This window comes from Pseudomonas sp. GW821-FHT12A04, assembly GCF_058807755.1.
Genome location: NZ_JBXAQZ010000012.1, coordinates 1 through 229664, shown reverse-complemented (window position 1 = coordinate 229664; position 229664 = coordinate 1). Strand labels below are relative to the sequence as shown.

General features: G+C 60.1%; 218 protein-coding genes and 4 tRNA genes (1 of these 222 running past the window's edge). 82 read left to right on the top strand and 140 right to left on the bottom strand.

Going from position 1 to position 229664, the window contains the following annotated elements; translation table 11 throughout:
• A protein-coding gene (locus tag AC1RS8_RS20070) for a Lon protease family protein (RefSeq protein WP_090451497.1) crosses the window boundary here: on the bottom strand, positions 1-2250 show its 5' portion. 189 nt of this gene lie to the left of the window's left edge; 2250 of the gene's 2439 nt are visible here — the first part of the coding sequence; it begins with the start codon at positions 2248-2250; the stop codon falls past the left edge of the window.
• 420 nt (positions 2251-2670) lie between these two features.
• Here AC1RS8_RS20070 and AC1RS8_RS20065 point away from each other — a divergent pair, with 420 nt between their 5' ends.
• The 3 genes from AC1RS8_RS20065 to AC1RS8_RS20055 all read left to right on the top strand — a co-directional run bounded on the left by AC1RS8_RS20065 (position 2671) and on the right by AC1RS8_RS20055 (position 5958).
• Positions 2671-3159, top strand: coding sequence for a DUF3015 domain-containing protein (locus AC1RS8_RS20065; protein ID WP_007970900.1), 489 nt, complete (start codon positions 2671-2673; stop codon positions 3157-3159).
• 232 nt (positions 3160-3391) lie between these two features.
• Positions 3392-5245 (top strand): Lnb N-terminal periplasmic domain-containing protein, encoded by a 1854-nt coding sequence (locus AC1RS8_RS20060; protein ID WP_489339254.1) that lies wholly within the window; start codon positions 3392-3394, stop codon positions 5243-5245.
• A gap of 218 nt (positions 5246-5463) precedes the next feature.
• A complete protein-coding gene (locus tag AC1RS8_RS20055; protein ID WP_057713229.1) occupies positions 5464-5958 on the top strand; it encodes a GreA/GreB family elongation factor in 495 nt (164 codons plus the stop codon).
• Here the strand turns inward: AC1RS8_RS20055 and gdhA are convergent.
• Together gdhA and ettA are read right to left on the bottom strand one after the other, a co-directional pair.
• Complete coding sequence (gene gdhA, locus AC1RS8_RS20050) at positions 5955-7292, bottom strand: NADP-specific glutamate dehydrogenase (RefSeq protein ID WP_057713228.1); 1338 nt, start codon at positions 7290-7292, stop codon at positions 5955-5957. The two genes, AC1RS8_RS20055 and gdhA, sit on opposite strands and share 4 nt — an antisense overlap.
• Positions 7293-7641: 349 nt before the next feature.
• Positions 7642-9306 (bottom strand): energy-dependent translational throttle protein EttA, encoded by a 1665-nt coding sequence (gene ettA, locus AC1RS8_RS20045; protein WP_090451500.1) that lies wholly within the window; start codon positions 9304-9306, stop codon positions 7642-7644.
• 289 nt (positions 9307-9595) lie between these two features.
• Between ettA and AC1RS8_RS20040 the strand changes: the two genes are divergently transcribed.
• The 5 genes from AC1RS8_RS20040 (at position 9596) to AC1RS8_RS20020 (ending at position 18005) form a co-directional block, all read left to right on the top strand.
• Positions 9596-13444: a bifunctional diguanylate cyclase/phosphodiesterase gene (locus AC1RS8_RS20040; RefSeq protein WP_489339255.1), complete on the top strand. Its 3849-nt coding sequence runs from the start codon at positions 9596-9598 to the stop codon at positions 13442-13444.
• A gap of 249 nt (positions 13445-13693) precedes the next feature.
• The gene (gene glyA, locus AC1RS8_RS20035; protein WP_057713225.1) at positions 13694-14947 is read left to right on the top strand and encodes a serine hydroxymethyltransferase; all 1254 of its coding nucleotides are present in this window, start codon (positions 13694-13696) and stop codon (positions 14945-14947) included.
• 276 nt (positions 14948-15223) lie between these two features.
• A complete protein-coding gene (locus tag AC1RS8_RS20030) occupies positions 15224-16537 on the top strand; it encodes a C4-dicarboxylate transporter DctA (RefSeq protein ID WP_057713223.1) in 1314 nt (437 codons plus the stop codon).
• 57 nt (positions 16538-16594) lie between these two features.
• Positions 16595-17299 carry a FadR/GntR family transcriptional regulator gene (locus AC1RS8_RS20025; RefSeq protein WP_057713222.1) on the top strand — a complete coding sequence of 235 codons (705 nt, stop codon included), beginning with the start codon at positions 16595-16597 and terminating at the stop codon, positions 17297-17299.
• A gap of 25 nt (positions 17300-17324) precedes the next feature.
• Positions 17325-18005, top strand: coding sequence for a GntR family transcriptional regulator (locus AC1RS8_RS20020; RefSeq protein WP_489339256.1), 681 nt, complete (start codon positions 17325-17327; stop codon positions 18003-18005).
• Between the two features lie 122 nt (positions 18006-18127).
• Here the strand turns inward: AC1RS8_RS20020 and yjiA are convergent, their stop codons facing one another.
• From yjiA to AC1RS8_RS20005, 3 genes are all read right to left on the bottom strand, one after another.
• On the bottom strand, positions 18128-19099 hold the full coding sequence (gene yjiA, locus AC1RS8_RS20015) for a GTPase (protein ID WP_102672642.1): 972 nt from the start codon (positions 19097-19099) through the stop codon (positions 18128-18130).
• Between the two features lie 162 nt (positions 19100-19261).
• The gene (locus tag AC1RS8_RS20010; RefSeq protein WP_007895266.1) at positions 19262-19459 is read right to left on the bottom strand and encodes a YbdD/YjiX family protein; all 198 of its coding nucleotides are present in this window, start codon (positions 19457-19459) and stop codon (positions 19262-19264) included.
• A gap of 15 nt (positions 19460-19474) precedes the next feature.
• Positions 19475-21541: a carbon starvation CstA family protein gene (locus AC1RS8_RS20005; protein ID WP_489339257.1), complete on the bottom strand. Its 2067-nt coding sequence runs from the start codon at positions 21539-21541 to the stop codon at positions 19475-19477.
• Positions 21542-21701: 160 nt separating this feature from the next.
• Here AC1RS8_RS20005 and AC1RS8_RS20000 point away from each other — a divergent pair, with 160 nt between their 5' ends.
• Positions 21702-22070 carry a PilZ domain-containing protein gene (locus AC1RS8_RS20000; protein WP_057713218.1) on the top strand — a complete coding sequence of 123 codons (369 nt, stop codon included), beginning with the start codon at positions 21702-21704 and terminating at the stop codon, positions 22068-22070.
• A gap of 115 nt (positions 22071-22185) precedes the next feature.
• On the opposite strand, the gene radA is transcribed toward AC1RS8_RS20000, so the two are convergent.
• Positions 22186-23553, bottom strand: a complete 1368-nt coding sequence (gene radA, locus AC1RS8_RS19995; protein ID WP_008004292.1) for a DNA repair protein RadA — start codon at positions 23551-23553, stop codon at positions 22186-22188.
• Between the two features lie 643 nt (positions 23554-24196).
• On the opposite strand from radA, the gene mscL reads away from it, so the two are divergent.
• A complete protein-coding gene (gene mscL / locus AC1RS8_RS19990) occupies positions 24197-24610 on the top strand; it encodes a large-conductance mechanosensitive channel protein MscL (protein ID WP_150813502.1) in 414 nt (137 codons plus the stop codon).
• A 41-nt stretch (positions 24611-24651) separates the two neighbouring features.
• Here the strand turns inward: mscL and AC1RS8_RS19985 are convergent, their stop codons facing one another.
• Entirely contained in the window at positions 24652-25428 is a 777-nt protein-coding gene (locus AC1RS8_RS19985; RefSeq protein WP_218497989.1) for a ferredoxin--NADP reductase, read from the bottom strand.
• Positions 25429-25734: 306 nt separating this feature from the next.
• Here AC1RS8_RS19985 and AC1RS8_RS19980 point away from each other — a divergent pair, with 306 nt between their 5' ends.
• The gene (locus AC1RS8_RS19980) at positions 25735-26448 is read left to right on the top strand and encodes an autoinducer binding domain-containing protein (protein WP_429522112.1); all 714 of its coding nucleotides are present in this window, start codon (positions 25735-25737) and stop codon (positions 26446-26448) included.
• Positions 26449-26623: 175 nt separating this feature from the next.
• On the top strand, positions 26624-27748 hold the full coding sequence (locus tag AC1RS8_RS19975; protein WP_057713214.1) for a methyltransferase: 1125 nt from the start codon (positions 26624-26626) through the stop codon (positions 27746-27748).
• Positions 27749-27814: 66 nt separating this feature from the next.
• Here AC1RS8_RS19975 and AC1RS8_RS19970 read toward each other — a convergent pair whose 3' ends face one another.
• The 3 genes from AC1RS8_RS19970 to AC1RS8_RS19960 all read right to left on the bottom strand — a co-directional run bounded on the left by AC1RS8_RS19970 (position 27815) and on the right by AC1RS8_RS19960 (position 30516).
• Positions 27815-27982, bottom strand: coding sequence for a DUF2474 domain-containing protein (locus AC1RS8_RS19970; protein ID WP_090451518.1), 168 nt, complete (start codon positions 27980-27982; stop codon positions 27815-27817).
• Between the two features lie 86 nt (positions 27983-28068).
• Complete coding sequence (cydB, locus tag AC1RS8_RS19965) at positions 28069-29076, bottom strand: cytochrome d ubiquinol oxidase subunit II (protein ID WP_056728750.1); 1008 nt, start codon at positions 29074-29076, stop codon at positions 28069-28071.
• Between the two features lie 3 nt (positions 29077-29079).
• Complete coding sequence (locus AC1RS8_RS19960; protein WP_057713213.1) at positions 29080-30516, bottom strand: cytochrome ubiquinol oxidase subunit I; 1437 nt, start codon at positions 30514-30516, stop codon at positions 29080-29082.
• Positions 30517-30988: 472 nt separating this feature from the next.
• On the opposite strand from AC1RS8_RS19960, the gene AC1RS8_RS19955 reads away from it, so the two are divergent.
• Positions 30989-32239 carry an MFS transporter gene (locus tag AC1RS8_RS19955; protein WP_489339258.1) on the top strand — a complete coding sequence of 417 codons (1251 nt, stop codon included), beginning with the start codon at positions 30989-30991 and terminating at the stop codon, positions 32237-32239.
• A 6-nt stretch (positions 32240-32245) separates the two neighbouring features.
• Here AC1RS8_RS19955 and AC1RS8_RS19950 read toward each other — a convergent pair whose 3' ends face one another.
• Both AC1RS8_RS19950 and AC1RS8_RS19945 read right to left on the bottom strand, forming a co-directional pair.
• A complete protein-coding gene (locus tag AC1RS8_RS19950; RefSeq protein WP_223500295.1) occupies positions 32246-32797 on the bottom strand; it encodes a DJ-1 family glyoxalase III in 552 nt (183 codons plus the stop codon).
• A 67-nt stretch (positions 32798-32864) separates the two neighbouring features.
• A complete protein-coding gene (locus tag AC1RS8_RS19945; RefSeq protein WP_057716560.1) occupies positions 32865-33311 on the bottom strand; it encodes a DUF4879 domain-containing protein in 447 nt (148 codons plus the stop codon).
• Between the two features lie 222 nt (positions 33312-33533).
• Between AC1RS8_RS19945 and AC1RS8_RS19940 the strand changes: the two genes are divergently transcribed.
• The 5 genes from AC1RS8_RS19940 to AC1RS8_RS19920 all read left to right on the top strand — a co-directional run bounded on the left by AC1RS8_RS19940 (position 33534) and on the right by AC1RS8_RS19920 (position 38371).
• Positions 33534-34829 carry an NCS2 family permease gene (locus AC1RS8_RS19940; protein WP_008050771.1) on the top strand — a complete coding sequence of 432 codons (1296 nt, stop codon included), beginning with the start codon at positions 33534-33536 and terminating at the stop codon, positions 34827-34829.
• Positions 34826-35905: a tRNA (uridine(54)-C5)-methyltransferase TrmA gene (gene trmA, locus AC1RS8_RS19935; protein WP_489339259.1), complete on the top strand. Its 1080-nt coding sequence runs from the start codon at positions 34826-34828 to the stop codon at positions 35903-35905. The genes AC1RS8_RS19940 and trmA overlap by 4 nt, the downstream gene beginning before the upstream one ends.
• Before the next feature lie 113 nt (positions 35906-36018).
• The gene (locus tag AC1RS8_RS19930; RefSeq protein WP_090451530.1) at positions 36019-36930 is read left to right on the top strand and encodes a LysR family transcriptional regulator; all 912 of its coding nucleotides are present in this window, start codon (positions 36019-36021) and stop codon (positions 36928-36930) included.
• Positions 36931-37070: 140 nt separating this feature from the next.
• Positions 37071-37511: a type II 3-dehydroquinate dehydratase gene (aroQ, locus tag AC1RS8_RS19925; RefSeq protein WP_090451531.1), complete on the top strand. Its 441-nt coding sequence runs from the start codon at positions 37071-37073 to the stop codon at positions 37509-37511.
• 5 nt (positions 37512-37516) lie between these two features.
• The gene (locus tag AC1RS8_RS19920; RefSeq protein ID WP_057716559.1) at positions 37517-38371 is read left to right on the top strand and encodes a shikimate dehydrogenase; all 855 of its coding nucleotides are present in this window, start codon (positions 37517-37519) and stop codon (positions 38369-38371) included.
• Between the two features lie 36 nt (positions 38372-38407).
• Here AC1RS8_RS19920 and AC1RS8_RS19915 read toward each other — a convergent pair whose 3' ends face one another.
• Entirely contained in the window at positions 38408-39085 is a 678-nt protein-coding gene (locus AC1RS8_RS19915; RefSeq protein ID WP_057713206.1) for a TetR/AcrR family transcriptional regulator, read from the bottom strand.
• Positions 39086-39187: 102 nt separating this feature from the next.
• Positions 39188-41089: a 3-dehydroshikimate dehydratase QuiC gene (gene quiC / locus AC1RS8_RS19910; protein WP_489339260.1), complete on the bottom strand. Its 1902-nt coding sequence runs from the start codon at positions 41087-41089 to the stop codon at positions 39188-39190.
• A 505-nt stretch (positions 41090-41594) separates the two neighbouring features.
• Between quiC and AC1RS8_RS19905 the strand changes: the two genes are divergently transcribed.
• On the top strand, positions 41595-42932 hold the full coding sequence (locus tag AC1RS8_RS19905; RefSeq protein WP_057713204.1) for an MFS transporter: 1338 nt from the start codon (positions 41595-41597) through the stop codon (positions 42930-42932).
• A 127-nt stretch (positions 42933-43059) separates the two neighbouring features.
• On the opposite strand, the gene AC1RS8_RS19900 is transcribed toward AC1RS8_RS19905, so the two are convergent.
• The 4 genes from AC1RS8_RS19900 to AC1RS8_RS19885 form a co-directional block, all read right to left on the bottom strand.
• Complete coding sequence (locus AC1RS8_RS19900; protein WP_057713203.1) at positions 43060-43938, bottom strand: DMT family transporter; 879 nt, start codon at positions 43936-43938, stop codon at positions 43060-43062.
• 109 nt (positions 43939-44047) lie between these two features.
• Positions 44048-44863 (bottom strand): sugar phosphate isomerase/epimerase family protein, encoded by an 816-nt coding sequence (locus tag AC1RS8_RS19895; RefSeq protein ID WP_489339261.1) that lies wholly within the window; start codon positions 44861-44863, stop codon positions 44048-44050.
• A 2-nt stretch (positions 44864-44865) separates the two neighbouring features.
• Complete coding sequence (locus tag AC1RS8_RS19890; protein WP_489339262.1) at positions 44866-45921, bottom strand: Gfo/Idh/MocA family protein; 1056 nt, start codon at positions 45919-45921, stop codon at positions 44866-44868.
• A gap of 240 nt (positions 45922-46161) precedes the next feature.
• Positions 46162-46938 carry an IclR family transcriptional regulator gene (locus tag AC1RS8_RS19885; RefSeq protein WP_489339263.1) on the bottom strand — a complete coding sequence of 259 codons (777 nt, stop codon included), beginning with the start codon at positions 46936-46938 and terminating at the stop codon, positions 46162-46164.
• 175 nt (positions 46939-47113) lie between these two features.
• On the opposite strand from AC1RS8_RS19885, the gene AC1RS8_RS19880 reads away from it, so the two are divergent.
• The 4 genes from AC1RS8_RS19880 (at position 47114) to AC1RS8_RS19865 (ending at position 51759) form a co-directional block, all read left to right on the top strand.
• On the top strand, positions 47114-48862 hold the full coding sequence (locus AC1RS8_RS19880; protein ID WP_489339264.1) for an FAD-dependent oxidoreductase: 1749 nt from the start codon (positions 47114-47116) through the stop codon (positions 48860-48862).
• Positions 48846-49679, top strand: a complete 834-nt coding sequence (locus AC1RS8_RS19875; protein ID WP_154862142.1) for an aldo/keto reductase — start codon at positions 48846-48848, stop codon at positions 49677-49679. Before AC1RS8_RS19880 ends, AC1RS8_RS19875 begins: the two co-directional genes overlap by 17 nt.
• A 226-nt stretch (positions 49680-49905) precedes the next feature.
• Positions 49906-50799 carry a KPN_02809 family neutral zinc metallopeptidase gene (ypfJ, locus tag AC1RS8_RS19870; protein ID WP_090451547.1) on the top strand — a complete coding sequence of 298 codons (894 nt, stop codon included), beginning with the start codon at positions 49906-49908 and terminating at the stop codon, positions 50797-50799.
• Entirely contained in the window at positions 50800-51759 is a 960-nt protein-coding gene (locus tag AC1RS8_RS19865; protein ID WP_489339265.1) for an alpha/beta hydrolase, read from the top strand. It abuts the gene before it with no gap.
• A gap of 143 nt (positions 51760-51902) precedes the next feature.
• Here the strand turns inward: AC1RS8_RS19865 and AC1RS8_RS19860 are convergent, their stop codons facing one another.
• The 3 genes from AC1RS8_RS19860 to AC1RS8_RS19850 all read right to left on the bottom strand — a co-directional run bounded on the left by AC1RS8_RS19860 (position 51903) and on the right by AC1RS8_RS19850 (position 54038).
• Positions 51903-52496, bottom strand: a complete 594-nt coding sequence (locus AC1RS8_RS19860) for an HAD family hydrolase (protein ID WP_095942027.1) — start codon at positions 52494-52496, stop codon at positions 51903-51905.
• Positions 52493-53362: an acyl-CoA thioesterase II gene (gene tesB / locus AC1RS8_RS19855; protein ID WP_057713195.1), complete on the bottom strand. Its 870-nt coding sequence runs from the start codon at positions 53360-53362 to the stop codon at positions 52493-52495. The genes AC1RS8_RS19860 and tesB overlap by 4 nt, the downstream gene beginning before the upstream one ends.
• Before the next feature lie 106 nt (positions 53363-53468).
• On the bottom strand, positions 53469-54038 hold the full coding sequence (locus AC1RS8_RS19850) for a GNAT family N-acetyltransferase (RefSeq protein WP_150813523.1): 570 nt from the start codon (positions 54036-54038) through the stop codon (positions 53469-53471).
• A gap of 79 nt (positions 54039-54117) precedes the next feature.
• Between AC1RS8_RS19850 and AC1RS8_RS19845 the strand changes: the two genes are divergently transcribed.
• Positions 54118-55038, top strand: a complete 921-nt coding sequence (locus AC1RS8_RS19845; RefSeq protein WP_057713193.1) for a histone deacetylase family protein — start codon at positions 54118-54120, stop codon at positions 55036-55038.
• A 292-nt stretch (positions 55039-55330) separates the two neighbouring features.
• Entirely contained in the window at positions 55331-56572 is a 1242-nt protein-coding gene (locus AC1RS8_RS19840) for a TIGR03862 family flavoprotein (protein ID WP_489339266.1), read from the top strand.
• 117 nt (positions 56573-56689) lie between these two features.
• On the opposite strand, the gene rhlE1 is transcribed toward AC1RS8_RS19840, so the two are convergent.
• Together rhlE1 and yedA are read right to left on the bottom strand one after the other, a co-directional pair.
• The gene (gene rhlE1, locus AC1RS8_RS19835; RefSeq protein ID WP_489339267.1) at positions 56690-58030 is read right to left on the bottom strand and encodes an RNA helicase RhlE1; all 1341 of its coding nucleotides are present in this window, start codon (positions 58028-58030) and stop codon (positions 56690-56692) included.
• 65 nt (positions 58031-58095) lie between these two features.
• Complete coding sequence (yedA, locus tag AC1RS8_RS19830) at positions 58096-59037, bottom strand: drug/metabolite exporter YedA (RefSeq protein ID WP_057713189.1); 942 nt, start codon at positions 59035-59037, stop codon at positions 58096-58098.
• Positions 59038-59200: 163 nt separating this feature from the next.
• On the opposite strand from yedA, the gene AC1RS8_RS19825 reads away from it, so the two are divergent.
• On the top strand, positions 59201-59656 hold the full coding sequence (locus AC1RS8_RS19825) for an Lrp/AsnC family transcriptional regulator (protein ID WP_057713188.1): 456 nt from the start codon (positions 59201-59203) through the stop codon (positions 59654-59656).
• A gap of 137 nt (positions 59657-59793) precedes the next feature.
• On the opposite strand, the gene AC1RS8_RS19820 is transcribed toward AC1RS8_RS19825, so the two are convergent.
• The 3 genes from AC1RS8_RS19820 to AC1RS8_RS19810 all read right to left on the bottom strand — a co-directional run bounded on the left by AC1RS8_RS19820 (position 59794) and on the right by AC1RS8_RS19810 (position 61795).
• Positions 59794-60399 carry a 3'-5' exonuclease gene (locus tag AC1RS8_RS19820; protein WP_489339268.1) on the bottom strand — a complete coding sequence of 202 codons (606 nt, stop codon included), beginning with the start codon at positions 60397-60399 and terminating at the stop codon, positions 59794-59796.
• 22 nt (positions 60400-60421) lie between these two features.
• Positions 60422-60901, bottom strand: coding sequence for a LabA-like NYN domain-containing protein (locus AC1RS8_RS19815; protein WP_007990686.1), 480 nt, complete (start codon positions 60899-60901; stop codon positions 60422-60424).
• A gap of 120 nt (positions 60902-61021) precedes the next feature.
• Positions 61022-61795 (bottom strand): DUF2076 domain-containing protein, encoded by a 774-nt coding sequence (locus AC1RS8_RS19810; protein WP_489339269.1) that lies wholly within the window; start codon positions 61793-61795, stop codon positions 61022-61024.
• 178 nt (positions 61796-61973) lie between these two features.
• Between AC1RS8_RS19810 and AC1RS8_RS19805 the strand changes: the two genes are divergently transcribed.
• Together AC1RS8_RS19805 and AC1RS8_RS19800 are read left to right on the top strand one after the other, a co-directional pair.
• Complete coding sequence (locus AC1RS8_RS19805) at positions 61974-62648, top strand: YciC family protein (protein WP_489339270.1); 675 nt, start codon at positions 61974-61976, stop codon at positions 62646-62648.
• 66 nt (positions 62649-62714) lie between these two features.
• Positions 62715-63794: an endonuclease/exonuclease/phosphatase family protein gene (locus AC1RS8_RS19800; protein WP_489339271.1), complete on the top strand. Its 1080-nt coding sequence runs from the start codon at positions 62715-62717 to the stop codon at positions 63792-63794.
• A gap of 144 nt (positions 63795-63938) precedes the next feature.
• On the opposite strand, the gene AC1RS8_RS19795 is transcribed toward AC1RS8_RS19800, so the two are convergent.
• From AC1RS8_RS19795 to AC1RS8_RS19775, 5 genes are all read right to left on the bottom strand, one after another.
• Positions 63939-64772, bottom strand: coding sequence for an ABC transporter ATP-binding protein (locus AC1RS8_RS19795; RefSeq protein WP_090451570.1), 834 nt, complete (start codon positions 64770-64772; stop codon positions 63939-63941).
• Positions 64760-65563: an ABC transporter permease gene (locus AC1RS8_RS19790; protein WP_007990681.1), complete on the bottom strand. Its 804-nt coding sequence runs from the start codon at positions 65561-65563 to the stop codon at positions 64760-64762. The genes AC1RS8_RS19795 and AC1RS8_RS19790 overlap by 13 nt, the downstream gene beginning before the upstream one ends.
• Before the next feature lie 8 nt (positions 65564-65571).
• Entirely contained in the window at positions 65572-66558 is a 987-nt protein-coding gene (locus tag AC1RS8_RS19785) for an ABC transporter substrate-binding protein (protein WP_057713182.1), read from the bottom strand.
• Positions 66559-66948: 390 nt separating this feature from the next.
• Complete coding sequence (locus AC1RS8_RS19780; RefSeq protein WP_057713181.1) at positions 66949-68319, bottom strand: aspartate aminotransferase family protein; 1371 nt, start codon at positions 68317-68319, stop codon at positions 66949-66951.
• Positions 68320-68340: 21 nt separating this feature from the next.
• A complete protein-coding gene (locus tag AC1RS8_RS19775; RefSeq protein WP_489339272.1) occupies positions 68341-69831 on the bottom strand; it encodes an aldehyde dehydrogenase in 1491 nt (496 codons plus the stop codon).
• A 227-nt stretch (positions 69832-70058) separates the two neighbouring features.
• On the opposite strand from AC1RS8_RS19775, the gene AC1RS8_RS19770 reads away from it, so the two are divergent.
• Positions 70059-70979: a LysR family transcriptional regulator gene (locus AC1RS8_RS19770; RefSeq protein WP_057713179.1), complete on the top strand. Its 921-nt coding sequence runs from the start codon at positions 70059-70061 to the stop codon at positions 70977-70979.
• 128 nt (positions 70980-71107) lie between these two features.
• Here the strand turns inward: AC1RS8_RS19770 and hrpB are convergent, their stop codons facing one another.
• On the bottom strand, positions 71108-73624 hold the full coding sequence (gene hrpB, locus AC1RS8_RS19765; protein ID WP_489339273.1) for an ATP-dependent helicase HrpB: 2517 nt from the start codon (positions 73622-73624) through the stop codon (positions 71108-71110).
• 109 nt (positions 73625-73733) lie between these two features.
• On the opposite strand from hrpB, the gene AC1RS8_RS19760 reads away from it, so the two are divergent.
• Positions 73734-74153, top strand: coding sequence for a hypothetical protein (locus AC1RS8_RS19760; protein ID WP_057713177.1), 420 nt, complete (start codon positions 73734-73736; stop codon positions 74151-74153).
• A 42-nt stretch (positions 74154-74195) separates the two neighbouring features.
• The gene (locus tag AC1RS8_RS19755) at positions 74196-75092 is read left to right on the top strand and encodes a cation diffusion facilitator family transporter (RefSeq protein ID WP_349736274.1); all 897 of its coding nucleotides are present in this window, start codon (positions 74196-74198) and stop codon (positions 75090-75092) included.
• On the opposite strand, the gene AC1RS8_RS19750 is transcribed toward AC1RS8_RS19755, so the two are convergent.
• Positions 75086-76129: a DUF6515 family protein gene (locus tag AC1RS8_RS19750; protein WP_489339274.1), complete on the bottom strand. Its 1044-nt coding sequence runs from the start codon at positions 76127-76129 to the stop codon at positions 75086-75088. The two genes, AC1RS8_RS19755 and AC1RS8_RS19750, sit on opposite strands and share 7 nt — an antisense overlap.
• 437 nt (positions 76130-76566) lie before the next feature.
• On the opposite strand from AC1RS8_RS19750, the gene AC1RS8_RS19745 reads away from it, so the two are divergent.
• A complete protein-coding gene (locus tag AC1RS8_RS19745; RefSeq protein ID WP_007937367.1) occupies positions 76567-77046 on the top strand; it encodes an Lrp/AsnC family transcriptional regulator in 480 nt (159 codons plus the stop codon).
• 213 nt (positions 77047-77259) lie between these two features.
• Positions 77260-77469 (top strand): DUF2788 domain-containing protein, encoded by a 210-nt coding sequence (locus AC1RS8_RS19740; protein ID WP_008022976.1) that lies wholly within the window; start codon positions 77260-77262, stop codon positions 77467-77469.
• On the opposite strand, the gene AC1RS8_RS19735 is transcribed toward AC1RS8_RS19740, so the two are convergent.
• From AC1RS8_RS19735 to AC1RS8_RS19720, 4 genes are all read right to left on the bottom strand, one after another.
• Positions 77464-78099, bottom strand: a complete 636-nt coding sequence (locus tag AC1RS8_RS19735; RefSeq protein WP_340314685.1) for a pseudouridine synthase — start codon at positions 78097-78099, stop codon at positions 77464-77466. The two genes, AC1RS8_RS19740 and AC1RS8_RS19735, sit on opposite strands and share 6 nt — an antisense overlap.
• A 72-nt stretch (positions 78100-78171) precedes the next feature.
• The gene (amn, locus tag AC1RS8_RS19730; protein WP_223500225.1) at positions 78172-79671 is read right to left on the bottom strand and encodes an AMP nucleosidase; all 1500 of its coding nucleotides are present in this window, start codon (positions 79669-79671) and stop codon (positions 78172-78174) included.
• Positions 79672-79835: 164 nt separating this feature from the next.
• Positions 79836-81485: an acyl-CoA dehydrogenase family protein gene (locus tag AC1RS8_RS19725; RefSeq protein WP_489339275.1), complete on the bottom strand. Its 1650-nt coding sequence runs from the start codon at positions 81483-81485 to the stop codon at positions 79836-79838.
• A gap of 74 nt (positions 81486-81559) precedes the next feature.
• A complete protein-coding gene (locus AC1RS8_RS19720; protein ID WP_489339276.1) occupies positions 81560-83944 on the bottom strand; it encodes a 7TM diverse intracellular signaling domain-containing protein in 2385 nt (794 codons plus the stop codon).
• Positions 83945-84339: 395 nt separating this feature from the next.
• On the opposite strand from AC1RS8_RS19720, the gene AC1RS8_RS19715 reads away from it, so the two are divergent.
• The 4 genes from AC1RS8_RS19715 (at position 84340) to AC1RS8_RS19700 (ending at position 87865) form a co-directional block, all read left to right on the top strand.
• A complete protein-coding gene (locus AC1RS8_RS19715) occupies positions 84340-85137 on the top strand; it encodes a hydroxymethylpyrimidine/phosphomethylpyrimidine kinase (protein WP_057713171.1) in 798 nt (265 codons plus the stop codon).
• 31 nt (positions 85138-85168) lie between these two features.
• On the top strand, positions 85169-85792 hold the full coding sequence (thiE, locus tag AC1RS8_RS19710; RefSeq protein ID WP_489339277.1) for a thiamine phosphate synthase: 624 nt from the start codon (positions 85169-85171) through the stop codon (positions 85790-85792).
• 10 nt (positions 85793-85802) lie between these two features.
• The gene (gene hemL / locus AC1RS8_RS19705; RefSeq protein ID WP_489339278.1) at positions 85803-87086 is read left to right on the top strand and encodes a glutamate-1-semialdehyde 2,1-aminomutase; all 1284 of its coding nucleotides are present in this window, start codon (positions 85803-85805) and stop codon (positions 87084-87086) included.
• A gap of 224 nt (positions 87087-87310) precedes the next feature.
• Positions 87311-87865 (top strand): tetratricopeptide repeat protein, encoded by a 555-nt coding sequence (locus AC1RS8_RS19700; RefSeq protein WP_057713169.1) that lies wholly within the window; start codon positions 87311-87313, stop codon positions 87863-87865.
• Between the two features lie 130 nt (positions 87866-87995).
• On the opposite strand, the gene AC1RS8_RS19695 is transcribed toward AC1RS8_RS19700, so the two are convergent.
• The gene (locus tag AC1RS8_RS19695) at positions 87996-88325 is read right to left on the bottom strand and encodes a DUF1820 family protein (protein WP_008052403.1); all 330 of its coding nucleotides are present in this window, start codon (positions 88323-88325) and stop codon (positions 87996-87998) included.
• A 134-nt stretch (positions 88326-88459) separates the two neighbouring features.
• Between AC1RS8_RS19695 and miaB the strand changes: the two genes are divergently transcribed.
• The 5 genes from miaB to lnt all read left to right on the top strand — a co-directional run bounded on the left by miaB (position 88460) and on the right by lnt (position 93884).
• On the top strand, positions 88460-89788 hold the full coding sequence (miaB, locus tag AC1RS8_RS19690) for a tRNA (N6-isopentenyl adenosine(37)-C2)-methylthiotransferase MiaB (protein ID WP_015096961.1): 1329 nt from the start codon (positions 88460-88462) through the stop codon (positions 89786-89788).
• 224 nt (positions 89789-90012) lie between these two features.
• The gene (locus AC1RS8_RS19685) at positions 90013-91020 is read left to right on the top strand and encodes a PhoH family protein (RefSeq protein WP_008022966.1); all 1008 of its coding nucleotides are present in this window, start codon (positions 90013-90015) and stop codon (positions 91018-91020) included.
• Complete coding sequence (gene ybeY / locus AC1RS8_RS19680; protein WP_057713168.1) at positions 91013-91507, top strand: rRNA maturation RNase YbeY; 495 nt, start codon at positions 91013-91015, stop codon at positions 91505-91507. The genes AC1RS8_RS19685 and ybeY overlap by 8 nt, the downstream gene beginning before the upstream one ends.
• 5 nt (positions 91508-91512) lie before the next feature.
• Positions 91513-92352: a CorC family transporter gene (locus AC1RS8_RS19675; protein WP_046028710.1), complete on the top strand. Its 840-nt coding sequence runs from the start codon at positions 91513-91515 to the stop codon at positions 92350-92352.
• A gap of 8 nt (positions 92353-92360) precedes the next feature.
• Positions 92361-93884, top strand: coding sequence for an apolipoprotein N-acyltransferase (gene lnt / locus AC1RS8_RS19670; RefSeq protein ID WP_489339279.1), 1524 nt, complete (start codon positions 92361-92363; stop codon positions 93882-93884).
• A gap of 48 nt (positions 93885-93932) precedes the next feature.
• On the opposite strand, the gene AC1RS8_RS19665 is transcribed toward lnt, so the two are convergent.
• On the bottom strand, positions 93933-94694 hold the full coding sequence (locus tag AC1RS8_RS19665; protein WP_090451588.1) for a YdcF family protein: 762 nt from the start codon (positions 94692-94694) through the stop codon (positions 93933-93935).
• Positions 94695-94798: 104 nt separating this feature from the next.
• Positions 94799-95119 carry a hypothetical protein gene (locus AC1RS8_RS19660; protein ID WP_057713165.1) on the bottom strand — a complete coding sequence of 107 codons (321 nt, stop codon included), beginning with the start codon at positions 95117-95119 and terminating at the stop codon, positions 94799-94801.
• Positions 95120-95400: 281 nt separating this feature from the next.
• Here AC1RS8_RS19660 and leuS point away from each other — a divergent pair, with 281 nt between their 5' ends.
• The 5 genes from leuS (at position 95401) to AC1RS8_RS19635 (ending at position 101534) form a co-directional block, all read left to right on the top strand.
• Positions 95401-98007: a leucine--tRNA ligase gene (gene leuS, locus AC1RS8_RS19655; protein WP_057713164.1), complete on the top strand. Its 2607-nt coding sequence runs from the start codon at positions 95401-95403 to the stop codon at positions 98005-98007.
• Between the two features lie 87 nt (positions 98008-98094).
• Complete coding sequence (locus tag AC1RS8_RS19650) at positions 98095-98700, top strand: LPS-assembly lipoprotein LptE (protein ID WP_057716557.1); 606 nt, start codon at positions 98095-98097, stop codon at positions 98698-98700.
• Positions 98701-98739: 39 nt separating this feature from the next.
• On the top strand, positions 98740-99777 hold the full coding sequence (holA, locus tag AC1RS8_RS19645; RefSeq protein ID WP_489339280.1) for a DNA polymerase III subunit delta: 1038 nt from the start codon (positions 98740-98742) through the stop codon (positions 99775-99777).
• 208 nt (positions 99778-99985) lie between these two features.
• On the top strand, positions 99986-100150 hold the full coding sequence (gene arfA, locus AC1RS8_RS19640; RefSeq protein ID WP_003228536.1) for an alternative ribosome rescue factor ArfA: 165 nt from the start codon (positions 99986-99988) through the stop codon (positions 100148-100150).
• Between the two features lie 61 nt (positions 100151-100211).
• Positions 100212-101534 (top strand): lytic murein transglycosylase, encoded by a 1323-nt coding sequence (locus tag AC1RS8_RS19635; protein WP_218497959.1) that lies wholly within the window; start codon positions 100212-100214, stop codon positions 101532-101534.
• Between the two features lie 117 nt (positions 101535-101651).
• Here the strand turns inward: AC1RS8_RS19635 and AC1RS8_RS19630 are convergent, their stop codons facing one another.
• From AC1RS8_RS19630 to AC1RS8_RS19570, 13 genes are all read right to left on the bottom strand, one after another.
• A complete protein-coding gene (locus tag AC1RS8_RS19630; RefSeq protein WP_489339281.1) occupies positions 101652-102602 on the bottom strand; it encodes a S66 peptidase family protein in 951 nt (316 codons plus the stop codon).
• 173 nt (positions 102603-102775) lie between these two features.
• Positions 102776-103774, bottom strand: a complete 999-nt coding sequence (gene lipA / locus AC1RS8_RS19625) for a lipoyl synthase (RefSeq protein WP_162130289.1) — start codon at positions 103772-103774, stop codon at positions 102776-102778.
• Positions 103775-103799: 25 nt separating this feature from the next.
• A complete protein-coding gene (gene lipB, locus AC1RS8_RS19620) occupies positions 103800-104447 on the bottom strand; it encodes a lipoyl(octanoyl) transferase LipB (protein ID WP_046041686.1) in 648 nt (215 codons plus the stop codon).
• Positions 104447-104722, bottom strand: a complete 276-nt coding sequence (locus AC1RS8_RS19615) for a DUF493 domain-containing protein (protein ID WP_008052383.1) — start codon at positions 104720-104722, stop codon at positions 104447-104449. Before AC1RS8_RS19615 ends, lipB begins: the two co-directional genes overlap by 1 nt.
• 87 nt (positions 104723-104809) lie before the next feature.
• Complete coding sequence (locus AC1RS8_RS19610; RefSeq protein ID WP_057713160.1) at positions 104810-105967, bottom strand: D-alanyl-D-alanine carboxypeptidase family protein; 1158 nt, start codon at positions 105965-105967, stop codon at positions 104810-104812.
• 184 nt (positions 105968-106151) lie between these two features.
• On the bottom strand, positions 106152-107162 hold the full coding sequence (locus tag AC1RS8_RS19605; RefSeq protein WP_057713159.1) for a septal ring lytic transglycosylase RlpA family protein: 1011 nt from the start codon (positions 107160-107162) through the stop codon (positions 106152-106154).
• On the bottom strand, positions 107162-108172 hold the full coding sequence (gene mltB, locus AC1RS8_RS19600) for a lytic murein transglycosylase B (protein ID WP_057713158.1): 1011 nt from the start codon (positions 108170-108172) through the stop codon (positions 107162-107164). Before mltB ends, AC1RS8_RS19605 begins: the two co-directional genes overlap by 1 nt.
• Positions 108173-108189: 17 nt before the next feature.
• A complete protein-coding gene (rodA, locus tag AC1RS8_RS19595) occupies positions 108190-109293 on the bottom strand; it encodes a rod shape-determining protein RodA (protein WP_057716556.1) in 1104 nt (367 codons plus the stop codon).
• A 31-nt stretch (positions 109294-109324) separates the two neighbouring features.
• A complete protein-coding gene (gene mrdA, locus AC1RS8_RS19590) occupies positions 109325-111220 on the bottom strand; it encodes a penicillin-binding protein 2 (RefSeq protein WP_057713157.1) in 1896 nt (631 codons plus the stop codon).
• Positions 111221-111230: 10 nt separating this feature from the next.
• Entirely contained in the window at positions 111231-111698 is a 468-nt protein-coding gene (gene rlmH, locus AC1RS8_RS19585; protein WP_008052376.1) for a 23S rRNA (pseudouridine(1915)-N(3))-methyltransferase RlmH, read from the bottom strand.
• 9 nt (positions 111699-111707) lie between these two features.
• A complete protein-coding gene (rsfS, locus tag AC1RS8_RS19580; protein ID WP_007975896.1) occupies positions 111708-112202 on the bottom strand; it encodes a ribosome silencing factor in 495 nt (164 codons plus the stop codon).
• 73 nt (positions 112203-112275) lie between these two features.
• The gene (gene nadD, locus AC1RS8_RS19575; protein ID WP_007975898.1) at positions 112276-112965 is read right to left on the bottom strand and encodes a nicotinate-nucleotide adenylyltransferase; all 690 of its coding nucleotides are present in this window, start codon (positions 112963-112965) and stop codon (positions 112276-112278) included.
• Position 112966: 1 nt separating this feature from the next.
• Positions 112967-114238, bottom strand: a complete 1272-nt coding sequence (locus tag AC1RS8_RS19570) for a glutamate-5-semialdehyde dehydrogenase (RefSeq protein WP_102670774.1) — start codon at positions 114236-114238, stop codon at positions 112967-112969.
• Between the two features lie 189 nt (positions 114239-114427).
• Between AC1RS8_RS19570 and AC1RS8_RS19565 the strand changes: the two genes are divergently transcribed.
• Entirely contained in the window at positions 114428-115126 is a 699-nt protein-coding gene (locus AC1RS8_RS19565) for a DNA-3-methyladenine glycosylase (RefSeq protein WP_489339283.1), read from the top strand.
• Between the two features lie 158 nt (positions 115127-115284).
• Positions 115285-116601 (top strand): bifunctional DedA family/phosphatase PAP2 family protein, encoded by a 1317-nt coding sequence (locus tag AC1RS8_RS19560; protein ID WP_057713155.1) that lies wholly within the window; start codon positions 115285-115287, stop codon positions 116599-116601.
• A gap of 90 nt (positions 116602-116691) precedes the next feature.
• On the opposite strand, the gene AC1RS8_RS19555 is transcribed toward AC1RS8_RS19560, so the two are convergent.
• From AC1RS8_RS19555 to AC1RS8_RS19535, 5 genes are all read right to left on the bottom strand, one after another.
• Positions 116692-116853 (bottom strand): hypothetical protein, encoded by a 162-nt coding sequence (locus AC1RS8_RS19555; RefSeq protein ID WP_157858919.1) that lies wholly within the window; start codon positions 116851-116853, stop codon positions 116692-116694.
• A gap of 484 nt (positions 116854-117337) precedes the next feature.
• Positions 117338-117706, bottom strand: coding sequence for a hypothetical protein (locus AC1RS8_RS19550; RefSeq protein WP_057713154.1), 369 nt, complete (start codon positions 117704-117706; stop codon positions 117338-117340).
• 204 nt (positions 117707-117910) lie between these two features.
• Positions 117911-118501 (bottom strand): LON peptidase substrate-binding domain-containing protein, encoded by a 591-nt coding sequence (locus AC1RS8_RS19545; RefSeq protein ID WP_046041675.1) that lies wholly within the window; start codon positions 118499-118501, stop codon positions 117911-117913.
• 10 nt (positions 118502-118511) lie between these two features.
• Complete coding sequence (locus AC1RS8_RS19540) at positions 118512-119228, bottom strand: LrgB family protein (protein WP_057713153.1); 717 nt, start codon at positions 119226-119228, stop codon at positions 118512-118514.
• Positions 119225-119587 (bottom strand): CidA/LrgA family protein, encoded by a 363-nt coding sequence (locus tag AC1RS8_RS19535; RefSeq protein ID WP_057713152.1) that lies wholly within the window; start codon positions 119585-119587, stop codon positions 119225-119227. Before AC1RS8_RS19535 ends, AC1RS8_RS19540 begins: the two co-directional genes overlap by 4 nt.
• 193 nt (positions 119588-119780) lie before the next feature.
• Between AC1RS8_RS19535 and AC1RS8_RS19530 the strand changes: the two genes are divergently transcribed.
• The 3 genes from AC1RS8_RS19530 to AC1RS8_RS19520 all read left to right on the top strand — a co-directional run bounded on the left by AC1RS8_RS19530 (position 119781) and on the right by AC1RS8_RS19520 (position 122739).
• Entirely contained in the window at positions 119781-120236 is a 456-nt protein-coding gene (locus AC1RS8_RS19530) for a MaoC family dehydratase (protein WP_046041672.1), read from the top strand.
• A 115-nt stretch (positions 120237-120351) separates the two neighbouring features.
• Positions 120352-122070, top strand: a complete 1719-nt coding sequence (locus AC1RS8_RS19525) for a C13 family peptidase (RefSeq protein ID WP_090451601.1) — start codon at positions 120352-120354, stop codon at positions 122068-122070.
• A gap of 27 nt (positions 122071-122097) precedes the next feature.
• Positions 122098-122739: an oxidoreductase gene (locus AC1RS8_RS19520; RefSeq protein ID WP_057713149.1), complete on the top strand. Its 642-nt coding sequence runs from the start codon at positions 122098-122100 to the stop codon at positions 122737-122739.
• A 170-nt stretch (positions 122740-122909) separates the two neighbouring features.
• Here AC1RS8_RS19520 and AC1RS8_RS19515 read toward each other — a convergent pair whose 3' ends face one another.
• The 4 genes from AC1RS8_RS19515 to AC1RS8_RS19500 all read right to left on the bottom strand — a co-directional run bounded on the left by AC1RS8_RS19515 (position 122910) and on the right by AC1RS8_RS19500 (position 127236).
• Positions 122910-123194 (bottom strand): YceK/YidQ family lipoprotein, encoded by a 285-nt coding sequence (locus tag AC1RS8_RS19515; RefSeq protein ID WP_218497953.1) that lies wholly within the window; start codon positions 123192-123194, stop codon positions 122910-122912.
• A complete protein-coding gene (ubiX, locus tag AC1RS8_RS19510) occupies positions 123187-123819 on the bottom strand; it encodes a flavin prenyltransferase UbiX (RefSeq protein WP_057713147.1) in 633 nt (210 codons plus the stop codon). The genes AC1RS8_RS19515 and ubiX overlap by 8 nt, the downstream gene beginning before the upstream one ends.
• Positions 123816-125165 carry a UDP-N-acetylmuramate:L-alanyl-gamma-D-glutamyl-meso-diaminopimelate ligase gene (mpl, locus tag AC1RS8_RS19505; protein WP_489339284.1) on the bottom strand — a complete coding sequence of 450 codons (1350 nt, stop codon included), beginning with the start codon at positions 125163-125165 and terminating at the stop codon, positions 123816-123818. Before mpl ends, ubiX begins: the two co-directional genes overlap by 4 nt.
• A gap of 157 nt (positions 125166-125322) precedes the next feature.
• Positions 125323-127236 (bottom strand): sigma-54-dependent Fis family transcriptional regulator, encoded by a 1914-nt coding sequence (locus tag AC1RS8_RS19500; RefSeq protein WP_489339285.1) that lies wholly within the window; start codon positions 127234-127236, stop codon positions 125323-125325.
• 299 nt (positions 127237-127535) lie between these two features.
• Between AC1RS8_RS19500 and exaC the strand changes: the two genes are divergently transcribed.
• The 9 genes from exaC to AC1RS8_RS19455 all read left to right on the top strand — a co-directional run bounded on the left by exaC (position 127536) and on the right by AC1RS8_RS19455 (position 137058).
• A complete protein-coding gene (gene exaC / locus AC1RS8_RS19495) occupies positions 127536-129056 on the top strand; it encodes an acetaldehyde dehydrogenase ExaC (RefSeq protein WP_034148108.1) in 1521 nt (506 codons plus the stop codon).
• 271 nt (positions 129057-129327) lie between these two features.
• The gene (eat, locus tag AC1RS8_RS19490) at positions 129328-130701 is read left to right on the top strand and encodes an ethanolamine permease (RefSeq protein ID WP_057713144.1); all 1374 of its coding nucleotides are present in this window, start codon (positions 129328-129330) and stop codon (positions 130699-130701) included.
• Positions 130702-130893: 192 nt separating this feature from the next.
• Entirely contained in the window at positions 130894-132288 is a 1395-nt protein-coding gene (locus AC1RS8_RS19485) for an ethanolamine ammonia-lyase subunit EutB (protein WP_489339287.1), read from the top strand.
• Between the two features lie 8 nt (positions 132289-132296).
• On the top strand, positions 132297-133121 hold the full coding sequence (gene eutC / locus AC1RS8_RS19480) for an ethanolamine ammonia-lyase subunit EutC (RefSeq protein WP_489339288.1): 825 nt from the start codon (positions 132297-132299) through the stop codon (positions 133119-133121).
• A gap of 114 nt (positions 133122-133235) precedes the next feature.
• Entirely contained in the window at positions 133236-133697 is a 462-nt protein-coding gene (locus AC1RS8_RS19475) for a GNAT family N-acetyltransferase (RefSeq protein ID WP_007990572.1), read from the top strand.
• A gap of 270 nt (positions 133698-133967) precedes the next feature.
• Positions 133968-134624 carry a DedA family protein gene (locus tag AC1RS8_RS19470; RefSeq protein ID WP_090451611.1) on the top strand — a complete coding sequence of 219 codons (657 nt, stop codon included), beginning with the start codon at positions 133968-133970 and terminating at the stop codon, positions 134622-134624.
• Between the two features lie 4 nt (positions 134625-134628).
• A complete protein-coding gene (locus AC1RS8_RS19465; protein ID WP_090451613.1) occupies positions 134629-135441 on the top strand; it encodes a M90 family metallopeptidase in 813 nt (270 codons plus the stop codon).
• A gap of 113 nt (positions 135442-135554) precedes the next feature.
• Complete coding sequence (ppa, locus tag AC1RS8_RS19460; RefSeq protein ID WP_007990564.1) at positions 135555-136082, top strand: inorganic diphosphatase; 528 nt, start codon at positions 135555-135557, stop codon at positions 136080-136082.
• Between the two features lie 229 nt (positions 136083-136311).
• Complete coding sequence (locus AC1RS8_RS19455) at positions 136312-137058, top strand: LexA family transcriptional regulator (protein ID WP_057713140.1); 747 nt, start codon at positions 136312-136314, stop codon at positions 137056-137058.
• A 336-nt stretch (positions 137059-137394) separates the two neighbouring features.
• On the opposite strand, the gene AC1RS8_RS19450 is transcribed toward AC1RS8_RS19455, so the two are convergent.
• The 6 genes from AC1RS8_RS19450 to AC1RS8_RS19425 are packed head-to-tail and all read right to left on the bottom strand — an operon-like array spanning position 137395 to position 147563.
• Positions 137395-138207 carry a YfaP family protein gene (locus tag AC1RS8_RS19450; protein WP_489339289.1) on the bottom strand — a complete coding sequence of 271 codons (813 nt, stop codon included), beginning with the start codon at positions 138205-138207 and terminating at the stop codon, positions 137395-137397.
• 3 nt (positions 138208-138210) lie between these two features.
• Positions 138211-139830 (bottom strand): DUF2300 domain-containing protein, encoded by a 1620-nt coding sequence (locus AC1RS8_RS19445; protein WP_489339290.1) that lies wholly within the window; start codon positions 139828-139830, stop codon positions 138211-138213.
• A 1-nt stretch (position 139831) separates the two neighbouring features.
• On the bottom strand, positions 139832-144391 hold the full coding sequence (locus AC1RS8_RS19440) for an alpha-2-macroglobulin family protein (protein WP_489339291.1): 4560 nt from the start codon (positions 144389-144391) through the stop codon (positions 139832-139834).
• A complete protein-coding gene (locus AC1RS8_RS19435) occupies positions 144388-145026 on the bottom strand; it encodes a DUF1175 domain-containing protein (RefSeq protein WP_057713137.1) in 639 nt (212 codons plus the stop codon). Before AC1RS8_RS19435 ends, AC1RS8_RS19440 begins: the two co-directional genes overlap by 4 nt.
• Positions 145023-146735: a DUF2138 domain-containing protein gene (locus AC1RS8_RS19430; RefSeq protein ID WP_489339292.1), complete on the bottom strand. Its 1713-nt coding sequence runs from the start codon at positions 146733-146735 to the stop codon at positions 145023-145025. The genes AC1RS8_RS19435 and AC1RS8_RS19430 overlap by 4 nt, the downstream gene beginning before the upstream one ends.
• A 39-nt stretch (positions 146736-146774) precedes the next feature.
• Entirely contained in the window at positions 146775-147563 is a 789-nt protein-coding gene (locus AC1RS8_RS19425; protein WP_489339293.1) for a YfaP family protein, read from the bottom strand.
• Positions 147564-147972: 409 nt separating this feature from the next.
• Between AC1RS8_RS19425 and AC1RS8_RS19420 the strand changes: the two genes are divergently transcribed.
• From AC1RS8_RS19420 to AC1RS8_RS19405, 4 genes are all read left to right on the top strand, one after another.
• The gene (locus AC1RS8_RS19420) at positions 147973-148215 is read left to right on the top strand and encodes an exodeoxyribonuclease VII small subunit (RefSeq protein ID WP_007970180.1); all 243 of its coding nucleotides are present in this window, start codon (positions 147973-147975) and stop codon (positions 148213-148215) included.
• Positions 148212-149099, top strand: a complete 888-nt coding sequence (gene ispA / locus AC1RS8_RS19415; RefSeq protein ID WP_057713134.1) for a (2E,6E)-farnesyl diphosphate synthase — start codon at positions 148212-148214, stop codon at positions 149097-149099. Before AC1RS8_RS19420 ends, ispA begins: the two co-directional genes overlap by 4 nt.
• A gap of 91 nt (positions 149100-149190) precedes the next feature.
• Positions 149191-151089, top strand: a complete 1899-nt coding sequence (dxs, locus tag AC1RS8_RS19410) for a 1-deoxy-D-xylulose-5-phosphate synthase (RefSeq protein WP_218497942.1) — start codon at positions 149191-149193, stop codon at positions 151087-151089.
• Between the two features lie 157 nt (positions 151090-151246).
• Positions 151247-153136: a TonB-dependent receptor domain-containing protein gene (locus AC1RS8_RS19405; RefSeq protein WP_489339294.1), complete on the top strand. Its 1890-nt coding sequence runs from the start codon at positions 151247-151249 to the stop codon at positions 153134-153136.
• Positions 153137-153272: 136 nt separating this feature from the next.
• Here AC1RS8_RS19405 and AC1RS8_RS19400 read toward each other — a convergent pair whose 3' ends face one another.
• The 12 genes from AC1RS8_RS19400 to nrdR all read right to left on the bottom strand — a co-directional run bounded on the left by AC1RS8_RS19400 (position 153273) and on the right by nrdR (position 162030).
• Positions 153273-154073 (bottom strand): cobalamin-binding protein, encoded by an 801-nt coding sequence (locus tag AC1RS8_RS19400; protein ID WP_489339295.1) that lies wholly within the window; start codon positions 154071-154073, stop codon positions 153273-153275.
• Positions 154073-154492, bottom strand: coding sequence for an MFS transporter (locus AC1RS8_RS19395; RefSeq protein ID WP_489339296.1), 420 nt, complete (start codon positions 154490-154492; stop codon positions 154073-154075). The genes AC1RS8_RS19400 and AC1RS8_RS19395 overlap by 1 nt, the downstream gene beginning before the upstream one ends.
• A complete protein-coding gene (ribA, locus tag AC1RS8_RS19390; protein WP_008053837.1) occupies positions 154489-155106 on the bottom strand; it encodes a GTP cyclohydrolase II in 618 nt (205 codons plus the stop codon). Before ribA ends, AC1RS8_RS19395 begins: the two co-directional genes overlap by 4 nt.
• Before the next feature lie 163 nt (positions 155107-155269).
• Positions 155270-156010 carry a substrate-binding periplasmic protein gene (locus tag AC1RS8_RS19385; RefSeq protein ID WP_489339297.1) on the bottom strand — a complete coding sequence of 247 codons (741 nt, stop codon included), beginning with the start codon at positions 156008-156010 and terminating at the stop codon, positions 155270-155272.
• Between the two features lie 53 nt (positions 156011-156063).
• Positions 156064-156567 carry a phosphatidylglycerophosphatase A family protein gene (locus AC1RS8_RS19380; RefSeq protein WP_007970166.1) on the bottom strand — a complete coding sequence of 168 codons (504 nt, stop codon included), beginning with the start codon at positions 156565-156567 and terminating at the stop codon, positions 156064-156066.
• Positions 156564-157529 (bottom strand): thiamine-phosphate kinase, encoded by a 966-nt coding sequence (gene thiL / locus AC1RS8_RS19375; RefSeq protein WP_489339298.1) that lies wholly within the window; start codon positions 157527-157529, stop codon positions 156564-156566. The genes AC1RS8_RS19380 and thiL overlap by 4 nt, the downstream gene beginning before the upstream one ends.
• Before the next feature lie 23 nt (positions 157530-157552).
• Positions 157553-158053, bottom strand: coding sequence for a transcription antitermination factor NusB (gene nusB / locus AC1RS8_RS19370; protein ID WP_042610619.1), 501 nt, complete (start codon positions 158051-158053; stop codon positions 157553-157555).
• Positions 158050-158526 carry a 6,7-dimethyl-8-ribityllumazine synthase gene (ribH, locus tag AC1RS8_RS19365; RefSeq protein ID WP_003228649.1) on the bottom strand — a complete coding sequence of 159 codons (477 nt, stop codon included), beginning with the start codon at positions 158524-158526 and terminating at the stop codon, positions 158050-158052. Before ribH ends, nusB begins: the two co-directional genes overlap by 4 nt.
• A gap of 91 nt (positions 158527-158617) precedes the next feature.
• Positions 158618-159709 carry a bifunctional 3,4-dihydroxy-2-butanone-4-phosphate synthase/GTP cyclohydrolase II gene (ribBA, locus tag AC1RS8_RS19360; protein ID WP_090451662.1) on the bottom strand — a complete coding sequence of 364 codons (1092 nt, stop codon included), beginning with the start codon at positions 159707-159709 and terminating at the stop codon, positions 158618-158620.
• Positions 159710-159725: 16 nt separating this feature from the next.
• Positions 159726-160388, bottom strand: a complete 663-nt coding sequence (locus AC1RS8_RS19355) for a riboflavin synthase (protein ID WP_007906836.1) — start codon at positions 160386-160388, stop codon at positions 159726-159728.
• Positions 160389-160435: 47 nt separating this feature from the next.
• Positions 160436-161569: a bifunctional diaminohydroxyphosphoribosylaminopyrimidine deaminase/5-amino-6-(5-phosphoribosylamino)uracil reductase RibD gene (gene ribD / locus AC1RS8_RS19350; protein WP_154947324.1), complete on the bottom strand. Its 1134-nt coding sequence runs from the start codon at positions 161567-161569 to the stop codon at positions 160436-160438.
• Positions 161566-162030 carry a transcriptional regulator NrdR gene (gene nrdR, locus AC1RS8_RS19345; protein ID WP_003228656.1) on the bottom strand — a complete coding sequence of 155 codons (465 nt, stop codon included), beginning with the start codon at positions 162028-162030 and terminating at the stop codon, positions 161566-161568. Before nrdR ends, ribD begins: the two co-directional genes overlap by 4 nt.
• A gap of 127 nt (positions 162031-162157) precedes the next feature.
• On the opposite strand from nrdR, the gene AC1RS8_RS19340 reads away from it, so the two are divergent.
• From AC1RS8_RS19340 to trxA, 3 genes are all read left to right on the top strand, one after another.
• Entirely contained in the window at positions 162158-162622 is a 465-nt protein-coding gene (locus tag AC1RS8_RS19340) for a YbaY family lipoprotein (protein WP_057713125.1), read from the top strand.
• Complete coding sequence (locus tag AC1RS8_RS19335; RefSeq protein WP_489339299.1) at positions 162619-163272, top strand: class I SAM-dependent methyltransferase; 654 nt, start codon at positions 162619-162621, stop codon at positions 163270-163272. The genes AC1RS8_RS19340 and AC1RS8_RS19335 overlap by 4 nt, the downstream gene beginning before the upstream one ends.
• Before the next feature lie 183 nt (positions 163273-163455).
• Positions 163456-164328 carry a thioredoxin gene (gene trxA, locus AC1RS8_RS19330; RefSeq protein ID WP_489339300.1) on the top strand — a complete coding sequence of 291 codons (873 nt, stop codon included), beginning with the start codon at positions 163456-163458 and terminating at the stop codon, positions 164326-164328.
• Between the two features lie 103 nt (positions 164329-164431).
• Here the strand turns inward: trxA and AC1RS8_RS19325 are convergent, their stop codons facing one another.
• The gene (locus AC1RS8_RS19325) at positions 164432-164773 is read right to left on the bottom strand and encodes a hypothetical protein (RefSeq protein WP_223499980.1); all 342 of its coding nucleotides are present in this window, start codon (positions 164771-164773) and stop codon (positions 164432-164434) included.
• Positions 164774-164908: 135 nt separating this feature from the next.
• On the opposite strand from AC1RS8_RS19325, the gene AC1RS8_RS19320 reads away from it, so the two are divergent.
• From AC1RS8_RS19320 to AC1RS8_RS19300, 5 genes are all read left to right on the top strand, one after another.
• Positions 164909-165499 carry a DUF2796 domain-containing protein gene (locus AC1RS8_RS19320; RefSeq protein WP_489339301.1) on the top strand — a complete coding sequence of 197 codons (591 nt, stop codon included), beginning with the start codon at positions 164909-164911 and terminating at the stop codon, positions 165497-165499.
• A gap of 135 nt (positions 165500-165634) precedes the next feature.
• Complete coding sequence (locus tag AC1RS8_RS19315) at positions 165635-166345, top strand: ABC transporter ATP-binding protein (RefSeq protein WP_057713120.1); 711 nt, start codon at positions 165635-165637, stop codon at positions 166343-166345.
• Between the two features lies 1 nt (position 166346).
• Positions 166347-167612, top strand: a complete 1266-nt coding sequence (locus tag AC1RS8_RS19310) for an ABC transporter permease (RefSeq protein ID WP_489339302.1) — start codon at positions 166347-166349, stop codon at positions 167610-167612.
• Positions 167613-167623: 11 nt separating this feature from the next.
• Positions 167624-168142, top strand: a complete 519-nt coding sequence (locus tag AC1RS8_RS19305; RefSeq protein WP_090451674.1) for a DUF3299 domain-containing protein — start codon at positions 167624-167626, stop codon at positions 168140-168142.
• Between the two features lie 221 nt (positions 168143-168363).
• A complete protein-coding gene (locus AC1RS8_RS19300; protein ID WP_090451676.1) occupies positions 168364-169062 on the top strand; it encodes an OmpW/AlkL family protein in 699 nt (232 codons plus the stop codon).
• Between the two features lie 199 nt (positions 169063-169261).
• On the opposite strand, the gene AC1RS8_RS19295 is transcribed toward AC1RS8_RS19300, so the two are convergent.
• Together AC1RS8_RS19295 and AC1RS8_RS19290 are read right to left on the bottom strand one after the other, a co-directional pair.
• Complete coding sequence (locus tag AC1RS8_RS19295; RefSeq protein ID WP_489339303.1) at positions 169262-170191, bottom strand: NAD-dependent epimerase/dehydratase family protein; 930 nt, start codon at positions 170189-170191, stop codon at positions 169262-169264.
• On the bottom strand, positions 170184-171068 hold the full coding sequence (locus AC1RS8_RS19290) for a sugar nucleotide-binding protein (protein WP_008053852.1): 885 nt from the start codon (positions 171066-171068) through the stop codon (positions 170184-170186). The genes AC1RS8_RS19295 and AC1RS8_RS19290 overlap by 8 nt, the downstream gene beginning before the upstream one ends.
• A gap of 355 nt (positions 171069-171423) precedes the next feature.
• Between AC1RS8_RS19290 and AC1RS8_RS19285 the strand changes: the two genes are divergently transcribed.
• Complete coding sequence (locus tag AC1RS8_RS19285) at positions 171424-175740, top strand: Lhr family helicase (protein ID WP_493163326.1); 4317 nt, start codon at positions 171424-171426, stop codon at positions 175738-175740.
• Between the two features lie 152 nt (positions 175741-175892).
• Here the strand turns inward: AC1RS8_RS19285 and AC1RS8_RS19280 are convergent, their stop codons facing one another.
• Positions 175893-178022 (bottom strand): mechanosensitive ion channel family protein, encoded by a 2130-nt coding sequence (locus AC1RS8_RS19280; RefSeq protein ID WP_349736236.1) that lies wholly within the window; start codon positions 178020-178022, stop codon positions 175893-175895.
• A gap of 231 nt (positions 178023-178253) precedes the next feature.
• Between AC1RS8_RS19280 and AC1RS8_RS19275 the strand changes: the two genes are divergently transcribed.
• The 5 genes from AC1RS8_RS19275 to AC1RS8_RS19255 all read left to right on the top strand — a co-directional run bounded on the left by AC1RS8_RS19275 (position 178254) and on the right by AC1RS8_RS19255 (position 183327).
• Complete coding sequence (locus tag AC1RS8_RS19275; protein WP_489339305.1) at positions 178254-179465, top strand: MFS transporter; 1212 nt, start codon at positions 178254-178256, stop codon at positions 179463-179465.
• A 203-nt stretch (positions 179466-179668) separates the two neighbouring features.
• Positions 179669-180271: a DUF72 domain-containing protein gene (locus AC1RS8_RS19270; protein ID WP_489339306.1), complete on the top strand. Its 603-nt coding sequence runs from the start codon at positions 179669-179671 to the stop codon at positions 180269-180271.
• Positions 180268-181065, top strand: a complete 798-nt coding sequence (locus tag AC1RS8_RS19265; RefSeq protein ID WP_057713111.1) for an endonuclease/exonuclease/phosphatase family protein — start codon at positions 180268-180270, stop codon at positions 181063-181065. The genes AC1RS8_RS19270 and AC1RS8_RS19265 overlap by 4 nt, the downstream gene beginning before the upstream one ends.
• Positions 181062-182354 carry a cardiolipin synthase ClsB gene (clsB, locus tag AC1RS8_RS19260; RefSeq protein WP_489339307.1) on the top strand — a complete coding sequence of 431 codons (1293 nt, stop codon included), beginning with the start codon at positions 181062-181064 and terminating at the stop codon, positions 182352-182354. Before AC1RS8_RS19265 ends, clsB begins: the two co-directional genes overlap by 4 nt.
• The gene (locus AC1RS8_RS19255) at positions 182341-183327 is read left to right on the top strand and encodes a lysylphosphatidylglycerol synthase domain-containing protein (protein ID WP_489339308.1); all 987 of its coding nucleotides are present in this window, start codon (positions 182341-182343) and stop codon (positions 183325-183327) included. The genes clsB and AC1RS8_RS19255 overlap by 14 nt, the downstream gene beginning before the upstream one ends.
• 139 nt (positions 183328-183466) lie before the next feature.
• Here the strand turns inward: AC1RS8_RS19255 and AC1RS8_RS19250 are convergent, their stop codons facing one another.
• From AC1RS8_RS19250 to AC1RS8_RS19240, 3 genes are all read right to left on the bottom strand, one after another.
• Complete coding sequence (locus tag AC1RS8_RS19250) at positions 183467-184225, bottom strand: alpha/beta hydrolase family protein (protein ID WP_057713108.1); 759 nt, start codon at positions 184223-184225, stop codon at positions 183467-183469.
• The gene (locus AC1RS8_RS19245; protein WP_489339309.1) at positions 184215-185324 is read right to left on the bottom strand and encodes a DUF3182 family protein; all 1110 of its coding nucleotides are present in this window, start codon (positions 185322-185324) and stop codon (positions 184215-184217) included. The genes AC1RS8_RS19250 and AC1RS8_RS19245 overlap by 11 nt, the downstream gene beginning before the upstream one ends.
• A 300-nt stretch (positions 185325-185624) precedes the next feature.
• Positions 185625-186617: a GlxA family transcriptional regulator gene (locus AC1RS8_RS19240; protein ID WP_407516254.1), complete on the bottom strand. Its 993-nt coding sequence runs from the start codon at positions 186615-186617 to the stop codon at positions 185625-185627.
• A gap of 101 nt (positions 186618-186718) precedes the next feature.
• Here AC1RS8_RS19240 and AC1RS8_RS19235 point away from each other — a divergent pair, with 101 nt between their 5' ends.
• Both AC1RS8_RS19235 and AC1RS8_RS19230 read left to right on the top strand, forming a co-directional pair.
• Positions 186719-187279: a cysteine hydrolase family protein gene (locus AC1RS8_RS19235; protein ID WP_489339311.1), complete on the top strand. Its 561-nt coding sequence runs from the start codon at positions 186719-186721 to the stop codon at positions 187277-187279.
• 221 nt (positions 187280-187500) lie between these two features.
• A complete protein-coding gene (locus AC1RS8_RS19230) occupies positions 187501-188001 on the top strand; it encodes a YkgB family protein (protein ID WP_057713104.1) in 501 nt (166 codons plus the stop codon).
• A 30-nt stretch (positions 188002-188031) separates the two neighbouring features.
• Here AC1RS8_RS19230 and AC1RS8_RS19225 read toward each other — a convergent pair whose 3' ends face one another.
• From AC1RS8_RS19225 to AC1RS8_RS19215, 3 genes are all read right to left on the bottom strand, one after another.
• Positions 188032-188904, bottom strand: a complete 873-nt coding sequence (locus AC1RS8_RS19225) for an AraC family transcriptional regulator (RefSeq protein ID WP_489339312.1) — start codon at positions 188902-188904, stop codon at positions 188032-188034.
• Positions 188905-189065: 161 nt separating this feature from the next.
• Entirely contained in the window at positions 189066-189584 is a 519-nt protein-coding gene (locus AC1RS8_RS19220) for a single-stranded DNA-binding protein (RefSeq protein WP_007984430.1), read from the bottom strand.
• A 9-nt stretch (positions 189585-189593) separates the two neighbouring features.
• Positions 189594-190991: an MFS transporter gene (locus AC1RS8_RS19215; protein ID WP_090451697.1), complete on the bottom strand. Its 1398-nt coding sequence runs from the start codon at positions 190989-190991 to the stop codon at positions 189594-189596.
• Between the two features lie 191 nt (positions 190992-191182).
• Between AC1RS8_RS19215 and uvrA the strand changes: the two genes are divergently transcribed.
• Positions 191183-194017, top strand: coding sequence for an excinuclease ABC subunit UvrA (gene uvrA / locus AC1RS8_RS19210; RefSeq protein ID WP_150814486.1), 2835 nt, complete (start codon positions 191183-191185; stop codon positions 194015-194017).
• Between the two features lie 67 nt (positions 194018-194084).
• Here the strand turns inward: uvrA and bfr are convergent, their stop codons facing one another.
• The 49 genes from bfr to birA form a co-directional block, all read right to left on the bottom strand.
• The gene (bfr, locus tag AC1RS8_RS19205) at positions 194085-194549 is read right to left on the bottom strand and encodes a bacterioferritin (RefSeq protein WP_008053867.1); all 465 of its coding nucleotides are present in this window, start codon (positions 194547-194549) and stop codon (positions 194085-194087) included.
• Between the two features lie 148 nt (positions 194550-194697).
• The gene (locus AC1RS8_RS19200) at positions 194698-196152 is read right to left on the bottom strand and encodes a catalase (protein ID WP_489339319.1); all 1455 of its coding nucleotides are present in this window, start codon (positions 196150-196152) and stop codon (positions 194698-194700) included.
• Between the two features lie 237 nt (positions 196153-196389).
• Positions 196390-196776 (bottom strand): 50S ribosomal protein L17, encoded by a 387-nt coding sequence (rplQ, locus tag AC1RS8_RS19195; protein ID WP_007970429.1) that lies wholly within the window; start codon positions 196774-196776, stop codon positions 196390-196392.
• Positions 196777-196818: 42 nt separating this feature from the next.
• Positions 196819-197820 (bottom strand): DNA-directed RNA polymerase subunit alpha, encoded by a 1002-nt coding sequence (locus tag AC1RS8_RS19190; protein ID WP_007970428.1) that lies wholly within the window; start codon positions 197818-197820, stop codon positions 196819-196821.
• Positions 197821-197842: 22 nt separating this feature from the next.
• A complete protein-coding gene (gene rpsD, locus AC1RS8_RS19185; protein ID WP_003176404.1) occupies positions 197843-198463 on the bottom strand; it encodes a 30S ribosomal protein S4 in 621 nt (206 codons plus the stop codon).
• Positions 198464-198481: 18 nt separating this feature from the next.
• Positions 198482-198871 (bottom strand): 30S ribosomal protein S11, encoded by a 390-nt coding sequence (rpsK, locus tag AC1RS8_RS19180; protein WP_002555466.1) that lies wholly within the window; start codon positions 198869-198871, stop codon positions 198482-198484.
• Positions 198872-198901: 30 nt separating this feature from the next.
• The gene (rpsM, locus tag AC1RS8_RS19175; RefSeq protein ID WP_009045849.1) at positions 198902-199258 is read right to left on the bottom strand and encodes a 30S ribosomal protein S13; all 357 of its coding nucleotides are present in this window, start codon (positions 199256-199258) and stop codon (positions 198902-198904) included.
• A gap of 130 nt (positions 199259-199388) precedes the next feature.
• Positions 199389-199505 carry a 50S ribosomal protein L36 gene (rpmJ, locus tag AC1RS8_RS19170; protein ID WP_002555468.1) on the bottom strand — a complete coding sequence of 39 codons (117 nt, stop codon included), beginning with the start codon at positions 199503-199505 and terminating at the stop codon, positions 199389-199391.
• A 24-nt stretch (positions 199506-199529) separates the two neighbouring features.
• Positions 199530-200858, bottom strand: a complete 1329-nt coding sequence (secY, locus tag AC1RS8_RS19165; protein ID WP_003210064.1) for a preprotein translocase subunit SecY — start codon at positions 200856-200858, stop codon at positions 199530-199532.
• A complete protein-coding gene (gene rplO, locus AC1RS8_RS19160; protein ID WP_003228720.1) occupies positions 200859-201296 on the bottom strand; it encodes a 50S ribosomal protein L15 in 438 nt (145 codons plus the stop codon). It abuts the gene before it with no gap.
• 3 nt (positions 201297-201299) lie between these two features.
• Positions 201300-201476, bottom strand: coding sequence for a 50S ribosomal protein L30 (gene rpmD, locus AC1RS8_RS19155; protein WP_003176408.1), 177 nt, complete (start codon positions 201474-201476; stop codon positions 201300-201302).
• Between the two features lie 2 nt (positions 201477-201478).
• Positions 201479-201979, bottom strand: a complete 501-nt coding sequence (gene rpsE, locus AC1RS8_RS19150; protein WP_003186035.1) for a 30S ribosomal protein S5 — start codon at positions 201977-201979, stop codon at positions 201479-201481.
• Positions 201980-201982: 3 nt separating this feature from the next.
• The gene (rplR, locus tag AC1RS8_RS19145) at positions 201983-202333 is read right to left on the bottom strand and encodes a 50S ribosomal protein L18 (RefSeq protein WP_003186037.1); all 351 of its coding nucleotides are present in this window, start codon (positions 202331-202333) and stop codon (positions 201983-201985) included.
• 10 nt (positions 202334-202343) lie between these two features.
• Positions 202344-202877 carry a 50S ribosomal protein L6 gene (rplF, locus tag AC1RS8_RS19140; protein ID WP_003176412.1) on the bottom strand — a complete coding sequence of 178 codons (534 nt, stop codon included), beginning with the start codon at positions 202875-202877 and terminating at the stop codon, positions 202344-202346.
• A 12-nt stretch (positions 202878-202889) separates the two neighbouring features.
• Positions 202890-203282, bottom strand: a complete 393-nt coding sequence (rpsH, locus tag AC1RS8_RS19135; RefSeq protein WP_003186040.1) for a 30S ribosomal protein S8 — start codon at positions 203280-203282, stop codon at positions 202890-202892.
• Between the two features lie 209 nt (positions 203283-203491).
• Positions 203492-203797, bottom strand: coding sequence for a 30S ribosomal protein S14 (gene rpsN / locus AC1RS8_RS19130; protein ID WP_003176414.1), 306 nt, complete (start codon positions 203795-203797; stop codon positions 203492-203494).
• A gap of 13 nt (positions 203798-203810) precedes the next feature.
• The gene (gene rplE, locus AC1RS8_RS19125) at positions 203811-204350 is read right to left on the bottom strand and encodes a 50S ribosomal protein L5 (protein ID WP_003210069.1); all 540 of its coding nucleotides are present in this window, start codon (positions 204348-204350) and stop codon (positions 203811-203813) included.
• Between the two features lie 22 nt (positions 204351-204372).
• On the bottom strand, positions 204373-204687 hold the full coding sequence (gene rplX, locus AC1RS8_RS19120; RefSeq protein WP_003176416.1) for a 50S ribosomal protein L24: 315 nt from the start codon (positions 204685-204687) through the stop codon (positions 204373-204375).
• Positions 204688-204698: 11 nt separating this feature from the next.
• Positions 204699-205067, bottom strand: coding sequence for a 50S ribosomal protein L14 (gene rplN, locus AC1RS8_RS19115; RefSeq protein ID WP_002555479.1), 369 nt, complete (start codon positions 205065-205067; stop codon positions 204699-204701).
• A gap of 23 nt (positions 205068-205090) precedes the next feature.
• The gene (gene rpsQ, locus AC1RS8_RS19110; protein ID WP_003176419.1) at positions 205091-205357 is read right to left on the bottom strand and encodes a 30S ribosomal protein S17; all 267 of its coding nucleotides are present in this window, start codon (positions 205355-205357) and stop codon (positions 205091-205093) included.
• A 2-nt stretch (positions 205358-205359) separates the two neighbouring features.
• The gene (gene rpmC / locus AC1RS8_RS19105; RefSeq protein WP_002555481.1) at positions 205360-205551 is read right to left on the bottom strand and encodes a 50S ribosomal protein L29; all 192 of its coding nucleotides are present in this window, start codon (positions 205549-205551) and stop codon (positions 205360-205362) included.
• Positions 205551-205964 carry a 50S ribosomal protein L16 gene (rplP, locus tag AC1RS8_RS19100; RefSeq protein WP_003228729.1) on the bottom strand — a complete coding sequence of 138 codons (414 nt, stop codon included), beginning with the start codon at positions 205962-205964 and terminating at the stop codon, positions 205551-205553. Before rplP ends, rpmC begins: the two co-directional genes overlap by 1 nt.
• Positions 205965-205976: 12 nt before the next feature.
• Positions 205977-206663, bottom strand: coding sequence for a 30S ribosomal protein S3 (gene rpsC / locus AC1RS8_RS19095; RefSeq protein ID WP_007970424.1), 687 nt, complete (start codon positions 206661-206663; stop codon positions 205977-205979).
• Positions 206664-206676: 13 nt separating this feature from the next.
• On the bottom strand, positions 206677-207009 hold the full coding sequence (rplV, locus tag AC1RS8_RS19090; protein WP_003103908.1) for a 50S ribosomal protein L22: 333 nt from the start codon (positions 207007-207009) through the stop codon (positions 206677-206679).
• A gap of 11 nt (positions 207010-207020) precedes the next feature.
• Entirely contained in the window at positions 207021-207296 is a 276-nt protein-coding gene (rpsS, locus tag AC1RS8_RS19085; RefSeq protein WP_002555486.1) for a 30S ribosomal protein S19, read from the bottom strand.
• 16 nt (positions 207297-207312) lie between these two features.
• The gene (gene rplB, locus AC1RS8_RS19080; RefSeq protein ID WP_008018194.1) at positions 207313-208137 is read right to left on the bottom strand and encodes a 50S ribosomal protein L2; all 825 of its coding nucleotides are present in this window, start codon (positions 208135-208137) and stop codon (positions 207313-207315) included.
• A gap of 14 nt (positions 208138-208151) precedes the next feature.
• Entirely contained in the window at positions 208152-208451 is a 300-nt protein-coding gene (rplW, locus tag AC1RS8_RS19075; protein WP_002555488.1) for a 50S ribosomal protein L23, read from the bottom strand.
• Positions 208448-209050 carry a 50S ribosomal protein L4 gene (rplD, locus tag AC1RS8_RS19070; RefSeq protein ID WP_003228735.1) on the bottom strand — a complete coding sequence of 201 codons (603 nt, stop codon included), beginning with the start codon at positions 209048-209050 and terminating at the stop codon, positions 208448-208450. Before rplD ends, rplW begins: the two co-directional genes overlap by 4 nt.
• Positions 209051-209062: 12 nt before the next feature.
• Positions 209063-209698 carry a 50S ribosomal protein L3 gene (rplC, locus tag AC1RS8_RS19065; protein ID WP_007955641.1) on the bottom strand — a complete coding sequence of 212 codons (636 nt, stop codon included), beginning with the start codon at positions 209696-209698 and terminating at the stop codon, positions 209063-209065.
• An 80-nt stretch (positions 209699-209778) separates the two neighbouring features.
• Positions 209779-210090 carry a 30S ribosomal protein S10 gene (gene rpsJ, locus AC1RS8_RS19060; RefSeq protein WP_003186070.1) on the bottom strand — a complete coding sequence of 104 codons (312 nt, stop codon included), beginning with the start codon at positions 210088-210090 and terminating at the stop codon, positions 209779-209781.
• 157 nt (positions 210091-210247) lie between these two features.
• The gene (gene tuf, locus AC1RS8_RS19055) at positions 210248-211441 is read right to left on the bottom strand and encodes an elongation factor Tu (protein ID WP_008053875.1); all 1194 of its coding nucleotides are present in this window, start codon (positions 211439-211441) and stop codon (positions 210248-210250) included.
• A 30-nt stretch (positions 211442-211471) separates the two neighbouring features.
• Entirely contained in the window at positions 211472-213577 is a 2106-nt protein-coding gene (gene fusA / locus AC1RS8_RS19050) for an elongation factor G (protein ID WP_057713099.1), read from the bottom strand.
• 30 nt (positions 213578-213607) lie between these two features.
• Positions 213608-214081 (bottom strand): 30S ribosomal protein S7, encoded by a 474-nt coding sequence (gene rpsG / locus AC1RS8_RS19045; RefSeq protein WP_007994653.1) that lies wholly within the window; start codon positions 214079-214081, stop codon positions 213608-213610.
• A 108-nt stretch (positions 214082-214189) separates the two neighbouring features.
• Complete coding sequence (gene rpsL / locus AC1RS8_RS19040; RefSeq protein ID WP_003186084.1) at positions 214190-214561, bottom strand: 30S ribosomal protein S12; 372 nt, start codon at positions 214559-214561, stop codon at positions 214190-214192.
• 216 nt (positions 214562-214777) lie between these two features.
• A complete protein-coding gene (gene rpoC, locus AC1RS8_RS19035; RefSeq protein WP_008053876.1) occupies positions 214778-218977 on the bottom strand; it encodes a DNA-directed RNA polymerase subunit beta' in 4200 nt (1399 codons plus the stop codon).
• A 64-nt stretch (positions 218978-219041) separates the two neighbouring features.
• Positions 219042-223115 carry a DNA-directed RNA polymerase subunit beta gene (gene rpoB / locus AC1RS8_RS19030; RefSeq protein ID WP_489339320.1) on the bottom strand — a complete coding sequence of 1358 codons (4074 nt, stop codon included), beginning with the start codon at positions 223113-223115 and terminating at the stop codon, positions 219042-219044.
• A gap of 220 nt (positions 223116-223335) precedes the next feature.
• The gene (gene rplL / locus AC1RS8_RS19025) at positions 223336-223701 is read right to left on the bottom strand and encodes a 50S ribosomal protein L7/L12 (RefSeq protein WP_007970414.1); all 366 of its coding nucleotides are present in this window, start codon (positions 223699-223701) and stop codon (positions 223336-223338) included.
• Positions 223702-223776: 75 nt separating this feature from the next.
• Positions 223777-224277, bottom strand: a complete 501-nt coding sequence (gene rplJ, locus AC1RS8_RS19020) for a 50S ribosomal protein L10 (protein WP_007970413.1) — start codon at positions 224275-224277, stop codon at positions 223777-223779.
• A 198-nt stretch (positions 224278-224475) separates the two neighbouring features.
• The gene (gene rplA, locus AC1RS8_RS19015; RefSeq protein ID WP_003186095.1) at positions 224476-225171 is read right to left on the bottom strand and encodes a 50S ribosomal protein L1; all 696 of its coding nucleotides are present in this window, start codon (positions 225169-225171) and stop codon (positions 224476-224478) included.
• The gene (gene rplK / locus AC1RS8_RS19010; RefSeq protein WP_007933726.1) at positions 225171-225602 is read right to left on the bottom strand and encodes a 50S ribosomal protein L11; all 432 of its coding nucleotides are present in this window, start codon (positions 225600-225602) and stop codon (positions 225171-225173) included. The genes rplA and rplK overlap by 1 nt, the downstream gene beginning before the upstream one ends.
• Positions 225603-225720: 118 nt before the next feature.
• On the bottom strand, positions 225721-226254 hold the full coding sequence (gene nusG, locus AC1RS8_RS19005) for a transcription termination/antitermination protein NusG (protein ID WP_007984405.1): 534 nt from the start codon (positions 226252-226254) through the stop codon (positions 225721-225723).
• Positions 226255-226263: 9 nt separating this feature from the next.
• Positions 226264-226632, bottom strand: a complete 369-nt coding sequence (secE, locus tag AC1RS8_RS19000) for a preprotein translocase subunit SecE (RefSeq protein ID WP_007984402.1) — start codon at positions 226630-226632, stop codon at positions 226264-226266.
• 45 nt (positions 226633-226677) lie between these two features.
• A tRNA-Trp gene (locus AC1RS8_RS18995) sits at positions 226678-226753 on the bottom strand.
• Between the two features lie 174 nt (positions 226754-226927).
• Positions 226928-227003: transfer RNA gene (locus tag AC1RS8_RS18990), tRNA-Thr, on the bottom strand.
• Between the two features lie 26 nt (positions 227004-227029).
• A tRNA-Gly gene (locus tag AC1RS8_RS18985) sits at positions 227030-227103 on the bottom strand.
• 24 nt (positions 227104-227127) lie between these two features.
• A tRNA-Tyr gene (locus AC1RS8_RS18980) sits at positions 227128-227212 on the bottom strand.
• 143 nt (positions 227213-227355) lie between these two features.
• Positions 227356-227796 carry a hypothetical protein gene (locus AC1RS8_RS18975; protein ID WP_090451701.1) on the bottom strand — a complete coding sequence of 147 codons (441 nt, stop codon included), beginning with the start codon at positions 227794-227796 and terminating at the stop codon, positions 227356-227358.
• A gap of 7 nt (positions 227797-227803) precedes the next feature.
• Positions 227804-228553, bottom strand: a complete 750-nt coding sequence (locus tag AC1RS8_RS18970; RefSeq protein WP_218498434.1) for a pantothenate kinase — start codon at positions 228551-228553, stop codon at positions 227804-227806.
• A complete protein-coding gene (gene birA, locus AC1RS8_RS18965; RefSeq protein ID WP_489339321.1) occupies positions 228543-229502 on the bottom strand; it encodes a bifunctional biotin--[acetyl-CoA-carboxylase] ligase/biotin operon repressor BirA in 960 nt (319 codons plus the stop codon). The genes AC1RS8_RS18970 and birA overlap by 11 nt, the downstream gene beginning before the upstream one ends.
• Positions 229503-229664: the final 162 nt, after the last annotated feature.

The following is a 229664-nucleotide window of genomic DNA, read 5'->3' as shown; positions in this document are numbered from 1 at the left end:
TTCGTCGGCCTGACGGACCGCGTAGACATGGAACTGACCCGCACGCACCGCCGCCAGCACCTTCTCATCGAGCATCAGGGTGGCGACGTTGGCGTGAGGAATGATTGCCCCCTGCTCGCCGGTCAACCCGCGGGCTTCGCACAAACGGAAGAAGCCCTCGATCTTCTCGTTGACTCCGCCGACCGCCTGCACTTCGCCGAACTGGTTGATCGAACCGGTGATGGCAAAGCACTGCTTGAGCGGGGTTTTCGACAAGGCCGAGATCAGGGTGCAAGCCTCACCCAAAGAAGCGCTGTCGCCATCGACATAACCGTAGGATTGCTCCAGGGCGATGCTCGCGGAAATCGCCAGCGGAAACTCCTGGGCGTAACGGCTGCCCAGATAGCCGGTAAGGATCATCACGCCTTTGGAGTGGATCGGCTGCCCGAGGTTGACCTCGCGCTCGATGTCGACGATACCGCTGCCGCCCGGGTACACCGTGGCGGAAATCCGCGCCGGTATACCAAAGGCCGAGTCGCCGACTTCCAGCACCGTCAAGCCATTGCACTTGCCGACCGCCGCGCCCGCGGTGTCGATCAGGATGATCCCGGCCAGCATGTCATCGAGAATCCGCGCCGACACACGACCGGTCCGTGTGGCCTTGGCCTTGAGCGCGCGCTCGATATGCCCCGCGTCGGTCCGTTCATCGCCGGCCAGATGGCGGATGAAGTCCGCCTCGCTGACCAGTTGGAACAAGTCACCGATACGCGCCGACAAGCGCCCCTGGTGCTCGGCCAGACGTGCACTGTAGGTCGCCAGACGTGCCACCGCATCAGCGGTCAGCGGTGCCATGCCTTCTTCGGAAGTACGGGTCTTGAGCAACTGGGCGAACTGCTCCAGGCTCTCGTCGACCATCGGGATGTCTTCGTCGAAATCCACCAGGACGCGGAACATCTCCTGGAAGTCCGGATCGAGGTCTTGCAGCGTGTAATACAGCTGACGGGCACCGATGATGACGACTTTGACCTGCAACGGAATGTGTTGCGGAGTCAGGGTCACGGTGGCCAGGCGGCCCAGTTCACCCAGCGGTGATTCCATTTTCAGTTTGCGTGATTGCAGGGCGCGTTTCAGTGCATCCCACACGAACGGCTCGCTGAGCATTTTGTCCGCTTCAAGGATCAGGAAACCGCCATTGGCCCGGTGCAAGGCACCCGGCCGCAGTTGGCGGTAGGTGGTGTAAAGCGCACCCTGATCGGTGCTGTATTCGATCCGGCCAAAAAGGTTTTCGTAGGTCGGGTGCGGCTCGAACACCACCGGCGCACCGCCGCTGGCCGAGTGACCGACCACCAGGCTCGGCGCGTATTGTTCTTCCAGCAACTTGCGGGCGACAGCGTCGGTCTTGCTATCGTCTACCAGCTGCTCGACCACGGACTTGAGCAAGTACACCTGCATCGCCTGCAGATAACCGCATACCGCCGCGTTCTCGGCGTACTTCTCCGACAATGGCGACAACAATGGCTGCAAGGCCAGGGTAATGGTTTCTTCGTTCAGATGACGCAGCTGGTTGCTCGACTCGCGTTTCCACTGCGGCAGGCTGGCGAGCTCTTCGTTCAGGCGCTCCTCCAGTGCCGAAATATCCTCGTGAAAGCGCTCACGCTCGGCTTCCGGCAACTGGGCGAACTCAGCTTCGTCCAACGCCTTGCCGTCGCTCATCGGGGTGAAGGCGATGTTGCTGGCGTCGCGGTACAGCGCAACTTCCTTTTCCAGCGCCAGTCGCTCGATGACGTCCAGGGCCTTGTCGTAGCGCTGGTTGAAGGCGCGGTCGATACTGCTTTTCTTCTGCTGGTAGGACGGATGCTCGAATACTGCCGGAAATGTCGCCAGCAGGTTGTCGATCAAACCATTGATATCACCAATGAAGTTACCGGCAGTGCCCGACGGCAACTCCAGGGCACGTGGTTCGCGCGGTTCATCGAAGTTGTTGACGTAGACCCAGTCCGCCGGGGTCTGCAGGCGCTTGCCTTCGGCCTTGAGGTAGCGTTTGACGAACGAGAACCGACCAGTACCGGGCTCGCCCATGACGAATACGTTGTAACCGGGGCGTGGCATGGCCACACCGAACTGCAAGGCTTCGACCGCACGTTCCTGGCCAAGCACACCGCGAAAGGGCTCCAGATCATTGGTGGTAGAGAAGCTGAACTGTTCAGCGGAAAACGGACGGGTCAGCGCTTCGGGCGCTAGACGCAAGCTGGCAGCAACAGGATCAGGCATCGGGCTTCCTTAACAATCAGGCGGGGCAGATGGCAGCATTCTGGCGCCGCCCATGCCCGACTGGCAAGGAGCGCCGCAGGCCTGATCACCGTCAACCGGCCAACCCCAGGCGGGCCGGGCTTGCGCGGCCGTTTTCCATGAATGTTTTGCAAAAAATCACGGAACCCTGTGATCGTGCCTAAACTCCAAACTGCGCGGCTGGACTAATGACCGGCCCACTGGCACCGGAAGGGTCTGCAGGAAAACTCGCCGAGCGGCGATCAGGCAAGGCGAAAGCAGGCAAGGAAGCGGAGTGTAGGGGCCTACATGAGCATTCCGAGCCTGCTTTCAACGCAGCATGATTGTCGCGCAGGCAGTTTGCATGCAGAGCCGGGGCCAGACTCCCTTGTCTATTGGTACGCACACAAAGAGAACAAAGCTATGAAACGGATTCTTCTTGGTACTCTCTTCACCGCTGTATCCATCAATGCCATGGCGCAAGCGCCTGGCGGTCCGGATTGCGGTTGGGGCAACATGCTGTTCGAAGGCCAGCGTGGTACTCCAGCTCACTTCCTGGCATCCACCACCAACGGAACCTCCGGCAACGCAACCTTCGGCATGACCTCCGGCACCAACGGTTGCGCAACCAATGCGTCGCTGACCTATGGCGGCAAATCCTGGTTTGCCATGAATGGCATGATGAACGAGCTGTCCGAAGACATGGCCAAGGGTCAGGGCGAAGCGCTGACCACCTATGCCGTGGTACTGGGCGTGGCGCCGGAAGACCGTGCGCACTTCGCCGCCGTCACTCACGAGCACTTCCAGCAGATCTTCAGCAAGGCTGACGTGACCGCAGAAGACGTGCATACCAATACCCTGGCCGTGCTCAAAGCCGACCCTCGTCTGGCCAAGTACGCGACTCAGGCTTAAGCTCGACCCGCCCCGCTTCTTTCGGGAAGCGGGTTTTGTTTTTTGGACCTGCCCCTCTTTGGGTAATGTCGCTGACTGTAGGAGCTGGCTTGCCAGCGATGGTCGTTAACGATCACGCGTGTTTACTGGATAAACACAGCGCCTTTGAAACCATCGCTGGCAAGCCAGCTCCTACAGGCAAACGGCATCCACCTCGTTGGGTCTTTATTTTTTCCTGTTTAAGTTGCCTTCTATGCTCAAACGCCTTGCCTGGCTGGCGCTGTGTGTCTGCGCCCCGCTATCCGCCGCGCCTCACATCGAACCACAACGTTTGCAGCAACTGGCCAACGACCCTTTCTGGATATCCCTGGGCCATTACGAAACCGCCAAGCTCGGCGGCTGGCGCAGCTATGTCAGTGACCGCAAGTTCTTCCTCGCCGCTGACGGCAATGAACATCCGGACCATGAACTGGCGGCGACTGTACAAGCCTTGTACGCCCCGGCCAGTGCCGGTGAAACACACGCTCAATGCGTCTACCCGGCCCGCACCCGCTGGCTGAAAGAGCAACTCGGCCTGGCCGGACTGCCGACGCCGGACTGCGCCGGGTTCAAGCAATGGTTCAAGGACGTCTCGCCCGACAGCGCGGTGATGATCTTCCCGGCGGCTTACCTGAACAGCCCGTCCTCGATGTTCGGCCATACCCTGTTGCGCATCGACCAGGCCGAGGTGAAGAGCGACAAGACTTCGCTACTCAGTTACGCGATCAACTTCGGCGCTTACATCGAGGGCTCGGACAACAGCATCATCTATGCCTGGAAAGGCCTGATGGGCGGCTATCCCGGCCTGTTCGCGATGGTGCCCTATCAGGAAAAGCTCTCGGAATACCGCAGCCTGGAAAACCGCGACCTGTGGGAGTACCGCCTGAACCTGACCCAACAGGAAACCGCGCGCATGGTCGAGCACGTCTGGGAGCTGAAGCAGATCAAGTTCGACTATTTCTTCTTCGACGAAAACTGCTCATACCGCTTGCTGGAACTGCTGCAAGTGGCCCGACCGGGCCTGCGCCTGACCGAGCAATTCCCGCTCACCGCCATCCCGACCGACACCGTCAAAGCCGTGAAAGATGCCGGATTGGTGGAATCGATCCAGTATCGTCCGTCCCGGGAGCGCGAGTTGCTCAGCCGCGCCGAGCCGTTGGACCCTGAAGAGCAACAGTGGGTGCTGAAAGTCAGCGCCGATCAGAAACAATTGCAGGACCCGGCGTTCAAGGCGCAAGCCCGCGACCGTCAGGCGCTGATCATCGATGCGGCCTATCGTCTGGAGCGTTACCGCGCCAATGGCCAGGAACGCGACCCGGCACGCGCCCAGCGCAGCTTCGAACTGCTGCGGGCCATCAACCAGAACCCGGCGCCGGAGCTGGATATCCCGCAACCGGGCCTGCCTGAAGACGGTCACGAGTCCCGCACCTGGCAGCTCGGCCTCGGCAGCCGTGGAGATAAAGCCTTTGGCGAGTACGGCTTGCGCATGGCTTATCACGACCTCAACGACAACAACGAAAGCTTTCCCCTTGGCGCGCAGATCGAAATCCTGCAATTGAAACTGCGCCAGTACGAAAGCAATGAATGGCAAGTGCAACAACTGGACCTGGCAACGATTCGCTCCCTGACCCCGCGTAACGAGCTGCTGCAACCGCTGTCATGGCAAGTCACCGGTGGTCTGGAGCGAGTGCCGGGCAAGCACGATGACCAAACCCTGGTCAGCCACGTCAACGGCGGTGGCGGTGGCACCTGGCAACTGGGCGATGACCTGCTCGGATTTGCCCTGGGCACTGTGCGCATCGAGCACAACAACGATTTCGCCGCTTTCATTGCCCCGGCCGCCGGGTTCAACAGTGGTGTGCTGTGGAAAAACCCGTTGGGCAATTTGAGCCTGGAAGCCAAGGGCGATTTCTTCACCAATGGCGAGGTGCGCCGTAGCCTGAGCTTGAATCAGCAATGGGAAATATCCCGCAATCTCGGACTGCGCTTGAGCGCCCGGCGCGAGTTCAGCCATTTGGCGACGGCCGAGAACGAAGTGATGCTTGAGCTGAAGTGGTATCACTACTGACCTGACACACCTCCCACCCTGTGGGAGCGAGCTTGCTCGCGATGGCGGCCTTTCAGCCAGCACACTTGTTGAATGTCAGTCCCTCATCGCGAGCAAGCTCGCTCCCACTGAGAATCGTCGGTTGCAGACAGGCTATCACTCGCCGTAAGTCGCTTTCAGACATCCAGTGAAACCAAATGCCTGCGACCATGGCCCAAATCCTATACCGGGAGAATTCCATGAGCCGTGCCTTCGTCAATGAAGATAGTGCCGCCGCGCAAGCCGATCAGCCAGTCGAACGGCAGGTCAGCGCGCAGACCAATTACGTCACGCCGCAAGGCCTGAACCTGTTGCAGGGAAAAGTCGCCGAACTGCAATCCCTGCACGCCGAACAATCGGCAAAAGGCGAACAGGCCGACAAGCAGCGCCTGGCGGATCTCGAACGTGATTTGCGTTACTTCAAGCAGCGCCTGGGCAGCGCTCAGGTGGTACCCGCCGCGACTTCGACCGAGAAAGTGCAGATCGGCAGTTGGGTGACCTACGCCGATGAACACGCCACCGAACGCCGGGTACAACTGGTGGGCGAAGATCAGGCCGATGCCGCCCACGGCCTGATCAATTGGAGCTCACCGCTGGGTCGGGCGCTGCTCGGCGCACGACTCAACGACGAAGTGCTGTGGCAGCGCCCCGCCGGGGATCAACTGATTGAAGTGATCCGTATCGAACCGACTTAGACGACGCCTTGGGCCAGCATGGCATCGGCGACTTTGACGAAGCCGGCGATGTTCGCGCCCTTGACGTAGTTGACCCGGCCATTCTCTTCGCCGTAATGCACGCAAGCGTGGTGAATCGACTGCATGATCGCGTGCAGTTTGCTGTCCACTTCGCCACCGGTCCACGCCAGGCGCATGGCGTTCTGCGACATTTCCAGCCCGCTCACCGCCACGCCGCCGGCGTTGGATGCCTTGCCCGGCGCAAACAGAATGTTCGCCTCGATGAACAGGTCCACCGCCTCAAGGGTGGTCGGCATGTTCGCGCCTTCGGCCACGCAGATGCAGCCGTTGCGCAGCAAGGTGCGAGCGGCTTCGGCATCCAGTTCGTTTTGCGTCGCGCACGGCAGCGCGATGTCGCAACTCAGGCTCCACGGAAGCTCACCTGCGCGGAACTCCAGGCCAAAACGGTCGGCCAGTTCACGGATACGCCCGCGCTGTACGTTCTTCAGCTCCAGCACCGCCAGCCATTGCTCCTCGGTCAAACCGCTTTCGCAATACAGCGTGCCTTCGGAGTCGGACAGCGAAATCACTTTGCCGCCCAGGTCCATGACCTTGCGCGCCGCGTATTGCGCGACGTTGCCGGAACCGGAGATCGCTACGCGCTTACCTTCCACGGCCAGGCCGCGACGCTTGAGCATTTCTTCGGCGAAGTACACGCAACCGAAACCGGTGGCTTCCGGGCGAATCAGGCTGCCGCCGTAACTTGGGCCTTTGCCGGTCAGCACGCTGGTGAACTGGTTGCTCAGGCGCTTGTACTGGCCGAACAGGAAACCGATTTCCCGCGCGCCGACACCGATATCACCGGCCGGTACGTCAACGTCGGCGCCGATGTGGCGGTACAGCTCGCTCATGAAGGCCTGGCAGAAGCGCATGACTTCCGCATCACTTTTACCTTTCGGATCAAAGTCCGACCCGCCCTTGCCGCCGCCCATGGGCAGCGAGGTCAGGGAGTTTTTGAAGGTTTGCTCGAACGCGAGGAATTTCAGGACGCCCATGTTCACCGACGGGTGGAAACGCAGGCCACCCTTGTACGGGCCGATCGCGCTGTTCATCTGGATGCGGAAACCACGATTGACCTGGACCTTGCCCTGATCGTCGACCCACGACACGCGAAACACCACCGCCCGCTCCGGCTCGCAGATGCGCTCCAGGATGCCGGAGGTCAGGTAATGCGGATTGGCTTCAAGAAACGGCCACAGGGTACGCAGGACTTCTTCGACAGCCTGGTGAAATTCGGGTTGGTCCGGGTCGCGTTTTTTCAGGCGCGCAAGGAAGGATTCGACGGATTCGATCATGGAAAAGTCTCGGCAAATTTATTGTCGTTGGAGGAGATTGAGCCGGACTGTAACAAACGATTCACGCACAGGAACAGAGCAGAATGTCGCATTCATGAAATTAAATGGTGCACAGGATATAAATTATTCCGGCTTTCTGGCCTTTTTTGCACCCGAACAGGGATTCAAGATCTGGCTTTTGCACCACAAGGGAGATCGCTATCGCGAGTAAGCTCGCTCCCACAGTTTGAAATGCATTCCCCTGTGGGAGCGAGCTTGCTCGCGATGAATGCGCCGCGGTATCACTGAAAAAACGCGCAAAAAAAAAACGGAGCCCGAAGGCTCCGCTCTTTATGCAACCAGCCCGAAATCAGGCCAGTTTCTTGTGGCGTACACGATGCGGCTGGGCAGCTGCTTCGCCGAGACGCTTTTTGCGATCAGCTTCGTATTCGCTGTAGTTACCTTCGAAGAACACCGCTTGCGAGTCGTCTTCGTACGCCAGGATGTGCGTCGCGACGCGGTCAAGGAACCACCGGTCGTGGGAGATCACAATGGCGGCGCCCGGGAAGTCCAGCAAGGCCTCTTCCAGGGAACGCAGGGTTTCGACGTCGAGGTCGTTGGACGGTTCGTCGAGCAGCAGGACGTTGCCGCCCTCTTTCAGGGTCAGGGCCAGGTGCAAGCGACCGCGCTCACCACCGGACAGATCCTTGACGAACTTCTGCTGATCGCCGCCCTTGAAGTTGAAGCGACCGACATAGGTACGCGACGGGATCTCGTAGTTGCCGATGCGGATCTGGTCGGAACCGTCGGAGATCTGCTGGAACACGGTCTTGCTGCCGTCCAGGTCCTCACGGCTCTGATCCACACAAGCCAGCTGCACGGTTTCACCGACTTCGATGCTGCCCGAATCCGGCGTTTCCTTGCCCATCAGCATGCGGAACAGGGTCGACTTACCGGCACCGTTACCGCCGATCACGCCGACGATGGCACCTTTAGGCATGGAGAACGACAGGTTGTCGATCAGCACGCGATCGCCATAGCCCTTGGTGACGTTCTTGAATTCGATGACCTTGTCGCCCAGGCGTGGACCGGCCGGGATGTAGATCTCGTTGGTTTCGCTGCGCTTCTGGAATTCCTGCGACTGCATTTCTTCGAAGCGTTGCAGACGAGCCTTGGATTTCGACTGGCGGGCCTTGGCGCCTTTGCGCACCCACTCCAGTTCTTCCTTCATGGCTTTTTCGTGAGCCGACTGCTGCTTGGATTCGGCAGCCAGACGATCGGACTTGGCTTCCAGCCAACCCGAATAGTTACCCTCGTAAGGAATGCCCGCGCCGCGGTCGAGTTCCAGAATCCAGCCGGCAACGTTGTCCAGGAAGTAACGGTCGTGCGTGATCGCGACCACGGTGCCCGGGAAGTCGTGCAGGAAGTGCTCCAGCCAGGCGACGGAATCGGCGTCCAGGTGGTTGGTCGGTTCGTCGAGCAGCAGCATGTCCGGTGCCGACAGCAGCAGACGGCACAGGGCCACACGGCGTTTTTCACCACCGGAGAGGACTTCAACCTTGGCATCCCACGCCGGCAGACGCAGTGCATCGGCGGCGACTTCCAGCTGACGCTCCAGGTTATGGCCGTCGCTGGCCTGCAGGATCGCTTCGAGCTTGGCCTGTTCGGCAGCCAGTTTGTCGAAGTCGGCATCCGGGTCGGCGTAGGCGGCGTAGACCTCGTCCAGGCGTGCCTGGGCGTCCTTGATCACGCTGACCGCTTCCTCGACCACTTCACGCACGGTCTTGGTCGGATCCAGTTGTGGTTCCTGGGGCAGGTAGCCGATGTTCAGCTCCGGCATCGGACGGGCTTCGCCCTCGAACTCGGTGTCGACGCCAGCCATGATTTTCAGCAGCGTGGATTTACCCGAACCGTTGAGGCCGAGCACGCCGATCTTGGCGCCGGGGAAGAACGACAGAGAAATGTTTTTCAGGATTTCCCGCTTCGGCGGAACAACTTTGCCCAGCCGATGCATGGTGAATACGTATTGAGCCATGGAGAACCTAGGGTCAGTGACTGATGAATGATTGGAGCGCAGGCAATGCCCGGCCAGACTGTGCGCGTCGCCCGCTTGAGGAGATCAAGACGTGCGCGCTGAAAAAAGTCTGAGTCTAGGAGCTGGAACGCTCCCGCGTAACCCGCAAAGCTACCTTAATGACCGGTGGCAGTCCAGCCGACGGACAGGGGCTGGCACTTCGCCACAACTCAAGGCATGCTAGCCGCCCTTCGGGCGTCCGGCTTATAGTGCATGTCGCGCCAGTCCAGCCAAACCGCAGGATTACAGCTTGTCCATTGTCCCTCCGCCTCCGACTTCCAGTGCGCCGGCCACAGCGCCCGGCTCCCCCCTGCGCGGAACTTTGAAGGGCACCTTGGCGACACTCGTATTATTGCTGCTGGCCCTGCTGTTCTGGCAGTTGCTCGACCAGTTGCACGAAACCCAGAAGAACCAGCGTCAGTACACCATCGACTACACCGCCGATCTGGCCGCGCAGGTCAGCCTGAACATGGCGCTCAACGCGCAGATCGCCCTCAACCTGTTGCCGATCGTCGAGCAACCGCAGGGCGCCGATGAACTGCAGGCCCTGTTGCGCAAGCTGCAACAGTCGCTGCCTGATCTGCGCAGCCTGGCGTTGCTCAGTCCCTCGGGAAGAGTCATCAGTGACAGCGCTCCCGACAGCGATGACAACAACTACCTGGGTGAACTGGTACGGCGCAGCCACGCCCAGGCGCACTACTTCAGCAATGCCACCGACGGTTCCGTGGTGCATTTATTGTTGCATCAGGCCAGCGGCAGTTCCCGAGGCTATTGGGTCCTGCGCCTGACGCCCACCTTCTTTTCGTCCCTGACCAAGCAACGCGAGGCCGGTGGCCGCCCGTTGTGGCTGGTGGAGAATCGCATCAGTCATCAGATCATCAGCCGCGACGAAGCGCTGCCCTCGGTCAATCCGGGCACGCTGACCGAGGACGATGTCGCCAACAGCGTGCTGACGGTTCCGCTGAGCAGCAGCGATTGGCAATTGCGCGGCCTGTTCGACCGTCAGCGCGTGCTGGAAGAGCTGCTGCCGGCGTTCATCGGCAAATGTCTGCTGGGCCTGGCGTTTTCCATGCTGCCGTTCCTCGCCTTGCTGAACACGCGCCGGCGTCAGCGCCAGTTGAAGGAAGGCCGCCGGCGTTACCAGGACATTTTCGAAGGCACCGGCGTGGCCTTATGCGTCCTCGATATGTCCGGGCTCAAGGTCTTTTTCGACAAGGCACAACTGCAGGGCAGTGAGCAACTGCAAGCGTGGCTGGCGATCCCGGAGCAACGCCGGCCATTGCTCAAGGAACTGCGGATCACCGAGGTCAACCAGGTGGCGTTGCAACTGCTTAATGTCGATAGCGCCGACCAAGCCTGGAAATTGCTGATCGACGGTAATCCGCAGGACGGCACCGCCATCGGCAACCAGGTGCTCGACGCGATGCTCAACCAGCAGCAACAGCTTGAGCTGGAAATCAAGCTGCTGGACGCCAGCGGCCGCGTCCAGCACCTGTGGCTGGTGCTGTGTCTGCCGCAAACCCCGGACGACTATAATGCGGTGATCCTGAGCATCACTGACATCACCAGTCGCAAGCTCATCGAGCTGTCGCTGCAGGAGCGCGAAGGGTTCTGGTCGGACGTGGTGCGCACCGTGCCGGATCATCTGTATGTGCAGGATGTGATCAGCCAGCGCATGATCTACAGCAACCACCATCTGGGCCAGACCCTGGGTTACAACCGCAACGAACTGCACCAGATGGGCGAATACTTCTGGGAAATCCTCCTGCATCCCGAAGACGCCGACTATTACCACCGCTCTCGCCAGATCCAGCGCCAGGCCGGTTATCGCCAGTTGATGCAGTGCCAGTTGCGCTTCCGCCATCGGGACGGCCAGTGGCGACGCTTCGAGATTCGCGAGCAGGCACTGGCGCGGGACAAGGACGACCAGGTCACGCGGATCATCGGCGTGGCCAAGGACATCACCGACCAGATCGAAGCCAGCGAATCGCTGCGCGACAGCGAGCAGCGCTACCGCATGCTTGCCGAAAGCATCAGCGACGTGATCTTCTCCACCGACAGCCGCCTTAACCTCAATTACGTCAGCCCTTCGGTGCTAGCAGTGCTGGGCTACGACGCCGAGTGGATTTTCCAGAACGGCTGGCAATCGACCATCGCCAACCCGCAACAGCTGACCGGCATCTACCACCTGATGGACCGGGTCAGCAAAGCGCTGGATCAACCGGACCAACTGGCGCTGTTGCGCAGCCAGGTGCAAACCCAACTGTTCCTGTTCGACTGCCTGCGGGCCGACGGGCGCAAGATCCCGATCGAACTGCGCCTGGTATTGGTCTGGGACGAACACGGTACGTTCGAAGGCGTGCTCGGCGTCGGCCGCGACATCAGTCAGCAACGCCGGGCCGAAAAAGATCTGCGCATGGCCGCCACGGTATTCGAACACTCGACCTCGGCGATCCTGATCACCGACCCGGCCGGCTACATCGTCCAGGCCAACGAAGCCTTCAGTCGTGTCAGCGGTTACGCCGTGGAGCAGGTCCTCGACCAACTGCCGAACATGCTGACCGTCGACGACCAGCAAGAAGCCCATCTGCGTTACGTGCTCAAGCAATTGGGCCAGCACAGCACCTGGGAAGGCGAAGTCTGGCTCAAGCGTCGCAACGGCGAGCACTACCCGGCCTGGGTCGGGATCACCGCCGTACTCGACGACGAAGGCGACCTGGCCAGTTATGTGTGTTTCTTCAGCGACATCAGCGAGCGCAAGGCCAGCGAGCAACGGATCCACCGCCTCGCCTACTACGACGCCCTGACCCACCTGCCCAACCGCTCACTGTTCCAGGATCGCCTGCACACGGCACTGCAATCGGCCGAACGGCAGAAGTCGTGGGTGGTGCTGATGTTCCTCGACCTCGACCGTTTCAAACCGATCAACGACTCCCTGGGCCACGCCGCCGGCGACCGCATGCTCAAGGAAATGGCCACGCGCCTGCTCGGTTGCGTCGACGATGACGACACCGTGGCGCGCATGGGCGGTGACGAATTCACCTTGCTCCTGCAACCGCGAGCCAACCGTGAAATCGCCCTGAACCGGGCGATCCATGTGGCCGAACAGATTCTCGCCAGCCTGGTGAAACCATTCGTGCTCGAAGGCCGCGAGTTCTTCGTCACCGCCAGTATCGGCATCGCCCTGAGTCCGCAGGACGGCAACGAACTCAGCCAGTTGATGAAGAATGCCGACACTGCGATGTACCACGCCAAGGAGCGTGGCAAGAACAACTTCCAGTTCTATCAGGCGGACATGAACGCCAGTGCGCTGGAACGTCTGGAGCTGGAAAGCGACTTGCGCCATGCCCTGGAACAGAACGAATTCGTGCTGTATTACCAGCCGCAGTTCAGCGGTGACGGCAAGCGCCTGACCGGTGCCGAGGCACTGTTGCGCTGGCGCCATCCACGCCGTGGGCTGGTGCCGCCGGGGGATTTCATTCCGGTGCTCGAAGAGCTCGGGCTGGTGGTGGATGTCGGCGACTGGGTGATCAGCGAAGCCTGCCGTCAACTCAAGGCCTGGCATCAGGCCAGGGTACGGGTGCCGAAGGTGTCGGTGAACATCTCGGCGCGACAGTTCTCCGACGGCCAGCTCGGTACGCGTATCGCCACCATCCTCAAGGAAACCGGCCTGCCGCCGGCGTGCCTGGAACTGGAACTGACCGAAAGTATCCTGATGCGCGAAGTCAGCGAGGCGATGCAGATCCTCGACGGCCTGAAAAACCTCGGCCTGAGCATTGCGGTCGACGATTTCGGTACCGGTTACTCATCGCTCAACTACCTCAAGCAGTTCCCGATCGACGTTCTGAAGATCGACCGCACCTTTGTCGATGGCCTGCCCAGCGGCGAGCAGGATGCACAAATTGCCCGGGCAATCATTGCCATGGCCCACAGCCTCAACCTGGCAGTGATCGCCGAAGGCGTGGAAACCCACGAGCAGCTGGATTTCCTGAGGGAGCACGGTTGCGACGAGGTACAGGGTTATCTGTTCGGTCGGCCGATGCCGGCGGGCCGGTTCGAAGGGCAGTTCAGCAATGATGCCCTGTTCATGTTCGATTGAGATTTGCGGCGCGGCAACTGGCCTCATCGCGAGCAAGCTCGCTCCCACAGTGGATCTACAGTGTTCGCACACTTTGTGTACACCCGAGAGCCCTGTGGGAGCGAGCTTGCTCGCGATGAGACCGGCACGATCACCGCTGACCCCGTCATGAAGCCCGCTTGTCTGCGACATGATGCCGTTTCATATGCCATCTAAAACCCATTAGGTTAGAATGCCCCCCTTTTCCGCCCCCGATCCTTGAGGACCGCCATGTTCAGCCGTGATTTGACTATTGCCAAGTACGACGCCGATCTCTTTGCCGCCATGGAGCAAGAAGCTCAGCGCCAGGAAGAGCACATTGAGCTGATCGCTTCGGAAAACTACACCAGCCCTGCGGTGATGGAAGCTCAAGGCTCGGTACTGACCAACAAGTACGCCGAAGGTTACCCGGGCAAGCGCTACTACGGTGGTTGCGAGTACGTAGACATCGTCGAGCAGCTGGCTATCGACCGCGCCAAAGAGCTGTTCGGCGCCGACTACGCCAACGTTCAGCCGCACGCAGGCTCGCAAGCCAACAGCGCCGTTTACCTGGCCCTGCTGTCGGCTGGCGACACCATCCTGGGCATGAGCCTGGCCCACGGTGGTCACCTGACTCACGGTGCCAGCGTTTCGTCCTCCGGCAAGCTGTACAACGCCATCCAGTACGGCATCGACGCCAACGGTCTGATCGACTACGACGAAGTCGAACGCCTGGCCGTTGAGCACAAGCCAAAAATGATCGTGGCCGGTTTCTCTGCCTATTCGCAGATCCTCGACTTCCCGCGCTTCCGTGCAATCGCCGACAAGGTAGGTGCCTACCTGTTCGTCGACATGGCCCACGTGGCCGGCCTGGTTGCCGCTGGCGTCTACCCGAACCCGGTTCCATTCGCTGACGTGGTGACCACCACCACCCACAAGACCCTGCGTGGTCCACGTGGCGGCCTGATCCTGGCTCGCGCCAACGCCGACATCGAGAAGAAGCTGAACTCCGCGGTATTCCCGGGCGCCCAGGGCGGCCCACTGGAGCACGTGATCGCGGCCAAGGCGATCTGCTTCAAGGAAGCGCTGCAGCCTGAGTTCAAGGCTTACCAGCAACAAGTGGTGAAGAACGCCCAGGCCATGGCCGGCGTGTTCATCGAGCGCGGCTTCGACGTAGTGTCGGGCGGTACTCAGAACCACCTGTTCCTGCTGTCGCTGATCAAGCAGGAAATCTCCGGTAAAGACGCCGATGCCGCTCTGGGCAAAGCGTTCATCACCGTGAACAAGAACTCCGTACCAAACGACCCACGCTCCCCGTTCGTCACCTCCGGCCTGCGCTTCGGCACCCCGGCTGTGACCACTCGTGGCTTCAAGGAAGCAGAGTGCAAGGAACTGGCTGGCTGGATCTGCGACATCCTGGCTGACCTGAACAACGAAGCGGTGATCGATGCGGTTCGTGAGAAGGTCAAGGCTATCTGCAAGAAGCTGCCGGTATACGGCGCTTAATCAGCCCCGCTAAACCGCAGTCATAAGAAACCGGCCAGAGATGGCCGGTTTTTTTTTGCCCGGTTTTTTATTCAGCCGTGTGAAAGTCTCTAAACCGGACTCGCCTAGCAACTGGTAAGACCGGTCATGCCAATTTTCTAATTTTTACTTGCGAACACCTAAAAATAGCGCCTAGACTGAGCCTGCACTGGACATACCGGTAAGACCACAATAATTAAGTCCTGAATCTGATGTGCTCCGCACACGGCAGCCAGGACGCCGACCAGGATTCCTCCCATGCTCAGATGGTGCTCGCGTTCAATCTTCCTCCAAGTGGTTCTCGGACTGGTGCTCGGCATCGTCTGTGGGCTGACCCTTCCCGAATACTCCGCTCAGCTCAAACCGCTCGGTGACGGTTTTATCAAGCTGATCAAAATGCTCATTGGCTTGATTGTGTTTTGCGTAGTGGTCAGCGGCATCAGCGGTGCCGGCGACCTGAAGAAGGTCGGCCGTATCGGCCTCAAATCGGTGATCTACTTTGAAGTGCTGACCACCATCGCCCTGGTGATAGGTCTGGTGTTCGCCTTCAGTACCGGCATCGGCAGCGGCGCGAACATTCACCTGGAGCAGCTTTCCGCAGCCGACATGGGCGACATTGCCCAGCGCGGACAGCACATGCACACCACCACACAGTTCCTGATGGACCTGATTCCGACGTCGGTGATCGGTGCCTTTGCCGATAACAACATCCTGCAGGTCCTGCTGTTCTCCGTGCTGTTCGGCAGTGCACTGAATCTGGTGGGCGAGGCGGCATCGGGTATTTCGCGGCTGATCAATGAACTCAGCCACGTGATTTTCCGCATCATGGGCATGATCGTGCGACTGGCACCGATCGGTGTATTCGGTGCGATCGCCTTCACCACCAGTAAATATGGCCTGGACTCGCTGCAACACCTGGGCAGCCTGGTCGGCCTCTTCTACCTGACCTGTGTGGCCTTTGTGGCCCTGATTCTCGGCCTGGTGATGCGCCTCTCCGGCTTAAAGATGTGGCCATTGCTCAAGTACCTGCGCGAAGAGTTGCTGATCGTCATGGGCACCGCTTCGTCCGACGCTGTGCTGCCACAAATCATGCGCAAGCTCGAACATCTGGGCATCGGCAGTTCGACGGTGGGGCTGGTGATTCCAACGGGTTACTCGTTCAACCTCGACGGCTTCTCGATCTACCTGACCCTGGCCATCGTGTTCATCGCCAACGCCACCGGCACGCCGTTGGCCATGACTGACCTGCTGACCATTTTGCTGGTGTCGCTGATCACCTCCAAAGGTGCCCACGGGATTCCCGGCTCGGCACTGGTGATTCTGGCGGCAACCTTGACGGCGATCCCGGCGATTCCGGTGGTCGGCCTGGTGTTGGTGCTCGCGGTGGACTGGTTCATGGGCATCGGCCGCGCGCTGACCAACCTGATCGGCAATTGTGTCGCCACCGTGGCCATCGCCCGCTGGGAGAAGGACATCGATATCCAGCGTGCGAACAAGGTGCTTTCCGGCCAGATGGGTTATACCTTCCAGCCGAAAAAACCGGTCGCGCCGGCGCATCAGCAGGAGTTTTGAATCATGTGGGAGCCCGCCAGATGGCGGGTTCCCCTGCCTTTATCCATGGAGCACACAGTGATTACCACCTCAACGGTCGTCAATTCAGTCGTAGAAAAACTTCGGGCCGCACTGGCCCGTGGTCAGTGGCGCTCCGGCGAAATGCTGCCGGGGCAACGCGAGCTGGCCGAACAACTGGGTATCAGCCGCCCAAGCCTGCGTGAAGCGGTCATCGTCCTGGAAACCCTTGGCCTGGTACGTTCGATGCCGGGCAAAGGCGTCGTCGTACTCGAGGCCAGTCTCAGCGATGACCAGCCCTACGACAGCGCGGTGGCCGCCGCGAGCCTGGAGGACGTGCTGCAACTGCGCTACACCCTGGAGCCATTCATCGTCGGCCTCGTGGCGCAGTCGATCAGCAGCAAGGAAGTCGGGCAACTGCGCCTGACCCTGATGGACATGCGTGAAGCCCTGGAGGCCAATGACAGTGAAGCCGGCGTAAGCGCCTACATCGCGTTCCACGAAGAGCTGTTCACGCTGACGTCAAACCCGATCTTCCAGAGCGTGGTCCAGCAAACCAGCAATGCCCTCAAGCAAAGCGCCGAAGTGTTGCGCAACTCCCCGGAGCATCTGGCAGAACGCCTTGAAGAAAACGAAGCCGTGGTGCGGGCGATCCGCAGCAAGAACAGCGCCCAGGCCAGCGCCGAGATGCGTCGGCACATTTTGCGCGAAGGCCAGCGCATGGGCATCGAACTGAACATCCCGGAAGACAACCTCGGCAGTTGAAACCTCTTCGAACTGGAGATTGGCCATGAACAGCTTCGCTTCGCCACAAACGCTCGCTACCCTGCCCGTCCGCCCTTCGGTGGATGATCTGTATTCGCGGGTCCTCGATGCCATTTTCGAGCAGCGCATCCATTCAGCCAGTCGCTTTACCGAAGAAAGCCTGGCGCAGATGTTCGGTGCAAGGCGCAGCGACATGCGTGATGTGCTGACACGACTGTCCCACCAGCAAATCATCATCCTTCGAGCCAACCACCGCCCCCGCGTCGCCGAGCTTGATGCCGAGCAGACCCGGCAGACACTGCATGCCCGGCGTCTGGCCGAGATCATGCTGGTGCGGCTGGCATGTCAGCGACCCGACGCGCAAGACCTGAAGCAACTGCGGGCGCTAGTCGATAGCGAGCGTGAATGCGCTGAGCGTGGCCGGGTAATTCGTTTGTCGGGAGAGTTTCATCTGCAGTTGGCCGAAATGGCTGGAAATGCACCGCTGGCGCATTTTCTTGGCAGTCTGGTGCCGCTGACATTATTGGCGATTGCGCAGTGTGAGGAGCAGACGCACAGTTTTTGCGCGTGGCAGGAGCATTTGGCGATTGTTGATGCTGTTGAACGTGGAAATGCTGCGACAGCGGTCATGCTGATAAACCGGCATCTGGATCATCTGGAGCAGACACTGCTCAATACACCCCGTGAACATTGTGTTGCCGGCTAAATCGCATCGCGGGCAAGCCCGCTCCCACAGTGTTCGAGGCCAAGCACAGACTTTGTGTTCAACCAGAAACCTGTGGGAGCCGGGCTTGCCCGCGATGGCGTCCTCACAGACGCCATAAAACTTCAGACCGCCGCCACCCGCGCAAATCCCTCGCGAATCTTTTCCTCCGGCAAGTCATCGGCAATGAACACGATCACGCTCTCGCGCACCTCGTCTTCAGCCCACTCGGTATCCCAGTCGAAACCATAAAGTTTCAGCACCCCCTGAAACACCATGCGACGCGATTCGCCGAGGATGTTCAACACGCCTTTGTAGCGCAGCAACTGCTTGCCATGCTCCTCCAGCAACTCGTTCATGAACTCGCTGAGCTTGTCGATATCCAGCGCTTTTTCAGTGCGCAGCACCAGGCTGGAAATGCGGTCGATGGACGGGGCCTGGCTGACCGGGCGCAAACTCACGCCGCCGCCGAGGTCGGCATTGAGGTTGAAGCCGCGCACGTCGAGCAATTCGGCCAGGTCGATCTTTCCGTGGTCAACCACGCGGATCGGGGCGCGTCGGTTGATACGGGTCAGGCGCTCGCTCAACGCGGTGAAGGTCGCTTCGTCCACCAGGTCACGCTTGCTCACCAGCAAGCGGTCGGCGAAACCGATCTGCGCCTGGGCGATGGTCTGGGTCAGGTGCAAGTCGGCATGTGCCGCGTCGACCAGGGTGATGATGCCGTCGAGGATATAGCGCTCGCGCAACTCTTCGTCGATGAAAAAGGTTTGTGCCACGGGCGCCGGGTCGGCCAGGCCGGTGCATTCGATCACCAGGCGGTCGAAGGCGATGTCGCCCTGGTCCAGACGCTCGAGCAACAGATAAAGCGCTTTGGTCAGGTCCGTGTGGATGGTGCAGCAAACGCAGCCGTTGGACAGTGTCATCACTTGTACCGGCTCATCGCCCAACAACTGGGTATCGATACCGGCATCGCTGAATTCATTCTCGATCACGGCGATTTTCAGGCCGTGCTCGGCCTTGAGCAGGTGACGCAACAAAGTGGTCTTGCCGGCGCCGAGGAAGCCGCTGAGGATCGTGACCGGGATGGGAGAGGACAAACTGGATCTCCTTTTTCACACAGTGAAAAAACAACACAAAACAAATGTGGGAGCGAGCTTACTCGCGATAGAGGCTTAACATTCAACATCACTGTTGATTGACAGTCCGCCATCGCGAGCAAGCTCGCTCCCACAGGTATGGCTGTTAATCCGACAACCGGATCAACAGCATTTCGGCCCACCCTTGCCACCGTAACGGGCTTCCTGACGCTCCCGAAAGAACATCTCATAGCTCATCACCGGTTTGTCCGGGTGCTTGGTCTGCATATGCTCGACGTAGTTGTCGTAGTCGGGCATGCCGACCATCAGGCGCGCGGCCTGACCGAGGTATTTACCGAGGCGACTCAAGTCATTGAACATGCTGCAATCCTCTGGTTACGCATCCGGCAGCGCCTGGAATGGCGATTCTTTGTCCGTACGTTCCTTTTTACCCCAGGCGGCAATGCCGACCTTGAGTGCATAGAACAGGATGCTGAATACCACGAACAGGAACAGCGCAGTCAGCGTTGCGTTGGTGTAGGCGTTGAAGATCACGTGCTGCATCTGGGTGATGTCCTTGGCCGGGGCGAGGATCTGGCCGTTGGCCAAGGCATCGCTGTATTTCTTGGCCAGCGACAGAAAGCCGATCGCCGGGTTGGCGTCGAACAGCTTGATGAAGCCCGCTGTCGTGGTGCAGATCAACAGCCATACCGCCGGCAACATGGTGACCCAGACATAACGCTGGCGTTTCATCTTGATCAGTACCACGGTGCCGAGCATCAGCGCGATACCGGCCAGCATCTGGTTGGAGATACCGAACAGTGGCCACAGGGTATTGATGCCACCCAACGGATCGATCACCCCCTGGTACAGCAACCAGCCCCACATCGCCACGCAGCCTGCGGTGGCGATCAGGTTGGCGGTCCAGGATTCGGTGCGTTTGAGCGCCGGGACGAAGGAGCCGAGCAAGTCCTGGAGCATGAAGCGCCCGGCACGGGTGCCGGCGTCGACTGCGGTGAGGATGAACAGCGCTTCGAACAGGATCGCGAAGTGGTACCAGAACGCCATGGTGTTCTCGCCCGGCAGAACACTGTGCAGGATCTGCGCGATCCCGACCGCCAGGGTCGGCGCACCACCGGCACGGGCCAGGATGGTGGTTTCACCGATGTCGTGGGCCACCGCTTGCAGGGCTTCCGGGGTGATTGCAAAGCCCCAGGTGCTGACGGCTGTCGCAACGGCCACCACATCACCGCCGACCACGGCCGCCGGGCTGTTCATGGCGAAGTACACGCCAGGCTCGATCACGGAAGCGGCAACCATAGCCATGATCGCCACGAACGACTCCATCAGCATGCCGCCGTAACCGATGTAGCGAGCGTTGGTTTCGTTATCCAGCAGCTTCGGCGTGGTGCCGGAGGAAATCAGCGCGTGGAAACCCGACACCGCGCCACAGGCAATGGTGATGAACAGGAACGGGAACAGACCGCCCTTCCATACCGGGCCGGTGCCGTCGACGAACTGGGTCAGGGCCGGCATTTTCAGCTCGGGCATGGTCACCAGGATGCCGATGGCCAGGGCAACGATGGTGCCGATTTTCAGGAAGGTGGACAGATAGTCACGGGGCGCCAGGATCAGCCACACCGGCAATACCGCCGCCACAAAACCGTAACCGATCAGCATCCAGGTGATCTGGATACCGGTAAAGCTGAATGCCTTGGCCCACACCGGATCCGCGGCGATCTGCCCCCCGAGCCAGATCGAGCCCAGCAGCAGCAATACGCCGATCACCGAGATTTCACCAATGCGACCCGGGCGGATGTAGCGCATGTAGATGCCCATGAACATCGCGATCGGGATGGTCGCCATCACCGTGAAAATGCCCCAAGGGCTTTCGGCCAAGGCCTTCACCACGATCAGCGCCAGCACCGCGAGGATGATGATCATGATCAGGAAGCAGCCGAACAGCGCGATGGTGCCGGGGATGCGGCCCATTTCTTCGCGGACCATGTCGCCCAGGGAACGACCGTTGCGGCGGGTGGACATGAACAGGACCATGAAGTCCTGCACGGCACCGGCCAGCACCACGCCGGCGATCAGCCACAGCGTGCCGGGCAGGTAGCCCATCTGCGCCGCCAACACCGGGCCGACCAAAGGCCCCGCGCCGGCAATGGCCGCGAAGTGGTGACCAAAAAGAATGTGCTTGTTGGTCGGCACGTAGTCCAGGCCGTCATTGTTGAGCACAGCGGGAGTGGCCCGTCGCGCATCGAGTTGCATGACATTGTTAGCGATGAACAGACTGTAGTAGCGGTAGGCGACCAGATAGATGGCCACGGCAGCGACCACAATCCACAAGGCGTTGATTGCCTCGCCTCGGCGTAATGCCACGACACCCAGCGCACACGCACCTACGATTGCCAGCACCAGCCAAGGCAAATGGCGTAGCGGGCTATTATTATTTTTCATTTTATTATTCCAGCCAGAGTGGACAAGAAAGACAGCAATCCCGAGTTTAGCTCTCCTGACGGCAATGGCCATAGCCCGACATTGGTCTGGACACCTGCACGCGCTGGCAGCCTTTGATCATGCGGGTCTATAGTCAGCGTACATTTCCGAGGATCGCGCCATGAGCGAGTACCCTGCCGAACGTCGCCGCTTCAAACGTATTGCGTTCGATGCCCGAACCGAGCTGAGTCAGGGGGAGTCCACTTGGCCGGTGAAGTTGATTGACCTGTCGCTCAAGGGCTTGCTGATTGAACGACCCGAACACTGGCAGGGCAATCCGCAGCAGGATTTTCTGGTCGACATTCATCTGAGCGAAGAAGCCGACATCACCATGGATGTGCAACTGGCCCACGACGACCATGGTCAGCTCGGCTTTGTCTGCCTGCACATCAGTCTGGAGTCCATCGAGCGCCTGCGGCGATTGATCGAGCTCAACCTCGCTGATCCGCAGGAACTGGAGCGCGAATTGGGTGCGCTGATCGAGATCTAGCCGCCACCGGATGCCCTTGCTCGCGATTACGATCTGACAGCCGACATTGCTGCTGGCTGACACACCGCTATCGCGAGCAGGCTCGCTCCTACAGGTTTTGAGTTTCCTCTGTGAGTTACTCGAACAACGCGTCCAACGCTTGCTCCAGACGCGTGACGGCAATGATCTGCAACCCGGCCGGCGCCTCTTTCGGCGCATTGCCCTTGGGCACGATGGCCCGCTTGAACCCGTGCTTGGCGGCTTCCTTCAATCGCTCCTGACCGCTCGGCACCGGACGCACCTCACCGGAAAGCCCGACCTCACCGAACACCAGCAGATCGTGGGGCAACGGTCGGTTACGCAAACTGGACATCACCGCCGCCATCAACGCCAGGTCGGACGCCGTTTCCAGCACCTTGACCCCGCCGACCACGTTGAGAAACACGTCCTGATCGTGGGTCGGAATGCCACCGTGACGGTGCAGCACCGCCAGCAACATCGCCAGCCGGTTCTGATCCAGCCCCAGCGTGACCCGACGCGGATTGGCCAGGTGACTGTCGTCCACCAGCGCCTGTACCTCCACCAGCATCGGCCGCGTGCCTTCCCAGGTTGCCATCACCACGCTACCCGGGACTTCCTCCTGGGCACGGGTCAGAAAAATCGCCGAGGGGTTGGAGACTTCTTTCAGGCCCTTGTCGGTCATGCCGAACACACCCAGCTCATTGACTGCACCGAAACGGTTCTTCACCGCCCGCAGCAGACGCAGGCGCCCGTCGGACTCGCCTTCGAAATACAGCACGGTGTCGACCATGTGTTCCAGCACCCGAGGGCCAGCCAGCGCGCCTTCCTTGGTGACGTGGCCCACCAGGAAAATCGCCGTACCGCTCTGTTTGGCATAACGCACCAGCAAGGCTGCGCTCTCACGCACCTGGGACACACCGCCCGGTGCCGATTGCAGTTGCTCGGTAAAGATCGTCTGGATCGAGTCGATCACCATCACCTTGGGCTTTTCCTGACGGGCCGTGGCAATGATGGCTTCGATGCAGGTTTCGGTCATGACCCGCAGTTGATCCTGGGGCAACCCCAGGCGCCGCGCACGCATGGCCACTTGCTGCTGGGATTCCTCACCGGTGACGTACAGTGCCGGCATGCTCTTGGCGAGGTTGCACAAGGTTTGCAACAGAATGGTCGACTTGCCGATGCCGGGGTCGCCACCGATCAGCACCACCGAGCCATCCACCAGACCACCACCCAGAACCCGGTCGAGCTCGCTGGAAGCGGTGGAGAAGCGCGGAATTTCTTCGACACTGACTTCGGCCAGGGTCTTGATTTGCGCCTGCTGGCCGGCCCAGCCGGTACGACCGCTGGGGGCGGCTGCCCCGCCGCTTTCCACCATGGTTTCGGTGAGAGTGTTCCAGGCTCCGCACTCACCGCACTGGCCGGCCCATTTGGGGAAGGTTGAGCCGCACTCGGTGCAGCCGTACATGCGCTTGGCCTTGGCCATCGGAACTCCCGGAAAAAAACGCGATGATAGCTCAGCTCAAGCGCGCGAGTGCGGCCGGATACTTCGCAACCCTTTTGATGATTACAAATACCCCCATAAAAATCAGGTATATTGATAAACACCCGCCAAACAAAACCTTGTATAGGTTTTTCGTTCAACATACTCAACAAACTCTAAGGGCATGCCTGTCTGAACAACCTGAAAACTTATACAAACTTTATTCACTTACACACTTAATGTACAACTCTGAATCACTTACACAGAGCACAGTGATTAATTCAGGGAAGCACGCTACTTGTTAGCCTCCCAAAACTAACGAAACAGTTAATATCGCTACAACTGCAATCAATTTCAATACCGCCCCTGACCACTAACTACCCGATCAACTTTAACGTCCCGTTTCAGGGGTGGCCTCCCTCAACCTTGGTTTGCTCACACAAACGAAGCCATATCGTTGAAAAAACATCGCATGCAAAACACCGCGCAAGGCCTGGTCGCTCCACAGACGAGATCAATCGGTGAATTTTTTAACACCACCCGGTGTCGATTGCTGGCAAGCACGGCAGGCAGTTGATTCAAGCAGAATGCGATTTGCTGATTTACACTGCGTTCATCAACCTCATCTGTAACAAGGAAATAACCTATGGGCGTGCTAAATGAGTTCAAGGCCTTCGCGGTCAAAGGCAACGTGGTCGACATGGCCGTCGGCATCATCATCGGTGCGGCCTTCGGCAAGATCGTTACCTCGTTTGTCGGTGACCTGGTCATGCCGCCAATCGGGATGCTGATCGGTGGCGTGGACTTCAGTGATCTGGTCATAACGCTCAAGGCAGCGGAGGGCGAGATTCCGGCGGTGGTGCTCGCCTATGGCAAATTCATCCAGACCATCATCGACTTCGTCATCGTCGCTCTCGCGATCTTCATGGGCGTCAAGGTCATCAACCGCCTGAAGCGCGAAGAGGCCGTGGCCCCTAGCCTGCCGCCGGTTCCAACCAAGGAAGAAGAGTTGCTGGGCGAGATCCGCGACTTGCTCAAGGCCCAGAACAACCGGCCTTGACGGCATTAGCAAAAAAACGGCGCCTTCGAGGCGCCTTTTTTTTACCAGAAATTTTCCACTGCCACCTGACCAGGTCGCCGGCTGAGGCTCAAGTGCATGTCCCGCTGTTTAAGCAGCTTGCGCGTATCATCGATCATCTGCGGATTGCCGCACAGCATGACCCGTGAATGCTCAGGCGTCAGCGCAACACCCGCGACCCGCTCCAGTTCGCCGTTTTCAATCAGCGCGGTGATCCGCCCGTTCAATGAGCCGGGATGCTGTTCACGAGTGACCGTGGTGATCAATTGCAGTTTATGGGCGTACTCCGCCAGATAATCACGCTTCGCCAGCCCTGCGATCAGCTCCTGATACGCCAGTTCCCGGGCTTCGCGAACGCTGTAGACCAGAACGATCCGCTCGAATCGCTCCCAGACTTCGAAATCCTGGAGTATCGACAGGAACGGCGCGATGCCCGTGCCTGTGGATAACAACCACAGATCACGCCCATCGACAAACCGGTCCAGCGTCAGATAACCGAAGGCTTGGCGGTCGACCAGCAATGCATCGCCAACACCCAGTCGGCTCAGCTCGCTGGTGAACTCACCGCCCGGTACGACAATGGAAAAGTACTCGAGGAACTCGTCAAAAGGCGAGGACACCATGGAATAGGCGCGCCATACCGTGCTGCCGTCAGCCTTGGTGACGCCCAACCGGGCAAACTGCCCCGCCCGAAAACGAAACCCTGCATCCCGGGTGGCACGCAAGGTAAACAGGCTCTGGGTCAGCGGATGAACCTCAAGCAAGGTCTGACGGGTAAATTTTTCTTCACTGACGGACATGGAAGGCTCCAATCAAAAGACACCCCAGTGTCCCGCAAAGAAAGCAGCGTAACCACCGACAGTTTGTAGTGACATTAATCTGCACTAGTGACTGTTTACCAAATGTGGCGCATACCCATCATTATAAAATGACATATGGCATTTTATATCCCATCGATTGCCTAAGAACCTGAAATACACTTTTCCAACAGTCAAAAGAGCAAAATTGTCGCAGCATCACCGTAGGAATTATCCTACACTTCGTGACGTGCCGAATCTTGGATCCAAGATCGCACCCAGAAGAAACGGTGATGGAGAGACCCTTGTATGGAAATCTGGAAGGAGTCACAGCTCAAGCAATTGTCACACACGCAAGAGATCAAAACCGCCTATCGAATCGCGCTCAACTTCGCTAGAAACCTTGGATATAAATTTTGTGGCTTTTCAATTACTTCGAACTCAGTCGGAGTCGATAGCAGTGCGGTGAACCTGAATAATTTCCCCCATGAGTGGAACACTCAATATGAAAAAAACAACGCCACGCAAATAGATCCGATAGTGGCGCATTGCAATCGTTCAACGCTGCCTGTTCTCTGGAGCGAAGAGCTTTTTTCCAAGACGCCATGGCTATGGCACTTGCTGCAGCAACAAGGTTTGCAGCATGGCTGGTCCCAGGCGATCTCTGATGAGGAAACCGGTCAGCGCAGTATTCTCAGCCTGGCCAGAAGCCACTGCCCGATTTCAGCCTATGAGCTGTACGAGCATCTTGGATTCTCGGTGTTCATCACTCGCCATTTGCACGCGCTGGCGATCGCAAGGCAACCGAGAAAACCGGCTCACCCCCAGGCTGCCCCCTTGTCACGGCGGGAACTCGAAGTATTGAAACTGTCGGCCGATGGCAAGACGGCCTATGAAATTGCCAGGATCCTCAGTTTGAGTGAACGCACAATCAACTTTCATGTGCACAGGGCTATCGAGAAGCTCGGCGTCAACAACAAGATGGCGGCCGTCATCGCCGCGGCCCGGTCCGGAGCCATCTGAAAGCGCCCGGCTGCGGGAAAACCTGCGAGTAATCCAGGCAAAAAAAACGTACCATTTGCGGTCCCTCCTGAGTGATGGCGTGTAAACCTTCACGACGTATTACACTCGGACGGCTCCGCCCGCTCCACCGCCTTCGGGCAGCGGGACATCCGTTGATTACCCAGAGCCCCGCCCCATGCCTTTGCTCGAAACACCCTTCGCCAGCCTCGACCTGATCCGCCAGCCCGAACAGCAGAATGAACCGCTGCAAGCTTTCGATGCGGCCGATGAATACCTGCTCAATCATCTGGCCGAACAGCAGCCGGCTTCGGACACCCGGGTATTGGTGCTCAATGACAGTTTCGGCGCGTTGGCGGCCAGCCTGGTGGGCAAGGTGCGGGTGGTCAGCAGCGGTGATTCGTTCCTGGCTTTCCAGGGTCTGGAAAAGAACCTGGTGCGCAACGGCCTGGCCTTTGATGCTGTGCCGAGCGTACCCGCCAGCGAAACCCCTGCCGGGCCGTTCGACTGCGTGCTGATCCGTGTACCGAAAACCCTGGCCCTGCTGGAGGAACAACTGATCCGCCTGCAAGGTCAACTGGCACCTGGCGCCCAAGTGGTTGCCGCAGCCATGATCAAGCATTTGCCCCGGGCGGCGGGCGACTTGCTGGAGCGTTACATCGGCCCCGTGCAAGCCTCGTTGGCGGTGAAGAAGGCGCGGCTATTGATTGCCACCGCTGAAGACAAAACCCCGGCGGTGTCGCCCTACCCAACGCGATACAGACTCGACGAACCGGCCATCGAACTGCTCAACCACGCCAATGTGTTTTGCCGCGAAGGCCTGGACATCGGTACCCGGGCGTTTTTGCCACACCTGCCGAAAAACCTCGGTTCGGCGCGGGTCGCCGATCTCGGTTGCGGCAACGGCGTCCTGGCCATCGCCAGTGCCCTGCAAAACCCCGAGGCCCACTACACACTGGTGGACGAGTCGTACATGGCCGTGCAATCGGCCTCCGAAAACTGGCGCGCAGCGCTGGGTGAACGGGAAGTGATCGTGCGCGCCGGTGATGGCCTGGCCGGCCAGGAACCGCAATCGCTTGACGTCGTGCTGTGCAATCCACCGTTTCACCAGCAACAGGTGGTGGGCGACTTCCTGGCCTGGCGGATGTTCCAGCAGGCCCGCGAAGCGCTGGTCGTAGGCGGCGCGCTGTATATCGTCGGCAATCGTCACCTGGGCTACCACAGCAAGCTGGCGCGATTGTTCCGGGGTGTGGAGCAAGTGGCGGCCAATCCGAAATTCGTGATCCTCAAGGCGCGCAAGTAACAGGCAAAAAAAAACCCTCCGGTAGGAGGGTCGTAAATCCGTGCCTCGAGGCCACGGGAGAGATATTCAGTGCGTGGTCAGGCCGGCTGCGCTCATGAACAGACGCATCAGGCTGGCGACGATGAACAGGGCGCCCACGCTGCCGACCCAGATCAGGGCCAACCAACCGAGCCGCTGCCACAGCGGCTTTTTTTCGGCTTCTTCAATGTCGTGCAGGGAATGTTTGCCGTTCATTGATAAATCCTCCGATGTAGATCAATGGCGTCTGTCAGGACGCCATCGCGAGCAAGCTCGCTCCCACAGATTCGTTGTGCAGCAGACTAGTGGTAACCATCTTCATGGGTGACCTTGCCGCGGAACACGTAGTAGCTCCAGAAGGTGTAGCCCAGGATGAACGGGATGATGAACAGCGTGCCCACCAGCATGAAGCCCTGGCTTTGCGGCGGCGCGGCGGCGTCCCAGATCGAGATCGACGGCGGGATGATGTTCGGCCACAGACTGATGCCCAACCCGCTGTAACCGAGGAAGATCAACACCAGAGTCAGCAGGAACGGCGTGTAATGCGCGTTGCGGGCCACGGCGCGGATCAGTCCGTACATCGTCACCAGCACCAGGATCGGCACCGGCATGAACCAGAACAGATTTGGCATGGTGAACCAGCGTGCGGCGATATCCGTGTGGGCCAACGGGGTCCAGATGCTGACAATACCGATCACCGCCAGCAGCACGAAGGCCAATGGCCGTGCCAGGTCATGCATCTGCTCCTGCAACTTGCCTTCGGTCTTCATGATCAGCCAGGTGCAACCGAGCAAGGCATACGCCACGACCAGCGCCGCACCACAGAACATCGTGAACGGTGTCAGCCAGTCCAGTGAACCACCGGCGAACTGCCGATTGACCACAGGCAGCCCGTCGATGAACGCGCCAAGCGCAACGCCCTGGAAGAACGTCGCAGTGACCGAGCCACCGATGAACGCCTTGTCCCACAGATGGCGCTTGTCGTCCCTGGCCTTGAAGCGAAACTCGAAGGCCACGCCGCGGAAGATCAACCCGATCAACATCAGGATCAGCGGCAGGTACAACGCCGAGAGCACCACCGAATAGGCCAACGGAAACGCGCCGAACAACGCCGCGCCACCCAACACCAGCCAGGTCTCGTTGCCGTCCCAGACCGGGGCGACGGTGTTCATCATCACATCACGATCGGTCTTGCCCGGAATGAACGGGAAGAGAATCCCGATGCCCAGGTCGAAACCGTCCATGACCACGTACATCATGATGCCGAAGATGATGATCACGGCCCAGATCAGCGGAAGATCAATACCCATGATTCAAATCTCCTTGGTCAGGCTGTGGCCGGCATCGGCGTGATCGTCGTCGGCGGCGGACAGCGGCCGGGCCGGTGTGCGCTTCTGGCCGGGGCCACCGTCGTTGGTTTCCTTGCCTTCGTCGATCTTCGGCCCCTTGCGCACCAGGCGCATCATGTAGCCAAGACCGGCGCCAAACAGCGCGAAATAAACCACGACAAACAGGATCAGGGTGATGCTCATCTGCATGAAGCTATGGTTGGACGACGCATCCGCCGTACGCATCAGACCATAGACCACCCAAGGCTGACGGCCGATTTCCGTGGTGAACCAGCCGGCGAGAATCGCGATCAGGCCGGACGGCCCCATCCACAGCGCCAGGTACAGGAACGGCCGCGAGGTGTAGAGGGTGTCGCGCTTGCGCAGCCACAGGCTCCACAATCCGGTGAAGATCATCAGCAAGCCCAGCCCCACCATGATCCGGAACGACCAGAACACGATGGTCGAATTCGGCCGGTCTTCAGGCGGGAACTCCTTGAGCGCCGGCACCTGTTTATCCAGGGAGTGCGTGAGAATCAGGCTACCCAGGTACGGGATTTCGACAGCGAATTTGGTCTTCTCCTCCTTCATGTCCGGCCAGCCGAACAGGATCAACGGCGTCGCCTCGTCGCCCTTGTTTTCCCAGTGGCCTTCGATGGCGGCGATTTTCGCCGGCTGATGCTTGAGCGTATTTAGACCGTGGAAGTCGCCGATGACCGCCTGTATCGGCGCGACGATCAATGCCATCCACATGGCCATCGAGAGCATTTTGCGGATCGCCGGGTTGTCCTTGCCGCGCAGCAAATGCCAGGCCGCGGAGGAGCCGACGAAGAAGGCCGTGGCGACGAAGGCTGCCGTGGCCATGTGCATCAGGCGATACGGGAACGAAGGGTTGAAGATAATCGCCAGCCAGTCGGTGGGGATGACCTGACCGTTGACGATCTCGAAGCCCTGAGGGGTCTGCATCCAGCTGTTGGAAGCGAGAATCCAGAACGTGGAGATCAACGTACCAATGGCCACCATCACGGTGGCGAAGAAGTGCAGGCCACGCCCGACCTTGTTCCAGCCAAACAGCATGACACCGAGGAACCCGGCCTCGAGGAAGAATGCAGTGAGCACTTCATAGGTCAGCAACGGCCCGGTCACGGAACCGGCGAAGTCCGAGAAGCGGCTCCAGTTGGTGCCGAACTGATAGGCCATAACCAGCCCGGAAACCACCCCCATGCCGAAGTTGACGGCAAAGATCTTCGACCAGAAATGGTAGAGGTCGCGGTAGGTGTCGTTATGGGTTTTCAGCCACAGGCCTTCGAGTACCGCCAGGTAACTCGCCAGGCCGATGGTGATGGCCGGAAACAGGATGTGGAACGAGATGGTGAACGCGAACTGAATTCGGGCGAGATCAAGTGCCTCTAAACCGAACATAAGTCTTCCTCTGTCAGGTAGTACGGCTGCCGGCTGGAAGCCTGCACCCACGGCCCCCACGGATATGGAGTGTGGCGAATCTCTGTTTGTTCTTTTTTTTGCACGCATCACAACGCAGGGAGTCTGGCCTTGCGGCCGCCGGATCAATTCCTTTTGTGGGTTTTGATCTGGATCAATCAACGTTGAAAGAGTAGTCCCAATTTCGGGGATGAACCGCGTGGTCTTTTGCCGCGTGACAAGTTGCCTCACGGCCGGGGTAACAGGCAGAAACATATCTCCTTGTGGGAGCGAGCTTGCTCGCGAAGGGGGCATCAGCTTCAACATCAATGTCGACTGACACTCAGCCTTCGCGAGCAAGCCCGCTCCCACATGAAAATCGATGTCTGGCTAACTAAATCTTTTGTCACGGCAACTTTTTGTTACAGGTTGGTGATAATCTCGCCACTCCCCTCTCCCCCAGATCTTCCCGCAGATGCCCAGCCAAGAGCCCTTGCTGTTACGTCACCATCGCCCTTTTCTCGCGTTCTGGCTGGCCCGGGTATTTACCGCCAGCGGCTTCCAGATGCTCACCGTGGCCATCGGCTGGAACCTGTACCAACTGACCGGCAATGTGCTCGACCTGGGTCTGGTCGGCCTGGTCGAGTTCGCCCCGCGCGTACTGTTCATGCTGCACACAGGGCACGTCGCCGACCGTTATGACCGGCGCAAGGTCGCGGCGATCTGCCAGTCCCTCCAGGCATTGATCGCCCTGTCGCTGGCCATCGGCAGCGCCACCGACCATGTCACCCGGGAAATGATCTTTATCCTGGCCTTCCTGCTCGGTGCCGCTCGCTCCTTTGAAATGCCGACCACCCAGGCCCTGTTGCCCAGCATCGTGCCCAGCGCGTTGTTTCCCCGTGCAGTGGCCGCCGCACAATCGGCCCAGCAATCGGCAACCATCGTCGCTCCAGCCCTCGGCGGCTTGCTCTACGCCTTCGGCAGCGTCTGGGTGTATGGCCCGACGGTGCTTTTGTATGTCATCGCCTGCTCGCTGATGCTCAACCTGCCGGCCCAACAAACCCCGCTGAACAAGGGCAAGGCCACGCTGGACTCACTGCTGGCGGGCATTCGCTTCATCCGCAGTCGTCCGGACATTCTCGGGGCGATCTCCCTCGATCTGTTTGCGGTGCTATTGGGTGGCGCCACAGCGCTGCTGCCGGTGTTCGCCAAGGACATTCTGCTGACTGGCCCGTGGGGGCTTGGCCTGCTGCGCTCGGCGCCGGCGGTAGGCGCGCTGCTGATGTCGCTGTTCCTGGCGCGGTTTGCCGTGGAACGCAACGTCGGACGGGTGATGTTCACGGCCGTGGGCATCTTCGGCGTGGCGACCATCGCCTTCGGCCTGTCGACCTCGTTCTGGTTTTCCCTGGCGGTGTTGGTGGTGTTGGGCGCGGCAGACATGATCAGCATGGTGATCCGCGCCTCGTTCGTTCAACTGGAAACCCCGGACGAAATGCGCGGCCGGGTCAGCGCCGTCAATGGACTGTTCATCGGTGCCTCGAACCAGTTGGGCGAATTCGAATCGGGACTGACTGCCCACTGGTTCGGCACCGTGCCAGCGGTGGTCATGGGCGGGATCGGCACGCTGGTGGTGACCGGGGTGTGGGTCAAACTGTTCCCGACACTGGCCAGCCGCGATCGCATGCACGTGGCTAAAGATGAAGAGAAGGAAGAGGCGAAGGTCTGACACTCTCTAAACGAGCAACTCCCCCGCCACGGCCATACGAGTGGCTTTTCCGCAGAGTTGTTCCACCAGCGCCAGGGCAAATGCCAATGCGCCAGCCGAGCCCTGGGCGGTGATGCAGTTGCCATCGACCACTACCGGTTGATCGACGAAGTTACAGCCCAGCAGTTGATGGCTGGCCGAAGGCAGGCAGGTCATGCGCCGTTGACGCAATACGCCAAAGGCCTGCAGTGCCACGGCGGGCGCTTCGGCGATGCCGGCGAACAGGCGACCGGCCGCCGCCTGATCCTTGACCAATTGTTGCAGGGGTTGGTGGGCTGCCAGGTGCTGCGAACCCACCGCTCCACCGGGCAAGGCAATCAGGTCGAAGGGTTGCGCCAGCAAGTCCACCAACATCGCATCGGACGTCAGGCGAGTGCCGCGGGCGCAAGTGAGCATGCGCCGCCCTTCGATACTGGCCACCACCACTTCTATTTTGGCGCGGCGCAGCACGTCGATCAGGGTCACGGTTTGCAGGTCGTCGGTGCCCTCGGCAAGGGCAATCAAGGCTCTAAAGGTCATCGGGTACTGTCCACGGAATGATCTTTTAAGCGTAGTCAGCTTTCTGACCCTTGTTCGATACGTGCGGTTACTGGATATAAAGCTGCGTCGACATCGTATTGCCGGGCGCGTTGATCGAGGTATTGCTGAAGGTCAGCGTGCCTTCCTGCTTGCCCGCCAGATCGAGGGCATACAAATAGCCGACGGTTTTTTCCCCGGGAGTGCAGCTGGTCAGGTTGCCGTTCTTGAACGCACAAACTGGTGTGCGGGTGCCATTCACCTCGAAACCGTCCAGAGCGACATGGGCCTCACGCCCATAACCCACTTCCAGCAAGTAGACCATGATGTTCGGGCCAATGTGATCGCAGCGAGTTCGGGTTTGCCCTTCGTCGATGCTCTCGACACCACAGGACGGCGACGCGACCTTGAGCACTTTCAATTGCGTCAGAGGTGGAGCCGAGGCCGCCACGGCCGTTTGCGCCCCGAGAAACAACGCCCCCCCTATTCCGAGGGCGGCAACCAGACGCTTTTTCATGCAGGACCCATCCACCCCAAAAAACCAGCGCGCAGTATGGCGCACTTGGCTTTGTCGCAAAACATCGACGACGATCACCGCCAAAGCAGCCATATTCCCAAGCTACTGGTATGATGCGCGGCTTTTTCCGGCCCACAGTAATTTCCAGGCGCGTTCTGCTGCCTGTGCTTTGCTGTTGAGGTCGATACATTCACGGCGCCCGGCGCGCCACGGGGAGCAGACATGCTGGAAAGGCTGTTTCAACTCAAGGCACACAACACCAACGTGCGGACCGAGATTCTGGCGGGCGTCACGACCTTTTTGGCCATGGCCTACATTCTGTTCGTCAACCCGAGCATCCTCGGCGAGACCGGCATGGACAAGGGCGCAGTGTTTGTCGCCACCTGTCTGGCAGCGGCCATCGGCTCGACGACCATGGGCCTGATCGCCAACTACCCGATCGCCCTCGCACCGGGCATGGGACTGAACGCCTTTTTTACCTACACCGTGGTCCTGCACATGGGCCATACCTGGCAAGTGGCGCTGGGCGCGGTGTTCATCTCGGCGGTGTGCTTCTTCCTGCTGTCGATCTTCCGCATCCGTGAATGGATCATCAACAGCATCCCGTTGCCGCTGCGCTCGGCGATTGCCGCCGGCATCGGCCTGTTCCTGGCGCTGATCGCCCTGCACAACGCCGGCATCGTGGTCAGCAACCCGGCGACCATGGTCGGCCTCGGTGACCTGAAACAACCGGCCCCGATCCTCGCCACCCTCGGTTTTGCCCTGATCGTCGCCCTCGAAGCCCTTGCCGTGCGCGGCGCAGTGCTGATCGGCATTCTGGTGGTGACCATCATTTCCATCGTGATGGGCTTCACCCCGTTCGGCGGCGTGATGTCGATGCCGCCATCGCTGGCCCCGACCTTCCTGCAACTGGACATCAAGGGTGCACTGGACATCGGTCTGGTCAGCGTGATCTTCGCCTTCCTGTTCGTCGATCTGTTCGACAACTCCGGCACCCTGATCGGTGTGGCCAAGCGCGCCGGTCTGATGCGCAAGGACGGTCACATGCCGAAAATGGGCCGTGCCCTGATCGCCGACAGCACCGCCGCCATGGCCGGTTCCCTGCTGGGCACCTCGACCACCACCAGTTACATCGAATCCGCAGCTGGCGTGAGTGCCGGCGGCCGCACCGGCTTGACCGCCATCGTGGTGGCGTTCCTGTTCCTGCTGGCGCTGTTCTTCTCGCCACTGGCCGCCAGCGTTCCGGCCTTCGCCACCGCGCCGGCACTGCTGTTCGTCGCCGTGTTGATGACATCCGGCCTGGCCGAAATAGACTGGGACGACATTACCGTCGCCGCGCCGGTGGTGATCACCGCGCTGGCAATGCCGTTCACTTACTCCATCGCCAATGGCATCGCCTTCGGTTTCATTTCCTGGACCGCCATCAAGCTGATGTCCGGTCGTGGCCGTGAGCTGAACCCGGCGCTGGTGATCCTGTCGATTCTGTTCGTGATCAAGCTGGGTTGGTTCAACGCATGACTTTTGATTCCCAGGCCTACGCCGTTCAGCTCGAAGAAAAGGTCACGCGCCTGCGTGACCTGCTGGCCCCGTTCGATGCACCGGAGCCAGCCGTTTTCGATTCGCCGCTGAAAAACTTCCGCTTGCGCGCCGAGTTCCGCCTGTGGCGCGAGGCAGGCGAGCGCCATTACGCGATGTTTTCCCAGGAAGACAAACGCACGCCAATCCTGATCGAAGAGTTCCCGATTGCCAGCCTGCGCATCAACCAGTTGATGCCGCAGCTGAAGGCAGCGTGGCAAGCCAGTGCGCCCCTGAGCCACAAGCTGTTCCAGGTGGAGTTCCTGACCACTCTGGCCGGCGACGCGATGATCACCCAGTGCTATCACCGCCCGCTGGACGAGCACTGGCATGCAGCGGCGTCGAAACTGGCGACGGACCTGAACGTCAGCATCATCGGCCGCTCCAAGGGCAAGCGCGAAGTCATCGGTCACGATTACGTGGTCGAGAAGCTGGAAGTCGGCGGCCGCACCTTCAGCTATCGCCAGCCTGAAGGCGCGTTCACCCAGCCCAACGGCACGGTGAACCAGAAGATGCTCAACTGGGCATACGATGCGCTCGGCGATCGCTCCGATGATTTGCTGGAGCTGTACTGCGGCAACGGCAACTTCACCCTGCCCCTCGCCACCCGCGTGCGCAAGGTGCTGGCCACCGAAATCAGCAAGACCTCGGTCAACGCGGCCTTGAGCAATCTCAGCGAAAACGCGGTAGATAACGTCACCTTGGTGCGTTTGTCCGCCGAAGAGCTGACCGAAGCCCTGAACGAAGTCCGTCCGTTCCGCCGCCTGCACGGCATCGACCTCAAGAGCTACGAGTTCGGTAGCGTCTTTGTCGACCCGCCCCGCGCCGGCATGGACCCGGACACCTGCGAGCTGACCCGGCGCTTCGACAACATCCTGTACATCTCCTGCAACCCGCAGACCCTGGCAGCCAACATCGCCCAACTGCACGACACCCACCGCATCAGCCGATGCGCGATGTTCGACCAGTTCCCGTGGACCCATCACATGGAATCCGGGGTGATGCTGACCCGGCGTTGATGGCAAGCGCACCCACAAATAAGCCGTCCTCGTGACGGTTTTTTTGTATTCGTGCGCGCAAGACTGATAAATACTGGTCCAGTTTCTTCATCTGATCCCCGGTGTAATCAATCATGCAGCGACAATTCGACGATCTTCAGTTGGGCAGCATCGAGCTGTTTTGCCTGGCCGCCGAGGCCGGCAGTTTTACTGCCGCGGCGCTGGTGGCGGGTGTCACCCCCGCTGCCGTGAGCCGTTCGGTGTCGCGCATGGAAGAACGCCTTGGTGTGCGCCTGTTCGCGCGCACCACGCGTAGTGTGAAGCTGACCGACAGTGGTCGCCGTTATTACGAAGAATGTCGCCAGGCCCTTGCGCAACTGGTCGAGGCCCAGCGCGAGGTGATGGGCCAGCAGCAAGTGCCGTCCGGTACGTTGCGCATCAGTATTCCGACCACCTACGCGCATCATCGAATTCTGCCGCTGTTGCCCGAATTTCGGGCGCGCTATCCGGCGGTGAAGGTCGAGTCGCACATCAGTAATCGCAACATCGATTTCGTCGGCGAAGGCTACGACATGGCGATTCGCGTGCGAGCCATCCCGGATTCCGGCCTGATCGCCCGACCGTTGGAAGATGCCGCCCTGGTGATGATCGCCAGTCCTGATTACCTGAAACGGGCCGGCACTCCGCAAACCCTCGACGACCTCGAAAACCACGAATGCATCCAGTACGAATTGCCCAGCAGCGGCCGACGCATTGCCTGGCTGTTCAACGATGAAGGCGTGCCCCGGGAGATTCTGGCCGAGGGCAACCTCAGTTGCTCCGATGATGTGCTGGGCGGTGTGACCCTGGCCAAACACGGGGCGGGGTTGTTTCAGACCTACCGGTTTATCGTTGAAAAGGAACTGGCCGACGGCTCGCTGGTGGAAGTGCTCAAGCCCTATGGCGGGCGATCGCGGCCGTTTACCTTGCTGTACCCGCAAAGTCGCCATGTACCGCTGCGCTTGAGGGCGTTTATCGATTTCCTCGTGGAGCACCTGCCGCGCTGACCTGCGAAAGTGTCCGATCACCGCCCACAAACAGCCTGCATACCTTCACTTCAATTGACCAAATTAACTAGTTAGTACAATTTATCTCCACAGGCTGAAGCCCTCGGCCGATTCCAAAAATAACAAGTGGAGAGATTCCGATGCCCCCTATCGTTCTGGTGCTCAACGGCCCGAACCTGAACCTGCTCGGCACCCGTGAACCGGCGACTTACGGCCACGAAACCCTGGCAGACATTTCGGCCCTGTGCGCACGCGCCGCCGAAGAGTTCGGCCTGGCGGTGGAGTTTCGCCAGACCAACCATGAAGGCGAATTGCTCGACTGGATTCACGCCGCCCGCGGTCGCTGCGCCGGGATCGTCATCAATCCTGCCGCGTGGACCCACACCTCGGTCGCCATCCGCGACGCCCTGGTCGCCAGCGAACTGCCGGTGATCGAAGTCCACCTGTCCAACGTGCACGCCCGCGAGCCCTTCCGCCACCATTCGTTCGTATCCGCCATTGCAACGGCGGTGATGGCCGGTTTTGGCAGTCATGGCTATCGCCTGGCGCTGGAACACTTCAGTCATCGTTTGAAGGGGTGATCGCCGTGACTCAGAACCACGTGATACTGGCCGGGTTGATTGGCGCCGGCATCCAGGCTTCCCGCACACCGGCCATGCACGAGCATGAAGGCGATGCCCAGGGGCTGCGCTACCTGTATCGCCTGATTGATCTTGATCAGTTGAAGCTCGACAGCAACGCCCTGCCCGACCTGTTGATGGCTGCCGAGCGCATGAACTACACCGGGCTGAACATAACCTTTCCATGCAAGCAGGCGATCATCCCGCTGCTCGACGAACTCTCGCCGGAGGCCCGCGGTATCGGTGCGGTCAACACGGTGGTGCTCAAGGATGGCAAACGCATCGGCCACAACACCGATTGCCTGGGCTTTGCCGAGGGGTTTCGCCGGGGTTTGAAAGGCGTTGCCGTTGAACGTGTCGTACAGATGGGCGCTGGTGGCGCAGGTGCGGCGGTGGCCCACGCGTTGTTGAGCGAAGGCGTACAACAGCTGAGCATTTTTGACGTGGACATCCGCCGCGCCCAGGATCTGGCTGACAACCTCAATCAGCATTTCGGTGTCAGTCGGGCGGTGGCCGGGTATGATCTGCCCGACGCCATGGCCCAGGCTGACGGCCTGGTGAACACCACGCCGATGGGCATGAAAAAACTGCCGGGCATGCCCGTGCCGGTCGAGCTGCTGCGGGCCGAATTGTGGGTGGCGGAGATCGTTTACTTCCCACTGGAAACCGAACTGCTGCGCAACGCCCGCGCCCTCGGTTGCCGGACGCTGGACGGCGGCAACATGGCGGTGTTTCAGGCGGTCAAAGCATTCGAGTTGTTCAGCGGCGTAGTCCCGGATGCCCAGCGGATGCTTGAGCATTTCCAGAGCATGAATGACTGAATGAGTGAAGTGAGGGGGCAACCCCCTCACCTCGCCTCAGGCTTGCAGGTACCGCAGAACCGACTCGCAAATCATCTCCCGATGACGCTGCTTGATACGTTCGTCCGGCAGGTCGATCTGAAAAATCTCACCAAAGGTGTGGCGGTTCGAGACGCGATAGAAGCAGAACGAACTGATCAGCAAATGCACGTCCAGCGGATCAAGCCCGGTACGGAACAGCCCCTGCTCGGCGCCGCGACGCAGAATCTCGCCCAGTGAATCGAGGATAGTGTTGTTCATCGCCTTGATCGCATCGGAGCGCTTCACGTACTCGGCGTTGTGAATGTTCTCGATACTGACGATGCGCACGAAATCGACGTTGCGATCATGGTGATCGAAGGTGAACTCCACCAGCCGCCGAATGGCTTCGACCGGCGCCAGCTCTGCCAGGTGCAGGCGATTTTCGGTGTTGCGGATATCGCCGTAGAGTTTCTCCAGCACCTCGACGTAGAGCTGTTCCTTACTGCCGAAGTAGTAATAGATCATGCGCTTGGAGGTGTGGATACGCTCGGCGATGGCATCGACGCGGGCACCGGAAAGCCCCTGCTGGACGAATTCGACAATCGCCTCCTGCAGGATGTTTTCGCGGGTCTTTTCCGGGTTGTTCTTGCGACTCTTGCGCGGCTCGGCACCAGGTTCTACGGAGGCTGCGGGGAGTTCTGAAGTCATTGTCATTGCGGGCTCACGGCCATCACTGCACAGGCTGGCGATTATGGGCTGCGCGGCACAGTGAAGGAAGCCGCGCGGCCCACGTTTAATCCCGCGTTTACGAATTACCTACAACTTCGCCTGGCGCAATGCACCGCTACGGGATTTGGCCATGGCCGCCAGGCGCACCGCGACGTTGGCCGCGCCGTAGCCGGCATAACCGTTTTTACGCTGGATGATCTCGAAGAAGAACCGCCCCTCGAACGGCTCGGTGTACACATGAAACAGTTCACCGCCCTGGGCGTCGCGGTCGTACAACACATTGTAGTAGGCCAGCTCACTGAGGAACTCGTCGTCGAAATCGAACCGCGCCGCCAGGTCATCGTAGTAGTTGAGCGGAATATCCAACAGCGGCACGCCCGCCTCTTTTGCACGGCTGACCTGGGCAAAGATGTCATCACAATCAAACGCGATGTGGTGCACGCCGGAGCCGCGATAACTCGACAGCGCGTGTGAGATCGCGGTGTTGCGGTTCTCGGAAATGTTCAGTGGCAGGCGGATCGAACTGTCCCGGCTACGCAAGGCACGGCTCTTCACCAGACCATAAGGATCCGGCAGCACGACTTCATCGTCTGCCTCGAAATCCAGCAGGCTCTTATAGAACAGCACCCAGCTGTCGAGGCTGTCGGCCGGCAGCGCCATGGCCATGTGGTCGATGCGCTTGAGGCCACCGCTGACCGGTGCATCCGCCAGCAGATTGAAGTCGGTACCGTAGACGTCGGCATCCTGGTCCACCAGATAAATCAGGCTGCCATCCGGCGCACGCACCGCCGCCAGTTCCAGTTCATTGGGGCCCACCAGCCCGCGATAGGGTTGACCCTTGTAGGCCACGGCTCGGGCCAGCGCACTGGCGCTGTCCTTGACCCGCACGGCGGTAGCGCACAACGAAGGGCCGTGGGCTTCGAAAAAGCTGTGGCCGAAGGAGTAAGGTTCGGAGTTGAGGATCAAATTGATATCGCCCTGGCGCATCAGGCTGACGCTCTTGGAACGATGCTGCCCGGCCTTGACGAAACCCAGTCGCTCAAGCCAATGCGAGAGCTTGGCGCCGAGGCTTTCGTCCACGGCGAACTCGAGAAACTCGATGCCGTTGTACTCACTGGCCTTGGGCGTTTCGAACAGAATCTCAGCGTTGGCCGCAGGCTTGGCTTCCTGGGCCAGACGCTCGCGGGTTTTCTCTTCCAGATACAGCAACGAACGCAAGCCGTCGGCGGCGTTGGCTCGTGGCGGCGCGGCGCGGAAGCCATCGTTGAAGATTTCCAGCGACAGAGGCCCGGTATAGCCACTCTTGATGATTGGCGCGAGGAAGCCCGGCAAGTCGAATTCACCCTGGCCCGGGAAGCAGCGAAAATGCCGGCTCCACTCCAGCACGTCCATGGCCAGGATCGGCGCGTCAGCCATTTGCACGAAGAAAATCTTGTCGCCGGGAATCTCGGCGATAGCACTTGGATCGCCCTTGAGCGACAGGGTGTGAAAGCTGTCCAGCAACACGCCGAGGCTTGGGTGATCGGCCTGACGCACTATGTTCCACACCTGTTGCCAGGTGTTCACATGCCGGCCCCAGGCCAGTGCTTCGTAGCCGATGCGCAGGCCACGTGCCCCGGCACGCTCGGCCAGCAGTCGCAAGTCGTCGACCAGAACCTGTTCATCACCGATGGACTCGGCCGAGGCATTGCTGCACACCAGCACCAGGTCAGTGCCCAGCTCCTGCATCAGGTCGAATTTGCGCTCGGCGCGTTCCAGGTTGCGCGACAGGCGATCGCGGCGGCAGCCTTCGAAATCACGGAACGGTTGAAACAGGGTGATGGCGATCCCGAGATCGGCGCACATCTGTTTAATTTCCCGTGGACTACCGTCGTAGTAGAGAAGGTCGTTCTCGAAAATCTCGACGCCGTCGAACCCGGCGGCGGCAATGGCTTCGAGTTTTTCCGGCAGGGTACCGCTCAAGGATACGGTGGCAATGGAACGCTGCATGTTTCGGCTCCCGGTGGAGGCTTCGGCTACAGGGAATTTGCGCCGCTTTTAAAAGAGTGGATGGATTATTGAGCTGGTCGATGCATTGAGCAATTTAAAGTGTACTACCCAGTTAGTTTTGCGTGCGATTATCGAACACAATGGCCGATAGCGAATTGACGATTTTTTGTTCACTGCGCAACATCAACACCACATTGGGTCCGGTCTTGAAGTCGTCGGCCCCGGTCAACAAGACCCAGAACACCACATAAAAATTTCAAAAAACGGGTATACGCTCATGCGCTCATTCAACGCCTTGCTCACTCGCTCTACCGTCATTACGCCTTGCCTGGCGTCCATCCGAACCCCGCGCTCCGCCGGCACAAACGTGCCGCTCGCTGAATAACCCGTCAGCCGACGAACACAGCCGATCAGCCCTTTCGCGCACGCCGCGACAGACCGATTGATCACGCGCCCTTGAAGTCACGACGAGCCCCGCTTGTCAGTCATTGAACGGATGGCACACATGATTCCTTCTCAAAGTTCTCGCATGGCACCTGCCATGAGCACCGCCACAGGTGGCATCGGCGACAAAATCCGCGGCGCCATGGCAGTCGGCAAAACCCGTTGGGGCATGCTGGCACTGGTGTTTTTCGCCACCACCCTGAACTACATCGACCGCGCCGCCTTGGGCGTGATGCAGCCTATCCTGGCCAAGGAAATGAGCTGGACGGCGATGGACTACGCCAACATCAACTTCTGGTTCCAGGTCGGTTACGCCATCGGTTTCGTGCTGCAAGGCCGTTTGATCGACCGGGTCGGCGTCAAGCGCGTGTTCTTCTGCGCCGTGCTGCTCTGGAGCCTGGCGACCGGTGCCCACGGCCTGGCCACTTCGGCGGTCGGCTTCATGGTCTGCCGCTTCATCCTCGGCCTGACCGAAGCGGCCAACTACCCGGCCTGCGTGAAAACCACGCGCCTGTGGTTCCCGGCCGGTGAACGTGCGGTAGCCACCGGTATTTTCAATGCCGGGACCAACGTCGGCGCGATGTTCACGCCGATGCTGCTGCCACTGATCCTGCACGTCTGGGGCTGGCAAGCCGCGTTCCTGTGCATGGCATCACTGGGCGGGATCTGGCTGTTGTTCTGGGGTTTGAAGTACTTCAACCCGGAAGACCACCCGAGCGTGAAACAGTCGGAGCTGGACTACATCCAGAAAGAAGTCGAGCCGGAACAAACCCGCGTACCGTTCTCGAAAATCCTGCGCATGCGCGGCACCTGGGCCTTCGCCCTCGCCTACTCGATCACCGCACCGGTGTTCTGGTTCTACCTGTACTGGCTGCCGCCGTTCCTCAACCAGCAATACAACCTGGGCATCAACGTCACCCAGATGGGTATCCCGCTGATCATCATCTACCTCACTGCCGACTTCGGTAGCGTTGGCGGCGGCATCCTCTCCTCGTTCCTGATCGGTCGCGGCGTCAACCCGATCAAGGCGCGACTGATGTCCATGTTCCTGTTCGCCTGCTGCATCATCGGCGTGATCATGGCGGCCGGTTCCAGCAACCTGTGGGTCGCGGTGGCCGCCATCTCCCTGGCCATCGGCGCGCACCAGGCCTGGACCGCGAACATCTGGAGCCTGGTGATGGACTACACGCCCAAGCACATGATGAGTACGGTGTTCGGCTTCGGTGGCATGTGTGCGGCGATTGGCGGGATGTTCATGACCCAACTGGTCGGCCACATCCTGACCATCACCAACAACAACTACACCGTGCTGTTCACCATGATTCCGGCGATGTACTTCATTGCGCTGATCTGGATGTACTTCATGGCACCGCGCAAGATTCCGACCGTCACCGAATAACGTTCAGCGCAATCCCCCCTGTAGGAGCGAGCCCTGCTCGCGATGCGATGGGTCAGTGACATCTATGCTGACTGACCCACCGTCATCGCGAGCAGGTTCGCTCCTACAGTTGGTTTCCGGGGACTTTCTACTTGCGGCTTTGCTGCCAGGCCGCCGCCAACCCGCTGCAGCAGATCACGGCGATGCCGAGCACGGTGGTCAGTGTCGGCGTATGGGAAAACAGCAGCCAGCCCAGCAGGCCGGCGAAGATGATCTGGCAATAGCTGAACGGTGCCAGCAGTGCTGGTGCCGCGAGGCGGAAAGCCTGGGTCAGGAACAGGTGAGCCGTCATCCCGCAGGCCCCCAGCGCCAGCATCATCGCGCCATGCACCAGGTTCGGCGTCTGCCAGAAGAACGGCACCAGCGCACTCATCACCAGCGTGTTGCACAAGCCTGCGAAGAAGTTGCTGGTGGTCGGGCTGTCGATCTCGCTGAGCTTGCGGGTCAGCAGTTGGTAGAAGCAGAAAAACAGCGCCGAGCAGAACGGCAGCAACACCGCCGGGGTAAACAGATCGCCCCCGGGGTGAACGATGATCAGCACTCCGCTAAAACCGAAAATCACCGCCAGCCATTGCCCCCGGGTCACCCGTTCGCCAAGCAGCGGTACCGACAGCGCGGTGACCAGTACCGGAGCGAGGAAGTTGACCGACGTGGCCTCGGCCAGCGGGATGTACATCAGTCCCGTGGTGAAAAACAGACTGGTGCCCAGCAGGCACAGCGCCCGGATCACCTGCAGCAATGGCCGTTTGGTACGCAGCACCCGCAGCCCGGACTGCGGCAGGAAAATCCCGGCCATCAACAAGGTGTGAACCACGTAGCGCGCCCAGACCACCATGACAATGGGATAGAAACCGGAGAGGTATTTGGAAAAGGCGTCGTGGGTGGAAAACAGGAAGGTTGCGACAATGATCAGCAGGATCCCTTTGAAGGGCTGATTGACGCCGGAAAGCGGAGTGCTGACGGTCATTGGGTTTCCTTACATAAAGTCAAAAGCATCACGGGCAAACCACGCTTCCACCCAGTCAGCATAGAACCTGTGGGAGCGTGGCTTGCCCGCGATAGGTGCGCAGCACCGATTACAGCCGCGCAAACAATTCCCGGGTTTTATCCAGCGCCATCTGCGCCCGCTCCAACCCACTCACGCCCTGCTCCAGCAACTGCACGGTGGGAATCTCCAGGCTCAATGGAATGTCAGCTGGCAAAATCCCCAACAACCCCTGCAGATCACAATCGCCATCGCCGGGAAAACGCCGCTCGTTACGCGCCTGGCGCAAGATCTCCGCCATATCCGCCGGCCGTGGTCCTGCGACGTCACACAACTGTGCATACCGTAACCGTGAGGGGGCAACTTTGACCAGTTCTTCCAACAGCGATCCAGAGCGGTCGAAGTGAAAGGCGTCCACCAGTACGCCGCCGTTTTCACGCCCGGCGTTTTCCACGATTCGCGCGGCTTGTTGAAGATTGCGCGCATCGGTCCAGGGCATGAACTCCAGATGCGGGTGCAGCCCATAGAGTGCCGCCAGATCACAGAGTTCGGCAAAATGTTCCGTCAGCCGTTGTTCATCAGGGTCGTTACCGGCCACCAGCAACTCACTGGCGCCGAACTCGGCACCCACCGCCAGGACTTTTTCGAAATCGGCGACGACGGTTTCCGGTTTGAGCCGCAGGATTTCGACGTCCAGCACCCGAATACCGGTATCGCGCAGACGCGCCAGGGTCTGGCGCCGCAGTTCGTGGTCGGCCACCAGGGCAAAATGGTGCTCCTCCGGGGTTGCCGGTACCAGACGCAAGCCGACATGGCTGTAACCGGCCCGCGCGGCGACCTCGACCATGTCGGGCGGTGATAACTCCAGCACGGTCAGGCTGGCCAGGGAGAAGATACGCTCGCTCATGCTCACCCCTCGATCAAGGATGGCGCGCAGGCACGCCCGGTTTCGGCGGCTTCGCGGATGGCTTCGATCAGCGCCAACGTACGCGCGGCATCGGCGGCACTCACCAGCGGCTCGACCTCCCGGCGCGCAACTCGCACGAAGTGCTGCAACTGCAGACGCAGGGCTTCATCGGCACTGAAGTTTTCCTGGGTTGCCAGCAACGGTTGATGCCAGCCGCCATCAACATCGTTGTAGTGCCAGCGTTTAAGCTGCGGAATGCTCAGCGCCCCACCTGTCCCGGCCAGCAAGTAGCACGGTTGATCAGGATGACGCGGATACACCGGGTTCTCCCCCGAATCCAGCTCCCAGCTCCAGGGCGCAGCCACCGCATCGGAGCCGGTCAGGCTGCCCAGTGCACCGTTGTCGAATTGCAGCAGTACCGCCGCGCAATCTTCGTTGGCAAACCCGCGAATGGCGTTGCTGGTGATGGCCTGAACCTGGCGCACTTCACCGCACAAATGCCGCAGCAGATCGAGGTCGTGGATCAGGTTGGTCAACAGCATCCCCGCGCCGGCCTCGCGCCGCCAGGATGTTTCAAAATAGCTGTCGGGCTTGCGCAACTGCCAGAGCGCCGTAACCGTGGTCAACCGACCCAATGCGCCGCTGTGGACAAGCTCGTGGGCGCGGACGATCAGCGGATTGTGGCGACGATGATGTCCGACCAGTACCGGAACGCCACTGGCCTTCGAGGCAGTCACCAGCTCCCTGGCTTCATCCAGGTGCACGCCCACCGGTTTTTCCAGCAATACCGGCACGCCGGCCGCGAGGCAATCGAGGGCCGTGCTGACGTGCAGCGTGTTCGGGTTGGCAACTATCACTGCGTCCGGTTTCGCCTGCTCCAGCATCTGACAATGATCGGCGAAACAGGCTACGCCCCATTGCGCCGCAAGACTGGCCGCCTGCGGTCCCGGATCGGCCACGGCGCACAACGTCGCTTCAGTCAGGGATTGCAGATGCTGGTAGTGCTGCTGGCCCATGTTGCCAGCACCGATCAGGGCGATGCGAAGTGGCGAATTCAAGATACGGTCCTCTTGTGAGTGTTATTGGAGCGATGAACTCCAATAATTTAGAACCTGGTTCCAGATTCTTACACAGACCTATCCTGAAAGTGTTCGAACAGCGCACAGCTTCTCAAGCTGAACACTGTTCAAAATGTGGGAGCGGGCTTGCTCGCGAATGCAGTGTGTCAGCGCCATCCAGATCGCATGACACACCGCATTCGCGAGCAAACCCGCTCCCACAGTCGATTTGCACAGGCCTTAGTTGAACAACTCCGACGCCAGGCTCGCTGCACTCAACTCCTCGGTGTACGCCAGCAACAACGGCGCCAGCTCATGCAGCCGCGCCCCCGGCATCCGTGCACTCGGCCCGGCGATGCTGAGCACGCCGATCACCCGCCCATCGGCGGGATGGCGCACCACTGCCGCAATCGCCGAAGTGCCGATCGCCGAGCTCTCCTCGACCCAGGCGTAGCCCTGGTCCCGCGCCAGACGCAGGCGTTCGAGCAATTCGATGTTCGAGCGCGGCGCGTTCGGCCCCACATGTTCCGGCACTTTTGCGCCCTGCCGCTCCACCAGCGACAAGGCTTCGGCATCGCTCATGCAGGCCAGCCACGCATGCCCAGAGGCGGTGTAAAACAACGGCGCATCGCGGCCCATGTCCGGGTCGTAACGCAGACCGGAGCGCGCACCCTGGGACTTGGCGATCCAGATCTGACGCTCACCGTCGATCACCCCGAGACGCACCAGTTCGCCGGTTTCCTGCGCCAAGCGGTCAAGCACTGGCTGCACGATGTCGGCACCGCTGCTCGACAGGTAACGGAAGCCCATCGCCACCAGTTTGGTCGAGAGGTGATAACGCAGATTATCCGGATTCTGCCGCACGTAACCGAGGCGGATCAGCTCGGCCAGCAGGCGATGGGTCGCACTCTTGGGGATATCCAGTTGCTCTGCCAGGGTCTGCATCGGCAGGCCACGGGGATCGCTGGTGAGGCTTTCGAGCACACTGAAAACACGTTCGATCTGACTGCCGGCCATGGTCGCTTCCACGTAAAATTTGCTCGATTCTAGAAGACATCTGAACGAATGCGAAATCTGGAACTGAACGTTCGATAACCGCCCGTTTTACACCCTCAAGACTTGTTCGGCTTCACCTGATTCTTATATTTTCTGGAACAAGATTCCAAAACAATAAAACACCGGAGTTCAAACAATGCCTGCCCAAGCGCACTTTCTTCCCGACATCGACTGCGATGTGCTGATCGTTGGTTCCGGTGCGGCGGGACTGTCGGCGGCCGTGACCGCCGCGTGGCATGGACTGAAAGTCATAGTGGTAGAAAAGGACCCTGTGTTCGGCGGTGCCACGGCCTGGTCCGGTGGCTGGGCCTGGGTGCCTTGCAACCCGCTGGCCCGGCGCGCAGGCATCGTCGAAGACGTTGAACTGCCGCGCACTTACCTGAAACACGAACTGGGCGAGCGCTTTGATCCGGCGATGATCGACGCGTTCCTGGAAGCCGGCCCGCGGATGGTGTCGTTCTTCGAGCAGCACACCTCGCTGCAATTCGCCGACGGCAACGCCATTGCCGACATTCATGGCGACACGCCGGGGGCCGGCACCGGTGGACGCTCGGTGATCGCCGCCCCGTACGACGCACGAAAAGTCGGCACACTGCTCAAGCGTCTGCGCAAAACCATGCGGGAAACATCGTTCATGGGCATGCCGATCATGGCGGGGGCGGACCTCACGGCATTCCTCAACCTGACCCGTTCACTGTCGGCGGCCTGGCACGTTACGCGGCGTTTCAGTCGTCACCTGTTCGATCTCGTCGTACATGGCCGGGCGATGCAACTGGTCAACGGCGTGGCCTTGGTGGCGCGCCTGGCGAAATCCGCCGATGACCTCGGTGTGTTGCTCTGGGAATCAGCGCCCGTGAGTCGATTGCTGCGCGAGAATGACCAGGTACGAGGTGCGGTGGTCAACACCGGCAAAGGCTCGGTGCGCATCCATGCACGCAAGGCCGTGGTGCTCGCTGCGGGTGGTTTCGCCAATGACATCGACCGCCGCAAGGCCCTGTTTCCCCGCACACCGACCGGGCATGAGCATCTGGCCTTGCCGCCCCTCGGCGTTTGCGGCGATGGCCTGCGCCTGGGCGAAAGTGCCGGTGCCCGGGTCAATAGCGACATGGCGTCCGCCGTCGCCTGGGCACCGGTTTCGCAGGTGCCGCACAGCGATGGCAGCACGGGACACTTCCCGCACATCATCGAGCGGGGCAAACCGGGCATCATCGGTGTGCTGAGCAACGGCCAGCGCTTCGTCAATGAAGCCAGCGGCTACTACGACTACGTCACGGCCATGGTCGCCGCCGCCCCGCCGGGTGAGGAAGTGGCGTCGTGGTTGATCTGCACCCATGGTTTTCAGCGTCGATATGGCCTGGGCATCTCTCGGCCATTTCCGGTGCCGCTGTCATCGTTCATCCGCAGCGGCTATCTGAAAACCGGCAACACCCTTGAGGAATTGGCTGCAGCCTGCGGCATCGACCCGGTTGGCTTGCGCACCACCGTGTCGGACTACAACCGCCACGCGCGCAACGGCGAGGACCCGCAATTCGGCCGTGGTTCCACACCCTACAATCGCAAGCAGGGTGACGCACTGCAACAGCCCAACCCATGCGTCGCACCGATCGAACAAGGCCCCTTCTATGCCGTGAAAGTCCAGCCGGGCTGCTTCGGTACCTTCGCCGGGCTCAAGGTCAACCAACATGCCCAAGTCCTGGATGGCGCGGCGCAACCCATCGCCGGGCTGTACGCGGCGGGCGGCGACATGGCCAGCATCATGGGCGGTCACTACCCCGCTGGCGGCATCAATCTCGGCCCGGCGCTGACCTTCGGCTACATCGCCGCGCGCCATATCGCAGGTGTCACTGCTTATGAAAAGGAGATCGACCATGCAGCACATCATTAACGCTCAGGGTTTGAACATGCCGAAACTCGGCCTCGGCACCTGGCCAATGCTCGGCGAGGAATGCACCCGAGCAGTGGAACAGGCTCTGGCCCTGGGTTACCGGCACATCGACACGGCAGCGGCCTACAACAACGAAGACGCGGTCGGTCAGGCGCTGGCGAACAGTCCGACACCCCGCGAGCAGATCCACGTCACGACCAAAGTCTGGTGGGACCAACTGCAACCCGACGCCATGCGTCACTCCATGGACCGTAGCCTCAAAGCCCTGCGCAGCGAATACGTCGACCTGTTCATGCTCCATTGGCCAACCACCGATTGGGATTTGCCGCGCACCATAGAAACCCTGGTGTCGTTCAGGGAGCAAGGCCTGGCGCGCAACATTGGCGTGGCGAATTTTCCACTGCCCCTGCTACGCAAAGTCGTCGAAGAACTGGGGGCGCCGCTGTCGGCGATCCAGGTCGAGTACCACGTGCTGCTCGGACAAAACGCCCTGCTCGACTACGCCCGTCAACAGGATCTTGCGCTGACAGCCTACACGCCACTGGCACGCAACAAGGTATCCGACATTCCGGCCATCCGGCGGATCGCCGCGAAACACGGCGTACTGCCGACGCAGGTCGCGCTCAAATGGCTGCTCGATCAACCCAACGTGGCCGCGATCCCCAAGGCCAGCAGCGAGCCCAATCAACTGGCCAATCTCGCGGCGCTGGATGTGCGACTGGATGATGAAGACCGTGCCTTGATCGCCAGCCTGTCCAAACGCGAGCGCCAGGTCAGCCCTGACTTTGCGCCGGTGTGGGATGCATTCGACGAATAATCCGCAGGACCGGCGATCGCTCTCACGATAAAAACCCATCGCCCGAGGGAATTCGATGGGTTATCCGTGTTCAATACAAGCCTGAAACCTTTTCGGCAACCCTTCACGGGTGGCCGGGAATCAACCTGTGCGCGAAAAAAAGACGGACGATCGGACTGGCGCCGCTCCCACTTGGCAGCAACACTCATCGCACGGAGCTTTACCCGGAACAGAAGAGGATTCCCACATGCTATGGAAAAAAGGCCGACGCAGCGACAACGTGGTCGACGCCCGTGGCGATGATGTCGGCGGTGGTGGCGGCGGCATGCGTTTTGGCGGTGGCAAGGGTTTGAGCCTGACGGCGATCCTCCTGATTGTCGGCATCGGCTGGATCACCGGCCAGGATCCACTGCAGATCCTCGGACAACTGACCGGGCAAATGGAGCAGCAATCGGCGCCCGCCACCAACCAGAGTCGCCAGGCACCTCCGGCCAATGATGAGAGCGCGGAATTCGTGCGCTCGATCCTCGGCGATACCGAAGACACCTGGGGCGCGATATTTCAGCAGGCCGGTCGCCAATATAAGGACCCGACCCTGGTGCTGTTCAGCAACCGCGTGAATTCGGCCTGCGGTCTGGCCACCTCGGCGACCGGCCCCTTCTATTGCCCGGCCGACCAGAAGGTCTACCTGGACATGGCATTCTTCCAGGAGATGTCCCAACGCTTTTCCGCCGCGGGCGACTTCGCCCAGGCCTACGTGATCGCTCACGAAGTCGGACACCACGTGCAGACCCTGCTTGGGGTGTCCACGAAAATTCAGGCAGCGCGCCAACAAGGCCGGCAAATGGAAGGCGACGGTGGTTTGCTGGTTCGCCAGGAACTTCAGGCCGATTGCCTGGCCGGCGTCTGGGCCAACAATGCGCAGAAGCGCCTGAACTGGCTGGAACCGGGCGACATCGAAGAAGCACTGAACGCCGCGAACGCCATCGGCGACGATCGTTTGCAGCAACAGGGTCAGGGCCGTGTAGTCCCGGACTCCTTCACCCATGGTACGTCGGCGCAACGGGTGCGCTGGTTCAAAACCGGTTTCGCCCAAGGCCAGGTTGGCCAGTGCGATACCTTTGCGGCGAAAAATCTGTAAATGAAGAAGTGGTTGTTGGTTGTTCTGTTTACTTGCGCAACGTCCCAAGCCGCCGAGCATGGGGTCAAGGAACTCAGCTCAGGGCGCCTGCTGTTGAAGTCAGGTGAAATCGCGGTGGGCATCAGCCCCGCCCCGGCAAAAATCGAACGGGTGCTGATCATCCTCCACGGTCGCTTGCGCAATGCGCAAACCTATCTGCAGAGTGGTGAGCACGCGGCCGAACTGGCGGGGCAAAGCGCAACGACCCTGGTGATCGCCCCGCAATTCCTCAATGAAACCGACGTTGCGGTCCATCCGGTGGCCGACACCGTTTTGCGCTGGCAAGGCAATGAATGGATGGCTGGTGGCGAATCCACGGCACCCTTTCGGCTGAGTTCCTACGCGGCGCTCGACGAAATCATCGCCCGCTTGGGTGACCGTCAGCAGTTTCCGGATGTGAAGCAAATTGTCATCGCCGGGCACTCCGGCGGCGCGCAGGTGGTTCAGCGCTATGCGTTGCTCGGTCACCCGCAATCCGACCTCGATGCAGCCGGCGTGCAGGTGCGCTACGTGATCGCCAATCCGTCCTCCTACGCTTATTTCGATGAGCGCAGGCCCGTGGCGTTCAGCCACGCCGGTTGCCCGAATTTCCATCGCTGGAAGTACGGGCTGGCGGATTTACCGGCTTACGCCGAAGGACAAACCGCAGCACAGTTGCAGGAAAGTTACCTCAAGCGTGAGGTCGTTTATCTGCTGGGGCAGCAGGACACCGACCCGAATCATCCGGCGCTGGATAAAAGCTGTGAAGCCAGGGCGCAAGGGCCGTCTCGGTTGGCCCGCGGGCGTTTTTACTTTGACTACCTGAAGCGGCTGGCACCCAAGGGGTTGAACCAGCAACTGATCGAAGTGCCCGGGGTCGGGCATAACGGGGATGGGATGTTTACCTCGCCAGAGGGGCAGAAGGCGTTGTTCGGGCAGTAGTATTTGTGGTGTCTGGAAGGGCCTCTTCGCGAGCAAGCCCGCTCCCACATTGGACCTGCGGTGTACACATCATTTGTGAGCACCAGAGATCAAATGTGGGAGCGGGCTTGCTCGCGAAAGCGGTTCACCCGACAACAACGCCCTCAAGCCAAAAGCATCTGCCGCAACTCAACACAATCCGCCGCATGCCAATCGGTCAATTCCGGCCATGGATTATCCGGCAGATTCACCAACACAGTCCGCGCTCCCGCCGCCCGCCCACAATCGAGATCGAAGCGGTAATCACCGACCATCACCATCTCGCTCGCCGGCACCTTCCATGCTTCGGCCAGTTTCAGCAACCCGCCCGGATGCGGCTTGGGCGGAGCATCATCGCGGCCCAACACATCCTCCAGCGCAAAGCAGTCGGCCAGGCCAATGGCCTCCAGCGTGACATGCGCCAGCTCCCGGGCGTTGCGCGTGAGAATGCCCAGGCGATAACCACGCCCGGCCAGTTCGCGCACCAGTTCCACCGCGCCCGGCGCCGGTTGCGAACCAAGGGCCAAGTCCCGCTCGTGCTCCAGCAGCCATGCATGTTTGGCTGCGGCTTCATCGGCCGGAAGTGCGGCGAGGTGGGTCAGGATGTCGTGTTCGGCAGGAATCGCCAACGCCACGCGAATCGCCGCGAAGTCGTGCACGGCCACCGTCAGGGTGCCGTCCATGTCGAACACCCAGTGACGCACGTCGGCCAGGCTCATGCCCAATCCTTGCGGTGACGGATCAAGCCTTCCTGGGTGACCGAGGCCACCAGTTGCCCGGCGCGGTTGAACACACTGCCACGGGAGAAGCCACGGGAATTGCCCGCCCACGGACTGTCCATCGCATAGAGCAACCAGTCATCGGCACGCAGATCCTGGTGGAACCACAGCGCGTGATCGAGGCTGGCGACCTGCATGTCCTTGTGCCACACCGACTTGCCGTGGGGCTGCATCGAGGTGACCAGCAGACCGAAGTCCGATGCATAGGCCAACAGGTATTTATGCAGCGCCGGCGAATCGGCCAACGCCCCGTCGGCGCGGAACCAGACGTACTTGACCGGATCGCAGGGCAGCGGGTTGTAGGGATCTTTCTCGGTCACCGGGCGAAATTCGATCGGCTTCGGGCACAGCAGTTTTTCGCGCATTTTCTCGGGGATCAGGTGCGCGCGCTGCTGGGTGATCTCCAGTTCCGATGGCAGGTTTTCCGGACCGACCACTTGCGGCATTTCGGTCTGGTGCTGAAAGCCTTCTTCGTCGTACTGGAACGACGCACTGCACGTGAATATCGGGTGGCCCTTCTGGATCGCCGTCACCCGACGCGTGCTGAAGCTGCCACCGTCACGCACCCGGTCAACCTGATACACCACCGGCAACCCGGCATCGCCTGGGCGCAGGAAATAGCCGTGCATCGAATGCACATGGCGCGCCTCTTCAACCGTCTGACTGGCCGCCGACAGCGACTGACCGAGCACCTGACCACCGAACAGCTGACGAAAACCCAGGTCCTGGCTACGGCCACGGAACAGGTTTTCTTCGATCGGCTCCAGCGTCAGCAGGTCGACCAGATCTTCCAACACTTGGCTCATTCAGACTCTCCTCACACAACGCAATACCGCGCAGTCTTGGCTGCGGCGGTCGATTCAGTTTCTGGCCCGGGCCAACATGTGGTCCATTGTAAACGTCCGTGTCAGGTTATCCATGCAAGGTTTGCAGCCATTGTTCACGGCTGATGCGGTACAACACGTGGTGATGCAGGGGATGATCGACGGAGAGCTTGGGATGATCGAAGTCATCGGCCGGATCGTGATGCATGCCAATCGCCTGCATGACTTTCTGCGACGGCAGGTTACTGTCAGCGGTAAAGGACACGACTTCGCTCAGCAGCAAACGGTCAAACCCGCAGCGCAGAGCGGTCCACGCCGCTTCACTGGCGTAACCCAACCCCCAGTGCTCACGGGCCAGGCGCCAGCCGATTTCCGTGGCCGGGGTGAAAGGCGCGTCGAAACCGACCACACCGAGCCCGGTAAAACCGATGAATTGGCCGGTGTCCTTGCGTTCCAGAGCCCATAGGCCGAAACCATGCTCGGCGAAATGACCACGGATTCGCCCGATCAATGAGGCGCTCTCCAGCCGACTCAAGGCTGCCGGGAAATAGCGCATCACCTGCGGATCGGCACACATCGCCGCAAAGTCAGGTAAATCTTCATCGCGCCACTGGCGCAACAGCAGCCGAGCGCTTTCAAGTTCCAGTATTGGCTCCATCGTGCCCCGCCCCTCCATTTCAATGTCGCCAGTCTACAACGCTGGTAGGATCCGTCTCTCATTCCTACATGAAATGACCATGCCACTGCCGCTGATTTATCACGAAGACTACAGTCCAGAGTTTCCGGCGGATCACCGCTTCCCCATGGACAAGTTCCGCCTGTTGCGCGATCACCTGGTGGCCAGCGGCCTGACCCGCGACGCCGATCTGCTGCGCCCGGACCTGTGTCCCGCAGAGATTCTCGCCCTCGCCCATGACCCTTCGTATATCGAGCGCTACATGAGTGGCGAATTATCCCGCGAAGACCAGCGCCGCCTCGGCCTGCCCTGGACCGAAGCCCTGGCCCGACGCACGGTGCGGGCGGTGGGCGGTTCGTTGCTGGCGGCCGAGCAGGCGCTGGAGCATGGCCTGGCCTGCCACCTCGCGGGCGGCACCCACCATGCGCACTACGATTACCCGGCCGGGTTCTGCATCTTCAATGACCTGGCGGTGATCAGCCATTACCTGCTGGAAAGTGGTCGGGTGAACCGCGTGCTGATCTTCGATTGCGACGTGCATCAGGGCGACGGGACTGCACGAATACTTCATAACACCCCGGAAGCGGTGACCGTTTCCCTGCACTGCGAGAAGAACTTTCCCGCACGCAAGGCCGAAAGTGATTGGGACATTCCACTGCCCAAAGGCATGGGCGATGCCGACTACCTGAAGGTGGTGGACGATGCACTCAACTACTTGCTGCCGCTCTACCAACCGGATCTGGTGCTGTATGACGCCGGGGTCGATGTGCATAAGGACGACGCCCTGGGTTATCTGAAGCTGACAGACGAAGGCGTCGCCGCCCGCGATGAAAGCGTGATGCGCCATTGCCTGGGCCGTGACATTCCGGTGGTCGGTGTAATCGGCGGCGGCTACAGCAAGGACCGCCAGGCCCTGGCACGCCGTCACGGCATCCTCCATCACAGCGCGCAGCGCGTATGGCAGTCATCAGGTTGTCACTGAGCTGTGGATGCTTTACCCACAATGCCTGTGGAGCTGCCTGTGGATAACCTGAGTGAAAGGGCCTGCAGCCCATGCGGAGCTTGAGCTACAGAGCACTGGTTGTTTTTTAACCAATCCTCGAATTCACCAAAGATCCCTGTAGGAGCGAGCCTGCTCGCGAAAAACGCAACGTCGCCGCCGGGCATCTGGTTTCCCGCGTAATCGTTCAAGACCATCGCGAGCAGGCTCGCTCCTACAGAGGTCTGGGCTGATAGAATGCCCGGCTTCATTCGCCAAAACCGCAGCGCACTCCATGACCCGATCTTCGACCTCCTCCCCTTCCCGCGTCGCCATCATCGGCGGCGGCCCCGCCGGTCTGATGGCGGCCGAAGTGTTGAGCCAGGCCGGGATCAAGGTCGACCTGTACGACGGTATGCCTTCAGTGGGGCGAAAATTCCTCCTGGCCGGCGTCGGCGGCATGAACATCACGCACTCCGAAGCCTACCCGGCATTTCTCTCACGCTACGCCGAACGCGCCCCGCAGATCGCCCCGCTGCTGCGCGGCTTCGGCGCCGAAGCGTTGTGTCAGTGGATTCATGAACTGGGCATCGAGACCTTCGTCGGCAGCTCCGGCCGGGTATTCCCCACCGACATGAAGGCCGCGCCGCTGCTGCGCGCCTGGCTCAAACGCCTGCGCGACAGTGGCGTAGTTATCCACACCCGCCACCGCTGGCTCGGATGGGACGAGCGTGGCGGATTGCGTATCGACAGCCCGGAAGGCGAAACAACCGTGCAAGCCGATGCCACCCTGCTCGCCCTCGGTGGCGGCAGTTGGTCGCGCCTGGGTTCGGACGGCGCGTGGATGCTGCCACTGGAGCAACGCGGCGTAGGACTGGCGCCGTTGCAACCCAGTAATTGCGGCTTCGAGGTGCAGGCCTGGAGCGAATTGATGGTCAGCAAATTCGCTGGCGCGCCGCTGAAAAACATCGCCATCGGCCTTAACGATGACGTGCCGCGACTCGGCGAATGCGTGATTACCGCCACCGGAATTGAAGGCAGTTTGATCTACGCCCTGTCAGCACCGATCCGCGAGGCAATCAACCGGCACGGTTCGGCAACCATTCATCTGGACCTGTTGCCGGGCCGGCCTGTGGATAAAGTTGCAGCGGCGTTGGGCAAACCCCGGGGATCGCGCTCCATGGCCAAGCACCTGCACAGTCAGTTGGGCATCGATGGGGTCAAAGCGGCGCTATTGCGTGAACTGACCAGCGCCGACTGCTTTGCCGACATGGCCTTGCTGGCCAACGCGATCAAGGCTTTGCCACTGACACTGGTGAAAACCCGACCACTGGACGAGGCCATCAGCAGCGCTGGCGGGGTGTTGTTCGAGGCGATGGATGAGCGTTTGATGCTCAAGCAACTGCCTGGCGTGTTTTGCGCGGGAGAAATGCTGGACTGGGAAGCGCCGACCGGCGGCTATCTGCTGACCGCGTGTTTCGCCAGTGGGCGAGCGGCGGGGTTGGGGATGGTGGAGTGGTTACAGCGCAAAGATTGAAGACCGCAGCGCGCCCATCGCGAGCAAGCTCGCTCCCACATTGGAATTGTGTCGATCACAAATCCCCTGTGGGAGCGAGCTTGCTCGCGATGGCGGCTTAACAGACGCCGAAGTTAATCAAGGCTTACGCTTGCGCGGCCCGGTATTGAACACCGGCACCTTGCGCACAGGCTTGATCGAAGGCTCCGCCGGCGCAACCTCACCGCTATCAACCCACCGACCCAGATTGCGTTTACCACCGCCTCCACCGGAAGCCTTGGGCTTCTTCGGTTTTTTCGGTTTCTTGACGACCTGGCCACTGGCATCGGTGTCCGGCACGCGGTGCTCGGGTTCGAAGTCCGGCTCGTTCTGCCGCTTCAAAGTCTGGCGGGTCAGCATCTCGATGGCCGACAGCAGATTCACTTCATCGGCGCAGACCAGGGAAATCGCCTCGCCGGTCGAACCCGCGCGACCGGTACGACCGATGCGGTGGATGTAATCCTCAGCGACGATCGGCAAGTCGAAGTTGACCACCAACGGCAGGTCTTCGATGTCCAGGCCACGGGCTGCCACGTCGGTAGCGACCAGGATCTGCACTTCACTCGCCTTGAAGCGGTCGAGCGCACGCTGGCGGGTCGCCTGGGGTTTGTCGCCGTGGATGCCGTCGGCGTTGATGCCCAGGCCCTGAAGTTTCTCCACCAGCGCGTCCACGCCGTTGCGGGTCTTGGCGAACACCAGCACCTGCTTCCACTTGCCCTTGCGCATCAGGTGCACGAACAGTTCCGGCTTGCGCTTCTTGTCTACCGTCACGATCCATTGCTTGACGGTGTTGGCCGCCACGTTGCGCGGGCTGACTTCGATGCTCAGCGGGTCGTTGAGCATCTGCCCGGCCAGCAGGCGGATGTCATCGGAGAAGGTCGCGGAGAACAGCAGCGTCTGACGTTTCTTCGGCAGCGCACGGTAAATGTTCGCCAGCTCCTCGGAAAAGCCCAGGTCGAGCATGCGGTCGGCTTCGTCCAGCACCAGGGTTTGCAACTGGTTGAACTTCAGCGCGTTCTGGCGGAACAGGTCGAGCAAGCGGCCCGGGGTCGCCACCAGCAGATCGACACCGCTGCGCAGCTTCATCATTTGCGGGTTGATGCTGACGCCGCCGTACACCGCGTAAGTACGCAGCGGCAGGTTTTCAGCGTACTGGCGCACGGCTTCGTGAACCTGTTCAGCCAGCTCGCGGGTCGGTACCAGGATCAGCGCGCGGACCGAGTTGGCGGTGACTTTCGGCCCTTCCATGGCCAGCAGTTGCAGCAGCGGCAGGGCGAAACCGGCGGTCTTGCCGGTACCGGTCTGGGCCGCGGCCATCAGGTCACGACCGGCCAGCACTGCCGGAATGGCTTGCGCCTGAACCGGCGTCGGAGTCTGGTAGCCGAGCGTCTCAAGGGAGCGCAGCAAGGGTTCGATCAGGCCAAGGGTGGCGAAAGTCATGGGAGTACCGTAGGAAAATTCAGCGCGGTTGTGCGAAACAAGAGTGCAATGGCGCGCAGTTTACCCTAATTCACACGGGATTCTGTCGGCACTACCGTCGGCACGACCTTCTCCACCGGCTGCTGCGGCTTACGACGCCACTGCGGCAAGCCAATCAGCACCACGGCACTGATAATCACCAGCATGGCCAGTGCTTCCTCGACTCCAATGGTCTCACCGACAAACACGATCCCCAGCAACACCGCCACCGCCGGGTTGACGTAGGCATAACTGGTGGCAGCGGCCGGACGCACGTGCTTCAACAGGTACATGTAGGCGTTGAAGGCGATGATCGAACCGAACACAGTCAGGTACGCCAGCGCAGCCCAGCCTTCAATCGGCGGAACCTTGTCCAGATGCTCACCGCTGACCGCACTGCCGATCAGCAACACCACGCCACCCACCAGCATTTCCACGGCACTGGCCATCGCCCCTTGAGGCAACGGTAAATGCTTGCTCCACACCGAGCCGAAGGCCCAGGTGGCCGCCGCAAAAATCAGCAGGGCTGCACCCAACGGGCTCGATTGCAGGTTGGAGCCGAGGTTGAGCATGACGATGCCGATCATTCCGAGCGCAACGCCAGCCCATTCGAGACGGGTATTACGCGCGCCCCAGAAATAGCCACAGAGCAAGGTAAACAGCGGCACCGTTGCCACCGCCAAAGCGGCCACTCCAGAAGCCACGCCGGTGTGTTCGGCCACGCTGACCGCTCCGTTACCGCACGCCAGCAGCAATACGCCAATGATCCCGGCGGCTTTCCACTGCGCCCAGGTCGGCGCCGGCGCCCCGCGCCAACGCAGGAAGGCGTACATCAAGGTCCCGGCAATGACGAAGCGGATGCCGGCGAGTAGCAGCGGCGGCCAATACTCCACGCCGATGCGGATCACCAGGTAGGTCGAGCCCCAAATCACGTACAAGGCGAAAAAGGCTGCGATCAACGGTAAGGGAAAGCGACGTAGGCCGGACATGGGGCAACTCACAGGCAGAACAGGTGAACGGCTATTCTAGAAAGGCTGGAGCCGGAAAATAAGTTACAAAACCTTTTTAAACCGCCAGTACACTTTTCAAAACACGGAGTTCATGGCAATAAACCGTGTTTTCGAAAGTCCGTCATTTTTCAGGAGTGCCACGATGGATAAGTACGACCGCATGCTGCTCAGCGCCCTGCTGGAAAACGGTCGCGCGTCCTACGCGGACCTGGCGCGCAAGGTCAACCTGTCCGCCCCGGCGGTGGCCGAGCGCGTGGCCAAGCTTGAAGCCAGCGGCGTGATCACCGGCTATCAGGCGAAGGTCGACATGGCCAAGCTCGGCTTGCCCATCCAGTGCGTGATCGAACTGCGCCTGAACCAGCACGGCAACCAGAAAGCCTACGACGACCTGATCAAAATCCCGCAATTGACCGAATGCCATCGGGTGACCGGCGATCCGTGCGTGATCATGCAGGCAGCCGTGGGTTCGATGCCGGAGCTGGAAGAGTTGATCAACCGGATCGCCACGTTCGGGTTCAGCAAGACGTCGATTGTGTTGTCGAGTGCGATAGAGAAGCGGGTGCCGCTGGGGCACATTGAAGGGAATGGCAAATCCTGAGGCAATGATGTCCCTGTGGGAGCGAGCTTGCTCGCGATGGTCGCCAACGATAACGCGGGGAACCTGACACCCCGTGTTGTTCTCGGGTTCATCGCGAGCAAGCTCGCTCCTACAGGGGATTTGCGGTGTTTTCGGGATCAGCGATAGCGCTTGAGGTGTTCGTTTACCTTCGCCGCCGGCACTTTCTGCAATTTGCACAGCAAGTCATGGGACAGCTCGCGCAAGCCGTGCTTCTGGCGCAACTCTTCGGCCAGGTGTGCCGTAAGGTTGGCCGCCATCTCGGCGTCGGCCATGGCCCGGTGGGCCTTGCCGGTGTGGGGCAGGTTGGCGAACGTGGTGAGGGTGCCGAGTTTGTGGTTCGGCGCGGTGGGCATCAGGCGGCGAGCCAGCAGCAGCGAGCAGGCAAAGTTCTGCAAGCGGGTGCGATTGATTCGCCCCAGTTCGAAGTCCCAGAACTTCTGGTCGAACGCGGCGTTGTGCGCGAGCAACGGCGTGCAGCCGACGAATTCATTCACTTCGTTCATCACCTGCTCCGCCGACGGCGCGGTGCGCAGCATGGCGTTGCTAATACCGGTGAGTTGCTCGATGAAGGCCGGGACGCGCACGCCGGCGTTCATCAGGCTTTGGTAACGCTCGACGATGCGCCCCTGTTCAAGGATCACCACGGCGATTTCCGTGGCCCGGCAACTGCTGCTCGGTGAGATCCCGGTGGTTTCAAAGTCGATGACTGCGATGCGTTCCAAACCTGGTTCAACTCCGTAAAAATCAATTCTTGAGCAGCAACGCGCCTTCGATCGGCACGTAGCGGCTGGCGGCGCGTATCAGCGAGTTGGCGGTCAGGCCCGGCACGCCGTAAGCCACTGCTTGTACGCCGTGTTTGCTGATAATGCGTTCGAGCAGCATGTCGAAATCACCGTCGCCGGAGGCCAGGACGATTTCATCGACATGGTCGGCGGCATCCATGATGTCGAGGGTGATGCCCACGTCCCAATCGCCCTTGGCTGAGCCATCGCTGCGCTGGATATAGGGTTTGAGCTTCACGGTGAAACCGAGGTTGCGCAGGATCTGCTGGAACTGCTGCTGTTTGCTGTCGCCACGGTCGATGGCATAGGCGTAGGCTTCGACGATCTCGCCCTGCTTGCTGATATCAGCCCACAGTGCGGCGTAGTTGAAGTGACAACCATAAGCCTGACGCACGGTGTAGTAGAGGTTCTGGACATCGGCGAACACTGCGATTTTTTTCACCGGCTTTCCTCAGGGCTGAATCAGGCACCAGGCCCGAAAAGTCGCCCAGTATGCCAGCCCTGAGGATTGTTCCGCGAATAATCGGCCCGGAGCGCGGTTGCGCTCCGGACGAATGGCGTATCAGACGAAAGAATCGTCGTCGCCGCCGAATAACGAGTCATCGCTGTAGTCAGCGTCGCTGAACCCGCCCTGATCGTTGCTGTAGGAGTCGTTACCGGCCATGCGCTGGTCATCGCCCCAGCCATTGTTGCCTTGGTCGTTGACCTGGGCCGGCTGTTCCTTGATGACTTCCACGACTTCAGGTTGCTGATTGTGATGGAACAGGCTGCTGATGCCTTGTGCCAGCATCACGCCACCCGCCACGCCTGCGGCGGTTTTCAGCGCACCACCGAGGAAACTGCTGCCGGCCGCTGCCGGAGCCTGTTGCTGTGGTGCATAGCCCTGCTGGGGAAAGTTCTGCGGCGCGCCGAAGTTCTGCTGTGGCGGTTGCGAACCGAACGACGAGCGTCCCGGCTCGCGCCAGCCACCGCTCGAGGGTGGTGAGCTCTGGATGGGTGCAGGCTGTGGCTCACGAGAGTTGCCGCCAAAGATGCTCGACAAAAAGCCACCGCTGCTCGGCGCTGGAGCCGGGGTCGCCTGGGCCTTGGCCTGTTGCAGTTCGGCCTGCAACTGCTGGACTTGCTGGGTCAGTTGCCTGTTCTGTTCATCGAGGCTCTTGATCGCCGCCTCTTGCACCAGAATCGCCTGGGTCATGAAATAACCTGCCGCGGGCTGGCGCGTCAGGTGTTCCTTGATCCGCGCCTCGGCCTGGGCGTCGCGCGGGGCTGAGTCCGTTTCGGCCTGCTGCAGCCGGGAAAACAGTCCATCGATCAGGGTTTGTTCTTCGCTGTTCATGGCGACCTCGTAGATTGCCGGGAAAATCGTTGCCTTTATCCAATGAGGATAAGGTGCCCGACCTTAATGGAGGCTGAAACAAGATGTTTCAATGACATTTACCGAACGTTTACGTTTGCGTCTACGAGCGCTTGATCGGTTAAAGTGAGCCACTGCTTCCAACCTGCGATACCCACTGATGAATCCGTTAGATGTCCTGCGTGACTCCCTGTATTTCTTCAAGCGCAATCTGGGCCAGATCGTGCAGCTGTGCCTGCCGCTGGTGATGCTTGAGGCGCTGCTGCAACAAGTGGTCGACCACTCCACCGAGCCGGACAGTTTCCCCGGCATCAGCGTGATAGTCGGCTTGCTGGTGTACCCGCTGTACACCGCTGCGCTGATCCTGTTTCTCGACGCCCGCAGCCGCGGCGAGTCGCCGCGCAACCGCGACCTGCTGGCGATGGCGGCGAGCCTGTGGCCACGCTTCGCCCTGCTGACCGCGCTCAATACCGTGCTGATTCTGCTGGGCCTGTCGCTGTATTTCCTGCCGGGTATCTACCTGATGGTGACCCTGGCGTTTGGCGAATACCTGCTGGTGTTGCGCGGCCTGGCGCCACTGGCGGCCATGAAGGAAAGCCTGCGCATGACCCAAGGGCATTTCTTGCGCATCCTGCTGTGCATTCTGTGTGTGATGGGGCCGTTGTGGCTGCTCAAAGGCGTGACGCTGGCAGCGTACCCCGAACCTCAGAACCCGGTGGTATCCGTGCTGATCGACAGCGCCCACAGTTTCCTGCAGCTGTTTACCAGCGTGGTGCTGTTCCGACTGTTCATGCTGATCAACCCGTTGCCTGAAAGAAATGACAACTCGCTCTGACCTTGGGCGCGCCCCTCGCTCTCGGGTATGCTCGGGAACAATCCTGTAACGCTAATAAGCCGAGCCATGACCCGTCTACTGCGCTACATCCTGCCGGGCCTGCTGATCGTGATCGGCCTGATCGCCGCGATGATCTACAGCCTGACCTGGCGCCCCGACGCCAAAGAAGTGTTGCCCGTCAGTTGCAGTGCCCAGGCCCCCTCCCTGGTCCCCGGGCAGGCGTTGAAGGTGATGACCTGGAACGTCCAGTACCTGGCCGGCAAGCGCTACGTATTCTGGAATGACCTGGCCGCGGGCACCGACGAACGTCCCACAGCGGAAGACATGGCTTTCAGCCTTGACGAAGTGGCGCGGGTGATTCGCGACGAACAACCGGACATCGTGCTGTTGCAGGAACTGGACGACGGCGCCAAGGCCAGCGATTACCAGCACCAGTTCAAGCTGCTGCAAGAGCGGCTCGCCGACTTGTATCCGTGTGGCACCAGCGCGTTCGACTGGAAGGCCGACTTCGTGCCGAATCCGCACATCTTCGGCAGTGTCGGCCGGCAACTGGCAACCCTGAGCCGTTACCGGATCGAACATGCCGAACGGCTGCAACTGCCAGTTGCCTCGGGCAATCCGGTCAGCCGCCAATTCAAACCCAGAAACGCCTTGCTGGTGAGCTACTTGCCATTGAGTGATGGCGGGCAAATAGCGGTGCTCAATACCCATCTGGAGCGCGCCAATCGAGCCGACAACACCTTGAAAAACCAGGTGAACGCCGTGGCCAGAGCCCTCGATAAACTCGAAAGCCGTGGCACGCCGTGGTTGATCGGTGGGGATTTCAACTTGTTGCCGCTGGGCCAGTATCGGCGCCTGCCCGATGCACAACGCGCGCCCTACTCCGCCGACAGCCTGTTGCACCTGCTGTGGGACAAGTACCCGATGATCCCGACCAACAACGAAGCCAGTGGTATCGACCGCGAGCGCTGGCTGACCCACTACCCGAACGATCCCGGACTGAACGGCCCGGACCGGACCGTCGACTACCTGTTCTACAGCCCGCGGATCAAACGGGTGGAGGCGATGGTGCGGCAGGACGATACATTGCGCATCTCCGATCACCTGCCGGTGATTGCGCGGTTTCTGTTGCCGGTTGCGCCCTGATACCTCACTCCAGCCAAACACAAAACCTGTGGGAGCGAGCTTGCTCGCGATGGCGTCGTGTCAGTCGACATCAATGCTGAATGACAAATCGCAATCGCGAGCAAGCTCGCTCCCACAGGGATGGTGCACGAGCTGGAATCGGGTTTAATGCACCTCTTCCAGATCATCATGCAGCAGCCCGAAGATCTCGCGTTTCATCTCGATGAACGAGCGCTCCATGACCATGTCCAGGTTGCGTGGACGCTCGATCGGCACATCCAGAATCTGCTTGATCCGCCCCGGCCTGGCACCCATCACATACACCCGGTCGCCCAGCAGAATCGCCTCGTCGATGTCGTGGGTCACGAACAACACAGTCTTCTTGCTGTTGCCCCACACCCGCAGCAACAACTGCTGCATTTGCAGGCGCGTCTGGCTGTCGAGAGCCCCGAAGGGTTCGTCCATCAGCAGGATCTGCGGGTCATTGGCCAGTGCGCGGGCAATGGCGACACGTTGCATCATCCCGCCGGACAACTGCTTGGCGTAGTTGTCGGCAAAGCCGCTCAGGCCCACTTCATTGACGTAGTAGTCGACGATGTCCTTGCGTTGCGCCGCCGGCATGCCACGCCGCTTGAGGCCGAACTCGACGTTCTGGCGCACCGTCAGCCACGGGAACAGCGTGTAGCTCTGGAACACCATGCCGCGGTCCGCGCCGGGGCCTTCGACCTGCTGGCCGCCAACGTAAATCTCGCCCGAGGTCGGTTCGGCCAGGCCGGCGGTGAGATACAGCAGGCTCGACTTGCCGCAACCGGAAGGCCCCACCAGTACGGCAAATTGCTGGTCCGGCACTTCGAACGACACTTCCTCCAACGCGGTAAAGGTACCGCCATCGGGTTTCTTGTAACTCAGGCTGACCTTGTCCACCTTCAGCCGGGGGGCGTTCACCGGGGCAGCCTGAGGGGCGACAAAACGATGAGTGGCGGCGGTTACTGAGCCCATGCGGTGATCCTCAGACGTAGGAAACGGAACAGTTGATCGGTGACCAGGCCCAGCAGGCCGATGATCGCGATGGCGAGGAAAATCACATCCACCTGGAAGCCACGCATGGCCTTGAGGCTCAGGTAACCCAAGCCACTGGATGCGGCCACCAGTTCAGCCACCACCAGATAAGTCCAGGCCCAGCCCATGGTCACCCGCAGGGTGTCGAGCACGCCCGGCAAAGACGCCGGGGCAATCACATGCAGCACCGCGTCACGACGGTTAGAGCCAAGGGTGTAGGAGGCGTTGATCAGGTCCTTGGAGATGCCTTTGGACACGTCCGCGATCATCACCAGTTGCTGGAAGAACACGCCGAAAATGATCACCGACACCCGCTGCTCCAGACCGATGCCGATCCACAGGATGAACAACGGCACGAACGAGGTCACCGGCAGGTAGCGAATGAAATTCACCAGCGGCTCAAGGAAGGCCTGGACGATGCGAAAGCTGCCCATCAACAAGCCCAGGGGCACCGCCACCAGGGACGACACGATGAAACCGACCATCACCACTTCGACACTGGCCCACACATGTTGGCCAAGGGTGCCGTCGCGGCCTAACCGCACGGCGGCCTCGACCACCGCGCCTGGCGTCGGCAGGAACATGCCCGGCACCACGCCGCCGTAGGACAACCCGGCCCACAGGCCGACCAACAGCACCCAGGCCAGGCCGCTCGCGCTCCAGATCACCGAGACCGGTAATCCGGTCTTGGGCGTGATGCAGCGGCTCAGCCATGAATTGCGCTTGAACATGCAGCCTCCTAGAGCGGGGTGACGAAACGGTTGTCGATCAGGTCGTCATTGCTGACGTTGTAGGGCTTGCCTTGCAGCTCGCTGGCGGTCTCGTTGGCCAGCTTGATCAGCGGTGCGCTGTCACCCGGTTTACCCGGCGAGCCCAGCAGTTTTTCGCTCATGGCCTGATCGTAGAAACGCACGCCCTGTGCGGCCGCTTCCATTTCCTTCGGATCGGCCAGGTAACCGCCGACACCCTTGGCCATGATTTTGTAGGCTTCCTGTGGATGATCCTTGGTGTACTGCACAGCTTTGTACAAACCGGCCACCAGGGCCTTGACGTCTTCCGGCTGTTTTTCGATCACGCTGCAGTTCAGTGCGACCACATCGACGATCACCCCCGGTGTGCTGCTGCTGTCGATCAGCACCTTGCCCTGCTTCTTGTCGCGAACCATCGACAGGTGCGGCTCCCAGGTCACGGCGGCCGGTACGCGACCGGCGATGAACGCGGTGGCGGCGTCGTCGGCCGTCATGTTCTGCACGGTGATGTCGCTCATGCTCATGCCGTGTTTTTTCAGCAGATAGGACAGCCAGAACTGCGAGGTCGAACCTTCGTTGACCGCAACGGCCTTGCCCTTGAGTTCCTGCAGGCTCTTGACGTCCTTGCCCACCAGCACACCGTCGCCACCATGGCTGTCGTCCAGCGCGGCCACGGCCTTGAAGCAGAATTGCGGACGGTACTTGAGCACCTCGTCGATGGTCGACGCCGAGCCGGACAACTCGCCGGAAGCTTGTGCGGCCATGTACATCGCCGCTTCCTCGACCACCGGCAATTCGACGGTCAAACCGTTTTCCTTGAAGTAGCCAAGGTCCTTGGCCAGGTACAGGGTGCCGTAGCCGACCCAAGTGGTATGACCGATGGACAGGGTGCCGGCCTGGGCGCTGGTGGCGACCGTCGCGGCGATGGCGGTGACCGCCAGTGGATGGGCAACGCGGGTAAGCAAGGACTTGATCATGGAGCACTCCCAAAGCTGTTGATTTAGTTTTGTCATGGGCAGTACGGCGAGCCCTGAATCGGCTGCAACCTGTGGTCTCTCGGGGACCCTTCGGCGGGCAGCATTCGGTGGGCTGGCGAGATCGATGTTGGCCCAAGGGCGGGATTAGGAAAATGAGGAAATATGTGGATGCGAACGATGAAAAAACTCGTTAGCGCGCACCGCGAAAGGGCGCTGTGGGCGGGGATGCACAGGGTGAGAGCAAGACTTGGGAAATGTGTTGTTTGAGCAATAGCTATCGCGAGCAAGCTCGCTCCCACAGGGTTTGTGCCAGCCGCAATATTTGGGCATTACACATAACCTGTGGGAGCGGGCTTGCCCGCGAAGAGGCCCGCAAGAACGCTACAAATGTCAGAGCCGGCCGTACTCCTGCGCCGTACGATCCACTGCTTTCAAGGTCTTGGCGATCAGCTCATCAATCTCTTCACGGCTGGCAATCAACGCCGGCGCCATGATCATCCGGCCCAAGGTCGAGCGAATGATCACGCCCTCTTCAAAACCGATCGTACGGCAGCGCCACGCAATGTCGTTCTCATTGGCAAAACGCTTGCGGCTGGTTTTGTCTTCGGCCAGTTGCAGCGCCGCAACCATGCCGGTGCCCTGGATGTCACCCACCAGCGGGTGCTTGCCGAACACTTCGCGCAGACACTGCTGCAGGTACGGGCCGATGTCATCCTTGACCCGCGTCACCACGCCTTCATCGCGCAGGGCCTTGAGGTTGGCAATCGCCACAGCCGCCGCCACCGGGTGCCCGGAATAGGTCAGGCCGTGGGCAAACACACCGCCCTGCTCCACCAGCACCGAGGCCATTTTCTTCGACAGGATCAAGCCGCCCATGGGGATGTAGCCCGAGGTCAGGCCCTTGGCGATGGACAGGGTGTCCGGCTCGAACCCGAAGTACTCGTGGGCGAACCATTCGCCGGTGCGACCGAAGCCGCCGATCACCTCATCGGCGCACAGCAGCACATCGTACTTGCGGCAGATGCGCTGGATTTCCGGCCAGTAGCTTTCCGGCGGGAAGATCATACCGCCGGCGCCCTGGAACGGTTCGGCGATAAAGCCTGCGACCTTGTCAGCACCCAGTTCGAGGATCTTCGCTTCCAGTTGCTGCGCCGCGCGCAGACCGAATTCGGCCGGGGTCAGGTTGCCTTCGTGGGCGAAGAAGTACGGCTCGTCGATATGCTCGATGTCCGGAATCATGCCGCCCATTTCGTGCATGAACTTCATGCCGCCCAGCGCCGTCGCGGCCAGGGTCGAACCGTGGTAACCGTTCCAGCGACCGATCATGATTTTCTTCTCGGGCTTGCCGAGCACCTGCCAGTAACGACGCACCGTGCGGATCAACACCTCGTTGGCTTCAGAGCCTGAGTTGGTGTAGATCGCGTGGCTGTAGTGAGCCGGCAGCAGGCTGAACAGCAGCTCGGACAGCTCGATCACCTGCGGGTGGGTGGTGTGGAAAAACATGTTGTAGTACGGCAGCTGTTCCAGCTGCCGGCTCGCCGCGGCGGCCAGGTCCTTGCGCCCGTAACCGAGGTTGGTGCACCACAACCCGGACATGCCGTCGAGGTAACGCCGGCCATCGTTGTCCCACAGGTGCAGGCGCTCGCCACGGACCATCACCCGTGGCCCCTCATCGTTGAGGGCTTTCTGATCGACGAACGCATGGATGTGGTGCGCAGCGTCGGCGGCCTGGTAGTCGCGGGTATCACGTGGTGTGGTCATCGCCAGTTCTCCGTTTTGTTATCAGCGCAATTGAAACCAGGTGGTCTTCAACTGGGTGTATTTATCGAATGAATGCAGGGACAGGTCGCGGCCGAAACCCGACTGCTTGCCACCGCCAAAAGGCACGGTCACGTCCAGCGCATCGACGCTGTTGACCGACACCGTACCGGCCCGCAATTGTCGCGCCACACGGTGGGCGCGGTTGAGGTCGTCGGTCCACAGCGAAGCCGCCAGACCGTAGACACTGTCGTTGGCCAATTGCAAGGCGTGGGCCTCGTCGTCGAACGCCGTGACGGCCAGAACCGGGCCGAATACTTCATCGCGAAACAGCGGCATGTCCGGCGTCACGCCGGTGAAAATCGTCGGCTGGATGAAGTTGTCCGAGCCGTTGAAGATCGACTGCCGACCGCCACAGATCCTGGTCGCGCCTTGCTGTTCGGCCTGCTGGATGAACTTCATGATGCCCGCGGTCTGACGGCTGTCGACGATAGCCCCGGCAGCGCTCGACGGGTCCAGCGGATCGCCCGGCAACCAGCGTTCAGCCTGGGCTTTGAGGCGCTCGACAAACTCGTCATGGATCGAGCGCTGCACCAGCAACCGCGAATTGGCCGAGCAGACTTCGCCCTGATTGAAGAAGATACCAAACGCGGCTTTCTCGGCCGCCAGATCCAGATCCTGACAATCGGCGAACACCAGGTTGGCGCTCTTGCCGCCGCACTCAAGCCACACCTGCTTGAGGTTCGACTGGGCCGAGTACTGCATGAAATATTTGCCGACCTCGGTGGAGCCGGTGAACACCAGGCAATCGACATCCGGGTGCAGACCGAGGGCCTTGCCGGTCTGCTCGCCGAGCCCCGGCAGCACGTTCAGCACACCCGCAGGTACACCGGCTTCCAGCGCCAGCTCAGCCAGGCGCAGGGCAGAAAACGGCGACTGTTCGGCAGGCTTGAGGATCACGGAGTTACCGGCGGCCAGGGCCGGGGCGAGCTTCCACGCCGCCATGTCCAGAGGGAAATTCCACGGCACCACCGCAGCCACCACGCCCAAGGCTTCGCGAGTAATGGTTGCCAGCACGTTCTGCGCACTCGGCGCGACCTGATCGTAGAGTTTGTCGAGGCTTTCGGCGTACCAGCGGAACACTCCCGCGGCACCCGGCACGTCGATGTTGTAGGCATCCGCGACGGGCTTGCCCATGTTCAGCGAGTCGAGCAGCGCCAGTTCTTCACGGTTTTCGAGGATCAAATCGGCCAGGCGCAACAGTACTTGCTTGCGTTCGGTCGGTGAGCGCGCAGCCCAGGTGCCTGCCTCGAAAACCTGCCGCGCATTGTGTACCGCCGAGTTCACGTCTTCTTCGCCGCAGGCGGCAACGTTGGCCAGGCATTGGCCGGTGGCGGGGTTGATCGCGGCGAAAGTCTGCCCCGACTGCGCCGGGCGGCGCTGGCCGTCGATCACGGCCTGGTCGGGAAACCGCAGGGAAGCGGCCTTGCGTTGCCAATACTCAAGCTCGAACACGTTCAGATGCTCCAGAGGACATTCTTGTGTATTGGATAGTCGCTCAGGCCCAAGCAGTGGAAAACCAGTAAAAATGTGTTCGCAGGCCAAGAAAAAACTACGTAGCCGATCTCCCTTCTGGCGCAGCATGTGGTTATTGTTCAACCACAACAAATCGCTACCCGAGCGGATAGGGGTGGCGCGCAAATTGCCAGGATGCCTGATCCGTTCTCCCCCCGAGGTTCGCTGTGGCTGCCTACAATCTGCGTCAACTGAAATACTTCATCACCACCGTCGAGTGCGGCAGCGTGGCCGAGGCCTCGCGCAAGCTGTACATCGCCCAGCCCTCGATCTCCACGGCCATCAAAGGGCTGGAAGACAGCTTCGGCGTGCAATTGCTGATTCGTCACCATGCACAGGGCGTGTCATTGACCCCCAGTGGTGCACGCTTCTACCGCAAGGCCCAGGAACTGCTGCGCATGGCCAAGGAGTTCGAACAGAACGCCCTGGCCGACAACGATGTGGTCTCCGGGCAGATCGATATCGGCTGCTTCGAAACCGTTGCACCGCTGTACCTGCCGCAATTGATCGCCGGATTTTCGGCGTTGTACCCCGGGGTGGAAATCCGCATCCGCGACGGCGAGCAACAAGAGCTGGTGCAGGGCCTGACCTCCGGCGCTTTCGACCTGGCGATCCTTTACGAGCACGATCTGGACGGCACCATCGAGACCGAACCGCTGATGCCGGCGCAACGACCTTACGCGCTGCTGCCCGCCGATCACCGTTTTGCCCAGCAGGCGCAGGTGTCACTGCGGGACCTGTGCCTGGAGCCAATGATTCTTCTGGACGTGCAGCCGAGTCGGACCTACTTCGTCAGCCTGTTCGATGAGCTGGGCCTGACGCCACGCATCGCCTTCAGCTCGCCATCGATCGAGATGGTGCGGGGCATGGTTGGCCAGGGGTTCGGGTTCTCGATCCTGGTGACCAAACCGCATTCGGAGTGCACCTACGACGGGCAGAAAGTGGTGTGCGTGGACATCGCCGAAGACGTCACCGGTTCAGGGCTCGTGGCGGCATGGCTCAAGCGTGGGCAACTGACCAAACCGGCGCAGTTGTTTGCGGACTACTGCCGCGAACAGCTCACCGCCAAATCCGAAAGATCGCAGTAACTTCATGTGGCGAGGGGGCTTGCCCCCGCTGGGTCGCGCAGCGGCCCTAACTCTTCATCTGAAAAGCAGGGCCTGCTGCGCAGTCCAACGGGGGCAAGCCCCCTCGCCACAGAGTCCGGTGTTAACCGTTATTTACGGGGTTTGATCCGCGCAGTCGCCTCGGCCACCAGCGGATCATCCGGCCAGTAATGCTTCGGATAGCGCCCCTTCAAATCCTTCTTCACTTCGGCGTAGGTGCTGCGCCAGAAGTTGGCCAGGTCCTGAGTCACCTGCACCGGCCGCCGCGCCGGGGACAACAGATGCAGTTTGACCACCTGCCGCCCCCCGGCAATGCGCGGGGTCTCGGCCAGTCCGAACAGTTCCTGCAAGCGCACCGCGAGAATCGGCGGCTGTTCGCTGTAATCCAGACGAATCGACGAGCCTGACGGCACGCTCAAATGATGGGGCGCCAGCTCGTCCAAGCGTTGTGGCAGCGGCCACGGCAGCAGGTTGTGGACGATGCTCGACAGATCCAGGTTGGCGAAGTGACTGAGCCGCGAAACCTTGCCCAGATACGGCATCAGCCAGTGCTCCAAACTCTTGAGCAATGCCACGTCGCTGACATCCGGCCATTCGCTTTCGCCCTTGCTGGCCAAGTCCAGTTGCCGCAACAAGGCGACCCGCGCCTGCCACTGACGCAACTCCGGGGTCCACGGCAACAACTCCAGCCCTTTGCGCCGCACCAGGTTGACCAGCGCCTGGCTGCGGGCGGTTTCATCGAGACCGGTCAGCGGTTCACGACTGAGGATCAGTTCACCAACCTTGCGCTGACGCTCGGCCCGCAGTACGCCTTCACGTTCATCCCAATCCAGTTGATCGACGCAGCGAACCTGCTCGGCCAGCACTGAATCGAAGAGTGCCGGATCGAAATCCGTCGCCAGATAAATCCGCTCTTCACGCTGGCCCTGGCGACTGCCCAGATCGGCGATCACCAGCCACGGCTGCTTCATCAGGCTATCGGCCTCGGCGAACAGTGCGGCACGTCCGTTGGCCAAGCGATATTCCGCACCACCGGCGCGCCGTTGCTGAGCGACCCGGTCGGGATAGGCCAGCGCCAGCAATGCGCCGAGCCAGCGCGGGTGATCTGGATCGCTGACCGGCTCCGCTGCTTTGCCCCGTAGGTAACCACGATACTGCCGCGCCAGTTGCCGTGCGCGCTGCACCCCACCCTGGGCACCCCGTGCGGCGCGTTCTTCGCCAGACAGCAATACCAGTCGGCTGTGCAAGTCCGCCCCGGCGCCGCGCAAGATATCGCGCTCGCCGAGCAGTGCCGCGACGTCGCAGGCCATGTCCGCCAGTCCCAGCGCCTGGCCGCGCAACAGCAAATGCGCGATGCGCGGATGCGCCGGCAGTTCGGCCATGGCCTGACCATGACGGGTCAGCGTTTCGCCATCCAACGCTCCGAGGCGTTCCAGCAAATCTTGAGCCTGTGCATAGGCGGCGGCAGGCGGCACGTCGAGCCACACCAACTGTTCGGGTTTTACGCCCCAACGTCCCAGTTGCAAGGCCAGCCCGGCGAGGTCCGCCGAAAGGATTTCCGCACTGCCATAGGCCGCCAGTTGCTCGTGCTGATCCTGGGACCACAAGCGATAACACACGCCCGGCTCCAGGCGCCCGGCCCGGCCCGCGCGCTGGGTGGCGCTGGCCTTGGAAATGCGCTGGGTGTCGAGACGGGTCATGCCGCTGCCGGGGTCGAAACGCGGCACCCTAGCCAGCCCGGCATCGATCACCACGCGCACGCCATTGATGGTCAGGCTGGTTTCGGCGATGTTGGTGGCCAGCACCACTTTGCGCTTGCCCGCCGGTGCCGGATCGATGGCTGCCCGTTGCGCGGCGAGGTCCAGTTCACCGTGCAATGGGCACAGTAGAACCTGAGTGTTTTCGCCCAAGGCATCGGCCAGTTGCTGATGCACACGTCGGATTTCCGCCTGCCCCGGCAGGAACACCAACACACTGCCGGTTTCGTCGTTCAAGGCTTCAAGAATGGTTTGTACCAAGCGCGGCTCGATGAATTCACCGGACTGGAACGGTCGGCCCCAGCGCATCGCCACCGGGAACATGCGCCCTTCGCTGCGCAGGATCGGCGCGTCGTCGAGCAACCCGGCCAAGCGTTCGCCTTCGAGCGTGGCGGACATCAAGAGGATTTTCAGCGGCTGATCGTCACGGAACAGCTCCCGGCCATTGAGGCTCAGGGCCAGGGCCAGATCCGCGTCGAGGCTGCGTTCGTGAAATTCGTCGAAGATCACCAGGCCCACGCCCTCAAGCGCCGGGTCGTCCTGCAAACGCCGGGTGAGGATGCCTTCGGTGACCACTTCAATGCGGGTGTTGGGACCGACCTTGCTGTCGAGCCGAATGCGATAACCTACGGTTTCGCCGACCTTCTCCCCCAGCTCACTGGCCAGCCGTTCAGCCGCTGCGCGCGCGGCCAACCGACGGGGTTCGAGCATCAGGATGGTCTGGCCGGCCAGCCACGGTTCGTTTAGCAAGGCCAAAGGCACGCGGGTGGTTTTACCGGCGCCGGGCGGCGCTTCGAGCACGGCTTCGTGGCGTGTAGCGAGGGCTTCACGCAGGGCGGGTAAAACTTCATCGATCGGCAAAGAAATCATGCTGGCTCCCAAACAGAGCGGCGAGTATAACGGCGAACTGCAAGGCGTTCGTCAGGGTCTTAATTCATACCGACGACGTTTCGTTTCGAGATTACCCAGGAGATTTCATATGCGTGCTCCCTTTCGCCTGATTGGCGGTGTTCTGGTCGCAACCTTGCTGACTCAAGTGACCGCCTGCGGTTCGATCTTCTACCCGGATCGCCGTGGCCAGATCGAAGGCAAGATCGACCCGGCCATCGCCGCGCTCGACGCCGTGGGCCTGCTGTTCTACATCATCCCCGGCCTGATTGCGTTTGCCGTGGACTTCGCCACCGGCGCGATTTACTACGCACCGGGAGAGACTGCCCAGGTTGCACCGGAAAAACTCAAGGAAGCCATCGGCGCCGACGGCAAAGTCGATAACCGCAAGTTGCAGACTATTCTGGAAAGCGAACTGGGTCGCAGCTTCCCGCTGGACGATCCACGCCTGATCCAGAGCAAAGGCAACGCCCAGCAACTGGCGATGTTCGGCCTGCAACCCGCCGCGTAAATCCCTACGCGCGAAAGGACTCTTCAAGGAACGATGGCCCCTATGACCTCCAGCTCCGAACACGCCCGCCTGCTGCGGCTGGCGACCCGTGCCTCGGTGGCGGTGGCATGCATCCTGATCGTCGCCAAAGCCATCGCCTGGTGGTTGAGCGGCTCGGTGAGCATGCTCGCCGGGCTCACCGACTCGACACTCGACGGCGTCACGTCATTGCTCAACCTGCTGGCGGTGCATTACGCCCTGCGCCCCGCCGACAATGATCATCGCTACGGGCACGGCAAGGCCGAGTCATTGGCGGGCATGGCCCAGGCGTTGTTCATCGGCGGCAGTGCGGTACTGATCGCGTTGCAGGCCTACGATCGGTTGAAGCATCCCGAGCCCGTGGGCGCGCCGTGGATCAGTATCGGCGTGATCGTGTTTTCCCTCGTGCTGACCCTGGCGTTGTTGATGTTTCAACATCGGGTGGTCAAGGCCACCGGCTCCAACGCGGTGCGCGCCGACTCCCTGCACTACCGCTCGGACATGCTGCTCAACGGCAGCATTCTGATCGCGCTGGTGTTGGCCGGGTTTGGACTGCATCAGGTCGACCCCTGGTTCGGCCTGGGGATCGCTGCCTACATTCTGTGGAGCGCGGTGCAGATCGCTCGGGAGAGCTTCGCCGTGTTGATGGATGAAGAACTGCCGCCGGAGGTCAGCCAGCACATGCTGGAATTGGCGTGCAGCGTCCCCGGCGTATTGGGTGCCCATGACCTGCGCACGCGGATCTCCGGCAACCAGTGGTTTGTGCAGTTGCATCTGGAGTTGCCGGGGGAGCTGACGCTATCCGTTGCCCATGGCATCAGCGATCAGGCTGCCGCCGCCATTCACACCGCCTACCCGCGGGCCGAAGTGCTGGTGCACGCCGACCCGCAGGAAGTGGTGAAAGCCGCGCGGGATCAGTAAGTCACCTGATAACCGCGACTGCTCAGGCAGTTACCCTGGGCCTGTCGGTAGGCTTGCACCACCGACGGGTCTGGCTGGTAGGTGGCGGTTCGTGGATCGAAACCACTCTGCTGCACCGCGTATTGATAACACTCGTAACCATCCCGACTGACCTGCTCCGGCGACTGACCGTTGGCTGGATACGCCTCCACGTCATAACCGCTGTTGCCAGCGGGTGGTTGCGGTTGGCCAACCGGCGGTTCGACCACGACGTAATCCTGAGTGCTTTGCTGATAGGCGTAATAGGAACCGGCCGCCAGGAACAGCAGCGCCCCGCCGATCCATACCTGCTCGGCGTAATCGGGCAGGTACCTGACACGAATCCCGCGCGGTGGCTGCACCACCACGTAACGCGGGCCCAGCGGGCGATACCAGTAGCCACCGGAATAGAAGTAATCCATGCCACGGTAAGGCACGCGGTAGTCGCGCTCGGGAAAGCGGTCGATCACATGACCGGGACGATACCTGGGGCCAGGCCCCCAGCCGTTGCCGCGCCCACTCGGGCGCCCCTGCCCGTGATTGTCATAGGACGGTGCGACGGTGTAACCACTCCAGCGCTGTTTGTCATCGTTACGACGTGGCTGGTCCTGGTAGTAACCGCGCTGCGGCTCCTGGGTCTGGCGCACGGTGTCGGGCCGGGGCTGGATTGGCATGTCAGTGGCCGGCATCTGCGGCGGTGGCGGCGGCGAGCGCACCTGGCTGTTGAAATCCGGTGCTGGACGGCTCTGCCTCTGGTCATTGTCCTGACGTTGATTCTGGCCGCCGTGCTCTTTCTGGCGGTTGTCCTTGTTCTGCGCCCGGGGCTGATTCTGCTGCTGGCCGTTTTGCGGATGCGGCTGGTCACCGCCACCACGGCCCTGGTTATCGCCCTGATGCCCACCCTGGCCGCGTTGCCCGCCATCATGGCCACGGTTTTGCGGCTCATCGGCCATCGTTTGCACCGAGACACAGACACACAACAAACCAACACCGGCCAAACGCCAGATGCGCGATTTCATGCTTTACCTCATTGCGGGTAAGGGCCTGTACTTAAGACTGGGAAAGCGCTGGCCGGTTCTGCGACAGGTTATCTGTCACGCAACTTATTTATTGAGGCCAGCGGGTCAAATTCCACGCAAGAAAAAAGGGAGACCCGTCGGCCTCCCTTTAGAGAACTTCGTCCTGGCTCGACACTTGTGGCGTCGGCTCACCTCACGCCGTCTTCTGGACAGTGTGTAGCTCGGGGGCCGGCACATCCCCGGTGGGGGTGGCGACCGCGGCGGGCCTGATTCGGCGAGCCGCACTGGACTGTTTGTCCGAGCAGTGATTCTGGTGATAAGAATAGGCCGGGAGCGCCGGCAGAGGATTGCGAAGATTGCTGAATTAAACATCACTTGCGCAATTTTTAACCCTAGATACATAATCCTCCGCAATAGTTACGACAAAGGACCGATTGATGAGCAAGCTCGACCGTTACGACCTGAGTATTCTGGCGGAATTGCAGCGCGACGCACGCATCTCCAACCAGGAGCTGGCCGAGCGCATCGGCCTTTCGCCTTCGCCGTGCTCGCGGCGGGTCAAGCAACTGGAAGACGACGGCTACATTTCCCGCCAGGTCGCCCTGCTCGACCGCAAGATGCTGGGCCTGAGCCTGACCGCTTACGTGCTGATCGGCATGGACCGTCACACGCCGGAGCGTTTCGAGAATTTCGAAGCGGCCATCCGCACCCTGCCCCAAGTGCTCGAATGCAGCCTGGTGACCGGGATGGATGCCGACTATCAGCTCAAGGTCGTGGTGCCGGACATGGATCACTACCAGAAACTGCTGCTGGGGCATCTGACGCGGATTGAAGGCGTGACCAGCGTGCGATCGAGTTTTGTGTTGAATCAGGTGTTGAACAGCACCGAACTGCCTTTGACTCATCTGCGCAGCTGAGGACGCCATCGCGAGCAAGCTCGCTCCCACAGGTTTTGTATGGATCACGATACTGCGGTCAACACAAAACTTTGTGGGAGCGAGCTTGCTCGCGATGGGGCCGGCACAGGCGACGAATGACTGCGACACACCGACGCAGGTCAATACTGCACGAAGCCAGTGCGGCGTATACTCGCCGCGCCCTTTTAGCCTCGCCTGTGCTGGAGATGTTCGATGGATCCTGCAGTATTCGAAGAGTGGATGATGACCGGACTGGTCACGATCCTGATCATTTTCATGGGTTTCATCGTCTGGGATCTGGCGAAGAAGTCCAAGGCCGGGCGCTTTGGCTCGTTCATTCTGTTCTTCGTGCTCGGCCTTGGTGTTGCTGCATTCGTGATCAAAAGTGTGGTCATCGGCCTGATCGAATCCGGCACTTTATAAGCGCGCCGGTACTTCTTTCCACTGTCCCTGATCGAGCCCTTCGATCGTCCAGTCGCCGATCCTGACTCGCACCAGGCGCAAGGTCGGCAACCCGACCGCAGCGGTCATGCGCCGCACCTGCCGGTTGCGCCCTTCGCGAATCACCAACTCCAGCCAGCTGGTCGGCACGCTTTTACGAAAGCGAACCGGTGGATTGCGTGGCCACAGCTCAGGCTCGTCCAGTTGCCGTGCCTCGGCGGGCAAGGTCATGCCGTCATTCAATTCGACGCCGTCGCGCAAGCGCTGCAACTGTTCGGTGTTCGGCTCGCCCTCGACCTGCACCCAATAGGTCTTGGCCAGCTTGTGTTTCGGGTCGGCGATCCGCGCCTGAAGCTGGCCGTCGTTGGTCAGTAGCAACAAGCCTTCGCTGTCGCGGTCCAGTCGTCCGGCCGGATAGATTCCCGGCACATCGATGTAATCCTTGAGGGTCGCGCGCCCTTCGCCGTCGCTGAATTGCGTCAGCACATCGAAAGGTTTGTTGAACAGGATCAGCTTCGGCTCGGCTGGTGGCGCCTTGGCGACACGGCGCGGGGCTGATGGGGATGGTTTCGCGCCGGGGCGACGGGAAGGTGGACGAGATGGACGCGACATGGGCAAAACAACATCTAACGGTCAGGGCTGCTAATGCTAGTGCCCTGACCGCCAAATGACCATGACAAACCGTTAGCGGAACGGCGGCTCGTCGAAGCTGCGCAGTTTGCGCGAGTGCAGTGAGTTGAGTTCGGTGCGCAACAGATCCACCGCCTCGATACCGATCTTCAGGTGCTGGCTGACCGCGCGCTCATAGAAAGCGTTGGCCGAGCCCGGCAACTTGATTTCGCTGTGCAGCGGCTTGTCCGAGACGCACAGCAACGTGCCGTACGGCACTCGCAAGCGATAACCCTGCGCGGCAATGGTGCCGCTTTCCATGTCCACCGCCACGGCGCGGGACAGGTTGATCAGCGGCCGTTCCTGCGCCCAGCGCAGCTCCCAGTTACGGTCGTCGTAGGTCAGCACGGTGCCGGTACGCAGGCGTTTCTTCAGTTCGTCGCCCTTCTCGCCGGTGACGTTGGCCGCCGCTTGCTGAAGCGCCATCTGCACTTCGGCCAGGGCTGGAATCGGAATGTTCGGTGGCACCACCCGGTCGAGAATCCCGTCGCGACGCATGTAGGCGTGGGCCAGCACGTAGTCGCCAATGGTCTGCGACTGACGCAGGCCGCCGCAGTGACCGATCATCAGCCAGCAGTGCGGGCGCAGCACGGCCAGGTGGTCGGTGATGTTCTTGGCGTTGGACGGGCCGACACCGATGTTCACCAGGGTCACGCCGTGGCCATCGCTGGCAATCAGGTGATAGGCCGGCATCTGGTAGCGGTGCCAGACCACCCCGGCGGCAATCGCCGAGGCTTCGCCGTGATCCATGCTCTTTTCGATGATCACGTTGCCCGGCAGCACCATGCGCACGAAACGCGGATCGTTGCGCAGTTGCTCCAGACCATGGACGATGAACTGATCCACGTAGCGGTGATAGTTGGTCAGCAGAATCCACGGCTGCACATGCCGCCAGTCGCTGCCGGTGTAATGCACCAGTCGGCGCAGGGAGAAATCCACCCGCGCGGCATCGAACAGCGCCAGGGGCAGCGGGTCGGTGTTTTCCCAATCGTACAGACCGTCGGCAATGCCGTCGGTCGCCGCCGACAGGTCGGTACTCGGGAACACCCGCGCCAGCACGGGGGCAGTGACACCGGAACCCGCCAGCTCATCACCCTGCTCGACCACATACGGATACGGGATGTTCTGCTGGCTGACACCGACTTCCACGGTCACGGTGAAGTCGTGCATCAGCGGAACGAGCTGCTCCAGCAGGTATTTACGGAAAGCCGAGGGATGGGTGACGGTGACGCTGTAGGTGCCCGGCAGCTGGACCTTGGCGTAGGCACGGGTGGTCTGCGGGACTTCGCCCTGGCAGTGATAGGTCAGGCGCAATTCGGGATAGCGGAACATCGAGCGCTGTTCTGCATCGGGCTCGACGCGATCCTTGAGGTAACGCTTGAGCGCCTGGCTCAGCGCGGTGGTTGCACGATTGTGCAAGAGTGCAAGCCGATCCACGGCTTGCTCGGCGGTTTGAACGACAATAAAAGCTTCGGTCACGATCAGCATCCTGTGTTCTGACTTGCAGACCTTCATCTTGCCTGCATCGTCGCTTCACGGGAACAGTGGCATTGACTGAGTACAGAGAACAACTGTGGGAGCGAGCTTGCTCGCGATAGCGGCGCATCAGTCAACATCACTGTTGAATGTTGATCCGTCATCGCGAGCAAGCTCGCTCCCACAGGAGTTTACGGCGCTGATCAGAAGCCTTGAGGAGTCGAGCGCGCGACAATCGCTTCCACGTCCAGCCCTCGTGGTAACGCGCCATACACTCGGCCGCCGCCATCCAGGCGACTGGCAATAAACGCATCACTGACCACCGCATTCCCGGCTTCCAGCAACAGCTTCGCCTGCAGCCCCAGGGCAATGTCTTCGGTCAGTTGCCGGGCGCGGTACTGGATGTCGCTGGTGTCCTTGAAGGCCGCCTGCAATTGATGGATGTGCGCAGCCAGGCGCTTGTCGCCATGGCCATCGCCCAACTCGCTGAACAGCGCATCGAGCACGCCTGGTTCTTTCGACAGGGCACGCAGCACGTCGAGGCACTGCACATTACCGGAGCCTTCCCAGGTCGAATTCACCGGTGCCTCGCGGTAAAGCCGCGGCAGGATGCTGTCTTCGACATAACCCGCGCCGCCCATGCATTCGGCCGCTTCGTTGATCATCGCCGGCGCCCGTTTGCAGATCCAGTACTTGCCCACCGCCGTCACCAGGCGGGCGAATTTGGCTTCCTGCGAATCATCCAGATGATCCAGCGCCCGGCCCATGCGCAGGCTCAACGCCAGGGCCGCTTCGCTTTCCAGCGCCAGATCCGCCAGCACGTTCTGCATCAACGGCTGTTCGCTGAGCAGTTTGCCGCCAACCGATCGGTGAGCGCAGTGATGGCTGGCCTGGGTCAGCGCCTGACGCATCAGCGAACTGGAACCGACCATGCAATCGAAGCGGGTCATGGCGACCATTTCGATGATCGTCGGAACGCCACGGCCCTCTTCACCGACCATCCACGCCAATGCTCCACGGAACTCCACTTCGCTGGAAGCGTTGGAGCAGTTGCCGAGCTTGTTCTTCAGGCGCTGGATATAGAACTGATTGCGCGTGTCGTCCGGACGATGGCGCGGCAACAGGAAACAGGTCAGGCCCTTGTCGGTCTGCGCCAGTGTCAGGAAGGCGTCGCACATCGGCGCCGAGCAAAACCACTTGTGCCCCACAAGTTCATAGGCCTGGCCCGGACCGCTGGCGCCGACCGGATAGGCCTTGGTGGTATTGGCCCGCACGTCGGTACCACCCTGCTTCTCGGTCATGGCCATGCCGATGGTGACTCCGGCCTTGTGGACCATGCCGACATTGCGCGGGTCGTATTCGGTGGCGAGGATTTTCGGCAGCCACTTTTGCGCCAGGTCCGGTTGCAGGCGCATGGCCGGAACGCTGGCGAAGGTCATGGTCAGCGGACATCCACTGCCGGCCTCGGCCTGGCTGTGCAAATAGGTCATGGACGCGCGGGCGACATGGGCGCCGTCCTGCGGGTGCGCCCAGGGCAGCGAGGTCAGGCCGTGTTCGACCGCCGTGCGCATTAATTGATGATAGGCCGGATGAAACTCCACCAGATCAATGCGATGACCAAACCGGTCATGACTGTTGAACACCGGCTTGTTCTGATTGGCCAGGAACCCGGCTTCCATCAACGGGCCACCGGCCAGCGCGCCATAGGCGTCGATCCGCGATTCGGCCCAACCGGCCCCGAAGCGCCGCGACCATTCCTGCAACGGCAAGTCGATGCGGTACAGGTTGGCGCCGTCCAGTGACGGTGGCTGGTTGGTGACTTCGTGGGTTTCGGCGAACTGATGCAGGTTCATGACAGGGCTCCTTTGGTCGGCCAAGGGACTTCAGTTAAGCACCGCACCTCGGCCGATCAAAGTGTCATATACGCCTAACTGTCGGCGCTTTCGCCCTGTTTCGGGCAGAGCACACGGCGGTAGAGCGCGGCCTGCAAGTCTTCGAATTTCACCGGTTTGCTCAAGTGATCAATCACTGCGCCGGTCGGGCAGCGCTCACGGTCACCGCTCAGGGCGATCATGAACAACGGCAGCTCGGCATAACCGGGTAACGCGCGGATCCGGCAGCACACCGACTCACCGTCCGGCAGCGGCAACTGACAATCGACCAGCACCGCGTCAAACACTTCGCGCTGCAACAGATCGAGCGCGACATCGACGTTGTTGGCTGTACGAACGCGAAAGCCCAGCTTGAGCAACATGCCGCGCATCACCAACTGGCTGATGCCGTTGTCATCCACCAACAGCACGGCGCAATCCTGGGGCAAGCGCAGGCGCGGAAAATCCCGGGTCATCAACGGCGTCACCGGACGTTCGGCCGCCGGCAACCCGACTTCCACATCCAGCTGAAACCGGCTGCCGCGCCCTGGCTCGGAGCGATGAGTCAGTCGTCCACCGAGCAATTCGACCAACTGTCGGCAAATCGCCAGGCCAACCCCCAGGCCACCGTATTCACGGGTCATCGAGCCATCGAGCTGGAAGAACCGTTGATACATCGTGGCCTCCCCTAGATCTGTGAAACCAATGCCCGTGTCGATCACCGCAAAGGTCAACGCCAGCCGGTCGGGCTCGATGGTCCTGCCGGTCACCCGCAGCGCCAGACCGCCGACCTTTGTGAACTTGATGGCGTTATCCAGCAGGCATTCCAGGCACTGCGCGATCTTGACGTTGTCGCCGAGCAAGCGATCCGGCACACCTGGCGCGACATCGACCTTGAAGTCCAGCGACTTGCTCGATGCGTTGCCCTCGAACTGCGTGCGCAGTGCCTCGACCACGCCACGCAAGCTGAAGGTGTCGGCCGAGGCCTTGAGTTTGCCGGCCTGCAGTTCGGTGAGGGTGAGGATGCCGTTGACCATGCGCATCATGTCCCGCGCCGACCCCGAAGCCGTCTGCTGGTAGTACTCGAGTTCCGGGTCCATCTCGACCGTCTGCATCAGCTCCAGTGAACCGATCACACCATTCATGGGCGTGCGCAATTCGTGGGTCAGGGTGGCAAGGAACTCGTCCTTGAGCTTGTTACTGTGAGCCAGTTGCTGGTTGAGGACTTCAAGCTTCTGGCTGGCGTCGAACAGGGTTTGAGCCTGCTGCTCGCGCATCGCGTTGATGCGGTCGGCCAGCGCCAGGGACAGCAACGCCACTTCGATGGCCGAGCCGATCTGACTGGAATACATGGTCAGGAACACGTTCGGCAGGTATCCAAGCACCATCAGCGTATTGACGATGCCACCGAGTAAAAACGCCGACCAGGCAATGATGAAATACCGCGCCACCCGCAGGCCCCGCAGCCAGGCAAAGATCCCGGCGGCAAAAATCACCACGGTGAATGTCAGCGCCAGGGCCGTGGCCAGGCGCAAGGCCAGGGCATAGCTGGTCATCAATGACAGGCCGATCACCAGCGCACTGAAGGCAACCAGCGCCAGCAACAAGCGGTCAAGCCAGCGACTGTGGGTAGCCATCTGCAGGAAACTGCGGGCGAACTGACTGCCGAACAGCCCCGCACAACCGATGAAAAACGGCGTCGCAGCGTTGGCCCACCACGGATTGTCCGGCCAGAAATACTGCACGGCCGCACCGTTTACCGACAGCTGATACAAGCCGAACGAGGCGATATAAAAGATGTAGTAGAGGTAACTGGTGTCGCGCACGCTGAGGTAGATGAACAGGTTGTAGACCAGCATCCCCAGCAGTACGCCGTAGATCAGCCCCAGTACGTAGAGGCGCACGGGCTGCTCTTCGAGGTAGGCGGTGCTCGACCACAAGGTTACCGGCGCCTGGATCGAGCCTTCGCTTTGCAAGCGCATGAATACGGTTTCGGCCTGGTCCGGCTTGAACGTCAGGTCGAACAGATAGTTGTTCTGACGAATCTCGCGGCTGGCGAAGGGCAAGGCATCGCCGGTCTGCCTGACCAACTGATAGTTGCCGGCCGCATCGGGCAAATAGAGATCGAGATGATCGAGGGGCGGATAGGCCAGTTCCAGCAGCCAGGTCCTTTGCGCCGCCGGATTGGCTGGACGGTAATGCAGGTCGATTTTCAGCCAGAACACCGAACGCGAGTACCCGGCGTTAAGCGTATCTTTGTGGTGCGGCTTGAAGTTGCCGGCCGCCGCTTGCGCACGGATATCCGCGATGGTCGCCTGACCACCTGCGTCCTCATAGACCTGCAGGGTTCGGCCCAAGGGGAGGCTTTGAGTGAACTCATCGAACTCGACGGCGTTTGCCAGGAGGGGCAAACACAACAGCAACATCAGCAAATAGCGCATTGAAGCCCCAGCGTGGCCTGTCCGGTTCTGTCAGGAAGCCCCCCATTCCTTTTGAGCAGACGTAAAACCGGTATCACCTGTTATTGGTTTGGATCCACTCTAGCATAGCCGTTGATGGCCAATGAGAACCACAGAAATTTTTCCTACAAAGGCTCTAGAACGGGCGTTCCAGCAACACCAACGAACGATTATCAATGACAGGAATATCACTGTGGCGAGGGGGCTTGCCCCCGTTCGGCTGCGAAGCAGTCGTAAAACCAGCCGACTCGATGAACCTGACGGGTCACTGGGGCCGCTTCGCTGCCCAACGGGGGCAAGCCCCCTCGCCACAATGTATCGACCAAACACACTGCCACAACACCCGAAAAACAGGTTTGGTGGTAAGCTCGCGCACCATGAATATCTACAGCTCTCGCCCCGTTGTCCTCTGTCTCTCCGGCCACGACCCAAGTGGTGGCGCCGGCTTGCAGGCAGATATCGAAGCCCTGCTCGCACAGGGTTGCCATGCGGCTCCGGCCGTCACCGCCCTGACCGTGCAAGACACCGTCAATGTCACTGACTTCCGCGTCCTGGACCGTGAGTGGGTACTGGCCCAGGCCAATGCCGTGCTCAACGACTCCGAAGTCGCCGCCGTCAAACTGGGCATGCTCGGTTCCCTGGAAATGGTCGACACCGTGGTCGAACTGCTTTCGGCGCACCCGCACTTGCCGGTGGTCTGCGACCCGGTGCTGCGCGCCGGTGGCGGCGGACGCCTGGGCAAGGACGAAGTCGGCTACGCCATGCGCGAACGCCTGCTGCCCCTTTCGATCATTGCGACCCCCAACCTTCCCGAAGCCCGCATCCTCGCCGAACTGCCCGAAGGCACCGCGGACGAGTGCGCAGAAAAACTCCTGCCGTTCGTCAAACACCTGCTGATCACCGGCGGCCATGGCGACGAAACCGAAATCCACAATCGCCTCTACAGCCGCGACGGTCTGCGCGAAACCTTTACCTGCCAGCGTTTGCCGGGCAGTTATCACGGTTCCGGTTGCACCCTGGCCAGTGCGCTGGCCGGTCGTCTGGCCCAGGGCGAAAACCTCGCCAGTGCCGTGCAGACCGCGCTTAACTACACATGGCGCACCCTGCGTGATGCCGAGCAACTAGGCAAAGGCCAGTTCGTGCCGCGCCGCTTGCCACTGGATTTCTGCTCGTAACTTCTATTTGTAATGCGGTGAGGCTTGTCCGATGAAACTACGTGGCCTGTACGCCATTACCGACAGCCATTTGCTGGACGGTAAGCTGCTCAAGTACGTGGAGGCGGCGCTGGAAGGCGGCGTCACCTTGCTGCAATACCGCGACAAGAGCAGTGACGAAGCCCGTCGTCTGCGCGAAGCCGAAGCCTTGCGTGATTTATGCGAACGCTACAACACCCGGTTGATCATCAATGATGACGCTGAGTTGGCCGCACGCCTGAATGTCGGCGTGCACTTGGGTCAAACTGATGGTCCATTGTCTCCGACCCGCGCCCTGCTGGGTCGCGATGCAATCATCGGTTCGACCTGCCATGCGCAACTCGACCTCGCCGAACAGGCCGTCAAAGAAGGCGCCAGCTACGTCGCGTTCGGCCGCTTCTTCAATTCCAACACCAAACCCGGCGCCCCGACCTGCAGTCTCGACCTGCTCGACCAGGCACGCAGCAAACTGCACCTGCCGATCTGCGCGATCGGCGGCATCACCCTGGAAAACGCCGCGCCGCTGGTGGCCCATGGTATCGACCTGCTGGCCGTGGTGCATGGCCTGTTTGGCGCCGAGAGCACGGCTGAAGTAACCCGCCGCGCCCGCGCATTCAATGAATTACTAAAAGTCTGAGAGCCCGATCATGTCTCGTTCCGAAACGCTGTTTGCCAATGCCCAGAAACACATTCCCGGTGGCGTGAACTCGCCGGTTCGCGCGTTCAAGAGCGTCGGCGGCACGCCACTGTTCTTCAAGCACGCCGAAGGCGCCTACGTCACCGACGAAGACAACAAGCGTTATGTGGATTACGTCGGTTCCTGGGGTCCGATGATTCTCGGCCACAGCCACCCGGACGTGCTGGACGCCGTGCGCAAACAGCTTGAGCACGGCCTGTCCTACGGCGCCCCGACCGAGATGGAAACGCAGATGGCCGACCTGGTCTGCTCCCTCGTACCGTCGATGGAAATGGTGCGCATGGTCAGCTCCGGCACCGAAGCGACCATGAGCGCCATTCGCCTGGCCCGTGGCTTCACCGGCCGCGACAGCATCATCAAGTTCGAAGGCTGCTACCACGGTCACTCCGACAGCCTGCTGGTCAAGGCCGGTTCCGGCGCACTGACCCAAGGCGTACCGAGCTCGGCCGGTGTACCGGCAGCGTTCGCCAAACACACCCTGACCCTGCCGTTCAACGACATCGACGCGGTAGAAACCATGCTCGCCGAAGTCGGCCAGGACGTGGCCTGCATCATCGTCGAGCCAGTGGCCGGCAACATGAACTGCGTGCCGCCGGCACCGGGTTTCCTCGAAGGCCTGCGGACCCTGTGCGACAAGCACGGCGTGGTGCTGATTTTCGACGAAGTGATGACCGGTTTCCGTGTCGCCCTCGGCGGTGCCCAGGCGTACTACGGCGTGACGCCGGACCTGACCACCTTCGGCAAGATCATCGGTGGCGGCATGCCGGTTGGCTGCTTCGGCGGCAAGCGCGAAATCATGCAGCGCATCGCCCCGCTGGGCCCGGTGTACCAGGCCGGCACGCTGTCCGGTAACCCGCTGGCGATGGCCGCCGGCCTGACCACCCTGCGCCTGATCAGCCGCCCGGGCTTCCACGCCGAGCTGACCGACTACACCTCTCGCCTGCTCGACGGCCTGCAACAGCGCGCCGATGCGGCCGGCATTCCGTTCGTGACCACCCAGGCCGGCGGCATGTTCGGCCTGTACTTCAGCGGTGCCGACGACATCGTCACCTTCGATGACGTCATGGCCAGCGACGCAGCCCTGTTCGGCCGCTTCTTCCACCTGATGCTCGAAGGTGGCGTGTATCTGGCACCGAGCGCATTCGAAGCCGGTTTCACTTCGATCGCCCACGGCGAAGCTGAACTGAAGCTGACCCTGGACGCCGCCGAGCGCGCCTTCGCGGCCTTGAAGTAACGTTCAAATGCTGACGCTGGCCCTTGCCAGCGTCAGCTTTCGCCTACGCTCCCACGATTTTTCCTACTCATCTGCTAATAATCCCCCGCAAAGTGGGCGATAAATTTCCCGTGCAGCAGAAAAACGAGTAAAGACTTTGTAAGGTTGGCCCTGCTTATTTCATAATGCGCGCTTATTGGATCCCTCGATGGGTCCGCGCGCCCTTCAGAGGTAAGTCGATTCCCATGAACCGCACCGGCCGCACCCTTGCACTGGGCTGCCTGTTGCTTCTTCAGCCCCTGCTCGCGCACGCACAAGCAGGCGGCAACTCGTTGTTAATCCCAGCGATGGGTCGCTGCACCCTCAATACCCAGCCGCAAGACCTGGAACAGGCGCTCGCCGCCTGCCAGAAAGCGTCGGAAGAAGGGGATGCGCAAGCGCAATACGAGTTGGGTGAGTTCTACTACGAAGGCAAAAACACGCCGCGCGACCTCAATCAAGCCCTGAGCTATTTCGAAAAAGCCTCGCTGCAAGGCCACGCCCAGGCACAATTCAAACTCGGCACCATGTTCTTCCACGGCGAAGGCGTGCCGGCCAATAACGTTCAGGCGTACATCCTGCTGAAGATGGCGGCGGTCAACGGCGCCGAAGAGGCCCTGGACACCGCCGACGAAGTCACCGAAAAGATGCCCCGCGAAGAACTGGAGCTTGCTACCCAGGTGCTCGGGCAAATCTTCCGTAAATACCTGATGGAATTGCAGAGCGCCGATGGGCGTACGCCGTTCGCGCCACTGCCCTGACTTCCGTGTTGTTCTGACTGGCCCAATCGCGAGCAAGCTCGCTCCCACATCCGACTGCATTCCCATGTGAGAACTCGGTCAACTGTGGGAGCGAGCTTGCTCGCGATTGGGGGCGACCCGGTCTTGAGCCTTACTTCTCAGGCATCGGCATCGGAAACGGCATGACATTGCCGACCGCGCCACGGGCTTCGCTGATTTTCGGTGTTCCCATTCGCTCGACTTCATCGATACGCACGATCGAATGCATCGGCACAAAACTGCGCACTACGCCTTCGAACTGAGCCTTGAGCTTTTCTTCGCTCGGATCGACGACCACTTGCGTGCGCTCGCCAAAGACGAACTCTTCCACTTCCAGAAAGCCCCACAGATCACTTTGATAGATCTGCTTGGCGTACATTTCGAACACCTGGCCCTGATTGAGGAAAATCACCTTGTAGATTGGAGCTTCACGTTTGGTCATGGTGGGCGAAACACATCGGGGGATAAAAATGAGGGCGCGAACTATAGCATAGCCATCGGACGCGCAGCGGTAGGAACCTGGGTACATGTTCCCTATAATGCGCGGTTCTTTGAATCACGTGATGACTCTATTCCATGGCCAAGAAGCTTTACATCGAAACCCACGGTTGCCAGATGAACGAGTACGACAGCTCGCGCATGGTCGATCTGCTGGGCGAACATCAGGCCCTGGAAGTCACCGCTCGCGCTGAAGACGCCGACGTGATCCTGCTCAACACCTGCTCGATCCGCGAACGTGCCCAGGATCGTGTCTACTCCCAGCTCGGCCGCTGGCGCGAACTGAAGCTGGCCAACCCGGACATGGTGATCGCCGTCGGCGGTTGCGTGGCCAGCCAGGAAGGCGCGGCCATTCGCGATCGCGCGCCGTACGTCGACGTTGTCTTCGGCCCGCAGACCCTGCACCGCCTGCCGGAAATGATCGACGCCGCGCGCATCAGCAAGCTGCCGCAAGTCGACGTCTCGTTCCCGGAAATCGAAAAGTTCGACCACTTGCCCGAGCCCCGCATCGACGGCCCGAGCGCTTACGTGTCGGTGATGGAAGGTTGCAGCAAGTACTGCACGTTCTGCGTGGTGCCCTACACCCGCGGTGAAGAGGTCAGCCGGCCGTTCGACGACGTGATTGCCGAGATCATTCACCTGGCCGAAAACGGCGTGCGGGAAGTGACGCTGCTGGGGCAGAACGTCAACGGCTATCGCGGCCTCACCCATGACGGGCGCCTGGCCGACCTGGCCGAGCTGATCCGCGTGGTCGCTGCGGTCGATGGCATCGACCGCATCCGCTACACCACGTCGCACCCGCTGGAGTTCTCCGACAGCCTGATCCAGGCCCACGCCGACGTGCCGGAGCTGGTCAAGCACCTGCACTTGCCGGTGCAATCGGGCTCGGACCGCATCCTCGCGGCGATGAAACGCAACCACACCGCGCTTGAATACAAATCCAAACTGCGCAAACTGCGCGCCGCCGTGCCGGGAATCTGCATCAGCTCGGACTTCATCGTCGGCTTCCCCGGCGAGACCGAGAAAGACTTCGAGCAAACCATGAAGCTGATTGCCGACGTCGGCTTCGACTTTTCCTACTCGTTCGTCTACAGCCAGCGCCCGGGCACACCGGCCGCCGATCTGGCCGATGACACGCCGGAAGAGCTGAAGAAAGAACGTCTGAATGCCCTGCAGCATCGCTTGAACCAGCAAGGTTTCGAGATCAGCCGACAAATGGTCGGCTCGATCCAGCGAATCCTGGTGACCGATTACTCGAAAAAAGACCCGGGCGAGCTCCAAGGCCGGACCGAGAATAATCGTATCGTCAACTTCCGCTGCGACAATCCGACCCTGATCGGCCAGTTCGCGGACGTGCACATCGATGCCGCGCAGCCGCACTCGCTGCGGGGCTCGCTGATCCAGTAACACTGCATTCCACTGTGGGAGCTTTTGTGGCGAGGGGGCTTGCCCCCGCTGGATCGCGAAGCGGTCCCAAGATTTTGCGACTGCTTCGCAGTCGAACGGGGGCAAGCCCCCTCGCCACAGTTTAAGTGCCAAATTCCTGCATCTTATTTAAGAGCTTTCGCACCCACGCCACTGGCGCTATCCTTGAACTCATCACCATTGCCCCAGGGCGGCTAAATACGACCTTGAACGCACCCATAGAACCACATCGTTTCATCCTCGAGCCTTTTGAAGCTCGCCGCTTCGCCAATCTGTGCGGGCAATTCGACGAGCATTTGCGCTTGATCGAACAGCGCCTGACCATCGAGATCCGCAATCGCGGAAACCAGTTCGAGCTGATCGGCGAACCCAAACACACCACCTCCGCGGAAAACCTCCTGCGCCGCCTGTACCGGGAAACCAAGGGTACCGAGCTGTCGCCGGACATGGTGCACCTGTTCCTGCAGGAATCGGCCGTCGAGCAGCTGGACAACCACTCCCCCGCCGAACCGTCCGTCGCCCTGCGCACCAAGAAAGGCATGATTCGCCCACGCGGCTTGAATCAGCTGCGCTACGTGAAGGAAATCCTCGGTAACGACATCAACTTCGGCATCGGCCCGGCCGGTACCGGCAAGACCTACCTGGCTGTCGCCTGCGCGGTGGATGCACTGGAGCGCGAGCAGATTCGCCGCATCCTGCTGGTTCGTCCGGCGGTCGAAGCGGGTGAAAAACTCGGCTTCCTGCCCGGCGACCTGTCGCAAAAAATCGACCCGTACCTGCGCCCGCTCTACGACGCGCTCTACGAAATGCTCGGCTTCGAATACGTCGCCAAGCTGATCGAGCGCCAGGTGATCGAAGTCGCGCCGCTGGCCTACATGCGCGGCCGCACGCTGAACAACAGCTTCATCATTCTCGACGAAAGCCAGAACACCACGGTCGAGCAAATGAAGATGTTCCTGACCCGGATCGGCTTCGGCTCCACGGCCGTCATCACCGGGGACATCACCCAGGTCGACCTGCCACGCGGCACCAAGTCCGGCCTGCACCACGTGATTGAAGTGCTCAAGGATGTGCCGGGGATCAGCTTCACCCACTTCCAGCCCAAGGACGTCGTGCGCCATCCACTGGTACAGCGCATCGTCGAAGCCTACGAGCGCTTCGAAACCAAAGCGGCCGATGATGCCGCCGCCAAGGATAGCCGCCGCGATGCTTGAGCTTGACCTGCAAATCGCTACCGAAGCCTGCGCCCCCAGCGAGGCCGAGTTCCGCCAGTGGTGCGAACTGGCCCTGCGCCAGCGCACCGCCGACTCGGAGATGACCATTCGTCTGGTCGACGAAGCCGAAGGACGCGAGCTGAACCACACCTGGCGGCAAAAGGACTACGCAACTAACGTCTTGTCATTCCCGGCCGACGTGCCGGATGAGTTCCTCGACATCCCGCTGCTGGGCGATCTGGTGATCTGCGTGGCCGTGGTCGAGCGCGAAGCCGCTGAACAGGGCAAGGAGCTCAAGGCCCATTGGGCGCATCTGGTGATTCACGGCTGCTTGCATCTGCTTGGTTACGACCATATTGATGACGAAGAAGCCGAAGAAATGGAAGCACTGGAACGAACGTTGCTTGCAGAACTGGGCTTTCCCGATCCGTACGCGGACGACGAAACCGACGCATTCCCTACCGAAACAACAAAGGATTCAGAGTAATCGCTATGAGCGAAGATCGATCGAGCAACGGGCAGAAGTCATGGCTGGGTAAACTCACCCAGGCTTTTGCCCACGAGCCGAAAAACCGCCAGGAGTTGCTGGAGCTGCTGCGCGATGCACACCAGAACAAACTGCTGGACAGTGAAGCGCTGGCCATCGTCGAAGGCGCCATCCAGGTGGCTGACTTGCAGGTCCGGGACATCATGGTCCCGCGCTCGCAGATGGTCAGCATCAAGGCGACCCAGACACCGCGCGAGTTCCTGCCTGCCGTGGTCGACTCGGCCCACTCCCGCTACCCGGTGATCGGCGAAAGCCATGATGACGTGATGGGCGTGTTGCTGGCCAAGGACTTGCTGCCGTTGATCCTCAGGGAGAACGGCGACAGCTTCAACATCAAGGACCTCCTGCGCCCAGCCACCTTCGTGCCTGAGTCCAAGCGCCTTAACGTGCTGCTGCGCGAGTTTCGCGCCAACCACAACCACATGGCCATCGTCATTGACGAGTACGGCGGCGTGGCAGGCCTGGTGACCATCGAAGACGTGCTGGAACAGATCGTCGGCGACATCGAAGACGAACACGACGTCGAAGAAGACAGCTACATCAAGCCGCTGCCCAGCGGTGATTTCCTGATCAAGGCCCTGACACCGATCGAGAATTTCAACGAATTTTTCGACAGCGAGTTCTCCGACGACGAATTCGACACCGTTGGCGGCCTGGTGATGAGCGCGTTCGGGCATTTGCCAAAACGTAACGAAATCACGGAAATCGGCCCGTACCGCTTCCGCATCCTGAACGCCGACAGCCGTCGGATTCACTTGCTTCGCCTGACGCCCATTGCTCGCTAAGGATTGAAATGCGCTGGACAACCCGCCCCGGCTGGCCCGGTAACCTGCTGGCCGTGGCGGCCGGTGCAATCACCACTCTGGCCCTGGCGCCGTTCGATATCTGGCCACTGGCACTGCTCGCCGTAGGCCTGTTCTATGCCGGCTTGCGCGAACTGAGCCCACGTCAGGCCTTGGGTCGCGGCTGGTGTTTCGGTTTCGGCCTGTTCGGTGCCGGCACCAGCTGGATCTACTACAGCATTCACCACTTCGGCGGCGCGTCGGTATTGCTGGCCGGTTTCCTGATGCTGCTCTTCACGGCGGCAATTGCCTGGTTCTTTGCCCTGCCCGCCTGGATATGGGCGCGCTGGCTTCGCCGAAATGAAGCGCCGCTGGCCGACGCCCTGGCCTTCGCAGCGCTGTGGGTCGGCCAGGAAGCCTTCCGCGGCTGGTTCCTGACAGGCTTCCCGTGGCTGTATTCCGGGTACAGCCAGCTCGATGGCCCGCTGGCCGGGCTCGCGCCTGTCGGCGGGATGTGGCTGATTTCCTTCACCCTGGCCCTGACAGCTGCATTGATCTACAACGGCTTTCGCCTGGTTCGCACGGGGCGCAAAGGCTTCATCGCAGCCGGTGCATTGCTGCTGGTCGGGCCATGGCTGCTCGGCATGGCCCTCAAACATCATGCCTGGACCAGCCCTTCAGGCCCGCCACTGAGCGTCGCCGCCATCCAGGGCAACATCGAACAAAGCATGAAGTGGGACCCGACGCAGCTCAACGCGCAACTGGCGCTGTATCGCGACATGAGTTTCAGCTCCAGGCGAGTCGACCTTCTCATCTGGCCGGAAACGGCGATCCCGGTGCTCAAGGAGTCCGCCGAGGGCTACCTGAACATGATGGGCAGCTTCGCGGCCGAGCGTAAATCGGCGCTGATTACCGGCGTCCCGGTCCGCATGGAGGTCCACCACGAGAAGCGCTTCTTCAATGGCATCACCGTTGTCGGCGAAGGCGACGGCACCTACCTCAAGCAAAAACTGGTGCCGTTTGGTGAATATGTTCCGCTGGAGGATCTGTTGCGCGGGCTGATCGCCTTCTTCGATCTGCCGATGTCGGACTTTGCCCGCGGACCATCTGACCAGCCGCTGCTGCAAGCCAAGGGTTATCAGATCGCGCCGTACATCTGTTATGAAGTGGTGTACCCGGAATTCGCCGCCAGCCTCGCCGCCCGCAGCGACCTGTTGCTGACCATCAGCAACGACACCTGGTTCGGCACCTCCATCGGTCCGCTGCAACACCTGCAGATGGCGCAGATGCGTGCGCTGGAGGCTGGCCGCTGGATGATCCGCGCCACCAACAACGGCGTGTCCGGCCTGATCAACCCGTTCGGTCAGATTACCGATCAGATCCCGCAGTTCGAACGCGGCATCCTGTATGGCGAAGTGGTGCCGATGCACAACCTCACGCCGTACCTGGAATGGCGTTCGTGGCCATTGCTCATTCTCTGCGTGTTGTTGTTTGGCTGGGCGCTGGTTGCGAGCCGGATGGCGAAGACTGTCTGAAATCATTTGTGGCGAGGGAGCTTGCTCCCTCGCCACAGGGATTAGCGCTCAACGATAGAACAACGAATAACCGATCTGCCCCACCGCCTCGTTCATCAACTGCCCGTTCTGCCAGATCGCCTTGTACTCCGGCATCCAGCCTCCCAGTGGCCGCGCATTGTCGCCGCTCAGAAACCCTACCGGCGCCGGCACCACCTCAAACCCGGCCTTGCGGAAGCTCCAGACCGCTCGTGGCATATGCCCGGCATGAGTCACGAGCACCACACGTTTGATGCCCTGTGGTAGCAACACCTGGGCGCTGAACTGCGCATTTTCCCAGGTCGTGCGGCTGTGTCCTTCCTGCCAGCGCACGGTCACGCCAAAATCGTCGCGCAAGGAATCAGCCATCATCTGCGCTTCGCTTGGCGGAGTGCCGTAATGCAAGCCGCCGCTGGTCAGTACCGGCAGGCCGGAAGCCTTGGTCAGTCGCGCGGCAAAGCGCTGGCGCTCCAGGCCTACACCCGTGGGCTGGTCGGCACCCCAGGCCACGTCACCGCGCTCGCGCCCGGAACCAAGGACGACGATGGCGTCCGCGCGCTGCCCCAGCACTGCCCATTCGTCGCGGGCCAGCGGTGGCTCGCGCTCGAGCAGGCGGGCACTCCACTGCACCACCACCGGCAGGCTCATCAGCCAAAGACCACCCAGCCCCAGTGCAAAGCACACACCGGCGAGCCTTGGCCTTGAGCGGCGCAACCACCAGGCAAGCAAAAGCAGCAGCAATAGAATGCCGGGGGGTAAAAGAAGTTGTTTTACAAAGTAACGAAAAGGCATCGAGCATCTCCTGGAGATGCCCGAAGCCTAAGTGGGTTAGCGCAATGCGACAATCAATACAGAAGAACTATGCTTCAAAAAACCTTGGAGCACCGCTCTGCGTCTTATTTGAACTGCAAAGACCGGACCTTTACCGCGTCTCTGCCGGGAACCTTGTCCTTGAGCCAGATGATCTTGGCCGAACGTGGTGCGTCGAGTTGCTTTATCGCCTCTGACAAGCATCCGTGCGTCTCACGCTCACTGCGATCCAGATACGCCTTGATCAATGCAAACTCTGCGGAGCTCAGGCCACGCAGTTCCAGTTCCAGAGGGCGTACGTCGCGCAACCGGCCAGCAGTTCTTGCCGCTTCCAAGGCCAGGGCCAAACGATCGATCAGCCTTTCGTACAGCTCCGGTTTTGTAGCTTTTTGCTGTGACTCAACCATCCCTCACCTCATTGGAAGATAAGACCTACTCCCCAGTTAGAGCTTAGCTTCCATGAACAAACCGGCTGAGCGCCGCGACCAACGGCCCTCGCGGCGGTTTTTGCGGGACGCGCGGCAGCAATCAGGGTTTCCCTCGGTAGAGCGCGGTCATGTATGCTACGGCGCTTCCTGTAACTCCACTTCCAGCTCGGCTGGACATCGAAAACGCCAATGCGGCGTGATCAGCGTCCAGCGTTGCATTGAAGAGGATTAGGCCACCCCTATTCAGTTCAAAAGTAGCCATGCACGAACAATATCAGCCCCGTGAAATCGAAGCCGCCGCCCAGTCGTTCTGGGACGAGCAAAAGTCCTTTGAAGTCAGCGAACAGCCAGGCAAGGAGACTTACTACTGCCTGTCGATGTTCCCTTACCCCAGCGGCAAGCTACACATGGGGCACGTGCGCAACTACACCATCGGCGACGTGATCTCCCGCTACCAGCGCATGCAAGGCAAGAACGTTCTGCAACCCATGGGTTGGGACGCCTTCGGCATGCCGGCGGAAAACGCCGCGATGAAGAACAACGTAGCGCCCGCCAAGTGGACCTACGAAAACATTGCCTACATGAAATCCCAGCTGCGCAGCCTGGGCCTGGCGGTGGACTGGTCGCGTGAAGTGACCACCTGCAAGCCCGATTACTACCGCTGGGAACAATGGCTGTTCACCCGCCTGTTCGAAAAAGGCGTGATCTACAAAAAAAGCGGCACCGTGAACTGGGACCCGGTCGACCAGACCGTCCTGGCCAACGAACAGGTGATCGACGGTCGCGGCTGGCGTTCCGGCGCGCTGATCGAAAAGCGCGAAATCCCGATGTACTACTTCAAGATCACCGCCTACGCGGATGAACTGCTGGAGAGCCTGGACGAACTGACTGGCTGGCCTGAACAGGTCAAGACCATGCAGCGCAACTGGATCGGCAAGTCCCGCGGCATGGAAGTGCAGTTCCCGTACAACGTCGATTCCATCGGCGAAGCGGGCGCGCTGAAAGTCTTCACCACCCGTCCGGACACCCTGATGGGCGCGACCTACGTCGCCGTCGCCGCCGAGCACCACCTGGCTACCCTGGCCGCACAGAACAACCCTGAGCTGCAAGCGTTCATCGCTGAATGCAAGGGCGGCAGCGTTGCGGAAGCCGACGTTGCGACTCAAGAGAAAAAAGGCCTGCCGACCGGCCTGTTCGTTGAGCACCCACTGACCGGTGAAAAGCTACCGGTATGGGTCGCCAACTACGTGCTGATGCATTACGGCGACGGCGCGGTCATGGCTGTTCCTGCCCACGACGAGCGCGATTTCGAATTCGCCCACAAATACAACCTGCCGGTCAAATCCGTGGTGCGCACCAGCTCCGGTGACAGCAACCCGGCGCCATGGCAAGACGCCTACGGCGAGTACGGCACGCTGATCAATTCCGGCGAGTTCGACGACCTGGACTTCGCGGGCGCCTTCGACGCTATCGAAGTCGCGCTGATCAAGAAAGAACTGGGCGCCTCGCGTACCCAGTTCCGTCTGCGCGACTGGGGCATCAGCCGCCAGCGCTACTGGGGCTGCCCGATCCCGATCATCCACTGCGGCACCTGCGGTGACGTGCCGGTACCGGAAGATCAACTGCCTGTCGTGCTGCCGGAAGACGTCGTACCCGATGGCGCCGGTTCGCCACTGGCGCGCATGCCCGAGTTCTACGAGTGCAGCTGCCCTAAATGCGGCCAGCCTGCCAAGCGTGAAACCGACACCATGGACACCTTCGTCGAGTCCTCGTGGTACTACGCCCGCTACGCCTCGCCGCACTTTGAAGGCGGCCTGGTGGAAAAATCGGCGGCCGACCACTGGCTGCCGGTGGATCAGTACATCGGCGGTATCGAACACGCGATTCTTCACCTGCTCTATGCGCGCTTCTTCCACAAGCTGATGCGCGACGAAGGCCTGGTGAGCTCCAACGAACCGTTCAAGAACCTGCTGACCCAGGGCATGGTGATCGCCGAGACTTACTATCGCCGCGAAGCCAATGGCGCTTACACCTGGTTCAACCCGGCGGACGTCGAGCTTGAGCGTGACAGCAAGGCCAAGGTCATCAGCGCCAAGTTGAAAGCCGACGGCTTGCCGGTGGAAATCGGTGGCACCGAGAAGATGGCCAAGTCGAAGAACAACGGTGTCGACCCACAGTCGATGATCGACCAGTTCGGCGCAGACACCTGCCGCCTGTTCATGATGTTCGCCTCGCCACCTGACATGAGCGCGGAATGGTCCGACTCCGGCGTCGAAGGTTCGCACCGTTTCCTCAAGCGCGTCTGGCGCCTGGCTCAAGCCCACGTCACTCAGGGCCTACCGGGCAAACTGGACGTCGCCAGCCTGAATGACGAGCAGAAAGCCGTTCGTCGCTCGATCCACCTGGCCATCAAGCAGGCCAGCCAGGACGTCGGCCAGAACCACAAGTTCAACACCGCCATCGCTCAGGTGATGACGCTGATGAACGTACTGGAAAAAGCCGCACAAACCACCGACCAGGATCGCGCACTGATTCACGAAGGTCTGGAAACCGTGACGCTGCTGCTGGCTCCGATCACGCCGCACATCAGCCACGAGCTGTGGAATCAACTGGGTCACGCCGATCCTGTGATCGACGCCGGTTGGCCGGTGGTGGATGACAGTGCGTTGGTACAGGACAGCCTGCAACTGGTGATTCAGGTCAACGGCAAGCTGCGTGGCCACATCGAAATGCCGGCCAGCGCCAGCCGTGAAGAAGTCGAAGCCGCCGCCCGTGCCAACGAGAACGTGCTGCGCTTCGTCGACGGTCTGACCATTCGTAAAGTGATCGTAGTGCCCGGGAAACTGGTCAATATCGTCGCCAGCTAATTGGATCAGGCGCCAGGTGAGCCTGGCGCCGAGTAAAACCTTTCGGGCCGCTTGATCGGCCCACATGGTTTCAAGGGGAGCAACAAGATGATCAAACGCAATCTGCTGGTGATGGGCCTCGCGGTTCTGCTGAGCGCCTGCGGTTTCCAGCTGCGCGGCACCGGCACCAATGAACTGGCGATCAAGGAACTCGACCTGAGCGCCCGTAACGCTTATGGCCCAACCGTTACCCAGTTGCGTCAGGTACTGATTGGCAGCGGCGTCAAGGTCTATACCGGCGCTCCTTACAAGCTGGTACTGACCAATGAACAGGAAAGCCAGCGCATCCTCACCTACGCAGGTGCCGGTCGTGCCGGCGAGTACCAAGTCACCACCGTGTTGAGCTACGACATCCGTGGTCGCGGCGATCTGCCCCTGTTGAGCGACAAGCTTGAAGTGCAGAAGATCTATATGCACGACGGCAACAACTTGGTGGGCTCTGACCAAGAAGCTGAAACGGCCCGGACAGAAGGCCGCCGGGAGTTGGTTCAACGCATGATGCTGCGCCTGGAACAACTGAGCCCCACCCAACTGGACCAGTTGCAGCAGACTGCCGAAGCCAGGGCCAAGGCTGATGCCGCGGCGCTGGAAGCGGCAAAGAAGGCTGAAGCGGAAACCCCGCGTCAGTCGCCTGTCGAACTGCCACAGCAGTAAGACTTACGGGGCGCCTGTGCGCCCCGTTCGCCCTCTCTTATGAAGCTCGCCCCCGCCCAACTCGCCAAACACCTGCAAGGCGCCCTTGCGCCGGTCTATATCATCAGCGGCGATGACCCGTTGTTGTGCCAGGAGGCGGCCGATGCTGTTCGCACTGCCGCCCGCCAACAGGGATTCGATGAACGCCAGGTGTTTGCCGCCGACGCCAGTTTCGACTGGGGGACGCTGCTGCAAGCCGGTGCCAGCATGTCGCTGTTCGCCGAAAAGCGCCTGCTGGAACTGCGCCTGCCGTCCGGCAAACCCGGCGACAAGGGCGCTGCCGCGCTGATCGAGTACTGCTCGCGCCCGGCCGACGACACCGTGCTGCTGATCAGCTTGCCGAAACTCGATGGCAGCGCACAGAAAACCAAGTGGGGCAAGGCGCTGGTCGAAGGACAACAGACCCAGTTCGTGCAGATCTGGCCGGTCGATGTCGCCCAACTGCCAAGCTGGATCCGCCAACGTTTGTCCCAGGCCGGGCTTTCCGCCAGCCAGGACGCCGTTGAGCTGATCGCGGCACGGGTCGAGGGCAACTTGCTGGCCGCCGCCCAGGAAATCGAAAAGCTCAAACTGATGGCCGAAGGGGGTCAGATCACCGTTGAAACCGTGCAGGCTGCGGTGGCCGACAGTGCGCGCTTCGACGTCTTTGGCCTGACCGATGCGGTTCTCAATGGTGAAGCAGCCCATGCCTTGCGCATGCTCGAAGGGTTGCGCGGCGAAGGCGTCGAGCCGCCGGTGATTCTCTGGGCCCTGGCCCGAGAGTTGCGCCTGCTGGCCAATATTTCGCTGCAATACAGTCAGGGCACGCCGCTGGACAAGGCTTTCAGCCAGGCCAAACCTCCGATCTGGGACAAACGAAAACCCTTGATGAGCAAAGCCCTGCAACGCTACTCGGCGCAACGCTGGGCGCAATTGCTGCTCGAAGCACAGCGCATCGACGCGCAGATCAAGGGCCAGGCGGCCGGTTCGCCGTGGATGAGCCTGAGCCGGCTGACGTTGTTGATGGCCGGGCAACGCTTAACCCTACCCGCTGAGTAACCCCCCCCCTGTACGAGCGAGCTTGCTCGCGATGGTCGTTAAAGATAACGCAGACTTTCTGATTTAACGCAGCGCCCTCAAGTGCTTCGCGAGCAAGCTCGCTCCTACAAAGAACGGCGTTTTTTCCGACAGCCACCGGGACTAGACAGCCCCTCAACTTCGGCCGATGATTTGCCCCGCAAAAACCACTCACTTGCGAGGCACCATCATGAGCAAAAAGCCATCAAAGCATGGCCCCAACAAGGCCAAATCCATCATCGCCCAGCCATTGTTCCGCAGCCGCCAGGAACGCCCCACCAAGGGCAAAGGCAGCTACCGCCGCGAAGCCTTCCAGTCTGACAGCTGGGAGGCTTCTTACTTTCTGGCAGCGTAAAGCAGAACCCCCCTTCAACATGTTAAGGTCTGTACCTGATTCGTATTCCCTGGACCCGTGCATGCCTTTTTGTCTTCCCCATCGTTGGCACTTACGCCAATTGATCGCTGCCTCCAGCCTTGTTTTGCTTGTCGCCTGTGCGGAAAAACCGACCGCAGCCGACGCTCAGCCGCTTCAGACACTTCCTGTCGCTACCGCCCCGGCGGTTGTTCCGCAGGTGGTTCCGACGGGTGAGAACCTCGACATCCAGCCTACCCAGACATTTGCCGAATGGCAGGCGGGTTTCCGCAAGGATGCCCTGGCCGCCGGTATCCGCGCCGATCTGTTTGATCGCGCTTTCGCCAATGTCAGCTTCGACCCCAGTGTGATTCGTGCCGATCGCAGCCAACCGGAATTCGCAAAACCGGTGTGGGAATACCTCGATGGCGCGTTGTCGCCGCTGCGGGTACGCAAAGGCCAGTCACTGATCGACCAGTACGCCGACATCCTGCAAGGCATCGAGCAGCGTTATGGCGTTGATCGTCAGGCGCTGGTGGCCGTGTGGGGCATGGAAAGCAATTTTGGCCAGTTCCAGGGCAGCAAGTCGGTGATCAACTCGCTGGCGACCCTGGCCTACGAAGGCCGCCGTCCCGGCTTCGCCCACGCGCAATTGATCGCGGCCCTGCAAATCCTGCAACAAGGCGACATCGAACCCGAAAAGATGCTCGGTTCCTGGGCCGGCGCCATGGGCCAGACCCAGTTCATCCCGACCACCTACAACACCCACGCCGTCGATTTCGACGGCGACGGCCGTCGCGATATCTGGAGCAGTTCGGCTGATGCCCTGGCCTCGACCGCGCATTACCTGCAAAGCTCCGGCTGGCAGAGAGGTCAGCCGTGGGGCTTTGAAGTCCAGCTGCCGAGCGGCTTCAACTACGTACTGGCCGATGGCACGATTCGCAAGAGTGTTGCCGAGTGGCGCCAACTGGGCGTTACGCTGCCCAACGGTGGCCAAGTCCCGGCAGGCTCGGAGCAACTGTCTGCGGCACTGCTATTGCCGGCTGGCTACCGCGGCCCGGCGTTCCTTGTGCTCGACAACTTTCGTGCGATTCTCAAGTACAACAATTCGTCGTCCTATGCCCTGGGGGTGAGCCTGTTGTCCGAACGCTTCAATGGCGCAGGCTTGATCAGCGGTACGTGGCCAAAGGATGACCTGCCTCTGAGCCGTACCGAGCGGATCGAGCTGCAAAGCCTATTGAGCGCGCAAAACTATGACGCCGGCACCGCCGACGGGATCATCGGCGCCAACACCCGCAAGGCTATCCGCAGCGCCCAACAGTCGTTTGGCTGGCCGGCAGATGGGTATCCGACGCACAAGTTGCTCGAAGGACTGCGTAACCGCTAAAAGCATCGCGGGCAAGCCCGCTCCCACAGGTTCAGGGACGTTCACATGATTTGTGTGCGACGCGGACACTGTGGGAGCGGGCTTGCCCGCGAAGACTGACTGACAGGCGATAAAAATCTAGCGCCTGGCCACCACATCCTGCTCCAGCATCAATTCCTTGTTTCCCGCATCCAGCCTGATCAGCGCCCCCATGGGTAACGTCAGGTTCGGGTCGCAATGGCCGCTGCGCCACCCGGACAGCACCGGAATCTTCAATGGCTCGAAGATCTGCTTGAGCAACCTGTCCAGCGCCACCACCTCAACCCCCGCCACATCCCCGACCAACACGCCGCGCAGCTTGTGCAACGTGCCTGCCAGCCGCAGATGGGTGAGCAACCGGTCGATGCGATACAGCGGCTCGTTGATATCCTCGATCAACAGAATGACGCCCTCGGCGTCAATCTCGTAGGGCGTGCCCATGGTCGCGGCGATCATGGCCAGATTGCCACCGAGCAAGCGCCCGTGAGCCACGCCTGGCTCGATCGTGGTCAGCGGGTAGGCCACCGGATGCGCCAGCACTGTTCCCGCCCTCACCTTCCCTCGCAGCATGTTGAAGAACGAAGACTCGGTAGGTATTTGCTTCTCACCCAGCAGGTCGGCATTGAGCAACGGACCATGAAAGGTCACGAAGCCGGCATAACGACTGATCGCCAAATGCAGCGCAGTGATATCGCTGTAGCCGACGAACGGCTTGGCGTTGTCACGCAGCAAATCAAAATCGATGCGGTCGAGCAGCCGGGGCGTGCCATAACCACCGCGCAGGCAGATGATCGCATCCACCTCGCTGTCGGCGAACGCTGCATGCAGATCGTCGAGTCGCACCTCGTCACTGCCGGCCAGGTAGCCGTTTTTTTCGTAGACCCCGGGAAACACTTTCAGTGAATAACCCCGGGCACGCATCCATTGCACCGCCTTGTCGGTGTCCAGCGGCGCGGGACCGGCGGGTGCGATAACGCCGATCATGCCTTCCGACGGCAGTGCCGGGACGGGAGCATGAGGGCAAAGGGTGAGGGTCGGTCGAGCGGTCATCCGTGAATCTCCCTGCGTGAAAACATCAGCACACAGTAGTCAGGAACGGGGACAAACAGAAGAGGAACCGTTGCCCCGCAGGTTGCAGGAAAAGGCAGCCGTTATCGTAGGCCAGGCAAAAAAACGCCCGCAAGGCTTTGAAACCTTGCGGGCGTTTTATGTTTCACAGTCGATCAGGACGACATCAGCTCGGCCTTGACCAGCTTCGCCTGCTCGTCGGCGTGGTACGAGGAGCGAACCAATGGACCGGAAGCGACGTTCTTGAAGCCCATCTTGTAACCTTCCTCGGCGAACCAGGCGAAGGTGTCCGGGTGCACGAAACGCTGTACCGGCAAGTGGCTGCGGGACGGTTGCAGATACTGGCCGAGGGTCAGCATGTCGATGTCGTGCTCGCGCATGCGCTTCATGACTTCGATGACTTCTTCGTCGGTCTCGCCCAGACCCAGCATCAGGCCGGACTTGGTCGGAATGTGCGGCATCATCTGCTTGAAGCGTTGCAGCAGGGTCAGCGACCACTGATAGTCCGAACCTGGGCGGGCAGCCTTGTACAGACGTGGCACGGTTTCCAGGTTGTGGTTGAACACATCCGGCGGCTCGGCGGCGGTGATTTCCAGCGCGATGTCCATGCGGCCACGGTAGTCCGGGACCAGGGTTTCGAGCTGCACGTTCGGCGACAGCTTGCGGATTTCGCGGATGCAGTCGGCAAAGTGCTGGGCACCGCCGTCACGCAGGTCGTCGCGGTCTACCGAAGTGATCACCACGTACTTCAGGCGCAGGTCGGCGATGGCAATGGCCAGGCTTTCCGGCTCGTTGACGTCCAGCGGCTTCGGACGGCCGTGGCCGACGTCGCAGAACGGGCAACGACGGGTGCAGATGTCACCCATGATCATGAAGGTCGCGGTGCCGCCGGAGAAGCACTCGCCCAGGTTCGGGCAGGACGCCTCTTCGCACACGCTGTGCAGCTTGTGTTTGCGCAGCAGGGCCTTGATGCGGTCGACTTCCGGCGAAACCGGGATGCGGACGCGAATCCAGTCCGGCTTCTTCGGCAGTTCGGTGGTCGGAATGATCTTCACCGGGATGCGTGCAACCTTTTCGGCGCCGCGCAGCTTGACGCCGGCTTCAACCTTGGGACGCGGGGCCGGGCGCTCGGTGACATCAAGCGTCGGGATCATGGTTTGCACTGCATCAGTAGTCATATCAGTCGATTCCGCCCGTCAGGGTCGTCTGCTCAGCATAGTCGAGGTGTTTGACGAGCTGCGCGCGCAGCCGGGCACTTACCTCGGCAAATTCAATCGATCCTGCGTGATCGCTCAGCTGGGTCATCGCCAGCCCGGCGTAGCCGCAGGGATTAATCCGTCGAAACGGTTCCAGGTTCATGTCCACGTTCAAGGCCAGGCCATGAAAGGAACAACCGTGGCGGATCCGTAGACCCAGGGAGGCGATTTTCGCCCCGTCGACGTAGACACCCGGCGCATCGGGCTTGGCCACGGCGGTGACACCGTAACTGGCCAGCAGCTCGATCAGGCATTGCTCCATCCGGCTGACCAGATCGCGCACGCCAAACCCGAGCTTGCGCACGTCCAGCAGCAGATAAGCCACCAGTTGGCCGGGGCCGTGGTAGGTCACCTGACCACCACGGTCGACCTGCACCACCGGAATATCACCGGGAAGCAGCAGATGCTCGGCCTTGCCGGCCTGGCCCTGGGTGAACACCGCAGGGTGTTCGACCAGCCAGATCTCGTCGGCGGCATCGTTGCCGCGTTCGTTGGTGAAGCGTTGCATGGCATGCCAGACCGGCTCGTAAGCCATCTGGCCGAGTTCGCGAAAGCCCAGCACACCGGACATCACAGCACCATGTGCACGAAACCGGTTGCCCGCAGTTCGCTGTTGATGTTGTACAGCTGGTCCTGGTCGGTCGCGACGATGTGCAACTGAATGGTGGTGTATTTGCCGTTGCTGCTCTGGCGCTCATCAACACGCTCATCGTTGATCGTTGCATATTTGCGGACGATGTCGATGATTCTGTCCTTGTTGCCCACGCCGGTGTCGCTGATCACCTTAACCGGGTAATCATTGGCAGGGAACTCGATCTTTGGCGCCTTTACTTCGGTATCGGTCATGGCGTAACGGCCTCGTAAGCGTAAGCCGTGGCGACGGGCATGGCTGCGCGCCAGATCAGCGCGGAGCCATGCAGGTGCACACTAAATTCAGTTGAACAAGCCGTAGAAGAATAGACGGATGCTATCCCACATGCGGCGGAAGATACCACCTTCCTCGACAGCGTCCAGAGCGATCAGATCGGCGCTGTGCACCACCTTGTCGTCCAGTTTCACTTCGACTTTACCGATCACGTCGCCCTTGGCGATTGGCGCGATCAGTTGCGGGTTCATGGTCATGCTGGCAGCGAGCTTTTTCAGCTGGCCTTTTGGCAGGGTCATGGTCAGGTCTTGCGCCAGGCCAGCCTTGATCTGGTTGGTGGAGCCTTTCCAGACTGGAGCCTGAGCCAGCTCGGTGCCCTTCTGATAGAAGGTCTGGGTTTCGAAGAAACGGAAACCGTAGGTCAGCAGCTTCTGGGTTTCGGCGGCACGGGCCACTTCGCTGTTGGTGCCGAAGACCACGGCGATCAGACGCATGCCATCACGTACGGCCGAAGACACCATGCAATAGCCGGCTTCGTCGGTGTGACCGGTTTTCAGGCCGTCGACGGTCTTGTCGCGCCACAGCAGCAGGTTGCGGTTCGGTTGCTTGATGCCGTTCCAGAAGAACTCTTTCTGCGAGTAGATCGCGTAGTGAGCCGGGTCTTCGTGGATGATCGCGCGAGCCAGTACGGCCATGTCGTGAGCCGACGAGTAGTGCTCAGGGTTCGGCAGACCGGTCGGGTTCATGAAGTGGCTGTTGGTCATGCCCAGGTCGCCAACGGTTTTGTTCATCATGTCGGCGAACGCGTCTTCGCTACCGGCGATGTGCTCGGAGAGCGCAACGCTGGCGTCGTTGCCCGACTGGATGATGATGCCGTGCAACAGGTCGCTGACAGTCACCTGCGAGCCGACCTTGATGAACATCCGCGAACCGCCGGTACGCCAGGCGTTTTCGCTGACGGTCACCGGATCGTTTTCGCCGATCTGGCCACGACGGATTTCCAGAGTCGCGATGTACGCGGTCATCAGCTTGGTCAGGCTGGCCGGCGGCAGACGCTGGTCACCGTTGTTCTCGACCAGCACGTTGCCGCTGCTGGCATCCATGAGCACATAGGCCTTGGCGGCCAGTTGTGGTGGCGAAGGCATCATCTCGACCGCGAACGCGGCGGGTGAGAGAAGCAGCGGGACTAGCAGGAACAGGCGTTTGGCAAAGGTGGTGATGTTCATCCGTCTCTCGAAATCGCTAATGGAAACTTGCCCAAGGGCAAAACTAATCAAATGACTTTCTAACGAGTCATCGCGTGTTCAGTTGCTCACTCAGTCACCCTTGCCGGGCTTTTGTTCTTCAACGAGTCAACAACCTGGTTCGCCCCCCAATACCGCAGACGAACCGTCAATCAAGCTCTACGTATTACTCCGTGACCACACTCGGCGAACCGAGATTGGCCAGGCGCACGCTGTTCTGTACTTGCTGGATTTCACCCGGCGAACCGATCGGGCCCATGCGAACCCGATGCAGGGTCTGCTGATTGCGCACGATCGAGCTGATGAACACCGGAGCGCTCACCATCCCGCTGAGCTTCGATCTCAGGAGTTCTGCAGCGTCCGGGTTGGCGAACGCGCCCACCTGCAGATACTGGCCAGAGGCTGCTACAGAAGCGTTTTTTTTTGCATCGAGCTGCACGGGCACCACCGCGGCGGCGTGTTGCTGCGGCGGCGGCGTCCATTGCTCGACGGTGCCGGCCGAAGCCGTGATCACCGGGGCGCTATTCTGCGCGACTTTCGGTTCGTTGAGCATTAATGGTGCCGGACGGCCCTTGGCGGCCCACCATTGCTGCGGATCGATGCCTTCGACCTTGACCCGCGCGGTGCCGGTTTCGGCGTAACCGAGTTTCTTGGCGGCCGCGTAGGACAAGTCGATGATCCGGTCCGAATAGAACGGCCCGCGGTCGTTGACGCGCAGGATCACCGACTTGTTGTTGTCCAGGTTGGTCACCCGAACGTAACTTGGCAGTGGCAGAGTCTTGTGGGCAGCGCTCATGCCGTACAGGTCATACACTTCGCCGTTGGCGGTGTTCTGGCCGTGAAACTTGGTGCCGTACCAGGACGCCGTGCCCGACTGCACGTAGGTCTTTGACTCCTGCAGCGGAAAGTAGGTTTTGCCCAGTACCGAGTAAGGAGCGGCCTTGTACGGGCCGGTGTGCAGGGTCGGCGTGGCGTCCGGGATACGCGAAACATCGACATCCCACCATGGCGCGCCATCCTTGTGGGCGCGGTTGATGTCCAGCCCCGGCGTCGTGCGCACAGCGGTGCTGCTGGTCTTCTGGGCCGGCGCACGGCTGGTCGAACAACTGGCGACCAGCATTGCCAACGCGGCGAATGCCATCAGCTTCAGGGGTTTATTGATAGGCAATGCCCGCATTACTTGACGCCCCGTGCTTGGACCAGCTGTTCAGACAGTTGATGTACGGCCATGGCGTACATCACGCTGCGGTTATATCGCGTGATCGCGTAAAAATTCTTCAGGCCCATCCAGTACTCGGAGCCATTGTCGCCTTCCAGGCGGAACGCAGTAACCGGCATATCATCGCGCAGCGCATCATGACTTGACCACCCCAGGGCTCGCAACTCCCCGACGGTTTTCGTCGGTTCGATACCGGTGGTCAAACCTTCGTCGACCTGATCGCCACGGACATCGCCGCGGCTGACTACCGGTTCGCCGGCGACCCAGCCATGGCGCTTGAAGTAACTGGCGACACTGCCAATGGCATCATCCGGATTGGTCCAGATGTTGATATGGCCATCACCGTCGAAATCCACTGCATAAGCGCGGAAACTGCTCGGCATGAACTGCGGCAATCCCATTGCGCCAGCGTAGGAGCCTTTGAGCGTCAACGGATCGACCTGCTCTTCGCGGGCCAGCAGCAGGAACTCACGCAACTCCTTGCGGAAAAACTCGGCACGGGGAGGATAGTCGAAACCCAGGGTCGACAAGGCATCGATCACCCGGAAATTTCCGGTATTACGGCCGAAAAAGGTTTCAACACCGATGATCGAGACAATCACCTGGGCCGGCACGCCATATTCCTGCTCGGCACGAGCCAACACCGCTTCGTGCTGACGCCAGAAATCCACACCCCGGGCTATGCGCGCATCGGTGATGAACATCGGGCGATACTCGCTCCACTGCTTGACCCGTTCGGCAGGTTTGGAGATGGCGTCCAGAATCGACTGCTTGCGCTCGGCTTCGCGGAACACACCCATCAATTGTTCACCGGCGAAACCGTAGTCGCGGGTCATTTCACCGACGAATTCGGCCACCTGGGGTGAGCCTTCGTAGTCGCCGGCCAACGCGTCCGGCATGGTGCCAAGGATGCTTACCAGGCTGACCCATGGCGCGTATCGAGTCGCCCAGCCACGCATTACTTGCATTGAAAATTTCACCTTATTCAAACCTGCGCGATCCACTTGCGATGGGTATGGATCGACATCAAAACCCCAAACGCTGACAGTAGCGTCACCAGCGAAGTTCCTCCGTAGCTAATGAACGGCAACGGCACCCCCACCACCGGCAACAGGCCACTGACCATACCGATGTTGACGAAAACATAAACAAAAAACGTCATGGTCAGGCTGCCCGCGAGCAACTTGCCGAACAATGTCTGCGCCTGGGCGGTAATCACCAGGCCGCGGCCGATCAACAGCAGGTAGATCAGCAACAGCGCGCAGATCCCCACCAGGCCGAACTCTTCACCCAATACGGCAATGATGAAGTCGGTATGGCTTTCCGGCAGGAAGTCCAGGTGCGACTGGGTGCCCAGCAACCACCCCTTGCCGAACACCCCGCCGGAGCCGATGGCGGCCTTGGACTGGATGATGTTCCAGCCGGTGCCTAGCGGGTCACTTTCCGGGTCGAGGAACGTGAGGACGCGCTGCTTCTGGTAATCGTGCATAACGAAATACCACATGGCCACGGACACCGGCACGGCGGCAGCGAGCACGCTGAGGATCCAGCGCCAGCGCAGGCCACCCATGAACAGCACGAAGGCGCCCCCCGCCAGAATCAGTAATGAAGTGCCGAGGTCGGGCTGACGCACGATCAGGATGAATGGCAAGCCGATCAGGAACAGGCTCACCCCCACATGCTTGAGTTGCGGCGGCAAGGTGCGCTTGGACAGGTACCAGGCGATGGTCGCCGGCATCAGGATCTTCATGAACTCCGAAGGCTGGAAGCGGATCACCCCGGGAATGTTGATCCAGCGGGTAGCACCCATGGCGTTGTGACCCATGACGTCGACGACTACCAGCAACAGCACGCCGATCACATAACCGACCGGGACCCAGCGGGCCATGAAGCGTGGCTCGAACTGGGCGATGACGATCATCGACACCAGGCCGATGCCGAAAGAGGTGGCTTGTTTGGCCAGCAGATCCCAGCTTTTGCCACTGGCCGAATAGAGTACGAACAGGCTGCCGGCCGCCAGGGTCAGCAGCAGGATCAGCAACGGGCCGTCGATGTGCAGGCGTTGCAGCAGCGTCGCACGGCGACGCATCACATCCTCACTGGAGAGCATGCGATCGAAGTTATTCATCACGGGCGGTAGCCTCTGCACTGATAGGGCTGGCGTATTCGGGCTTCAACCGACCGTCCTGGTCCAGGAGCCAGGCATCCATGATTTGGCGCACCACCGGCGCGGCGACGCCGGAGCCGGACTCGCCGTTCTCAACCATCACCGACACCACGATTTTCGGGTCGTCGGCCGGCGCGAAACCGACGAACAGGGCGTGGTCGCGATGGCGCTCCTGAACCTTGGAACGGTCATACTTCTCACCCTGTTTGATCGCGACCACCTGGGCCGTACCCGACTTGCCGGCGATCCGGTATTGCGCGCCGATCGAGGCTTTGCGCGCCGTACCGCGGGCACCATGCATAACCTGCTGCATGCCGTGGTTGACCCTGGTCCAGTCCGAGGGGTCGCGCAGGATGATGTCCGGCATCGGATTCTCATCCACCGGCTTCACGCCCTCGATGGTCTTGGCCAGGTGCGGACGGTTCCAGACGCCTTTGTTGGCGACCAGAGCGGTGGCCTGGGCCAGTTGCAACGGGGTCGACTGCATATAGCCCTGGCCGATCCCCAGAATCAGCGTTTCACCCGGGAACCACGCCTGCCGGCGGGTCGCACGTTTCCATTCGCGGGACGGCATCAGCCCCGGCGACTCTTCGAACATGTCCAGGGAGACTTTCTGGCCGATGCCGAACTTGGTCATGTATGCCGACAGCCGATCGATCCCCAGCTTGTGGGCCAGGTCATAGAAGTAGGTGTCGTTGGAACGCATGATCGCCGTATCGAGATCGACGAAACCGTCACCGGTGCGATTCCAGTTACGGTATTTGTGATCGTAGTTGGGCAGCATGTAGTAACCCGGGTCGAACACTCGCGACGACGCCGTCACCACGCCCGCGTCCAGACCGGCAATCGCCACCGCGGGCTTGATGGTCGAACCCGGCGGGTACAGGCCACGCAGCACGCGGTTGAACAGCGGCCGGTCGATGGAGTCGCGCAGCTCGGAATAGGCCTTGAAGCTGATGCCGGTGACGAACAGGTTCGGGTCGAAACTCGGTTGGCTGACCATCGCCAGCACTTCTCCGGTTTTCGGGTCCAGCGCTACCACCGCGCCACGACGACCACCGAGCGCAGCTTCGGCGGCTTCCTGCAATTTGATGTCCAGACTCAGGACGATGTCCTTGCCGGGAATCGGATCGGTACGCTTGAGCACGCGCAGTACGCGGCCCCGGGCGTTGGTCTCGACTTCCTCGTAACCCACCTGGCCGTGCAATTCAGGCTCGTAGAAACGCTCGATGCCGGTTTTGCCGATATGGTGGGTGCCGCTGTAATTGACCGGGTCCAGCGACTTGAGCTCTTTCTCGTTGATCCGCCCCATGTAGCCCACCGAGTGAGCAAAGTGCGCCCCCTGGGGATAGTGACGAACCAACTGCGCGACCACTTCCACGCCCGGCAGGCGGAACTGGTTAACGGCGATCCGGGCGATCTGCTCTTCGCTCAGCTCAAACAGGATCGGCACCGGCTCGAACGGCCGGCGCCCCTGACGCATGCGCTTCTCGAAGATCACCCGGTCCTCGGGCGTCAGTTCCAGCACTTCGACGATCACGTCGAGCACCTGCTGCCAGTCGCCGGAACGCTCGCGGGTCATGCTCAGGCTGAAACTCGGCCGGTTATCGGCAATCACCACGCCGTTGCGGTCGAAAATCAGCCCGCGAGTCGGCGGAATCGGCTGCACGTGGACGCGGTTGTTTTCCGACAGGGTCGAGTGGTACTCGTACTGGATCACCTGCAGGAAATACAGACGCGCGATCAACACCGCAATCAGCGCCACCACTGCAATGGCCCCGAACACGACGCGACCACGCACCAGACGGGCGTCTTTTTCGTGGTCCTTGATGCGGATCGGCTGGGACATGAGGGCAGAACTACTTGTGGTAAGGGTGACCGGACAACACGGTCCAGGCACGGTACATCTGTTCGCCGATCAGGATCCGCACCAGCGGGTGCGGCAAGGTCAGCGGCGACAACGACCAGCGCTGGTCGGCCCGGGCACAGACTTCCGGCGCCAGCCCTTCGGGGCCACCGACCATGAAGTTGACAGTGCGCGAGTCCAGCCGCCAGCGATCGAGCTCGACCGCCAGTTGCTCGGTACTCCAGGGCTTGCCATGGACTTCGAGAGTGACAATCCGCTCGTTCGGCCCGACCTTGGCCAACATGGCTTCGCCTTCCTGACGGATGAAACGGGCCACGTCGGCGTTCTTGCCACGGGTATTGAGCGGAATTTCCACCAGTTCCAGCGCCAGCTCGGACGGAAGACGCTTGGCATATTCATGCCAGCCTTCTTCCACCCACTTGGGCATGCGTGAACCGACGGCGATCAGTCGCAGTCGCACAGCGGTCCCTTATTCCTGGTCTTTGTTGAGCTTGTTGAAGTGCTCGTGACCAACTTCAGGGCTGTGGTGCTTGCCATCGGCCGCACGGCTCTGCTCGGCACCCTTCCACAGGCGCTCCAGGTCGTAGAACTGACGGGCGTTGGAGGTCATCATGTGAACGATCACGTCGTCCATGTCCAACAGCACCCAGTCGCTGTCGCCCTTGCCTTCTTCACCCAGCGGCTTGATACCCAGGGCTTTGACGGCCTCGCGAACCTTGTCCAGCATCGCGCCGATCTGGCGGTTGGAGGTACCGGTGGCGATGATCATGTAGTCAGTGATGCTCTGCTTGTCGCGAACATCAATCACCAGCACGTCCTGGGCCTTGACGTCTTCAAGGGCGGCTACGGCGATCTTGACCAGCTCGTCGCCTTTAGGCGGCTCGGCGGCGAGGACCTTTTCCGGCAGCGGGGCACTCTTGAATGTGCCTTTGCGTTTTACTTTGCTTTCGTTGTTGCTCGTCATATAAAACTCGTTTTGCTCGTTTGTTCGGGCGCTTCAATACACGTTGTTGCCACGTGCCTTGAGGCACTCCCATTCAGTTCGACGCACGGTAGAGTCCGTGCGCATCGATGTAGGCCAGGACCGCGTCGGGCACCAGGAAACGTACCGACTTACCGCTGGCCAGCAGTTGACGGATCTGGGTGGCGGATACCGCGAGCGGTGTCTGCCAGACGAATGCAATCTGTCCGCTCGGCCCTTTGAGGGCCAGCGGGTCGCTCACCGAGCGCGCTGCCAGCAGGTTGCGCAAGGCATCCGGCGGTTCGCTGTCGGCATCCGGGCGTTGCAACACCAGGATATGGCAATGCTGGAGCAACTCTTCCCAGCGGTGCCAAGTGGGCAGGCCGCAAAAAGCGTCCCAGCCCAAAAGCAGAAAAACCTGGTCGGATACGGCCAGTTCGGCGCGCATCAGTTCCAGGGTATCAATGGTGTAGGACGGTTTGTCCCGCTGCAATTCGCGGGCGTCCACCACCAACGGCGCCACACCGGCCACCGCGCACTCGACCATCGCCAGACGGTCTTTTGCCGACACCTGCGGCTTGTCCCGATGGGGCGGCCTGGCACTGGGTGTCAGGCGCAACTCATCGAGCGCAAGTGTTTCGGCGACTTCCAGCGCACCGCGCAAATGGCCGATGTGCACCGGGTCGAACGTTCCGCCCAGCACACCAATGCGGCGAGGGGCTGGCTCGCTGACGGTGACCGGGGCTGACGGGTCGAAGTCGCCCAAGTCAGACCGGCTCCTGTCCGCGCAACTGCCCGTCGCCGACCACGATGTACTTCTCGCAGGTCAGTCCCTCGAGGCCCACCGGGCCGCGGGCGTGCAGCTTATCAGTAGAAATGCCGATCTCGGCACCCAATCCGTATTCGAAGCCATCGGCGAAGCATGTCGGGGTATTGATCATCACCGACGAGGAGTCGACTTCAGCCACGAAACGCCGGGTGTCGCCCTGGTGTTCGCTGACAATCGAATCGGTGTGATGGGAACCGTAATGATTGATGTGCTCGATGGCCTGTCCCAGTCCGTCGACCACGCGGATCGACAAAATCGCCGCCAGGTACTCGGTGCTCCAGTCTTCTTCGGTAGCGGCCACGGCATCGATGATTGCCCGGGTACGCTCGCAGCCGCGCAGTTCGACGCCTTTTTCGCGGAACTGTGCCGCCATCGCCGGCAGGAACTCCCTGGCGACGGTTTGATCGACCAGCAGCGTTTCCATGGCACCGCAGATGCCATAACGGTAAGTCTTGGCATTGAACGCGATGCGCTGGGCCTTGGCCAGATCGGCGTGTTCACTCACGTAAACGTGGCAGATGCCGTCCAGGTGTTTGATCACCGGGACACGGGCATCACGGCTGACGCGCTCGATCAGGCCACGACCGCCGCGCGGCACGATGACATCAACGTATTCAGGCATGGTGATCAGCGCGCCGACGGCAGCGCGATCGGTGGTTTCGACCACTTGCACCACTGCGGCCGGCAGATCGGCCTCGGCCAGGCCACGCTGAATGCAGGCGGCGATGGCGCGATTGGAATGAATGGCCTCGGAACCGCCACGCAAGATGGTCGCGTTACCGGACTTCAGGCACAGACTGGCCGCATCGATGGTCACGTTCGGTCGCGACTCGTAGATGATTCCGATCACGCCCAGTGGCACGCGCATCTTGCCGACCTGAATACCGGACGGACGGAAGCTCATGTCACGGATAGCGCCGACCGGGTCCGGCAGGGCTGCCACCTGACGCAGGCCGACGATCATGCCGTCGATACGCGCCGGGGTCAGTGCCAGGCGCTCAAGCAGGGCCGGCTCAAGACCATTGGCGCGACCGGCAGCCAAATCCTGTTCATTGGCCGCCGTCAGCTCGGCGCGGGCAGCGTCCAGCGCGTTGGCGGCGGCCTGCAGGGCGCGGTTTTTCTGCGCGGTACTGGCACGGCCGATCACGCGGGAAGCTTCGCGGGCAGCGCGACCCAGGCGGGTCATGTAGTCAAGAACGGACTCAGTCATGGTCTGGCGTGGTCTTTGATTAGGTCTTGGTAAAGAGTAAAGCGACAGATTATAGCTGTCGCGCCCACCGACTAACAGCGGTGACGGGCGGATGGTCGAAATGGAGGGCAAATTGCCGATGTTCAGCCGGGATTAAGCTGCAAATTGTTATCATCACGACTCATTCAGCCCTGACAAATGCCGGTCATCATGTCCAATCTGACTGTTCGAGCGTCCGCCGCGAGCCTGCCCACGGGTCTCCCGGACGCGTTTTTCGACCGTGACGCGCAAATTCTGGCCCGGGATTTACTGGGCAAAGTCATTCGCCATCGAGTGGGCGACCTGTGGCTCAGCGCCCGAATTATCGAGACCGAGGCCTACTACTGCGCGGAAAAGGGCAGCCACGCATCCCTCGGCTACACAGAAAAGCGTAAGGCTTTGTTTCTGGATGGCGGCCACATCTATATGTATTACGCTCGGGGCGGCGACTCACTGAACTTCAGTGCTCAAGGGCCGGGAAACGCGGTACTGATCAAATCCGCCTACCCGTGGGTCGATCAATTGAGCGGGCCGGCCAGCCTGGCGCAGATGCTACTGAACAATCCCGATTCCCAGGGCCACCCTCGCCCGTCACAAAAACTCTGTGCCGGGCAAACCCTGCTCTGCAAGGCGCTGGGCCTGAAAGTGCCGGTATGGGACGCCAAACGCTTCGACCATGAAGTGCTGCTGGTAGAGCACGTCGGGCAGACGCCCGCCCACATCATCCAGACCACGCGCCTGGGCATTCCCCACGGGCGCGATGAACACCTGATGTACCGCTTCGTCGATGCGGCCTACGCGCCTTATTGCACGCGCAACCCGCTACGACGGGGACAGGTCGAAGGTCGCGATTATTTTGTGCTGTCCTGAGACCGATCCGGATTTTGAAACTGAAGGAATCTTCTGTAGGAGCGAGCCTGCTCGCGATGAGGTCAGCACAATCAACATCACCGTTGACTCAAAGTGCGCTATCGCGAGCAGGCTCGCGCCTACAAGTAGAAAATTGAACATTTGATGGAGTGGTTTTTATGGGCCCATGGCTCGATAGCGTGACCGGATGGTTGGCGGCCAACCCGCAATGGCTGGCGGCAGCGGTATTCATCGTGGCCTTTGTGGAATGCCTGGCGATTGCCGGGCTGATCGTTCCCGGCACGGTGCTGCTGTTCGCCGTGGCGGTACTGGCAGGCAGTGGCGCACTGACGCTCAGTGAGACGCTCTTGCTGGGTTTCGTCGCCGGGGTGCTGGGTGACGTCATTTCGTATTTTCTGGGACGGCACTTCCATCAGAACATCCGGCGCCTGCCGGGCTTGCGCCATCATCCGGAATGGATCGCCGGAGCCGAGTCGTACTTCCAGCGCTACGGCATCGCCAGCCTGCTGGTTGGGCGCTTTATCGGCCCCTTGCGGCCAATGCTGCCGATGGTGGCCGGAATGTGCGACATGCCTTTCCCGCGCTTCTTCGCTGTCAGCCTGTTGGCTGGCGCGGGTTGGTCGTTAGCTTATCTGATGCCTGGCTGGGCCACGGGCGCGGCAATCCGCTTGCCATTGCCCGAAGGCTTCTGGCTCCAGGCCGGAGTTGTTGTCGGCAGCATTGCTGTGATGGTCGGCTTGAGCGCAACCAGTAGCCTGCGCCGGCATCGCAATGCCACGATGTTCATCACCGGCATGAGTTTTCTGATTCTGGCAGGGTTGTTTATCGGCTATTCGCATCTGAGCGCGCTCGATCAGGGCGTGATGACACTGGTGCAAGAGCATCGCAATCCGATGCTCGATGAAGTAGCCGTAGTCTTCACACTGATCGGCGAATTCCGCAACATGCTGGTGTTCAGTGCTTTGCTCGTAGCGCTACTTGTAATCGCCAGGCAATGGCCTCAAGCGATCTTCGCCTGCAGCACCCTGCTCTGCACGGCACTGGCCAACACCGCGACCAAACACTTCTTCGCTCGCGTACGTCCGGAAGTCCTGAGCGATCCACTGACCAGTTACAGCATGCCAAGTGGTCACGCCTCGGGTTCTTTCGCGCTGTTTCTAACCCTCGCCGTACTTGCCGGGCGTGGACAACCGCCACGGATGCGATTGACCTGGTTACTACTGGGTTGCATTCCAGCCTTGGCGATTGCCCTCTCCAGGGTTTACCTCGGCGCACATTGGCCGACGGATGTATTGGCAGGTGCAATGCTGGCGGCCTGTGTCTGCGCAGCCAGCCTCTGGCTGAATCAACGTCAGGCACCACTGAACGCAATGCCGCCCAAGGTCTGGTGGCTGCTGCTACCGGCGTTGGTGGCCCTGTTCGGCTTCTTCGTATTGCGGCACTTGCCCCATACGATGTTGCGGTATGCCTACTAAAAAGAGTGCAGTTTTATCTCGGCCTCTCATAAAAAAAGAACCCCGACCAATATGACGGGGTTCTTTTTGAATGCGTTCAGCTAATTGCAATCAGGCACGTTGACGTTTACGCATTTCCAGAATCAGTGCATCAGCGAGCCGGCTTGCTGCAATTGCAGTATCCTCGAAGGGCTGACCAAAACTTGCATGTTTGAGCAGGTAACCTACAGCGGCCGCTTCCCATGCCGCCCACTCATTGGTGAAAATAGTCATCATTGAAATCCTTTTGATATTTTGAAGTGACCCGCTTTATGCGGACAACCCCAAACTAATCAAAACACCGGTACCCAGCAATGCTGGCAATCGAGTGCAATGTTTGCCAAATGCTGCTCAGGTAAACAACTCCCCCTGCAACTCATCCAGTAACGCCTGAATCGCATTCAGTCGCTGCTGCGGATCATCGAGTTGCAGCAGGTCGAACTAGCCCGCTCGAAGATCGCGATTACTTTGTGTTGAGCTGACTGAGTCGGACCTGAAGTAAATCGAATCCTGTGGGGCGGGCCTGCCCGCGAAGGCGGAGAGTCAGGCGATATCAGTATCGACTGAAAGAGCCTCTTCGCGGGCAAGCTCGCTCCCACAGGGTGTTATGGAGTTCTTGAAGCCTGCGTTCGTCCCTTGGCGCAAATGGAACATCAGCCCACAAAACGTCATTCAAGGAATCGCTTTACCATCAACTACCAAAAAACCATATTACGACTTAGCTTCCGAATGGAAAGCTTGGCAGTTCCGAACCTTCCGTGCCGCGATACTTCGCAACGGCTGAATCGGCATTTTTGGCAACGCGGCCGGCAATGACAACATAGTCTTCAAGTTTCCAACGAACCTCTGTCGAAAACTTGATCATAGCGTCCCCTACATAACTATCCCAAAGCCGCTGCTCATAATTATCACGATCACCATTCAGGCCCGAACGACGCACCAGGATCAACGCATTGGCCGCATTGGCTGCAGAGTCCGCGGCAAACTGAACTTCGCCCTGCGGTGATTGCGCAGAAACATAGTTGACCATAATTCGAGAAAAGCACAACTCCCACAAAGCACGCTCGGCACCAGTAAAATTCTTCACAATAACAGCTCCTTATATATGTAACGCCCGCCTCATGCAGACGCAGCAAATATAATCACCACCGCGTGAACACTCAATACAAACCATCACCTTTAGTTATTAGAAATAAATACAGACTCAGCCGGCTGAACCTAAAATAAACCTCAAAAACAATGCCATTAAAAACAACATACAGCCAAGCCATCGGAAGTTCGCCAAAATCACTCAGGCAAACAACTCCCCCTGCAACTCATCCAGCAACGCCTGAATCGCATCCAGTCGTTGCTGCGGATCATCAAGTTGCAGCAGGTCGATCTTGTCCAGTTCCGCGAAAGGCAACAGGTACGCCAATTGATTGGCCAGTGATTGTTGCCCGGTCGCCTCAGTGCCCATGTTCAACGCTTCGACCATCGGGTGCTCAGCCAAGGCCTTGAGCAACGCAACCAGGTCGGCATCTTCGTCCTGCAAGGGTTGCTCGGGTTCGTCTTCCAGCCACTCGACCTCGGCGACGGTCAACTGATCGCGCTGGACTTCCGTTCGTAATACATGGAAACGCCGTCCGCCCTGAACCCGAATCCCCAGCAGGCCGTTGTCCTGTTGCTTGAAATCGGTGATCAGCGCCTCACACCCGACCAAGGCGTAACCCGCCGGGGCGATCCCGACTTCCTCACCCTCGAGGATGCACACCACGCCGAAACCGCCGCCCTGCTTCATGCAGCGGCCGATCATGTCCAGATAGCGCGCCTCGAAGATCTGCAAGTCGAGGATGCAGCCTGGAAACAGCACTGTATTGAGCGGAAAAAGCGGCAGACTCATAGACATTTCCTTACACCACCATCGACACCGCCAACGGCAGGAGCACCGCCGTGGCCACACCCATCAGGCTCATCGCCAGCGCCGCGAAGGCGCCGCACTCTTCACTTTCCTGCATCGCCACTGCCGTGCCGACCGCGTGGGCCGTCATGCCCAGTGCCATACCCCTGGCTTCCGGGCTATGCACACCCAGCCGGGTCAACAACGCCGGGCCGAAAATCGCGCCGATCACACCCGTAATCAAGACGAACACCGCTGCCAGCGCCGCGACACCACCGATCTGCTCGGCCACCAACATAGCGATAGGCGAAGTCACCGATTTCGGCGCCATGGTCATCAGGATCATGTGCTCGGCACCGAACGACCAGCCCAGCAACACGCCCATCCCCGTGGCCACCACCCCGCCTATCACCAGCGTAGTAAATATCGGCCAGAACAACTGCCGAATCCGTCGCAGGTTGAGATAAAGCGGCACCGCCAGTGCGACAGTGGCCGGGCCGAGCAGGATGCTGAGAATCTCGGTGCTCTTGCGGTACTCGGCATAGGTCAGGCCGCAGCCCACCAGCACGCCGATCACCAACAACATGGAGACCAACACCGGCTGCAAAAAGATCCAGCGGGTTTTCTCGAATGCCGCCAGGACGAGTTGATAGGCGCCAAGAGTAATGCCGATACCAAACAGGGGATGATGAATCACCGACGTCCAGGCGCCGTGCCAGTCGAAGATCATTGGCTGTCCTCGGAGTGAGCGTGCCCCTTGACCATACGATGCATCAGCACCCCGGCGAAGGCCATGGAAAGCAGCAGCGACAATACCAGCGCACCGACAATGGCCCAGAAATCCGCCGCGATGTCAGCGGCGTAGACCATCACGCCCACAGCCGGCGGCACCAGCAACAGGGGCAGGTAACGCAACAGGCTACTGGCCGCCAGGTTCAGCGGCTCGCCAACCTGCCCGCGACAGATGAGGTACACCAGCAACAGCAGCAACCCCACAATCGGCCCCGGCAGCACCGGCAAGAACAAATGATTGAGCGCAGTGCCGAGCAATTGGAACAGCACCAGCCACGTCAGGCCCCGTAACAACATCAAAGTTCTCCCGCAAAATCCGTCACCCGCATTGGCCGGGCATTATAAGCATGCTCGCGCTATAGACCGGCATTCGCCAAAAGCATTGTCAGTTGACCGCTGCGTTTGGCCATGTTGATCTAAAGTAGTAAGCCGGGAGGTCAGATCCCCGCAAGCCAAAACTATAAAACCGATGAACCCAAGGAGAGTCTCAATGCCCTATGTTCCAGTTGCGGAGCTCAAAGATTATGTCGGCAAGGAACTTGGACGTTCCGAATGGCTCACTATCGATCAGGACCGCATCAACCTGTTCGCCGAAGCCACAGGGGATTTTCAGTTCATCCACGTCGACCCGGTCAAGGCCGCGCAAACGCCATTTGGCAGCACCATCGCTCACGGCTTCCTGTCGTTGTCGCTGATCCCGAAACTGATGGAAGACATCCTCGTCATGCCCGAAGGCTTGAAGATGGTGGTCAACTACGGACTCGACAGCGTGCGCTTCATCCAGCCGGTCAAGGTCAATTCGAAAGTGCGCCTGAAAGTCGACCTGACCGAAGTCATCGAGAAGAAACCCGGCCAATGGCTGCTCAAGGCCACCACCACCCTGGAAATCGAAGGTTCGGACAAACCGGCGTACATCGCCGAACCCCTGTCTCTGTGCTTCGTATAAACCTTGCCGGATGCGAAGCAGCTCATGCTGTTTCGCGCCCTCACGCGGAACCTCACCCTATATTAAGGACACATAGCTGCGGCATACTCCCTCGCCTAATTGCCCGGAATCCGCTATGCGCCCACTTGCACTCCTTGCCTTGACCTTGATGCTCACCGCTTGCGGCGACGGCGAATCGCCATTTCCTCCTGACGCCCGCCTGCCGGACGGCGGACGTTATCGCGGTGACCTGGTCAATGGCTTGCTGCAAGGCAAGGGGCGTATCGACTACCCGAACGGCAGCTGGTACGCCGGCGAATTCGACAAGGGCCAGTGGCAGGGCCAGGGCGAATGGCATGGCAGCAATGGCGAAGTCTATCGCGGTCAGTTCAACCAGGGACTGTTCGACGGCCAGGGGGCATTGACCACCAACGCCAGCAGCTACAGCGGCGGCTTCAAGGCCGGCCGGCGCAACGGCGAAGGTACCCTCAAAGAAAACGGCATGAGCTATCGCGGAGAGTTCAAGGCCGATCAATACGCCGGCCTGGGTCGCCTCGAACTCGAAGACGGCAGTTCCTATCAGGGCCAGTTCGCCCACGGCAAACCCAATGGCGAAGGCCAGCGCGGCGACGGTAACGGCAATCAGTTCACCGGGCACTTTGTCGACGGCCAGCTGGAAGGCAACGGGACTTTCAACAGCGCCGACGGCGACATCTATGTCGGCAGCTTCAAGAACAATCAACTGCACGGCAAGGGCCGCTACGAAAACGCCGACGGCGATGTCTGGCTGGGACAGTTCAAGGAAGGCTCGCTGAACGGCAAGGGCGAGTTGATCGGCACTGACGGCAGCCACTACATCGGCCAGTTCAATGACTGGCGTTTTTCCGGCCAGGGCCGCCTGAACCTGTCCGACGGCAGCTTTTACACCGGCCAGTTCGACAACGACAGTTACCAAGGGCGCGGCACATTGGTGTTGACCGATGGCACCGTACTTAGCGGCACCTGGATCAACGGCCAGCGCGTACGCGACACCGAGGGCAAATTATTGCCCGACACCCTGGAACTCGGCCTGCTGGCCCAGGGCCGCCTGCTCGACGCAGCGCTGGCCAACGTTCCACACTCGACGCCGGCGGTGGAGCTGTATTCGTTGACCCTGGGGGGTGATGGCAAGCAAAGCGTGTTTCTGCGCGAATCCGACTACGTCGCCAACATGCTCACCACCCGTTTTCGCACCCTTGGCCAGATCCGCCTGGTGAACCATCGTGACCACCTCGCCGACCGCCCGATGGCTACCCGGGAAAACCTGCGCCGGGCTGCCCTGACGCTGGCCGAACGCAGCGGTCCGGAAGACCTGATTTTCATCTACCTGACCAGCCACGGCACCAGCGAACACGAACTGGTGCTTGACCAGCCACGCATGGAATTGGCCGATCTGCCAGCCGACGAATTGGCCGCTGTTCTCGCCCCCCTGAAAAACCGCGACAAGATCATCGTGATTTCGTCCTGCTACTCCGGCGGTTTCATTCCCGCCCTCAAGGATGAGCGGACCCTGATCATGACGGCCTCGCGGGCCGACCGAGTGTCCTTCGGTTGCTCGGAGGAAGCCAACTTCACTTATTTCGGAGATGCCCTGTTCGCCCAGGCCCTGAACCAGACCGATGACCTGGAACAAGCCTTCAAACTGGCCAAGGCCAACGTCGCCGAACGTGAGCTGGCGGACGGTTTCGAAGCGTCCGAACCACAGATCTGGGCACCGAAAACCGTCCTCTCGCATTGGCAACTCCTGCGCAAACAGCAGGCACGAAAAGCGCTGCAAAGTGCGTCCATCGAAAGCAAGGATGCAAACAGCAACTAAGCTGAATAGTATCAAGGGAGAAACACTATGTACTTGACGCCTCAGCACGTATTGCTTGCCGGAGCCACCGGCCTGACCGGTGAACATCTGCTTGATCGCCTGCTTAACGAGCCGACGATTACACGGGTATTGGCCCCCTCACGCAGGCCATTGGCCGAGCACCCGCACCTTGAAAACCCCGTCGGCGACCCGGCGGAGTTTCTGCCGCAGCTGAACGGCCGTGTCGACATCGCCTACTGTTGCCTGGGCACCACCATCAAACAGGCAGGCTCGGAACAGGCGTTCCGCGCGGTGGACCTGGACATGGTCGTGGCCTTTGCCAAACGCGCACGGGAGATGGGCGCACGGCACCTGATCGTGATCAGTGCCTTGGGAGCCGATCGCAGATCCTCGATTCTCTACAACCGGGTCAAAGGCGAGATGGAGTACGCACTGCGCGCGCAGGACTGGCCGCAGCTGACCATCTGCCGCCCTTCGCTGTTGCTGGGTGATCGCACCGAGCCGCGACTGGGCGAGAAAGTCGCCGGCCCGTTATCTCGGCTGATCCCTGGTAAATACCATGGTATCGAAGCCTGCCAACTGGCTCGCGCGATGTGGCGCCTGGCGCTGGAAGAGCAGGACGGGATCAGGATTGTCGAGTCGGATGAGCTGAGGAAGTTGGGCAAGTAAACCGCGAACCTGTGGCGATGGGGCTTGTCGGAACGCCGCACCGCCCCGTTCGGCTGCGTAGCAGTCGTAAATATGGAACTTGCGATGTATCAGAAAAATGGAGATGGCCGGTTTTGGGGCTGCTTCGCAGCCCAACGGGGGCAAGCCCCCTCGCCACAAAAGCGCTATACCTACAATCCACCCGTCGCCTGAAAACTCACCCCTATCACCGTCAGCAACGACAGTGGCAACAGCAGCGTGTCGAGCAACGCACTGGCCGGCAGATCAACACCCGGATAGGTCGGTGCTTCGGCGCCGAATCGGTCCATCGCACAGCACCCACCGTTCATTGCGTACAAATCCAGGCGAGTCCCGGCGTACACCACCGGCGCCCCCGGCTTGGCCGCATCGAGGGTGCGCGCCGTGGCGCACCCGGCCAATTGCAGCGCCAGCAACATCACCAGTAGCTTATTCATCGCTGGTCAGATGATGCTCGCCCCAGCGCGGCAACATGTCCTGAGGAATATTGAGCACGTTAAGGATCCGCGCCACGACAAAGTCGATCAGGTCATCGATGGTTTGCGGTTGATGATAGAAGCCCGGCGATGCCGGCAGAATCGTCACGCCCATGTTCGACAACTTGAGCATGTTCTCCAGATGGATGCTTGAATACGGCGCTTCACGGGGTACCAGGATCAACTGCCGACGTTCTTTGAGCGTCACGTCGGCGGCACGCTCGATCAGGTTGTTGCAGGCACCGGTGGCAATAGCCGACAGAGTGCCGGTGGAACACGGCACCACCACCATCGCCGCCGGCGAACCGGAGCCCGAAGCCACCGGCGACATCCAGTCTTCCTTGCCATACACGCGAATCTGCCCGGCGGCAGCCCCCGTGTATTCGGTGAGGAACGCCTGCATCATCTGCGGCTTGGCCGGCAGCGTGACGTCGGTTTCGGTGGCCATCACCAATTGCGCCGCCTTGGAAATCAGGAAGTGCACTTCACGATCTTCCCGCACCAGGCAGTCGAGCAGGCGCAAACCGTACTGAGCACCGGAAGCGCCGGTCATCGCCAGGGTGATGCGGTCCGGGCCGTTGTTCATGTTAGCGCCTCGGCGAGTTTGCCGTGCAGGCCACCGAAGCCGCCGTTGCTCATGATCACCACGTGAGTGCCTGGTTGCGCCTGACTCTTCACGCGTTCGATGATGCCTTCCAGGGAGTCGCTGACAATCGACGGCACGGTGCACAGCGCCGCCGTGGCCGCCAAGTCCCAGCCGAGGTTGGCCGGGGCGTACCAGATCACCTGATCGGCATCGACCACGCTTTCCGGCAATCCGTCGCGGTGCGCGCCAAGCTTCATGGAGTTGGAACGCGGCTCGATGATCGCGATCAACGGCGCATCGCCGATGCGTTTGCGCAGGCCATCCAGCGTGGTGGCAATGGCGGTCGGGTGGTGAGCGAAGTCGTCATAAATGGTGACGCCACCCACTTCCGCGACTTTTTCCATCCGGCGCTTCACGCTTTTGAAGGCGCTCAACGCGGCGATGCCCATGGACGGCACGACGCCGACGTGGCGCGCCGCGGCCAGGGTAGCCAGTGCGTTGGCGACATTGTGCTGACCGGTCATGTCCCACTCGACCACGCCTTGGGAAACACCTTCAAACATCACTTCGAAGACCGAGCCGTCTTCGCTGAGCAACTTGACCTGCCACTGGCCTCCGGCACCCGTGGTCTGCACCGGAGTCCAGCAACCCATCTCGATGACACGCTGCAGCGCCGGCTCGGTGGTCGGATGAATCACCAGGCCTTCGCTCGGAATGGTCCGCACCAAGTGATGGAACTGCCGCTCGATGGCCGGCAGGTCCGGGAAGATGTCCGCGTGATCGAATTCGAGATTGTTCAGGATTGCCGTGCGCGGGCGGTAGTGCACGAACTTGGAGCGCTTGTCGAAAAAGGCGCTGTCGTATTCGTCGGCTTCGATGACGAAGAACGGCGTGCCACCCAGGCGCGCCGACACCGAGAAATTCTGCGGCACGCCACCGATCAGGAAGCCCGGACTCATACCCGCGTGCTCCAGCACCCAGGCCAACATGCTGCTGGTGGTGGTCTTGCCGTGCGTACCGGCAACCGCCAGTACCCAGCGACCTTGCAGCACGTGATCGGCCAGCCATTGTGGGCCGGAGACGTAGGGCAGGCCTTTGTTCAGCACGTACTCCACAGCCGGGTTGCCCCGGGACATGGCATTGCCGATCACCACCAGATCAGGGGCCGGATCGAGTTGCGCCGGGTCGTAGCCTTGGGTCAACTCAATGCCCTGGGCTTCCAGCTGAGTGCTCATCGGCGGATAGACGTTGGCATCGGAGCCCGTCACGTGATGGCCCAGCTCTTTGGCCAGAACCGCCATTGACCCCATGAAAGTGCCGCAGATACCAAGAATATGAATGTGCATAGTCGACCTCGTAAAACTTGGTCGCAGGTTAGCTTAGGGAGGGGAAAATCGCACCTGATGTTTCAGAGTTGAGGGCGCCTTCGCGAGCAAGCCCTCTCCCACAGGGACCGCGTGTACCCCGTGGGAGCGGGCTTGCTCGCGAATGGTGCGACGCGGTTTACCGGGCGATACCGTGCTTGCGCAGCTTGCGATAAAGGGTATTGCGACTGACCCCCAACTGCTCCGCTGTATGCGTCATATGCCAGCGCGTCTGCTCCAGCGCCGTGAGTAGCGCCAGCCGCTCGGCATCTTCCAGCGGATGCTCCGAAGCTTCTTCAATCGTCGACACTACCGGCTGCGCCTGGCGAATCATCGCCGGCAAATCCTCCAGGCCAATCCACCCGTCCTCACACAGTGCTGCCAACGTACGCAGCACATTTCGCAACTGCCGCACGTTACCCGGCCAGGCGAACCCCAATAAGGCCTCCCGCGCCGGCCCGTCGATCAATACGGTTTCTCCGCCCGCCTCCTCGGCCAGCAAAAAGTCGAGCAACCGGGATTTGTCGCTACGATCACGCAAGGCTGGCAACGCGACTTCCAGCCCGTTGAGCCGGTAATACAAATCCTCACGGAAGCTGCCGTCCTGCACACGATCCAGCAACTTACGGTGAGTGGCACTGATGATCCGCACATTCACCGATTCCGGCTCGCCGCCGATCGGCACCACTTGCCGGTCTTCGAGCACCCTCAGCAAGCGCGTCTGCAAGGCCAGTGGCATGTCACCGATTTCATCGAGGAACAAGGTCCCGCCATCGGCTTGTTGCAACTTGCCGCGCATCCCCTCCTTGCGTGCACCGGTAAAGCTGCCGCCGCGATATCCGAACAGCTCGCTTTCGATCAGGCTTTCGGGAATGGCCGCGCAATTGAGGGCGACAAAGGCTTTCTCCGCCCGCTGGCTGGCGTGGTGCACCGCTTTGGCAAAGGCCTCCTTGCCGGAGCCGGTTTCGCCGTTGATCAGCAGCGGTACGTCGCGCTCGTAGACGCGCAAGGCTTTGCGGAAGTCCGCCTGCAACGTCGCGTCATCCAGGCAAATGCCCGACAGGCGCGGTGCTTGTGCGACCTTGGCCGCTGGCACCAACAGAGTTGGCAGCGGCCGCCGTGCCTCACCGCGCAATACCGCGAACAGCTTGCGACCATCACGGGTGCGCAACGGCCAACTGGCGGCGGCATTGGTGCTTGCGCGACCGAGCAACTCATCGAGCGAGCAATCGAAAAACGCCTCCACCGGCTTACCCAGCAAGCCGCCGCGAATATGTCCCAGCAGGTTCAGCGCACTCTGGTTGACGGCGCAAATGCGCCCTTCCCCGTCGAACGCCAGCAGCCCTTCGCTGAACAAACCGACGGACTCGGCTTGCAAGTGAAAACGCAACAACCATTGGTTGTCGAAGCAGCGCAGGAAGTAGCAGCTCTCGATCATCTTCGCCGATAGATTGACCAGTGCCATGGTGTGGAACTGGCTTTGCCGCGACACATCGCGCCGCGCCGACGACACGTCGAGCACCGCCAGCAATTCGCCATGGGGATCGAAGACCGGGCTCGCCGAGCAGGTCAGGCCGGTGTGGCGGCCGCGAAAGTGTTCGTCCTGATGGATGGTCAGCGACTGACGCTCCACCAGACAGGTGCCGATACCGTTAGTGCCTTCGCAGGCCTCGCTCCAGTCGGCCCCGAGCCAAAGGCCGGCGCGCTCGAAGATCTGGCGTTCGGCGGGCGCGGTGACGCAGTTGAGGATCACGCCGCGGGCGTCGGTCAGCAGCACTGCATGGCCGGCGCCGGAGAGCTGTTGATGCAGGCTGGTCATTTCATTGCCGGCGATGTGCAGCACTTGCTGCAAGCGCTCGCGGCTTTCCAGGACACGGCCATGTTCCAGCACCGTCGGCGCGATGCTCAGGGCCGGATCGAGGTGATAGTCCTCAAGGCAGCGCAGCCAGGAACGGGCGATGGACGGATCGCTACCCGGACCGTGCAGGTGGGTCTTGCCCTGGGTCACCGTCAATACTTGCTGGGCATGGCGACTCAAATGGTTGTCGTGCATTTCTTATTATTCTCCCCGGGGCTCGGCGACCCGTGCATGAGGTGATGCCGAGCATCCTCCAGCCCGGCCCGCATTGCAATGCCTGCAAGACCGGTTGGTCACAAGCTGTGCCACAAAGGGTACAAAGTGTCACCCAGGCTGTACCGAAAGCGTCACAGGCGCTACCCGCCCGTCCGACAAAAACCTCGCAAGGCCTTGATTTACCTGACATGCAAGGCACTGGCCCGCCCCTTGCTCTACGCTTAAAGCAAGCGCACATGCGCGACTCCCTATAAGCACAAAAGCAAGGAGAGACCACCATGCGTTACGCTCACCCCGGTACTGAAGGCGCTATCGTTTCGTTCAAAGCCAAATACGGTAACTACATCGGCGGCGAGTTCGTCGCGCCTGTCAAAGGTCAGTACTTCACCAATACCTCGCCAGTGAATGGCCAACCGATTGCCGAATTCCCCCGCTCCACGGCCGAAGACATCGACAAGGCCCTGGACGCTGCCCACGCGGCGGCCGATGCCTGGGGCGCCACGTCCGCCCAGGCACGCTCGCTGGTGCTGCTGAAAATCGCCGACCGCATCGAACAGAACCTCGAACTGCTGGCGATCACCGAATCCTGGGACAACGGCAAAGCCGTTCGCGAAACCCTCAACGCCGACATCCCTCTGGCCGCCGACCACTTCCGCTACTTCGCCGGTTGCATCCGTGCCCAGGAAGGCAGCGCCGCCGAAATCGACGGCAACACCGTGGCCTATCACATCCATGAACCGCTGGGCGTGGTCGGGCAGATCATTCCGTGGAACTTCCCGATCCTGATGGCCGCCTGGAAACTCGCCCCGGCCCTCGCCGCCGGCAACTGCGTGGTGCTCAAACCCGCCGAGCAAACCCCGCTGGGCATCACCGTGCTGGTCGAACTGATCGGCGACCTGCTGCCACCGGGCGTGCTGAACATCGTGCAAGGCTTCGGCAAAGAAGCCGGCGAAGCCCTGGCCACCAGCAAACGCATCGCCAAGATTGCCTTCACCGGCTCGACCCCGGTCGGCTCGCACATCATGAAATGCGCGGCCGAAAACATCATTCCGTCCACCGTGGAGCTGGGTGGCAAGTCGCCGAACATCTTCTTCGAAGACATCATGAAAGCCGAACCATCCTTCATCGAGAAGGCCGCCGAAGGCCTGGTGCTGGCATTCTTCAACCAGGGCGAAGTCTGCACCTGCCCTTCCCGGGCGCTGGTGCAAGAGTCGATCTACGACGAGTTCATGGCCGTCGTGATGAAAAAAGTCCTGCAAATCAAACGTGGCGACCCGCTGGACACCGACACCATGGTCGGCGCCCAGGCGTCCGAACAGCAATTCGACAAAATCCTTTCGTACCTGGAAATCGCCAAGGGCGAAGGCGCCGAGCTGCTGACCGGCGGCAAGGTCGAAAAACTCGAGGGCAACCTGGCGAGCGGGTATTACATCCAGCCGACGCTGCTCAAGGGCACCAACAAAATGCGCGTGTTCCAGGAAGAAATCTTCGGTCCGGTGGTGAGCATCACCACCTTCAAGGACGAAGCCGAAGCCCTGGCCATCGCCAACGACACCGAGTTCGGCCTGGGCGCCGGCCTCTGGACCCGCGACATCAACCGCGCCTACCGCATGGGCCGCGCCATCAAGGCCGGTCGGGTGTGGACCAACTGCTACCACCTGTACCCGGCGCACGCCGCGTTCGGCGGGTACAAGAAGTCCGGCGTCGGTCGTGAAACCCACAAGATGATGCTCGACCACTATCAGCAGACCAAAAACCTGCTGGTGAGCTACGACATCAATCCGCTGGGCTTCTTCTAAAACCGGGGGCGACACAGGTAACTCTGTGTCGCCCTTTCTACCGCCTTCGCGAGCAAGCCCGCTCCCACAGGTTTTTGTGGTGAATCCAGCTGTTGAGACCTGACACAGAACCCTGTGGGAGCGAGCTTGCTCGCGATAGCGACTTAAATGACACAACACAAAAGGCTGGCCGCTCTGGCACGGGCCTTGCGTACCCGTCATTCAGGAATTGCACCCAACCCGTCGCACCCGAAAGTCCAAAAGATCGAACAATAAAAATTAGAGAGGACTTATGACTATTTCTTCCACACAGCTCAAACCCACACTCGGCACCCTGCATTTATGGGGCATTGCCGTCGGCCTGGTGATTTCCGGCGAGTACTTCGGCTGGAGTTACGGCTGGGGCACCGCAGGCACACTGGGTTTTCTCGTCACCGCGTTGATGGTGGCGACGATGTACACCTGTTTCATCTTCAGTTTTACCGAACTGACGACGGCGATTCCCCACGCTGGCGGGCCGTTTGCCTACAGCCGCCGGGCCTTTGGTGAGAAAGGCGGGTTGATCGCCGGCATCGCCACCCTGATCGAATTCGTCTTTGCGCCACCGGCAATCGCCATGGCCATCGGCGCCTACCTCAACGTGCAATACCCGGAACTGGACCCGAAGATCGCCGCCGTTGGCGCCTATTTCGTGTTCATGGGCCTGAATATCCTAGGTGTCAGCATCGCGGCCACCTTCGAGTTGGTGGTCACCGTGCTGGCAGTCGCTGAGTTGCTGGTATTCATGGGCGTGGTCGCCCCGGGCTTCAGCTTCAGCAACTTCGTGCTCAATGGCTGGTCGGGTTCGAACGAGTTCACGATGGGCTCGATTCCCGGGATTTTTGCGGCGATCCCCTTTGCGATCTGGTTCTTCCTCGCCATCGAAGGCGCGGCCATGGCCGCCGAGGAAGCCAAGGACCCGAAACGCACGATCCCCAGAGCCTATGTCAGCGGCATTCTGACCCTGGTGTTCCTGGCCATCGGCGTGATGGTGATGGCCGGCGGCGTCGGCGACTGGCGTCAACTGTCGAACATCAACGATCCGCTGCCCCAGGCGATGAAAGCCGTGGTCGGCGATAATTCGACCTGGATGCACATGCTGGTATGGATCGGTCTGTTCGGTCTGGTGGCAAGTTTCCACGGGATCATTCTTGGCTATTCCCGGCAGTTCTTCGCCCTGGCTCGCGCCGGTTACCTGCCCAAGGGGCTGGCCAAACTCTCGCGCTTCCAGACGCCGCATCGGGCGATTCTGGCCGGCGGCGTGATCGGCATCGCGGCGATCTACAGCGACGGCCTGGTCAACCTGCAAGGCATGAGCCTGACGGCTGCGATGATCACCATGTCGGTATTCGGCGCCATCGTGATGTACATCATCAGTATGCTGAGCCTGTTCAAGCTGCGTAAGACCGAACCGAACCTGGAGCGCACCTTCCGCGCGCCGGGCTATCCGATCGTGCCGGGGATCGCGCTGTTCCTGGCGGTGGTGTGCCTGGTGGCGATGGCCTGGTTCAACACCTTGATCGGCCTGGTCTTCCTCGGCTTCATGGTTGCCGGGTACCTGTACTTCCAGTTGACTGCCAAGCAACGCTCCGAGGCACCGGCAGACGCTATGCTCGAAGGTATCTGAATGCACCGGCACCGGGATTTTTGCCGGTGCCCGCCTTATCAAAGTGCACAGAGGCTCCATGTGGGAGCGAGCTTGCTCGCGATAGCGGATATTCATTCGACACATGCGTTGGATTTGAAACCGTCATCGCGAGCAAGCTCGCTCCCACAGGGATTGACAGTGTTAGCTAGAGAACAGGAGGACTCCGCCCCCATGGCCGTATATGCCCATTCCGTCGGCGCCCAGACCTATCGCTTCGACAGCCTCAAGGATGTGATGGCCAAGGCCAGCCCGGCGCGCTCCGGGGATTTTCTGGCCGGTGTCGCGGCCCTCAATGACGGCGAGCGCGTCGCGGCACAGATGACTTTGGCCGACATTCCGCTATCCCACTTCCTGCAAGATGTTTTGATTCCCTATGAGTCCGATGAAGTCACCCGCCTGATCATCGACACCCACGACAAACAAGCCTTCTCGGTCGTCAGCCACCTTACCGTCGGCGGCTTTCGCGATTGGCTGCTCAGCGATGCCGCCGACGAGCAGGTTCTGCGCGCCCTCGCCCCCGGCCTGACCCCGGAAATGGTTGCCGCCGTGTCGAAGATCATGCGCGTGCAGGATCTGGTGCTGGTGGCGCAGAAAATCCGTGTGGTCACGAAATTCCGCGGCACCCTGGGCCTGCGCGGGCGACTGTCCACGCGCCTGCAACCGAACCACCCCACCGACGAACCGGCCGGTATCGCCGCAAGCATTCTCGACGGCCTGCTGCACGGCAACGGCGATGCCATGATCGGCATCAACCCGGCCACCGACAGCATCGCCTCGATTTGCGCCATGCTGGAAATGCTCGACGCGATCATCCAGCGCTACGAAATCCCGACCCAGGCGTGCGTGCTGACCCATGTCACCACGTCGATCGAAGCGATCAATCGCGGTGTCCCATTGGACCTGGTGTTCCAGTCGATCGCCGGCACCGAAGCGGCCAACGCCAGTTTCGGCATCAACCTCAATATATTGCAGGAAGGTTACGACGCAGGTTTGAGCCTCAATCGCGGCACGCTGGGCCAGAACCTGATGTACTTCGAAACCGGCCAGGGCAGCGCGCTGTCAGCCAACGCCCATCACGGCGTCGATCAGCAAACCTGCGAAACCCGGGCCTACGCCGTGGCGCGGCATTTCAAACCGTTTCTGGTGAACACCGTCGTCGGCTTCATCGGCCCGGAATACCTGTACAACGGCAAACAGATCATCCGCGCCGGCCTCGAAGACCACTTCTGCGGCAAATTGCTCGGTGTGCCCATGGGTTGCGACATCTGCTACACCAACCACGCCGAAGCCGACCAGGACGACATGGACACCCTGCTGACCCTGCTGGGCGTCGCCGGGATCAACTTCATCATGGGCATCCCCGGCTCCGACGACATCATGCTCAACTACCAGACCACTTCGTTCCACGATGCGCTCTACGCCCGGCAGACCCTGGGGTTGAAGCCCGCACCGGAATTCGAACAGTGGCTGGCGAGAATGGGCATCTTCACTCAAGCCGATGGCAGGGTTCTCTTCGGCGACAGCCTGCCGCCAGCCTTCCGGCAGGCCTTGGCGCAACTGGGATGAGCATTGACATGGATAAATTACCCTTCGATCCACACAACCCTTGGCTGGAGCTACGACGCCTGACGCCGGCACGAATTGCCCTGGGCCGCACCGGCACCAGCATTCCCACCCGCGCACAACTGGACTTCCAATACGCCCACGCTCAAGCGCGGGATGCGGTGCACTTGCCGTTTGACCATGCCTCCCTCAGCGCGCAATTGGCCGAACGTGATCGCGAGTGCCTTTTGCTGCACAGTGCGGCGACGGATCGCAACACGTACCTGCAACGCCCCGACCTGGGGCGAAAACTCAGTGATGCCTCGGCGCAGGCCCTGCGTGATTACGCGGTGGCTCATCCGGGAGGCGTGGACCTGGTGATCGTGGTCGCTGACGGCCTGTCGGCATTGGCCGTTCATCGCCATACCCTGCCGTTTCTGGCGCGCGTCGAAGAGCAAATGACCGGCGACAGCTGGACTGTTGCGCCAGTCGTACTCGTAGAACAGGGCCGGGTGGCCGTCGCCGATGAGATCGGTGAATTGCTTGGCGCAAAAATGACCGTGATCCTCATCGGCGAGCGCCCTGGTCTCAGCTCCCCGGACAGCCTGGGATTATATTTCACCTACAATCCCAAGGTCGGCCTTACCGATGCCTACCGTAATTGCATCTCCAATGTCCGGCTCGAAGGCCTGAGCTACGGCATGGCGGCACACCGTTTGCTGTATTTGATGCGCGAAGCCTGCCGGCGGCAGTTGTCAGGGGTCAATCTGAAGGACGAAGCGCAGGTTCAGACACTGGACTCGGACACGGGAGGCGACATGAAAGGAAATTTCCTGCTCGGACCGCCGAATGCCTGAACCGCTTGCGCATTGCACATTCGTACCAGTTTCAGGCAGGATCGTTGCGCGGCCGCCAAGGGTTTCCCATCGCCGTCAGAGACGTAAGACAGCCACTTGAAGACGAGACCTACCATGCGGATTATTCAAGCGACCCTCGAACACCTGGACCTGCTGACCCCCTTGTTCGTCAAATATCGCGAGTTTTATGGTTCCCTGCCGTATCCGGACTCGTCCCGGGCGTTCCTCGAGAAACGCCTGCGTCGCAAAGAGTCGGTGATCTACCTGGCGCTGTCCGATGATGACAGCAACAAACTGATGGGTTTCTGCCAGCTGTACCCGAGCTTCTCCTCACTTTCGCTCAAACGTGTGTGGATCCTCAACGATATTTATGTCGCCGAAGACGCCCGCCGCCAGTTGGTGGCCGACAACCTGATCCGCACCGCAAAAAAAATGGCCAAGGAAACCAATGCCGTGCGCATGCGTGTTTCCACCAGCAGCAACAACGAAGTCGCGCAGAAAACCTACGAGTCCATCGGATTCAAGGAAGACACCGAATTCAAGAACTACGTGCTGCCGATCAGCGACGAACTCTGAATCACCTGCACCCTGCTCGCGATGGCATCGACTGGATTACAATGGTCCAACGAAGTAACGGCATCGTGAGCAGGCTCGCTCCCACCTGTTCGTTATCAAACATCAGCCCTGTCATGACATTCCCCGCTACAATCTCGACGCGATTTTCACCACTCGCCTCGTATAATCCCGATATTCCCGGCTTGTAAGAAAAACTACCCCTATCCGTAGTCTTACGCGAAGTCATCCGCACAGGTCTGCTGAGTCGGGCCGTCACCACAGGTGCTTTCCATGGATTTCAACCCGATCGACATTGTCCTGCATCTCGACGTCTACCTCGACATGCTTGTAACCAACTACGGGGCATGGATCTACGCCATTCTGTTCATGGTGATCTTCTGTGAAACCGGCCTTGTGGTCATGCCCTTCCTGCCGGGCGACTCCTTGCTGTTCATCGCTGGCGCCGTGGCGGCCGGTGGCGGCATGGATCCGGTACTGCTCGCCGGCCTGCTGATGCTGGCGGCGATCCTGGGCGACAGCACCAACTACATCATCGGACGAACGGCAGGTGAAAAGCTGTTCAGCAATCCGGACTCGAAGATCTTCCGTCGTGACTACCTGCAACAAACCCACGACTTCTACGACAAGCACGGCGGCAAAACCGTGACCCTGGCGCGCTTCCTGCCGATCATCCGTACTTTTGCACCGTTCGTCGCCGGCGTGGGGAGAATGCCTTATCCGCGTTTCTTTGCCTTCAGCGTGCTGGGCACCATCCTATGGGTCGGCGGCCTGGTGACGCTCGGTTACTTCTTCGGCAACGTGCCGTTCATCAAGAAGAACCTGTCGCTACTGGTAGTCGGCATCATCCTGCTCTCGCTGGTGCCGATGATCATTGGCATGGTGCGTAACCGCCTTGCCGGTTCGAACTCCAAAGCCGAATCGCGCTGACACGATGTGGTCCCTGAGCGCCTGGCGTCGCCGGCGCACCCTGGCAAAACACCCGATTGCCGACGACATGTGGCAACGGGTGCGCCATCACCTGAGTTTTCTCGATGGCATCAGCGCCGCCGAAGACCAATGGCTGCGCGAAGCCTGCGTGCTGTTCCTCGAAGACAAGCACCTGAGCGCCCTGCCCGGCGTCGAACTGCATCAGGAACAACGCTTGCTGCTCGCCGCCCAGGCGCAATTGCCACTTCTGCACCTCGGCGACCTGAACTGGTATCAGGGCTTCCACGAAATCATCCTCTACCCAGACGACTTCCTCAGCCCCCAGCGCCATCGCGATGCCAGCGGTGTCGAGCACGAATGGGACGGTGAGCACAGCGGTGAAGCCTGGCAGCAAGGCCCGATCATCCTCGCCTGGCCCGGCGTAATGGCCAGCGGAGGCTGGGAAGGCTACAACCTGGTGATCCACGAACTGGCTCACAAGCTCGACATGCTCAACGGCGTCGCCAACGGCCTGCCGCCGCTGCATGCCGACATGCGCGTCAGCGACTGGGCCAACGTCATGCAAGAGGCTTACGACGACCTCGACCGGCAACTGGAACGCAATCCCGATGCCGAAACCGCCATCGATCCGTATGCCGCCGAAAATCCTGCCGAGTTCTTCGCCGTCACCAGCGAATACTTCTTCAGCGCCCCGGATTTGCTGCACGAGGCTTATCCACAGGTGTACCAGCAGTTGAAGCTGTTCTATCGCCAGGATCCGCTGGCGAGGTTGAAGCAACTTCAGGCGCATGACCCTGTCTATCAGGCACACCAGTGAGCGCCATACGACTTCTGGTCCATGGCGTCGACACAGGAATATGCCTATAATCGCCGCCACTTTTTGGTCAATCCGGCCAAGTGTTTTTGGTCAACTAACGGGGGCAACGCCCAATGAGCTACAGCAAGATTCCGGCTGGCAAAGACCTGCCGAACGACATCTACGTCGCGATCGAGATCCCGGCCAACCACGCGCCGATCAAATACGAAATCGACAAAGACAGCGATTGCCTGTTCGTTGACCGTTTCATGGCCACCCCAATGTTCTACCCGGCCAACTACGGTTACATCCCGAACACCCTGGCTGACGACGGTGATCCCCTCGACGTGCTGGTCGTAACCCCTTACCCGGTTGCTCCAGGTTCGGTAATCCGCGCCCGTCCGGTCGGCATTCTGAACATGACCGACGACGGCGGCGGCGATGCCAAAGTCATCGCAGTCCCACACGACAAGCTGTCCCAGCTGTACGTCGACGTGAAGGAATACACCGACCTGCCAGCGCTGCTGATCCAGCAGATCGAGCACTTCTTCGCGAACTACAAAGATCTCGAAAAAGGCAAATGGGTGAAGATCGAAGGCTGGGCCGGCGCAGACGCCGCCCGCGAAGCGATCACCAAGTCGGTTGCTGCCTACAAAGGCTAAGCCCGGCTGCAGGCTTTTAGCTGCAAGCGGCAAGAAAAACCCCGGATGATCCGGGGTTTTTTGTGGGTGCCTGACAAGCACACCACACACTACGTTTAAACAGGCCTACCCATGGTTTTTGCCTGTTTAAAATTCCCCTGGAGCGTCTTACATCCGGTCGTAAATTTCCCGCGAAATTTGAACGAGGCGTTTATTCAAACCCTTGTTAGCCGCCAGTAGACTCGCGTTCATGAAAAAGAACACTAGCGGCCCACGCTTCAAAGCGCTCCTCGAAGCAGCGAACATCACGACCACCGGATTTGCCGAATTCCTGGATACGGCTCCGCAAAATGTACATAACTGGTACACCCGCGGTGTGCCTGCCCATTGCATGGAAGAAGTCGCCAGAAAACTCTCCGTCAGCAGCGACTGGCTGAAAACCGGCGAAGGCTCGAAAGACGCCCAACACCTGCGCCTGCTCGACGAGTCCGGCAACACCTTCGATGCCCAGACCATCCGCGGTGTCTACACGGTCATAGAGCCTGTCGACGTCGAACTGCCATTCCTCAAAGAAGCTGTCACCGCCCCGGGATCCAACAAAACCCATGTCATAGAGGATCCCGAGAAATCCATCCGCCTGCCCCGCAGCCACCTCGACTCCCTGGAAATCAACCACGCCGACGCCATCTGCACCCTGATGAGCGGCAATAGCATGGGTGAGAAAATTGAAGACGGTTCGACCCTGGCGATTGACCGTGGCCTGACCCAAATTGTCGATGGCGAGATCTACGCCATCGAACATGACGGCATGCTGCGCATCAAGTACCTGCACCGACTACCGGGCAACTCCCTGCGACTGCGCAGCCACAACCGCGCCGAATACCCGGATGAAATCTTCAGGGCCGCACAGATCGAAGAGCAGAACATCAGGGTGCTGGGCTGGGTGTTCTGGTGGTCGACCCTGAACAAACGACGGCCGACGGTGCCCTTTCTTTAAGCGCTCCGGAACGCCCATCGGCCACCCACCCGGGTGGCCAAAGGCTCTGCCCGGCACTTCCCGCTGGGAATTTCCGTCAAACCTGCGTATGCTGCGCCCCACATTTGTGCATCGACCCGCCCTGCGGCTCAGATGCACTGGCCTGGCAGATGACTTTCTCACCAGGTCCCACAGCCGGACGCAAGATCCGGGTGTACGTTTTGAAGGCTGGCGCGGTTTACCAAAAATGATCCAAGCCAGTCCCCGAGAAGCCGGCCACAAGCCGGCTTTTTAATGCCTGAAAAAAGTTAACTGCCCAGAACCTGCATTTGTCTCAGCAGCGCTGTCACTTCCCCCTCACGGATAACTAAACCCTTTCACCAACGTCAACTCCCCCACCGCACGCATCGGCACCAGGAACGTCTCCATCTTCTCGCTCGGCGTGCCTTCCTCGGTAATCACCGTTACCTGCGCGGTAGTCAGCGCTTGCACCGCATCTTCCTGCCCCTCCTCATCACTGCTGTACCCGCCACCGAAGTAGTTCACATACACCAGATATTGCCCCTTGATCGGCGCAGGCATGGCGAAGATTTCCGGGCCGTAGCCGGTGGTGACGTCGACGTCGAGCGCTGCGCCGTTGGGGACGACGCGCTCGCCGTACCAGATGTGCGCGCCGTCGGGGGTGATCAGGTGCAGGTCAAGGTCGGTGCCGTCGCTGTCCCAGGCCAGCAATACGCGCAATTTGGCCGGGGTCGCGCCGCCGCTGCTGTTGAGAAATTGCGTGCGCTGACGTTGTTGGCCATCAGGGCTGCGAACCTCGACGCTGTTGCTGCCGTTGGGGAATGAGAACGGGCGATCGAAGCGCCCCGCCGGATCGATTTTCAGCGGCATGCTGACTCCGTTGACGATCAGACGGCCGGGCTCTGTGGATTTGGCTGTAGCTTTGATCTGCCCGCTGATGCGAGCCGTGTTGGCCTGCCCTGTCGGGGTATTCACCGATGAAGCCGGGTAGTTGACGGTCTGCCGGAAGTTTTCCCCTTCGCCCTCAGGCGCGCCGGTGCGCCAGCCGCCTGCGGGGGTGTCGAGTTTGACGCTGTCAGCCGCCATCACCGATGGCAACGCCACCAGCGAACAGAGCAACAGCAAGACCTGTGGATAACGGAGTTTCATGGTCTATTCCAGCAAGAGGTGGCGGGCGAGCCCTTCGATGTAGGTTTCATCCTGGCCATTGGGGTGTGCTTCGAAGGCCAGGTGCAGGTATTCGTGGGTCAGGTCGAGGCGGTCTTGCAGTGTCCGCGCGCCACGCACGTAGATACGCTGACGTTCGCGGTCGACATAGGGGCGGCCGAATGCCAGGCGGCATACGGCGAAGGTGCTGACTTCGTTGTAGCCGGTTTCGCTTTCAAGTTTTTGGCGCCAGCCGCGCCGTTGTTTCTGCAGCCATTCTTGTGCGGCGGGCAACGCTTCGCAGGACGCGACCGGGTTGTCCCAGCGACTGAGACTGGCGCGTGGGTAGGCGTGCAGCAGGATGGCGTCGTAGCGCTGGCCGGCACGGGCCTGTTCGACGGCTTGCTGCCAGGACAGTTTGTCCGGGCCGGGTTGATCGGAATGGTAGGTGATGGTGCTGCCGGCCAGCACCAGGTCGCTGGTCCAGGCGGCGATGTCGCGAGACTCGGGCGACGCCGGACGCGGCGCGACTCGCTGACGACTGCTGCTGTCGTCGATGCTCAGGCAGTCACCGCTGCGCGTGGCGTTTTGCAGCAGGTAAGTGCGGATGGCCACGGCCAGGGCTTTGGCGGCTTCGACCGGTTCGGTACTGGCTTCGCGCTGGAGCACACGGGCAACGTACTCTTCGCGATCCAGACGAGCCACGAGCTTGTCGCTCAGCAGAAACAGTTCACCGTCGCTGTGGATATCCAGCGCATTACCGTTGGCGAATTCGACGCGGTAGTCACCCTGCAATGCCCCGGAAGTCACTGCGGTGCCCCCGGACAGCACGCGCCGAAGTGGATAGCGAGAGAACAGGTCGACCTCTACGCACTGCCCTGCATCCACAGGCCATGCAACAGGAATCACCGTAGACAGTGCCTGCGCGTAATCACGCAGTACCCGTTGACTGGTACCGCGCCCGCCAGCCCAGACCGGTGTACCGTCCGCCGTCCAACCGGCAAACCCGCCCTGTCGCGATGTTGCATCCTGATCCGCCAGCCAGCTCCAGGTCTTCACCCGCAGACGGCTTCCGAGTTCGCCGACGACCTGGCCATCGGCGGCATTGAGCATCACATCGAGCAACACACGCCGGGCTTGATCCTGCGCCGGCAGCACGGCCAACATCTTCAACAGTTCCGCCACCGAAACCCGGGTAGCCGGTTGCAACGAAGGCAAATCCAGCAACCATTGCGGCGCCTGCCGCGTCTGCCAATAGGCTCGCCAGTCGGCATCGCCGATGCCCAACCGTGCGGGTTCGAAATACAGACCGCATGACTTCACCAACGCCTGATCACGCTCGATCCTGCCGCCCGCCGTGCAGCAATAAACCTCTTCCTTCGACTGGCCCCGGCATTCATAAGCCGGCTCACGTGCGCCGGTGTCCACCAGCCAGGCGTAGACGAACAACTTCCACACACTGCCCAATGGCGACTGCAACGTCTGCGGCAACGGCTCGCGGGTGATCACCTGCGTTCGACTCAGCGACAACAAATCGCCCTTGAAGGCCAGGCGCAAAGGTTCGTCCTGCGCCGTTGCCAGCACAGGGATCAAACACAACAACCAACCTGTCAGCCGCCTGTGCACGTCAGTGAACCGTGACCTGGCCAAGGGCTGCCTTTTGTTCCATCGCCTGATGCTGCGGCGCATAAACCTGAGTGAAACGCACCGGCGGCAAGTTGAACTGCCCCTTCTGCGAGAAACGCACCAAATGCCTCAGGCGCAATTCACCACTCAAGACATCGACCGGAATGGCGTAAGCCATTTGCCCCGGTTCGAAACGCGCCTTCTCCAGGGACGTCGGCTCGGTGCCGGCCTTGCCCATGAGTTTGATGCCCCAGGTCGTGCGCTCGACATCGGCGCCCGGTGGCAGCGGCACTTCCAGCATCCCGTAACGCAACGGTCTGGCGGCTTGGCTGGTGACGATCACCTCATCGAGATAGAGGTTGTCGCTGGACAGTGGCGCGTTGCCGACCGCTTCAAGTTTGAAGGTGAAAGCCTCATCCCCCGGCACCAATCGCGACAGGCGACGGGTGATGGTCACGGCCATCGGATCGACTGCCGGCTGTTGGCTGCGGTAACTCAATGCAGCGCGCAGCGGACGCTCTTGCGCGCCGGTCAGCGTCAATACCGTCGGCACTGGCGCAGCCCCCTGCCACGTCCAATACATCTCCCCAGAAACCCCGTACTGTTTCTTCCAGCCCTCACCCGGCGCCAATGCAATGGTGGGCGATGCCTGCTCGATGCTGCGTTGCAGCCAGGTCAACGCCAACGCACGTTCCAGGGTCGATTGCTGAGGTAGCAAACGTTGCAGCAAGGCCTTGGCGTGAGCCTGATCGAAGGGTTGCAGCGACAGGTTCAGCGCTTCGGCAAACGGCTGGGAACTGACCGCCAGACGTTGCTGCGCGTCGGCCAGTTGCCGATTGAACGCGTCCGGTAAAGCGACCTTCGCTTGCCTGGCCAACGATGCCGTCAGCACGCGTGCAGCCGCCAGCCCCAAGGCTGAATCCGGATCGCGCATGACGAGGCTGTCTTCGCCGTTCTCCATCAGGTTCGCCGCGGTGCCCTCGCCCGCTTTCACCAGGTCGTCCATCAAGCCACTGAGCAAGGTGTTGACCGGCAACTGCATCTGTTTGGCGAACGACAGGATCAGCGCCCGCTGCAACAACGGCGTGTTCTTCGCCTGTTTGGCGTAGACCTCCAGCACCCGCTGCCAATGCTCCGGCGGCAGGCTCAGTTCCAGCACCTGGCTGGCGTGCCAGTCGGCGTAATAGGCGTAGGCGGTGAGGAATGCATCCGGCTCGCCATCCATGCCCCACCAGGTGAAGCTCGCCGAAGGGCCGGCCATTTGTACCAGACGCAAGCGACTGTTTTGCATGATCAGACGCAGGCGATCACGGATCTGCGGATTCACCGCCAGCGTCGGGTAGGCAATGCTCAATGGCAGCAGCCGGCTGGCGGTCTGCTCAACGCCACCGTAGGGGTAGCTCAACAGATCGTCGAGTGCAGAACGGAACAACGCTTGCGGACTGTCGTCCAGACGCAGGCGGATATCACTGGCGTCTGTCGGCAACGTCAGCGGCGTATCGCCCTCACCCACATCAAGGCTCTGGGTTTGAGTCACCTGCCAGCCTTCACCGGTCGCACTCAGGCGCACCGCCAGGGCATCAGCGGTTTTGCCATCCTGCATCAGCTCGGCGCTCCACTCGCCATTGACCAGTTCAAAGGTCGGCAACGGGATGTAGTTGATGCCACTGTTCAGAGTTACAGGCACCCGCTGTTCGTTGCCGGCGTAACGGGTCACCAGTTCGGCCTTGACCGGTTTCTCGGTCTGACTGAAGGCGAACACACCGAGGTCCGGTTTGTCACCGGCGCGGAATCGGGTCGGCCCGCTCCACTTCAGGTACAGCGGTTTTTCCGAGCGTACGAACTGCTTCTTCTGCCCGACCTGAGCGCCATCGGCGATGGCCCTGGCGGTGATGCGCCAGCGGGTCAGGGAGTCGGGCATCTTGAAGGTGAAGCGGGTTTTACCGTTGGTATCGGTCAGCAATTCAGGTTGCCACGCAGCCGTGTCGACGTCTTCGCGACGCGGCCGCTCCAGCACCTTCACACCGCGCTCACTGCGATTGGCCTTGCCCGGTGCACCGGGGCTGCCCGGCAAGGCGACGTCATAACTGATGAACGACAAACTGGCGCTGGTGCGCACGTTGTTGCGCCGTGGGTGATAGAAGAACTGGTCGATGCTCGGCGCGACTTCCGGTTGCAGGGCGTAGACCATTTCATCAACCACGCTGACCGTCAGGTGCGCGGGGATCGCTTTTCCGGCGAACCCGGTGGTCAGGTCCACCGAGACGGTTTCACCCGGTAGGTAGGTTTCTTTGTCGGTGGCGATGGCCACGTCGATCTGTGGCGTTACCACCTTGATGCCGGCGTTCTGGAAACTGTATTGGCCGCCCTTGGTGTACAACACCGAGAAGGTCAGGTTCGGCGCGAAACCGTCTTTCACCGGGATGCGCGCGCGGTATTGGGTATCGCTGAGTTTTTCCATCTTCAGCCAGTCGCCGCCTTTGGACAGCAGCGCAGTGGCTTCGACCTTGTCCCGCTCCAGCGACAGCAACGCATCGCTCACTGGCTCGGAGAAAGTGATCAGCGCCAGCGCTTCATCGCCTGCGATGTACTCGGGCTTGTCGAGGACGATTTCCACGGTGCCGGGTACGGCTTTGACACCTTCGCCGGTCACCGAATGGCCGGTGGCGCCGACCGCCCGGCCATGATCATCCTTGAGCGTCAGGTTGTAGGTGCCTGGCCGGTCAAAGGCCAGGGTGAAACCTTTGTCGGTTGCCGCTAGCTTGCCTTCGCCGGTGCTCTGGTCCTCCAAACGCACCCAGCCATAGCTGCCTGGCGTAACGGCATCGGCTTGCTCGCCTTCGCGGGCGTAGCTGAAGGCAACCTTGTCACCCACCGCGCTGAAGCGTTGAGGCGCGCTCAAGCGGAAATTCGCCGCGCCACGGTCGATGAGGATTTCCTTGGTGGTCTTGACCCGATACGCCGCACCGTCGCTGGCAAACACCGTGAGCATGTAGCGACTGGGCTTGACCGCTGCCGGCAAGTCGAGGGACGCGCTGCCCTTGGCGTCGGTGGTCAATTCGGTGCTGGTCAGTTCCACCGGAAATTGCCCGAGGTATTGCAGTTCGTTGTCGACCATCGACAGCTGTTGGGCGCGCAGGCTCAGGCTCAATTTCGCATTGGCCACCGGTTTTCCATCCGGGTACAGCAGCACCAGGCTGCCCTTGACCGGTTCGCCTGTGCGGTAATCCTGCTTGGCCAGATTAAGCGAAATCTCGAAGTGCGGCTTGATGTATTCAGCCACGCGGAAGGCGCTGCTGTAAGCCTGATCCTTGTAGTTGAAACGCAGTTCATAGCCACCGGCCACAGCGTTATCGGGCAACTGGAATCGGCCCTGGGTGCCAGCCTTGGAATCGAGCTTCAGAGCGAGGGATTGCAGCGCCGTGCCGGTCGCATCCAGCACGGTCACATTGACGTCGGCCGCGCTTGGCTGCACTGAGTCCCGCGCGTTCTTGAACTCCCGCCCGACGATTTTCAGCGACACCCAATCCCCCGGTCGATACAGCGGCCGGTCGGTGAAAGCATAGAGTTTGGTGTCGTAGATTTCGCTGTCGTAGTAGAAATTCTCGGAGACGAACACCCCGCCCTCTTCGTCTTCGCCGATCACGAACGAACGCTCGGGGCTGACGTGTTTCAAGCGCAGCAAGCCATCGGTATCGGTGGCGCCGCTGCTCATTACGCCCAGGCCATCGGTCCACAGCACATTGACCTTCGGCACCGAGCTGCCTTCGTGTTTGCGCGCGGCCCACACCAGCAATTCGTCACCGGCGATCTTGCTCACCGCCACAGTGTTGGAGACGAACACCATGGTGGTGGCGCGGTACTTGCCGATCAGCGCTTCCACCAGATAAAGACCCGGCTTGAGATTGCCCAGCGGGATGTACACGTTGCCCGGCGCGACGCTGACGAACTCGCTGGAAGAACCGGCCAGGTTCACCCCGGCAGGTGGCTGGATCGGCTTGGCCTGCCACAACGGATAACGGAACTGGCTGACCACGGGCAAACCCGGTATCAGTGCAAATTGCGGCTGCGCATCGTAGGGCGTTGGCGCGGCCATCGCGTTGCCCATCTTCAGTTCCGGCACTTCCTCGGTGACTTGTTTACGCGACTCGTAGGAAAACGCCCGCTGCATCACCCGACGGGATTTTCGATACCAGTTGTCCCACAGGTACGCGAGGGTATTGGACAGCCCCTCCCCCTTGAACTGGCCATCGCTGACCACCCGATGCAGGTTCTTCTGGCGTTTGAGGAAGTCCAGCGGCTTGTCGATGCGATACACCCGAATGTCGGCGCCGCCGTAGGGCTCCATGCGAAACCGGCGATAGTCGCGACCCGGCGCTTCAAGGCGCACCATCGCCTGTTCATCGCTGGCAAAGCTGCTGTCGGCCAGCAGGAAAAAACTCTCGCCGGCCACTGGCGCATAGCCGCTGGCCGGGACCGAGTCTTCGGCGTTTACCGCCGAGAACGGCAGCACCAATACCAACATCAGAGACAGAAAACGCAGCATGCGGGCACCGGTCATTGGGAAAGAAAATTCAGTCGATAGACGCCGATGAAGTTGGGGTTGGCTGCGTCGGGTATCCATCGGGTGTCCTTCCATGTCATGAGTTGCTGCAGGCTTGCCGAACGCATGCCGTTGTCGGTGGGTGTGCTGGTGCCGGTGTGATAGGCGATGTAACGGCCCATCCAGATCATCAGGTGCTGGTCGTCGCCCTGGTCGAAAAACATCAGGTCGCCAGGGCGCGCTTGAGACACATCGCGGCTGACCAGATGGCTGTTGAACTGGATCAATTTGATCGCATTGACGTATGGCCCGACCTTGCCGCCGCCCTGCTGCCATTGCTGGGCAAGACCGCGCTGGGCGTCGCTCAATTGCAGTTCCGGCGGCAGGTAACGATTGGACAGGCCATTGCTGCGCAGCCATTTGTCGTCATGGACTTTCAGCGCTTCGTTAGCGGCGAAGCGCACCAGCCCGGCACAGTCTTGTTGATACCAGCGCGGGCTCGGGCCCTGGCTCAGTTGCTCCTGGGCAATGCGCACGAACCAGGCACGAAACACCTGGGATTGCTGTGGGTCGAGCGACGGTGCCTCGACAGCGCGGGCACCCGCGCTCAGCAACAACGCCAGCAGGCCGAGACTTCGGATCAATGCCGTCACAGGGCTTTCCACTCCAGCGGCAGCCACTGCCAGTGGCCGTCTGGCTCGCTGCCTTCAGGTAAGGTCAGGGCGTATTTGCCGTAGCCGCCGAGCTTGCGCAGTTTCGGGATCAGCCAGGTTTGCGCGGCGTTATAGAACACCGGTTCCATATCCTGGGGCAGGCTGTCGAGGGTTTCCTGCTGCATCAATTGGGCCATGGAGTCCGGGCCGAAATAGACCGGCATCAGCAGGTCTTTCGGTACCACGTCGGCCATCGGCGGGAAGCGTTTGTCGAGGGTGCCGAGAGCCTTGTCCACCAGCTTGTCGTCGAGGGAGAAAAGCAACGTCGAGCCATGCCTCGCCAGGCTGACTTTCATGAACGTCTTGCCGGTGATCGCGTCGGGGTTTTCGGCCTCCTTGGCCGCATAGGGACCGAAACTGGAGCTGACCTGGCGTCGCCACTGATAGCTCTGGCCTTCCTGCTTTTCCACCACCGGGAAGGCACCGTCTTCGACTTTGCTCTCGTAGGCACCGACCATCGAGCCAAACAGGCTGCCCAGATCTCCATCGAGTTTGCCGCTGTCATCATCGTTGAGGCTGGCCACCAGCAAGGGCGTGTACAACCGCGAATCGGCATACCAGCACAGGCCTGCCGCGCCGGCCATGTGTTCGGTCAATGCCTGGGCCACCTTCTCCTGCGCACCGAGTTTCACCAGCAGCGGTGTCTGTTGTTCGGCTGCCAGCGGCAACGCCACGCAAGCGCTGGCGCCCATGGGCATGGCTTGCCAGATCGGTTTGAAATCGAAGTCTGGCTGATTCTCCAGTTCATCCATGGCCAGGAAGCTGTGCCAGCCCTTGTCGTCCATGTCAAAACGCAGGCCGGCGAAGTTAGGGATGAAACGCTGGTAACCCATGGCCAGCACGCTGGCATTCACCGACAGGCGTTGTTTCACTTGCGGCTCACGAGGTGCCAGGCCGAAGGCTTCGGGAAACAGTTTGTCGCCATTGAGCAGCGCAGCAATGGCCGTGGTCGACACGCTGCCCGATTCTTCCGTTGCGCCACTTTGCGGGTCGTAGAGTTTCGTCGGATTGGACAACACCACCAGTTTGTCGCCATGGGACGCGAACAGCAGCGCCTTGCTCGCGTTGTAGTTGAGTTGATAGAGCGCCACATCGTCGGTACCGACCTTCACGTCAGCGACCTTGCTCAACTGCGAGTCGCCCAGCGCCACTTTGGCCAGCGGCTCCAGCACCTTGGCCAGCCCGCCGCGATCCATCACCAGCAGGAAATCCTTGAGCCGCCCATCCGCCCCGCGCCACAACGCTACATCGGCAGGCTGATCGAACAACTGCTCGATCAAGGTGTCCTGCAGTTTCAGGTCGTGTTCGTAGATGATCCGCCGCAAGCTGCCGATCAAGCCCAAGCGATCGGCATGGGTTTCGTAATAGAAGACGAAATCTTCGGTCAGGGTTTCCTTGAGGAACGGCACCGCCAGCAAGTCCTTGGGCAACTGGCTCAGGGAGTGGGTTTCCAATAGGCCATCCGGGCGGCTCATCCCCAGTTTGTCACTGGCCAACACGGGGGCCGGGGCCTTGGGCTTGTGCATGAACCACCCCAACCCACCGGCCACGACAACGACCAGGCATAACCCGATCAGCAGCGTCGGCCAATGCAGGGGAGGTTTGGCCGCGGGTGCGCCAGCGGCCGGAGTAACAGTGCTATCACTCATGTTCACAAAACCCGAATTTCATCCGTGGAGCGGGGATGCTTAGTAGTTGAATGTCTTGACCAGCAGCAGGTCGCCGATTGCGCGCAGGGGCACGATGAACGTCTCGCGTTTTTCATCGACGGTGTTTTCGTTGAGCACCAGGTTGATCTGCGAGGTAATCACCTCGTTCTGGTTGCTGGTCTCATCGAAGTTATAGCCGCCGCTGCCGAAGTTGCCCCAATAGTTCACGTAAACCAGATAGGTGCCACGCAGCGGTGCGGTCATGGTGAACATTTCCGGACCCGGGCCATCGACGCCGTCGGGGTCGAGGCCGCCGCCATTGGTCAAGGCCGAATGCGCCCAGAAGGCATGCTGGCCATCAGGCGTGACAATATGCAGGTCGAGTTCGGCTTTCGGATCGTCCCAACCCAGCACCACGCGAATCCGCGCCGGGGTGCGCAGGTTGTTGGCTTCATAGAATTGAACACGCTTGAGAGGCTGGCCTTCGGCGCTGCGCACTTCGACGCTGTTGGAACCGGCGCCAAACGCATAGGGTCGGGCGAAACGCCCTTGTTCGTCGGTATAGAGGTTCAGCGGATTGCCGTTGACCGCCAACGTGTGCGGCCCGCGCTGGGTGCCCAGGGCCTTCAGTTGGCCTTCGATCATCGTGCGATTGCGCTGCACACCCCGGTCGATCGGCGGCGTGGGATAGGCGACTTGCGGGTTTTCCGTGCGGTCCAGCAACCCGTTGAAGCGCCAGCCGCCCACCGGCTCCGACACCTCGGCACTTGGCGCGGCCAGAACCGGCACACAGACCAACCCGATCAGCAGCAAAAGAAATGAGCGCATGTGACGCCTCCTGCCATGCATGACGAAACCTTGCGCCTGATCCTGAGCGCATTACAGATGTGGATACTGCGTTTCGTCTGAAAGACCCGTGATTGCCGAGTCGAATATGACGCGAAGGTTAGACGTGCAGGTGTTTTTTAACAATCGGGCGCATCTGGATTTGCGGGAGGAATCACAGCGCTGGGTGGACGGTGAGCCGAAAAGCATCTTCCACCCTGTAGGAGCGAGCTTGCTCGCGATGAACGCAAGGGCACCGCGTCAAATCAGACAGTACGCGTCATCGTTAACGACCATCGCGAGCAAGCTCGCTCCTACAGGAATGGGCAGCACCAAATCCCCCGCTCATTTGCCCATACCCCCCCTATCTGCTAGTGTCGCGCCGGTTTAACGTCAACCGGAAATCGCCGCCATGGCCCGCAAAAAAGCTGCACTGGATTTCGAACAATCCCTCGCCGACCTGCAAACGCTGGTGGAGCGCCTGGAGAATGGCGAATTGTCGCTGGAGGACTCGCTGGCCGCTTTCGAGCAAGGCATTGGCCTGACCCGCGATTGCCAGGCGGCGCTGGCCCAGGCCGAGCAAAAGGTTCAGGTGCTGCTCGAGCGTGATGGCGAGTTGGCCGAGGAACCCTTCGACGCGGATCAGCCAGAATGATTGCAGCGTACTCGGCCACCAGCCAGGCCCGCGTCAATGCAGCGCTGGAAACCCTGTTCACCGCACCGAGCCCCGAGCTGGCGCGGCTGTACGAAGCCATGCGCTACAGCGTGATGAATGGCGGCAAACGCGTGCGTCCACTGCTGGCCTACGCCGCATGCGAGGCGTTGGGCGGTAAGGCCGAGCAAGCCAACGGTGCGGCCTGTGCGGTGGAATTGATCCACGCTTACTCGCTGGTGCATGACGATTTGCCAGCAATGGACGATGACGATCTGCGCCGCGGCCAGCCAACCACCCACAAGAAATTCGATGAAGCCTGCGCGATCCTCGCCGGCGACGGCTTGCAGAGCCTGGCTTTCAGCGCCCTGCTCGATCCACGCCTGAGCGCGTCGGATGCCGAAATCCGCCTGCAAATGGTCAGTGCCCTGGCGTTGGCGGCAGGCCCGGCGGGCATGGTTGGCGGTCAGGCCATCGACCTCGGCTCGGTCGGTCTGAAGCTCGACCAGAAAGCCCTGGAGTACATGCACCGGCACAAGACCGGCGCGCTGATCGAGGCCAGCGTCAAACTCGGCGCCCTGGCCAGCGGCCGTGCCGAGAAAGACGAACTCAAGTCCCTGCAGACTTATGCACAGGCCATCGGTCTGGCATTCCAGGTGCAAGACGACATTCTCGACGTCGAAAGCGATACCGAAACCCTCGGCAAACGCCAGGGCGCCGACATTGCCCGGGACAAACCGACCTACCCGTCCCTGCTCGGCCTCGACGCCGCCAAGGCCTATGCCCTGGAGCTGCGCGACCAGGCCCTGCACGCACTGCGACCGTTTGACGCAGCGGCCGAGCCGTTGCGTGATCTGGCCCGGTATATCGTCGATCGCCGCAGCTGACGGCGAATCCGCCAAAAAAGACCAACGCGTGGGCAGGGGACGATGCATCAGGTAAACTGCCGCATCTTTTATACCTATAACGATTCGCCTGATGCCCACGACGTTTCATGAGATTCCCCGCAAGCGCCCGACCACGCCCCTGCTCGACCGCGCGAACACGCCGGACGGCCTGCGCCGGTTAGGCGAAGCCGAGCTGGAAACCCTGGCCGATGAGTTGCGCCTGGAATTGCTCTACACGGTCGGCCAGACCGGTGGACATTTCGGTGCCGGCCTGGGCGTGATCGAGCTGACCATCGCGCTGCATTACGTCTTCGATACCCCGGACGACCGGCTGGTGTGGGACGTGGGTCATCAGGCTTATCCACACAAGATCCTCACCGGTCGTCGCGAGCGCATGGGCACCCTGCGCCAGAAGGACGGCGTCGCCGCCTTCCCGCGCCGCTCCGAGAGCGAGTACGACACCTTTGGCGTCGGCCACTCCAGCACCTCGATCAGTGCCGCGCTGGGTATGGCGATTGCCGCCCGCCTGCAAAACAGCGAGCGCAAGGCGATCGCAGTGATCGGCGACGGCGCGTTGACCGCGGGCATGGCGTTCGAGGCGCTGAACCATGCGCCGGAAGTGAACGCCAACATGCTGGTGATCCTCAATGACAACGACATGTCGATCTCGCGCAACGTCGGTGGCTTGTCGAACTACCTGGCGAAGATCCTTTCCAGCCGCACCTACGCGAGCATGCGCGAAGGCAGCAAGAAAGTGCTGTCGCGCCTGCCCGGTGCCTGGGAAATCGCTCGCCGGACCGAAGAATATGCCAAAGGCATGCTGGTTCCCGGCACGCTGTTCGAAGAACTGGGCTGGAACTACATCGGCCCCATCGATGGCCACGACCTGCCGACCCTGATCGCTACCCTGCGCAACATGCGCGATCTGAAAGGCCCGCAGTTCCTGCACGTCGTCACCAAGAAAGGCAAAGGCTTCGCCCCGGCGGAAGTCGACCCGATCGGTTACCACGCCATCACCAAACTCGAACCGCTGGACGCCCCGGCCGCCGCGCCGAAAAAGGCCAGCGGGCCCAAGTACTCCGGTGTGTTCGGCGAGTGGCTGTGCGACATGGCGGCGGCCGATCCGCGTCTGGTCGGGATTACCCCGGCGATGAAGGAAGGCTCGGACCTGGTCGCTTTCAGCGAACGCTTCCCGCTGCGCTACTTCGACGTCGCCATTGCCGAGCAGCACGCCGTCACTCTCGCGGCCGGCATGGCCTGTGAAGGCGCCAAACCCGTGGTGGCCATCTACTCGACCTTCCTGCAACGCGGCTACGACCAGTTGGTGCATGACGTCGCCGTACAGAACCTCGACGTGCTGTTCGCCATCGACCGCGCAGGCCTGGTCGGCGAAGACGGCCCAACCCACGCCGGCAGCTTCGATTTGTCGTTCCTGCGCTGCATCCCCGGCATGCTGGTGATGACCCCGAGCGATGAAAACGAGCTGCGCAAGATGCTCACCACCGGTCACCTGTACGAAGGCCCGGCGGCGGTGCGTTACCCTCGCGGCAACGGCCCGAACGCGACCATCGAGAAAGACCTCGAACCGATCGAGATCGGCAAGGGCGTAGTCCGCCGCCAGGGCAGCAAAGTCGCCCTGCTGGTGTTCGGCGTGCAACTGGCCGAAGCCCTGAAAGTCGCCGAGACGCTGGACGCAACCGTGGTCGACATGCGTTTCGTCAAGCCGTTGGATGAAGAACTGGTTCGCGAAATCGCTGGCAGCCACGAGCTACTGGTCACTGTCGAAGAAAACGCGATCATGGGCGGCGCCGGTGGCGCGGTCAGCGAATTCCTCGCCCGCGAAAACATCCTCAAGTCGATGCTGCACCTGGGCTTGCCGGACATTTACGTCGAACACGCCAAGCCTGCGCAAATGCTGGCTGAGTGTGGGCTGGATGAAGCCGGGATCGAGGCTTCGATCCGCGAGCGCCTGCAACTGCTGAACATCTAAACGCAAAACCCTGTGGGAGCGAGCTTGCTCGCGATGGCGGACTGTCAGTCGACTCAGATGCTGACTGATACACCGCTATCGCGAGCAAGCTCGCTCCCACAGTGGTTTTCAGCGCCTATCAAAACTGTATTCGCCTCAAAGCACCAACGGACTACCCATGAAACTCTCTCCCTTCGCCCTGACGCTGACCCTGCTGCCGGCCGGTCAATTGCTGGCCGACACCTTCGAACGCGACCAGGCCCTGAAGCTGCCCGACGTGTTGATCAGCGCCAACCGCCAGGTCGAAGCGCGCAATGACAGCAGCGCCGCCAACACCGTGTTCACCCGCGACGACATCGATCGCCTGCAACCCGATAGCGTCACTGACCTGTTGCGTCGAGTACCGGGTGTGCAAGTCTCGCAGTCCGGCGGGCGCGGCAGCATTCCGGGGGTCTATATCCGCGGCACCCAGTCGGCCCAGAGCCTGGTGCTGGTGGATGGCCAACGCATCGGCAGTTCGACCTCCGGCGACAGCAACCTGCAACACATCAATATCGAGCAGGTCGAGCGCGTGGAAGTGCTGCGCGGCTCCCGCTCGGTGATTTACGGCAGCGATGCGATTGGCGGGGTGATCCAGATCTTCACCCGCCGCGGCGGTGAACAAGGCCTGCAACCGCACATGCACACCGGTTTTGGCAGTAATCAGACCTGGGAGCGCAGCCTTGGCCTGTCCGGTGGTGATGAGCGAACCCGCTTCAACCTTGGCGCCAGCCTCGATGAAACCGCCGGGATCAATCGCACCCACGAGTCGTATCCCAGTGATGGCGATCACGACGCCTACCGCAACAAATCCCTCAGCCTGAGCCTGAGTCACACCCTGACGGAAGACGTCGAAGTCGGCGCCAACGTGCTGGATAACCGTGGCAAGAGCGAGTTTGATAGTCCGTTCGGCCGTTACGATTACGTGACGGACAAGTCCTATCAACAGCAGCCCTACAACGACTTCAATGTGAGCAGCGCCAGCAGCTACATTGATGCACAGATCAATGAGGTATGGAAAACCCGCATCGAACTCGGTCACAGCGAAAACCGCGAGACAACCCTCGACAAGCTCAGCGATGAGCGCAGTGTTTTCAATACTTACCGCGACTCGGTCAACTGGCAGAACGATCTGACGCTCAACGAGCGCAACAGCCTGATGCTCGGTGGCGACTGGTACGAAGACCGGATCAACAGCACCACAGCGTTCGACGAAGACAGCCGCTGGAACCGCGCCGTGTTTATCCAGCATCGCTTTCAGGCCGACAGTTTCTCTACGGAGTTGGGTCTGCGTCACGACGATAACCAGCAGTTCGGCAGCCAGAACACCTGGAGCGGCACCTTCACCGTGCCGCTGAACCCGGACAACGAAGTGCTGCTGACCTATAGCGAAGGCTTCCGCGCGCCGACGTTCAATGATCTGTATTACCCGGATTTCAGCAACCCGGATTTGAAACCCGAAACATCCAAGAGCTATGAGCTGCAATGGCGCAGCCAATTGACCGAGAGCAGTCGCCTGGAGACGTCGCTGTATCGCACCGACCTTGAAGACGCGATCATTTTCGGCAGCAACTCACGCCCCGAAAACGTCGCCTCGGCACGGATCAACGGCTTCGAAGCAGCGCTGAAGCAGGAACTGTTCGGCTGGCAGAGCAACCTTGGCGTGGCGATCATCGACCCACGCGACCGTGATACGGGCCACACCCTGGCCCGTCGTGCGCGGCGCACCTTGAGCCTGGACCTGGACCTGGACCGACAGTTCGATCGCCTGGGCCTCGGCGCCAGTTGGCAAGCGGTCAGCAGCAGCTATGACGACTTGAACAATCAACAGCCGTTGGGTGGTTATGCCCTGTTGGGGTTGCGCAGCAGTTGGGAGCTCAATCGTGAAATCCAGCTGGAGCTGAAGGTCGATAACCTGCTGGACAAGGGTTACAGCCGGGCGCTGTACAGCTACCAAGGTAGCCAGTATGGGTATCGCGAGGAAGGTCGGGCGTGGATGTTCGGGGTGACGTGGACACCAGAGATCTGATCCAAAATAAGAGGTGTGTGGACCGGCCTCATCGCGAGCAAGCTCGCTCCCACAGGTTTTGCGGTTGAATTACAGTTTTTCGATCAAACCTGATCCCTGTGGGAGCGAGCTTGCTCGCGATGAAAGCACCTCGGTCTCAGCGGTCTGACGCAATCAAATGACAAAGCTTGGCGGTCGCCTCGACCATCTGCCCACTCGGCCGCTCAAGGCCCTTGTCCGTCACCAAACGCAATTGCCCTTGTGATACCGCCGCCACCTGTGGCCAGGCTTTCCACGCATCAAGCTGCGCCTGATCGCTGGCCAGAATCACCTCGGGATTACGCTGCAACACCGCCTCCACACTGACTTGCGGTGCCGGCAGCTTCAGGTCGGCAAACACGTTTTGCGCACCGCAGGCCTCCAGCGCATCGCTGATGATCTGCTCGCCGCCAACCGTATACAGCGGCCGATCCCAGACCTGATAGAACACTCGTAACGGCTTGTCCCGGCGATAGCGCTGGCGCAATTCATCCAGCCGCTGGCGTAGATCGCTGGCCAATGAAATTCCGCGTTCAGGCCGATCCAGCTGAGCAGCAATGGCTTCGATCTGCACCGTGAGCTGGTCCAGGCTGCGGGGTTCGGCGACGTAGGTGGGAATATTCAGTCGCTTGAGCTGGTCACGCTGGGCCGGGCCAACACTACCGGGCCATAGCAGCAACAGATCGGGCTTCAGGCTGAGCAAGCGCTCCATGTCCAGCTGGCCATAGCGGCCAACGGAGGGCAGGTCCTTGAGTTCGGCAGGTCGCTCACCGGCGTCCAGCACACCTACCAGGAGGTCGGCGGAGCCCAGTTCAACGACGATTTCAGAGAGCGACGGTGCGAGGCTGACAACCCGTTCGACCGCAACGGCCGAGCCACTGGCGGCCAGCAGCAACACCGCCAGCCAGAGCGCGCGCATCAACCGAGTTGACGCGGAATACGGTAGAGGTAGAACAACACGGCGGTCGACAGTGCCAGCAGCATCAGCGGCACGGCTTCGAGACCGACGAACACCGCCAGGGCAGCGATCCAGGCCGGCAGCCCGGCGGCCAGGAATGCCGGGCGCCGCTTGGCTGCCAGACTGATCCAGGCAGCAGGTTCTTCAGAGGTATCGAGGGCTTTCTGGGTGGCGATCAGTGCGTGTTTGTAGGCGCCGAAAAACTTCAGGCTGACAAACATCGAAGCAACTCCGGCGATGAACAACGGCATCGCCAGCACCGGCAGAATGGCTTCGCTCTGGCCGAACACCGCGTTGATCACAAACAGGGGCAACAAGGCCAGTGCCAGGTATTGCCACCAGTTGACGGACAGTCGCCGCCGCACCTGACCACGGGTCACGCCCGGTCTACCTCGCCCTGATGCTCATTGCCCATCATGTGATCGAGCTTGCTGGCCTTGGTCGCCAGGTAGAGTCGGTTATGCGGGTTGTGGCCGGTGTGCAGCGGCACGCGCTCGGCGACCACGATACCCATGTCGGTCAAGGCTTTGACCTTGCGCGGGTTGTTGGTCATCAGGCGCAGTGACTTCACGCCCAGGTGCTCCAGCATCGGCAGGCACATGGCGTAGTCACGCTGGTCGGCGGCAAAGCCCAGGCGTTCGTTGGCTTCAACGGTGTCGGCGCCACCGTCCTGCAGCTCATAGGCGCGGATCTTGTTCAGCAGACCAATGCCCCGGCCTTCCTGTCGTAGGTAGAGCAATACGCCACGACCTTCGCGGGCGATGGCCTGCAAGGCGGCCTCCAGTTGCGAGCCGCAGTCGCAACGCTGGCTGAACAGGGCATCGCCCGTCAGGCATTCGGAGTGCAGCCGGCCGAGTACCGGGGCACCATCGTCGAATTCACCTAGGCTCAGCACAACGTGCTCGCGGCCGGTGGCTTCATCGAGAAAGCCATGCATGGTGAATTGCGCAAAAGGCGTTGGCAGCTTGGAAGCGGCGACAAAAACGACAGGCACCGGTGTGCTCCTGATCTAAAAGTCTGAAGATTCGCAGAGCCGGCATTGTAACAGCAGGTTCCGGAGGACGCTTAGGCTGAATTATCGGCGATAACTATCAAAATGTTTGATATACGCCCTGAAGACACTCCCACATGGTTCAGTATCAGTCCTTGAATCGGGGTCAATTATCTTCAAACGGATAAGGCTGTTTCCAGCGTTCAAAAATCGGTTTCAACTCGCCGCTTTTCACCAGTTGCTCCATGCGCTGGTCGAACAGGGCCATTAACGTGCGTGCCTTCGGGGTCTTGGCAAAGCACAGGTACAGCGGCAACTCGGCGATATGGGTGCGCCGCAGTTGGGACGGATCCTTGGCGCGCTTGATGACGTCATCGACTTCGGTCAGGGCATCGATGTAAAAGTCGGCACGATTGTGGATCAGCATCGACTCGATGCCGGTACGCCGCTGCACTTCGTCGAAGTGGCGCACATTGGGCAAGTAATCCTGGTAGTCGTAGCCACGAATCCAGGCCAGTCGATAATTGCCCAGGGTTTGCGGGGTGGGTACCGGACTGCTGGCCAGGCCCAGCGCATAGATGTGATCGGTGTCGAAGTTCCAATGGGGATAGAGCACACCCTCAGAATCGTCACGATAGGAGCCGACGCAGGCATCGACCTCGCCACGTTCGGCCAGGCCCAGCGAACGTACGTAGGGCTCGGTGCGGATGTCGACCTTGACGCCCGCCGGCTCGAACACTTGCCGTAGCACGTCCCAACCCAGTCCATGACCGTCAGCGGCGGTGTAGCCTTCCCACTCTTCGCTGGCCAGATGAATCACCGACGGCGGCGTAGCCCCCCCTCCTCCCGCCTGGACACAAGAGCAAAACATCGCGAACGCCATCACCATCAATCCGCGTACAGTCATCCCCCGCTTCCCCCGATAAACAGCTCTCATGACCAACGCCTGGAAATCCCCGGTCAGGCGAAAAACCACACCAATCCCTGCATCGCCAACCAGGCGAACACCCCGGCCAGGACATCATCGAGCATGATGCCGACGCCGCCATGTACGTGCCGGTCAATCCAGCGAATCGGCCATGGCTTGAGAATGTCGAAGAAGCGGAACATCAGGAAACCCGCCAGCAACCACTGCCAGCCCTCCGGCACCAGCCACAGGGTGATCCACATCCCGACCATTTCGTCCCAGACGATGCCTTCATGATCGTGTACCCGCAAATCGTCGGCCACTTTGCCGCACAGCCAGAAGCCGAACAGCATGGTGATGCCCAGCATCAGCCAGTAACCCCAGTCGGGCAGCATCTGCCACAACGGAATAAAGGGCAGCGCAACCAACGACCCCCAAGTGCCGGGCGCCTTTGGCAAGGTGCCCGAGCCAAAGCCGAACGCCAGGAAATGCCATGGATTACGCCAGACCGACGGCGGTACGAATTCCGCCGGGACCTGTTTGGGATGATCTGTCACGGTGACTCCCGAAAATGTTGATAACCCCGGGTTTGCGGGGTGATGTCTTTGCCATCGGCGTCCAGCAGCTTCACGCCCTGCCCCGTCACCACTTGACCAATCACATGGATCGGCCAGCCATCGGCCAGCAATAGCGGCAACTCGACGGACGGTAAGGTGAAGGCCAGGACGTAGTCGTCGCCGCCGCTCAGGGCCGCAACCTGTGCGTCCGATTGGCCGAGAAAGTCGACCAGGCTCTGGGACAGTGGCAAACGATCCCGCTCGACTTCGATACCAACCTTCGACGCCAGCGCGATATGCCCGCAATCCGCAAGCAGGCCGTCGGAGATATCCATCGCCGAAGTGGCCTTGCCCCGTAGCGCCTGCCCCAAACCGAGCTGCGGTTGCGGCGACCAGTAATGCGCCAGCAACGGCTCGGCAATGCGCGTTTCAGCTGTGCGCTGGCCGAGCACCAAGGGCAAGGCACCGGCGGCATTGCCCAGGTTGCCGCCGACACACAGCAGGTCGCCCGGTTGCGCACCGCTGCGGGTCAGCGCCTGACCGGCCGGCACGCGGCCGAACACGGTCATGGTCAGGCTCAGCGGCCCACGGGTCGTGTCACCACCCACTAGCGCCACGCCGCAGCTTTGCGCCATCTGGTTCAAACCACGGGCATAGGCTTGCAGCCAATCGGCGGTCACCGTCGGCAAGGTCAGGGCAAGGGTAAAGGCAATCGGGGTGGCGCCCATGGCGGCCAGGTCGCTGACGGCCACGGCCAGCGAGCGCTGACCGAGCAGAAACGGATCGCAGGGATCGGCGAAATGCACGCCGGCCACCAACGTATCGGTAGAAATCGCCATCTGCTCCCCGGAGGGAACAGCCAGCAAGGCGCAGTCATCGCCAATCCCGAGGGCAACGCCTTCGCCGCCCTGCGCACAAGGCGCGGCGGCGAAGAAATTGCGGATCAGCTCAAACTCGCCCATCAGGTATCCTGTCCAAACGCCAATCAGCGCTTGAACGCCTTCACTTCAGCTTCACGCAGTCGCGGGGCCAGCTTGTCGAGCACACCGTTGACGAACTTGTGGCCGTCGGTGGAACCGAAGACCTTGGCCAGTTCGATACCTTCGTTGATCACAACGCGGTACGGCACGTCGACGCGCTTGAGCAGTTCCCAGGTCGACAGGCGCAGAACAGCCAGTTCAACCGGGTCCAGCTCTTCGATGGTCAAGTCCAGGCATGGCGTGAGCGCGGTGTCGATTTCGGTCTTGAACTGCGGAACCCCGTGCAGGATTTCGCGGAAGTACGCGCCGTCGACATCGGTGAAATCGTTATCGACCCGGAACTGCGCTTCGATCTCGTTCAGCGACTGCTTGGCCATGTGCCATTGGTACAGCGCCTGGGTCGCGAGCTGACGGGCTTCGCGGCGCTTGGCGCTTTTCGATGGCTTGCCGGCATCCGCAGGCTTTGGATCGCGCGGGTTGAAACGATCGCTTTCGTCGCTAATCACTTGGCCTCCAACTGCGCCAGCAGGCTGACCATTTCCAGAGCGGACAGGGCAGCTTCAGCACCTTTGTTGCCGGCCTTGGTGCCGGAACGTTCGATGGCTTGCTCGATGGAATCAACGGTCAGGACGCCGAAAGCGACCGGAACGCCGAACTCCATGGACACCTGAGCCAGGCCCTTGGTGCACTCGCCAGCCACGTATTCGAAGTGCGGAGTGCCGCCACGAATGACCGCGCCCAGGGCGATGATTGCCGCGAACTCGCCTTTCTGGGCGACTTTCTGCGCAACCAGCGGAATTTCGAAGGCGCCAGGTGCGCGGATGATGGTGATGTCGCTTTCGCTCACGCCGTGGCGAACCAGGGCATCAACTGCACCGCTGACCAGGCTTTCAACGACGAAGCTGTTGAAACGGCCCACTACCAGAGCGTAGCGGCCTTTAGGGGCGATGAAGGTACCTTCGATGGTCTTCAGGGTCATTCGTTAGATCTCTTAAAGAGCCGGGACGCGTCTTCTACGCGCCCCTCAGTGATTTATTTGCCGCGAATTCAAGGCCGGGAACAACCGGTCATTATTCGGAGGGCACGTATTCTACAACTTCCAGATCGAAACCGGATATCGCATTAAATTTCATCGGTGCCGACATCAGGCGCATTTTGCGTACGCCAAGGTCGCGCAGGATCTGCGAACCGGCACCGACAGTGCTGTAGGTGGTCGGTTTTTTCACGGCTGCGTGATCGGCGGTTTCGCGAATATGCGCCAGCAACACGTCGCCATCGAGTGGGTGACCGAGCAACAGCACCACGCCGCTACCAGCCTCGGCAACCGCGGACATGGCGGCGCGCAGGCTCCAGCGGCCCGGTTGCTTGACCATCAGCAGGTCACGCAGCGGGTCCATGTTGTGCACTCGAACCAGGGTCGGCTCTTCGGCACACACGTTGCCCAGGGTCAGTGCCATGTGCACGTCGCCTTCCACGGAATCACGATAGGTCACCAGGTTGAATTGGCCCAGTTCGCTGTCCAGTGGCTGCTCGGCAATCCGCTGAACGGTACGTTCGTGGATCATCCGGTAGTGAATCAGGTCGGCGATGGTGCCGATCTTGATGTCGTGTTCGGCGGCAAAGGCTTCCAGCTCGGCGCGACGGGACATGGTGCCGTCGTCGTTCATCACTTCGCAGATCACCCCGCTAGGCTCGTAACCGGCCATGCGCGCCAGGTCGCACGCCGCTTCGGTGTGGCCGGCACGGGCCAGGGTGCCGCCGGCCTGAGCCATCAGCGGGAAGATGTGGCCCGGGCTGACGATGTCTTCAGCCTTGGCATCACGGGCGGCGGCGGCCTGCACGGTGCGCGCACGGTCTGCGGCGGAGATGCCGGTGGTCACGCCGGTGGCCGCTTCGATCGATACGGTGAACTTGGTGCCGAAACCGGACCCGTTGCGCGGCGCCATCAACGGCAGCTTGAGCAGTTCGCAGCGCTCGCGGCTCATCGGCATGCAGATCAGGCCACGGGCGTGCTTGGCCATGAAGTTGATGTGCTCGGGCTTGCAGCACTCGGCGGCCATGATCAGGTCGCCTTCGTTCTCGCGGTCTTCGTCATCCATGAGGATGACCATCTTGCCTTGGCGGATGTCTTCAACCAGTTCTTCGATGCTATTGAGCGCCACAAGGCACCCCCTTGGGTCAGGATTTGAGGTAGCCGTTGGCGGCCAGAAAGCTTTCAGTGATGTTACTGGAAGTTGGCTCCGCAGCCTTGTCGCCCAGTAGCAGACGCTCCAGGTAACGGGCCAGCAAGTCCACTTCCAGGTTCACCCGGCGGCCTGGCTGGTACGACGCCATGATGGTTTCGCTCAGGGTGTGGGGAATGATGGTCAGCAGGAACTCGGCGCCATCGACTGCGTTCACGGTGAGGCTGGTGCCGTCGACGGTGATCGAGCCTTTATGGGCGATGTACTTGGCCAGGTCCTTTGGCGCGCGGATGCGGAATTCCACGGCGCGCGCATTTTCGGTACGGGCAACCACTTCGCCCACGCCGTCGACGTGACCGCTGACCAGATGCCCGCCGAGGCGAGTGGTCGGGGTCAGGGCTTTTTCCAGATTGACCGGGCTGCCGCTTTTCAGGTCGTTCATGGCGGTGCAGTCGAGGGTTTCGCGACTGACGTCCGCCGCAAAGCCATTGCCCGGCAATTCAACGGCAGTCAGGCACACGCCGTTGACCGCGATACTGTCGCCCAGTTTGACATCGCTCAGGTCGAGCTTGCCGGTTTCGACGTGAACCCGCACATCACCGCCCTTTGGGGTCAATGCACGAATACTGCCGATGGATTCGATGATGCCGGTAAACATGAGGTTCTCCTCGAGAACAAAGCCAGCGCTATAGCGATGGCCAGAAATTATACGCTCGCGGCTGGCGAAGGAATCGCAATGACTCGCCAGTCATCGCCAACGGCACGAATTTCGATGATTTTGAGCTCGGGCGCATCCTTCATTTGCACGAGCGGCCAGTCCAGCAGCGGCCGCGCCGAGGAACCCAGGAACTTGCCGGCAATGAAAATCTGGAACTCGTCCACCAGACCGAGTTGGGCAAAGGCACCTGCCAGGCGCGGGCCGGCCTCGACCAGCACTTCGTTGACGCCACGGGTTGCGAGTTCAACCAATAGTTGACGCAGATCGACCTGACCGTCATAGCCCGGCACGATCAGGCACTCTGGACCGTTGGCATATTGCTCTTCAACCGCCACGCAGGTGGCGACCAGCGCCGGGCCTGCCTTGAAGAACGGTGCATCCAGCGGCACCCGCAGGCGGCCGTCGACCAACACCCGCAGCGGCGGACGGCTCATGGCCAAGGCTGTTTGCTCTGCATCCAGCCCCAACTCATCGGCACGCACGGTCAACCGTGCGTTGTCCGCCAGCACCGTATCGGCACCGGTCAGTACCACACTGGCTTGCGCGCGCAGACGCTGCACTGCCGAGCGCGCCGCCGGGCCGGTGATCCACTGGCTTTCGCCGCTTTCCATGGCGGTTCGCCCGTCGAGGCTCATGGCCAACTTGACCCGCACGAACGGCAAGCCGTGTTCCATGCGTTTCAGAAAGCCTTGATTAAGCTTGCGCGCCTCGCCTTCCAGCACGCCGCTTTCGGTGGCGATACCGGCCTGTGTCAGGCGTTGCAGACCGCGACCGGCGACTTCCGGGTTCGGGTCCTGCATCGCCGCGACCACGCGGGCCACACCGGCATTGACCAGTGCATCGGCACAGGGCGGCGTACGGCCGTGATGACTGCAAGGTTCAAGCGTCACGTAAGCGGTGGCGCCACGAGCCTGCTCACCAGCCGCGCGCAGGGCGTGGACTTCAGCGTGGGGCTCGCCGGCGCGCTCGTGCCAGCCTTCGCCGACAATCTGCCCGCCCTGCACGATCACGCAACCGACCCGCGGATTGGGGTGCGTCGTGTAATGCCCCTTGCGCGCCAGTTCCAGGGCACGGGCCATGAAATGGGCGTCGAGGATGGCTTGTTCGGCGCAAGTGGTCATTCTTTCACCGGTTCACGGGCCAGGCGATCGATCTCTTCGCGGAACTCGTTGAGGTCCTGGAAGCGGCGATACACCGAAGCGAAGCGGATGTAGGCGACTTCGTCGAGCTTCTGCAGCTCGGCCATCACCAGTTCGCCGACCACGAGGGATTTGACCTCGCGTTCGCCGGTGGCGCGCAGTTTGTGTTTGATGTGCACCAGCGACGACTCGAGGCGCTCGACACTCACCGGGCGCTTTTCCAGCGCGCGCTGCATGCCGGCGCGGAGTTTTTCTTCGTCGAACGGCTGGCGACTGCCGTCGGTTTTGATCAGGCGCGGCAACACCAGTTCAGCCGTCTCGAACGTCGTGAAACGCTCGCCGCAGGCCAGGCATTCACGCCGGCGGCGCACCTGTTCGCCCTCGGCGACCAGACGCGAGTCGATGACCTTGGTGTCGTTGGCACCGCAGAAGGGACAGTGCATGGTGGCAGGCAACAAAAAAAGGGAGGGCCATGGTAGCGCATCCCCGTGGCAAGACAAGCCATAGGGTTTGCGGTATACAGACGGGATGATCACTTGATCCATGGAATTCAGCGTTATGGAGCCACCAATGTCGTTACGTCCGCTCATTTTGCTCAGTGTTTTCAGCCTGCTGGTGGCCTGCAGCAGCGATGCACCCAAGCCCCAGCCGCCAACGCCTGGCCCGGTGCCGCAGCAAGCGCAGAAGAAAGCCCGGGAGGCCGCCGCACTCGGCCCTCTGCCCGCCCATCAGCGTGAACTGAGCGGCACCTTGCAAGGCGTTCCAGCTGGCGCTGAAGTCGAACTGGCATTGCTGGTGATCGACGATAAGGACCGCCCGCAACAATTGCTCGCCAGCTCCAGCCTGATCGGCAACAACCAGGTTCTGCCGTTTCACCTGCGCTTCAATCCGGAATCCTTCCCGGCCGGGGCCCGCGTTGAACTGCGAGGCCGCGCCAGTCAGTCCGGGCAGTTGATCCTGCACCTGCCGTCGCAACTGATTACCCAGCCGACCACCCAGGCCCTGGGCCAACTGCAATTCGTCAAAGCCCCATGAGTGCACCGTTCGACCTGCAAAAGGCGTTGGGTGAACTGCTCGGTGATGCGCAATTGGTCGCCTGTGAGTTACCAGGGACCGACCTGAAGTTGTGGCTGATCGACGGCGACAACATGGACCGCGCCTTCAGCCCGGAAGAGACCCGGCGCATCCTGCATGAGCCGCCGTACTGGAGTTTCTGCTGGGCCAGCGGCCTGGCCGTGGCCCGCTATCTGGCCGAAAACCCCCATTGGGTCGAAGGCAAGCGGGTACTGGATTTCGGTGCCGGCTCCGGGGTGGCGGGGATTGCGGCGGCGAAGGCCGGGGCGCTCGAAGTACTGGCCTGCGACCTTGACCCGCTGGCGATTGCCGCGTGTCGGGCCAATGCCGAGCTCAATAACGTACAGCTCAATTACTCGATGGACTTTTTCGCCGAGGCCGATCGCTTCGATCTGATTCTGGTGGCGGATGTACTGTACGACCGGGCCAACCTGCCGCTGCTCGACCAGTTCCTCAGTCGCGGCCGAGAGGCGCTGGTGGCGGATTCACGCGTCAGGGATTTCCGTCATCCGTTGTACCGGCGCATCGAAATGCTCGAAGCCATGACCCTGCCGGATCTGGCCGAGCCCCACGAGTTTCGGCATGTGAGCCTGTACCACGCGCAGCGCTAGCTAAAAGCATCGCGAGCAAGCTCGCTCCTGCACTGGACCCGCGTCGTCCACAAATCCCCTGTGGGAGCGAGCTTGCTCGCGATGACGTCCTGTCAGACGAAACATCTCTAACGGCCACCCCGCTTCCGGCGCGCCCCCACCAAGTCGTATAGTTGCCCCATTCACGCTTTTACGAGATTGCCCATGAGTCAGGAAACGCCGTACATCTTCGACGCCACGACTGCCGATTTCGACCAGTCGGTGATCGAGAACTCCTTCCACAAACCAGTGCTGGTGGATTTCTGGGCCGAATGGTGCGCGCCCTGCAAAGTGCTGATGCCGATGCTGCAGAGCATTGCCGAGAGCTATCAGGGTGAGTTGCTGCTGGCCAAGGTCAACTGTGACATCGAACAAGACATCGTCGCCCGCTTCGGCATCCGCAGCCTGCCGACCGTGGTGCTGTTCAAGGACGGCCAGCCTGTCGATGGCTTTGCCGGTGCGCAGCCGGAGTCGGCCGTGCGTGCCCTGCTCGAACCCCATGTGCAGATGCCGCCACCGGCCGCCGCCGATCCGTTCGAACTGGCCCAGGCGCTGTTCGACGACAGCCGTTTTGCCGATGCCGAAGCGCAGCTCAAAGTGATCCTGGGTGAAGACAACACCAACGCCAAGGCACTGATCCTGTACGCCCGCTGCCTGACCGAGCGCGGTGAACTGGGCGAAGCGCAAACCGTGCTGGATGCGGTCAAGAGCGACGAGCACAAGGCCGCGCTGGCCGGCGCCAAGGCACAGATCAAGTTTCTCGGTCTGGCCAGGGACTTGCCGGATGCCGCCGACCTGAAGGCCCGACTGGCGAAAGACCCGCTGGACGATGAGGCGGTCTATCAACTGGCGATCCAGCAACTGGCCCGTCAGCAGTACGACGCCGCGCTGGATGCATTGCTGAAGTTGTTCACCCGCAACCGCAGCTACAGCGAAGGCTTGCCGCACAAGACCTTGTTGCAGGTGTTCGAATTGCTGGGCAACGATCATCCGTTGGTCAGCACGTACCGCCGCAAGTTGTTTGCCGCGCTGTACTAAGCCAACCCTGTAGGAGCGAGCTTGCTCGCGAAAAACCTGAGAGCACCGAGGTGAATCAGGTTTCCCGCGTTATCGTTGACGCCCATCGCGAGCAAGCTCGCTCCTACACCAACCAGCGATACAGCGGTGTATCCCCGCCGCTTTCCACCTTCACATCCGAACTGTGGCGCAGGCGCACCAACAGACGCTTGCCCGCCGCCGCGCTGCCAGTCAGTCCTTCCAGTTGATCGAGCAGGTCCGGGCCACTGAGCTGCCCGGCCTTGCGCAGCAAATCCCTGGCGATCTGCCACAGCGCATCATCCTGATTCAGCGGTTTCGCCGCTGGCACGCTGACCGGGGTTTTTTCCACCTGCAACTGCGCCCCTAGTCGCGCCCAGTCCGCGTCGTCCATCTCCAGGGTCAAATCCACCGGCCAGTCGCCGATGCTTCCGCGAATTCGCAACATAGGTCTGCTCCCGCACATTTCTTCCCGGCATGCTCCCATGGGACTTGTGCAACGCCAAGCAGACAGTCAAACTCTCCGCAATCACGTTATAAGATTACATAACATTTTCTTCATTTTACTTTTCGGAGACTCGTCATGCGTCGTCTGCTTCTCGCCCTGCCGTTTGCCATGTTGCCGCTGGCTGTCGCCCATGCCGCCGACGAACACGATCACGAGCATGGCAGCCTGGGTGCCCACGAACATGGCGTGGGACGCCTGAATGCGGCGCTGGACGGCAAGACCCTGGAGCTGGAACTGGAAAGCCCGGCCATGAACCTGGTGGGGTTCGAGCACGTCGCCACCAGCGATGCCGACAAGGCTAAAGTCGCCGCTGTCCGCGCTCAGCTCGAAAAACCACTGGCGCTATTCAACCTTCCAACAGCCGCTGGTTGCGTGGTGGAAAACCAGGAACTGGAAAGTCCATTGTTCGGCGACAAGCCCGATGCCGACGATGATCACGATGAAGGCGCCAAGGACGAAGACGGCCACGAACATCACCATGATCACAGCGAAATCCACGCTCACTATCAGTTCACTTGCGCCACGCCAGCGGCACTGAAGTCACTGGACCTGGCGAATATTTTCACCCGCTTCCCGGCCACCCGGAAAATTCAGGTACAACTGATCGGCCCGGGCGGGCAGCAAGGCGTTGAAGTGACGGACAAGGCTGCCGCGCTGAAATTCTGACCCACTGTAGGATCGAGCTTGCTCGCGATGGACGCCAACGATAACGCGGGCAACCTGATTCACCTCGGTGTTCTCAGGTTTTTCGCGAGCAGGCTCGCTCCTACAAGGGTTCACCACCAACCAGACCGGTTTCACATGACCCAAGCACTCATCGAACTGTCCGACCTGGGCTTCAGCTGGCCCGGTCACCCGCCGCTGCTGGACATCCCCGCGTTTCGCCTGGAGCGCGGCGAAACCCTGTTCCTCAAAGGCCCGAGCGGCAGCGGCAAGACCACCCTGCTCGGTCTGCTCGGCGGCGTGCAAAAGCCTGATCGCGGCAGCATCCGCCTGCTCGGCCAGGAGCTGACGCAACTCTCGGCCGGCGCCCGCGACCACTTCCGCGTCGATCACACCGGCTACATCTTTCAGCAGTTCAACCTGCTGCCGTTTCTGTCGGTGCGTGAAAACGTCGAACTGCCCTGCCACTTCTCGAAACTGCGCGCCGAACGGGCGAAACAACGTCACGGCAGCGTCGACAAAGCCGCCGCCACACTGCTCGCCCATCTGGGTTTGAAGGATGAAAACATCCTCGGTCGCCGCGCTGATTCGTTGTCCATCGGCCAGCAGCAACGGGTCGCCGCCGCCCGCGCACTGATCGGCCAACCGGAACTGGTGATCGCCGACGAACCGACCTCAGCCCTCGATTACGACGCCCGCGAGAACTTCATTCGCCTGCTGTTCGCCGAGTGCCGCGAAGCCGGCTCGAGCCTGTTGTTCGTCAGCCACGACCAGAGCCTGGCGCCGCTGTTCGACCACAACCTGTCGCTGGCCGAACTCAATCGCGCCGCTACCCCGTCCGAGGTCTGAGATGTATCTGTTTCGTCTAGCCATGGCCAGCCTGGCTAACCGTCGTTTCACTGCGATCCTCACCGCGTTCGCCATCGCCCTGTCGGTGTGCCTGTTGCTGGCAGTGGAGCGCGTGCGCACCGAAGCCAAGGCCAGTTTCGCCAGCACAATAAGCGGCACCGACCTGATCGTCGGCGCCCGCTCAGGCTCGGTGAACCTGCTGCTGTACTCGGTGTTCCGCATCGGCAACGCCACCAACAACATCCGCTGGGACAGCTTCGAACACTTCGCCAGCAACCCGAAAGTGAAGTGGGCGATCCCGATGTCCCTCGGCGACTCCCATCGCGGCTACCGGGTGATGGGCACCACCGAAGCCTACTTCGAGCATTACCAGTACGGGCGCCAGCAACACCTGCAACTGAGCGATGGCCGCGCCTTTGCCACTGACCCGTTCGAAGTGGTGCTCGGTGCCGAAGTGGCCGATGCACTGCACTACAAACTCGGTGACAAACTGGTGCTGGCCCACGGCGTGGCGGCGATCAGCCTGGTCAAGCACGACGACAAACCGTTCACTGTGGTCGGCATTCTCAAGCGCACCGGCACACCGGTGGACCGCACACTGCACATCAGCCTCGGTGGCATGGAAGCGATTCACATCGACTGGCATAACGGCGTGCCGGCCCGGGGCGAGGGCCGCATCACGGCTGATCAGGCGCGCAACATGGACCTCACGCCGCAAGCGATCACCGCGTTCATGCTCGGCCTCAACAACAAGATTTCGACCTTTGCCCTGCAACGGGAAATCAACGAATTCCGTGGCGAACCGATGCTGGCGATCCTGCCAGGCGTAGCGTTGCAAGAGCTGTGGAGTCTGATGGGCACCGCGGAAAAAGCCTTGTTCGTGGTATCGCTGTTTGTGGTGCTGACCGGGTTGATCGGCATGCTCACAGCGATTCTCACCAGCCTCAACGAGCGCCGTCGGGAAATGGCGATCCTGCGCTCGGTGGGCGCACGCCCCTGGCACATCGCGACGCTGTTGGTACTCGAAGCCTTTGCCCTGGCGCTGTCGGGCGTGATCGCCGGCGTGGCGTTGCTGTATGTGTGCATCGCGGCGGCCCAAGGTTATGTGCAAGCCAACTACGGCCTGTTCCTGCCGCTGTCCTGGCCGAGCGAGTATGAATGGACGCTGCTCGGTGGCATCCTGATCGCCGCGTTGCTGATGGGCAGCGTGCCGGCCTGGCGCGTCTATCGCCAATCCCTGGCCGATGGCTTGTCGATCCGTTTATGAGGACGTTGAAAATGCCCCGCGCTGTACTTGCGCTGTTGATGCTGGTCGCCCTGCCCCTGTGGGCGGCCCAGCCAAAAGACCTGACCTGGTCGGAGATGATCCCGCCCGACGCGCCGAAAGAAGTGCCGAACATGACGCCGTTGCATGATCTGTCGCAGATGAGCAGCACGCTCTCTGCAGAGTCGGCGCCAGCAGCCAAGCAGGACATGCCCAACGCACCGGTGGTCAAGACCCTCGACGGCCAGAATATTCGCCTGCCGGGTTACATCGTGCCGCTGGAAGTGAGCGAGGAAGGCCGTACCACGGAGTTTCTGCTGGTGCCGTATTTCGGCGCCTGCATCCATGTGCCGCCACCGCCATCGAACCAGATCGTGCACGTCAAGAGCGAAGTCGGCGTGAAGCTGGACGAGCTGTATCAGCCTTACTGGATCGAAGGCGCGCTGCAGGTCAAGGCCTCCACCAGCGAGTTGGCGGATGCCGGGTATCAGATGGAGGCGGACAAGATTTATCTGTATGAACTGCCGGAGTGAATCAGGTCGTTTTGTGTCGACTGTCAGTCCGCCATCGCGAGCAAGCTCGCTCCCACAGGGGATCACATGCCTCCTGTGGGAGCGAGCTTGCTCGCGATGAGGCCATCAGAAACATCACAAATTCCAGTCCTTGCCACTTTCATTGAGCTGCATCAAAAGACCGAATAGTTAGCCGGCTTACCATTGGACATCGAACATTTTTAACGTCCTCTGGAGCCCCCATGAACAAGTCCATGCTCAGCGCTTCGCTGGTTGCCCTTGCGCTCGCAGCCCCGCTCGCCAATGCCTTCGAAGCCGGTGACATCCTCCTTCGCGCCGGTGCAATCACCGTCAACCCGGAAGCCGACAGCTCCAGCGTCAAGGTCGATCAAGGCCCGCTGGCGGGCGCCGACCTGGGCGGCAAGGCGACCATGAGCAGCGACACGCAACTGGGCTTGAACTTCGCCTACATGCTCACCAACCACCTGGGTATCGAGCTGCTGGCGGCCACACCGTTCGAGCATGACGTGAAACTCAAGGGCACGGCCCTGAGCGCGGCCAACGGCAAACTCGGCACCCTCAAGCACCTGCCACCGACCTTGAGCCTGGTGTACTACCCGCTGGATCCGAAGTCGGCCTTCCAGCCGTACGTCGGCGGCGGCATCAACTACACCTATATCTACGACGAACACGTTGGCAGCCAGGCCCAGTCCGCCGGTTTCAGCAACTTCAAGGCGGAAAACTCCTGGGGTCTGGCGTGGCAGGTCGGTGCTGACTACATGCTGACCGATAACATCATGATCAACGCCCAGGTGCGCTACATCGACATCGATACCCGCGCCACCGTCGAGAACAACTCGATCGCACCAGGCACCCGGGCACGGGTGGACGTCGATGTAGACCCGTTCATCTACATGGTGGGTCTGGGTTACAAGTTCTAAAGAACGTTCACGTGGTGGTGAATGAGGCTTGGTGGTGAGCAGACTTAAAAATGACGGCGACTGCTGCGCAGTCGAACGGGGCGATGCGGCGATCCGACGAGCCCCCTCGCCACAGGAATTACACAAGCTGTAAGTAAATTCCGGCCGTGAAAAAGGCGCCTGTAAAAAGGCGCCTTTTTCATGTCCGCATGGAAGCGATCTATCGCCCCAGCAACCGCGCCAGCCCTACACGCATCGGTGTCTGCTCCGAGGTCGTGAAGCGTTCCAACAGGCGCCGGTTGTTCGCCCGGGAATGACGAATGTCACCGGAGCGTGCCGGGCCGTAGCTCACCGGTGGCAAATTGCCGACCACGGCTTCGAGCGCTTCGAGCATTTGCTTGAGGGTCGTCGCCTGGTTCCAGCCAACGTTGACCGCACCGACTTCGACCCGGGGCATTTCGATGGCCTGCACCAGCAAGTCGACCAGGTCTTCGACGTAGACAAAATCCCGGGTCTGCTCGCCATCGCCGAACACCGTGATCGGCAAGCCCTTCAACGCGCGCTCGCTGAAAATGCTGATCACCCCGGAGTACGGCGAGGACGGATCCTGGCGCGGGCCGTAGATGTTGAAGAAGCGGAAAATCACCGGTTCCAGCCCATGCTGGCGATGGTAGAAGTCGAAGTATTGCTCGCTGGCCAGCTTGTCCACCGCATAAGGCGTCAACGGCGCCTTGGGCGTGTCTTCGTCGATCGACTCACCTTCGCCATTGTTGCCATACACCGCCGCACTGGAGGCAAACAGCACGCGTTTGACCCCGGTCTGGCGCATGGCTTCGCAGACGTTCAGCGTGCCGATGAAGTTGCTCTGGTGTGTGCGCACCGGATCGTCCACAGAGGCCTGCACCGAAGCCACGGCGGCCAGGTGCGCCACAGCGCTGCATCCGGCCATCGCCTGGGCAACCAAAGCCGCATCGGCCACGTCGCCGACGATCAGTTCGACCCTGGGATTATCCAGCGGCAGATTGCTGTGCTTGCCGGTGGACAGGTCATCGAGAATCCGCACCGCATGGCCCCTGGCAAGCAGGGCGTCAGTCAGGTGTGAACCAATGAAACCGGCACCACCGGTGATCAAAACGGGGCTGTCAGCCATGGCGATAGAACCTGTCCAGTAGACCGGGAAGCGCCGCACGCCAGGCGCGTGGTTTGATTCCAAAGGTGTGCAGAATTTTTTTGCAGGCCAGTACCGCGTGTTGCGGTTCTTCGGCGGCATCCGGACGCGCGGCGTGGGCCTGGGCGGTCGGGGCTTCGATGGCCAGCGGATGCAGGCTGCGGGCTTCGGTCAGAATCGCCTGCCCCAGCGCCAGCGGCGTGGTCGCCTCATGCCCGGCGTAGTGGTAGGTGCCCCACAGCGGCGCGGCGCAATCGAGTTGCTTGAGCACTGAAATGATCACGCGGGCGGCATCGTCGACCGGCGTCGGATTGCCCCGTCGGTCGTCGGCCATCAGCAGCTCTTCGGGTTGTTCTGCACGGGCGAGGAAGCGGCCAAGGGCACCGTCCGGGCTGTCGTCCAGCAGCCAGCCGAAACGCAGCAGCACGTGTTGCGGGCAGGTGGCGCGCACGCTTTGCTCGATCCGCCACAACGCCTGACCCCGCAGGCCCAGGGGCACCGGTTCGTCTTTTTCGCTGTAGGCGGTGGCACGGGAGCCGTCGAACACGCGATAGCTGGAGGGTTGCAGCAGGACGATGTTGTGGTGCTGGCACAGTTCCGCCAGACGCTCGATCGCGCGCTCCTGGCCGGCCAGGCGCGATTCGCTCACCGCCTCGGCCTGAAACCAGTCGAAGTAGTAGGCAAGGTTGATCAATGCATCGGGACGGGTGTCGTCGAGCAGTTGTGTCAGGCTCGCGGCATCCCAGCCGTCTTCGGGCGGGCGGGGGGCGAGGAAACCGATGTCTTCCTCCGCACCGAGGCGAATCAGCGCCTGCCCAAGGGCATTTCCGCCGCCCAGTAACATAAGGCGCATTCGCATAGAGTCAGCAGGCCCAGTCTGATTGAAACGATGGCTTTATCGACATCGCGCCCAGGCGATGTCGTTGATAATTGCCGGAATCGTTGCATTTTGCGGGTTTAGTGCGCAACCGTCACCCGTAAAGTGTAGATCCGGGGGATTTGTGGTGCTGTCACTGGCCTCATCGCGAGCAAGCTCGCTCCCACAATGGCTTTGTGTAAACCGCCCCCCTGTGGGAGCAAGCTAGCTCCCACAATGGTTTTGTGTAAGCCGCCCCTCTGTGGGAGCGAGCTTGCTCGCGATGGGGTCCTGTCAGTCAACAGAGATCCCCAAGCGGTACTTGCATCTTGGCCCACCCACCCGCATAACTTGCTGCATGAACCTGCCCATTCCCGCAGACAGTGCCCTGAGCGGCTTCCACCCTGCCGTCAGCGCCTGGTTCAGCCACACGTTCCCGGCGGTCACCGCCGCCCAGGCCCGGGCGTGGCCGTTGATCCGCCAGCGCCGCTCGACCCTGGTCGCCGCGCCCACCGGTTCCGGCAAAACCCTCACCGCCTTTCTCGCCGTCATCGATGACCTGGTGCACCGCGGCCTGGAAAGCCCCGAAGGCTTGCCCGACGCAACCCTGGTGGTCTACGTCTCGCCCCTCAAGGCACTGTCCAACGACATCCAGATCAACCTGCAAAACCCGCTGGCCGGCATTACCGAGCAATTGCGCGTGATGGGCCTGCCCGAACTGCAGATCAGCACCGCCGTGCGTACCGGCGATACACCGCAAAAAGATCGTTCGGCAATGCGCAAGACCGCACCGCACATTCTGGTGACCACGCCGGAATCCCTGTATGTGCTGCTCGGTTCCGACTCTGGCCGGCAGATGCTCGGCACCGCACAAACGGTGATCGTCGACGAGATCCACGCCATGGCTGCCAGCAAACGTGGCAGCCACCTGGCACTGAGCCTTGAACGCCTGCAAGCCCTCTGCCCGGAACCACTACTGCGCATCGGTCTGTCGGCCACGCAAAAGCCCATCGAAGCCGTCTCGCGCTTCCTTGTCGGTCGCGACCGCCCGTGCGAGATCGTCGACATCGGCCACGCCCGCCCCCGCGACCTGAACATCGAAGTACCGCCCGTGCCGCTATCGGCCGTGATGGCCAACGATGTCTGGGAGTTGGTCTACGACCGCCTCGCCGCCCTCGCCCGGGAACACCGGACCACGCTGATCTTCGTCAACACCCGACGTCTGGCCGAACGCCTGAGCCGGCACCTGAGCGAGCGCCTGGGCAAGGATGCCGTCGCCGCCCACCACGGCAGCCTGGCCAAGGAATTTCGCCTGGATGCCGAGCAGCGACTCAAGCGCGGCGACCTGCAAGTGCTGATTGCCACGGCGTCGCTGGAACTGGGGATCGACATCGGTGACGTCGACCTGGTGTGCCAGATCGCCTCGCCGCGTTCGATTGCCGGGTTTCTGCAGCGGGTCGGCCGCTCCGGGCACCAGGTCGGCGGCACGCCCAAGGGCCGTTTGTTCGCCACCACCCGGGACGACCTGATCGAATGCGCCGCGCTGCTCGACTGCGTGCGCCGGGGCGAACTCGATACCTTGCTGATCCCGCAAGCGCCGCTGGACGTGCTGGCGCAGCAGATCATCGCCGAGGTCAGTTGCCAGGAGTGGCCGGAACAAGCGCTACTGGAGATGCTGCGCCGCGCCTCGCCCTACGCCGGACTCGACGACAAACACTATCAGGCGCTGCTGAACATGCTCGCCGAGGGTTACAACGGTCGTCAGGGCATCCGTAGCGCCTACCTGCATCGCGACGCTGTGAGCCGCACCCTGCGCGGCCGCCGGGGCGCGAAACTGACGGCGGTGACCAGTGGCGGGACCATTCCGGACAACGCCGACTACAGCGTGCTGCTGGAGCCTCAAGGGCTGAACATCGGCACCATCAATGAAGACTTCGCCGTGGAAAGCATTGCCGGGGATATCTTCCAGTTAGGCAACACGTCCTATCGGATCCTGCGGGTGGAAACCGGCAAAGTCCGGGTCGAGGATGCCCAGGGCCAGCCGCCGACCATTCCGTTCTGGCTCGGTGAAGCACCGGGGCGCAGTGCCGAATTGTCCTCGGCGGTGGCGCGCTTGCAGGCACAACTCGATGACCTGCTGGGGGCTGCGCCAGGTAACTTGCAGCCAGCGCTCGACTGGCTGACCGAGACCCTGGGTTTGAACATCGCCAGCGCCGGACAACTGGTGGATTACCTAGCCCGTGCGCGGCAAACGCTGGGTGCCCTGCCATCCCAAGACACGCTGCTGATGGAGCGCTTTTTCGACGAGTCCGGCGGCACGCAACTGGTCATTCACACGCCGTTCGGCAGCCGCATCAACCGCGCCTGGGGCCTGGCCCTGCGCAAGCGTTTCTGTCGCACCTTCAATTTCGAATTGCAGGCCGCCGCCAGCGAAGACGCCATCGTGCTGTCGCTGTCCACCAGCCACAGTTTTGAACTGGACGACGTCTGGCGCTACTTGCACAGCAACAGTGCCGAACACATCCTGATTCAAGCCGTGCTCGACGCGCCGCTGTTCGGCGTGCGCTGGCGCTGGAATGCCGGGGTGGCCCTGGCGCTGCCGCGCTACAGCGGCGGGCGTAAAGTCCCGCCGCAGATCCAGCGGATGAAAAGCGAAGACCTGATCGCCAGCGTGTTTCCCGATCAGATCGCCTGCGTGGAAAACCTCGCCGGCGAACGGGAGATTCCCGACCATCCGCTGGTGGAACAGACCCTCGACGATTGCCTGCACGAAGCCATGGACAGCCAAGGCTGGCTGGCCTTGTTGCGGCGCATGGAACGCGGCGACATTCGCCTGATCAGCCGCGACTTGCCGGCGCCTTCACCGCTGGCGGCGGAGATTCTCAGCGCCCGGCCCTATACCTTTCTCGACGATGCACCGCTGGAGGAACGTAGAACCCAGGCAGTGCTCAATCGGCGCTGGAGCGACCCGCAATCCACCGACGACCTCGGCGCCCTGGACGCCGAGGCGATTGCCGCCGTGCGCAACGAAGCCTGGCCGGCGCCCTGCGGGGTCGACGAAATGCACGAGGCCTTGATGAGCCTGGCGTGCATCACCGATACCGAGGCCGGCGCCAATCCGCAGTGGTTCGACTGGCTCAAGACCCTGGCCGACAGCGGCCGCGCGAGCCGTTTGCAGATCAACGCCGGGCAATCGCTGTGGCTGGCGCTGGAGCGCCTGACCTGCCTGCAGGCGATTTATCCCCAGGCCGAATTGACGCCATCGCTGCAAGCGCTGCCGGACTTCGACGAGGTCTGGGAAGCCGACGACGCCATCCTCGAACTGATCCGCGCGCGGCTCAGTGCCTTCGGGCCGCTGGCGCTCGATCGCATTGCCGAACCACTCGGCTTACCCGCTGCGCAGGTCAACCAGGCCCTGGCGCAACTGGAACGCGAAGGCTATGTGCTGCGCGGTCGCTTTACCCCGGGTGCCACCCGGGAAGAATGGTGCGAGCGGCATTTGCTGGCGCGGATTCACCGCTATACGGTCAAGCGCCTGCGCCGGGAAATCGAACCGGTGGCGTTGCAGGATTTCATGCGATTCCTGTTCGACTGGCAGCATGTGTCGAGCGCAAGCCAGGGTCAGGGCGCCGCGGTACTGCCAGCCGTCGTCGCGCAATTGGAAGGCTACCCTGCTGCCGCTTCAGCCTGGGACAGCGACATCCTGCTGGCGCGGATCAAGGACTACTCAGCGACCTGGCTCGATGAGCTGTGCCGCAGCGGCAGACTGGTGTGGACGCGCCTGACTGCGCACAACAAAAGCGTCAGCACCGCGCTGCGCAGCACGCCGATTGTGTTGCTGCCTCGCAACCGGGTCGGCCTCTGGAGCGGCTTGACCGAACAGACGCCCGTCAGCGAACTGTCGCCGAAAACACAAAAGGTCCACGCCGCCCTCAGCCAGCACGGCGCGCTGTTTTTCGATGAGCTGATCCATGAGGCCCATCTGCTGCGTTCGGAGCTGGAAATCGCCTTGCAGGAACTGGTGGGCGCGGGGCTGGTGAATGCCGACAGCTTCGCCGGATTGCGCGCACTGATCACCCCGGCCAGCAAGCGCCAGCCTCGCAACAGTCGACGCGGGCGCGGGGCATTTATTGGTGGCATGGACGACGCCGGGCGCTGGGCCTTGTTGCGACGCACGCCTGTCGCGCCGGTGGTGCAAAACCAGCGCCCCGCGCCGACACCTGCCGATACCCTTGAGCACATCGCCATGACCTTGCTGCGCCGTTACGGCGTGGTGTTCTGGCGTTTGCTGGAGCGTGAAGCGGACTGGCTGCCGAGCTGGCGCGAACTGCTGCGTACTTTCCATCGCCTGGAGGCTCGCGGCGAGATTCGTGGCGGGCGTTTTGTCAGTGGCCTGGCGGGCGAGCAATTCGCCCTGCCCGAGGCGATCCCCTTGTTGCGGGAGGTGCGGCGTCGGCCTCATGACGGCAGCCTGGTCGCGGTGTGCGGGGTCGATCCGCTGAACCTCGCCGGCACGCTATTGCCCGGCGCGAAAGTCCCGGCACTGGCGAGCAATCGGCTGGTATATCGCGACGGGTTGGCGGTTGCTGCCGAGATTGCCGGCAAGCAGCAGTTCTGGTTGGAGCTGGATGAACGGGCGATGGCTGAAGTGCGTAGTAAGCTTATCCGGCATTAATGTCGTCTGGACCGGCCCCATCGCGAGCAAGCTCGCTCCCACAGTGATCTCTGTTGTGCCGAAAATTTGTAATCACAGAAGATCCCCTGTGGGAGCGAGCTTGCTCGCGATGGGGCCAGACCAGCCACTGAAAGCCTCAAGTACAAAACTGACTATTGAGACCGCGGCCGCTCCGGCATCAACACCGCCGAATGCTCCGGTGCGGCATCTCCCTCCTTCAGTGGCTCGACAGCATGCCTGGGCACCAATGCCTGCTGTGGATAAGTTTGCGCGAAGTTCACCCACGGGCAGTTATCCACAAGCTTTTTCAAACGCTGGTTGAAAGCCCGGCTCACCGCGTATTGACCACCGGACACCGTACGGAATTGCGCGGTCAGCACCACACCGTTGAGGTCCATCTTGTCGACGCCAAACACATCCAGCGGCCCTTGCAGGTTGTAGCGCAGGAACGGGTCGTTGCTGATGGAGTGCCCGGCCTCGCGGATCAGTTCGATGGCCTTGTCGACATCGGTGTCGTAGGTGAACTGCACCGAGAAAAACGCATAGGCGAATTGCCGCGATTGGTTAGTCACGGCCTTGATCTGCCCGAACGGCACCGAGTGCACGAAGCCCTTGCCATCGCGCAGGCGCAAGGTACGGATGGTCAGGCCTTCGACGGTGCCGGCATGCCCGGAATCGAGCACCACCCAGTCACCGATGGACAGGGTGTCTTCGATGATGATGAACAGCCCGGTAATCACGTCCTGCACCAGTTGCTGGGAGCCGAAACCGATCGCCAGGCCGATGACCCCGGCACCTGCCAGGAATGGCGCGACGTTGATCCCCAGGTTGGCCATGGTGGTGATCGCGCAAATCACCACCAGGATGATTTTGATCGCGTTGCGCAGCAGCGGCAGGATGGTTTTCACCCGCGTACTCGGCTGGCGCGCCGAGCGCTTGTTGGTTGGCGGTTTCAGGGCTTCCTGAATCGCCGTGTCGAGCACCACCCAGACCATCCAGGTCACCAGCAGGATCAGACCGATGTGGCCCAGGGAATCACTGATCGCCCGGCCCACGGCATTGGTCACCGCGAATTCGAACAGCGACACGCCCCAGATCCGCCCGAGGATATCGATGAACACGATGGCCATGGCGATGCGCAACAAGGCATGTGACAAATTGAGAAAGCGCTCCTTGTAGGCGCTGCCGCGGCGCAGGTCCGCTTCGCTGCGCGTCTTGAACAGATGATGCAGCGTGGTGCTGAGAAACACCGTAGCGATCAGCAGCACCGTGGTGAACAAGGCGCTGCGCAGCACTCTCTGGTTGTCCACCCCGGCGCCGATCAGGTTGATGATCGAAACCAGGACCATCAACAGAATCGGCCAATACCAGAGCCCGGAAAATATCCGCAGGGTTTCACGCAACGCCGGCTGGCTGAGGCGCTGGGCCAGCGGCAGGATGCGGATCACATGGGCGACCGGGCGACGCATGCGGATCACCAGCAAGCCGAAGGAAATCGACGCTGCCAATCCAGTGAACACGGCGATGCTGCTGGTGAGATTACTGCCCAGTTGATGGGCGATCTGCGGGCTGGTCAGGGCATCGCTCAGGGCCACCAGAAAACCGATGCCGAACAGCGGTCGTGGGCTGTGTTGTCGAATAATCTGCACCGCCCGCCGCTTGTGTCCGGCATTGAACATCACCACCAGCGACAGCACCAATGACGCGGCAAAGATCCCGGCACTGGTGGCATAGGCAAAACACAACGCCAGCGCCCGTCCCGCCGATATCGGCAAAAGCTGGCTGGCATAAATCGTCAACGGCAAACTGATCACCGCCGGAAGGGTGTAGGGCAACACGTAACCGAGCAACGCCTGGCCCCGTTCGCGACTGAGCAGCAGACGGTGCTCGCACAGGCGCCTGGCGACCATCCGCCCAAGCAGCCAAAGACAGGCAAACACGGCCGCCCACACGCAGGTCAGCAGCAGGAAATCGCCGGCGACGCGCCAGGGCGAACGGGCCGATGGCTTATTGACCAACTGATCCACTTCATCGGCCGCGAGGTCGGCACGCAGGCGCCAGACGTCAAAGAGGTTTTCGTTGAGATCGAGTTTGGTCTGGACCTCGTCGATGCTTGAACTGATGGCTCCCAGTAATCCGCCTTGCACCAGCGGTTCGGGATGGGCCGGCGGAGTCGCGGCGGTCGCGGTGGTCGGCAGCCCCGGTATCGCGGCGGCTTCCAGTTGCTCGCTACCCACAAACAGCAACGCTCCCAGCAGTATCGCGGTCTTGAGCCTGATCAAAACACCCGCTCCTTTGGCTGTGTCGGTAAGGAACTGATCGAGAAATGTCGGGCAAGTTCGGATATTGCCCGCAGATAGCAGGACGGCGATGCCTTCCTGTGCCACAGACTAACACTCGCGCTCGCGATCTTTGCGCCCAAGGCAAATATCAAATGCTCGTCCCTGTATTTTTCCGCACGACCCGAACCACGACACTGCGCTCCATCGAATGAATCCACCGGAGTTGCAGCCATGCCCATTGCCTTGCTCGCGCTGACCCTCAGCGCCTTTGCCATCGGGACGACCGAGTTCGTCATCGTTGGCCTGTTACCCACCATCGGCGCCGACCTCGGCGTCAGTCTGCCATCCGCCGGCCTGCTGGTCAGCCTGTATGCCCTTGGCGTTGCCGTCGGCGCCCCGGTGCTGACCGCCCTCACCGGCAAGGTTCCGCGCAAATTGCTGCTGTTGTCGCTGATGGTGCTGTTCACCCTCGGTAACCTGCTGGCGTGGCAAGCACCGAGTTACGAGTCGTTGATCCTCGCACGGATCGTCACCGGCCTGGCCCACGGGGTGTTTTTCTCGATCGGCTCGACCATCGCCACCAGTCTAGTGCCGAAGGAAAAAGCCGCCAGCGCGATTGCCATCATGTTCACCGGCCTGACCGTGGCGCTGGTCACCGGCGTGCCGCTGGGGACATTCATCGGCCAGCATTTCGGCTGGCGTGAAACCTTCCTCGCCGTTTCGGCCTTGGGCGTGATCGCCTTCATCGGCAGCTTGATCTACGTGCCGAAAAACATCGCCCACAGCAAACCCGCATCGCTGTTGCAGCAATTGCAGGTGCTCAAGCAACCACGCCTGCTGCTGGTGTATGCGATGACGGCCGTCGGCTACGGCGGCTCGTTCATTGCCTTTACCTTCCTCGCGCCGATTCTTCAGGACCTCTCCGGCTTCAGCGCCAGCACCGTCAGCCTGGTGTTGCTGGTCTACGGCATCTCCGTGGCCGTCGGCAACATCTGGGGCGGAAAACTGGCGGACAAGCGCGGCCCGATCAGCGCCCTGAAAATCATCTTTGCCCTGCTCGCCGCCGTGTTGTTCGTGCTGACTTTCACCGCCGGTAATCCTTGGCTCGCGCTGGCCACCGTGCTGATCTGGGGCGCCGTGGCATTCGGCAACGTGCCGGGGTTGCAGGTGTATGTGGTGCGTCAGGCTGAGCATCACACCCCGCAAGCGGTGGACGTGGCGTCCGGCCTGAACATCGCAGCGTTCAACCTCGGCATTGCCGGTGGCGCGTGGGGCGGTGGCCTGATCGTCGCCCACATGGGGTTGATTCACACTGCATGGATCGGTGGCCTGGTGGTGTTGGTGGCGCTGGCATTGACCGCGTGGAGTGGACGTCTTGATCGCCTCGGCCCAGTGTTCGCCGAACCAGCTGAGGACTCTGCCCGCGTTATTACTGCTCACTGATAACCCCTGTGGGAGCGAGCTTGCTCGCGATGACGGCGGTCCATTCAACATGGATGTGACTGATAAACCGCCATCGCGAGCAAGCTCGCTCCCACACTTGTTCGGTGTTGTTCCGTAGAAAATTTACCGTCCGTAGCCCCATCGAAACTTTTGCCGCCGCAGCGCAGTCACCCAAAGACATGGGTAGGTAGTCCGGAGGCGACATGGCGGCGATTCATATCGGTATTTCAGGCTGGCGCTACACGCCCTGGCGGGGAGACTTCTACCCCATTGGCCTGACCCACAAACGCGAATTGCAATTCGCCTCGCGGGCGGTCAACAGCATCGAAATCAATGGATCGTTCTACGCACTGCAGCGCCCCGAACGCTATGCCGTGGAAATCCGCCATGACAGCTTTGTCGATCCGCTGTTCGTCCGCTTGCTCAAGCGCTACAACACGGCCCTGGTCATCGCCGACACCGCAGGTAAATGGCCGTATCGCGAAGACATCACCAGCGATTTCGTCTGCCTGCGTCTGCATGGCGCCGAAGCACTCTATGCCAGCGGTTACACCCCGCAGGCACTAAAACGCTTGGGCGAACGAATCGAAGCCTGGCATCACGGCCAGCAACCGGATAATCCACAATTGATCGCGCCCCGGCAGAAGCCAAAGGCGTGCAAATCCCGGGAGGTGTTCTGCTATTTCGATAACGACGTCAAAGTCCGCGCCCCCTTTGATGCACGCCACTTGCTGCAACGCCTGCACCTCGAAAAAAACCTCGCCACCGTCCCCGGTGAGCCTGCGGCCGAGAGCGTGTTGCCATGAGCATTCCAGAGCCGGTCGGCGTCACGGACGAGCAGACCCCCATCAACACGACAGTGCAGCGCTTCACCGTGCTGACGGTCAACACCCATAAAGGTTTCACCGCGCTCAACCGGCGTTTCATCCTGCCGGAACTGCGTGAAGCGGTGCGCAGCGTGTCTGCCGATGTGGTGTTTTTGCAGGAAGTCCACGGCACCCACGAACAGCACCCCAGGCGCTACACCAACTGGCCGGCGATGCCGCAATACGAATTCCTCGCCGACAGCCTGTGGCCGCAGTTCGCCTATGGCCGCAATGCGGTGTATCCGGCGGGCGATCACGGCAATGCGCTGCTGTCGAAGTTCCAGATCATCCGCCACGACAACCTCGACGTGTCCATCAGCGGCCACGAGAACCGCGGGCTTTTGCATTGCGTATTGCGCTTGCCCGGCGACGGCCAGGAGGTGCATGCGATTTGCGTGCATCTGGGGCTGCGCGAAACCCATCGCACCGCGCAACTGAAGCTGCTCGCCCAGCGCCTGGACGCCCTGCCCGGCGACGCCCCGGTGATTGTCGCCGGGGACTTCAACGATTGGCGCCAGCGCGCCGATGCATTGCTCACACCCAGCGGTTTGCGCGAAGTCTTCGCCGAGCACCATGGCAAACCGGCGCGCAGTTTCCCCGCGCGCTTGCCGGCATTGCGCCTGGACCGCATCTACGTACGCAACCTCAAGGCCAGCCATCCGCAAGTGCTGACCTCCCGGCCCTGGTCGCACCTTTCCGACCACGCCCCGCTGTCGGTGGAGATCGAGCTATGAGCAGCCAGTTGATGGAAAAAAACACGCTGGAACACATCCCCGCTCCGCCCACCCGCGAGCCGACAGCGGTCGATGTCGAATACGGCTGGCAAGGCAGCAATCGGGTCGAGTTGCTGGAAAATGGCGAGGCGTATTTTCCCCGGGTGTTTGAAGCCCTGCGCCGGGCGCAAAATGAAATCCTGTTGGAGACCTTCATTCTGTTCGAGGACAAGGTCGGCAATGAGCTGCAACAGATTCTGATCGAAGCCGCCCATCGTGGTGTGCGCACCACCGTCAGCCTCGACGGCTTCGGCTGCGGCGAACTGAGTACCGGGTTCCTGAACGCCCTGACCGCGGCCGGCGTGCACCTGCAAATGTTCGATCCGGCACCGAAACGCCTGGGCATCCGCACCAACTGGTTCCGGCGCCTGCACCGCAAGATCGTGGTGGTCGATGGCACCGTCGCGTTCGTCGGCGGGATCAATTTTTCCGCCGATCATCTGGCCGACTTCGGCCCCGAGGCCAAACAGGATTATTCCGTGGAAGTTCAGGGTCCGGCCGTTGCCGACATCCATCACTTTGCCCTGCTGCAATGCGGTCGCCCGGCGCACGCCAAATACTGGTGGCACCGCCGTCGGCAGCGGCGTTCGGAACTGGCCTTCAGCGATCACGATGGCCAGGTGCGGCTGGTGTACCGCGACAACGGGGAACACCAGACCGACATCGAGGAGGTTTACCGCCAGGTATTGCGCCAGGCGCAGCGCCGGGTGGTGATCGCCAACGCCTACTTCTTTCCCGGGTTCCGCTTGCTGCGCGAGATCCGCAACGCGGCCCGCAGAGGGGTGGATGTGCGGCTGATCCTGCAGGGCCAGCCAGACATGCGGGTGGCCAGGCTTGCGGCGCGCATGACCTACGATTACCTGCTCAAATCCGGTGTGAAGATCTACGAATATTGCGACCGTCCGCTGCACGGCAAGGTCGCACTGGTGGATGAAGACTGGAGCACCGTAGGCTCCAGTAACCTCGACCCGTTGAGCCTGTCGATGAACCTGGAAGCCAACGTGCTGATCCGCGACCGTGGCTTCAATCGAGTTCTGTTCGATCGCCTGGAAGACCTCAGCGACAACCATTGCAAGGTCATGTCTCACGACATCGCGCCACGCGGGCGTGTCTGGCACATGACCGTCGGATTTCTGGTGTTTCACTGCCTGCGGCATTTCCCGGCGTGGGCCGGTTGGTTGCCGGCGCATAAACCTCGCCTGAAACACATTCCTCCTCCGACCGGGGCCGCTGACCATGAACCGCACTGAGCCCCACACGGCAACTCACGCCAAAAGCTCTGGCAAGTCGCACTGGAACCGCTGGAAACGACCGCTGACGATGCTGTTTTTCCTGATGCTGATCGTGCTGTTCACGATGCTCGCCCAACGCATCGAATGGAACGAAGTGTTCGATACCCTGGCCGATTTCAAGGTGCGCACACTGATCATTGCCTCGGGGCTGACCCTGGTGAGTTTTCTGGTGTACGCCTGCTTCGACCTGATCGGCCGCACCTACATCCGCCAGAACCTGACCTGGAAGCAGATTCTGCCCGTGGGGATCATCAGCTACGCCTTCAACCTGAACCTGAGCGCCTGGGTCGGTGGCATCGCCATGCGATACCGGTTGTATTCGCGGCTCGGGGTCAGCAAGAGCAACATCGCGAAAATCCTCGGTCTGAGCCTAGCGACCAACTGGTTCGGTTACATGGTCATTGCCGGCACCATGTTCAGCAGCGGGCTGGTACGCATGCCGCCGGGCTGGAAGCTCAGCAGTAGCGCGCTGCAAGGCGTGGGGGTTTTGTTATTGCTGCTGAGCGCCGGATACCTGGTGGCGTGCCGGTTTGCCAAACGTCGGGAGTGGGTGATTCGTGGTGTGGAGATTGACCTGCCGTCGCCGCGCATGGCCGTGCTGCAACTGGCCCTCGGTGCCCTGAACTGGTCGCTGATGGCAGCGGTGATCTTCACCTTGCTACCGAACAAACTGGACTATCCACTGGTGCTGGGCGTGCTGTTGATCAGCGCCATCGCCGGGGTCATCACTCACATCCCGGCCGGGCTCGGCGTGCTGGAAGCCGTGTTTGTGGCGCTGCTGCAACACGAGGCTTCGCGGGGCAGCCTGGTGGCTGGACTGCTGGCCTATCGGGCGATTTATTTCATCCTGCCGTTGTTGATTGCCCTGGTGATGTACCTGCTGGTGGAAGCCAAGGCCAAGTCATTGCGGATTTCGAAGAAACCCAAGTGATTTTGTGCCGGTTGTGAGGACGCCTTCGCGGGCAAGCCCGCTCCCACAGTGTCTGTTGGTGGATGCAGATTCCATGTACACCCTCGATCCTTGTGGGAGCGGGCTTGCCCGCGAAGGGGCCCGCAAGAACACCCCAATATCAGGATGATTGAATAATGCTCAAACGCTCCCCCACCACCATCTCGGTAATCCAGCCGACAAGGATCGAGGTGTAGGCCTGCTGCGAAACCGGGTCGCTCAGCGCATGGTCGGCGCCATCGATAATGCGATGGGTCAGCGAGTGAGTCTGCTGGCACGCCGCGCGGTAACTCATGATCGTTGAATGGGGCACGTAGTCGTCGGTCTCGGACTGCACCAACAGGACATCCCCGGTGAATTGCGAGCAGGCGTGCAAGGCACGATTGCTGTCGGCACGCACCAGGGTGCTTCGGTAATCACGCAGATCCAGCTTGTCCAGGTCGCGTTTCGGCGCGTGCCATTGCTCGTCGCGATACAGCGCCGGCACCCGCAGCGCCAGCCAGCGCACGGGCCTCAGCGAGGTCAGAATCGAGGCCAGATACCCCCCGTAACTGGTGCCGACCACGGCAATCGCCGAGGTATCGAGGGCCGGGTGTGCGAGCAAGCGGTCATAGGCCGCCAGCAGGTCGCGCAAATTGTCTTCCCGGGTCACCCGGGACAATGGAATGCCGGTGCCACCGGTGTGCCCGCGCAGGTCAAAGGTCAGGCACACGCACCCCAACCCGGCGATACCTTTGGCGCGTTCCAGATCCCGCTCCTGGCTGCCGCCCCAACCGTGCACAAAGAGCACGCCGGGGACTTTCGATTTGGGACTCAGGAAGGTCCCGCTCATCTGTTCGTCGTCGATGTCGATCTGAATGGATTCGCTTCTAGCCGTCATAGGGTTTAACCGTCACGTACTTGAGGAGAAAGTCACTGGCCTGCGCCGGCCCGCGGTACACCTCGATGGCGTCCGCCGGCAGCGGCTGGTCGATGTAGGTTTCCACCGAAGACACACGAATCGCGCACATCCCCGGATCGTTGACGAAACTCTGCAAGGCCGCGACCTCGGCGCTGCTGGCGCCGCCCATGCGCCAGGATTGTTCGAGCACACCGCTGCGTGGTCGGCCATCGCTGCCGATGCCCTGGGCGATGTCGTAGTTGCGCCGCGAGGCATAGAAACCTGGGTAGGCTTCATCCGCCGCGCTGTCGAACACCTGTGCCTGGCGGATCGCCAGTTGCACGTCTTCCGGCAGATCCAGCTTCAACAATTCGTCATAGCCGCCTGGCACCACCAGCAGGTTGGACCCGCCATAAACCTGTTCACCCTGAGCGTCCTCGGTCAAGTATTGATCACCGCAGTAACTGAGTACCTTTGCGCCGATAAAACTCTGGCCGACGCTGTGGGTGATCACCTGGTCCAGGTCCTGTTCGAGCACCACGCCTTCGGTGAACATCGCCTCGGCCTCGGGCTGGGCAAGCAGCTCATCGAACTCGTCGAGGCTTTTGATCACTTCCTGACCACGTCCGGCACAGGCATGAATCGGTTTCAGGCGGATCGGCCCGGTGTACAGCAAATGCTCCGCCGCCGGGCGCGCATCCTTCAGGGAGAACACGCTGAGACCGTCGAGCACCACGCTGCGCACCCGCTCGGAAAACAACGGAGCCCAGCCTCGCGGCGCATGGGCATGGTGGTTGAGCAATCCGTGACTGATGGCTTTGGTGCAGATGAAGTCGTGGTCGACATAACCGCCCCACAAATCCTCCGGGCCCTTGACCCCCAGTTGCCGGGCAGCCGCAGCGCCCACAAGGGTCTGGGTCGGCAACAGGTAGAGGTCTCGCCCTGCATGCAGTTGCGGGTCGTAGCTGCCGCCGTAGTTGAGCCCCAGTATCTGCGCCAGCCAGCGGGCCAGTGCGCGGTTGGTTTCAACTTCATGCACTGGCGCGTCGGCGAGCACCGAATGGGCGACCACCAGTTTCCTGCGGTTTGCCGGGGTCATGCATCCCCCTTCAATCGACGTTTGATGAATGTAGCTGAAGGGGTGCAGAGATCAGGCCAAGGCCCGTTGAGGAAAAAGGGTTTTTAAATCAGCCCGTTGCGCAGGAAGTGATGGCATGTGGCCTGTTTTATTCTGCACGACGCCCTTTGATACTCCGGCATTTTGCACGATTCCAGCCCACACGCCCGACCCTGTGGGAGCGAGCTTGCTCGCGATGAGGGAATGACATTCAACATTTATGTAGCAGACACACAGCTATCGCGAGCAAGCTCGCTCCCACAGGGAATCGAGGTGATGCGACTAGCGTGCGACCGATCCAGAGTTCACCCCAAACCGTGTCCGATAATCACTCGGCGCCAACCCGGTGATTTTCCTGAACGTTGCGCGAAACGCCCCGGGGTCCTGATAACCCACGGTCCAGGCGATGTGGTCGATGGTGCCGTTGGTGAACTCAAGCATTTCCCGGGCCTTGCCAACTCGCAGGTGCTGGCAGTATTCGGTGGGTTTGAGCCCGGTGGCCGCGCGAAAGCGTCGCAGGAAGGTGCGTTCTTCCAGCCCTGCCTTTTCGGCCATCGCCGCCAGCGACACATCGGTCGCTCCGGTGCTTTGCAGCCAGTGTTGCACCTTGAGGATCGTCGCATCGCCATGACTGAGGATCGGCGCAAAGTTGCTGCCGCACTCACTGGCGCTATCGCTGTGTTCCACCACCAGAAAACGCGCGGTGTTGGTGGCGATGCTCGGCCCCAGCAACCGGTTGACCAGGCGCAGACCCAGTTCCGACCAGGCCATCAGCCCGGCGGTGGTAATCAGGTCGCCGTCATCGACAATCGGCGTATCGGCCTTGAGCCGGATCGCCGGATAACGTTCGGCGAAAGCTTTGGCCGAGGTCCAGTGAGTGGTGGCGCTACGACCGTCGAGCAGACCGCTTTCGGCCAACAGGATAGAGCCCACGCAAACCCCGCCCAGTGTCGCGCCGCTGGCATGTTGCTCACGCAACCAGCGAATCAATCCCTGTGGCGCCTGGCCCTCGGAAAAACCGCCGATCGACGGCGGAATCAACACGGCCACCAGGGCGCGCTCCGGGCCAGGATGGCTGTCGAAGACCCGAACCGGCGCCTGATTACCCTCGACCTGCCAATGGCTGACCCGCAACAGCGGCAACTGCGCAGACTGATGTTCGGCGGCGATCCGGTTGGCCACCCCGAACAAATCCGTCAAACCATGCACCGCCGCCATCTGCGCGCCGGGATAGATCAGTACACCGAGTTCGGCGATTGCCCTTTCTGCGTCCATTGTCAGTTTTCCCCCTTCTATTGTCGGTGCGGCCAATCCTCGGATCGCCTGCCAGAGCCAATACTTCATTCCACACCAACACACACTTCGAGGAAACAGTCATGGTCAAGCAAGCGCTCATCGTAGTCGATATCCAGAACGACTACTTCCCCCAAGGCAAGTGGCCGCTGGTCGGTGCCGACGCCGCCGCCGACAACGCCGTCCGCCTGATCAAGGCCTTCCGCGACGCAGGGGATTCAGTGGTGCACATTCGCCACGAATTCACCTCTGAAGATGCGCCGTTTTTCACCCCGAACTCCGAGGGCGCGAAGTTGCACCCGAAAGTGCTCAACCGTGCCGACGAACCGGTGGTGCTCAAACACTTCGTCAACTCGTTCCGCGAAACCGAACTGCAATCGATCCTCGACGAACAAGGCATCAAGGAACTGGTGGTCGTGGGCAGCATGAGCCACATGTGCGTCGACGGCATCACTCGGGCGGCGGCGGATTTTGGCTATACGGTCACTGTGATCCACGACGCCTGCGCCACCCGTGACCTGGAGTTCAATGGCCTGACGGTTCCGGCGGCGCAAGTTCATGCGGCGTTCATGGCGGCCCTGGCGTTTGCCTATGCCAGCGTGGTTTCGACCAACGAGTACCTGACAAGAAGCCGGAAGGTGTAAACCTTATTCAGGACAAGACAGCGAAAATGAAAAAGCCCATGGCCTCACCTGCCATGGGCTTTTTATTGCCAGTGAGTCTGGACGATCTGCATCAAACGCAATACCGCCAGAATCCTGAAAAGTCATGCCAAAGCCAACAATCACTCCACTCCCAACGCATACGCGGGGGATGTTGCTTTCACCCATGCCACTTTCTGGATAACTCACTGGAAGACTGAACAATGAACAGCATGAATATCAGCACTGACAGCCTGTCGAAAAAAACATCCCTCGGACTCACCACCATGGCGCTAGGGACCTACGGCATTTACTTCGCCCTCGCCGTTATCTACTTCTGGTTCGGGGGAATGAAATTCACCCACTATGAAGCAGAGGGGCTGGTGCCGCTGGTGAGCAACAGTCCCTTCCTGGGATGGGTCTATAACATTTTCAGTGTCGATCTGTTTTCCAGTTTGCTTGGCGTTCTGGAGATCTCCATCGGTGTACTGATTGCGGGTCGCCTGCTGTCGCCAAAGCTTTCCTTGATCGGAGGCGCCTTGTCGGCCGGGCTGTTTTTCACCACCTTGAGCTTTATGTTCTCGACCCCCGGCGTGATTGAGCCCGGCCTTGGTTTCCCGGCCATTTCGGTCGCGCCAGGCCAGTTCCTGCTCAAGGACATCGGCTTGCTTGCCGCCTCCCTGTTCGTGGCGGGCCATTCGCTGACCCGACTGGAAACCCCTTGAGCTGACAACTTCACCCGCCGATGGCCTGAATCAGCTCGATGCATTCAGGTCATCGCCATCACCCGCCAGTACGCGGCCCTCAAGGGCCAGGGATTTCATCCAGTCCCGTGGACTGCAGCCGGTCTTGCGGCGAAACGCACGGGCAAGAGCCGACGGACTTTCATAGCCCACCTCATCGGCGATCAGCGTAATCGGCCGCCCCTCCCGCAGGCGCTTCTGCGCCAGACTGATCCGCCAGCTCAGAAGATAATCCAACGGTGTTTGCCCCAGGACCGCGCGGAAATGCACCGCATAAGCGGCGCGGGACATGTTCGATTCATTTGCCAACTCGGCCACTGACCAGGCCCGCTGAGGTTGGTTGTGCATCTGTATCAGCGAGCGCGACAGCCGCACATCGGCCAACCCGGCCATCATGCCGGTGCTCAACTGATGGTGGTCGAGCAAATGCCGGAACAGCAGGATGATCAACAGTTCGAACAAACGATCAAGCACGGCCTCCCTGCCGCAATGCCCGGCGCCAGCTTCACCGAACAGCCATCTCAGGGTGTCGGCCAGCAACGGCAGCTCATCCAGGGGCAACACCAGAAGATCGGGGAGCGAAGCAGATATCGGATTACTGGCGCCGCCATCGAACAGCATCGACGCACATAACAGCTGAGCACCTTCAGTCTCACTGGCGATGAGCTGATGTCGACTGGGGCGTGGCAGGAAAATCAGGCTGGGGCGAGTGATCAACAACTCACTCCTCCCTGGGCCTTTCAAAGTGACAGAGCCGGCCTGCAGCAGGTGAATATGACCGCGCTGGTCGGCGCCATCGTAGGCCGCCACGCCGCAAAGCATGCCGCTGTAAAACAGGTTCGCGCGCACGCCGAACTGTGACAACAACGTAGACAGGCGATCCATAGGGCAACTCTGCACAGGGTCTGGACCCATAGCAGAGTATCACTGCGCGCTGACCGCTGGACGATCCTCGATCCGGCGAGGAATGCCCTGGTAAAAATGCAAAAAGCCCGGCATCCAAAGGGAGGCCGGGCTTTTTCAGGTTCTATTCTTTGGTGAAAGAATCAGAACGGGATATCGTCATCAAAGCTGTCGAAATCCGGAGCCGGCTGAGGAGCGGCCTGCTGTGGAGCCGGGCGCGACTGTTGCGGCGCCGACTGCTGTGGACGTGGAGCCTGCTGGCGTGGCGCGGACTGCTGGTAGTTGTTACCACCGCCCTGGCCCTGCTGGTCGCCCTGTGGACGGCCGCCCAGCAGTTGCATGGTGCCTTGCATGTCGACCACGATTTCGGTGGTGTAACGCTTGATACCGTCTTTTTCCCACTCGCGGGTCTGCAGCTTGCCTTCGATGTAGACCTGAGAACCTTTACGCAGGTATTCGCCAGCGATTTCTGCAACCTTGCCGAACATCGACACACGGTGCCATTCGGTCTTTTCAACTTTCTGACCGGTTTGCTTGTCGGTCCACTGTTCGCTGGTCGCCAGACTCAGGTTGGTCACGGCGTTACCGTTAGGCAAGTAGCGAACTTCGGGATCCTGGCCGCAAGTGCCGACCAATATGACTTTGTTAACCCCACGGGCCATAACGTTCTCCTAGGCTACGCACGCTGCCCCGGCCGGGTTGTTCACCAGGCGCTCAAGGGTGGTGCGATCCAATAGTTCGGTGTCCAGTTTGATGTAAATCGCCGCCTCTTCTGCGACGATGACTGCATCTGTTACCCCTACGACCGCCTTCAGGCGCTCGACCAGACCCGCTTCGCGGATCGCCTCGGGCGACAACGGCAAGCGCAGGCTCGTGACGTAGGGAGGTTCGCGCATGGTAACAGCAAAGGCCAGCCAGAGGGCAGCCAGACCGGCGCATCCGAGGAACACAACCGACAGACCGCCATGCTGGAACAGCCAACCGCCAAGAATGCCGCCCAATGCCGACCCGAGGAACTGGCTGGTGGAATAAACCCCCATCGCCGTGCCCTTGCCGCCGGCCGGTGAAACCTTGCTGATCAGCGATGGCAACGAAGCTTCCAGCAGATTGAACGCGGTGAAGAACACCACCGTACCGATCACCAGAGCCCGCAAGCTGTCGCCGAACTGCCAGAAGAATAGCTCAGTGAACATCAGCGTCACGACGGCACCGAGTAAAACTCGTTTCATTTTGCGTTTCTTCTCGCCGTAGATAATGAACGGGATCATGGCGAAGAAAGAAATCAGCAACGCGGTCAGGTACACCCACCAGTGCTGCTCTTTGGGCAGCCCGGCTTTCTCGACCAGCGCCAGCGGCAAGGCGACGAAGCTGGACATCAACATCGCGTGCAACACAAAAATACCCAGGTCCAGCCGTAGCAGGTCCGGGTGCTTGAGCGTCGGCATCAATGCCTGGCGCGCAACACCGGACTCGCGATGCTGCAATGTCCCGGTAGAGCGCGGCACCATGAACATGACGATCACAATGCCGAGCAGCGCCATGCCGCCCGTGGCGAGGAACAACCCGGACAGACCAAAAGCGCGGGTCAGCAACGGGCCGACCACCATGGCGACGGCGAACGACAGACCGATGGTCATGCCGATCATGGCCATGGCTTTGGTCCGATGCTGCTCCCGGGTCAGGTCTGACAACAAGGCCATGACCGCGGCTGAAATCGCCCCGGCACCTTGCAGGATTCGCCCGGCGATCACGCCCCAGATCGAATCGGCATTGGCCGCCAGCAGACTGCCGAGGGCAAACACGATCAGGCCCAGGTAAATCACCGGGCGGCGACCGATCCTGTCGGAAATGAAACCGAAAGGAATCTGGAAAACTGCCTGGGTCAGGCCATAAGCGCCAATCGCCAGACCGATCAGGGCCGGCGTGGCTCCGGCCAGGTCCATCCCATAGGTCGCCAAAACCGGCAACACCATGAACATGCCAAGCATACGGAAGGCGAACACCAGGGCCAGACCGCTTGCCGCGCGGGTCTCGCTGCCGCTCATGCGCTCGCTGTGGGGATCGTGCATGGAAAAACCTCATGTGAACCGGCGGCGATTCTACCAGTCCCATCGATTGGCAGGGTATATCGCGACGCTTTGACGCGTGTAGATGACAGAGCTTTCATGCAAGGCAGCAATAGCAGCATTCGATAGTGTGCATCCATCCAGTATTTGGCCGTATACTCCTACGTTTTCGACGCCCGCCGAGCGAGGCCACCTTGGACAAGATCCTGATTCGTGGGGCTCGAACCCACAACCTGAAGAACATCGACCTGACCCTGCCACGGGACAAGCTGATCGTCATCACCGGCCTGTCCGGCTCCGGCAAGTCGTCCCTGGCTTTCGATACCCTGTACGCCGAAGGTCAGCGCCGCTACGTCGAATCGCTGTCGGCCTACGCCCGGCAGTTCCTGTCGATGATGGAAAAGCCCGACGTCGACACCATCGAAGGCCTGTCGCCGGCGATCTCCATCGAACAGAAGTCGACCTCGCACAACCCGCGCTCGACGGTCGGCACTATCACCGAAATCTACGACTACCTGCGCCTGCTTTATGCACGTGTGGGTATTCCCCGTTGCCCGGATCACGACATCCCGCTTGAAGCGCAGACCGTCAGCCAGATGGTCGACCTGGTCCTCGCCGAACCGGAGGGCAGCAAGCTGATGCTGTTGGCGCCGGTCATCCGCGAGCGCAAAGGCGAGCACCTGTCGGTTTTCGAAGAGCTGCGCGCGCAGGGTTTTGTCCGCGCCAGAATCAATGGAAAGCTCTATGAGCTGGACGAAGCTCCCAAGCTCGACAAGCAGAAAAAACATACCATCGATGTCGTGGTCGACCGCTTCAAGGTTCGCGCCGACCTGCAACAACGCCTGGCCGAATCCTTCGAGACCGCGCTGAAACTGGCGGACGGCATCGCCCTGGTGGCGCCGATGGACGACGAGCCGGGTGAAGAGATGATCTTCTCCGCACGCTTCGCCTGCCCGATCTGCGGCCACGCGATCAGCGAACTGGAACCCAAGCTGTTCTCCTTCAACAACCCGGCCGGCGCTTGCCCGACCTGCGATGGTCTGGGGGTGAAGCAGTTCTTCGACATCAAGCGCCTGGTCAATGGCGAACTGACCCTGGCCGAAGGGGCGATTCGTGGCTGGGACAGGCGTAACGTCTATTACTTCCAGATGCTCGGCTCGCTGGCCTCGCACTACAAGTTCAGTCTGGAAGTTCCGTTCAACGAATTGCCGGCCGATCAGCAGAAATTCATCCTGCACGGCAGCGGTTCGCAAAACGTCGACTTCAAATACCTGAACGACCGTGGCGATATCGTCAAACGCTCGCACCCGTTCGAAGGCATCGTGCCGAACCTGGAACGCCGTTACCGCGAAACCGAATCGGCATCGGTGCGCGAAGAACTGGCCAAGTTCCTCAGCACCCAGTCGTGCCCGGATTGCCGTGGCACCCGCCTGCGGCGTGAAGCGCGGCATGTGTGGGTCGGCGAAAAAACCCTGCCGGCAGTGACCAACCTGCCGATCGGCGATGCGTCCGATTATTTTGGCGGGCTCAAGCTCACCGGACGACGCGGCGAAATCGCCGACAAGATCCTCAAGGAAATCCGCGAGCGCCTGCAGTTCCTGGTCAACGTCGGCCTCGACTACTTGTCGCTGGATCGCAGCGCGGACACCTTGTCCGGTGGCGAGGCCCAGCGTATTCGTCTGGCCAGCCAGATTGGCGCCGGCCTGGTGGGCGTCCTGTACATCCTCGACGAACCCTCCATCGGCCTGCATCAGCGCGATAACGACCGGCTGCTGGGCACCCTCAAGCACCTGCGCGATATCGGTAACACGGTGATCGTGGTCGAGCACGATGAAGACGCGATCCGCCTGGCCGACTACGTGGTGGACATCGGCCCGGGCGCTGGCGTGCACGGCGGGCATATCGTTGCTGAAGGCACACCGGCCGAGGTCATGGCTCACCCGGACTCGCTGACGGGTAAATACCTGTCGGGCCGGGTGAAGATCGAAGTCCCGGCCAAACGTACACCGCGCAACAAGAAGCTGACGCTGTCGCTCAAGGGCGCGCGCGGCAACAACCTGCGCAATGTCGACCTGGAGATTCCGATCGGCCTGCTGACCTGTGTGACCGGCGTGTCCGGCTCCGGCAAGTCGACGCTGATCAACAACACCCTGTTCCCTTTGAGCGCCACGGCGCTGAATGGCGCCACTACCCTCGAAGCGTCCGCCCACGACAGCATCAAGGGCCTGGAGCACCTGGACAAGGTCGTCGACATCGACCAGAGCCCGATCGGCCGTACACCGCGCTCCAACCCGGCGACCTACACCGGTTTGTTCACGCCGATCCGCGAGTTGTTCGCCGGCGTACCGGAGTCCCGCTCCCGAGGCTATGGTCCGGGGCGCTTCTCCTTCAACGTCAAGGGCGGCCGCTGCGAAGCTTGTCAGGGCGACGGCCTGATCAAGGTCGAGATGCACTTCCTGCCGGACATCTACGTGCCCTGCGACGTGTGCAAGAGCAAGCGATACAACCGCGAAACCCTTGAGATCAAGTACAAGGGCAAGAGCATCCACGAAACCCTCGAGATGACGATCGAGGAAGCACGGGTGTTCTTCGATGCCGTACCGGCCCTGGCGCGCAAGCTGCAAACATTGATGGACGTCGGCCTGTCGTACATCAAGCTGGGGCAATCGGCGACCACGCTGTCCGGCGGTGAAGCCCAACGGGTGAAACTGTCCCGCGAGCTGTCCAAGCGCGATACCGGCAAGACCCTGTACATCCTGGACGAACCCACCACCGGTCTGCACTTCGCGGATATCCAGCAACTGCTGGACGTGTTGCATCGCCTGCGCGACCACGGCAACACCGTGGTGGTGATCGAACACAACCTGGACGTGATCAAGACCGCTGACTGGCTGGTGGACCTGGGGCCGGAGGGTGGTTCCAAGGGCGGGCAGATCATTGCCGTCGGCACCCCGGAAGAAGTGTCAGAGATGAAGCAATCCCATACCGGTTATTACCTCAAGCCGCTGCTGGAGCGCGATCGGGCTTGACCGCCCCCCCCATGAAAAAGCCCCTGTCACTTCATCAGTGACAGGGGCTTTTTTGTATTCGCAGCAATCAGGTGTGGGATTGCAGGTAGTTCTCTAGCCCGATCAACTTGATCAGACCCAACTGCTTCTCGAGCCAGTAGGTGTGATCTTCTTCGGTGTCATGCAATTGAACCCGCAGCATTTCGCGGCTGACGTAGTCCTTGTGTTGTTCGCAGAGCTTGATGCCCTTGCACAACGCAGCCCGTACTTTGTATTCCAGGCGCAAATCCGCTTCGAGCATCTCTGTCACCGTGGTGCCGACGTCGAGATCGTCCGGACGCATGCGCGGCGTGCCTTCGAGCATCAGAATCCGGCGCATCAGGGCATCAGCGTGCCCTGCTTCCTCTTCCATCTCGTGGTTGATTCGTTCGTAGAGCTTGGTGAAACCCCAGTCCTCATACATCCGCGAGTGGACGAAATATTGATCACGCGCGGCCAGTTCGCCGGTCAGCAACGTGTTGAGGTAATCGATCACATCTGGGTGGCCTTGCATCGCCCTACATCTCCCTGCTTTAAAGTTGTAGTTTGAACCAACATGCCCTTATCGTCACTCGCAAGACGCAATAAAAGCGAAGATATTCTGAGAAAACCGGCTGAAATAACGCAAAAACCGCCCAAACAAGGGCGGTTCTGCTTCTCATTTAGACTTCGTTAAGCTGTACGTTGAGCAGCTTTGCGATTGCTTCTCCATACGCCGGGTCAGCCTTGTAGAAATGCTGCAACTGGCGATCAACCACATCACTCGATACACCCGCCATCGAACCGGCGATGTTGCTAACCAGCAATGATTGCTGCTCCCCAGTCATCAAGCGGAACAACGCGCCGGCGTGGCTGTAGTAGTCGGTATCCTCGCGGTGATCGTAACGATCAGCCGCACCGCTCAGTGCCAATGGCGGCTCTGCATAGCGAGGCGCTTGCTTCGGCGACTCAACGTAGCTGTTCGGCTCGTAGTTTGGTGCCGCACCGCCGTTACTGCCAAACGCCATCGAACCATCACGCTGGTAGCTGTTCACCGGACTGCGAGGCGCATTAACCGGCAATTGCTGGTGATTGGTGCCAACACGGTAGCGGTGAGCATCCGCGTAAGCGAATACTCGACCTTGCAGCATGCGGTCAGGCGATAAGCCAACACCTGGGACCATGTTGCTGGGACCGAATGCCGCTTGCTCGACTTCAGCAAAGTAGTTCAGCGGATTGCGATTGAGCTCCAGCTCTCCGACTTCAATCAGTGGAAACTCTTTCTGCGACCAGGTCTTGGTGACATCAAAGGGGTTCTCGTAGTGCGCCGCTGCCTGAGCTTCGCTCATGATCTGGATGCATACGCGCCATTTCGGGAAATCACCCTGTTCGATGGCATTGAACAGGTCGCGCTGGGCGTAATCCGGATCAGTGCCCGCCAGGCGCGCAGCCTCCGCTGGAGCAAGGTTCTTGATCCCCTGCTTGGTCTTGTAGTGCCACTTCACCCAGTGACGCTCACCTTGAGCGTTGATGAGGCTGTAAGTGTGGCTGCCAAAACCATGCATGTGACGGTATCCATCAGGGATACCCCGGTCGGAGAACAGGATGGTGACCTGATGCAGCGCCTCGGGCGAATGCGACCAGAAGTCCCACATCGCCTGGGCACTCTTCAGGTTGCTTTGCGGCAAACGCTTCTGGGTGTGGATAAAGTCCGGGAACTTCAGTGGATCGCGAATGAAGAACACGGGGGTGTTGTTGCCGACGATGTCCCAGTTGCCTTCCTCGGTATAAAACTTCAAGGCGAACCCGCGCGGATCACGCTCGGTATCAGCCGCCCCCCGCTCACCACCCACGGTGGAAAACCGCAGGAAAGTCGGGGTTTGCTTGCCGACTGTCTCAAACAGCTTCGCGCTGGTGTATTGAGTGATATCGCGCGTCACGGTGAACGTACCGTAGGCACCCGAGCCTTTGGCGTGTACACGGCGCTCAGGGATGTTTTCACGGTTGAAGTGGGCAAGCTTCTCGATCAGGTGAAAGTCGTCGAGCAGCAGCGGGCCACGAGGGCCGGCGGAACGGGAATTCTGGTTATCGGCAACAGGAGCGCCACTGGCGGTGGTAAGCGTTTTGTTTTGGCTCATGCGATCTTCCTTCCTCTGTCGGTCTTGAACTGCCGGCTATCGGCTGAGAGGGAGTATTGATCATCAATATGACAGCTACAAATTCATTAACCTGTAGACATCGATAGAGAAAAACTAATGATCATCCCCATCACATAATGACGACGTGGACGCGGGAGACGCTTGTACAGAGGGCGCGTTTCTTACAGGCACAAAAAACCGGGCACTAGGCCCGGTTCTTTGTTTCAGACTGACGTCTTACTCGGCAGATACAGCTTCGCCAGCAGTAGCACGATCAACCAACTCGACGTACGCCATAGGCGCGTTGTCGCCAGCGCGGAAACCGCACTTGAGGATGCGCAGGTAGCCACCCTCACGGGTAGCGTAACGCTTGCCCAGGTCGTTGAAGAGCTTACCAACGATAGCTTTCGAACGAGTACGGTCGAAAGCCAGACGGCGGTTAGCAACGCTATCTGTCTTGGCCAAAGTGATCAGCGGCTCGGCAACGCGGCGCAGTTCTTTAGCTTTTGGCAGAGTAGTTTTGATCAGCTCGTGCTCGAACAGCGACACCGCCATGTTTTGGAACATGGCCTTGCGGTGCGAGCTGGTGCGGCTCAGGTGACGACCACTTTTACGATGACGCATGGTTCATTCCTTACCAAACACTACGTTCGGTGATTACGACGATCAGGCAGTCGCCTTGTCGTCCTTCTTAAGACTTGCAGGCGGCCAGTTGTCGAGGCGCATGCCGAGGGACAGACCGCGGGAGGCCAGAACGTCCTTGATTTCAGTCAAGGATTTCTTGCCCAGGTTCGGAGTCTTCAACAGCTCTACTTCGGTACGCTGAATCAGGTCACCGATGTAGTAGATGTTTTCCGCCTTAAGGCAGTTAGCCGAACGTACAGTCAGTTCCAGATCGTCAACCGGGCGAAGCAGGATCGGATCGATCTCGTCTTCCTGCTCGACAACCACTGGCTCACTGTCACCCTTGAGGTCGACGAACGCAGCCAACTGCTGTTGCAGGATGGTTGCAGCGCGGCGAATTGCCTCTTCAGGATCCAGAGTACCGTTGGTTTCCAGATCAATAACCAGCTTGTCCAGGTTAGTACGCTGCTCGACACGGGCGTTTTCCACCACGTATGCGATACGGCGAACCGGGCTGAACGAAGAGTCAAGCTGCAAGCGACCGATGCTGCGGCTTTCGTCTTCATCGCTCTGACGCGAGTCTGCCGGTTCATAACCACGACCACGAGCTACTACGAGCTTCATGTTCAGGGCGCCGTTAGACGCCAGGTTAGCGATTACGTGATCGGGATTAACGATCTCGACATCATGATCCAGCTGAATATCGGCAGCGGTAACCACCCCCGAACCCTTCTTCGACAAGGTCAGCGTAACTTCGTCACGACCGTGCAGCTTGATAGCCAGACCTTTAAGGTTCAACAGGATTTCAATTACGTCTTCCTGTACACCTTCGATGGCGCTGTACTCGTGGAGCACACCGTCAATCTCGGCCTCGACTACTGCACAGCCGGGCATTGAGGACAACAGGATGCGGCGCAGCGCGTTGCCCAGGGTATGGCCAAAGCCACGCTCGAGAGGCTCGAGAGTGATCTTGGCGCGGGTTGGACTGACAACCTGCACATCAATGTGGCGGGGTGTCAGGAACTCATTTACCGAAATCTGCATGGATGCACCTATTTTCTAGCCCTTACTTGGAGTAGAGCTCGACAATCAGGCTTTCGTTGATGTCGGCGGACAGATCACTGCGAGCTGGAACGTTCTTGAAAACGCCCGACTTCTTCTCAGTGTCTACTTCTACCCATTCTACGCGGCCACGTTGGGCACACAGATCGAGAGCTTGGACAATGCGAAGTTGATTTTTTGCTTTCTCGCGAACAGCAACCACGTCACCAGCACGAACCTGGTAGGACGGAACGTTAACGGTCTGACCGTTTACGCTGATCGACTTGTGCGATACCAGCTGACGGGATTCGGCACGAGTCGAACCAAAGCCCATACGGTATACAACGTTGTCCAGACGGCATTCGAGCAGTTGCAGCAGGTTTTCACCGGTTGCACCTTTCTTGCCAGCAGCTTCTTTGTAGTAGCCGCTGAATTGACGCTCGAGAACGCCGTAGATACGACGGACCTTCTGCTTTTCACGCAGTTGGGTGCCGTAGTCGGACTGGCGACCGCGGCGTTGGCCGTGGATACCAGGTGCTGCTTCAATGTTGCACTTCGATTCGATCGCGCGCACGCCGCTCTTCAGGAAGAGATCGGTGCCTTCGCGACGAGCGAGTTTGCATTTTGGACCAATGTAACGAGCCATTCTTTACAATCTCCTGGATTACACGCGGCGCTTCTTCGGCGGACGGCACCCGTTGTGCGGGATTGGCGTCACGTCGGTGATGCTGGCGATCTTGTAGCCACAGCCGTTCAAAGCGCGGACTGCGGATTCACGACCTGGACCTGGACCTTTGACGTTGACGTCGAGGTTTTTCAGGCCGTATTCCAGCGCAGCTTGACCAGCACGTTCAGCAGCTACTTGAGCAGCAAACGGGGTGGACTTGCGGGAACCGCGGAAACCCGAACCACCGGAGGTAGCCCAGGAAAGAGCGTTACCTTGACGGTCGGTGATGGTCACGATGGTGTTGTTAAAAGATGCATGGATGTGGGCGATGCCATCAACCACTGTCTTTTTAACTTTTTTACGAGGACGAGCAGCAGGTTTTGCCATGATTAAATTCCTGTCGATTCGCTGGGGCGATTACTTGCGGATCGGCTTACGCGGACCTTTACGGGTACGCGCGTTGGTCTTGGTACGCTGACCGCGCACTGGAAGACCGCGACGATGACGCAGACCGCGATAGCAACCGAGGTCCATCAAGCGCTTGATTTTCATGTTGATTTCGCGACGCAGGTCACCTTCAGTGGTGAACTTCGCCACTTCGCCACGCAGCTGTTCAATTTGCTCGTCGCTCAGATCTTTGATCTTTGCTGCTGGGTTTACCCCAGTCTCTGCACAAATTTTCTGTGCAGTAGTGCGACCAACACCATAGATGTAGGTCAGCGAGATAACAGTATGCTTGTTATCTGGAATGTTAACGCCTGCAATACGGGCCATTCAGTGGGACTCCAATTGACAGCTACCTACGCCCCGGAAGCCAAGAAATAGGGCGCGAGATAATATCGCTGTAATAACAAATAATCAACCCGGCAGCGCACTAGCTGCCGGGCTTGAAGCACAATCACACTCAGCCTTGGCGCTGTTTGTGACGCGGTTCCGCGCTGCAAATTACTCGAACAACACCTTCGCGGCGAATAATCTTGCAGTTACGGCACAGCTTTTTCACCGATGCACGAACTTTCATCACCAACTCCTCGAACCTTATGGGTCAGCGCAGCATGCCGCTGCCGTAACCCTTCAGGTTGGCTTTCTTCATCAGGGATTCGTACTGGTGCGAAACGAGGTGCGATTGTACTTGGGACATGAAGTCCATCACAACCACGACGACGATCAGCAACGAGGTCCCGCCAAGGTAGAACGGTACGTTGGCTGCAACCACCAGGAACTGGGGCAACAGGCAGACGGCCGTCATGTAAAGAGCACCGAACATGGTCAAGCGAGTCAGAACGCCATCAATGTAGCGCGCAGACTGCTCACCTGGACGGATGCCCGGAATAAAGGCACCGGACTTCTTCAGGTTTTCCGCTACGTCTTTCGGATTGAACATCAACGCCGTATAGAAGAAGCAGAAGAAAATAATCCCTGCACTAAACAGCAGAATATTCAACGGCTGACCAGGAGCGATCGACTGCGAGATGTCCTGCAACCAGCCCATACCTTCAGACTGACCGAACCAGGCACCCAACGAAGCCGGGAACAGCAAAATGCTGCTCGCGAAAATAGCCGGAATAACACCGGCCATGTTCACCTTCAGCGGCAAGTGGCTGGTCTGCGCAGCGAAGACCTTGCGGCCCTGCTGACGCTTGGCGTAGTGAACAGCAATACGACGCTGACCACGCTCAATGAACACCACGAAACCGATAATCGCTACTGCCAGCAAACCGATGGCAACCAGGGCGAAGATGTTGATATCACCCTGACGTGCAGACTCGAAAGACTGCCCGATCGCTCTCGGAAGACCGGCGACGATACCTGCGAAAATCAACATCGAGATACCGTTGCCAACACCACGCTCAGTAATCTGCTCACCCAGCCACATCATGAACATCGCACCAGCCACAAACGTGGATACCGCGACGAAATGGAAGCCAAAGTCACCAGTGAACGCAACACCCTGCCCCGCCAGGCCAACGGACATGCCGATAGCCTGAACAAGGGCGAGGATGACAGTGCCGTAGCGGGTGTACTGGCTGATCTTGCGACGGCCAGCTTCACCTTCCTTCTTCAACTGCTCCAGCTGCGGGCTGACGGCGGTCATCAGTTGCATGATGATCGATGCCGAGATGTACGGCATGATCCCCAGTGCAAAGATGCTCATCCGCTCCAGCGCGCCGCCGGAAAACATGTTGAACAAGCTAAGAATGGTCCCCTCATTCTGTCGAAACAGGTCCGCGAGTCGGTCCGGGTTGATACCTGGAACCGGGATGTGTGCGCCTATTCGGTAGACGATAATCGCCAGGAACAGAAAACGCAGACGAGCCCAGAGTTCAGACATACCGCCTTTGCCGAGCGCAGAGAGAGCACCTTGCTTAGCCATTTATTCCTCGAACTTGCCGCCAGCTGCTTCGATAGCCGCACGCGCACCCTTGGTGGCGCCGATTCCCTTGCCGATAGTGACAGCGCGAGTCACTTCACCGGACAGCATGATTTTCACACGCTGTACGTTGACATTGATCACGTTGGCATCTTTCAGGGACTGCACGGTGACGATGTCGCCTTCCACTTTAGCCAGCTCGGACAAACGCACTTCTGCGCGATCCATGGCTTTCAGGGAAACGAAACCGAACTTCGGCAGGCGACGATGCAGCGGCTGTTGACCGCCTTCAAAGCCTGGAGCAATGGTGCCACCGGAGCGGGAGGTCTGACCTTTGTGACCACGGCCACCAGTCTTACCCAAACCGCTACCGATACCACGGCCCGGACGATGCTTTTCGCGACGGGAACCCGGCGCTGGACTCAGATCATTGAGTTTCATCGATTAACCCTCGACACGCAGCATGTAGTAAGCCTTGTTGATCATCCCGCGATTCTCGGGAGTATCCTGGACTTCTACAGTGTGACCGATGCGACGCAGACCCAGACCCTTAACGCACAGTTTGTGGTTAGGGATGCGGCCGGTCATGCTTTTGATCAGCGTTACTTTTACGGTAGCCATGATCAGAAGATCTCCTTGACGCTTTTGCCACGCTTGGCGGCAATGGATTCAGGAGACTGCATTGCTTTCAAACCCTTGAAAGTGGCGTGAACCACGTTTACAGGGTTAGTCGAGCCGTAGCACTTGGCCAGAACGTTCTGAACGCCAGCAACTTCGAGGACAGCACGCATAGCGCCGCCAGCGATGATACCGGTACCTTCAGAAGCAGGCTGCATGTACACCTTCGAAGCGCCGTGAGCGGACTTCATTGCGTACTGCAGGGTGGTGCCGTTCAGATCAACCTGGATCATGTTGCGGCGAGCAGCTTCCATTGCCTTCTGGATCGCAGCAGGCACTTCACGCGACTTGCCACGGCCGAAGCCAACACGGCCCTTACCATCACCAACCACGGTCAACGCGGTGAAGGTGAAGATACGGCCACCTTTAACGGTTTTGGCTACGCGGTTAACTTGAACCAGCTTCTCGATGTAGCCTTCGTCGCGCTTTTGGTCGTTATTTGACATAACTTAGAACTCCAGCCCAGCTTCACGAGCAGCATCAGCCAGCGCTTTAACGCGGCCGTGGTACTTGAAGCCAGAGCGGTCGAAAGCCACTTGCGAGACGCCAGCGGCCTTAGCACGCGTAGCGACCAGCTGGCCAACCTTAGTGGCCGCGTCGATGTTGCCGGTGGCACCATCACGCAGTTCTTTATCCAAAGTCGAGGCGCTTGCCAGGACTTTGTTGCCGTCGGCCGAAATGACCTGGGCGTAGATGTGCTGCGAAGAGCGGAACACGCAGAGACGCACGACTTCGAGTTCGTGCATTTTCAGGCGTGCTTTGCGAGCGCGACGCAGTCGAGTAACTTTTTTGTCGGTCATTTGCTATGCCCTACTTCTTCTTGGCTTCTTTACGACGGACGACTTCGTCCGCGTAGCGCACACCTTTGCCTTTGTACGGCTCTGGTGGACGGAAGTCGCGGATCTCGGCGGCCACTTGACCTACCAGCTGCTTGTCGATGCCCTTGATCAGGATATCGGTCTGGCTAGGAGTCTCAGCGGTGATGCCTTCCGGCAGTTCGTAATCCACTGGGTGCGAGAAGCCAAGAGCCAGGTTCAGCACTGTGCCTTTTGCTTGCGCTTTGTAACCAACACCGACCAGCTGGAGCTTGCGCTCGAAGCCTTGGCTTACGCCCTGGACCATGTTGTTTACCAACGCACGAGTGGTACCAGCCATCGCGCGAGTCTGTTGATCGCCATTGCGAGCAGCGAAACGCAGCTCACCAGCTTCTTCAACGATCTCAACGGACGAGTGGATGTTCAGTTCGAGAGTGCCCTTGGCACCCTTCACCGAAAGCTGTTGGCCTGCGAATTTTACTTCGACACCGGCTGGCAGCTTAACGGGGTTCTTAGCGACGCGAGACATGCTTATCCCCCCTTAGAACACAGTGCAAAGAACTTCGCCGCCGACACCGGCAGCGCGCGCAGCACGATCAGTCATCACACCCTTGTTGGTGGAGACGATAGACACACCGAGACCGCCACGAACTTTTGGCAGATCATCGACGGACTTGTACTGACGCAGGCCTGGACGGCTAACGCGCTTCACTTCTTCGATAACCGGACGGCCTTCGAAGTACTTCAGCTCGATGGACAGCAGTGGTTTGATTTCGCTGCTGATCTGATAACCCGCAATGTAACCTTCGTCCTTCAGGACTTTGGCAACAGCTACCTTCAACGTGGAAGATGGCATGCTTACGACGGACTTTTCAGCCATCTGGGCATTACGGATACGAGTTAGCATGTCCGCTAACGGGTCCTGCATACTCATGGGCTAGACGCTCCTAATACAAAAAAATTAGCCTTGCGGCTATTACGTGTCGCCGAGAATCTCCGAGCATGAAAAACACGGGCTCAGGCGAGCCGGGTATTCTAGACACACCCCGGAAATGAATCAAGCCCCAAAAGGGGCTTGATCCAGATTCAAGGCCACCGGTGGTCAGGATCTTGCGATCCTAGACACCGAGACTTTGACAGTACTTACCAGCTGGCTTTAACCAGACCCGGTACGTCACCACGCATGGCAGCTTCACGCAGCTTGTTACGGCCGAGGCCGAACTTGCGGTAAACGCCGTGTGGACGACCGGTCAAGCGGCAGCGGTTACGCATGCGCGAAGCGCTTGCGTCACGTGGCTGCTTCTGCAGGGCTACTGTAGCTTCCCAACGCGCTTCTGGACTTGCGTTCAGATCAACGATGATAGCTTTCAGTGCTGCACGCTTCTTGGCGTACTTGGCAACCGTGAGCTGACGCTTCAGCTCGCGGTTTTTCATGCTCATCTTGGCCATGGTCCTACTCCAATCAGTTGCGGAACGGGAATTTGAACGCACGCAGCAGAGCGCGGCCTTCATCATCGTTCTTGGCAGTGGTGGTCAGGGTGATGTCCAGACCGCGGAGAGCATCGATCTTGTCGTAGTCGATTTCCGGGAAGATGATCTGCTCTTTCACGCCCATGCTGTAGTTGCCACGACCATCGAAGGACTTGGCATTCAGGCCGCGGAAGTCGCGAACCCGAGGCAGGGAGATCGACAGCAGACGATCCAGGAACTCGTACATACGCTCACGGCGCAGGGTCACTTTGACGCCGATCGGCCAACCTTCACGGACTTTAAAGCCTGCGATGGATTTGCGAGCGTAGGTCACAACGACTTTCTGGCCGGTGATCTTTTCCAGGTCAGCAACAGCGTGCTCGATGACTTTTTTGTCGCCGATCGCTTCGCCCAGACCCATGTTCAGGGTGATTTTGGTAACGCGCGGAACTTCCATCACGTTCGAAAGCTTAAGTTCTTCCTTAAGTTTCGGAGCAATTTCCTTCCGGTAAATCTCTTTTAGTCGTGCCATGGTCTCATCTACCTAGCAGTGTTCAAGCATCAACCGCTTTTTGGGTCGACTTGAAGACACGAATTTTCTTGCCGTCTTCTACTTTGAAACCAACGCGGTCAGCCTTGTTGGTTTCGCCGTTGAAAATGGCGACGTTAGAAGCATCCAGTGGAGCTTCTTTTTCGACGATACCGCCCTGCACGCCCGACATAGGGTTAGGCTTGGTATGACGCTTGACCAGGTTCAGACCACCAATAACCAAACGGTTGTTAGCGAGAACCTTAAGCACCTTACCGCGCTTACCTTTGTCTTTGCCGGCGATCACGATGATCTCGTCGTCACGACGAATCTTTTGCATGTCGGATCTCCTTACAGCACTTCTGGGGCGAGCGAGACGATCTTCATGAACTTCTCAGTACGAAGTTCACGGGTCACTGGCCCAAAGATACGGGTGCCGATCGGCTCTTGCTTGTTGTTCAACAGAACAGCAGCGTTGCCATCAAAGCGGATAATGGAGCCATCAGCACGACGTACGCCGTGACGAGTGCGGACTACAACAGCAGTCATCACTTGGCCTTTTTTCACTTTACCGCGAGGAATTGCTTCCTTGACGGTAACCTTGATGATGTCACCGATACCAGCGTAACGACGATGGGAGCCACCCAGCACCTTGATGCACATAACGCGGCGAGCGCCGCTGTTATCGGCCACATCGAGCATGGATTGAGTCTGAATCATATAATTTCTCCGACCCCTAGTCCTTAGACTTCCACAGCGCGTTCGAGAACATCAACCAGCGCCCAAGACTTGGTCTTGGCCAAAGGACGAGTTTCACGAATAGTGACTTTGTCGCCGATGTGGCACTGATTGGTTTCGTCGTGCGCGTGCAGCTTAGTCGAACGCTTAACGTATTTACCGTAGATCGGGTGCTTAACGCGACGCTCGATCAGAACGGTGATGGTTTTGTCCATCTTGTCGCTGACAACACGGCCAGTCAGCGTACGGACAGTTTTTTCGGCTTCAGCCATGATTACTTACCTGCCTGCTGGTTGAGCACAGTCTTCACGCGAGCGATGTCACGCTTAACTTGCGAGAGCAGATGAGACTGCCCCAACTGGCCAGTTGCTTTCTGCATACGCAGATTGAACTGGTCGCGCAGCAGGCCGAGCAGTTGCTCGTTCAGCTGCTGTGCGGATTTTTCACGAAGTTCATTCGCTTTCATCACATCACCGTCCGTTTAACAAAGGAGGTGGCGAGCGGCAGCTTTGCAGCAGCCAGGGCGAAAGCCTCACGCGCCAGCTCTTCAGAAACACCCTCGATTTCATACAGGACTTTGCCTGGCTGAATCTGGGCAACCCAGTATTCCACGTTACCCTTACCTTTACCCATCCGAACCTCGAGAGGTTTTTTGGAGATCGGCTTGTCCGGGAATACACGGATCCAGATCTTGCCGCCACGTTTTACGTGACGGGTCAGAGCACGACGCGCTGACTCGATCTGACGAGCGGTGAGACGACCACGAGCAACAGACTTCAGCGCGAACTCGCCGAAGCTGACTTTGCTACCGCGCAATGCCAGGCCACGGTTGTGACCAGTCATCTGCTTGCGGAACTTCGTACGCTTTGGTTGCAACATTTGGCGTACCCCTTACTTAGCAGCTTTTTTACGAGGCGCTGGTGCTTGTGGTTTCAGTTCTTCTTGGCGACCACCAATTACTTCGCCTTTGAAGATCCAAACCTTTACACCGATCACACCGTAAGTGGTGTGAGCTTCGTAGTTGGCATAGTCGATGTCGGCACGCAGGGTGTGCAATGGCACACGACCTTCGCGATACCATTCAGTACGTGCGATTTCAGCACCGCCGAGACGACCGCTCACTTGGATTTTGATGCCTTTGGCACCAATGCGCATGGCGTTCTGTACTGCGCGCTTCATAGCGCGACGGAACATTACGCGACGCTCCAGCTGCTGAGCTACGCTCTGCGCAACCAGCATACCGTCGAGCTCCGGCTTGCGGATCTCTTCGATATTGATGTGCACAGGCACACCCATTTGCTTGGTCAGGTCCTGACGCAGTTTCTCAACATCTTCACCTTTCTTCCCGATAACGATACCTGGACGAGCGGTGTGGATGGTGATGCGTGCAGTTTGGGCCGGACGATGGATATCGATACGGCTTACGGACGCGCTTTTTAGTTTGTCTTGGAGGTACTCACGCACATTCAGATCTGCGAGCAAATAGTCCGCATAAGTCCGACCGTCTGCGTACCAGACGGAGGTGTGCTCCTTGACGATTCCCAGGCGAATGCCAATGGGATGTACTTTCTGACCCATCTCTTCGACTCCGTTACTTGTCAGCAACCTTGACAGTGATATGGCAAGACCGCTTGACGATGCGATCAGCACGGCCTTTGGCACGTGGCATGATGCGCTTCAGCGAACGCCCTTCGTTGACGAAAACAGTGCTGACCTTCAGGTCATCAACGTCTGCGCCTTCGTTATGCTCGGCGTTGGCTACGGCCGACTCCAGCACTTTCTTCATGATCTCGGCGGCTTTCTTACTGCTGAAAGCCAACAGGTTGAGCGCTTCGCCCACCTTCTTCCCGCGGATCTGGTCGGCGACCAAGCGGGCTTTCTGGGCGGAGATTCGAGCGCCCGACAACTTAGCGGCTACTTCCATTTCCTAACCCCTTAACGCTTGGCTTTCTTGTCTGCCACGTGCCCGCGATAAGTGCGGGTACCGGCGAACTCGCCCAGTTTGTGGCCGACCATGTCTTCGTTCACGAGAACTGGGACGTGCTGACGACCGTTGTGTACTGCGATGGTCAGACCGACCATTTGTGGCAGGATCATCGAACGACGCGACCAGGTTTTCACCGGTTTGCGATCGTTCTTTTCCGCCGCCACTTCGATCTTCTTCAGTAGGTGAAGATCGATAAAAGGACCTTTTTTCAGAGAACGTGGCACTGTCGTATCCCTCTATTTACTTGCGACGACGGACGATCATTTTGTCGGTACGCTTATTACCACGAGTCTTCGCGCCCTTAGTCGGGAAGCCCCATGGCGATACCGGATGACGACCACCAGAGGTACGACCTTCACCACCACCATGTGGGTGGTCAACCGGGTTCATGGCAACACCACGAACGGTTGGGCGAACGCCACGCCAGCGTTTGGCACCAGCTTTACCCAGCGAACGCAGGCTGTGCTCGGAGTTCGAGACTTCGCCCAGGGTCGCACGGCATTCAGCCAGGACTTTACGCATTTCACCGGAACGCAGACGCAGGGTAACGTACACACCTTCACGAGCGATCAGCTGAGCCGAAGCACCAGCGGAACGAGCGATCTGTGCGCCTTTACCTGGCTTCAGTTCGATGCCGTGTACGGTAGAACCGACTGGAATGTTGCGCAGTTGCAGAGCGTTACCTGGCTTGATTGGAGCCAGAGCGCCTGCGATCAGCGTGTCGCCAGCACTCACGCCTTTAGGGGCGATGATGTAGCGGCGCTCGCCGTCTGCGTAGCAGAGCAGTGCGATGTGAGCAGTACGGTTTGGATCGTATTCGATACGCTCGACAGTGGCGACGATGCCATCTTTGTCGTTGCGACGGAAATCGACCATACGGTAATGCTGCTTATGACCACCACCGATGTGACGAGTGGTAATACGGCCATTGTTGTTACGACCACCAGTCTTCGATTTCTTCTCGAGCAACGGTGCGTGAGGAGCGCCTTTATGCAGCTCCTGGTTGACCACCTTGACCACAAAACGGCGGCCAGGGGAAGTCGGTTTGCATTTAACGATTGCCATGATGCACCCCTTCCTTACTCAGCACTGCTGCTGAAATCGAGATCTTGGCCTGGCTGAAGGGAGATAACCGCCTTCTTCCAGTCATTACGCTTGCCCAGACCGCGAGCAGTGCGCTTGCTCTTACCCAGAACATTCAGGGTAGTAACACGCTCTACTTTCACGCTGAACAGGCTTTCGACGGCCTTCTTGATTTCCAGCTTGGTTGCGTCGGTAGCAACCTTGAAAACGAACTGGCCTTTCTTGTCTGCCAGAACCGTAGCCTTCTCGGAAACGTGCGGGCCAAGCAGAACTTTAAATACGCGTTCCTGGTTCATCCCAGCAGCTCCTCGAATTTCTTCACGGCCGACACGGTGATCAACACCTTGTCGTATGCGATCAGACTAACTGGATCGGAACCTTGCACGTCACGTACATCTACGTGTGGCAGGTTACGAGCAGCCAGGTACAGGTTCTGATCAACAGCGTCGGACACGATCAGAACGTCGGTCAGGCTCATGTTGTTCAGTTTGCCCAGCAGGTCTTTGGTTTTCGGCGTTTCAACGGCGAAATCCTGAACCACGACCAGACGATCAGTACGCACCAGCTCAGCAAGGATGGAACGCATTGCTGCGCGGTACATCTTCTTGTTCAGCTTCTGGGAGTGATCCTGAGGACGAGCTGCGAAAGTGGTACCGCCGCCACGCCAGATTGGGCTACGGATAGTACCGGCACGAGCACGGCCAGTACCTTTCTGACGCCATGGGCGCTTACCGCCACCACGAACGTCGGAACGGGTCTTTTGCTGCTTGGAACCCTGACGACCGCCAGCCATGTAGGCTACGACTGCTTGGTGAACCAGCGTCTCGTTGAATTCGCCGCCAAATGTCAGTTCGGAAACTTCGATCGCTTGAGCGTCATTTACATTTAATTGCATGTCAGCTTCCCCTTAACCGCGAGCCTTGGCTGCTGGACGTACAACCAAGTTGCCGCCAGTAGCGCCAGGAACAGCGCCCTTGACCAACAACAGATTGCGTTCAGCGTCCACGCGCACTACTTCGAGGGACTGCACGGTCACGCGCTCAGCGCCCATATGACCGGACATTTTTTTGCCCTTGAATACACGACCAGGAGTCTGGCACTGGCCGATAGAGCCTGGAACGCGGTGGGATACGGAGTTACCGTGGGTGTTATCTTGCCCGCGGAAATTCCAACGCTTGATCGTACCCTGGAAGCCTTTACCCTTGGACTGACCGGTTACATCAACCAGTTGACCAGCGGCGAAGATTTCAGCGTTGATCAGATCGCCGGCCTGGTACTCGCCTTCTTCAAGGCGGAATTCCATTACGGTACGACCAGCGGCAACGTTCGCTTTAGCGAAGTGGCCAGCCTGAGCTGCTGTTACACGCGAAGCACGACGCTCGCCGACAGTGACTTGCACTGCACGATAGCCATCGGTCTCTTCAGTTTTGAACTGGGTGACGCGATTCGGTTCGATCTCAATGACCGTGACCGGAATGGAGACACCTTCTTCGGTGAAAATACGGGTCATACCCGCTTTACGACCGACTACACCAATAGTCATGTTGTAAACCTCATGAGTGTACGGGGCTTTCACCCGCTATGGCCGCCCATTTCAGAGCGTTACACGACTAAGACCGAGTCTTAGCCGAGGCTGATCTGCACTTCCACACCGGCCGCAAGATCAAGCTTCATAAGAGCATCAACGGTTTTATCCGTTGGCTGGACGATGTCCAGAACACGCTTATGAGTACGGATCTCGTACTGGTCACGCGCGTCTTTGTTGACGTGCGGGGAGACCAGAACGGTGAACCGCTCTTTACGGGTAGGCAGTGGAATTGGACCACGCACTTGAGCACCAGTACGTTTCGCGGTTTCCACGATTTCCTGGGTTGATTGGTCGATCAGGCGATGGTCGAAAGCCTTCAACCTGATACGGATTTGCTGATTTTGCATTGGATTTCAGACTCCGGCTGCTATTCCCACCGGGCGCAATACGCCCGTTAAAAGGAGGCGCAATTCTATAGACGCCCCAGATGGGTGTCAACCCAATAAAAAAGCCCCCGCTGAGCGGGGGCCTTTCAAAGCATCGAAGCTATCTCAAAAGAGATGCTTACTCGATGATTTTGGCTACGACGCCAGCGCCGACGGTACGACCGCCTTCACGGATAGCGAAACGCAGGCCGTCTTCCATTGCGATGGTCTTGATCAGGGTAACTTCCATCTGGATGTTGTCACCTGGCATTACCATTTCAACGCCTTCTGGCAGCTGGCAGTTACCAGTCACGTCAGTAGTACGGAAGTAGAACTGTGGACGGTAGCCTTTGAAGAACGGAGTGTGACGACCGCCTTCTTCCTTGCTCAGAACGTAAACTTCTGCGGTGAACTTGGTGTGCGGCTTAACCGAACCCGGCTTAACCAGAACCTGGCCACGCTCAACGTCGTCACGCTTGGTACCACGCAGCAGAACGCCGCAGTTCTCGCCAGCACGACCTTCGTCGAGCAGCTTGCGGAACATTTCAACACCGGTGCAGGTGGTGGTGGTGGTGTCACGCAGACCAACGATTTCCAGTGCATCTTGAACGCGAACGATACCGCGCTCGATACGACCAGTCACAACAGTACCACGACCCGAGATCGAGAATACGTCTTCGATTGGCATCAGGAATGGCTTGTCGATAGCACGCTCTGGTTCTGGGATGTAGCTGTCCAGGGTTTCAACCAGTTTACGAACGGCAGTGGTGCCCATTTCGTTGTCGTCTTTGCCTTCCAGCGCCATACGAGCCGAACCGATGATGATTGGAGTGTCATCGCCCGGGAAGTCGTAGGTGGACAGCAGGTCGCGAACTTCCATCTCGACCAGTTCCAGCAGCTCAGCGTCGTCTACCAGGTCAGCCTTGTTCAGGAAAACCACGATGTACGGAACGCCTACCTGACGGGACAGCAGGATGTGCTCACGGGTTTGTGGCATCGGACCATCAGCGGCCGAGCAAACCAGGATCGCGCCGTCCATCTGGGCAGCACCGGTGATCATGTTCTTCACATAGTCAGCGTGACCTGGGCAGTCAACGTGAGCGTAGTGACGGATCTTCGAGTTGTACTCGACGTGCGCGGTGTTGATGGTGATACCACGAGCTTTTTCTTCTGGCGCGCTGTCGATTTTATCGAAATCAACGATTGCGGAACCGAAAACTTCGGAGCAAACGCGAGTCAGAGCTGCGGTCAGAGTGGTTTTACCGTGGTCAACGTGACCGATGGTGCCAACGTTGACGTGCGGTAGGGAACGATCAAATTTTTCTTTAGCCACGACAATTAACTCCTTGCCTAAAGGACTGAATCAGCCTTGTTTTTTGGTTACAGTTTCGACGATGTGCGACGGAGCTGTATTGTATTTTTTGAATTCCATAGAGTAGCTTGCGCGACCCTGGGACATCGAACGAACGTCGGTCGCATAACCGAACATCTCGCCCAACGGAACTTCAGCACGGATCACTTTACCGGAGACCGTGTCTTCCATACCCAGAATCATGCCGCGACGACGGTTAAGGTCGCCCATCACGTCACCCATATAGTCTTCAGGCGTAACAACCTCTACCGCCATGATCGGCTCGAGCAACTCACCACCGCCCTTCTGGGCTAGTTGCTTGGTCGCCATGGAAGCAGCCACCTTAAACGCCATCTCGTTCGAGTCGACGTCGTGGTAAGAACCATCAAACACGGTAGCCTTCAGGCCGATCAGCGGATAGCCGGCAACTACGCCGTTCTTCATCTGCTCTTCGATACCCTTCTGGATAGCCGGGATGTATTCCTTAGGAACCACACCACCCACTACTTCGTTCACGAATTGCAGACCTTCCTGACCTTCGTCAGCAGGAGCAAAACGGATCCAGCAATGGCCGAACTGGCCACGACCGCCGGACTGACGAACGAACTTGCCTTCGATTTCGCAATTCTTCGTGATGCGCTCACGATACGAAACCTGAGGCTTACCGATGTTGGCTTCGACGTTGAACTCACGGCGCATCCGGTCAACCAGGATGTCCAGGTGCAACTCGCCCATGCCAGAGATGATCGTTTGACCAGTCTCTTCATCAGTCTTGACGCGGAAAGACGGGTCTTCCTGAGCAAGTTTGCCCAGAGCGATACCCATTTTTTCCTGGTCATCCTTGGTCTTAGGCTCTACGGCAACCGAAATAACCGGCTCCGGGAAGTCCATGCGAACCAGGATGATTGGCTTGTCAGCGTTGCACAAGGTTTCACCAGTGGTGACGTCCTTCATGCCGATCAGGGCCGCGATGTCACCAGCGCGTACTTCCTTGATCTCTTCACGGGCGTTTGCGTGCATTTGCACCATACGACCCACGCGCTCTTTCTTGCCTTTGACCGAGTTGATCACGCCGTCGCCGGAGGCCAACACGCCCGAGTAAACACGGACGAAAGTCAAGGTACCCACGAATGGGTCGGTAGCGATCTTGAACGCCAGAGCCGAGAACGGCTCGTTGTCGTCTGCATGACGCTCCATCTGCTTTTCCTCGTCATCCGGGTCAGTACCCTTGATGGCAGGAATGTCGGTTGGAGCCGGCAGGTAGTCGATAACGGCGTCGAGAACCAGGGGAACACCCTTGTTCTTGAAGGAAGAACCGCAAACAGCCAGAACGATCTCACCAGCGATAGTACGCTGACGCAGAGCACCCTTGATTTCCTCGACGGTGAGTTCTTCACCTTCAAGGTACTTGTTCATCAGTTCTTCGCTGGCTTCGGCCGCAGCCTCAACCATGTTGTTGCGCCACTCTTCAGCCAGTTCCTGCAGTTCAGCAGGGATGGCTTCACGACGAGGAGTCATACCCTTGTCGGCATCGTTCCAGTAAACGGCTTCCATGGTCATCAGATCGATCTGACCCTGGAAGTTGTCTTCGGAACCGATAGCCAGCTGGATAGGCACCGGAGTGTGACCCAGACGCTGCTTGATCTGAGCGATCACGCGCAGGAAGTTCGCACCGGCACGGTCCATCTTGTTCACGTAAACGATACGTGGAACACCGTACTTGTTGGCTTGACGCCATACGGTTTCGGACTGAGGCTCAACGCCGGAAGTACCGCAGAACACAACGACCGCGCCGTCGAGTACACGCAGGGAACGTTCAACTTCAATGGTGAAGTCTACGTGGCCCGGGGTATCGATGACGTTGAAACGGTACTGGTCTTTGTGCTGCTTGGCGGAACCCTGCCAGAAGGCGGTAATGGCAGCAGAAGTAATGGTAATACCACGCTCCTGCTCCTGCACCATCCAGTCTGTGGTCGCGGCGCCGTCATGCACCTCGCCCATTTTGTGACTTTTGCCAGTGTAAAAAAGGACGCGCTCAGTGGTGGTGGTTTTACCAGCATCCACGTGTGCAACGATACCAATGTTACGGTAGCGATTAATCGGTGTTGTACGAGCCATAAAGCCCTCGCAAAATTAGTGACGCTAAAATTAGAAGCGGTAGTGCGAGAAAGCCTTGTTGGCTTCAGCCATACGGTGAACGTCTTCACGCTTCTTAACTGCAGCACCTTTACCTTCGGCAGCGTCCAACAGTTCGCCAGCCAAACGCAGAGCCATAGACTTCTCGCCGCGCTTGCGGGCGTAGTCTACCAACCAGCGCATTGCCAGAGCGTTACGACGGGAAGGACGAACCTCGACCGGAACCTGGTAAGTAGCACCACCAACGCGGCGCGACTTCACTTCGACCAGCGGAGCGATGGCGTCGAGTGCTTTTTCGAAGAGTTCCAGGGGATCGGTGCCGGCCTTACGAGCCTTCACGGTATCCAGGGCACCATAAACGATACGCTCGGCAACGGCTTTCTTGCCGCTTTCCATTACGTGGTTCATGAATTTGGCGAGGATTTGGCTTCCGTATTTCGGATCGTCCAGAATCTCACGCTTGGCTGCTACGCGACGTCTTGGCATTGATAAGCCCTCAAACGGTCTTCAGGTTAGCCCGGGACAGCTCCTATGGATGCGTGCCCGACCTTACTCTTATCGACTCAATAAAATGAAAAACTGCAAAACGGCCGATTACTTCGGACGCTTGGTACCGTACTTCGAACGACCCTGGTTACGACCTTTAACACCGGAAGTATCCAACGAACCGCGAACGGTGTGGTAACGAACACCTGGCAAGTCTTTTACACGACCGCCGCGGATCAGTACCACGCTGTGCTCTTGCAGGTTGTGGCCTTCACCGCCGATGTACGAGGAAACCTCGAAACCGTTGGTCAGGCGCACACGGCATACTTTACGCAGTGCCGAGTTAGGTTTTTTCGGCGTGGTGGTGTACACACGGGTGCACACGCCACGGCGTTGCGGGCAGTTCTGCAGCGCAGGCACGTCGGATTTCTCGACGATACGCTTACGCGGCTGACGTACCAGCTGGTTGATAGTTGCCATCTACTAGCTCCACTGTTGTCTTGCGACGCTATTGTCTTGCAAGAAAAGCAAAATGGCAGGAACGAGTTCCCGCCAAATTTAGGGGTACAAGAGTCTAAAGAGGATCTTGTCCCCAGTCAAGGCAAGGCCCCGCCCTCCCCGCTCATCCAATCTCGACAATTTGTCTCGATTCGATGAACGGAGTGACCAGGGCCTCACACTCATTTACCGCAGAACTCAGTTACCGCTCGAGTTCAGCGCTTCGGTCAGTGCAGCTTCCACTTCACTGGCGCTTACGCGCAACGGCTTGTCTGCATCACGGCGGCGCTTACGCTCGCTGTGATAAGCCAGGCCGGTACCAGCCGGGATCAGACGACCCACGACCACGTTTTCTTTCAGGCCGCGCAGGTAATCGCGCTTGCCGGTTACCGCCGCTTCGGTCAGTACGCGAGTGGTTTCCTGGAAGGAAGCCGCCGAGATGAACGATTCGGTGGACAACGACGCCTTGGTGATACCCAGCAGAACACGAGTGAACTTGGAGACAAACTTGTCTTCGCCGCTCAGACGCTCGTTCTCTACCAGTACGTGAGTCAATTCCATCTGGTCGCCCTTGATGAAACTGGAATCGCCGGATTCAGCGATCTCAACTTTACGCAGCATCTGACGCAGGATGGTCTCGATGTGCTTGTCGTTGATCTTCACGCCTTGCAGACGGTAAACGTCCTGGATCTCGTTGACGATGTACTTGGCCAGCGCACTCACACCCAGCAGACGCAGGATGTCGTGTGGATCGCTCGGACCGTCGGAGATAACTTCGCCGCGGTTTACCTGTTCGCCTTCGAACACGTTCAGGTGACGCCACTTCGGAATCAGCTCTTCGTACGGATCGCTACCGTCGTTCGGGGTGATAACCAGACGGCGCTTGCCCTTGGTCTCTTTACCGAACGCGATGGTGCCGCTGACTTCAGCCAGAATCGACGCTTCTTTCGGACGACGGGCTTCGAACAAGTCGGCAACACGCGGCAGACCACCGGTGATGTCTCGAGTTTTCGAAGTCTCTTGCGGGATACGAGCGATAACATCACCGATCGCGATCTTCGCACCATCCGCTACACCGACCAAGGCGTTGGCTGGCAGGAAGTACTGAGCGATAACGTCAGTGCCTGGCAGCAACAGATCCTTGCCGTTGTCGTCGACCATCTTCACGGCAGGACGGATGTCTTTACCGGCAGCTGGACGATCTTTGGCGTCGAGTACTTCAATGTTGGTCATACCGGTCAATTCGTCAGTCTGACGCTTGATCGTGATGCCTTCTTCCATGCCCACGTAGGTCACGGTACCTTTCATTTCGGTAACGATCGGGTGAGTGTGCGGATCCCACTTGGCCACGATGGCGCCAGCTTCGACCTTGTCACCTTCTTTAACCGAAATCACGGCACCGTACGGCAGCTTGTAACGCTCACGCTCACGACCGAAGTCATCAGCGATAGCCAGCTCACCGGAACGGGACACGGCAACCAGGTGACCATCCACTCGCTCAACATGCTTCAGGTTGTGCAGACGGACGGTACCGCCATTCTTCACCTGAACGCTGTCGGCCGCGGAGGTCCGGCTTGCCGCACCACCGATGTGGAACGTACGCATCGTCAGCTGGGTACCCGGCTCACCGATGGACTGGGCAGCGATAACGCCGACCGCTTCACCGATGTTCACCTGGTGACCACGAGCCAGATCGCGACCGTAGCACTTGGCGCAAATACCGAAACGGGTTTCGCAGCTGATCGGCGAACGCACGATCACTTCGTCGATGCTGTTCAGCTCGATGAACTCGACCCACTTCTCGTCTACCAGGGTGCCGGCAGGAACGATGACGTCCTCGGTACCTGGCTTGAATACGTCACGGGCGATAACTCGACCCAATACGCGCTCACCCAGCGGCTCTACAACGTCACCGCCTTCAATGTGCGGAGTCATCAGCAGACCGTGTTCGGTGCCGCAATCGATCTCGGTTACAACCAGATCCTGCGCCACGTCTACCAGACGACGAGTCAGATAACCCGAGTTCGCCGTTTTCAACGCGGTATCCGCCAGACCTTTACGAGCACCGTGAGTGGAGATGAAGTACTGGAGTACGCTCAAACCTTCACGGAAGTTCGCAGTAATCGGCGTTTCAATGATGGAACCGTCCGGCTTGGCCATCAGGCCACGCATACCGGCCAGCTGACGAATCTGTGCTGCGGAACCCCGCGCACCCGAGTCGGCCATCATGTACATCGAGTTGAAAGACTCTTGGTCGACTTCGACGCCATGACGGTCGATGACTTTCTCTTTCGAGAGGTTAGCCATCATCGCCTTGGAAACTTCGTCGTTCGCCTTGGACCAAAGGTCGATCACTTTGTTGTACTTCTCGCCCTGGGTTACCAGGCCGGAGGCGTACTGACTTTCGATCTCTTTCACTTCGTCGGTGGCTGCACCGATGATGCGGGCTTTTTCGTCCGGGATAACGAAGTCGTTAACACCGATGGAAACGCCGGAAATGGTCGAATAGGCAAAACCGGTGTACATCAACTGGTCAGCGAAGATCACGGTCTCTTTCAGACCAACCACGCGGTAGCACTGGTTGATCAGCTTGGAGATCGCCTTTTTCTTCATCGGCAGGTTGACGACGTCGTACGACAGACCTTTTGGCACAACCTGGAACAGCAGCGCACGGCCGACAGTGGTGTCGACGATACGGGTGTTGGTCACGCTGCCGCCATCACGGTCGTTGACGGTTTCGTTGATCCGCACCTTGACCTTGGCGTGCAGTGCGGCTTCGCCGGCACGGAACACACGGTCAACTTCCTGCAGATCCGCGAACACACGACCTTCGCCCTTGGCGTTGATCGCTTCACGAGTCATGTAGTACAGACCCAATACAACGTCCTGCGACGGAACGATGATTGGCTCACCGTTGGCTGGCGACAGAATGTTGTTGGTCGACATCATCAACGCACGCGCTTCGAGCTGGGCTTCCAGCGTCAGCGGTACGTGCACGGCCATTTGGTCGCCGTCGAAGTCGGCGTTGTACGCGGCGCAGACCAGAGGGTGCAGCTGGATAGCCTTACCTTCGATCAGTACCGGTTCAAACGCCTGGATACCCAGACGGTGAAGAGTCGGTGCACGGTTGAGAAGAACCGGGTGTTCGCGAATCACTTCAGCGAGAACGTCCCAAACCTCTGGCAGTTCGCGCTCGACCATCTTCTTGGCAGCCTTGATGGTGGTAGCGAGACCACGCATTTCAAGCTTGCCGAAAATGAACGGCTTGAACAGCTCGAGAGCCATTTTCTTCGGCAGACCGCACTGGTGCAGACGCAGGGTCGGACCTACGGTAATTACCGAACGGCCGGAGTAGTCAACACGCTTACCGAGCAAGTTCTGACGGAAACGACCCTGTTTACCCTTGATCATGTCAGCCAGGGATTTCAGAGGACGCTTGTTGGAACCGGTGATAGCGCGGCCACGACGACCGTTGTCGAGCAGTGCGTCGACGGCTTCCTGCAACATACGCTTTTCGTTGCGCACGATGATGTCCGGAGCGGACAGATCCAGCAGGCGCTTCAAGCGGTTGTTACGGTTGATCACTCGACGATACAGATCGTTGAGGTCGGAAGTCGCGAAGCGACCGCCATCCAGCGGGACCAGTGGACGCAGATCTGGCGGCAGAACCGGCAGAACGGTCAGCACCATCCACTCTGGCAGGTTGCCGGAACCCTGGAAGGCTTCCATCAACTTCAGACGCTTGGACAGCTTCTTGATCTTGGTTTCGGAGTTGGTTTGCGGAATCTCTTCACGCAGACGGCCAATCTCGTGCTCCAGGTCGATAGCGTGCAGCAGTTCGCGGACAGCTTCGGCACCCATGCGGGCATCGAAATCGTCGCCGAACTCTTCCAGCGCTTCGAAGTACTGCTCGTCGTTGAGCAGCTGACCTTTTTCAAGGGTGGTCATGCCTGGATCGATAACGACATAGCTCTCGAAGTAGAGAACGCGTTCGATATCACGCAGGGTCATGTCCATCAGCAAGCCGATACGGGACGGCAGCGATTTCAGGAACCAGATGTGGGCAACTGGCGAGGCCAGTTCGATGTGCGCCATGCGCTCACGACGAACTTTTGCCAGCGCGACTTCAACGCCGCACTTCTCGCAGATCACACCACGGTGCTTCAAGCGCTTGTACTTACCGCACAGGCACTCGTAATCCTTTACCGGGCCAAAGATCTTGGCGCAGAACAGGCCGTCACGCTCAGGTTTGAACGTACGGTAGTTGATGGTTTCCGGCTTTTTAACTTCACCGAACGACCACGAACGGATCATCTCAGGCGATGCCAATCCGATACGGATGGCGTCGAACTCTTCGACTTGACCCTGGTTTTTCAGCAAATTCAGTAGGTCTTTCAAGGCCTTTCCTCCTGGCGGAGCAGAGAGCGGGCAATCCTGCCCCGCTCTCGATTCGCGTCACGTGTTATTCGGTTTCCAGATCGATATCGATGCCGAGGGAACGAATTTCCTTGATCAACACGTTGAAGGACTCGGGCATGCCCGGCTCCATACGGTGATCGCCATCCACGATGTTCTTGTACATCTTGGTACGGCCGTTCACATCGTCCGACTTCACTGTGAGCATTTCTTGCAGAGTGTAAGCGGCACCGTATGCTTCCAGTGCCCAGACCTCCATCTCCCCGAAACGCTGACCACCGAACTGCGCCTTACCACCCAGCGGCTGCTGGGTAACCAGGCTGTACGAACCGGTAGAACGAGCGTGCATCTTGTCGTCTACCAAGTGGTTCAGCTTCAGCATGTACATGTAGCCAACGGTAACCGGGCGCTCGAACTTGTTGCCGGTACGGCCGTCGGTCAGCTGCATCTGGCCGCTTTCTGGCAGGTCCGCCAGTTTCAGCATGGCCTTGATTTCGCTTTCCTTGGCACCGTCGAACACTGGAGTGGCCATTGGAACGCCGCCACGCAGGTTTTGAGCCAGATCCAGGATTTCCTGGTCCGAGAAGTCATCGAGGCTTTCCTGACGACCGCCGATCTCGTTATAGATCTCGTGCAGGAACTTGCGAAGCTCGGCGACCTTGCGCTGCTCTTCAACCATGCGGTTGATCTTCTCGCCCAGACCTTTGGCCGCGAGGCCCAGGTGGGTTTCAAGGATCTGACCAACGTTCATACGCGAAGGTACGCCCAACGGGTTGAGGACGACGTCGACCGGGGTGCCATTGGCATCGTGCGGCATGTCTTCAACCGGCATGATCACGGAGACCACACCTTTGTTACCGTGACGACCGGCCATCTTGTCGCCCGGCTGGATGCGACGACGGATTGCCAGGTAAACCTTGACGATTTTCAGCACGCCTGGAGCCAGGTCATCGCCCTGCTGCAGTTTGCGCTTCTTGTCTTCGAACTTGTCGTCCAGCAGACGGCGACGATCAACGATGTAGGCCTGAGCCTTCTCGAGCTGCTCGTTCAGAGCATCTTCAGTCATGCGCAGTTTGAACCACTGGCCGTGCTCAAGACCGTCGAGAACTTCGTCGGTGATGTCCTGGCCTTTCTTCAGACCGGCGCCGCCTTCGGCTTTGTGGCCGACCAGAGCGGAACGCAGACGTTCGAAAGTAGCACCTTCAACGATGCGGAACTCTTCGTTCAGGTCCTTGCGGATCTCGTCCAGCTGGGACTTCTCGATCGACAGGGCACGAGCATCACGCTCAACGCCGTCGCGGGTGAAGACCTGTACGTCGATGACAGTACCTTTGGTACCGGTAGGTACACGCAGGGAAGTGTCTTTAACGTCGCTGGCTTTTTCACCGAAGATCGCACGCAGCAGTTTTTCTTCCGGAGTCAGCTGGGTCTCGCCTTTCGGAGTGACCTTACCGACCAGGATGTCGCCTGCGCCAACTTCAGCACCTACGTAAACGATACCGGCTTCGTCCAGCTTGTTCAGAGCCGCTTCACCCACGTTCGGGATGTCGGCAGTGATTTCCTCTGGGCCAAGCTTGGTGTCACGGGCCACACAGGTCAGTTCCTGGATGTGGATCGTGGTGAAACGGTCTTCCTGAACCACACGCTCGGACAGGCAGATGGAGTCTTCGAAGTTGAAGCCGTTCCATGCCATGAACGCGATGCGCATGTTCTGACCCAGTGCCAGTTCACCCATGTCGGTGGACGGGCCGTCGGCCATGATGTCGCTACGCTGAACCCGATCACCCTTACGCACCAGCGGACGCTGGTTGATGCAGGTGTTCTGGTTGGAGCGGGTGTACTTGGTCAGGTTGTAGATGTCGACACCGGCTTCACCGGTTTCAACTTCGTCATCGGCAACACGAACCACGATACGGCTGGCGTCGACGGAGTCGATCACGCCGCCACGACGAGCCACGACGCAAACGCCGGAGTCACGGGCTACGTTACGCTCCATGCCGGTACCTACCAGCGGCTTGTCAGCGCGCAGGGTTGGTACAGCTTGACGCTGCATGTTCGAACCCATCAACGCACGGTTGGCGTCGTCGTGCTCGAGGAACGGAATCAGCGACGCAGCAACCGAAACTACCTGCTTCGGCGATACGTCCATCAAGGTGACGTCTTCCGGCGCCTTGACGGTGAATTCGTTCAAGTGACGAACAGCTACCAGCTCGTCGATCAGGACTTTCTTGTCGTTCATCGTGGCCGAGGCCTGAGCGATCACGTGATCGGCTTCTTCGATGGCGGACAGGAACACGATCTCGTCGGTGACCAGAGCGTCTTTCACCACGCGGTACGGGCTCTCGAGGAAGCCGTACTGGTTGGTGCGCGCATAAGCGGCCAGGGAGTTGATCAGACCGATGTTCGGACCTTCCGGCGTTTCAATCGGGCATACACGACCGTAGTGAGTCGGGTGTACGTCACGCACTTCAAAGCCGGCACGCTCACGAGTCAGACCGCCAGGGCCGAGTGCAGAAACACGACGCTTGTGGGTGATCTCGGACAGCGGGTTGTTCTGGTCCATGAACTGGGACAGCTGGCTGGAACCGAAGAACTCCTTCACCGCCGCAGCCACTGGCTTGGCGTTGATCAGGTCTTGTGGCATCAGGCCTTCGCTTTCAGCCATCGACAGACGCTCTTTGACCGCACGCTCAACACGTACCAGGCCAACGCGGAACTGGTTCTCGGCCATTTCGCCTACGCAGCGAACACGACGGTTACCCAGGTGGTCGATGTCATCGACGATGCCTTTACCGTTACGGATGTCGACCAGGGTCTTCAGTACCGCGACGATGTCTTCCTTGCACAGCACGCCCGAACCTTCGATCTCGGTACGACCGATACGACGGTTGAACTTCATCCGCCCGACCGCAGACAGGTCATAGCGCTCAGGGCTGAAGAACAGGTTGTTGAACAGGGTCTCGGCAGCGTCCTTGGTTGGCGGCTCGCCAGGACGCATCATGCGATAGATCTCGACCAGCGCTTCCAGTTGGTTGCTGGTGGAGTCGATCTTCAGGGTGTCGGAGACGAACGGACCGCAGTCGATATCGTTGGTGTACAGAGTTTCGATGCGAACAACCTGAGCCTTGGCGATTTTGGCCAGGATCTCGGTGTTCAGCTCGGTGTTGCACTCTGCCAGGATTTCGCCGGTTGCCGGGTGCACGATGACCTTGGCGGTTGTACGACCCAGGACGTAGTCCAGAGGCACATCCAGCTCTTTGATCCCGGCTTTTTCCAGCTGGTTGATGTGGCGAGCGGTGATACGACGACCCTGCTCGACAATAACCTTGCCTTTGTCATCCTGAATATCGAGGACAGCGATTTCACCGCGCAGGCGCTGAGGCACCAGCTCCAGGCTCAGGGTCTCGCCCTTCACGTGGAATACGTTGGTGGTATAGAACGCGTCCAGCACTTCTTCAGTGGTATAGCCCAGCGCGCGCAGCAGTACCGAGGCAGGCAGCTTGCGACGACGGTCGATACGCACGAATACGCAGTCTTTCGGGTCGAACTCGAAGTCCAGCCACGAACCGCGGTAAGGGATGATGCGCGCGGAGTACAGCAGTTTGCCGGAGCTGTGCGTCTTGCCACGGTCGTGGTCGAAGAACACGCCTGGCGAACGGTGCAGCTGGGAAACGATTACACGCTCGGTACCGTTGATTACGAAGGTACCGTTCTCAGTCATCAGGGGGATTTCACCCATGTAGACTTCTTGCTCTTTGATGTCCTTGATCGCTTTGTTCGACGACTCTTTGTCGAAAATGATCAGGCGCACTTTTACCCGCAAAGGTACGGCGTAAGTTACACCGCGCAATACGCATTCTTTGACATCAAATGCCGGTTCGCCCAGGCGATAACCGACGTACTCCAGCGCAGCATTGCCGGAGTAGCTGATGATCGGGAAAACGGATTTGAAGGCCGCATGCAGGCCCACGTCGCGGAACTGATCTTTAGTCGCTCCCGCTTGCAAGAATTCACGATACGAATCCAGCTGGATGGCCAGGAGGTACGGCACATCCATGACGTCCGGCAACTTGCTAAAGTCCTTGCGGATACGTTTTTTCTCAGTATATGAGTAAGCCATCAGCGTTCCCCAGCTTGGTCACCTGCTTGTTTGGCCCCTCCCGACGGGAGCAGCCAGAAAATCGTGCAAACCCCATGGTTTGCGCCACCGCATCGGGTGGTTACAGCACGTTATCAGCACCGACCCAGTCGGCTGCCAATAACGGAAAAAGGCCGGTGGCAAGAGCCACCAGCCATCAGCCTGTCGCTTAACGCTCGGGCTGGAGGAGCAAAGTCGATGCTTACTTCAGCTCGACTTTAGCGCCTGCTTCTTCCAGAGCTGCTTTGGCTTTGTCAGCTGCGTCTTTGGCAACAGCTTCCAGAACCATGGCAGGTGCGCCGTCAACTACAGCCTTGGCTTCTTTCAAGCCCAGACCGGTCAGTTCACGTACAGCCTTGATCACGTTAACTTTCTTCTCGCCAGCTTCGGTCAGCATGACGTTGAATTCGGTTTGCTCTTCAGCAACGGCAGCAGCAACAGCTGGACCAGCCGATGCAGCAGCAGCGGTAACGCCGAATTTTTCTTCGAAAGCTTTGATCAGCTCAACAACTTCCATTACGGACATGTTGCCAACTGCTTCAAGGATATCGTTCTGAGAGATAGACATGAATCTAATTCCTGATATTGGGGACGGCCTACGCGACCATCGAAAAAAACAAAAAACGCGAGAAGTTGACGAGCCTTAGGCTGCAGCAGCTTCTTTCTGGTCGCGAATTGCCGCCAGAGTACGAGCCAACTTGCTGGTAGCGCCTTGAATCACGCTCATCAGCTGAGAAATTGCTTCGTCACGGGTCGGCAGAGTTGCCAGTACGTCGATTTGGTTAGCTGCGAGGAACTTGCCCTCGAACGCAGCTGCCTTGATCTCGAACTTGTCCTGACCCTTTGCGAATTCCTTGAAGATCCGGGCAGCAGCGCCTGGATGTTCTTTGGAGAACGCAATCAGGGTAGGGCCAGTGAACACGTCGTTGAGGACACTGAATTCAGTGTCAGCAACAGCGCGCTTGAGCAGGGTGTTACGTACAACACGTACGTAAACGCCAGCTTCACGAGCCTCTTTACGGAGTCCGGTCATCGCGCCTACTGTTACGCCACGGGCATCAGCCACGACAGCGGACAGAGCGACTTTGGCAGCCTCGTTGACTTCAGCGACGATGGCCTTCTTGTCTTCGAGTTTAATTGCCACGGGTTTAACTCCTGCTTGTTACCGTTTCATCTGGTCGAAACCGGATGTCGTTTTGGTGTCTGATTCGGTAAGGAACCGGGAGCACCATCTGCGTAGGCTTGTGGTTTAAGACTTGCGTCGCCTACGGTCTTGGATAGCCCCCGCCAGGCAGGGACCCCAATTTTTCAATTGGCGCAATCGCTTGCACCAATCTGTGTCTTACGCGTCGAGCGAGCTTTGGTCGATGACCAGACCTGGGCCCATAGTGGTGCTCAGGGTAACGCGCTTGACGTAAATGCCTTTCGAGGAAGCTGGCTTGATACGCTTCAGATCAGCGATCAGGGCTTCAACGTTTTCCTTCAGCTTGACGGCGTCGAAGCCGATCTTGCCAACGGAAGTGTGGATGATGCCGTTTTTGTCGGTGCGATAACGAACCTGACCAGCCTTGGCGTTTTTAACCGCGGTAGCTACGTCTGGGGTTACGGTGCCGACTTTAGGGTTAGGCATCAGGCCACGTGGACCGAGGATCTGACCCAACTGACCTACAACGCGCATTGCATCCGGGGATGCGATCACTACGTCATAGTTCAGGTCGCCGCCTTTCATTTCGGCAGCCAGGTCGTCCATGCCTACGCGGTCAGCGCCGGCAGCCAGAGCGGCTTCAGCAGCTGGACCCTGGGTGAACACAGCAACGCGAACGGTCTTGCCAGTGCCGTGTGGCAGCACAGTAGCGCTACGAACGACCTGGTCGGATTTACGCGGGTCAACACCCAGGTTTACAGCTACGTCGAACGACTCGCTGAACTTGACAGTCGACAGCTCGGCCAGCAGGGCAGCAGCGTCTACAAAGTTGTAGGCCTTGCCTGCTTCGATTTTGCCGGCGATAGCCTTTTGACGCTTGGTCAGCTTAGCCATTACACACCCTCCACGTTAAGGCCCATGCTACGAGCAGAACCGGCGATGGTACGCACGGCTGCTTCCATATCAGCTGCAGTCAGATCCGCGTTTTTGGTTTTCGCGATTTCTTCCAGCTGAGCACGGGTCACGGTGCCAACCTTAACGGTGTTCGGACGAGCGGAACCGCTGGTCAGACCGGCCGCCTTCTTCAGCAGAACCGAAGCAGGGGTGGATTTGGTTTCGAAAGTGAAGCTACGGTCGCTGTAGACAGTGATGATCACTGGAGTCGGCAGACCTGGCTCAAGACCCTGAGTACGGGCGTTGAAAGCCTTGCAGAATTCCATGATGTTCACGCCGTGCTGACCCAGAGCAGGACCAACAGGTGGGCTTGGGTTAGCCTGAGCGGCCTTCACTTGCAGCTTGATGTAAGCGGTAATCTTCTTGGCCATGAGGCACTCCAAATTACGGGTTCGAACGCCTCGAGAGGCTCCCCGGTTACTTGCGCGTTTATCCCAGTGACGACAAAACCCCACAGCCTACGGCTGCGGGGTTGGGATTTTTGTTCAACTAGACCTTTTCGACCTGGCTGAACTCGAGCTCCACCGGAGTAGAGCGACCGAAAATGAGCACTGCGACCTGAATCCGGCTCTTTTCGTAGTTAACTTCTTCAACAACACCGGTAAAGTCCGCAAACGGACCGTCGTTGACGCGCACCGACTCACCCGGCTCGAACAACGTCTTCGGCTTCGGCTTGTCGCTACCATCGGCAACGCGACGCAGAATGGCTTCTGCTTCTTTATCGGTGATTGGCGCAGGCTTATCAGCAGTACCGCCGATGAAACCCATCACCCGAGGAGTATCCTTGACCAAGTGCCAAGTACCCTCGTTCATATCCATCTGCACCAGCACATAGCCAGGGAAGAATTTGCGTTCGCTTTTGCGCTTCTGGCCATTGCGCATTTCAACCACTTCTTCAGTGGGAACCAGAATCTCGCCGAAGCCATCTTCCATACCGGCCAGCTTTACGCGCTCGATCAGCGAGCGCATTACATGCTTCTCGTAACCGGAGTAAGCATGCACAACATACCAACGCTTAGCCACGGGACACCCTTAGCCGACAATCAAGGAAACAAGCCAGCCGAGCAGGGAATCAAGCCCCCACAACAGCAACGCCATAACCAGGACAACAGCCACAACGATCAACGTGGTCTGCGTGGTTTCTTGGCGAGTTGGCCAAACGACTTTACGAATTTCGGTGCGCGCTTCCTTAACCAGCACAAAGAAAGACTTGCCCTTGACCGTCTGCAGGCCTACAAAGGCAGCTACAGCAGCAATAGCAAGCAATGCGAGTACGCGGTACAGGATCGGCGAAGCAGAAAAGTACTGATTGCCAACAACGCCAACAACCACCAGAGCGACTACTACAAGCCACTTGAGGAGGTCGAAACGAGAGCCTTGAGCTTCAGCTTTAGGAGTCATCTATGAAGATCCTGTGAAAAGAAAGCCAGACACACCGAGTGAATCTGGCAGGTCAGGAGGGAATCGAACCCCCAACCTACGGTTTTGGAGACCGTCGCTCTGCCAATTGAGCTACTGACCTAAAACAAAATCAGGCCGACCATTATGCCGACCCGAAAAAGACTTTACAACACTTACCAGGCAATCCTGGTTGCAACACCGGCATTCTCGACACCGGCAACCTTCAGAAACACAATCAGGCGCAACCACTACCACCTAAAACAAAGGCAGATATTTTCATATCTGCCTTGTTATATGGAGCTCTTGAGCGGATTTGAACCGCTGACCTCACCCTTACCAAGGGTGTGCTCTACCAACTGAGCTACAAGAGCGTAACACTGCGCAAAACCTGTAAACTTGGAGCGGGTAGCGGGAATCGAACCCGCATCATCAGCTTGGAAGGCTGAGGTTCTACCACTAAACTATACCCGCGAGGCTTACAGCTCTCGCTAAAAATGGTGGAGGGGGAAGGATTCGAACCTTCGAAGTCGTAGACGTCAGATTTACAGTCTGATCCCTTTGGCCGCTCGGGAACCCCTCCTAAGCGAGCCGGCATTCTACATCATGCCAGCCTTCTGTCAAGCATTTTTCTCATTAAAAACCTGAGCTTAGCTGCGTTGACCTCGCTTCACACCGCTAACCGTTTCCGGTGTTCGCTGTGGAGCGGGCGCCATTCTATGCAAACTATTCGATGGGTGCAACCCCCTCGCACGGCATTATTTTATGTTTTAACTCATTGAATTCTTTAGAAAGGTTTATCAGCTGCAAATCGTCCAGCCAACGCCGGCTTTCCGGCGCGATACGCACCCAATACCCTGCCCCTTCGGTCGCAGCTTTCGGCAGAGACTGATACTTGACCTCCATCCCGCTCAAACGACGCTCAACCGCCTGCGCGGCCTCCTGGCGCGTATAGCCGCCCAGATAAAGGCAGCCATTGTCTGTCGAGACAGCCTTACCCTTATCCTTGGAGACGTCACCTGCTTCGCTCAACAAGCGGATATCTTGTTGAGACCCGCGATACAGACTCAAAGGCGTGACATCCTTCGCGCGCAGAGGAGCCTCTTGTTGATGCCAGATGTAGTAGAAGCCATTGAGGACAAGCAGCAGCAGAAACAACCAACGCATAAAAACCTCAGGACAAGGGACAGGCCATGGCCAATCCGACAAACACCAAGTCCGGAACAACCCTGGCCTGAGGCACGGCCTCAGTAACCAGGCTCGCATCCCCCCCGGTGAGGAATACGACAAAGTCCTCACCCCAATAGCTGCGCGCCAACTCGAGCTGAGTCATTACGAAGCCGCGCAACATCAACAGACAGCCACGCTCTACAGCCTCGACAGTCGCGCGCCCCGGGACAAGACTTTCCAGAGCCTGCTCGGCCGCCAGATCCCCATAACGAATTTTGCGAGTGTGGGTGCGCAATTGGTTTCGCATCAACGGCATCCCCGGACAGATGAAACCACCCAGGTGCTCTCCATCCGCCGCGATAAAGTCAGCAGTCACCGCCGTACCGAAGTCGAGCACCAGGCACGCACCCGAAGCCAGATGAAAGCCTCCGAGCATTGCAAGCCACCGGTCCAGACCCAGCCGCTCAAACTCCTCATACCCATTGCGCACACCTGACATTTCGCGCGCTGGCGTTGCGCACACAACCGGCACATCAAAGGTATCCCTGAGCAAAGACGTAAGCGCAGCGGTTTCCTCCGCGGTCCTGACGCTCACCAGCCGGCAAAACGTGAGGGTAAGCCCTTTGAGCCCCCCCAACCCCTCCAGCAATGCGAGATTGGAATCGACGACTCCCTCACCAAGCACCTGCCCGGCATCAACGGCAAGCACACGCCACTTGATGAAACTATTCCCACAATCGAGCTCAAGAATCATCGCGCAACCTCAGGCTCAACTCACCACCACTGAAGACTTTCTCCACACCATCCACCTTCAGGCGCAAGGCGCCTTGGCCATCGATACCAAGTACCTCACCATCAATTTGATTGACACCGGCAATCAACGACACGCTTCGCCCCTGCCACAGATGATTTTGCTCCCACTCCGACTGGATGGCCAAAAAACCACCCGCCTGGTGACGAGCCAGGTATCGCTGCAGCATCTCCCCCAACACCGCGACCAATTGGTTGCGATCAAACAATTTGCCTGACTCGAGCCGCAGGGATGTCCATTGCTGGTCCACTTCGTCAGCGGACTGCATGTTCACATTGATTCCCACTCCCAGGACCACGTGACACACATCTGCAGGATCACCAACCAACTCGAGCAGTATCCCCGCGATTTTTTTCTGACCTACAAGGACATCGTTAGGCCATTTCAATCCAGCGGCTGCAATACCGAGTTCACGCAACGTCTGCAAGACAGCGAGCCCAACGACGAGACTCAAGCCCTCCAACTGACGCATCCCACCATCAATGCGTAGCACCAGGCTGTAATAGACGTTTTCTGCGAATGGACTAACCCACTTGCGACCACGTCGCCCACGCCCGGCTGTCTGCCGCTCCGAAACCACCACAAACGGCGCCGCTTGCCCACGCTCAATAGCGCGCAGCGCCTCGGCATTAGTGGAGTCGATTGAATCGTAAACCCGGACGGGCCAGCTGCAAGAAAGCGCCTGAGCGCTTATCTCGGCAGGATCGAGCAGCGCCAATGGCGCGGACAATTGATAGCCGCGCCCACGAACCTTATGAATAGACAAACCCAGCTCAGCTTCCAAATGCTGAAGCTGCTTCCACACAGCACTACGGCTGACGCCCAGGGCAGCACCCAATGCTTGACCCGAATGGAATCGGCCATCTTTAAGAAGCTTTAACAACGTCAGCATGCAGGTCTCGCCTCACAATGAGGCCCGCATGATAGCCACGCACCGAGCGATTGCATAGAAATCCAGTAGCCGTGACTTTCCCGCGGACAAAAACAAAACCCCTACCTGCATACGCAGATAGGGGTTTCGGAATTTAATCTTGACGATGACCTACTCTCACAT

Coding starts and splice junctions, on each gene's coding strand:
- AC1RS8_RS19630 (WP_489339281.1), bottom strand. CDS start 102,602: ATGACCGCTCGACCGACCCTCACCCTTTGCCCTCATGCTCCCGTCCCG.
- AC1RS8_RS19665 (WP_090451588.1), bottom strand. CDS start 94,694: ATGCCTTTTCGTTACTTTGTAAAACAACTTCTTTTACCCCCCGGCATT.
- AC1RS8_RS19760 (WP_057713177.1), top strand. CDS start 73,734: ATGCGTGCTCCCTTTCGCCTGATTGGCGGTGTTCTGGTCGCAACCTTG.
- AC1RS8_RS19420 (WP_007970180.1), top strand. CDS start 147,973: ATGGCCCGCAAAAAAGCTGCACTGGATTTCGAACAATCCCTCGCCGAC.
- AC1RS8_RS19190 (WP_007970428.1), bottom strand. CDS start 197,820: ATGCAGATTTCGGTAAATGAGTTCCTGACACCCCGCCACATTGATGTG.
- rplC (WP_007955641.1), bottom strand. CDS start 209,698: ATGACTATTGGTGTAGTCGGTCGTAAAGCGGGTATGACCCGTATTTTC.
- AC1RS8_RS19250 (WP_057713108.1), bottom strand. CDS start 184,225: ATGACGGCTAGAAGCGAATCCATTCAGATCGACATCGACGACGAACAG.
- AC1RS8_RS19475 (WP_007990572.1), top strand. CDS start 133,236: ATGCGGATTATTCAAGCGACCCTCGAACACCTGGACCTGCTGACCCCC.
- secE (WP_007984402.1), bottom strand. CDS start 226,632: ATGACTCCTAAAGCTGAAGCTCAAGGCTCTCGTTTCGACCTCCTCAAG.
- AC1RS8_RS19720 (WP_489339276.1), bottom strand. CDS start 83,944: ATGCGCTATTTGCTGATGTTGCTGTTGTGTTTGCCCCTCCTGGCAAAC.
- AC1RS8_RS19235 (WP_489339311.1), top strand. CDS start 186,719: ATGGTCAAGCAAGCGCTCATCGTAGTCGATATCCAGAACGACTACTTC.
- rpsK (WP_002555466.1), bottom strand. CDS start 198,871: ATGGCAAAACCTGCTGCTCGTCCTCGTAAAAAAGTTAAAAAGACAGTG.
- AC1RS8_RS20065 (WP_007970900.1), top strand. CDS start 2,671: ATGAAACGGATTCTTCTTGGTACTCTCTTCACCGCTGTATCCATCAAT.
- leuS (WP_057713164.1), top strand. CDS start 95,401: ATGCACGAACAATATCAGCCCCGTGAAATCGAAGCCGCCGCCCAGTCG.
- ettA (WP_090451500.1), bottom strand. CDS start 9,306: ATGGCTCAATACGTATTCACCATGCATCGGCTGGGCAAAGTTGTTCCG.
- AC1RS8_RS19215 (WP_090451697.1), bottom strand. CDS start 190,991: ATGCACGATCCCCACAGCGAGCGCATGAGCGGCAGCGAGACCCGCGCG.
- trxA (WP_489339300.1), top strand. CDS start 163,456: ATGAGTCAGGAAACGCCGTACATCTTCGACGCCACGACTGCCGATTTC.
- glyA (WP_057713225.1), top strand. CDS start 13,694: ATGTTCAGCCGTGATTTGACTATTGCCAAGTACGACGCCGATCTCTTT.
- AC1RS8_RS19740 (WP_008022976.1), top strand. CDS start 77,260: ATGGATCCTGCAGTATTCGAAGAGTGGATGATGACCGGACTGGTCACG.
- AC1RS8_RS19785 (WP_057713182.1), bottom strand. CDS start 66,558: ATGATCAAGTCCTTGCTTACCCGCGTTGCCCATCCACTGGCGGTCACC.
- AC1RS8_RS19320 (WP_489339301.1), top strand. CDS start 164,909: ATGCGTCGTCTGCTTCTCGCCCTGCCGTTTGCCATGTTGCCGCTGGCT.
- AC1RS8_RS19520 (WP_057713149.1), top strand. CDS start 122,098: ATGTACTTGACGCCTCAGCACGTATTGCTTGCCGGAGCCACCGGCCTG.
- mrdA (WP_057713157.1), bottom strand. CDS start 111,220: ATGTCCCAGCCGATCCGCATCAAGGACCACGAAAAAGACGCCCGTCTG.
- ribD (WP_154947324.1), bottom strand. CDS start 161,569: ATGACCACTTGCGCCGAACAAGCCATCCTCGACGCCCATTTCATGGCC.
- AC1RS8_RS19290 (WP_008053852.1), bottom strand. CDS start 171,068: ATGCGAATGCGCCTTATGTTACTGGGCGGCGGAAATGCCCTTGGGCAG.
- yedA (WP_057713189.1), bottom strand. CDS start 59,037: ATGTCCGGCCTACGTCGCTTTCCCTTACCGTTGATCGCAGCCTTTTTC.
- AC1RS8_RS19735 (WP_340314685.1), bottom strand. CDS start 78,099: ATGTCGCGTCCATCTCGTCCACCTTCCCGTCGCCCCGGCGCGAAACCA.
- AC1RS8_RS19225 (WP_489339312.1), bottom strand. CDS start 188,904: ATGGATCGCCTGTCTACGTTGTTGTCACAGTTCGGCGTGCGCGCGAAC.
- AC1RS8_RS19275 (WP_489339305.1), top strand. CDS start 178,254: ATGCCCATTGCCTTGCTCGCGCTGACCCTCAGCGCCTTTGCCATCGGG.
- exaC (WP_034148108.1), top strand. CDS start 127,536: ATGCGTTACGCTCACCCCGGTACTGAAGGCGCTATCGTTTCGTTCAAA.
- AC1RS8_RS19220 (WP_007984430.1), bottom strand. CDS start 189,584: ATGGCCCGTGGGGTTAACAAAGTCATATTGGTCGGCACTTGCGGCCAG.
- rplN (WP_002555479.1), bottom strand. CDS start 205,067: ATGATTCAGACTCAATCCATGCTCGATGTGGCCGATAACAGCGGCGCT.
- AC1RS8_RS20030 (WP_057713223.1), top strand. CDS start 15,224: ATGCTCAGATGGTGCTCGCGTTCAATCTTCCTCCAAGTGGTTCTCGGA.
- AC1RS8_RS18970 (WP_218498434.1), bottom strand. CDS start 228,553: ATGATTCTTGAGCTCGATTGTGGGAATAGTTTCATCAAGTGGCGTGTG.
- AC1RS8_RS20055 (WP_057713229.1), top strand. CDS start 5,464: ATGAGCCGTGCCTTCGTCAATGAAGATAGTGCCGCCGCGCAAGCCGAT.
- AC1RS8_RS19660 (WP_057713165.1), bottom strand. CDS start 95,119: ATGGTTGAGTCACAGCAAAAAGCTACAAAACCGGAGCTGTACGAAAGG.
- AC1RS8_RS19555 (WP_157858919.1), bottom strand. CDS start 116,853: ATGACTATTTTCACCAATGAGTGGGCGGCATGGGAAGCGGCCGCTGTA.
- mpl (WP_489339284.1), bottom strand. CDS start 125,165: ATGCACATTCATATTCTTGGTATCTGCGGCACTTTCATGGGGTCAATG.
- AC1RS8_RS19240 (WP_407516254.1), bottom strand. CDS start 186,617: ATGGACGCAGAAAGGGCAATCGCCGAACTCGGTGTACTGATCTATCCC.
- mltB (WP_057713158.1), bottom strand. CDS start 108,172: ATGCAAGTAATGCGTGGCTGGGCGACTCGATACGCGCCATGGGTCAGC.
- AC1RS8_RS19755 (WP_349736274.1), top strand. CDS start 74,196: ATGACCTCCAGCTCCGAACACGCCCGCCTGCTGCGGCTGGCGACCCGT.
- AC1RS8_RS19230 (WP_057713104.1), top strand. CDS start 187,501: ATGAACAGCATGAATATCAGCACTGACAGCCTGTCGAAAAAAACATCC.
- AC1RS8_RS19940 (WP_008050771.1), top strand. CDS start 33,534: ATGCTGGAAAGGCTGTTTCAACTCAAGGCACACAACACCAACGTGCGG.
- rpsC (WP_007970424.1), bottom strand. CDS start 206,663: ATGGGTCAGAAAGTACATCCCATTGGCATTCGCCTGGGAATCGTCAAG.
- AC1RS8_RS19610 (WP_057713160.1), bottom strand. CDS start 105,967: ATGAACATCACCACCTTTGCCAAACGCCTGTTCCTGCTAGTCCCGCTG.
- AC1RS8_RS19780 (WP_057713181.1), bottom strand. CDS start 68,319: ATGACCACACCACGTGATACCCGCGACTACCAGGCCGCCGACGCTGCG.
- AC1RS8_RS19605 (WP_057713159.1), bottom strand. CDS start 107,162: ATGCGGGCATTGCCTATCAATAAACCCCTGAAGCTGATGGCATTCGCC.
- AC1RS8_RS19310 (WP_489339302.1), top strand. CDS start 166,347: ATGTATCTGTTTCGTCTAGCCATGGCCAGCCTGGCTAACCGTCGTTTC.
- rodA (WP_057716556.1), bottom strand. CDS start 109,293: ATGCGTCGCCGTGCGACGCTGCTGCAACGCCTGCACATCGACGGCCCG.
- AC1RS8_RS19325 (WP_223499980.1), bottom strand. CDS start 164,773: ATGTTGCGAATTCGCGGAAGCATCGGCGACTGGCCGGTGGATTTGACC.
- AC1RS8_RS19955 (WP_489339258.1), top strand. CDS start 30,989: ATGCCCAGCCAAGAGCCCTTGCTGTTACGTCACCATCGCCCTTTTCTC.
- AC1RS8_RS19880 (WP_489339264.1), top strand. CDS start 47,114: ATGCCTGCCCAAGCGCACTTTCTTCCCGACATCGACTGCGATGTGCTG.
- rpsG (WP_007994653.1), bottom strand. CDS start 214,081: ATGCCAAGACGTCGCGTAGCAGCCAAGCGTGAGATTCTGGACGATCCG.
- AC1RS8_RS19650 (WP_057716557.1), top strand. CDS start 98,095: ATGATCAAACGCAATCTGCTGGTGATGGGCCTCGCGGTTCTGCTGAGC.
- lnt (WP_489339279.1), top strand. CDS start 92,361: ATGCGCTGGACAACCCGCCCCGGCTGGCCCGGTAACCTGCTGGCCGTG.
- ybeY (WP_057713168.1), top strand. CDS start 91,013: ATGCTTGAGCTTGACCTGCAAATCGCTACCGAAGCCTGCGCCCCCAGC.
- AC1RS8_RS20060 (WP_489339254.1), top strand. CDS start 3,392: ATGCTCAAACGCCTTGCCTGGCTGGCGCTGTGTGTCTGCGCCCCGCTA.
- tesB (WP_057713195.1), bottom strand. CDS start 53,362: ATGAGCCAAGTGTTGGAAGATCTGGTCGACCTGCTGACGCTGGAGCCG.
- AC1RS8_RS19245 (WP_489339309.1), bottom strand. CDS start 185,324: ATGACCCCGGCAAACCGCAGGAAACTGGTGGTCGCCCATTCGGTGCTC.
- AC1RS8_RS20020 (WP_489339256.1), top strand. CDS start 17,325: ATGAACAGCTTCGCTTCGCCACAAACGCTCGCTACCCTGCCCGTCCGC.
- ribH (WP_003228649.1), bottom strand. CDS start 158,526: ATGACCCTGAAGACCATCGAAGGTACCTTCATCGCCCCTAAAGGCCGC.
- ypfJ (WP_090451547.1), top strand. CDS start 49,906: ATGCTATGGAAAAAAGGCCGACGCAGCGACAACGTGGTCGACGCCCGT.
- lipA (WP_162130289.1), bottom strand. CDS start 103,774: ATGATCCCGACGCTTGATGTCACCGAGCGCCCGGCCCCGCGTCCCAAG.
- AC1RS8_RS19900 (WP_057713203.1), bottom strand. CDS start 43,938: ATGACCGTCAGCACTCCGCTTTCCGGCGTCAATCAGCCCTTCAAAGGG.
- birA (WP_489339321.1), bottom strand. CDS start 229,502: ATGCTGACGTTGTTAAAGCTTCTTAAAGATGGCCGATTCCATTCGGGT.
- clsB (WP_489339307.1), top strand. CDS start 181,062: ATGAGCAGCCAGTTGATGGAAAAAAACACGCTGGAACACATCCCCGCT.
- rpsJ (WP_003186070.1), bottom strand. CDS start 210,090: ATGCAAAATCAGCAAATCCGTATCAGGTTGAAGGCTTTCGACCATCGC.
- AC1RS8_RS19430 (WP_489339292.1), bottom strand. CDS start 146,735: ATGAGTGATAGCACTGTTACTCCGGCCGCTGGCGCACCCGCGGCCAAA.
- AC1RS8_RS19405 (WP_489339294.1), top strand. CDS start 151,247: ATGAAACTCTCTCCCTTCGCCCTGACGCTGACCCTGCTGCCGGCCGGT.
- thiL (WP_489339298.1), bottom strand. CDS start 157,529: ATGGGCGAGTTTGAGCTGATCCGCAATTTCTTCGCCGCCGCGCCTTGT.
- AC1RS8_RS19440 (WP_489339291.1), bottom strand. CDS start 144,391: ATGACCGGTGCCCGCATGCTGCGTTTTCTGTCTCTGATGTTGGTATTG.
- rsfS (WP_007975896.1), bottom strand. CDS start 112,202: ATGACGAGCAACAACGAAAGCAAAGTAAAACGCAAAGGCACATTCAAG.
- AC1RS8_RS19385 (WP_489339297.1), bottom strand. CDS start 156,010: ATGACTGTACGCGGATTGATGGTGATGGCGTTCGCGATGTTTTGCTCT.
- AC1RS8_RS19860 (WP_095942027.1), bottom strand. CDS start 52,496: ATGAGCCTGGCCGACGTGCGTCACTGGGTGTTCGACATGGACGGCACC.
- AC1RS8_RS19850 (WP_150813523.1), bottom strand. CDS start 54,038: ATGGAGCCAATACTGGAACTTGAAAGCGCTCGGCTGCTGTTGCGCCAG.
- nrdR (WP_003228656.1), bottom strand. CDS start 162,030: ATGCACTGTCCCTTCTGCGGTGCCAACGACACCAAGGTCATCGACTCG.
- AC1RS8_RS19540 (WP_057713153.1), bottom strand. CDS start 119,228: ATGATCTTCGACTGGCACGGCGCCTGGACGTCGGTGATTCATCATCCC.
- AC1RS8_RS19340 (WP_057713125.1), top strand. CDS start 162,158: ATGTCGTTACGTCCGCTCATTTTGCTCAGTGTTTTCAGCCTGCTGGTG.
- AC1RS8_RS19895 (WP_489339261.1), bottom strand. CDS start 44,863: ATGAGCGAGCGTATCTTCTCCCTGGCCAGCCTGACCGTGCTGGAGTTA.
- AC1RS8_RS19885 (WP_489339263.1), bottom strand. CDS start 46,938: ATGGCCGGCAGTCAGATCGAACGTGTTTTCAGTGTGCTCGAAAGCCTC.
- AC1RS8_RS19810 (WP_489339269.1), bottom strand. CDS start 61,795: ATGAACAGCGAAGAACAAACCCTGATCGATGGACTGTTTTCCCGGCTG.
- AC1RS8_RS20005 (WP_489339257.1), bottom strand. CDS start 21,541: ATGAAAAATAATAATAGCCCGCTACGCCATTTGCCTTGGCTGGTGCTG.
- AC1RS8_RS18975 (WP_090451701.1), bottom strand. CDS start 227,796: ATGCGTTGGTTGTTTCTGCTGCTGCTTGTCCTCAATGGCTTCTACTAC.
- rpmD (WP_003176408.1), bottom strand. CDS start 201,476: ATGGCTACCGTAAAAGTAACGCTGATCAAAAGCATGACCGGCCGCATC.
- fusA (WP_057713099.1), bottom strand. CDS start 213,577: ATGGCTCGTACAACACCGATTAATCGCTACCGTAACATTGGTATCGTT.
- AC1RS8_RS19485 (WP_489339287.1), top strand. CDS start 130,894: ATGGCCGTATATGCCCATTCCGTCGGCGCCCAGACCTATCGCTTCGAC.
- dxs (WP_218497942.1), top strand. CDS start 149,191: ATGCCCACGACGTTTCATGAGATTCCCCGCAAGCGCCCGACCACGCCC.
- rpsN (WP_003176414.1), bottom strand. CDS start 203,797: ATGGCCAAGATGAGCATGAAAAACCGCGAGCTGAAGCGTCAGCTCACG.
- eat (WP_057713144.1), top strand. CDS start 129,328: ATGACTATTTCTTCCACACAGCTCAAACCCACACTCGGCACCCTGCAT.
- quiC (WP_489339260.1), bottom strand. CDS start 41,089: ATGCAGCGTTCCATTGCCACCGTATCCTTGAGCGGTACCCTGCCGGAA.
- AC1RS8_RS19695 (WP_008052403.1), bottom strand. CDS start 88,325: ATGACCAAACGTGAAGCTCCAATCTACAAGGTGATTTTCCTCAATCAG.
- secY (WP_003210064.1), bottom strand. CDS start 200,858: ATGGCTAAGCAAGGTGCTCTCTCTGCGCTCGGCAAAGGCGGTATGTCT.
- rpoB (WP_489339320.1), bottom strand. CDS start 223,115: ATGGCTTACTCATATACTGAGAAAAAACGTATCCGCAAGGACTTTAGC.
- rhlE1 (WP_489339267.1), bottom strand. CDS start 58,030: ATGACTTTCGCCACCCTTGGCCTGATCGAACCCTTGCTGCGCTCCCTT.
- AC1RS8_RS19675 (WP_046028710.1), top strand. CDS start 91,513: ATGAGCGAAGATCGATCGAGCAACGGGCAGAAGTCATGGCTGGGTAAA.
- AC1RS8_RS19265 (WP_057713111.1), top strand. CDS start 180,268: ATGAGCATTCCAGAGCCGGTCGGCGTCACGGACGAGCAGACCCCCATC.
- rplB (WP_008018194.1), bottom strand. CDS start 208,137: ATGGCAATCGTTAAATGCAAACCGACTTCCCCTGGCCGCCGTTTTGTG.
- rplQ (WP_007970429.1), bottom strand. CDS start 196,776: ATGCGTCATCGTAAAAGTGGTCGTCACCTGAGCCGCACCAGCTCGCAC.
- AC1RS8_RS20010 (WP_007895266.1), bottom strand. CDS start 19,459: ATGTTCAATGACTTGAGTCGCCTCGGTAAATACCTCGGTCAGGCCGCG.
- hemL (WP_489339278.1), top strand. CDS start 85,803: ATGTCTCGTTCCGAAACGCTGTTTGCCAATGCCCAGAAACACATTCCC.
- AC1RS8_RS19500 (WP_489339285.1), bottom strand. CDS start 127,236: ATGCACGACAACCATTTGAGTCGCCATGCCCAGCAAGTATTGACGGTG.
- rplK (WP_007933726.1), bottom strand. CDS start 225,602: ATGGCCAAGAAGATTACCGCTTACATCAAGCTGCAAGTGAAGGCCGCT.
- cydB (WP_056728750.1), bottom strand. CDS start 29,076: ATGGGTATTGATCTTCCGCTGATCTGGGCCGTGATCATCATCTTCGGC.
- AC1RS8_RS19470 (WP_090451611.1), top strand. CDS start 133,968: ATGGATTTCAACCCGATCGACATTGTCCTGCATCTCGACGTCTACCTC.
- AC1RS8_RS19305 (WP_090451674.1), top strand. CDS start 167,624: ATGCCCCGCGCTGTACTTGCGCTGTTGATGCTGGTCGCCCTGCCCCTG.
- AC1RS8_RS19845 (WP_057713193.1), top strand. CDS start 54,118: ATGCCACTGCCGCTGATTTATCACGAAGACTACAGTCCAGAGTTTCCG.
- AC1RS8_RS19270 (WP_489339306.1), top strand. CDS start 179,669: ATGGCGGCGATTCATATCGGTATTTCAGGCTGGCGCTACACGCCCTGG.
- rplD (WP_003228735.1), bottom strand. CDS start 209,050: ATGCAATTAAATGTAAATGACGCTCAAGCGATCGAAGTTTCCGAACTG.
- AC1RS8_RS19950 (WP_223500295.1), bottom strand. CDS start 32,797: ATGACCTTTAGAGCCTTGATTGCCCTTGCCGAGGGCACCGACGACCTG.
- rpsL (WP_003186084.1), bottom strand. CDS start 214,561: ATGGCAACTATCAACCAGCTGGTACGTCAGCCGCGTAAGCGTATCGTC.
- AC1RS8_RS19715 (WP_057713171.1), top strand. CDS start 84,340: ATGAATATCTACAGCTCTCGCCCCGTTGTCCTCTGTCTCTCCGGCCAC.
- rpmJ (WP_002555468.1), bottom strand. CDS start 199,505: ATGAAAGTTCGTGCATCGGTGAAAAAGCTGTGCCGTAACTGCAAGATT.
- AC1RS8_RS19790 (WP_007990681.1), bottom strand. CDS start 65,563: ATGTTCAAGCGCAATTCATGGCTGAGCCGCTGCATCACGCCCAAGACC.
- AC1RS8_RS19635 (WP_218497959.1), top strand. CDS start 100,212: ATGCCTTTTTGTCTTCCCCATCGTTGGCACTTACGCCAATTGATCGCT.
- miaB (WP_015096961.1), top strand. CDS start 88,460: ATGGCCAAGAAGCTTTACATCGAAACCCACGGTTGCCAGATGAACGAG.
- lipB (WP_046041686.1), bottom strand. CDS start 104,447: ATGTCCGGTGTGCTGGGCTTTCGCGAACTCGGCCAGATGGCTTACGAG.
- rplE (WP_003210069.1), bottom strand. CDS start 204,350: ATGGCACGACTAAAAGAGATTTACCGGAAGGAAATTGCTCCGAAACTT.
- arfA (WP_003228536.1), top strand. CDS start 99,986: ATGAGCAAAAAGCCATCAAAGCATGGCCCCAACAAGGCCAAATCCATC.
- thiE (WP_489339277.1), top strand. CDS start 85,169: ATGAAACTACGTGGCCTGTACGCCATTACCGACAGCCATTTGCTGGAC.
- ppa (WP_007990564.1), top strand. CDS start 135,555: ATGAGCTACAGCAAGATTCCGGCTGGCAAAGACCTGCCGAACGACATC.
- AC1RS8_RS19800 (WP_489339271.1), top strand. CDS start 62,715: ATGACCCGTCTACTGCGCTACATCCTGCCGGGCCTGCTGATCGTGATC.
- amn (WP_223500225.1), bottom strand. CDS start 79,671: ATGAAGGTCTGCAAGTCAGAACACAGGATGCTGATCGTGACCGAAGCT.
- AC1RS8_RS19315 (WP_057713120.1), top strand. CDS start 165,635: ATGACCCAAGCACTCATCGAACTGTCCGACCTGGGCTTCAGCTGGCCC.
- AC1RS8_RS19825 (WP_057713188.1), top strand. CDS start 59,201: ATGGATAAGTACGACCGCATGCTGCTCAGCGCCCTGCTGGAAAACGGT.
- AC1RS8_RS19725 (WP_489339275.1), bottom strand. CDS start 81,485: ATGAACCTGCATCAGTTCGCCGAAACCCACGAAGTCACCAACCAGCCA.
- ubiX (WP_057713147.1), bottom strand. CDS start 123,819: ATGAACAACGGCCCGGACCGCATCACCCTGGCGATGACCGGCGCTTCC.
- AC1RS8_RS19400 (WP_489339295.1), bottom strand. CDS start 154,073: ATGCGCGCGCTCTGGCTGGCGGTGTTGCTGCTGGCCGCCAGTGGCTCG.
- rplL (WP_007970414.1), bottom strand. CDS start 223,701: ATGTCTATCTCTCAGAACGATATCCTTGAAGCAGTTGGCAACATGTCC.
- AC1RS8_RS19465 (WP_090451613.1), top strand. CDS start 134,629: ATGTGGTCCCTGAGCGCCTGGCGTCGCCGGCGCACCCTGGCAAAACAC.
- AC1RS8_RS19200 (WP_489339319.1), bottom strand. CDS start 196,152: ATGAGCCAAAACAAAACGCTTACCACCGCCAGTGGCGCTCCTGTTGCC.
- AC1RS8_RS19255 (WP_489339308.1), top strand. CDS start 182,341: ATGAACCGCACTGAGCCCCACACGGCAACTCACGCCAAAAGCTCTGGC.
- radA (WP_008004292.1), bottom strand. CDS start 23,553: ATGGCCAAGGCCAAGCGCATGTACGGCTGCACCGAGTGCGGCTCAACC.
- AC1RS8_RS19560 (WP_057713155.1), top strand. CDS start 115,285: ATGGGCCCATGGCTCGATAGCGTGACCGGATGGTTGGCGGCCAACCCG.
- eutC (WP_489339288.1), top strand. CDS start 132,297: ATGGATAAATTACCCTTCGATCCACACAACCCTTGGCTGGAGCTACGA.
- AC1RS8_RS19355 (WP_007906836.1), bottom strand. CDS start 160,388: ATGTTTACCGGCATCATCGAATCCATCGGCAGTATTCGTGCATTGACC.
- AC1RS8_RS19335 (WP_489339299.1), top strand. CDS start 162,619: ATGAGTGCACCGTTCGACCTGCAAAAGGCGTTGGGTGAACTGCTCGGT.
- rplO (WP_003228720.1), bottom strand. CDS start 201,296: ATGAAACTCAATGATCTGAGTCCAGCGCCGGGTTCCCGTCGCGAAAAG.
- mscL (WP_150813502.1), top strand. CDS start 24,197: ATGGGCGTGCTAAATGAGTTCAAGGCCTTCGCGGTCAAAGGCAACGTG.
- AC1RS8_RS19515 (WP_218497953.1), bottom strand. CDS start 123,194: ATGAATAAGCTACTGGTGATGTTGCTGGCGCTGCAATTGGCCGGGTGC.
- AC1RS8_RS19745 (WP_007937367.1), top strand. CDS start 76,567: ATGAGCAAGCTCGACCGTTACGACCTGAGTATTCTGGCGGAATTGCAG.
- AC1RS8_RS20000 (WP_057713218.1), top strand. CDS start 21,702: ATGAGCGAGTACCCTGCCGAACGTCGCCGCTTCAAACGTATTGCGTTC.
- AC1RS8_RS19970 (WP_090451518.1), bottom strand. CDS start 27,982: ATGAACGGCAAACATTCCCTGCACGACATTGAAGAAGCCGAAAAAAAG.
- AC1RS8_RS19455 (WP_057713140.1), top strand. CDS start 136,312: ATGAAAAAGAACACTAGCGGCCCACGCTTCAAAGCGCTCCTCGAAGCA.
- rplW (WP_002555488.1), bottom strand. CDS start 208,451: ATGAACCAGGAACGCGTATTTAAAGTTCTGCTTGGCCCGCACGTTTCC.
- rpsH (WP_003186040.1), bottom strand. CDS start 203,282: ATGAGTATGCAGGACCCGTTAGCGGACATGCTAACTCGTATCCGTAAT.
- aroQ (WP_090451531.1), top strand. CDS start 37,071: ATGCCCCCTATCGTTCTGGTGCTCAACGGCCCGAACCTGAACCTGCTC.
- AC1RS8_RS19530 (WP_046041672.1), top strand. CDS start 119,781: ATGCCCTATGTTCCAGTTGCGGAGCTCAAAGATTATGTCGGCAAGGAA.
- rplX (WP_003176416.1), bottom strand. CDS start 204,687: ATGCAAAAGATTCGTCGTGACGACGAGATCATCGTGATCGCCGGCAAA.
- rplF (WP_003176412.1), bottom strand. CDS start 202,877: ATGTCTCGCGTCGCTAAGAACCCCGTTAAGCTGCCAGCCGGTGTCGAA.
- AC1RS8_RS19985 (WP_218497989.1), bottom strand. CDS start 25,428: ATGTCCGTCAGTGAAGAAAAATTTACCCGTCAGACCTTGCTTGAGGTT.
- rpsM (WP_009045849.1), bottom strand. CDS start 199,258: ATGGCCCGTATTGCAGGCGTTAACATTCCAGATAACAAGCATACTGTT.
- rplA (WP_003186095.1), bottom strand. CDS start 225,171: ATGGCTAAGCTGACCAAGCGTCAAAAGGCTATCGCCGGCAAAATCGAA.
- bfr (WP_008053867.1), bottom strand. CDS start 194,549: ATGCAAGGCCACCCAGATGTGATCGATTACCTCAACACGTTGCTGACC.
- AC1RS8_RS19750 (WP_489339274.1), bottom strand. CDS start 76,129: ATGAAATCGCGCATCTGGCGTTTGGCCGGTGTTGGTTTGTTGTGTGTC.
- AC1RS8_RS19805 (WP_489339270.1), top strand. CDS start 61,974: ATGAATCCGTTAGATGTCCTGCGTGACTCCCTGTATTTCTTCAAGCGC.
- AC1RS8_RS19425 (WP_489339293.1), bottom strand. CDS start 147,563: ATGCGCTCATTTCTTTTGCTGCTGATCGGGTTGGTCTGTGTGCCGGTT.
- rpsQ (WP_003176419.1), bottom strand. CDS start 205,357: ATGGCTGAAGCCGAAAAAACTGTCCGTACGCTGACTGGCCGTGTTGTC.
- AC1RS8_RS19840 (WP_489339266.1), top strand. CDS start 55,331: ATGACCCGATCTTCGACCTCCTCCCCTTCCCGCGTCGCCATCATCGGC.
- rpsE (WP_003186035.1), bottom strand. CDS start 201,979: ATGTCAAATAACGACCAAAAGCGCGACGAAGGCTACATCGAGAAGCTG.
- ispA (WP_057713134.1), top strand. CDS start 148,212: ATGATTGCAGCGTACTCGGCCACCAGCCAGGCCCGCGTCAATGCAGCG.
- rpsD (WP_003176404.1), bottom strand. CDS start 198,463: ATGGCTCGTTACATTGGTCCAAAATGCAAACTCGCTCGTCGCGAAGGC.
- AC1RS8_RS19975 (WP_057713214.1), top strand. CDS start 26,624: ATGCCTTTGCTCGAAACACCCTTCGCCAGCCTCGACCTGATCCGCCAG.
- AC1RS8_RS19450 (WP_489339289.1), bottom strand. CDS start 138,207: ATGAAACTCCGTTATCCACAGGTCTTGCTGTTGCTCTGTTCGCTGGTG.
- AC1RS8_RS19295 (WP_489339303.1), bottom strand. CDS start 170,191: ATGGCTGACAGCCCCGTTTTGATCACCGGTGGTGCCGGTTTCATTGGT.
- AC1RS8_RS19915 (WP_057713206.1), bottom strand. CDS start 39,085: ATGACAATGACTTCAGAACTCCCCGCAGCCTCCGTAGAACCTGGTGCC.
- AC1RS8_RS19300 (WP_090451676.1), top strand. CDS start 168,364: ATGAACAAGTCCATGCTCAGCGCTTCGCTGGTTGCCCTTGCGCTCGCA.
- AC1RS8_RS19930 (WP_090451530.1), top strand. CDS start 36,019: ATGCAGCGACAATTCGACGATCTTCAGTTGGGCAGCATCGAGCTGTTT.
- AC1RS8_RS19795 (WP_090451570.1), bottom strand. CDS start 64,772: ATGGGCTCAGTAACCGCCGCCACTCATCGTTTTGTCGCCCCTCAGGCT.
- rplV (WP_003103908.1), bottom strand. CDS start 207,009: ATGGAAGTAGCCGCTAAGTTGTCGGGCGCTCGAATCTCCGCCCAGAAA.
- AC1RS8_RS19980 (WP_429522112.1), top strand. CDS start 25,735: ATGGAAATCTGGAAGGAGTCACAGCTCAAGCAATTGTCACACACGCAA.
- AC1RS8_RS19535 (WP_057713152.1), bottom strand. CDS start 119,587: ATGTTGTTACGGGGCCTGACGTGGCTGGTGCTGTTCCAATTGCTCGGC.
- AC1RS8_RS19700 (WP_057713169.1), top strand. CDS start 87,311: ATGAACCGCACCGGCCGCACCCTTGCACTGGGCTGCCTGTTGCTTCTT.
- AC1RS8_RS19570 (WP_102670774.1), bottom strand. CDS start 114,238: ATGACTGAGTCCGTTCTTGACTACATGACCCGCCTGGGTCGCGCTGCC.
- AC1RS8_RS19875 (WP_154862142.1), top strand. CDS start 48,846: ATGCAGCACATCATTAACGCTCAGGGTTTGAACATGCCGAAACTCGGC.
- rplR (WP_003186037.1), bottom strand. CDS start 202,333: ATGACCGACAAAAAAGTTACTCGACTGCGTCGCGCTCGCAAAGCACGC.
- AC1RS8_RS19905 (WP_057713204.1), top strand. CDS start 41,595: ATGATTCCTTCTCAAAGTTCTCGCATGGCACCTGCCATGAGCACCGCC.
- holA (WP_489339280.1), top strand. CDS start 98,740: ATGAAGCTCGCCCCCGCCCAACTCGCCAAACACCTGCAAGGCGCCCTT.
- AC1RS8_RS19285 (WP_493163326.1), top strand. CDS start 171,424: ATGAACCTGCCCATTCCCGCAGACAGTGCCCTGAGCGGCTTCCACCCT.
- gdhA (WP_057713228.1), bottom strand. CDS start 7,292: ATGATCGAATCCGTCGAATCCTTCCTTGCGCGCCTGAAAAAACGCGAC.
- AC1RS8_RS19565 (WP_489339283.1), top strand. CDS start 114,428: ATGTCCAATCTGACTGTTCGAGCGTCCGCCGCGAGCCTGCCCACGGGT.
- hrpB (WP_489339273.1), bottom strand. CDS start 73,624: ATGATTTCTTTGCCGATCGATGAAGTTTTACCCGCCCTGCGTGAAGCC.
- AC1RS8_RS19615 (WP_008052383.1), bottom strand. CDS start 104,722: ATGACCGATACCGAAGTAAAGGCGCCAAAGATCGAGTTCCCTGCCAAT.
- AC1RS8_RS19865 (WP_489339265.1), top strand. CDS start 50,800: ATGAAGAAGTGGTTGTTGGTTGTTCTGTTTACTTGCGCAACGTCCCAA.
- AC1RS8_RS19545 (WP_046041675.1), bottom strand. CDS start 118,501: ATGAGTCTGCCGCTTTTTCCGCTCAATACAGTGCTGTTTCCAGGCTGC.
- AC1RS8_RS19525 (WP_090451601.1), top strand. CDS start 120,352: ATGCGCCCACTTGCACTCCTTGCCTTGACCTTGATGCTCACCGCTTGC.
- AC1RS8_RS19945 (WP_057716560.1), bottom strand. CDS start 33,311: ATGAAAAAGCGTCTGGTTGCCGCCCTCGGAATAGGGGGGGCGTTGTTT.
- rplP (WP_003228729.1), bottom strand. CDS start 205,964: ATGTTGCAACCAAAGCGTACGAAGTTCCGCAAGCAGATGACTGGTCAC.
- rpmC (WP_002555481.1), bottom strand. CDS start 205,551: ATGAAAGCGAATGAACTTCGTGAAAAATCCGCACAGCAGCTGAACGAG.
- trmA (WP_489339259.1), top strand. CDS start 34,826: ATGACTTTTGATTCCCAGGCCTACGCCGTTCAGCTCGAAGAAAAGGTC.
- AC1RS8_RS19960 (WP_057713213.1), bottom strand. CDS start 30,516: ATGTTCGGTTTAGAGGCACTTGATCTCGCCCGAATTCAGTTCGCGTTC.